Source organism: Nocardia sp. PE-7 (assembly GCF_030486425.1).
In the GTDB taxonomy this organism is placed as follows: Bacteria; Actinomycetota; Actinomycetes; order Mycobacteriales; family Mycobacteriaceae; genus Nocardia; species Nocardia salmonicida_A.
Genome location: NZ_CP129614.1, coordinates 4,120,279 through 4,350,154, shown reverse-complemented (window position 1 = coordinate 4,350,154; position 229,876 = coordinate 4,120,279). Strand labels below are relative to the sequence as shown.

227 protein-coding genes and 1 pseudogene (3 of these 228 only partly in view) are annotated in these 229,876 nt (G+C 68.3%); 147 read left to right on the top strand and 81 right to left on the bottom strand.

Annotation, left to right across the window (positions count from 1 at the left end):
- The 11 genes from QX204_RS20605 to QX204_RS20555 all read left to right on the top strand — a co-directional run.
- Positions 1-82 carry the 3' portion of a sulfite exporter TauE/SafE family protein gene (locus QX204_RS20605; RefSeq protein WP_301901583.1) on the top strand. Its footprint begins 665 nt before the window's first position, so the window shows 82 of its 747 coding nt (coding positions 666-747); the start codon falls outside the window, past its left edge; it ends in the stop codon at positions 80-82.
- Positions 83-126: 44 nt separating this feature from the next.
- Positions 127-1,323 (top strand): amidohydrolase, encoded by a 1,197-nt coding sequence (locus QX204_RS20600; protein WP_301901581.1) that lies wholly within the window; start codon positions 127-129, stop codon positions 1,321-1,323.
- Positions 1,324-1,396: 73 nt separating this feature from the next.
- Complete coding sequence (locus QX204_RS20595; RefSeq protein WP_301901580.1) at positions 1,397-2,209, top strand: ABC transporter ATP-binding protein; 813 nt, start codon at positions 1,397-1,399, stop codon at positions 2,207-2,209.
- The gene (locus QX204_RS20590; RefSeq protein WP_301901578.1) at positions 2,206-3,060 is read left to right on the top strand and encodes an ABC transporter permease; all 855 of its coding nucleotides are present in this window, start codon (positions 2,206-2,208) and stop codon (positions 3,058-3,060) included. The genes QX204_RS20595 and QX204_RS20590 overlap by 4 nt, the downstream gene beginning before the upstream one ends.
- A gap of 51 nt (positions 3,061-3,111) precedes the next feature.
- The gene (locus tag QX204_RS20585) at positions 3,112-4,245 is read left to right on the top strand and encodes an ABC transporter substrate-binding protein (RefSeq protein ID WP_301901577.1); all 1,134 of its coding nucleotides are present in this window, start codon (positions 3,112-3,114) and stop codon (positions 4,243-4,245) included.
- A gap of 31 nt (positions 4,246-4,276) precedes the next feature.
- Positions 4,277-4,642, top strand: coding sequence for an acyl-CoA thioesterase (locus QX204_RS20580; protein WP_301901575.1), 366 nt, complete (start codon positions 4,277-4,279; stop codon positions 4,640-4,642).
- Positions 4,630-4,752, top strand: a complete 123-nt coding sequence (locus QX204_RS20575; protein ID WP_301901574.1) for a hypothetical protein — start codon at positions 4,630-4,632, stop codon at positions 4,750-4,752. Before QX204_RS20580 ends, QX204_RS20575 begins: the two co-directional genes overlap by 13 nt.
- Before the next feature lie 79 nt (positions 4,753-4,831).
- Entirely contained in the window at positions 4,832-5,401 is a 570-nt protein-coding gene (gene ruvC / locus QX204_RS20570; RefSeq protein ID WP_056810781.1) for a crossover junction endodeoxyribonuclease RuvC, read from the top strand.
- Positions 5,398-5,997, top strand: a complete 600-nt coding sequence (gene ruvA, locus QX204_RS20565; RefSeq protein WP_301901572.1) for a Holliday junction branch migration protein RuvA — start codon at positions 5,398-5,400, stop codon at positions 5,995-5,997. The genes ruvC and ruvA overlap by 4 nt, the downstream gene beginning before the upstream one ends.
- Positions 5,998-6,000: 3 nt before the next feature.
- Positions 6,001-7,089, top strand: a complete 1,089-nt coding sequence (gene ruvB / locus QX204_RS20560; RefSeq protein WP_062987287.1) for a Holliday junction branch migration DNA helicase RuvB — start codon at positions 6,001-6,003, stop codon at positions 7,087-7,089.
- Between the two features lie 54 nt (positions 7,090-7,143).
- Positions 7,144-7,656 carry a GtrA family protein gene (locus tag QX204_RS20555; RefSeq protein WP_235569310.1) on the top strand — a complete coding sequence of 171 codons (513 nt, stop codon included), beginning with the start codon at positions 7,144-7,146 and terminating at the stop codon, positions 7,654-7,656.
- 44 nt (positions 7,657-7,700) lie between these two features.
- Here the strand turns inward: QX204_RS20555 and QX204_RS20550 are convergent, their stop codons facing one another.
- The gene (locus QX204_RS20550; protein WP_301901564.1) at positions 7,701-8,279 is read right to left on the bottom strand and encodes a DivIVA domain-containing protein; all 579 of its coding nucleotides are present in this window, start codon (positions 8,277-8,279) and stop codon (positions 7,701-7,703) included.
- Between the two features lie 36 nt (positions 8,280-8,315).
- Entirely contained in the window at positions 8,316-8,945 is a 630-nt protein-coding gene (locus tag QX204_RS20545; protein WP_301901562.1) for a TetR/AcrR family transcriptional regulator, read from the bottom strand.
- Between the two features lie 69 nt (positions 8,946-9,014).
- Here QX204_RS20545 and QX204_RS20540 point away from each other — a divergent pair, with 69 nt between their 5' ends.
- The 6 genes from QX204_RS20540 to QX204_RS20515 all read left to right on the top strand — a co-directional run bounded on the left by QX204_RS20540 (position 9,015) and on the right by QX204_RS20515 (position 16,288).
- Positions 9,015-10,505, top strand: coding sequence for a flavin-containing monooxygenase (locus tag QX204_RS20540; protein ID WP_301901560.1), 1,491 nt, complete (start codon positions 9,015-9,017; stop codon positions 10,503-10,505).
- Positions 10,506-10,611: 106 nt separating this feature from the next.
- A complete protein-coding gene (gene yajC, locus QX204_RS20535; RefSeq protein WP_301901559.1) occupies positions 10,612-10,953 on the top strand; it encodes a preprotein translocase subunit YajC in 342 nt (113 codons plus the stop codon).
- Positions 10,954-11,051: 98 nt separating this feature from the next.
- Positions 11,052-12,770, top strand: a complete 1,719-nt coding sequence (secD, locus tag QX204_RS20530) for a protein translocase subunit SecD (protein WP_301901557.1) — start codon at positions 11,052-11,054, stop codon at positions 12,768-12,770.
- Positions 12,767-13,951 (top strand): protein translocase subunit SecF, encoded by a 1,185-nt coding sequence (gene secF / locus QX204_RS20525; protein WP_301901556.1) that lies wholly within the window; start codon positions 12,767-12,769, stop codon positions 13,949-13,951. Before secD ends, secF begins: the two co-directional genes overlap by 4 nt.
- 25 nt (positions 13,952-13,976) lie before the next feature.
- A complete protein-coding gene (locus QX204_RS20520; protein ID WP_301901555.1) occupies positions 13,977-15,692 on the top strand; it encodes an ABC transporter substrate-binding protein in 1,716 nt (571 codons plus the stop codon).
- Between the two features lie 23 nt (positions 15,693-15,715).
- Positions 15,716-16,288 (top strand): adenine phosphoribosyltransferase, encoded by a 573-nt coding sequence (locus QX204_RS20515; RefSeq protein WP_301901553.1) that lies wholly within the window; start codon positions 15,716-15,718, stop codon positions 16,286-16,288.
- A 7-nt stretch (positions 16,289-16,295) separates the two neighbouring features.
- Here QX204_RS20515 and QX204_RS20510 read toward each other — a convergent pair whose 3' ends face one another.
- Entirely contained in the window at positions 16,296-16,907 is a 612-nt protein-coding gene (locus QX204_RS20510; RefSeq protein WP_301901552.1) for a GNAT family N-acetyltransferase, read from the bottom strand.
- Positions 16,908-17,141: 234 nt separating this feature from the next.
- On the opposite strand from QX204_RS20510, the gene QX204_RS20505 reads away from it, so the two are divergent.
- Complete coding sequence (locus QX204_RS20505) at positions 17,142-18,812, top strand: ABC-F family ATP-binding cassette domain-containing protein (protein WP_301901551.1); 1,671 nt, start codon at positions 17,142-17,144, stop codon at positions 18,810-18,812.
- Here QX204_RS20505 and QX204_RS20500 read toward each other — a convergent pair.
- Entirely contained in the window at positions 18,730-19,173 is a 444-nt protein-coding gene (locus QX204_RS20500) for a nuclear transport factor 2 family protein (RefSeq protein ID WP_301901549.1), read from the bottom strand. The genes QX204_RS20505 and QX204_RS20500 overlap by 83 nt on opposite strands.
- A 232-nt stretch (positions 19,174-19,405) precedes the next feature.
- Here QX204_RS20500 and QX204_RS20495 point away from each other — a divergent pair, with 232 nt between their 5' ends.
- Genes QX204_RS20495 through QX204_RS20485 form a run of 3 tightly spaced genes read left to right on the top strand, consistent with a single transcriptional unit; the run spans position 19,406 to position 22,354 of the window.
- A complete protein-coding gene (locus QX204_RS20495; RefSeq protein WP_301901548.1) occupies positions 19,406-20,353 on the top strand; it encodes a hypothetical protein in 948 nt (315 codons plus the stop codon).
- The gene (locus tag QX204_RS20490) at positions 20,350-21,666 is read left to right on the top strand and encodes an adenylosuccinate synthetase (protein ID WP_301901547.1); all 1,317 of its coding nucleotides are present in this window, start codon (positions 20,350-20,352) and stop codon (positions 21,664-21,666) included. The genes QX204_RS20495 and QX204_RS20490 overlap by 4 nt, the downstream gene beginning before the upstream one ends.
- Before the next feature lie 58 nt (positions 21,667-21,724).
- Positions 21,725-22,354 carry an NUDIX hydrolase gene (locus QX204_RS20485; protein ID WP_301901546.1) on the top strand — a complete coding sequence of 210 codons (630 nt, stop codon included), beginning with the start codon at positions 21,725-21,727 and terminating at the stop codon, positions 22,352-22,354.
- A gap of 6 nt (positions 22,355-22,360) precedes the next feature.
- On the opposite strand, the gene QX204_RS20480 is transcribed toward QX204_RS20485, so the two are convergent.
- Positions 22,361-23,104, bottom strand: coding sequence for a metallophosphoesterase family protein (locus QX204_RS20480; protein ID WP_301901545.1), 744 nt, complete (start codon positions 23,102-23,104; stop codon positions 22,361-22,363).
- 169 nt (positions 23,105-23,273) lie between these two features.
- On the opposite strand from QX204_RS20480, the gene QX204_RS20475 reads away from it, so the two are divergent.
- The 19 genes from QX204_RS20475 (at position 23,274) to QX204_RS20385 (ending at position 43,965) form a co-directional block, all read left to right on the top strand.
- Positions 23,274-23,606 carry a hypothetical protein gene (locus tag QX204_RS20475; protein ID WP_301901544.1) on the top strand — a complete coding sequence of 111 codons (333 nt, stop codon included), beginning with the start codon at positions 23,274-23,276 and terminating at the stop codon, positions 23,604-23,606.
- A 5-nt stretch (positions 23,607-23,611) separates the two neighbouring features.
- Positions 23,612-24,289 (top strand): alkaline phosphatase family protein, encoded by a 678-nt coding sequence (locus QX204_RS20470; RefSeq protein WP_301901543.1) that lies wholly within the window; start codon positions 23,612-23,614, stop codon positions 24,287-24,289.
- A gap of 313 nt (positions 24,290-24,602) precedes the next feature.
- Positions 24,603-26,975 (top strand): RelA/SpoT family protein, encoded by a 2,373-nt coding sequence (locus QX204_RS20465; RefSeq protein WP_301901542.1) that lies wholly within the window; start codon positions 24,603-24,605, stop codon positions 26,973-26,975.
- Positions 26,976-27,340: 365 nt separating this feature from the next.
- A complete protein-coding gene (locus QX204_RS20460) occupies positions 27,341-28,825 on the top strand; it encodes a cutinase family protein (RefSeq protein ID WP_301901541.1) in 1,485 nt (494 codons plus the stop codon).
- 52 nt (positions 28,826-28,877) lie between these two features.
- Complete coding sequence (locus tag QX204_RS20455; RefSeq protein ID WP_301901539.1) at positions 28,878-30,176, top strand: DUF8176 domain-containing protein; 1,299 nt, start codon at positions 28,878-28,880, stop codon at positions 30,174-30,176.
- A 9-nt stretch (positions 30,177-30,185) separates the two neighbouring features.
- Positions 30,186-31,040: a MinD/ParA family ATP-binding protein gene (locus tag QX204_RS20450; protein WP_301901537.1), complete on the top strand. Its 855-nt coding sequence runs from the start codon at positions 30,186-30,188 to the stop codon at positions 31,038-31,040.
- Positions 31,037-31,678 carry a hypothetical protein gene (locus QX204_RS20445; RefSeq protein WP_301901536.1) on the top strand — a complete coding sequence of 214 codons (642 nt, stop codon included), beginning with the start codon at positions 31,037-31,039 and terminating at the stop codon, positions 31,676-31,678. The genes QX204_RS20450 and QX204_RS20445 overlap by 4 nt, the downstream gene beginning before the upstream one ends.
- A gap of 94 nt (positions 31,679-31,772) precedes the next feature.
- On the top strand, positions 31,773-32,066 hold the full coding sequence (locus tag QX204_RS20440) for a hypothetical protein (protein WP_056815437.1): 294 nt from the start codon (positions 31,773-31,775) through the stop codon (positions 32,064-32,066).
- A complete protein-coding gene (locus tag QX204_RS20435; RefSeq protein ID WP_056810720.1) occupies positions 32,066-32,320 on the top strand; it encodes a hypothetical protein in 255 nt (84 codons plus the stop codon). The genes QX204_RS20440 and QX204_RS20435 overlap by 1 nt, the downstream gene beginning before the upstream one ends.
- Positions 32,321-32,328: 8 nt before the next feature.
- Complete coding sequence (locus QX204_RS20430) at positions 32,329-32,925, top strand: DUF8175 domain-containg protein (RefSeq protein WP_301901535.1); 597 nt, start codon at positions 32,329-32,331, stop codon at positions 32,923-32,925.
- Positions 32,922-33,737, top strand: coding sequence for a DUF8175 domain-containg protein (locus QX204_RS20425; protein ID WP_301901533.1), 816 nt, complete (start codon positions 32,922-32,924; stop codon positions 33,735-33,737). The genes QX204_RS20430 and QX204_RS20425 overlap by 4 nt, the downstream gene beginning before the upstream one ends.
- A gap of 56 nt (positions 33,738-33,793) precedes the next feature.
- Positions 33,794-35,245, top strand: a complete 1,452-nt coding sequence (locus QX204_RS20420; protein WP_301901531.1) for a hypothetical protein — start codon at positions 33,794-33,796, stop codon at positions 35,243-35,245.
- Positions 35,242-36,738 (top strand): SCO6880 family protein, encoded by a 1,497-nt coding sequence (locus tag QX204_RS20415; RefSeq protein WP_301901530.1) that lies wholly within the window; start codon positions 35,242-35,244, stop codon positions 36,736-36,738. The genes QX204_RS20420 and QX204_RS20415 overlap by 4 nt, the downstream gene beginning before the upstream one ends.
- 7 nt (positions 36,739-36,745) lie before the next feature.
- The gene (locus tag QX204_RS20410) at positions 36,746-39,100 is read left to right on the top strand and encodes a hypothetical protein (protein ID WP_301901529.1); all 2,355 of its coding nucleotides are present in this window, start codon (positions 36,746-36,748) and stop codon (positions 39,098-39,100) included.
- The gene (locus QX204_RS20405) at positions 39,097-39,405 is read left to right on the top strand and encodes a transposase (RefSeq protein WP_056810706.1); all 309 of its coding nucleotides are present in this window, start codon (positions 39,097-39,099) and stop codon (positions 39,403-39,405) included. The genes QX204_RS20410 and QX204_RS20405 overlap by 4 nt, the downstream gene beginning before the upstream one ends.
- Before the next feature lie 61 nt (positions 39,406-39,466).
- Complete coding sequence (locus QX204_RS20400) at positions 39,467-41,122, top strand: peptidoglycan DD-metalloendopeptidase family protein (RefSeq protein WP_301901527.1); 1,656 nt, start codon at positions 39,467-39,469, stop codon at positions 41,120-41,122.
- Positions 41,123-41,181: 59 nt separating this feature from the next.
- Entirely contained in the window at positions 41,182-41,685 is a 504-nt protein-coding gene (locus QX204_RS20395) for a hypothetical protein (protein WP_301901526.1), read from the top strand.
- Between the two features lie 31 nt (positions 41,686-41,716).
- Complete coding sequence (locus tag QX204_RS20390) at positions 41,717-43,543, top strand: type IV secretory system conjugative DNA transfer family protein (protein ID WP_301901525.1); 1,827 nt, start codon at positions 41,717-41,719, stop codon at positions 43,541-43,543.
- Positions 43,540-43,965 (top strand): DUF4913 domain-containing protein, encoded by a 426-nt coding sequence (locus tag QX204_RS20385; RefSeq protein ID WP_301901524.1) that lies wholly within the window; start codon positions 43,540-43,542, stop codon positions 43,963-43,965. Before QX204_RS20390 ends, QX204_RS20385 begins: the two co-directional genes overlap by 4 nt.
- 59 nt (positions 43,966-44,024) lie before the next feature.
- On the opposite strand, the gene QX204_RS20380 is transcribed toward QX204_RS20385, so the two are convergent.
- Positions 44,025-44,579, bottom strand: coding sequence for a hypothetical protein (locus tag QX204_RS20380; protein ID WP_301901522.1), 555 nt, complete (start codon positions 44,577-44,579; stop codon positions 44,025-44,027).
- A 240-nt stretch (positions 44,580-44,819) separates the two neighbouring features.
- Positions 44,820-45,716, bottom strand: a complete 897-nt coding sequence (locus QX204_RS20375) for a peptidylprolyl isomerase (RefSeq protein ID WP_301901520.1) — start codon at positions 45,714-45,716, stop codon at positions 44,820-44,822.
- Positions 45,717-45,801: 85 nt separating this feature from the next.
- On the opposite strand from QX204_RS20375, the gene hisS reads away from it, so the two are divergent.
- Positions 45,802-47,073 carry a histidine--tRNA ligase gene (gene hisS / locus QX204_RS20370; protein ID WP_301901518.1) on the top strand — a complete coding sequence of 424 codons (1,272 nt, stop codon included), beginning with the start codon at positions 45,802-45,804 and terminating at the stop codon, positions 47,071-47,073.
- A 79-nt stretch (positions 47,074-47,152) separates the two neighbouring features.
- Positions 47,153-47,800 carry a hypothetical protein gene (locus QX204_RS20365; protein ID WP_301901517.1) on the top strand — a complete coding sequence of 216 codons (648 nt, stop codon included), beginning with the start codon at positions 47,153-47,155 and terminating at the stop codon, positions 47,798-47,800.
- A gap of 42 nt (positions 47,801-47,842) precedes the next feature.
- On the opposite strand, the gene QX204_RS20360 is transcribed toward QX204_RS20365, so the two are convergent.
- Together QX204_RS20360 and QX204_RS20355 are read right to left on the bottom strand one after the other, a co-directional pair.
- Positions 47,843-48,856 carry an Rv2578c family radical SAM protein gene (locus QX204_RS20360; protein ID WP_301901515.1) on the bottom strand — a complete coding sequence of 338 codons (1,014 nt, stop codon included), beginning with the start codon at positions 48,854-48,856 and terminating at the stop codon, positions 47,843-47,845.
- 31 nt (positions 48,857-48,887) lie between these two features.
- Positions 48,888-49,862 carry an NAD-dependent epimerase/dehydratase family protein gene (locus tag QX204_RS20355; RefSeq protein ID WP_301901513.1) on the bottom strand — a complete coding sequence of 325 codons (975 nt, stop codon included), beginning with the start codon at positions 49,860-49,862 and terminating at the stop codon, positions 48,888-48,890.
- Positions 49,863-50,054: 192 nt separating this feature from the next.
- On the opposite strand from QX204_RS20355, the gene QX204_RS20350 reads away from it, so the two are divergent.
- Both QX204_RS20350 and QX204_RS20345 read left to right on the top strand, forming a co-directional pair.
- Positions 50,055-50,384 carry a type VII secretion target gene (locus tag QX204_RS20350; RefSeq protein ID WP_301901512.1) on the top strand — a complete coding sequence of 110 codons (330 nt, stop codon included), beginning with the start codon at positions 50,055-50,057 and terminating at the stop codon, positions 50,382-50,384.
- Positions 50,381-52,009, top strand: coding sequence for a hypothetical protein (locus QX204_RS20345; RefSeq protein WP_301901511.1), 1,629 nt, complete (start codon positions 50,381-50,383; stop codon positions 52,007-52,009). Before QX204_RS20350 ends, QX204_RS20345 begins: the two co-directional genes overlap by 4 nt.
- Before the next feature lie 57 nt (positions 52,010-52,066).
- Here QX204_RS20345 and QX204_RS20340 read toward each other — a convergent pair whose 3' ends face one another.
- Both QX204_RS20340 and QX204_RS20335 read right to left on the bottom strand, forming a co-directional pair.
- Positions 52,067-52,561 carry a hypothetical protein gene (locus QX204_RS20340; RefSeq protein WP_301901510.1) on the bottom strand — a complete coding sequence of 165 codons (495 nt, stop codon included), beginning with the start codon at positions 52,559-52,561 and terminating at the stop codon, positions 52,067-52,069.
- 48 nt (positions 52,562-52,609) lie between these two features.
- Positions 52,610-53,536, bottom strand: a complete 927-nt coding sequence (locus tag QX204_RS20335) for a KPN_02809 family neutral zinc metallopeptidase (RefSeq protein ID WP_301901508.1) — start codon at positions 53,534-53,536, stop codon at positions 52,610-52,612.
- Positions 53,537-53,745: 209 nt separating this feature from the next.
- Between QX204_RS20335 and aspS the strand changes: the two genes are divergently transcribed.
- Both aspS and QX204_RS20325 read left to right on the top strand, forming a co-directional pair.
- Positions 53,746-55,554, top strand: coding sequence for an aspartate--tRNA ligase (gene aspS / locus QX204_RS20330; protein ID WP_301901506.1), 1,809 nt, complete (start codon positions 53,746-53,748; stop codon positions 55,552-55,554).
- 75 nt (positions 55,555-55,629) lie between these two features.
- Positions 55,630-56,598, top strand: a complete 969-nt coding sequence (locus QX204_RS20325) for a DUF389 domain-containing protein (protein ID WP_301901505.1) — start codon at positions 55,630-55,632, stop codon at positions 56,596-56,598.
- Positions 56,599-56,600: 2 nt separating this feature from the next.
- On the opposite strand, the gene QX204_RS20320 is transcribed toward QX204_RS20325, so the two are convergent.
- Positions 56,601-57,620, bottom strand: a complete 1,020-nt coding sequence (locus QX204_RS20320) for a hypothetical protein (RefSeq protein ID WP_301901503.1) — start codon at positions 57,618-57,620, stop codon at positions 56,601-56,603.
- A gap of 194 nt (positions 57,621-57,814) precedes the next feature.
- Here QX204_RS20320 and QX204_RS20315 point away from each other — a divergent pair, with 194 nt between their 5' ends.
- Both QX204_RS20315 and QX204_RS20310 read left to right on the top strand, forming a co-directional pair.
- Entirely contained in the window at positions 57,815-58,984 is a 1,170-nt protein-coding gene (locus QX204_RS20315) for a kinase (protein WP_301901502.1), read from the top strand.
- Positions 58,985-59,060: 76 nt separating this feature from the next.
- Positions 59,061-59,882: a siderophore-interacting protein gene (locus QX204_RS20310; RefSeq protein ID WP_301901499.1), complete on the top strand. Its 822-nt coding sequence runs from the start codon at positions 59,061-59,063 to the stop codon at positions 59,880-59,882.
- A gap of 14 nt (positions 59,883-59,896) precedes the next feature.
- Here the strand turns inward: QX204_RS20310 and QX204_RS20305 are convergent, their stop codons facing one another.
- The 3 genes from QX204_RS20305 to QX204_RS20295 all read right to left on the bottom strand — a co-directional run bounded on the left by QX204_RS20305 (position 59,897) and on the right by QX204_RS20295 (position 63,214).
- The gene (locus QX204_RS20305) at positions 59,897-61,144 is read right to left on the bottom strand and encodes an RNA polymerase sigma factor (RefSeq protein WP_301901498.1); all 1,248 of its coding nucleotides are present in this window, start codon (positions 61,142-61,144) and stop codon (positions 59,897-59,899) included.
- Entirely contained in the window at positions 61,141-61,494 is a 354-nt protein-coding gene (locus QX204_RS20300; RefSeq protein WP_301901496.1) for a YciI family protein, read from the bottom strand. Before QX204_RS20300 ends, QX204_RS20305 begins: the two co-directional genes overlap by 4 nt.
- Before the next feature lie 133 nt (positions 61,495-61,627).
- Positions 61,628-63,214 (bottom strand): alkaline phosphatase D family protein, encoded by a 1,587-nt coding sequence (locus QX204_RS20295; protein WP_301908051.1) that lies wholly within the window; start codon positions 63,212-63,214, stop codon positions 61,628-61,630.
- A gap of 242 nt (positions 63,215-63,456) precedes the next feature.
- On the opposite strand from QX204_RS20295, the gene QX204_RS20290 reads away from it, so the two are divergent.
- The 6 genes from QX204_RS20290 to QX204_RS20265 all read left to right on the top strand — a co-directional run bounded on the left by QX204_RS20290 (position 63,457) and on the right by QX204_RS20265 (position 70,915).
- Entirely contained in the window at positions 63,457-64,803 is a 1,347-nt protein-coding gene (locus QX204_RS20290) for a replication-associated recombination protein A (protein WP_301901495.1), read from the top strand.
- 72 nt (positions 64,804-64,875) lie between these two features.
- On the top strand, positions 64,876-67,539 hold the full coding sequence (gene alaS / locus QX204_RS20285; RefSeq protein WP_301901494.1) for an alanine--tRNA ligase: 2,664 nt from the start codon (positions 64,876-64,878) through the stop codon (positions 67,537-67,539).
- Complete coding sequence (gene ruvX, locus QX204_RS20280; protein WP_301901493.1) at positions 67,539-68,090, top strand: Holliday junction resolvase RuvX; 552 nt, start codon at positions 67,539-67,541, stop codon at positions 68,088-68,090. Before alaS ends, ruvX begins: the two co-directional genes overlap by 1 nt.
- Complete coding sequence (mltG, locus tag QX204_RS20275) at positions 68,087-69,592, top strand: endolytic transglycosylase MltG (RefSeq protein WP_301901492.1); 1,506 nt, start codon at positions 68,087-68,089, stop codon at positions 69,590-69,592. The genes ruvX and mltG overlap by 4 nt, the downstream gene beginning before the upstream one ends.
- A complete protein-coding gene (locus QX204_RS20270) occupies positions 69,585-70,391 on the top strand; it encodes a shikimate dehydrogenase (protein WP_301901490.1) in 807 nt (268 codons plus the stop codon). The genes mltG and QX204_RS20270 overlap by 8 nt, the downstream gene beginning before the upstream one ends.
- Positions 70,392-70,471: 80 nt before the next feature.
- On the top strand, positions 70,472-70,915 hold the full coding sequence (locus QX204_RS20265; RefSeq protein WP_301901488.1) for a B-4DMT family transporter: 444 nt from the start codon (positions 70,472-70,474) through the stop codon (positions 70,913-70,915).
- A gap of 78 nt (positions 70,916-70,993) precedes the next feature.
- On the opposite strand, the gene aroB is transcribed toward QX204_RS20265, so the two are convergent.
- The 4 genes and pseudogenes from aroB to QX204_RS20245 form a co-directional block, all read right to left on the bottom strand.
- Positions 70,994-72,112, bottom strand: coding sequence for a 3-dehydroquinate synthase (aroB, locus tag QX204_RS20260; RefSeq protein WP_301901486.1), 1,119 nt, complete (start codon positions 72,110-72,112; stop codon positions 70,994-70,996).
- Between the two features lie 854 nt (positions 72,113-72,966).
- A pseudogene (locus QX204_RS20255) lies at positions 72,967-73,470 on the bottom strand (shikimate kinase); the annotation flags it as partial.
- A gap of 98 nt (positions 73,471-73,568) precedes the next feature.
- Positions 73,569-74,777, bottom strand: coding sequence for a chorismate synthase (gene aroC / locus QX204_RS20250; protein ID WP_301908050.1), 1,209 nt, complete (start codon positions 74,775-74,777; stop codon positions 73,569-73,571).
- A gap of 182 nt (positions 74,778-74,959) precedes the next feature.
- Positions 74,960-75,433, bottom strand: coding sequence for a prepilin peptidase (locus tag QX204_RS20245; RefSeq protein WP_301901484.1), 474 nt, complete (start codon positions 75,431-75,433; stop codon positions 74,960-74,962).
- 159 nt (positions 75,434-75,592) lie between these two features.
- Between QX204_RS20245 and QX204_RS20240 the strand changes: the two genes are divergently transcribed.
- From QX204_RS20240 to QX204_RS20225, 4 genes are all read left to right on the top strand, one after another.
- Complete coding sequence (locus QX204_RS20240; RefSeq protein WP_301901482.1) at positions 75,593-76,714, top strand: M24 family metallopeptidase; 1,122 nt, start codon at positions 75,593-75,595, stop codon at positions 76,712-76,714.
- A gap of 65 nt (positions 76,715-76,779) precedes the next feature.
- A complete protein-coding gene (efp, locus tag QX204_RS20235; protein WP_067452307.1) occupies positions 76,780-77,343 on the top strand; it encodes an elongation factor P in 564 nt (187 codons plus the stop codon).
- Positions 77,344-77,345: 2 nt separating this feature from the next.
- Positions 77,346-77,864: a transcription antitermination factor NusB gene (nusB, locus tag QX204_RS20230; RefSeq protein WP_301901477.1), complete on the top strand. Its 519-nt coding sequence runs from the start codon at positions 77,346-77,348 to the stop codon at positions 77,862-77,864.
- A 2-nt stretch (positions 77,865-77,866) separates the two neighbouring features.
- Positions 77,867-78,133: a YciI family protein gene (locus QX204_RS20225; protein ID WP_301901475.1), complete on the top strand. Its 267-nt coding sequence runs from the start codon at positions 77,867-77,869 to the stop codon at positions 78,131-78,133.
- 80 nt (positions 78,134-78,213) lie between these two features.
- Here QX204_RS20225 and QX204_RS20220 read toward each other — a convergent pair whose 3' ends face one another.
- Positions 78,214-78,873, bottom strand: coding sequence for a hypothetical protein (locus QX204_RS20220; protein ID WP_301901473.1), 660 nt, complete (start codon positions 78,871-78,873; stop codon positions 78,214-78,216).
- A gap of 180 nt (positions 78,874-79,053) precedes the next feature.
- The gene (locus QX204_RS20215) at positions 79,054-81,306 is read right to left on the bottom strand and encodes an NERD domain-containing protein (RefSeq protein ID WP_301901471.1); all 2,253 of its coding nucleotides are present in this window, start codon (positions 81,304-81,306) and stop codon (positions 79,054-79,056) included.
- A 701-nt stretch (positions 81,307-82,007) separates the two neighbouring features.
- Between QX204_RS20215 and QX204_RS20210 the strand changes: the two genes are divergently transcribed.
- Complete coding sequence (locus QX204_RS20210) at positions 82,008-83,180, top strand: alpha/beta fold hydrolase (RefSeq protein WP_301901469.1); 1,173 nt, start codon at positions 82,008-82,010, stop codon at positions 83,178-83,180.
- 20 nt (positions 83,181-83,200) lie between these two features.
- On the opposite strand, the gene QX204_RS20205 is transcribed toward QX204_RS20210, so the two are convergent.
- The gene (locus tag QX204_RS20205; RefSeq protein WP_301901468.1) at positions 83,201-83,824 is read right to left on the bottom strand and encodes an alpha-ketoglutarate-dependent dioxygenase AlkB; all 624 of its coding nucleotides are present in this window, start codon (positions 83,822-83,824) and stop codon (positions 83,201-83,203) included.
- Positions 83,825-83,834: 10 nt separating this feature from the next.
- On the bottom strand, positions 83,835-84,242 hold the full coding sequence (locus QX204_RS20200; protein WP_301901466.1) for a winged helix-turn-helix transcriptional regulator: 408 nt from the start codon (positions 84,240-84,242) through the stop codon (positions 83,835-83,837).
- A gap of 39 nt (positions 84,243-84,281) precedes the next feature.
- On the opposite strand from QX204_RS20200, the gene QX204_RS20195 reads away from it, so the two are divergent.
- Entirely contained in the window at positions 84,282-84,689 is a 408-nt protein-coding gene (locus tag QX204_RS20195) for a YybH family protein (protein WP_301901464.1), read from the top strand.
- Between the two features lie 22 nt (positions 84,690-84,711).
- Here QX204_RS20195 and QX204_RS20190 read toward each other — a convergent pair whose 3' ends face one another.
- Positions 84,712-85,383, bottom strand: coding sequence for an HD domain-containing protein (locus tag QX204_RS20190; RefSeq protein WP_301901462.1), 672 nt, complete (start codon positions 85,381-85,383; stop codon positions 84,712-84,714).
- Positions 85,384-85,486: 103 nt separating this feature from the next.
- Positions 85,487-86,437: a quinone oxidoreductase family protein gene (locus QX204_RS20185; RefSeq protein ID WP_301901461.1), complete on the bottom strand. Its 951-nt coding sequence runs from the start codon at positions 86,435-86,437 to the stop codon at positions 85,487-85,489.
- 60 nt (positions 86,438-86,497) lie between these two features.
- On the opposite strand from QX204_RS20185, the gene QX204_RS20180 reads away from it, so the two are divergent.
- From QX204_RS20180 to QX204_RS20165, 4 genes are all read left to right on the top strand, one after another.
- Positions 86,498-86,854 (top strand): hypothetical protein, encoded by a 357-nt coding sequence (locus QX204_RS20180; protein WP_301901459.1) that lies wholly within the window; start codon positions 86,498-86,500, stop codon positions 86,852-86,854.
- 73 nt (positions 86,855-86,927) lie between these two features.
- On the top strand, positions 86,928-87,563 hold the full coding sequence (locus tag QX204_RS20175; RefSeq protein ID WP_301901457.1) for a LysE family translocator: 636 nt from the start codon (positions 86,928-86,930) through the stop codon (positions 87,561-87,563).
- A gap of 153 nt (positions 87,564-87,716) precedes the next feature.
- Positions 87,717-89,279, top strand: coding sequence for an FAD-dependent monooxygenase (locus QX204_RS20170; RefSeq protein WP_301901455.1), 1,563 nt, complete (start codon positions 87,717-87,719; stop codon positions 89,277-89,279).
- A gap of 136 nt (positions 89,280-89,415) precedes the next feature.
- Positions 89,416-90,327, top strand: a complete 912-nt coding sequence (locus QX204_RS20165; protein WP_301901453.1) for an EamA family transporter — start codon at positions 89,416-89,418, stop codon at positions 90,325-90,327.
- Between the two features lie 63 nt (positions 90,328-90,390).
- Here QX204_RS20165 and QX204_RS20160 read toward each other — a convergent pair whose 3' ends face one another.
- Positions 90,391-91,209 (bottom strand): SDR family oxidoreductase, encoded by an 819-nt coding sequence (locus tag QX204_RS20160; RefSeq protein WP_301901452.1) that lies wholly within the window; start codon positions 91,207-91,209, stop codon positions 90,391-90,393.
- A gap of 169 nt (positions 91,210-91,378) precedes the next feature.
- Between QX204_RS20160 and QX204_RS20155 the strand changes: the two genes are divergently transcribed.
- Positions 91,379-91,771: an HIT family protein gene (locus tag QX204_RS20155; protein WP_301901450.1), complete on the top strand. Its 393-nt coding sequence runs from the start codon at positions 91,379-91,381 to the stop codon at positions 91,769-91,771.
- Between the two features lie 15 nt (positions 91,772-91,786).
- Here QX204_RS20155 and QX204_RS20150 read toward each other — a convergent pair whose 3' ends face one another.
- From QX204_RS20150 to QX204_RS20140, 3 genes are all read right to left on the bottom strand, one after another.
- The gene (locus QX204_RS20150) at positions 91,787-92,077 is read right to left on the bottom strand and encodes a hypothetical protein (protein WP_194824574.1); all 291 of its coding nucleotides are present in this window, start codon (positions 92,075-92,077) and stop codon (positions 91,787-91,789) included.
- 157 nt (positions 92,078-92,234) lie between these two features.
- Positions 92,235-92,870: a GNAT family N-acetyltransferase gene (locus QX204_RS20145; protein WP_301901448.1), complete on the bottom strand. Its 636-nt coding sequence runs from the start codon at positions 92,868-92,870 to the stop codon at positions 92,235-92,237.
- A gap of 53 nt (positions 92,871-92,923) precedes the next feature.
- On the bottom strand, positions 92,924-93,481 hold the full coding sequence (locus tag QX204_RS20140; protein WP_301901446.1) for a TetR/AcrR family transcriptional regulator: 558 nt from the start codon (positions 93,479-93,481) through the stop codon (positions 92,924-92,926).
- 100 nt (positions 93,482-93,581) lie between these two features.
- On the opposite strand from QX204_RS20140, the gene QX204_RS20135 reads away from it, so the two are divergent.
- The 8 genes from QX204_RS20135 (at position 93,582) to pyrF (ending at position 103,418) form a co-directional block, all read left to right on the top strand.
- Positions 93,582-94,430 (top strand): SAM-dependent methyltransferase, encoded by an 849-nt coding sequence (locus tag QX204_RS20135; protein ID WP_301901444.1) that lies wholly within the window; start codon positions 93,582-93,584, stop codon positions 94,428-94,430.
- A gap of 298 nt (positions 94,431-94,728) precedes the next feature.
- Positions 94,729-95,361: a bifunctional pyr operon transcriptional regulator/uracil phosphoribosyltransferase PyrR gene (pyrR, locus tag QX204_RS20130; RefSeq protein WP_301901442.1), complete on the top strand. Its 633-nt coding sequence runs from the start codon at positions 94,729-94,731 to the stop codon at positions 95,359-95,361.
- The gene (locus QX204_RS20125) at positions 95,358-96,311 is read left to right on the top strand and encodes an aspartate carbamoyltransferase catalytic subunit (RefSeq protein ID WP_301901440.1); all 954 of its coding nucleotides are present in this window, start codon (positions 95,358-95,360) and stop codon (positions 96,309-96,311) included. Before pyrR ends, QX204_RS20125 begins: the two co-directional genes overlap by 4 nt.
- Entirely contained in the window at positions 96,308-97,606 is a 1,299-nt protein-coding gene (locus QX204_RS20120; RefSeq protein ID WP_301901438.1) for a dihydroorotase, read from the top strand. Before QX204_RS20125 ends, QX204_RS20120 begins: the two co-directional genes overlap by 4 nt.
- An 11-nt stretch (positions 97,607-97,617) precedes the next feature.
- Positions 97,618-98,121 carry a PH-like domain-containing protein gene (locus QX204_RS20115; RefSeq protein WP_301901426.1) on the top strand — a complete coding sequence of 168 codons (504 nt, stop codon included), beginning with the start codon at positions 97,618-97,620 and terminating at the stop codon, positions 98,119-98,121.
- Complete coding sequence (gene carA, locus QX204_RS20110; RefSeq protein ID WP_301901424.1) at positions 98,118-99,233, top strand: glutamine-hydrolyzing carbamoyl-phosphate synthase small subunit; 1,116 nt, start codon at positions 98,118-98,120, stop codon at positions 99,231-99,233. Before QX204_RS20115 ends, carA begins: the two co-directional genes overlap by 4 nt.
- A complete protein-coding gene (gene carB, locus QX204_RS20105) occupies positions 99,233-102,595 on the top strand; it encodes a carbamoyl-phosphate synthase large subunit (protein ID WP_301901422.1) in 3,363 nt (1,120 codons plus the stop codon). The genes carA and carB overlap by 1 nt, the downstream gene beginning before the upstream one ends.
- A gap of 1 nt (position 102,596) precedes the next feature.
- Entirely contained in the window at positions 102,597-103,418 is an 822-nt protein-coding gene (pyrF, locus tag QX204_RS20100) for an orotidine-5'-phosphate decarboxylase (protein WP_301901420.1), read from the top strand.
- 71 nt (positions 103,419-103,489) lie between these two features.
- On the opposite strand, the gene QX204_RS20095 is transcribed toward pyrF, so the two are convergent.
- Positions 103,490-104,593, bottom strand: a complete 1,104-nt coding sequence (locus QX204_RS20095; protein WP_301901419.1) for a serine hydrolase domain-containing protein — start codon at positions 104,591-104,593, stop codon at positions 103,490-103,492.
- Positions 104,594-104,748: 155 nt separating this feature from the next.
- Between QX204_RS20095 and QX204_RS20090 the strand changes: the two genes are divergently transcribed.
- Genes QX204_RS20090 through QX204_RS20080 form a run of 3 tightly spaced genes read left to right on the top strand, consistent with a single transcriptional unit; the run spans position 104,749 to position 107,167 of the window.
- On the top strand, positions 104,749-105,399 hold the full coding sequence (locus QX204_RS20090) for a DedA family protein (protein WP_301901418.1): 651 nt from the start codon (positions 104,749-104,751) through the stop codon (positions 105,397-105,399).
- Complete coding sequence (locus QX204_RS20085; protein ID WP_301901416.1) at positions 105,396-106,520, top strand: sensor histidine kinase; 1,125 nt, start codon at positions 105,396-105,398, stop codon at positions 106,518-106,520. Before QX204_RS20090 ends, QX204_RS20085 begins: the two co-directional genes overlap by 4 nt.
- Positions 106,511-107,167 carry a response regulator transcription factor gene (locus QX204_RS20080; RefSeq protein WP_301901415.1) on the top strand — a complete coding sequence of 219 codons (657 nt, stop codon included), beginning with the start codon at positions 106,511-106,513 and terminating at the stop codon, positions 107,165-107,167. Before QX204_RS20085 ends, QX204_RS20080 begins: the two co-directional genes overlap by 10 nt.
- Before the next feature lie 4 nt (positions 107,168-107,171).
- Here the strand turns inward: QX204_RS20080 and QX204_RS20075 are convergent, their stop codons facing one another.
- Positions 107,172-107,516, bottom strand: a complete 345-nt coding sequence (locus tag QX204_RS20075) for a DUF6463 family protein (RefSeq protein WP_301901414.1) — start codon at positions 107,514-107,516, stop codon at positions 107,172-107,174.
- Between the two features lie 30 nt (positions 107,517-107,546).
- On the opposite strand from QX204_RS20075, the gene QX204_RS20070 reads away from it, so the two are divergent.
- The 7 genes from QX204_RS20070 to QX204_RS20040 all read left to right on the top strand — a co-directional run bounded on the left by QX204_RS20070 (position 107,547) and on the right by QX204_RS20040 (position 114,584).
- Complete coding sequence (locus QX204_RS20070) at positions 107,547-108,137, top strand: TetR family transcriptional regulator (RefSeq protein WP_301901412.1); 591 nt, start codon at positions 107,547-107,549, stop codon at positions 108,135-108,137.
- 348 nt (positions 108,138-108,485) lie between these two features.
- Complete coding sequence (gene mihF, locus QX204_RS20065; RefSeq protein WP_056815410.1) at positions 108,486-108,806, top strand: integration host factor, actinobacterial type; 321 nt, start codon at positions 108,486-108,488, stop codon at positions 108,804-108,806.
- 6 nt (positions 108,807-108,812) lie between these two features.
- Positions 108,813-109,397, top strand: coding sequence for a guanylate kinase (gene gmk / locus QX204_RS20060; protein ID WP_301901410.1), 585 nt, complete (start codon positions 108,813-108,815; stop codon positions 109,395-109,397).
- A gap of 39 nt (positions 109,398-109,436) precedes the next feature.
- A complete protein-coding gene (rpoZ, locus tag QX204_RS20055) occupies positions 109,437-109,703 on the top strand; it encodes a DNA-directed RNA polymerase subunit omega (protein ID WP_174552039.1) in 267 nt (88 codons plus the stop codon).
- Positions 109,704-109,732: 29 nt separating this feature from the next.
- The gene (gene coaBC, locus QX204_RS20050) at positions 109,733-110,950 is read left to right on the top strand and encodes a bifunctional phosphopantothenoylcysteine decarboxylase/phosphopantothenate--cysteine ligase CoaBC (protein WP_301901409.1); all 1,218 of its coding nucleotides are present in this window, start codon (positions 109,733-109,735) and stop codon (positions 110,948-110,950) included.
- 215 nt (positions 110,951-111,165) lie between these two features.
- Positions 111,166-112,377 (top strand): methionine adenosyltransferase, encoded by a 1,212-nt coding sequence (gene metK, locus QX204_RS20045; protein ID WP_082844160.1) that lies wholly within the window; start codon positions 111,166-111,168, stop codon positions 112,375-112,377.
- A 14-nt stretch (positions 112,378-112,391) separates the two neighbouring features.
- Complete coding sequence (locus QX204_RS20040) at positions 112,392-114,584, top strand: primosomal protein N' (RefSeq protein WP_301901408.1); 2,193 nt, start codon at positions 112,392-112,394, stop codon at positions 114,582-114,584.
- A gap of 21 nt (positions 114,585-114,605) precedes the next feature.
- On the opposite strand, the gene QX204_RS20035 is transcribed toward QX204_RS20040, so the two are convergent.
- Positions 114,606-115,451, bottom strand: coding sequence for an NAD(P)H-binding protein (locus tag QX204_RS20035; protein ID WP_301901407.1), 846 nt, complete (start codon positions 115,449-115,451; stop codon positions 114,606-114,608).
- Between the two features lie 80 nt (positions 115,452-115,531).
- Here QX204_RS20035 and QX204_RS20030 point away from each other — a divergent pair, with 80 nt between their 5' ends.
- Positions 115,532-116,119 carry a TetR/AcrR family transcriptional regulator gene (locus QX204_RS20030; protein WP_301901406.1) on the top strand — a complete coding sequence of 196 codons (588 nt, stop codon included), beginning with the start codon at positions 115,532-115,534 and terminating at the stop codon, positions 116,117-116,119.
- A gap of 61 nt (positions 116,120-116,180) precedes the next feature.
- Here the strand turns inward: QX204_RS20030 and QX204_RS20025 are convergent, their stop codons facing one another.
- Together QX204_RS20025 and QX204_RS20020 are read right to left on the bottom strand one after the other, a co-directional pair.
- The gene (locus tag QX204_RS20025; RefSeq protein ID WP_301901404.1) at positions 116,181-116,579 is read right to left on the bottom strand and encodes a nuclear transport factor 2 family protein; all 399 of its coding nucleotides are present in this window, start codon (positions 116,577-116,579) and stop codon (positions 116,181-116,183) included.
- Positions 116,580-116,621: 42 nt separating this feature from the next.
- A complete protein-coding gene (locus tag QX204_RS20020) occupies positions 116,622-118,196 on the bottom strand; it encodes an HD domain-containing phosphohydrolase (protein ID WP_301901402.1) in 1,575 nt (524 codons plus the stop codon).
- Positions 118,197-118,285: 89 nt separating this feature from the next.
- On the opposite strand from QX204_RS20020, the gene QX204_RS20015 reads away from it, so the two are divergent.
- From QX204_RS20015 to QX204_RS19990, 6 genes are all read left to right on the top strand, one after another.
- Complete coding sequence (locus QX204_RS20015) at positions 118,286-118,963, top strand: PadR family transcriptional regulator (protein WP_301901401.1); 678 nt, start codon at positions 118,286-118,288, stop codon at positions 118,961-118,963.
- Positions 118,964-119,178: 215 nt separating this feature from the next.
- Complete coding sequence (locus QX204_RS20010) at positions 119,179-120,045, top strand: esterase/lipase family protein (protein ID WP_301908049.1); 867 nt, start codon at positions 119,179-119,181, stop codon at positions 120,043-120,045.
- Between the two features lie 75 nt (positions 120,046-120,120).
- Positions 120,121-120,660 (top strand): peptide deformylase, encoded by a 540-nt coding sequence (gene def, locus QX204_RS20005; protein WP_301901399.1) that lies wholly within the window; start codon positions 120,121-120,123, stop codon positions 120,658-120,660.
- On the top strand, positions 120,660-121,583 hold the full coding sequence (gene fmt / locus QX204_RS20000) for a methionyl-tRNA formyltransferase (RefSeq protein ID WP_301901397.1): 924 nt from the start codon (positions 120,660-120,662) through the stop codon (positions 121,581-121,583). Before def ends, fmt begins: the two co-directional genes overlap by 1 nt.
- 707 nt (positions 121,584-122,290) lie before the next feature.
- Positions 122,291-123,649 (top strand): RsmB/NOP family class I SAM-dependent RNA methyltransferase, encoded by a 1,359-nt coding sequence (locus QX204_RS19995; RefSeq protein WP_082844177.1) that lies wholly within the window; start codon positions 122,291-122,293, stop codon positions 123,647-123,649.
- 94 nt (positions 123,650-123,743) lie between these two features.
- A complete protein-coding gene (locus QX204_RS19990) occupies positions 123,744-124,088 on the top strand; it encodes an MmcQ/YjbR family DNA-binding protein (RefSeq protein WP_301901395.1) in 345 nt (114 codons plus the stop codon).
- 24 nt (positions 124,089-124,112) lie between these two features.
- Here the strand turns inward: QX204_RS19990 and QX204_RS19985 are convergent, their stop codons facing one another.
- Together QX204_RS19985 and QX204_RS19980 are read right to left on the bottom strand one after the other, a co-directional pair.
- The gene (locus QX204_RS19985; RefSeq protein ID WP_301908048.1) at positions 124,113-124,898 is read right to left on the bottom strand and encodes an RNA polymerase sigma factor SigF; all 786 of its coding nucleotides are present in this window, start codon (positions 124,896-124,898) and stop codon (positions 124,113-124,115) included.
- Positions 124,899-125,020: 122 nt separating this feature from the next.
- The gene (locus QX204_RS19980; protein ID WP_301901393.1) at positions 125,021-125,389 is read right to left on the bottom strand and encodes an ATP-binding protein; all 369 of its coding nucleotides are present in this window, start codon (positions 125,387-125,389) and stop codon (positions 125,021-125,023) included.
- 153 nt (positions 125,390-125,542) lie between these two features.
- On the opposite strand from QX204_RS19980, the gene rpe reads away from it, so the two are divergent.
- On the top strand, positions 125,543-126,199 hold the full coding sequence (gene rpe, locus QX204_RS19975) for a ribulose-phosphate 3-epimerase (RefSeq protein WP_301908047.1): 657 nt from the start codon (positions 125,543-125,545) through the stop codon (positions 126,197-126,199).
- Here the strand turns inward: rpe and QX204_RS19970 are convergent, their stop codons facing one another.
- Positions 126,200-126,670: a hypothetical protein gene (locus QX204_RS19970; protein WP_301901391.1), complete on the bottom strand. Its 471-nt coding sequence runs from the start codon at positions 126,668-126,670 to the stop codon at positions 126,200-126,202. It abuts the gene before it with no gap.
- Between the two features lie 554 nt (positions 126,671-127,224).
- Between QX204_RS19970 and QX204_RS19965 the strand changes: the two genes are divergently transcribed.
- The 4 genes from QX204_RS19965 (at position 127,225) to QX204_RS19950 (ending at position 130,290) form a co-directional block, all read left to right on the top strand.
- Positions 127,225-127,848 carry a riboflavin synthase gene (locus QX204_RS19965; protein ID WP_301901390.1) on the top strand — a complete coding sequence of 208 codons (624 nt, stop codon included), beginning with the start codon at positions 127,225-127,227 and terminating at the stop codon, positions 127,846-127,848.
- 207 nt (positions 127,849-128,055) lie between these two features.
- Positions 128,056-129,300, top strand: coding sequence for a bifunctional 3,4-dihydroxy-2-butanone-4-phosphate synthase/GTP cyclohydrolase II (locus QX204_RS19960; protein ID WP_301901389.1), 1,245 nt, complete (start codon positions 128,056-128,058; stop codon positions 129,298-129,300).
- Between the two features lie 25 nt (positions 129,301-129,325).
- On the top strand, positions 129,326-129,802 hold the full coding sequence (gene ribH / locus QX204_RS19955; RefSeq protein WP_301901387.1) for a 6,7-dimethyl-8-ribityllumazine synthase: 477 nt from the start codon (positions 129,326-129,328) through the stop codon (positions 129,800-129,802).
- A gap of 11 nt (positions 129,803-129,813) precedes the next feature.
- Complete coding sequence (locus QX204_RS19950) at positions 129,814-130,290, top strand: PH domain-containing protein (RefSeq protein WP_301901385.1); 477 nt, start codon at positions 129,814-129,816, stop codon at positions 130,288-130,290.
- Between the two features lie 81 nt (positions 130,291-130,371).
- Here the strand turns inward: QX204_RS19950 and ggt are convergent, their stop codons facing one another.
- Positions 130,372-132,324 carry a gamma-glutamyltransferase gene (ggt, locus tag QX204_RS19945; RefSeq protein ID WP_301901383.1) on the bottom strand — a complete coding sequence of 651 codons (1,953 nt, stop codon included), beginning with the start codon at positions 132,322-132,324 and terminating at the stop codon, positions 130,372-130,374.
- 83 nt (positions 132,325-132,407) lie between these two features.
- Here ggt and QX204_RS19940 point away from each other — a divergent pair, with 83 nt between their 5' ends.
- Positions 132,408-133,100 (top strand): HAD family hydrolase, encoded by a 693-nt coding sequence (locus QX204_RS19940; RefSeq protein WP_301901382.1) that lies wholly within the window; start codon positions 132,408-132,410, stop codon positions 133,098-133,100.
- 118 nt (positions 133,101-133,218) lie between these two features.
- Here QX204_RS19940 and QX204_RS19935 read toward each other — a convergent pair whose 3' ends face one another.
- Complete coding sequence (locus QX204_RS19935; protein ID WP_301901381.1) at positions 133,219-133,632, bottom strand: hypothetical protein; 414 nt, start codon at positions 133,630-133,632, stop codon at positions 133,219-133,221.
- Positions 133,633-134,005: 373 nt separating this feature from the next.
- On the opposite strand from QX204_RS19935, the gene uvrC reads away from it, so the two are divergent.
- From uvrC to tpiA, 7 genes are all read left to right on the top strand, one after another.
- Complete coding sequence (gene uvrC, locus QX204_RS19930) at positions 134,006-135,991, top strand: excinuclease ABC subunit UvrC (protein WP_301901379.1); 1,986 nt, start codon at positions 134,006-134,008, stop codon at positions 135,989-135,991.
- Positions 135,992-136,110: 119 nt separating this feature from the next.
- Positions 136,111-137,067 (top strand): RNase adapter RapZ, encoded by a 957-nt coding sequence (rapZ, locus tag QX204_RS19925; protein WP_062983068.1) that lies wholly within the window; start codon positions 136,111-136,113, stop codon positions 137,065-137,067.
- Positions 137,064-138,128: a gluconeogenesis factor YvcK family protein gene (gene yvcK / locus QX204_RS19920; RefSeq protein WP_301901376.1), complete on the top strand. Its 1,065-nt coding sequence runs from the start codon at positions 137,064-137,066 to the stop codon at positions 138,126-138,128. Before rapZ ends, yvcK begins: the two co-directional genes overlap by 4 nt.
- A complete protein-coding gene (gene whiA, locus QX204_RS19915) occupies positions 138,119-139,102 on the top strand; it encodes a DNA-binding protein WhiA (protein ID WP_056810477.1) in 984 nt (327 codons plus the stop codon). The genes yvcK and whiA overlap by 10 nt, the downstream gene beginning before the upstream one ends.
- Positions 139,103-139,319: 217 nt before the next feature.
- On the top strand, positions 139,320-140,336 hold the full coding sequence (gap, locus tag QX204_RS19910) for a type I glyceraldehyde-3-phosphate dehydrogenase (protein WP_056810475.1): 1,017 nt from the start codon (positions 139,320-139,322) through the stop codon (positions 140,334-140,336).
- Between the two features lie 5 nt (positions 140,337-140,341).
- Positions 140,342-141,556 (top strand): phosphoglycerate kinase, encoded by a 1,215-nt coding sequence (gene pgk, locus QX204_RS19905; protein WP_301901371.1) that lies wholly within the window; start codon positions 140,342-140,344, stop codon positions 141,554-141,556.
- 3 nt (positions 141,557-141,559) lie between these two features.
- The gene (gene tpiA / locus QX204_RS19900) at positions 141,560-142,348 is read left to right on the top strand and encodes a triose-phosphate isomerase (protein ID WP_301901369.1); all 789 of its coding nucleotides are present in this window, start codon (positions 141,560-141,562) and stop codon (positions 142,346-142,348) included.
- A gap of 62 nt (positions 142,349-142,410) precedes the next feature.
- Here tpiA and QX204_RS19895 read toward each other — a convergent pair whose 3' ends face one another.
- Both QX204_RS19895 and QX204_RS19890 read right to left on the bottom strand, forming a co-directional pair.
- Complete coding sequence (locus tag QX204_RS19895; protein WP_301901367.1) at positions 142,411-143,196, bottom strand: META domain-containing protein; 786 nt, start codon at positions 143,194-143,196, stop codon at positions 142,411-142,413.
- A 68-nt stretch (positions 143,197-143,264) separates the two neighbouring features.
- On the bottom strand, positions 143,265-143,780 hold the full coding sequence (locus tag QX204_RS19890; protein WP_301901365.1) for an MmpS family transport accessory protein: 516 nt from the start codon (positions 143,778-143,780) through the stop codon (positions 143,265-143,267).
- A gap of 233 nt (positions 143,781-144,013) precedes the next feature.
- Here QX204_RS19890 and QX204_RS19885 point away from each other — a divergent pair, with 233 nt between their 5' ends.
- Both QX204_RS19885 and secG read left to right on the top strand, forming a co-directional pair.
- Positions 144,014-145,609 (top strand): MFS transporter, encoded by a 1,596-nt coding sequence (locus tag QX204_RS19885; protein WP_301901363.1) that lies wholly within the window; start codon positions 144,014-144,016, stop codon positions 145,607-145,609.
- A gap of 34 nt (positions 145,610-145,643) precedes the next feature.
- A complete protein-coding gene (gene secG, locus QX204_RS19880) occupies positions 145,644-145,877 on the top strand; it encodes a preprotein translocase subunit SecG (RefSeq protein ID WP_056815392.1) in 234 nt (77 codons plus the stop codon).
- A 73-nt stretch (positions 145,878-145,950) separates the two neighbouring features.
- On the opposite strand, the gene QX204_RS19875 is transcribed toward secG, so the two are convergent.
- Positions 145,951-148,128, bottom strand: coding sequence for a thiamine pyrophosphate-dependent enzyme (locus tag QX204_RS19875; protein ID WP_301908046.1), 2,178 nt, complete (start codon positions 148,126-148,128; stop codon positions 145,951-145,953).
- 359 nt (positions 148,129-148,487) lie between these two features.
- Complete coding sequence (locus tag QX204_RS19870; RefSeq protein WP_301901360.1) at positions 148,488-149,231, bottom strand: DUF8176 domain-containing protein; 744 nt, start codon at positions 149,229-149,231, stop codon at positions 148,488-148,490.
- 209 nt (positions 149,232-149,440) lie between these two features.
- Here QX204_RS19870 and QX204_RS19865 point away from each other — a divergent pair, with 209 nt between their 5' ends.
- Positions 149,441-149,575, top strand: coding sequence for a hypothetical protein (locus tag QX204_RS19865; RefSeq protein ID WP_301901359.1), 135 nt, complete (start codon positions 149,441-149,443; stop codon positions 149,573-149,575).
- Positions 149,576-149,645: 70 nt separating this feature from the next.
- Here the strand turns inward: QX204_RS19865 and pgl are convergent, their stop codons facing one another.
- From pgl to tkt, 5 genes are read right to left on the bottom strand one after another with little or no spacing between them, the layout of a single operon-like run.
- Positions 149,646-150,431: a 6-phosphogluconolactonase gene (pgl, locus tag QX204_RS19860; protein ID WP_301901358.1), complete on the bottom strand. Its 786-nt coding sequence runs from the start codon at positions 150,429-150,431 to the stop codon at positions 149,646-149,648.
- Positions 150,424-151,332 (bottom strand): glucose-6-phosphate dehydrogenase assembly protein OpcA, encoded by a 909-nt coding sequence (opcA, locus tag QX204_RS19855; protein ID WP_301908045.1) that lies wholly within the window; start codon positions 151,330-151,332, stop codon positions 150,424-150,426. The genes pgl and opcA overlap by 8 nt, the downstream gene beginning before the upstream one ends.
- Entirely contained in the window at positions 151,329-152,900 is a 1,572-nt protein-coding gene (gene zwf, locus QX204_RS19850; RefSeq protein ID WP_301901357.1) for a glucose-6-phosphate dehydrogenase, read from the bottom strand. The genes opcA and zwf overlap by 4 nt, the downstream gene beginning before the upstream one ends.
- A 4-nt stretch (positions 152,901-152,904) precedes the next feature.
- Positions 152,905-154,038, bottom strand: coding sequence for a transaldolase (gene tal / locus QX204_RS19845; RefSeq protein WP_301901356.1), 1,134 nt, complete (start codon positions 154,036-154,038; stop codon positions 152,905-152,907).
- A 4-nt stretch (positions 154,039-154,042) separates the two neighbouring features.
- Positions 154,043-156,184, bottom strand: a complete 2,142-nt coding sequence (gene tkt, locus QX204_RS19840; RefSeq protein WP_301901355.1) for a transketolase — start codon at positions 156,182-156,184, stop codon at positions 154,043-154,045.
- A 502-nt stretch (positions 156,185-156,686) separates the two neighbouring features.
- On the opposite strand from tkt, the gene QX204_RS19835 reads away from it, so the two are divergent.
- The gene (locus QX204_RS19835; protein WP_301908044.1) at positions 156,687-157,622 is read left to right on the top strand and encodes a heme o synthase; all 936 of its coding nucleotides are present in this window, start codon (positions 156,687-156,689) and stop codon (positions 157,620-157,622) included.
- A 91-nt stretch (positions 157,623-157,713) separates the two neighbouring features.
- Here the strand turns inward: QX204_RS19835 and QX204_RS19830 are convergent, their stop codons facing one another.
- Entirely contained in the window at positions 157,714-159,192 is a 1,479-nt protein-coding gene (locus tag QX204_RS19830) for an FAD-dependent monooxygenase (protein ID WP_301901354.1), read from the bottom strand.
- 96 nt (positions 159,193-159,288) lie between these two features.
- On the opposite strand from QX204_RS19830, the gene QX204_RS19825 reads away from it, so the two are divergent.
- The gene (locus tag QX204_RS19825) at positions 159,289-159,891 is read left to right on the top strand and encodes a TetR/AcrR family transcriptional regulator (RefSeq protein ID WP_301901352.1); all 603 of its coding nucleotides are present in this window, start codon (positions 159,289-159,291) and stop codon (positions 159,889-159,891) included.
- Between the two features lie 42 nt (positions 159,892-159,933).
- On the opposite strand, the gene QX204_RS19820 is transcribed toward QX204_RS19825, so the two are convergent.
- Entirely contained in the window at positions 159,934-160,896 is a 963-nt protein-coding gene (locus QX204_RS19820) for a quinone oxidoreductase family protein (RefSeq protein WP_301901350.1), read from the bottom strand.
- 76 nt (positions 160,897-160,972) lie between these two features.
- Here QX204_RS19820 and QX204_RS19815 point away from each other — a divergent pair, with 76 nt between their 5' ends.
- Positions 160,973-161,338 (top strand): hypothetical protein, encoded by a 366-nt coding sequence (locus QX204_RS19815; RefSeq protein ID WP_301901348.1) that lies wholly within the window; start codon positions 160,973-160,975, stop codon positions 161,336-161,338.
- Between the two features lie 73 nt (positions 161,339-161,411).
- On the opposite strand, the gene QX204_RS19810 is transcribed toward QX204_RS19815, so the two are convergent.
- The 5 genes from QX204_RS19810 to QX204_RS19790 form a co-directional block, all read right to left on the bottom strand.
- Complete coding sequence (locus QX204_RS19810) at positions 161,412-162,383, bottom strand: COX15/CtaA family protein (protein WP_301901347.1); 972 nt, start codon at positions 162,381-162,383, stop codon at positions 161,412-161,414.
- A gap of 68 nt (positions 162,384-162,451) precedes the next feature.
- Positions 162,452-163,234, bottom strand: a complete 783-nt coding sequence (locus QX204_RS19805; RefSeq protein ID WP_301901345.1) for an ABC transporter permease — start codon at positions 163,232-163,234, stop codon at positions 162,452-162,454.
- Complete coding sequence (locus tag QX204_RS19800; protein WP_301901343.1) at positions 163,231-164,163, bottom strand: ABC transporter ATP-binding protein; 933 nt, start codon at positions 164,161-164,163, stop codon at positions 163,231-163,233. Before QX204_RS19800 ends, QX204_RS19805 begins: the two co-directional genes overlap by 4 nt.
- The gene (gene mptB / locus QX204_RS19795; RefSeq protein ID WP_301901341.1) at positions 164,160-165,878 is read right to left on the bottom strand and encodes a polyprenol phosphomannose-dependent alpha 1,6 mannosyltransferase MptB; all 1,719 of its coding nucleotides are present in this window, start codon (positions 165,876-165,878) and stop codon (positions 164,160-164,162) included. Before mptB ends, QX204_RS19800 begins: the two co-directional genes overlap by 4 nt.
- A 69-nt stretch (positions 165,879-165,947) precedes the next feature.
- Positions 165,948-166,877: a rhomboid family intramembrane serine protease gene (locus QX204_RS19790; protein ID WP_301901339.1), complete on the bottom strand. Its 930-nt coding sequence runs from the start codon at positions 166,875-166,877 to the stop codon at positions 165,948-165,950.
- Positions 166,878-167,212: 335 nt separating this feature from the next.
- On the opposite strand from QX204_RS19790, the gene QX204_RS19785 reads away from it, so the two are divergent.
- The 9 genes from QX204_RS19785 to QX204_RS19745 all read left to right on the top strand — a co-directional run bounded on the left by QX204_RS19785 (position 167,213) and on the right by QX204_RS19745 (position 174,781).
- Complete coding sequence (locus tag QX204_RS19785) at positions 167,213-168,007, top strand: helix-turn-helix transcriptional regulator (protein WP_301901338.1); 795 nt, start codon at positions 167,213-167,215, stop codon at positions 168,005-168,007.
- Positions 168,004-169,440, top strand: a complete 1,437-nt coding sequence (gene sufB / locus QX204_RS19780) for a Fe-S cluster assembly protein SufB (RefSeq protein WP_301901337.1) — start codon at positions 168,004-168,006, stop codon at positions 169,438-169,440. The genes QX204_RS19785 and sufB overlap by 4 nt, the downstream gene beginning before the upstream one ends.
- Positions 169,440-170,618 carry a Fe-S cluster assembly protein SufD gene (gene sufD, locus QX204_RS19775; RefSeq protein WP_301901335.1) on the top strand — a complete coding sequence of 393 codons (1,179 nt, stop codon included), beginning with the start codon at positions 169,440-169,442 and terminating at the stop codon, positions 170,616-170,618. The genes sufB and sufD overlap by 1 nt, the downstream gene beginning before the upstream one ends.
- Positions 170,619-170,650: 32 nt before the next feature.
- Positions 170,651-171,418, top strand: a complete 768-nt coding sequence (sufC, locus tag QX204_RS19770; RefSeq protein ID WP_301901333.1) for a Fe-S cluster assembly ATPase SufC — start codon at positions 170,651-170,653, stop codon at positions 171,416-171,418.
- Position 171,419: 1 nt separating this feature from the next.
- The gene (locus QX204_RS19765; protein ID WP_301901331.1) at positions 171,420-172,673 is read left to right on the top strand and encodes a cysteine desulfurase; all 1,254 of its coding nucleotides are present in this window, start codon (positions 171,420-171,422) and stop codon (positions 172,671-172,673) included.
- 3 nt (positions 172,674-172,676) lie between these two features.
- A complete protein-coding gene (gene sufU, locus QX204_RS19760; RefSeq protein ID WP_056810385.1) occupies positions 172,677-173,159 on the top strand; it encodes a Fe-S cluster assembly sulfur transfer protein SufU in 483 nt (160 codons plus the stop codon).
- Complete coding sequence (locus tag QX204_RS19755) at positions 173,156-173,572, top strand: metal-sulfur cluster assembly factor (RefSeq protein WP_301901330.1); 417 nt, start codon at positions 173,156-173,158, stop codon at positions 173,570-173,572. The genes sufU and QX204_RS19755 overlap by 4 nt, the downstream gene beginning before the upstream one ends.
- A 66-nt stretch (positions 173,573-173,638) precedes the next feature.
- Positions 173,639-174,178, top strand: coding sequence for a DUF4189 domain-containing protein (locus tag QX204_RS19750; RefSeq protein WP_301901329.1), 540 nt, complete (start codon positions 173,639-173,641; stop codon positions 174,176-174,178).
- 30 nt (positions 174,179-174,208) lie between these two features.
- On the top strand, positions 174,209-174,781 hold the full coding sequence (locus QX204_RS19745; protein ID WP_301901327.1) for a DUF4189 domain-containing protein: 573 nt from the start codon (positions 174,209-174,211) through the stop codon (positions 174,779-174,781).
- Positions 174,782-174,838: 57 nt separating this feature from the next.
- Here the strand turns inward: QX204_RS19745 and QX204_RS19740 are convergent, their stop codons facing one another.
- Positions 174,839-175,465, bottom strand: a complete 627-nt coding sequence (locus QX204_RS19740; RefSeq protein WP_301901326.1) for a TetR/AcrR family transcriptional regulator — start codon at positions 175,463-175,465, stop codon at positions 174,839-174,841.
- Between the two features lie 156 nt (positions 175,466-175,621).
- On the opposite strand from QX204_RS19740, the gene QX204_RS19735 reads away from it, so the two are divergent.
- The 3 genes from QX204_RS19735 to QX204_RS19725 all read left to right on the top strand — a co-directional run bounded on the left by QX204_RS19735 (position 175,622) and on the right by QX204_RS19725 (position 178,275).
- Positions 175,622-176,908 carry a PucR family transcriptional regulator gene (locus QX204_RS19735; protein WP_301901324.1) on the top strand — a complete coding sequence of 429 codons (1,287 nt, stop codon included), beginning with the start codon at positions 175,622-175,624 and terminating at the stop codon, positions 176,906-176,908.
- A gap of 64 nt (positions 176,909-176,972) precedes the next feature.
- Complete coding sequence (locus QX204_RS19730) at positions 176,973-177,527, top strand: riboflavin biosynthesis intermediates N-glycosidase (protein WP_301901322.1); 555 nt, start codon at positions 176,973-176,975, stop codon at positions 177,525-177,527.
- 247 nt (positions 177,528-177,774) lie between these two features.
- Positions 177,775-178,275 carry a DUF4189 domain-containing protein gene (locus QX204_RS19725; RefSeq protein ID WP_301901321.1) on the top strand — a complete coding sequence of 167 codons (501 nt, stop codon included), beginning with the start codon at positions 177,775-177,777 and terminating at the stop codon, positions 178,273-178,275.
- A gap of 52 nt (positions 178,276-178,327) precedes the next feature.
- On the opposite strand, the gene QX204_RS19720 is transcribed toward QX204_RS19725, so the two are convergent.
- From QX204_RS19720 to QX204_RS19700, 5 genes are all read right to left on the bottom strand, one after another.
- Positions 178,328-178,990, bottom strand: coding sequence for a methionine ABC transporter permease (locus QX204_RS19720; RefSeq protein WP_194824641.1), 663 nt, complete (start codon positions 178,988-178,990; stop codon positions 178,328-178,330).
- A complete protein-coding gene (locus QX204_RS19715) occupies positions 178,990-180,003 on the bottom strand; it encodes a methionine ABC transporter ATP-binding protein (RefSeq protein ID WP_301901318.1) in 1,014 nt (337 codons plus the stop codon). The genes QX204_RS19720 and QX204_RS19715 overlap by 1 nt, the downstream gene beginning before the upstream one ends.
- Positions 180,000-180,839, bottom strand: a complete 840-nt coding sequence (locus QX204_RS19710; protein WP_301901317.1) for a MetQ/NlpA family ABC transporter substrate-binding protein — start codon at positions 180,837-180,839, stop codon at positions 180,000-180,002. Before QX204_RS19710 ends, QX204_RS19715 begins: the two co-directional genes overlap by 4 nt.
- 459 nt (positions 180,840-181,298) lie before the next feature.
- Positions 181,299-181,835, bottom strand: coding sequence for a GNAT family N-acetyltransferase (locus tag QX204_RS19705; RefSeq protein ID WP_301901316.1), 537 nt, complete (start codon positions 181,833-181,835; stop codon positions 181,299-181,301).
- A 15-nt stretch (positions 181,836-181,850) separates the two neighbouring features.
- Positions 181,851-182,762 carry a non-homologous end joining protein Ku gene (locus QX204_RS19700; protein WP_301901315.1) on the bottom strand — a complete coding sequence of 304 codons (912 nt, stop codon included), beginning with the start codon at positions 182,760-182,762 and terminating at the stop codon, positions 181,851-181,853.
- 110 nt (positions 182,763-182,872) lie between these two features.
- On the opposite strand from QX204_RS19700, the gene QX204_RS19695 reads away from it, so the two are divergent.
- Together QX204_RS19695 and QX204_RS19690 are read left to right on the top strand one after the other, a co-directional pair.
- Entirely contained in the window at positions 182,873-183,940 is a 1,068-nt protein-coding gene (locus QX204_RS19695; RefSeq protein ID WP_301901314.1) for a lycopene cyclase family protein, read from the top strand.
- Between the two features lie 247 nt (positions 183,941-184,187).
- The gene (locus QX204_RS19690; protein ID WP_301901313.1) at positions 184,188-186,578 is read left to right on the top strand and encodes an MMPL family transporter; all 2,391 of its coding nucleotides are present in this window, start codon (positions 184,188-184,190) and stop codon (positions 186,576-186,578) included.
- A gap of 69 nt (positions 186,579-186,647) precedes the next feature.
- Here QX204_RS19690 and QX204_RS19685 read toward each other — a convergent pair whose 3' ends face one another.
- A complete protein-coding gene (locus QX204_RS19685; protein WP_301901312.1) occupies positions 186,648-187,412 on the bottom strand; it encodes an SDR family oxidoreductase in 765 nt (254 codons plus the stop codon).
- Between the two features lie 123 nt (positions 187,413-187,535).
- Between QX204_RS19685 and QX204_RS19680 the strand changes: the two genes are divergently transcribed.
- Together QX204_RS19680 and QX204_RS19675 are read left to right on the top strand one after the other, a co-directional pair.
- The gene (locus QX204_RS19680) at positions 187,536-189,167 is read left to right on the top strand and encodes an ABC-F family ATP-binding cassette domain-containing protein (RefSeq protein ID WP_301901310.1); all 1,632 of its coding nucleotides are present in this window, start codon (positions 187,536-187,538) and stop codon (positions 189,165-189,167) included.
- A 136-nt stretch (positions 189,168-189,303) separates the two neighbouring features.
- Entirely contained in the window at positions 189,304-189,576 is a 273-nt protein-coding gene (locus tag QX204_RS19675; protein WP_056815384.1) for a helix-turn-helix domain-containing protein, read from the top strand.
- A gap of 23 nt (positions 189,577-189,599) precedes the next feature.
- Here QX204_RS19675 and QX204_RS19670 read toward each other — a convergent pair whose 3' ends face one another.
- The 4 genes from QX204_RS19670 to QX204_RS19655 form a co-directional block, all read right to left on the bottom strand.
- Positions 189,600-190,559, bottom strand: coding sequence for an MvdC/MvdD family ATP grasp protein (locus QX204_RS19670; protein ID WP_301901307.1), 960 nt, complete (start codon positions 190,557-190,559; stop codon positions 189,600-189,602).
- A gap of 15 nt (positions 190,560-190,574) precedes the next feature.
- Positions 190,575-190,994 carry a hypothetical protein gene (locus tag QX204_RS19665; RefSeq protein ID WP_301901305.1) on the bottom strand — a complete coding sequence of 140 codons (420 nt, stop codon included), beginning with the start codon at positions 190,992-190,994 and terminating at the stop codon, positions 190,575-190,577.
- Positions 190,995-191,283: 289 nt separating this feature from the next.
- Positions 191,284-191,703, bottom strand: coding sequence for an acyl-CoA thioesterase (locus tag QX204_RS19660; RefSeq protein WP_301901303.1), 420 nt, complete (start codon positions 191,701-191,703; stop codon positions 191,284-191,286).
- An 86-nt stretch (positions 191,704-191,789) separates the two neighbouring features.
- A complete protein-coding gene (locus QX204_RS19655) occupies positions 191,790-192,284 on the bottom strand; it encodes a cupin domain-containing protein (RefSeq protein WP_301901301.1) in 495 nt (164 codons plus the stop codon).
- Positions 192,285-192,349: 65 nt separating this feature from the next.
- Here QX204_RS19655 and QX204_RS19650 point away from each other — a divergent pair, with 65 nt between their 5' ends.
- On the top strand, positions 192,350-192,850 hold the full coding sequence (locus tag QX204_RS19650; protein WP_301901300.1) for a MarR family winged helix-turn-helix transcriptional regulator: 501 nt from the start codon (positions 192,350-192,352) through the stop codon (positions 192,848-192,850).
- A gap of 107 nt (positions 192,851-192,957) precedes the next feature.
- Here QX204_RS19650 and QX204_RS19645 read toward each other — a convergent pair whose 3' ends face one another.
- Entirely contained in the window at positions 192,958-193,527 is a 570-nt protein-coding gene (locus QX204_RS19645) for a TetR/AcrR family transcriptional regulator (RefSeq protein ID WP_056810327.1), read from the bottom strand.
- Positions 193,528-193,660: 133 nt separating this feature from the next.
- Entirely contained in the window at positions 193,661-196,459 is a 2,799-nt protein-coding gene (gene acnA / locus QX204_RS19640; protein WP_301901297.1) for an aconitate hydratase AcnA, read from the bottom strand.
- A gap of 297 nt (positions 196,460-196,756) precedes the next feature.
- On the opposite strand from acnA, the gene QX204_RS19635 reads away from it, so the two are divergent.
- From QX204_RS19635 to QX204_RS19590, 10 genes are all read left to right on the top strand, one after another.
- On the top strand, positions 196,757-197,305 hold the full coding sequence (locus QX204_RS19635; RefSeq protein WP_301901296.1) for an Rv1476 family membrane protein: 549 nt from the start codon (positions 196,757-196,759) through the stop codon (positions 197,303-197,305).
- Positions 197,306-197,555: 250 nt separating this feature from the next.
- Complete coding sequence (locus tag QX204_RS19630) at positions 197,556-198,995, top strand: NlpC/P60 family protein (protein ID WP_301901295.1); 1,440 nt, start codon at positions 197,556-197,558, stop codon at positions 198,993-198,995.
- A 176-nt stretch (positions 198,996-199,171) separates the two neighbouring features.
- Positions 199,172-200,332: an AAA family ATPase gene (locus QX204_RS19625; RefSeq protein WP_301901294.1), complete on the top strand. Its 1,161-nt coding sequence runs from the start codon at positions 199,172-199,174 to the stop codon at positions 200,330-200,332.
- A 23-nt stretch (positions 200,333-200,355) separates the two neighbouring features.
- Positions 200,356-201,312: a DUF58 domain-containing protein gene (locus QX204_RS19620; protein WP_056810314.1), complete on the top strand. Its 957-nt coding sequence runs from the start codon at positions 200,356-200,358 to the stop codon at positions 201,310-201,312.
- On the top strand, positions 201,309-202,313 hold the full coding sequence (locus tag QX204_RS19615; protein ID WP_062983157.1) for a VWA domain-containing protein: 1,005 nt from the start codon (positions 201,309-201,311) through the stop codon (positions 202,311-202,313). The genes QX204_RS19620 and QX204_RS19615 overlap by 4 nt, the downstream gene beginning before the upstream one ends.
- Positions 202,314-202,398: 85 nt before the next feature.
- Entirely contained in the window at positions 202,399-203,115 is a 717-nt protein-coding gene (gene fabG1, locus QX204_RS19610) for a 3-oxoacyl-ACP reductase FabG1 (protein ID WP_301901290.1), read from the top strand.
- A 127-nt stretch (positions 203,116-203,242) separates the two neighbouring features.
- Positions 203,243-204,079: an NADH-dependent enoyl-ACP reductase InhA gene (gene inhA, locus QX204_RS19605; protein ID WP_063006367.1), complete on the top strand. Its 837-nt coding sequence runs from the start codon at positions 203,243-203,245 to the stop codon at positions 204,077-204,079.
- Positions 204,079-205,128: a ferrochelatase gene (locus QX204_RS19600; protein ID WP_301901288.1), complete on the top strand. Its 1,050-nt coding sequence runs from the start codon at positions 204,079-204,081 to the stop codon at positions 205,126-205,128. The genes inhA and QX204_RS19600 overlap by 1 nt, the downstream gene beginning before the upstream one ends.
- 86 nt (positions 205,129-205,214) lie before the next feature.
- Positions 205,215-205,610, top strand: coding sequence for a hypothetical protein (locus QX204_RS19595; RefSeq protein WP_301901287.1), 396 nt, complete (start codon positions 205,215-205,217; stop codon positions 205,608-205,610).
- Between the two features lie 91 nt (positions 205,611-205,701).
- Positions 205,702-206,199: a hypothetical protein gene (locus tag QX204_RS19590; RefSeq protein WP_301901286.1), complete on the top strand. Its 498-nt coding sequence runs from the start codon at positions 205,702-205,704 to the stop codon at positions 206,197-206,199.
- A 50-nt stretch (positions 206,200-206,249) separates the two neighbouring features.
- Here the strand turns inward: QX204_RS19590 and QX204_RS19585 are convergent, their stop codons facing one another.
- Both QX204_RS19585 and QX204_RS19580 read right to left on the bottom strand, forming a co-directional pair.
- Entirely contained in the window at positions 206,250-207,062 is an 813-nt protein-coding gene (locus QX204_RS19585; protein ID WP_301901285.1) for an Rv1486c family protein, read from the bottom strand.
- Positions 207,063-207,174: 112 nt separating this feature from the next.
- Positions 207,175-207,999, bottom strand: a complete 825-nt coding sequence (locus QX204_RS19580) for a DUF3097 domain-containing protein (protein WP_063006372.1) — start codon at positions 207,997-207,999, stop codon at positions 207,175-207,177.
- A 105-nt stretch (positions 208,000-208,104) separates the two neighbouring features.
- Between QX204_RS19580 and QX204_RS19575 the strand changes: the two genes are divergently transcribed.
- Together QX204_RS19575 and QX204_RS19570 are read left to right on the top strand one after the other, a co-directional pair.
- Complete coding sequence (locus tag QX204_RS19575; protein WP_301901283.1) at positions 208,105-208,536, top strand: NfeD family protein; 432 nt, start codon at positions 208,105-208,107, stop codon at positions 208,534-208,536.
- A 3-nt stretch (positions 208,537-208,539) separates the two neighbouring features.
- Entirely contained in the window at positions 208,540-209,784 is a 1,245-nt protein-coding gene (locus QX204_RS19570; RefSeq protein ID WP_301901281.1) for an SPFH domain-containing protein, read from the top strand.
- A gap of 69 nt (positions 209,785-209,853) precedes the next feature.
- Here QX204_RS19570 and QX204_RS19565 read toward each other — a convergent pair whose 3' ends face one another.
- From QX204_RS19565 to QX204_RS19555, 3 genes are all read right to left on the bottom strand, one after another.
- On the bottom strand, positions 209,854-211,062 hold the full coding sequence (locus QX204_RS19565) for a molybdopterin-binding protein (RefSeq protein ID WP_301901279.1): 1,209 nt from the start codon (positions 211,060-211,062) through the stop codon (positions 209,854-209,856).
- A 267-nt stretch (positions 211,063-211,329) separates the two neighbouring features.
- Entirely contained in the window at positions 211,330-212,403 is a 1,074-nt protein-coding gene (locus tag QX204_RS19560) for a tartrate dehydrogenase (RefSeq protein ID WP_301901278.1), read from the bottom strand.
- Between the two features lie 9 nt (positions 212,404-212,412).
- Positions 212,413-213,930 (bottom strand): NAD-dependent succinate-semialdehyde dehydrogenase, encoded by a 1,518-nt coding sequence (locus tag QX204_RS19555; RefSeq protein ID WP_301901276.1) that lies wholly within the window; start codon positions 213,928-213,930, stop codon positions 212,413-212,415.
- A gap of 107 nt (positions 213,931-214,037) precedes the next feature.
- Between QX204_RS19555 and QX204_RS19550 the strand changes: the two genes are divergently transcribed.
- Positions 214,038-215,279, top strand: a complete 1,242-nt coding sequence (locus QX204_RS19550) for an aspartate aminotransferase family protein (protein ID WP_301901275.1) — start codon at positions 214,038-214,040, stop codon at positions 215,277-215,279.
- Positions 215,280-215,359: 80 nt separating this feature from the next.
- Positions 215,360-215,854, top strand: a complete 495-nt coding sequence (locus QX204_RS19545) for a DUF3830 family protein (RefSeq protein WP_301901274.1) — start codon at positions 215,360-215,362, stop codon at positions 215,852-215,854.
- Between the two features lie 75 nt (positions 215,855-215,929).
- Here QX204_RS19545 and QX204_RS19540 read toward each other — a convergent pair whose 3' ends face one another.
- Positions 215,930-217,330: an amidase gene (locus tag QX204_RS19540; protein ID WP_301901273.1), complete on the bottom strand. Its 1,401-nt coding sequence runs from the start codon at positions 217,328-217,330 to the stop codon at positions 215,930-215,932.
- A gap of 12 nt (positions 217,331-217,342) precedes the next feature.
- Entirely contained in the window at positions 217,343-218,308 is a 966-nt protein-coding gene (locus tag QX204_RS19535) for a D-2-hydroxyacid dehydrogenase (RefSeq protein ID WP_301901271.1), read from the bottom strand.
- An 86-nt stretch (positions 218,309-218,394) separates the two neighbouring features.
- Here QX204_RS19535 and QX204_RS19530 point away from each other — a divergent pair, with 86 nt between their 5' ends.
- The 4 genes from QX204_RS19530 (at position 218,395) to QX204_RS19515 (ending at position 221,502) form a co-directional block, all read left to right on the top strand.
- Positions 218,395-219,135: a maleate cis-trans isomerase family protein gene (locus QX204_RS19530; protein WP_301901270.1), complete on the top strand. Its 741-nt coding sequence runs from the start codon at positions 218,395-218,397 to the stop codon at positions 219,133-219,135.
- Between the two features lie 64 nt (positions 219,136-219,199).
- Complete coding sequence (locus QX204_RS19525; protein WP_301908043.1) at positions 219,200-219,931, top strand: maleate cis-trans isomerase family protein; 732 nt, start codon at positions 219,200-219,202, stop codon at positions 219,929-219,931.
- Entirely contained in the window at positions 219,918-220,574 is a 657-nt protein-coding gene (locus QX204_RS19520) for a GntR family transcriptional regulator (protein WP_056810261.1), read from the top strand. The genes QX204_RS19525 and QX204_RS19520 overlap by 14 nt, the downstream gene beginning before the upstream one ends.
- 73 nt (positions 220,575-220,647) lie before the next feature.
- The gene (locus QX204_RS19515) at positions 220,648-221,502 is read left to right on the top strand and encodes an isocitrate lyase/PEP mutase family protein (RefSeq protein WP_301901267.1); all 855 of its coding nucleotides are present in this window, start codon (positions 220,648-220,650) and stop codon (positions 221,500-221,502) included.
- Positions 221,503-221,529: 27 nt separating this feature from the next.
- On the opposite strand, the gene QX204_RS19510 is transcribed toward QX204_RS19515, so the two are convergent.
- Both QX204_RS19510 and QX204_RS19505 read right to left on the bottom strand, forming a co-directional pair.
- Positions 221,530-222,156 (bottom strand): DUF305 domain-containing protein, encoded by a 627-nt coding sequence (locus QX204_RS19510; RefSeq protein ID WP_301901266.1) that lies wholly within the window; start codon positions 222,154-222,156, stop codon positions 221,530-221,532.
- A complete protein-coding gene (locus QX204_RS19505) occupies positions 222,153-223,700 on the bottom strand; it encodes an LVIVD repeat-containing protein (protein WP_301901265.1) in 1,548 nt (515 codons plus the stop codon). Before QX204_RS19505 ends, QX204_RS19510 begins: the two co-directional genes overlap by 4 nt.
- Positions 223,701-224,038: 338 nt before the next feature.
- Between QX204_RS19505 and QX204_RS19500 the strand changes: the two genes are divergently transcribed.
- The gene (locus QX204_RS19500) at positions 224,039-225,787 is read left to right on the top strand and encodes a BCCT family transporter (RefSeq protein ID WP_301901263.1); all 1,749 of its coding nucleotides are present in this window, start codon (positions 224,039-224,041) and stop codon (positions 225,785-225,787) included.
- Here the strand turns inward: QX204_RS19500 and QX204_RS19495 are convergent.
- On the bottom strand, positions 225,784-226,659 hold the full coding sequence (locus tag QX204_RS19495) for a 3-methyladenine DNA glycosylase (protein WP_301908042.1): 876 nt from the start codon (positions 226,657-226,659) through the stop codon (positions 225,784-225,786). The genes QX204_RS19500 and QX204_RS19495 overlap by 4 nt on opposite strands.
- Positions 226,660-226,854: 195 nt before the next feature.
- A complete protein-coding gene (locus QX204_RS19490; RefSeq protein WP_301901261.1) occupies positions 226,855-227,535 on the bottom strand; it encodes a TetR/AcrR family transcriptional regulator in 681 nt (226 codons plus the stop codon).
- A gap of 95 nt (positions 227,536-227,630) precedes the next feature.
- Here QX204_RS19490 and QX204_RS19485 point away from each other — a divergent pair, with 95 nt between their 5' ends.
- Positions 227,631-228,617, top strand: a complete 987-nt coding sequence (locus tag QX204_RS19485; protein WP_301901259.1) for an ATP-binding cassette domain-containing protein — start codon at positions 227,631-227,633, stop codon at positions 228,615-228,617.
- Positions 228,614-229,423: an ABC transporter permease gene (locus QX204_RS19480; protein ID WP_301901257.1), complete on the top strand. Its 810-nt coding sequence runs from the start codon at positions 228,614-228,616 to the stop codon at positions 229,421-229,423. Before QX204_RS19485 ends, QX204_RS19480 begins: the two co-directional genes overlap by 4 nt.
- A gap of 37 nt (positions 229,424-229,460) precedes the next feature.
- On the opposite strand, the gene arfB is transcribed toward QX204_RS19480, so the two are convergent.
- Positions 229,461-229,876: the 3' portion of an alternative ribosome rescue aminoacyl-tRNA hydrolase ArfB gene (arfB, locus tag QX204_RS19475; RefSeq protein WP_301901256.1), read on the bottom strand. It continues 13 nt past the right edge of the window; only the last 416 of its 429 coding nucleotides appear in the window; its start codon lies beyond the right edge, outside the window — the gene reads right to left on this strand; it ends in the stop codon at positions 229,461-229,463.
- Positions 229,874-229,876, bottom strand: partial view of a TetR/AcrR family transcriptional regulator gene (locus QX204_RS19470; RefSeq protein ID WP_301901254.1) — the final stretch only. 666 nt of this gene lie beyond the right edge of the window; only the last 3 of its 669 coding nucleotides appear in the window; its start codon lies off the right edge, out of view — the gene reads right to left on this strand; its stop codon occupies positions 229,874-229,876. Before QX204_RS19470 ends, arfB begins: the two co-directional genes overlap by 16 nt.

The following is a 229,876-nucleotide window of genomic DNA, read 5'->3' as shown; positions in this document are numbered from 1 at the left end:
CCGGCTGCGACCCGCCGTCTTCCGGACCGTGGTGATCGTCTTCGGCGTCGGCGCCGGGTCCGCCATGTTGATCACCGGCTGACTGCGCCCGCACGACCGCCACACCCGCGACCGAAAGGACCTCTGATGACCGACCTACTCCTGCGCGGTGGCCGCCCGTGGACACCCGGCGCCCCACCGGAACTCGCTGACCTGCACCTTGCGGACGGCCGGATCGCCGCGATCGGCACGAGCCTCACCGTGCCCGGCGCCGAGATCATCGACCTGGACGGTGCGTTGGTACTGCCCGGCCTGGTGGAAACCCACTGTCACCTGGACAAGACCTTGTACAGCGCGCCATGGGTGGCCAACTCGGGAGGGCGAACGCTGGCCGGGCGAATCGCCAACGGGGAACGCCGCCGCGCCGAACTCGGCATTCCGAACGCCGAGTACGCCGCGAACCTGTTGGGCGCCATGGTCGGATACGGCACGTCCCACGTGCGCAGCCACGTCGACATCGATCCCGACATCGGGTTGCGCGGCGTCGAACAGGTGCGGGCCGCCGCCGAACGCCACGCGGGGCGGGTCGAGGTGGAACTGGTCGCCTTCCCGCAGGGCGGGCTGATCACGCGCCCCGGCACCGCCGAATTGATGGCGGCGGCGCTGGCCGACGGCGTCGAGGTCGTCGGCGGTCTGGACCCGGCGGGCTACGACAACGATCCGGTCGGCCAGCTCGACGTGATCTTCGATCTCGCCGACAAGTTCGGCGCCAAGGTCGATATCCACCTGCACGACGGCGGCGCCATGGGCGCCTGGGAGTTCGGTCTGATCATCGAACGCACCAAGGCGACAGGGCTTTCGGGCCGGGTCACCATCAGCCACGCCTACGCGATGGGCCAGCAATCCGACGACGAACAGCGCCGTATCGCCGACGCGCTCGCCGACGCCGGTGTCGCCATGGTGACCTGTGCGGTCGGTGAGGCGGCGGTCGTTCCCGTCCGCGTGATGCACGAGGCGGGCGCCACCCTGGCGCTGGGCAACGACGGCATCCGCGACCTGTGGACGCCCTACGGCGATGGCGACATGCTGCGCCGGATCAACACCGTCGCCTACCGTGACCGCCTTGTCGCCGACGCGGAGATCGAACTCGCGCTCGTGGCGGGAACCTATGGCGGCGCGAGGGTGCTCGGCCTCGACGGCTACGGCCTCGCGGTCGGCGCACCCGCCGATCTGTTCGTGGTGGAGGCCGAGACGCCCGCCGCCGCGGTGGTACAACTGCCCATCAGGCAGCTCGTGGTGAAACGCGGCCGGATCGTGTCGCGGGCGGGTGTTCCGCACCGCTGAAGTGATCGTATACGAAACAGGGACGTAATCGCGGCGACCGCTGGCGGCAATGGTATGCCATTAGAAATAGTGCATGAGCGCCACGGTTTCCACCGCCCCCGCACGATCGGGCCGGGACTCGTATACGACTGCTGAACGTGACGAGCCCGGCCCCGCCCTGTCCTTCGATCACGTGACGTTGACCTTCGGCAATGGCACCACCGCCGTCGCCGACATCGACATCGCCGTCCGCAGTGGCGAATTCGTCTCGCTGGTCGGGCCTTCCGGCTGCGGCAAATCGACCCTGCTCCGCCTGGCCGCCGGATTCGAGGAACCCACGGCGGGCACGGTCGGGGTCGGCACCCGCCGCCTCGGCTACGTCTTCCAGGAATCCACCCTGCTGCCGTGGCGATCGGTGCGGCAGAACGTGGAACTCCCCGGCGAACTGGAAGGTGTCGACAAGGCCACCCGTCGCGCCGCCGCCGCGGACGCCATCGAGCGGGTCGGTCTGGCGGGGTTCGAGAAGCACAAACCCGCGCAGCTGTCCGGCGGCATGCGGATGCGCGCCTCCATCGCGCGCGCTCTCACATCGCGGCCGGAGCTGTTTTTGTTCGACGAGCCGTTCGGCGCGCTGGACGAGATCACCCGGCAGCGGCTGAACGAGGAGGTGAGCACCCTGTTCCGCCGTGACGGATTCGCCGGAGTGTTCGTCACCCACTCGGTGGGGGAGGCGGTGTTCCTGTCCACGCGAGTGGTGGTGCTCACCGGTCAGCCGGGCCGGGTAACTGCCGATATTCCGGTCCCGTTCGACTTCCCGCGCACCCCGGAGCTGCGCTACACCCCCGAATTCGCCCGCCTCTGCGCCGAGGTGTCGGCAGCGCTGCGTGGACAGGAGGCCGCCGCATGACCACCGTCGCCGTCCCTGGGGGAATCGTCGCGGAATCGGCGGCGAAACCGAAGTACCGCTGGCCTTTTCGGATCGCTCCGCTTCGTGTCATCGCCCCGATCCTGGTGTTCGTCGCCGTCCTCGGACTCTGGTCGCTGGTCAGCCACCAACTACTGGCCGAGGAGTCCCGGTTCCTGCTGCCCGCGCCGGAGCAGGTGATCGGCAAGGGGCTGCTCGATCCGCTGGCACGGACGACGATCCTGACCGCGCTGTGGTCGACGGTGCAGGTCGCGCTCGTCGGGCTGGTGATCGCGATCGCGCTCGGCGTCGGTTTCGCGGTGGTCATGAGCCAGGCGCGCTGGGCCGAATACTCGCTGTATCCGTACGCGGTGGTGCTGCAGACGATTCCGATCCTCGCGGTGGTGCCGCTGTTCGGGTTCTGGTTCGGCTACGAGTTCTCCAGCCGGGTGATCGTCTGCGTGATGGTGGCGCTGTTCCCGGTGATCACCAACACGCTGTTCGGCCTCAAATCGGTCGCGCCCGCCGAGCACGACCTGTTCACTCTGCACGGCGCCTCGCGGTGGCAGCGATTGGTGAAACTGCAACTGCCCACGGCCCTTCCGGCGATGATCTCCGGCTTCAAGATCTCCGGCGGCATGGCCATCATCGGCTCCATCGTGGCCGACTTCTTCTTCCGTCAGGGCGAACCCGGCATCGGCCGGATGATCGATGTCTACCGTCAGCAACTCGCGACCGAGGAACTTCTCACCGCGCTGCTGATGTCCTCGCTGGTCGGCCTGATCCTGTTCTGGTTCTTCGACTTCCTGGCCGGGCGCGTGGACCGCGCGCACGGACTACGTCGCGGCAAATAGCTCATTTCCCGTGTCCCACTCTCACATTCGCTCGACCCCGAAGGATTTCCGGTGCGCAAATCTCTCCTCGCCACAGCCGTATTCGCCGGCGCCACAGTGCTGACCGCCTGTAACAGCGCGACCTCGGTGCCGGGCCCCACCGGTCAGGGTGTCCTCGCGGGGGTCTGCCCGTCGACCGTGGTCATCCAGACGGACTGGTTCGCCACGCCGGAGCGGGCCGCGGCCTATCAGCTGGTCGGACCGAACGGCACGGTCGATGTGAAGAAGGGCGCCTACTCCGGTCCGCTCGGTGACACCGGCGTGAATGTCGAAGTGCGCCTCGGCGGCCCGTTCCTCGGTGGTCAGCCGGTGCCGGCCCAGATGTATCAGGACCAGAGCATCACCCTCGGCTTCGTGCCGACCGACGACGCCGTGCGGGCACAGTCGAAGTTCCCGGTGACCGGGGTGTTCGCCTCGCTCGACGTCAATCCGCAGATCGTCCTGTTCGACCCGGCGACCTACCCGCAGATCGCCTCGTGGAAGGACGTTCCCGCATCGGGCGCACCCGTCGTCTACAGCGAGGGCAAACTGTTCATGGACTATCTGATCGCCCACGGCGACGTGAAACCCGATCAGGCCGATGCTTCCTTCGACGGCACCCCTAGCCGGTTCGTCGCCGAGCGCGGCCGGGTGATGCAGCAGGGGTACGTCTCCAACGAGCCCTACCGGTGGGAGCACGACGTGAAGGGGTGGCTCAAGCCGGTGAAATCGTTGCTGATCCACGAGTCCGGCTACGAGATCTACCCGCACGCCTGGTCGGTGCGCGCCGGTGACATGGACAAACTCAGCCCTTGCCTGAGCAAGCTGGTACCGATGCTGCAGCAGGCCCAGATCGACTACATCAGCGATCCGGAACCGGTCAACGCGGCGCTGCTGCGCATCGCCGAGACGATTCCCGACGGTCCGCCGATGACCGCGGGCGGCAACACCGACTCGGTGAAAGTCCAGCTCGCCCAGAAGATCGTCGGCAACGGGCCCGACAACAGCCTCGGCGATTTCGATACTGCCCGCGTCGACCGGGTGATCAGCGCCGTCACCCCGATCCTGCGCAAGCGTGCCGTCGAGGTGCCCGACGGCCTCGCCGCCGACGCGATCGTCACCAACAAGTTCATCGACCCGACGATCGGGCTGAAGAGCACGCCGTAGTCGCCGGTGCCCTCGGCGACGGTCCGCGAAGGTGTCGGACCCCGGTGGCATGCTCGCGGGCATGGCGGAAACCAGTGTGCCGTTTCGGGTTCGGATCCCGATCCGGGTGTCCGATCTCGACCCGCAACTGCATGTCACCGGCGCGGCGTATCAGCAGTTCGCCGACCACGCGCGGTTCGCCTGTGTGACCGAGGCGGGGGTCTCGGTGCCGGATCTGCTCGCGGCGGGGGTGGGGCCGGTCAATCTCGAGTTGAACGTTCGCTATCTGCGGGAGTTGCGCGCGAACGACACCGTCGAGGTCGACTGTCGGTGGGAGTGGGGGCAGGGCAAGACCTATCGGGTGGAGCACACCCTCACAGGGACGACGGTGAGGTGGCCGCGACGGTGGCGTATGTGAGCGGCCTGCTCGACCTGCGCGCGCGCAAATTGGTCGCCGATCCGGCGCGCGTCTGGGCCGAGCACGCCCGCGATCCCGCGCTGCTCGGGCTGTCGCCGCGACCGGCGTGAGATCGTGTCGTTGGTCGGTCCGAACCCGGGGATGCTCTAGACTTTCGAACAACTGTTCGTGTCTTCGAAGGGGTGGCCGGTGCGGGTGATGGGCGTCGATCCGGGGCTTACCCGGTGCGGGCTCAGCATGGTCGACAGCGGACCGGGCCGGAAGGTGGTCGCCCTGGATGTGGGGGTGGTGCGGACGCCGCCGGATGCCGAGCTGGCCTTGCGGTTGATGGCTGTCGCCGATGCCGCCGAGGAATGGATGGATACCCATCGGCCCGAAGCTGTCGCGATCGAGCGGGTCTTCGCTCAGCACAATGTGCGCACCGCGATGGGGACGGCGCAGGCAGGCGGGGTGATCGCGCTGGCCGCGGCGCGGCGCGGGATCCGGGTGGCCTTCCATACGCCCAGTGAGGTGAAAGCCGCTGTCACCGGGAACGGTACGGCGGACAAAGCGCAGGTGACCGCCATGGTGACGCGGATTCTCGGGTTGCAGGTCGCGCCGAAACCGGCGGATGCCGCCGACGCGCTCGCACTGGCGATCTGTCATTGTTGGCGGGCGCCGCTGATGGACCGGATGGCGGCCGCGCAGGCACAGGCGGAGCAGGTCCGCCGCCGCTACGAACAACGGCTCGCCGAACAACGGAAGGTGGTGCGCGGGTGATCGCGTCGGTACGCGGCGAGGTACTCGAGATCGCGCTCGATCACGTGGTGATCGAGGCCGCGGGCGTCGGGTACCGGCTCAATGCCACCCCGGCCACCCTCGCCGGGCTCACCCGTGGCGAACAGACCCGTCTCTACACGGCGATGATCGTGCGCGAGGACTCGATGACCCTGTTCGGGTTCGCCGACACCGAGGCGCGCGAACTGTTCGGCCTGCTGCAGACCGTCTCCGGCGTCGGCCCCCGCCTGGCGATGGCGGTGCTCGCCGTGCTCGAACCCGAAGCACTGCGAAAAGCACTCGCCGAGAGCAACGTCTCCGCCCTGACCCGGGTCCCCGGCATCGGCAAACGTGGCGCCGAGCGGATGGTCGTCGAGCTGCGCGACAAGGTGAACCAGGTGGCTGTTCCCACCGGTCCGCCGGGCGCGGAAATGCCGAGTACCCCTGTGCGCGAACAGGTTTCGGAGGCACTCGTCGGTCTCGGGTTCCCCGCGAAGCAGGCCGAACAGGCCGTCGACGCCGTCCTCGCCGACCAGCCGACCGCCACCACCTCGGTGGCATTGCGCGCGGCGCTCGGTCTGCTCGGCAAGAACAGGTAGACCGTGTTCGACGACGACATCGACGAGACCGACGAATCCGACCTCACCGCTCGGTATCTCAGCACCGACGGCGAAGCCGAAACCGGCCTGCGTCCGACCTCGCTCGACGAGTTCATCGGCCAGCCGCGCGTGCGCGAACAGCTCGCACTGGTCCTGCGCGGCGCCCGCCAACGCGGCGCCACCCCCGACCACGTCCTGCTGTCGGGACCACCCGGCCTCGGCAAGACCAGCATGGCGATGATCATCGCGGGCGAACTCGGCACCGCCCTTCGCATCACCTCGGGGCCAGCGCTGGAACGCGCGGGCGACCTCGCGGCCATGCTGTCCAACCTGGTCGAGGGCGACGTCCTGTTCATCGACGAGATCCACCGAATGGCCCGCCCGGCCGAGGAAATGCTGTATCTGGCGATGGAGGACTTCCGCGTCGACGTGGTGGTCGGCAAGGGCCCCGGCGCGACCTCGATCCCCCTCGATATCGCCCCGTTCACCCTGGTCGGCGCCACCACCCGCTCGGGCGCGCTCACCGGCCCGCTGCGCGACCGCTTCGGCTTCACCGGCCACATGGACTTCTACGACCCCGCCGAACTATTGCAGATCCTCACCCGCTCGGCCCGCATCCTCGGCGTGCAGATCGACCAGGACGCCGCCGCCGAAGTCGCCGGACGCTCTCGCGGTACCCCACGGATCGCCAACCGGCTGCTGCGCCGGGTCCGCGACTACGCCGAGGTCAGAGCGGACGGATTCATCACCCACCCCATCGCGATGGCGGCGCTCGAGGTCTACGACGTCGACGCGCTCGGCCTCGACCGGCTCGACCGCGCCGTCCTCGGCGCGCTCGTGCGTGGCTTCGGTGGGGGACCGGTGGGTGTGTCGACCCTGGCCGTCGCGGTCGGCGAGGAGGCGGCCACCGTCGAAGAGGTCTGTGAACCGTTCCTCGTTCGCGCCGGGCTCGTCGCCCGCACACCCCGTGGCCGGGTCGCGACCGCGGGGGCCTGGGAACATCTGGGCCTGGTGCCACCGCCCGACCTGGTCATCGGCGCCATCGAAGTGCGTGGGCGCGAACCGCAACCGAGTGTCGAGGGCTTGGACTGAAATACCCCGCCTCCGGACGGGCATCGCGCCGCAACGTCGTCTACTGTCGATTCGGTGGCAGTCCTAGAAGTGGTGCAACGACTCCCCGAGCCGTTGCGTTCCCTGCTGATGAAGCATCGGGAACTTCTGAAATTCGCCGTGGTCGGCGCGATCACCTGGTTCATCGACACCGGGGTCGTCTACGCGGTGAAACTGACCGTGCTCGGGGACAAGCCGCTCACCGCGCGCCTGCTCGGCGCGCTGATCGCGACCATCGCCTCCTACATCCTCAATCGCGAGTGGTCGTTCCGCGCCCGCGGCGGCAGGCAGCGTAGCCATGAGGCGGCCCTGTTCTTTGCCGTCAGCGCGCTGGGCATCGTGGTCACCATGATCCCGCAGGCCATCTCGCTCTACGCGCTGAATCTGCGTGTGCCGCACGTGGATCCGACGGTGCAGATGGTCGCCAACTTCATCTCGGGACAGATCCTGGGCGTCCTGCTGGCCATGGCGTTCCGCTTCTGGGCCTTCCGCCGCTACGTCTTTCCCGACGACCTACGCGAAGCCGAACTCCACAGCATCCAAGGGTAGAAACCGCCGAGGGGGCCGAAAACCAGCGGCGCCAGCCGCCATGACTACTGACGGCGTTCGGGGTGCTCCAGAGCGGTGATCACCAGGTCGATGAAGGCGTCGACTTCTTCGCGGGCGTAGCCGCGGGTGCCGAGGCGGGTGTCGTTGAAGCGGACGCCGCGCACATCGGAGGTGGTGAGGCTGCCGGGACCGTTGTGGGCCAGGGTCGCCGCGACCAGGTCGAGGAAGGCGTCGACCTCTTCCTCGTGGTAGCCGCGCCTGCCGACGGCGGACTGGGTGAAACGCATGCGGTGCACGTCGTCGGGGGTGAGCATTTCGGCGATATCGTCGCCGGCACGCGCCGCCGGGACGGGCGGGCCACCCTTCTGCCGGTGTTCGAGCTCGGTCCGCACGCGGTCGAGGAAGTCGTCGACCTGGTCGGCCTGATATCCGCGACCGCCGAACCGCGGTGCGCCGAAGTGCACGTGGCGGATGTCGTCGGCGGTGAGCCCGCCCTGCCCGTCGAGGGTGGCCGACACCTGTTCGAGAAAGGCGTCGACCTCGTCTGCGTGGTAGCCGCGATGCCCCAGCGTCGGCATGGCGAAGTGGGTGCGGCTCACGTCGTCGGGCGTCACAGCGGTCATTGTCTCAGGATTGCCCTTCTATCCCACGGCTTTTCGTTATCGGGCAGCGGCGCGCACGCCATCGATGAACAGCCGCCGCACGGCGTGACTGTACACCGACATCGATGCCGGATCAGGGGTACGCATTCCCGATACGAGCCCGGCGACGATCATGCCCAGTGCCGCCTTGGCGGTATTGGCGGTGTCGATATCGGCGCGGAGGTAACCGACGCGGACACCGTGATCGAGGTAGCGGGTCATGAGGATCTCGGTGGCGTCGACCAGGCCGTACACCCGCGCGGTGAGTTCGTCGTCAATGCCGGTGGCGTGGAACAGCAGCAGGTGGGCCGTGCGCGGATCGTCGAGCAGGATTCGGGTGAGCGAGTCGCCGATCCGGTCGATCAGCGCGGCGTATTCCTCGATGGTGGAGGCGCTCTCGGGCTCCATGTCCTTGTCGAGCGCGCCGAAGATGCGCCCGCTCACCTCGTCGATGACATGGTCGATGATGTCGCGCTTGTTCGCGAAATAGCGGTAGAAGGTGCCGTGCCCGATGCCGAGACGCGTGGCGATATCGGCGATTCCGGTGGCGTGATAGCCCTTCTCGGCGAAGCAGTCGAACGCGGTATCGATGATCTCCCTGCGCAATTCGGCTTTGCGCTGGTCGATTCGCGAGGGTGGCTTCGTCACATTGACGATGTTACAGTCGACGTAACCAGAATGACATGTCATTCTCAGATCTCAGTGTGGAGGTTCGACGTGGTTCCTCAGTTCGACGCGATCGTGGTCGGAGCGGGTTTCGGTGGCATCGGCGCAGGTATCGAACTCGATCGGCTCGGGCTGGGCGATTTCGTCATCCTGGAACGCGAGGACGATCTGGGTGGCACCTGGCATGTGAACAGGTATCCGGGTCTGGCGGTCGACATCGCCTCGGTGACCTACTCCTACTCCTTCGAGCCGAACCCGCGCTGGACCCGGCTGTTCGCGCCCGGCGCCGAGCTGAAGAGATACGCCGAGCACGTGGCCGACAAATACGATCTGCGCAGGCGGATGCGGTTCGGAACCGTCGTCGACGGTGCGCGCTGGGACGCGGAGAACCAGCAGTGGGTGGTCTCGATCGCCGGCGGTGAGACGCTGACCGCGCGCTATCTGCTCGCGGCGACGGGTTTCCTGTCCCAGCCCTACACCCCGCCGTTTCTCGGCATCGAGACCTTCGCGGGCAAGATCATCCACACCACCGACTGGGACGCCGACTACGACCTGACCGGCCGCAAGGCCGCCATCATCGGCACCGGCGCCACCGCGGTGCAGTTGGTACCGGAGGTCGCGAAGAAGGTCGACGCGCTGACCGTGTTCCAGCGGACCCCGATCTGGGTGGTACCCAAGGTCGACGCCCCGATCCCGGGGGTCGTGCGGGAACTGTTCGACCGGGTTCCGCTCACACAGAAGGCGGCACGGCTGGTCAACACCGGCATGCTCGAGGCGCTGATGGTCGTCGGCGTGCTGCATTACAAGCAGGCCAAACCGTTGAACCAGGCGGCTGCCGCGCTGGCCAAGGCGCACCTATTCGCGCAGGTGCGCGATCCCGAGACCAGAGACAAGCTCACCCCGCACTACGACTTCGGCTGCAAGCGCCCGACGTTCTCCAACACCTACTTCAAGACCTTCAACCAGCCGCACGTGCGGCTGGAGACGAACTCGATCGACCATGTGGAGCCCGACGGCATCGTCACCGCCGACGGCCACAAGACCGAGATCGACACGCTGCTGCTCGCCACCGGCTTCAATCTCTGGGACGTGAACTTCCCGGCGATCGAGATCGTCGGGCGCGACGGCGTGAACCTCGGGAAGTTCTGGCGCGACAACCGTTTTCAGGCCTACGAGGGCATCACCGTGCCCAAGTTCCCCAACTTCTTGAGCCTCAACAGCCCCTACTCCTACAGCGGGCTGTCGTACTTCACCACCATCGAAGCCCAGATGAAGCACATGGGCAGGTTGTTCACCGAGCTGTTCCGCCGCGGCGAGCAGACCTTCGAGGTCACCGAGGCAGCCAATACGGAATTCCTCGACCGGATGACCGACAAGCTGGGTTCCTCGGTGTTCTACGGCGGCGACTGCGCCACCGCGCGCAGCTACTACTTCAACCAGCACGGCGAAGCGGCGCTGCTGCGCCCGACCAGCACCGCCGCGGCGCACCGCGAGGCGGTGACCTTCCCGCTCGACGACTACACCTACGGCAGAATTGCGTGAGCTGTTTCACGCGCGCGTCGGTGTCCGGTGTGTCGCCGCCGCGGGGAACTGGCAGACTGTCAGGCGTACTTGCACGTCCACCACTGACTAGGGACTGACTTCGACGATGGACTTCCTGTTTCCGCTGCTGATCCTGGCCCTGCTCGTGCCGATGTTCTTCGGTATCCGCAAACAGAAGCGGGAGGCCGAGAAGGTCTCGACGATGCAGGAGGCCTTGAAGGTCGGTGACGCTGTCGTCACCACCTCGGGTCTGTACGGCACCGTCGTCGATCTCGACGAGGACACCGTCGACCTGGAGATCGCCGAGGATGTGGTCACCACCTGGCTGCGCCAGGCGATCCGTGAGGTGCGCGCCGACGAGCAGACGGTCGAGGCGACCCCCGAGGTCACCGACGCCCCCGCCGAGGAAGCCGTGGAACAGACCGAGACCCGGCTGACCAAGGACTGACCAGTCCCTTTTGCCGCCCGGGCGCGTACTGCGTTCCGGGCCGGGCACCGTTGTGCCTACCGATTCAGCCTCGACTTCCGCCTAGGAGATGACCTGCTGTGCCACCTTCCCAAGGATCGGCGCATCCGTTCCGGTTGCTCGGCGTCTACGCCGCGCTGCTGGCCGTGATCTACGCGCTGGTGTTCTTCACCGGTGACCATTCCCCGTCGGCCAAGCTCGGCATCGACCTGCAGGGCGGTACCCGCGTCACGTTGACCGCGCGTACCCCCGACGGCAACAAGCCGAGCCAGGACAGCCTGAAGAAGGCGCAGGAGATCATCGAGAGCCGTGTCAACGGTCTCGGTGTCTCCGGCTCCGAGGTGGTCATCGACGGTGACAACCTGGTCATCACGGTGCCCGGCGAGGACAGCCAGCAGGCACGCGCGCTGGCTACCACCGCCAAGCTCTACATCCGCCCGGTGCTGTTCGCGACCGAGCCGCAGGCAGGCGGCGCGGCTCCGCCGGCGACCGGCACCGCACCGCCGGGTGGCACCGCGCCCCCCGCGGCCACGGAGACGCCGGCGCCCGTGCCCGGCGAGTCGACCGCGCCCGCCGAAGGCGCGACCCCGCCCGCCGAGGGTGCGACGACCCCGGCTCCGCAGTCGCGGGTGTTCCCCGCGCAGGCGCCGCCGACGCCGACGCCCCCGCCCGGTGGGCTCACCACCCAGCAGCAGCAGGCCAAGGAGATCGCCGACGCCAAGGCGCTGCGCCAGAGCACCGATCAGCAGGTACAGCAGGTCGCAGTGGCGGCCATGGACTGCACCAAGCCCGACCCGCTGACCGGTAACGACGACCCGACTCTTCCGCTGGTCACCTGCTCGCAGGACGGCACCGAGGTGTTGCTGCTCGGCCCGAGCCGCATCGACGGCCAGGAGATCGCCGACGCGACCTCCGGCCTGAACTCCCAGCAGGCCCGGCACGAGGTGAACCTCGAGTTCAAGTCCTCCGGCGCCGATGCCTGGTCGAAGCTGACCGGTGAGTACGTCAACAAGCGAGTCGCGTTCGTGCTCGACTCGAAGGTCGTCAGCGCGCCGCAGGTGCAGCAGGGCCCGCAGCTGGGTGGTCGTACCTCGATCTCGGGCAGCTTCACCGCCGACAGCGCGGAAGAGCTGGCCAACACGCTGAAGTACGGTTCGCTGCCGCTGTCGTTCCAGACCTCCGAAGCGGAGACGGTCTCGGCGACGCTTGGTCTGTCCTCGCTGAAGGCGGGTCTGCTGGCCGGCGCCGTCGGCCTGATCGCGGTGCTGCTGTACTGCCTGCTCGTGTACCGGATGCTCGGCCTGCTGGCCGGGTTCTCGCTGATCGCGGCCGGTGTCGCGGTCTATGGCATCATCGTGCTGCTCGGGCGGTGGATCGGGTTCACCCTCGACCTCGCGGGTATCGCCGGTCTGATCATCGGTATCGGTTTGACGGCCGACTCGTTCGTGGTGTTCTTCGAACGCATCAAGGACGAGATGCGCGAAGGCCGCAGCTTCCGCTCGGCGGTGCCGCGCGGTTGGCAGCGCGCCCAGCGCACCAACCTGTCCGGTAAGACGGTCAGCTTGATCGCCTCGGTTGTGCTCTACCTGCTCGCCGCCGGTCAGGTGAAGGGCTTCGCCTTCACCCTCGGTGTCACCACAGTCCTCGACGTGATCGTGCTGTACCTGGTCACCGCACCGCTGCTGATGCTCGCCGCGCGCTCGCCGTTCTGGGCGAAGCCGTCGGTGAACGGACTCGGCTCGGTTCAGCAGATCGCCAGGGAACGCGGCCAGGCCAGGTCGAAGGAGATGTCACGATGAGCAACGACAACCCCACCGAGGAATCGGTGAACCTGGACTCCTACGAGCCCACCCAGGGCCCGAAGCACGGCTTCTTCGAACGTCTCTACACCGGCACCGGCGGCTTCCCCATCGTCAGTCGGCGCAAGTTCTTCTACACGCTGTCGGCAGTGCTGCTGCTGATCTCGCTGCTCAGCATCGGCGTGCGCGGTTTCACCCTCGGTATCGACTTCGAGGGCGGCTCGCGTATCCAGATCCCCGCGGCAGAGGGCGTGACCACCCAGGAGGTGGAAGACGTCTACTCGCAGGCGCTCGGCCATGGACCGGTGTCGGTGCAGAAGGTCGGTTCCGGGGAGTCGGCCACCATCCAGGTGCGTTCGGAAACCCTCGACCTGCAACAGATCGACCAGCTCCAGACCGCGCTCTACGACGAATTCCAGCCCAAGGACTCGTCCGGGCAGGTGAGCCGCAACGCCATCAGCATCGCCGAGATCAGCGAGACCTGGGGTGGGCAGATCACCCAGAAGGCGTTGATCGCACTGGCGGTGTTCGTGTTGTTGACGATGGTCTACATCGCCATCCGCTTCGAACGGGACATGTCCATCGCGGCGATCGTGTCGCTGTTCTTCAACCTGTTCGTGACGGCGGGCATCTATTCGCTGGTCGGGTTCGAGGTGACACCGGCCGCGGTGATCGGCTTGCTCACGATTCTCGGCTACGTGCTCTACGACAACGTGGTGGTCTTCGACAAGGTCGAGGAGAACACCCGCGGCGTGCTGCATCTGAACAAACGCACCTACGCCGAACAGGCCAACCTGGCCGCCAACCAGACCCTGATGCGCTCGATCAGCACCACGATCATCGGCATCCTGCCGATCATCGGCATGCTGGTGATCGCGGTGTGGCTGCTGGGCGTCGGCACGCTCAAGGACCTCGCGCTGGTGCAGTTGGTCGGCATGATCGTGGGCGCCTACTCCTCGATCTTCCTCGCCGTGCCGGTGCTGGTCTCGATCAAGGAACGCTGGGGTCCGGTGGCCGCGCACACCAAGAAGGTCCTGGACAAGCGCGCCGGTGTCGGCGCGGGCGCCCGGGTTCCGGTGGGTGCGGGCGCCTCGGCGGCCCGTGGCCCCCGACCGACCGACAGTGGTGCGCCGCGGCCGGGTTCGCGTCCGAGCGGAAAGCGTCAGAAGAGAAGGCACTGACGACCGACAAGCAGGGGGTCTCATCATGCGACGCAGCACGATTCGACTGATCACCGCCCTCGCCACGGCGGCCGTCACCACCTCCGTGGTGGCCGGGTGCTCGGCGAAGAACCAGGTGCCCTCCATCGGGTACGCCGTCGACGCCTCGATCGCCAGCTACAACGGCGCGAGCACGCTCGGCGCCAGTAGCGGCGCCGCCGCGGTGTTCGGCCGCGTGCTGACCGGGTTCTTCTACACCGGACCCGACGGTCAGCAGGTGGCCGACACCGATGTCGGCACGGCCAAGGAAGTGCCGGGTGAGACCCAGACGGTGCAGTACCGGCTCAACCCGGACGGGGTGTACTCCGACGGGGTGAAGACCTCCTGCGACGACCTGGTGCTGGCGTGGTCGGCGCGCTCGGGCAAGTTCACCCGCCCGGGCGATCGCGGGCCCGTCTCGCTGTTCGACGCGGCGAGCACCGTGGGTTACGACGAGATCGAACGGATCGACTGCCAACCGGGATCCAAGGACGCCACCGTGGTGTTCCGGCCGGGCAAGCACTACCTGCCGTGGCGGACGCTGTTCACCGCGACCGAGATGATGCCCGCGCATGTGGTGGCGCAGGCGGTCGGCGTGCCGAATGTGGTGAACGCCCTGCAGACCGGCGACGGCCCGGTGATCGGCCGGATCGCCGATTTCTGGAACAGCGGCTGGACCGTGAAGGCCGGGGCGCTCGACCTGACGAAGTTCCCGTCGTCGGGGCCGTATCGGATCGAATCCTTCAGCGCGAAGGACGGTCTGGTGCTGGTCGCCAATGAGAAGTGGTGGGGTGACGCGCCCGAGACCAAGCGGATCGTGGTGTGGCCCAAGGGCACCGACTTCGCCGCCAAGGCGAAAGAGAACGCGCTCGGGGTGGTCGATCTCGGGGCCGGGTCGGTCGCGGATCTGAAGCTCGACGGTTTCGACGAGCAGACCGTCGCCAGTCGCAGCGCCGAACAGCTCGTGCTCGCCACCGGCGGGGTGTTCTCGCGGGTGGAGGTGCGCCGGGCGTTCGCGCAGTGCGTGCCCCGGCAGGCGCTGTTCGACACCCTCGGCAAGGCGGGGGCGGAGCCACCGAAGCACGGTCTCGGTGCGGGTGTGCTGAATGCCCATGTGGTACAGCAGGATTCGCTGTACTACCCGGCGGTGATCGGGGGCGCCGACCGGTATCGTGGCGCCGACATCCCCGCGGCCACCGCGACCTTGGCCTCGGCGGGCACGGCGCAGCCGACGGTGCGGATCGGCTACCAGGGGCCCGACGCTCGCCGTGCGAAGACCGTGGCGATGATCGCCGAGTCGTGCCGTGGGGCGGGAATCACGGTCGTCGACGCGGGTGCGCCCGACTTCACTCCGTTCAGACTGCCCGAAGGCGCGGTCGACGCGGTACTCGGCGGCACCGGTGCGGTGCCGGGGCCCGCGGGCTCGAGCGCGGGTGTCGTCGCGTTCGCCGCGTTGCGGGCAGGTAGCGGACTCGATTTCGGTGGCTTTGCTAACGGTCGCTACGATGCGATCACCGATCAGCTTGCGGGCGAGGCCGATTCGACCGCGACGCTGAATTTGCTGACCGAGGCCGAGAACCTATTGTGGGCGCAGCTACCGAGCATTCCCTTGTTCGCGACGCCGCGCATCATCGCTTTCGGTAACGGGATGCAGAACGGGATCGCCGGGCCGACACAGGCCGGTACCGGGTGGAACATGGATCGCTGGGTGTTGCAGCGATGAGTGGACGTGATGAAAGAGGGTTGATGAGCAAGCACGCGGTGGTCGAGTCCGAGGATCAGGCCAGTGAGCGGACCGCCGAGGCGGCCGAGGCGGTCACTCGGCTGACTCGTTGGCACGACGACTTCCCCACGCCGGGTGTACGTTTCGCCGACCTCACGCCGGTCTTCGCCGACGCGGCCGGTTTTCGCGCGGTCATCGACTGCTTCGCCGCCATCGCTCCCGACGCCGACCTCGTGGCCGGTGTCGACGCGCGTGGCTTCCTGCTCGGCGCCGGCGTCGGGGCGACCCTCGGCACCGGGGTGCTCGCCATCCGCAAGGGCGGCAAGCTCCCGCCGCCGGTCGTCTCGCGCGAGTACGAGCTCGAATACGGTTCCGCCGCACTGGAGATCCCCGCCGACGGCGTCGACCTCGAGGGCAAGCGAATCCTGCTGCTCGACGACGTGCTCGCCACCGGCGGCACCCTCGCCGCCGCGGCCGCCCTGTTCAAGGAGGTCGGCGCCGAGGTGGTGGCCGCCGCCGTGGTGCTCGAGCTCGAGTTCCTGAAGGGTCGCGAGCACCAGGGTGACTACCCGGTGACCTCGATCGTCAGGCTCTGACCCGTCCTCAGCGCGGTGATCGCAGCATCGGCCAGATCGGCGGTCCGTCCGGGAGATGGAGTTCGCCGGTCACCGCGAAGCCGAAGCGTTCGTAGTACGGAACGTTGACCGGATTGCTGGATTCGAGATAGGCGAGGGCGCCCTCGGCATCGACGGTCTCGAGCCGGGTGCGCAGCAGGGCGTGGCCGAAGCCGCCGCCTCTGGCGTCCGGGGCGGTGCCGATCATTCCCAGGTACCAGTGTGGTTCGGTGGGGTGGTTCTTCTTCAGCAGGTCGCCGACTTGTTTGGCCGCCAAGACGCGGCGGCCGAAAGCGCGCCAGAGGCCGGGCATCGTGCGAAGTTCGCTGATCGTCGACGACTGCGCCGTGTGCGGCGGGGTCCACAGGGCCGCGCCGCCCACCGTGCCGTCCGGGCGCAGGGCCACCTCGGACGCACCGCCGGGGACGAAGATGTGGCGCGCCATAGTGGCGAAGAATCGGGGCAGACCGAGCGCGCGCCGGTGTGAGTCCGGCAGGATCCAGCTCATCACGGGATCGTGCTGGAAGGCTTCGGCCAGTGTCCGCGCCGCCGCGTCGACGTCGCTCTGACCGGCCGTCCGCACCACAATCGTCTCCGACATCGCACTCCTCGACTAGTGGGCTGTGCCTTCGGTGCCTGCCCCGAATCCACCCTAGCCGCGACATGAGCGGGCTCACAGGTCCGACAAAAGGGTGGCGCGCCGCGGCGTCGGGGTGTTATCAATGAAGGGTCTTGTTCCCGGCGATCGGAGTCATGCGTTGATTTCTTGAGGTAGCGCTCTCGGACGGTCCGCATTCTGCGCACCGTGTACCCGTCGCACCTCCAGGGGATCCCCATGACCTCTCTTTCTTTTTCCGATCTCACCTTTCACTGGCCGGACGGCACCGCTGTCTTCGACGGGCTCGACGCTGTCGTCGGACCCGGGCAGATCGGTCTGGTCGGCAGCAACGGCGCCGGAAAATCCACACTGTTGCGGCTGGTGGCCGGCGAGCTGAAGCCGGTGCGCGGGTCGATCTCCGTGCCGGGCAGCCTCGGGTACCTGCGTCAGGACCTGGGCATGCGAACCGGTCAGCGGGTCGACGCCGTGCTCGGCATCGCCGAGGTGCGCAACGCACTGCACCGCATCGAAAGCGGTACCGGTGAGCCCGAGGACTTCGACACCGTCGGCACAGCCTGGCAGGTCGAGGACGAGGCCGTCGCTCTGCTCGGCAAGCTCGGGCTCGGCTACGTCGCCGAGTCGGTCGACGACTTGGACCGCACTCTCGACACCCTCTCCGGCGGCGAAACCGTGTTGCTCGGCCTGGTCGCCGAGCTGTTGCGCGAGCCCGACGTGTTGTTGCTCGACGAGCCGACCAACAACCTCGACGCGGTCGCCCGGGGACGCCTCTACGCGGTGATCCGGCAGTTCGCGGGCACCGTGATCGTGGTCAGCCACGATCGCGATCTGCTCGACCGGATGGACGGCATCGCCGAACTGCGCGCCGGTGAGATCCGTTCCTTCGGTGGTGGTTTCAGCGATTACGAGCGCATCATCGAGGCTGAGCAGGAGTCGGCCCGCGCGGCCGTTCGTGACGCGCGCTCGGATGTGCGCAAGCAGGCGCGCGAACTCGTCGACGCGCGAACGAAACTGGACCGGCGGGCGCGCTTCGCCCAGAAGATGCAGGACAACAAGCGGGTCCCGAAAATCATCGCGGGACTGCGCAAGAACGCCGCGGAGGTATCGGCGGGCAAGCTGCGCAACTCCCACATCGACAAACTCGACTCCGCGCGCGAAACCCTCGGCCATGCCGAGGAATTGGTGCGCGCGGACCGGGAGATCCGGGTCGAGCTCCCCGACACCCGGCTGTATCCGGGTCAGGACGTGCTCGACCTCGAGCAGGTCGAACTGGCCAACGGGCCGGTGGTCGACCTGCGCGTGAGCGGACCGGAGCGGATCGCGTTGACCGGGCGGAACGGGGCGGGCAAGACCACGCTGCTGCGCCGGATCGTCGCCGAGGAACCGAAGGTGGCGTGGCGGTTGCTGCCGCAGCGTCTCGACGTGTTCGACGAAACGCGCACGGTGTTCGACAACGTCGCCGCCGCCGCGCCGCACGCGACACCGGAACAGATCCGCGGTCAGCTCGCGCGCTTCCTGTTCCGCGGTGCCGACGCCGACATCGCCGCGGCCGCGCTCTCGGGCGGAGAACGACTGCGCGCAGCCCTGGCGACCCTGCTGCTCGCCGAACCCGCCCCGAAGCTGCTGATGCTCGACGAACCCACCAACAACCTCGACCTGCCCAGCCTCGCCCACCTCACCCAGGCGCTGGCGAGTTTCGAGGGCGCGTTGATCGTGGTGAGCCACGACGAGCGCTTCCTCGACGACATCGGGGTGACCCGCAGGCTCGAGCTCACCCCGGACGGCCTGATCGAAGACGGTCGGGTGCCTACCGAGCAGAGCGCGCGGCCCGGCGAATCGCTCCCGGATACCGGAGCAGATTCGGCCCCAACCACACCGCTACCGCGGTGAGCGCGAGCCAGGGTCGCAAGTGTGGGCGCATCCGCCGGATGCGGCCGTCGGGGTCGAGGTCGAGCACCATGGCCTCGGTCATCCGAAAGGGGCCGAACCTGGCTTCGCCCAACAGGACTCGGGTGTCGCCGGTGCCGAGGGTGTCGGTCCACCGCAGATCGCTGACCGCTCGATAGACGAGGGTGAGCAACGGGGCCAGATCGTGTCGGCCACGGAATACGAGCCGTCCCGACACCGGTGAGACGAGTTCGGCCTCCTCGCTCGAGGTGTCGAGCAGGGCGGTGATGTCGTTGGTGGTGGTCGCGTGCCGGAATCGGGCCACCGCATCGAGGGACTCCGGGCCGCCAAGAGTATCGGACATGGGCATTACACCTTCCTTGACGGCAAATCTTTCCGGTGCCATCTGACCGTAACCAGCTGACTCGCACATGTCGTCTGTCGAGAATGTGGCGCTCCCCTCGTCTCGGAGAACGTCACGTGGCATCCGGGCCCGGTGGCAAGCCCGGTCCGGGCGAATCCGCTGGGCGCCTTGACGATCATAGTTTTAGTGGAATAGACTAAAACAACGATCAAGGCGAGAGGGAGTGGTTCGGATGGGGTACGGCAATTGGGACGACACCGCCTACCGGGCGGGGAAGACGTTTCGGGCGCGGCAGGGGGTGGATGACTTCGGCTATACGGCCGAGATGCGAGCGAAGCCGTATGACACGTGGTGCGCGCACCCGTTGCTCGATCCGTTCGGAGTCGGCAAGCGCGAGTGCCGGGACTCGGCCGAGCACGGGAACTCGCTGCCGGTGGCCGTGCTGTTCGATGTGACCGGGTCGATGGGGCGGGTGCCGCGCATCATGCAGGACAAGCTCGGGAAACTGCACGGACTGCTGAAGAACAAGGGGTACGCGCAGGACCCGCAGGTCCTGTTCGGCGCGATCGGCGACGCCGACACCGACCGGGTGCCGTTGCAGGTCGGGCAGTTCGAATCGGACAATCGGATGGACGAACAGCTGCGGGCGATCCTGCTCGAAGGCGGTGGTGGCGGACAGAAATCCGAAAGCTATGAACTGGCTGCCTATTTCATGGCAGAACACATCGCGACCGATGCCTGGGACAAGCGGGGCAAGAAGGGGTACCTGTTCCTGATCGGCGACGAGTTGAACAAGCCTCGCCTGGCCGCCCGGCACATCCGCGCGGTGATCGGCGACCACGTGCGCCGCGATGTGTCCGTGGAGTCGATCTATCGCGAACTCGAGCAGCGCTGGCACGTGTACTACATTCTGCCGAATCAGTCGTCGTACTACCGGGATCCGGAGATCGCCGAGCACTGGCGGGCGTTGCTCGGGCAGAATTTCCTGAAACTCGACGACCCCGGCGCGGTCTGCGAATTGATCGCGCTGACCATCGGATTGGGCGAGGACCGGGTCGATCTCGATACCGGGCTGGCCGATCTGCGCGACGTCGGGTCGGGTGCGGAGGCCGACGCGGTCGGCCGGGCGCTCGGCTCGAAGACCACTCCGACGATGCGCGCGTTGCCGCCGGGGCGATGAGTTCGATGTTCGGTGAACGTCACCTCGTCGTCGTCGATCTCGGCTTCGGCGACGCCGGTAAGGGCGCGACGGTCGACTGGTTGTGCTCACCCGAGGCGGATCTGGGAGTGGCGGCCGTCGTGCGGTTCAACGGCGGTGCGCAGGCCGCGCACAACGTCGTGGCCGACGGTCGTCACCACACCTTCGCGCAGTTCGGATCGGGGACCCTCTCCGGGGTGCCGACCGTGTTGTCACGGCACATGCTGGTCGAGCCGATCGCGCTCGCCGCCGAATCCGAGCAGTTGGCCGCGCTCGGTGTCCGCGACCCGCTCGGACTGCTCGCCGTCGACGGTCTCGCCCTGCTGACCACGCCGATCCACATCGCCGCGAACCGTGCGCGCGAAGACGCGAGGGGTGCCTCGCGACACGGTTCCTGCGGTCGTGGCATCGGCGAAACAGCTTGGTACGCACTGGAACACGACGCACCGACGGTTGCCGACTGCCGGACGCCTGCCGTGCTGCGCGCGAAGCTGGATCGGCTTGCCGCGCACTACGACAGCCTCGTCGGGCCCAGCGCGCACGGATACGAATCGATCGACACCTTGGTGGCGATGTACCGCGATTTCGCGCGAGCCGTTCGCATCACCGGTACGGGTGAACTCGCACGGTCCGCGCGCCAGGGGCGATTGGTGTTCGAAGGTGCGCAGGGTGTGCTGCTCGACGAGTGGCGGGGCCTGCACCCGCACACCACCTGGTCGACGGTCGAGCCGCGCAACGCGCGCGCCATGGTTCGCGAAATCGGCGGAACCGCCGCGGTGCTCGGCGTCACCCGCACCTATATGACCCGGCACGGCGCGGGCCCGCTGCCGACCGAGGCGCCGCTCGGATTTCCCGAACCGCACAACGGCACCGGGCACTACCAGGGCGCGTTCCGCCAGGGACACCTCGATCCGATCCTGTTGCGCTACGCCGTCGAGGTGTGCGGCGGGATCGACGGGTTGGTCGTCAACCACCTCGACGTGCCCGGAACCGTCTGTGCGGCACAGGCATACGACACGCCCGCGGGCAGAACGACCGAACTCGTCCCCGGACGATGGCGTGATCTCGATCACCAGCAGCGGCTCACCGACCGACTCCTCCACACGACCCCGATTCTCGCGCCGATCGACCACGACCCGGCAGCGTGGCTGGCCGAGCGGTTGCGGGTGCCGGTGGTGCTGACCGGTCGCGGACCGGATCGGCGCGACCGCGTTGTCGCGGCTGTCCCCGTCGGCCGGAGGGGGCGGCCCGATGACGTCGGCGGTCAGGGAAGAATCGAGGCATGCGTACCGTGAACCGCGGTATCGGCGCACTGTGCCCGGAGCTGGGCAGCTCGAGACAGGATGGGGTGACGTGGAGCAATCCGTTGTGTCGATCGATGTGGTGACCTTGCGGTGCTGGGACGCCGACAGCGGCGTTCGTCTCGGCATCGCCCCCCGCGAGTTCGAGCCGTTCACCGGCCGACTCGCGCTACCCGGGGTGCTGCTCGGCCGGGGTGAACGTCTCGTCGACGCCGCGCGACGCGCCGTGCACACCAAACTCGGTGTGCCCACCGAGGCGATCGGCGCGGTCGGTCAGCTCGTCACTTTCGACGAACCCCATCGCGATCCGCGCGGCCCGACACTGGCCATCGCGATGTGGGCGGTGGTCGCCGAACACGAGGGCCCGGCCGAATGGGTGGGCTTCGACGAGGTCCCGCCGCTGGCGTTCGACCACAACCGCATCGTCGAGACCAGCCGCGGCCTGCTGGCCGGACTCCTCTGGAAGGACGCGACGCTCACCCGAGCATTGGCGGGCACCGAGTTTCCGGCTACCCGTGCGGTCGATCTCAGCACCTCCCTGCACGGCGCTCGCCCCGACCCGGCCAACCTCAACCGCACCCTCGCCGCGATTCCCGGACTCGGTCGCACCGGTGAACGTCGCCGGGTGAAGGCCACCGGCAGACCCGCCGTGGTGTGGGCGTTCGACGTCGACGAGAACTGAAACGGCTCACCGCACAGCGGTGGTTTCCAGGTCGTAGAGGGCGTAGGTGCGGCGCAGCACCGGGTACGAAACATTGTGGACGACAACGTTTCCAGGGGTCCGCCCGTATTCGGTGCCCGCGTGGGCGTGCCCGTGCAGAGCGAGAGTGGCGGGTGCGGCGTCGATGGCCTCGCCCAGAGCCTGGCAGCCGAGACCGGGGTAGATCGCGGGTGGTTCGCCCGTGAGGGTTTCGGTGGTGGGGGAGAAGTGGGTGAGCGCTATCCGGGTGGGGGTGTCGAGGGTGGTGAGGGCCTGGTGGAGGCGGTGGGCGTCGACGGGACCTCGGCGCATGAGCGCGCGGTGCTCGTCGGAGCCGGAGTCCGGGTCGCCGGGATGTGTCGGGAAGCCGCCGGATCCGCCCATCACCCCGGCGATGCCGATGGGGTGTCCGCGGACGGCATGGATCGTCGAATCGCCGTCCAGGACTTCGACTCCGGCGTCGGTGAGCATGTCGGTGAGCAGCTCCGCGAGACCGGCGTCGTGGTCGTGATTACCGAGGACCGCGATGACGGGAACGGGCAGGTCCGTGAGTTCGGCGCAGAGGAGTTCGGCCTCGGCCGCGGTGCCGCCGTCGGTGAGATCGCCTGCCAGCAGCAGCATTTCGGCGTGTGCGCCGAGTCGCAGGAAGTCGGATCGGAACTTGCCCGCGACCGCCGGGCGCATATGCAGGTCTGCGGTGGCGGCGATACGGACCGGCGTTGTGTTCCCCACCTGCCAAGAGGGCCACACACCGTCGCTGATGTCAACGGAATTCGCGGCTCGACGCTGTGGTTCGCGGGTTGTTCAGCGAAGCGTCCGAGGGGTGCGAAGGCGATGAAACGTCGATGAACACCGTCGCGTCCCTCTCGCTACCGCGGCACGGATCCCTCATCGTGATGGCATGCGCGAGATGTCGGCTCCGGCGAAAGTGCTGTTCGCGCTGGTGACCGCATTGGTGACGATTCCGCTGGTCGGGTCGACGGCGGGGTCGGTGGCGGCGTTCGACGACAGGGGGGCCACGGTCGACGCGGCCGCCGCGTTCGGGGCACCTCGACGCGGGGTCGGCGAGGTGGTGAACAAGGTCGTCGTCATCGGGATCGACGGGTTGATGTTCGACAAGGCCGACTCGGCGCAGGCGCCGCGGTTACGCCGTCTCGCCGCGCAGGGGCTGCTCTCGCGGGCGACATCGCGGGGCACATCACGATCTCCGGGCCGTCGTGGGCGAGTGCGCTGACGGGGGTGTGGGACACCGAGCACGGGATCACCGACAACGAATTCGACGCGAGTCCGTTCCTGGCACATCCGAGTGTGTTCACCCGGATCGAACGGGCCGACCCCGCCCGGCACACCGTGTCCATCGGCACCTGGCACCAGATCGCGACGATCGCCGCCACCGGCGACCGGCGCGCCGACGTCGCAATCACCACCGTGCCGGTCGCCGACGATCCCGACGAATCGGCTACCGATGCCGCGACTGCGACCGAAGTGGTGTCGGCGATCGAGCGTCGTGGCCCCGATCTGGTCTTCACCCACCTCGACCAGATCGACCTGGCAGGCCACCAGCACGGCGGTGCGTCCCGGGCCTATCTTGCCGCGATTCGCCGGGTGGACGCGCTGGTCGGCGAGATCGTCGCGGCGGTCGACCGGCGCGCGCGAGCCTTCCCCCGCGAACAGTGGACCGTCCTGGTCACCACCGACCACGGCCACCTCCCGACCGGTGGCCACGGCGGCCAGACCCCCGCCGAAACCGCCAACTTCGTCATCGCCCGCGGCCCCGACTTCACCCCCGGCACCGTCACCAGCGCCCACACGCTGGTGGACCTCACCCCCACCGTCCTCGACCTCCTCGCCGCCCCGCCCGGTCGTCTCGACGGACACACTCTCCGAGACCGCGCGACCCCGGGTGACGAGCGCTGACGGGTTCGCCGCTCCCACGTTCTCCTCCGCAGGCGATATCCCGCGACTCGGGGCCGGAACAAAACCGCTGATCACGCTGGGACTCGGGTAACTCGTCGGCGACGTTCGAAACCTGTCGAATACCTATCCGCAGGCCCGGAAACTCACTACGCTGCCCGGGAACGACCGGCGGAAACCGCGAAGAGGCGGATTAGCCGCAGGCCTGTGACCCCGGTGACTCGAACACCAGGTCGGTGCGGGGACTAAAGTTGAGGACCCGGGCGGTTTGCAGCACTCGGCCGACAGGTCCGAATGCAGCGTGAGAGGTGGTGGCATGACTCGACAACTCGGCGAGGCGAAGGTCGGGCAGGAATCCACCGGCGCCACGCCAAGCGAAGGCGCCCCGGCGAAGACCCCCGAAACCGCCAAGCAATCCCCGACAGCCTCGGTGCCCAGTTCGGCCTCCCGGCGCGTCCGTGCGCGACTGGCTCGGCGGATGACGGGTCAACGTGGGATCGCGGCGGTGAAGCCGGTGCTGGAACCGCTGGCCACCGTCCACCGCGAGCTGTACCCCAAGGCCAACCTCAGCCTGCTCCAGCGCGCCTTCGACGTCGCCGACGAGCGTCACGCCAAACAGTTCCGCAAGTCCGGTGACCCCTACATCACGCACCCGCTCGCGGTCGCCAACATCCTCGCCGAGCTCGGCATGGACACGACCACCCTGGTCGCGGCCCTGCTGCACGACACCGTCGAGGACACCGGCTACTCCCTCGAGCAGCTCAAGGAGGAGTTCGGCCAGGAAGTCGCCCACCTCGTCGACGGCGTCACCAAACTCGACAAGGTCAACCTGGGCGCGGCCGCCGAAGCCGAGACCATCCGCAAGATGATCATCGCCATGGCGCGTGACCCGCGCGTGCTGGTGATCAAGGTCGCCGACCGGTTGCACAACATGCGCACCATGCGTTTCCTGCCGCCGGAGAAGCAGGCCAAGAAGGCCAAGGAAACCCTGGAGGTGATCGCGCCGCTGGCGCATCGCCTCGGCATGGCCACCGTCAAATGGGAGCTCGAGGACCTCGCCTTCGCGATCCTGCATCCCAAGAAGTACGACGAGATCGTGCGCCTGGTCGCCGACCGCGCGCCCTCGCGCGACACCTACCTGGCGAAGGTGCGCGCCGAGATCACCAACACCCTGGCCGCCTCGCGGATCAACGCGATCGTCGAGGGCAGGCCCAAGCACTACTGGTCGATCTATCAGAAGATGATCGTCAAGGGCAAAGACTTCGACGACATCCATGACCTGGTCGGCATGCGCATCCTGTGCGAGGAAGTGCGTGACTGCTATGCCGCGGTCGGTGTCGTGCACTCGCTGTGGCAGCCCATGGCGGGCCGGTTCAAGGACTACATCGCGCAGCCGCGCTACGGGGTCTACCAGTCGCTGCACACCACCGTGGTCGGCCCCGACGGCAAGCCGCTGGAAGTGCAGATCCGCACCCACGACATGCACCGGACCGCCGAGTTCGGCATCGCCGCGCACTGGCGGTACAAGGAGACCAAGGGCAAGCACTCCGGTGACGCCGCCGAGGTCGACGACATGGCGTGGATGCGTCAGCTGCTCGACTGGCAGCGTGAGGCCGCCGATCCCGCGGAGTTCCTGGAATCGCTGCGCTTCGACCTGAAATCGCCGGAGATCTTCGTGTTCACGCCCAAGGGCGACGTGATCACGCTGCCGCAGAAGTCGACCCCGGTCGACTTCGCCTACGCCGTGCACACCGAGGTCGGGCACAAGTGCATCGGCGCGCGGGTGAACGGGCGCCTCGTGGCGCTGGAACGGCAGTTGGAGAACGGCGAAGTCGTCGAGGTGTTCACCTCCAAGGCGCAGAACGCCGGACCCAGCCGTGACTGGCAGAAGTTCGTGGTCTCCCCGCGGGCGAAAGCCAAGATTCGCCAATGGTTTGCCAAGGAGCGGCGCGAGGAAGCGCTCGAGAGCGGCAAGGAGCAGATCTCCAAGGAGGTCCGCCGCGTCGGACTGCCGCTGCAGCGGTTGATGAGCGTCGAGGCGATGACCGCGGTCGCGCACGAGCTGCACTACAGCGACATCTCCACGCTCTACACCGCGGTCGGCGAGCACCAGGTGTCGGCGCACCACGTGGTGCAGCGACTCATGGCCCAGCTCGGCGGCATCGGCGATGTCGAGAACGAGTTGGCCGAGCGGTCCACGCCGTCGACCACGCCCAGTAGGCAGCGGGTCACCGGTGACGCCGGTGTGCTCATCCCCGGTGCGCCGGGAACGGTCGCCAAGCTGGCCAAGTGCTGCACGCCGGTGCCGGGCGACGAGATCATGGGCTTCGTCACCCGTGGTGGCTCGGTGAGTGTGCACCGCACCGACTGCACCAACGCCGATTCGCTGCAGGAACAGTCGGAGCGGATCATCGACGTCGAATGGGCGCCGTCGCCCTCGTCGGTGTTCCTGGTCGCCATCCAGATCGAGGCGCTCGATCGCACCCGATTGCTCTCGGACGTGACCAAGGTGCTGGCCGACGAGAAGGTCAACATCCTGTCCGCCTCGGTGGCCACCCACGGTGACCGCGTCGCGATCAGCAAGTTCACCTTCGAGATGGGCGACCCCAAGCACCTGGGCCATCTGCTCAATGTGGTGCGCAACGTCGAAGGTGTCTACGACGTGTACCGGGTGACCTCCGCCGCCTGACCTCCACCGCGGCCCGGGCACTCTCGCCTCGCGAGGGTGCCCGGGCCGCTGTCTGTCCGGGCGATCGCCGAAAAGTTGCCGACCGCAGCGGGTTTGCCGGGGGCAGTGAAAGGGCCGATTAGGGCAGCGGTTGGTATACCCGGAATCTGTTACGGTTTAGTGCGTTTCAACGCTCCACTGGTCAGCCGAAACGGACTGTGATGCGGATCGATATGGCTCGGTGCACGACACGACTCACGGGGACGCTGATAGCGTTCACCGTCGCTTCGCTGTCGGTTACGGCGGGGGTAGCCGGCGCGGAAGACGGTACACCCACCACGCCGTCTACGCAGGTATCTATCGCGGCGTGTCCGGCGCTGTACGCCTTGGGAATTCAGGGCACGGGCGAGTCCTCGCCCGACGCGGCGCCCAGCACCGATACCGGGATGCTGTCGACGGTGTTCCGTCCGATGATGGCCGGCGCGGCCGACGCCGGACTCGTCGATCGCGCGTATGTGCCCTACGAGGCGGGTTTCGGCGGCGCGGTCCAGGGCGGGGCGGTGCCGTACACGGAATCGGTCGCGGGTGGGTTGGAGCGGCTCCGGTCGATGGCGACCCAGGTGATCCAGCGCTGCCCGAATTCGCGGATCGCGGTCGTCGGGTACTCCCAAGGCGCCCATGTCGCCTCGCTGTTCGCCCAGGAGGTCGGCGCGGGCACCGGTGCGGTATCCGCCGACAAGGTCGCCGCGGTCGCGCTGTTCGCCGACCCGACCCGCGGCGAGAACGCGCCGCTGTTCCCCGGCGCACCCGACCGGTCCTCGCCGCTCGCCGCACCCGGAACCTCCGGCGATGCGCTGACCGCGATCGGTGAGGTGCGCCAAGGTATCGCGTCCGGCGGCGGACTCGCTCCGCGGAGCGAGCAGACCGACGACTTCGGCAAACTCACCGGTCGCGTCGCAAGCTTTTGTGCCACAGGCGATCTCGCGTGCGATGCCCCGCAGGGCGCGCCGATCGTGCGGGCCGTCACCAACCTCATGAGCCAGACGAAACTCTCCGGCGGCGACCCGATCGGCTCGTTGACCTCGATCGCGCAGGCGCTGGCGTTCACCTCCATCAAAACCGCCACCGCGGTGGTCGAGGAGGACATCTCCGGCACGACCCTGGGCGATGTGTCGATCTCGCCGAAGAAGTCGATCTCGCAGCGACTGTCCGATGCCTCCGACCCGAACAGCAAGCTCGATATCAACGCCGCGTACCGGGCCTTGCTGAAGGTGGGCATGATCGGTCTCAACGCCGTCGCCACCGTGGTGAAGTCGGTGATCAGCCCCGCGAGCATCAGCGAATTGGCCACGGCCACACTGTCGAATCCGCTGGCCGGGCTGACGCTGCTCGGGACGAAACTGGTCGGCGCGGTCCCGCAACTCGTCCCGCCGACCACCGGGGTACGGCTGGTCAACGAGGCGTTCACCGCGGTCAAGCAGAACGTCACCGACAACGCCGAGCTCCTCGACGTCACCACCTGGGTGCGCTACTGGAACACGCTGCAACGCCATGACGCGTACTCGCGCATGGGCGTCGGCGCGAACGGCGCGACGCCCACGCAGTACGTGGGCGAGTGGTTCGCCGCGCTGGCCCGCGACGCGGCAAGCGCTTCCGGGAAGGGAACGGTACCGGTCGGCGGGTCCGACTCGCGTGGTATGGGAATATTCGAGAGCCCGAACGGCGCGTCTCCGACACCCAAACCCTCCGGTGGGGGACAATTTCCGTTCGGGACAGGAGCCGATGGCGCCTCATCCGGCGGCGCGACGACTCCGCCTGCCGCGACACCCGTAACCACCGCACCCACCACCCGTCCGTTCTCTGTGAACTGATCACCGAGAGGTCTTCGATGCGAACTGTGCCCGGCGCCGTGGAAAGGGGGGAATGTTGAAGTCGTACAACGAATTGTCGCGCTGGTACTCGGCGCTGGAGCCCGAGTCCGAGTCCGATACCGGTGCCCCCGCGCGCCCGGACACCACCGAACCGGCGGGCGACGACGACAGCATCGACCGATATTCGACGAGTCCCGACTCCACCCCGACGCCGGAACACCCGCCGACAGGGGAGCGTCGGTCGGAACAGTTCAGCCTCGACCTCGACGATCAGTCGAACGCCACCGGTGACTCGAGCAGCCGGGCCGCGGGAGCTCCGTCGAAAGTTGTCGACGACCAACACGGTTCGAACACCGAGTCCGAGCCGAAACTGGGCAATCTGGACGGCCGGAACGTCGAGCCGCTGTCGAACGCCGGCGCCGAACGGGACGGCGGGAACGTCGAGCCGCGGCTGAATGTCGACGACGACCGGGACCGCCGACACATTCAGCCCCTGTCGCGCGCGAAGGTCGACCCGCTCGATCGAGCCAGCGAGTTCGATGACGCGACAACTGAATCCGCCGACTTCGCCCCGACCGACTACGGAAAGCGGCCACACCCGGTCGAACCCGACCCGGTACCACCGCCCCCGGCGCAACTGGCAGGCCGCCGCAGCGACTTCACCGGCGGCTGGTCGGACTGGGTCGCCGACCCGGCGCCCGGCCCCGACGACGACTACGACGCCGAACTCGTCCAGTTCCCCTGGCCCGAGGCCGCCGCCGACGAATACGACGACGCCCGTGTGCTCGAACCCTCCGGCGCGCTGCGCGCGAGCCGGAAACGGCAGCGCGCCTGGGTGGTTCTCGTGGTCTCGGTGCTCGTGCTCGTCCTCGCCGCGACCGGCGTGTTCTTCCTGCTCTTCGGACGCGGCGAGGGCGACACGGCCGGGCACGCCGCCCCGCCGCTGCATTTCACCGCGGGTAACCTGACCGCCGACCTCGCGGGCTCGTGCCCGACCGAACGCACCGACATCGTGGTGCGCAGCGCGGAGGCCGGCGGCACCGGCTCGGGCCCCGATGCCGTGCTCGCCTTCCAATACGCCTACTACGTGACCCGATCGGGGGAGCAGGCCAGAGCGGTGGCCACCCCCGACGCCGACGTCTCGCCGGCCGCCGTGATCCAGCGCGGTATCGACACCATCCCGGTGGGGACCACCCACTGCGTGCGGATCACCACTGTCGCGGCCGACCGGTACACGGTGGAGGTCACCGAGTTCCGGCCCGCGGGCGCACCGGCCACCTACACCAAGCAATCGGTGCGCACAGCGCTGGTCGGCGATCGCACGCTCATCACGGGCATCGCGGCAGGGTAAGGAGAGGCGATGACAGACGACTGGAGCCGATGGCTCGACGAGGCCCCCGAGGGGGACCCGTCCGATGACCTGGCGCGTGATCCGGCTCCGGTGGTGCGGTTGCGGCGTCGCAACGGTGAGCGCCGCGACGGTACCCGCAGGCCGATCCTGGTGGTCGGTGGCTGCGGCGGTGCGGGCACGACAACGACGGTGCTCGGCCTGGCCGCGGAACTGGTCACCGCGGGTGCCACGACGGTGGCGGTCGACGCGACCGCCGCGGGCAGCGATATCGCCTTGCGCGGCGCCGACAAACACCTGCACCCGGTGAATCTGCAGTCCTGGGTCTACGGCCGCGGCGACGACGAACCGGCGCCCTTGGAGGACTGCCTCTCCCGTTCCACCTCCGGTTTCGGACTGCTGTGGCGCGATGCGACCCCACTGCGCCGGCGCGCGACATTTCTCACTGTCGCGCGGGCACTGGACACCGGCGGGTACACGGCGGTGTACGACGGCGGCAACCCGATTGCCGGACGGCAACTGCGCCCGCTGCTCGACGATGCCGATATCGCACTGGTCCTTGCCATCCCGGCCCGCGTCGACGCCGCCAACCGGCTGCGAGTGACCCTGGAATGGCTCGACGACCACTACGGTGACGACGGCGCCGGTGTGGTGGCCGACACCACCATCGTTGTCTCGCATCAGTACTCGCACGACGACTCGCGCGTAGCGGAGCATTTGCGCGAGCATCTGTCCGGCTGGGTGCGCGAGGTCGTCGAGATCCCCTACGATCCGCATCTCGCGCGCGGGGAACTCGTCCGCCACGCCGAGCTCGCCGAGGCGACGCGTTCGGCGTATGCGAGCTTGCTCGCGGGGGTGGCATCATGACGGCAGCCATGAATCTTCGTCGTCGTCGTGAACCGGACGCCCCCGCCGGTGTAGTCGCGCCGCCAGAATCGCTGCGCGCCAAGATCTGGGAGCGACCGGTGCCCGGGGTCGGCCGGGCGCCGCTGGTGTGGTTGCTCGGGGTGCACGGAGGCGCCGGTGCGACCACCCTGGCGCACGTGCTCGCGCCCGCCGCCGACGCGCGCGGGCGCTGGCCCGGCGTGTTCGACCGGGAGTCCCCCTATGTCGTGCTGGTCGCCAGGGAAACCATCTCCGGACTCACCCGCGCGCACGATCTGCTGCGCCAGCACCACGCCGGGCTCGCGGGCCCCGCACTGGTTCTCGGCCTGATCACCGTCGCCGCGCGCCCCGGTCGGATGGCGCCGGAGATCCGGCGCTACCGGGAGGTGGTCGGCTCACTGGCCGGGCACGTCTGGCAGGTGCCGTGGTTCGAGGAATGGACTCTGGTGGAGTCCGACGCGCTTCCGGTGTGGTCGCCGGGCGACGCGGCGGCGGTCAAGAAACGCCGCCCCGACCCGCTCGACGACGTGCCGGTAGAAATCGGTGACCTCGGTACCGATGTGGTCGCCGCGATCCGCACCAGTCTCGGCCCGCCCACGTCGGGCGAGGGTCGATCATGAACGCCGGGCGGTTCGCCGGTCGGTGGTGTACAAACGTGTGTCGTCGTCGAAGTGTTTGTGGCACAACACCTTTACAGTGGGAGAAAGGCACCCGATGAGCATGCTCCTCCTCGCCGTGCAGGACACGTACGGCACCGTGCTGGCCCAAGTCGGTAATCCGACTCCGGAAGCTCCGCCCGGCTCGGAGAAGATTCTGCAGCTGGTGCGCTACCTCACCTGGTTCGTCCTGCTGTCGGGCATCTGCGGCATCACCTACGCGGGCGGCAAGTTCGCGTGGGAGCGCTGGACCGGTGGTGGTCTCGAATCGCCGAAGATGGTGGCGGGCGCGATGATCGGTGGCGTCGTCGCGACCAGCGCCGGCACGATCATGAGTGCGGTCATCGGTTAGTGATCACCGTGCTCGCCTACAAACAGATCCCGGCCGACGTGTTGGCGCCGATGATGCAGTTGCTCAACTGGCTGCTCTGGTTCGTCCTGCTGTCGTGCCTGGCCTGGATGATCCTGTCGGCGGGTCGATTGTGGATCGCGTTCCGCAGCGACCTCGCCGTGAACGACGCCTCACACGGCGTCCTGATGAGTCTGATCGGTGCTTCGGTGGCCAGTACCGCGTCCGCGATCGCGCTGGCCTTCCTGCCGGCATGAATTCCACAGTGACACGACCGGTTGCGGTCGGTATCGCATTGCTCGCGGCAGCCGTCGGCTGTGGTGGCGGTGGTGATACCGGCCTCGACCTGACGGCCGCACCGACCGGGCTCGGCTGGCAGGACTACCAGGGCATCCCCCTGCCACACACCGACCAGGGCCCGAAAACGGTGGACCAGGGCGCCGCGACCGGGTTCGAGCATTCCCCACGCGGGGCAGGGCTGGCGGCGCTGACCCACACCATCCGGTTGTCGGTGGCGCCGGACAGTCAGTGGGCCCAGGTGGTGAACGCCGAACTGGTCCCGGGACCGGCCCGTGACGAGTGGGCGATCAACCGAGTACAGCTGTCGATCACCGGACCCGCCACGGCGGAGTACGCGCCGAAATTGTTGGGTTACAAAATTACCGAATATCGTGACGAGCGAACGACAGTCGACGTCTTTACCGAATACTCCGACCGGTCACGGGCGGTGAACCACACCACGGTCAGCTGGTACGGCGGAGACTGGCGACTGCAGTTACCCGATCCGCGCTCGGTCGACCGACCGGTCGACCCGATCGACGAATTACCGCAAGACATCGTGACATTGGAGGCACCACAGTGAGCGAGAGGGAGCCGGGCACGCGCGACCGCGCGTCCTTCGGCATGATCGCCTCCGGTGCCCTGCTCGCCCTGATCATGGTCGTCGGCGCCGTCGTGTACTTCAGTCGCGACGGCGACAGCGCCGTGGACAACGCACCGCCGCCCGCCCAGGCCGAGGGCGGAACGGGTTTCGCCGAACCCGATGTCGACCTGCTCGGCAGGCGGGTGGACATCCCGAACAACCCGGCGGGTCAGCCGCTGGCCCAGGAACCGGGTACGCAACGTACCGCCACGGACCCGGATTGGCTGACAGGCGCGCCGAGGGGCACCACGAAACCGCACGGCTGGCAGCGCGTCTTCGGCGCGTCGGTGCCGTTCTCCACCTCCGACGGGCCGTCGCGGATCGAAGACGGACTCGCCGTCGGCTACGCGCGCACCCCGCAGGGCGCCGCGCTGGCCGCCGCGCAGATCACCTACCGGCTCAACGCCCGTCCGGGCGACCGGGACCTGTACGTGACGCAATTGCGGGTCAGCACAGCACAACTGGCGGCCTACGACTCCGCGCTGTCGGGTGACAAACTGCCTGCCCAGCAGCCGAAGAAGGTGACCCAGTACTTCGTGGCTTCCGACGCGTTCAAGATCGACGACTTCGCCGACGATCTGGCGATCGTGCGGCTCGCCTCGCGCGGCCCGGTGATCGACGGCAAGCAGTTATACGCCGCGATGCGGATGATCGTGGTGTGGGACGCCGGTGACTGGCGGCTCAAACCATCGACGACAGCAAATACCCAGACCGAGTACGTGGAATCGCTGGCGGGGTGGACGACATGGTGATCGAGGTACAGCACAGCCCGGATCGATTCCGCGCGGACCATCGAGGGGTGCCAACTATGCTGAGGCGGATCGTCACCATTTTCGCGGTGATCTTCACCGTGATGATCGCGACGCCGACGGTGGCCTACGGCCAGACCTACGGCTTCGACGAGGCGTGCAACGAACTGCACGACACCCTCGACAGTGTCGCGATCCCCGGAGTCTCGCTCGGCGATGCGGCATCGGCGGTGTGTAAGGCGGGCAATGCCGCCTCCCATCCCGGCGAGGCGGCCACCGCGGTCAAGGACAAGGCGTGGGATTCGACCTTCGGCAAGGTGGTCGACTCGCTGATGAAGGGCCTCGGTGAGGCGCTGATCCTGGCATTGACCTTCTGGATGAAGGTGCCCAACGAGGCGGTGAGCGACTCGGGGGCACTGTTCACCAAGATCAACGACTACACCTATCAGATCCAGATATTGCTGTTGATCGCCTCGGTGATCATCACCGGCGGCAGATTGGCCGAAGCCAGACGCGGGGCGGCCGTGAGCGAAGCCGCCGAATCGTTCCGCCTGTTCGCCAGAGTGGTGTTCAGTTCGTGGATGCTGGGCGCGGTGATCGTCGCGGGTACGCGGGCCTCGGACAAGTTCTCCGAGTGGATCATCGAAGACGCCACCGGCGGCAATGCCAAGAACATGGCCGAGTTGATGGTGAAAACCAGTAAATTGCAGGCTTTTTCGCCGGGTCTGGTGCTGATCATCGCCATCGTCGGACTGCTCGGCGCGCTCGCCCAGATCGTGCTCGCCATCGTGCGGCAGGGTCTGCTCGTGGTCGCCGCGGGTGTGCTGCCGCTGGCAGCCGCCGCGTCGGCGACCGGAACGGGCAAGCAGTCGTATCAGAAACTGGTCGGCTGGATCATCGCGTTCATGCTGTTCAAACCGGTGGCCGCGATCGTGTACATGATCGCGTTCACCACCGCGGGCCACGTCGACGAGACCACGGAGTCCGGCGGGTTGCCCAGCGGTGAGGACGCGCAGCGGATGCTGGTGGCCCTGGTGCTGCTGTGCAGCGTGGCGTTCGTGCTGCCCGCGCTGATGCGCCTGGTCGCACCCGCGGTGGCCACGGTCGGCACCGGCGGTTCGGGTCTGATGGTGGCCGGTGGTGCGGCGGTCGGTGCCATGGCGCTGGGTGCGATCGGTACCAAGGCCGTCGCCTCCCGCCCCGCGGCGGCACCCGGCTCGGCGGGTTACTTCGGCAGTGGCGGTGCGGGTCCGCGGCCCGGTGGGCCCGGCGGCGGCACGGGTGGCGGCCGTGGCGGCGCGCCACGCCCGACGCCACCACCGCGCGGCGGTGCGCCCGCACCCGCGACGACCAGTTCGGGCTCGGTGCCCGCGGGCGCGGCCCGCAATGTGGCGGCCGCGCGGACCGCGGCCAACACCACCGGGCGCGCGGACCAATCGATGGGCGACGTCGCCGGTGACCGCTGGTCGAATCGTTCACCCGACCTCGGCAGGAGCACGATTCCGCGATGACGACATCGGCGACCGACACCTACGAGCGCCGCTCGTACGGGCTGTGGCAGAAACCGCGCAGCGCGGGCCTTTTCGGCCTGCGCTGGGAAGAGACCGTGATCGGTTTCGTCGTGGTGATCACGGCACTGATCTGCGCGATGGTCGGTGGATTCAAATGGGGCTTCATCGTCGGCGGGCTCGGAGCGCTGGTCATGGTGCCCCTGGTGTGGCGGACGGGGGGCCGCTCGGGCTATGAGACGGGACTGATGATGTTCAACTGGAGGCGCTCGCGCAACAACGGCGAGCACGTGTATCGCGGCGGCCGGTTCTCCCGGATCCCCGGCGGTGTCACGAAATTGCCAGGGCTGCTCGCGCCGTCGAAGCTCTACGAAGGCATCGACGCCGGTGGCTATCACTTCGGGATGATCCATCTGCCTGCGTTCGCGCAGTACACGGTGGTGTTGCGGGCCTGGCCGCAGGGACACGAGGCCGTGGACCAACCGGTGATCGATCGCTGGGTCGCGGCCTGGGGCACCTTCCTCGCCTCGGTCGGCCAGACCAGCGACATCGTCGCGGTGGTGCCGGTGATCGACACGGTGCCCGAGACCGGAAACCGGTTGCTCAACGAGGTGTCCACGATCACCCGCCCCGAAGCGCCCGAGCTGGCCCAGCAGGTGATGTACGAGCTGGCCACCGAATTGCCGCAGGAGCGGGTGCAATTGCTGCCGCGAGTGGCGATCACGTTCAAGGCGACGACCGCCGAGCGGCGCAAGAATCCGGCCGAGGAAGCGGTGGAGATCGGGCGCAGGCTGCCCGGCATCTGCGCGGCGCTGGCCGAGGCGGGTGTGCGGGCGCAGCCGATGTCGGCCGAGGAGGTCATCTCCTTCATCCGCCGCAGCTACGACCCGGCCTCGCAGGCCGATCTCGAGGTGGCCGCGGCCGATCCCGGTGGGCACGGCCTCGGCTGGGACGACGCGGGCCCGGTGTCCTACGACGAGAAGTGGGATCACCTGATCCACGACGGTGGCCGCTCGGTGACCTGGGAGATGGACGCGGCGCCCGAGGGCGCGGTGGACGAGCGGGTGCTGCAGCGGCTGCTCGCGCCCAATCCCGAAGTGCCACGCAAACGCATCGCGATCGTCTACCGGCCGCACTCGGCCGCCGACGCAGCCGAGATCGTCGACGACGACTTCAAGAACGCGCTCGTCGCGCAGCAGAGCGAACGCGGTGTGGTCTCGGCGGCGGCGACGCTGCGGGTCGGCGCCACCCAGCAGGCGCGCGAGGAACAGGCACGCGGACACGGTGTCACCCGTTTCGGCGCGCTGGTCACCATCACCGAGCCGCTGCGCGGTGACCTGCCACGCATCGAGGCCATCACCCGTGACCTCTCCACACAGGCTCGGCTCAAGATCCGGCGCTGCTACCGGTACCAGTCCGCGGCGTTCGCGGCATCTCTCGGTTGCGGTGTGATCCTGCCCGAACACGCAACCATTCCGAAGGCATTGGCGGGGTGAGGCGATTATGGGACGCGACTACGAACCCCCGGTGCGCGATCGCGACGATGTCGCGTTGCGCCCGGTCCACCGGCCGCCGCGCATCCGCGGCGAACGCGAGCCACGGCCCGCGGGGAGTGCGCCGCGCGTGAGCGACGACGTGCTCGGCCTCGACGAGCGCACCGAACGCGAGCGCGAAAGCTCGGCGCGGGGAACACGCGTGCCCGAAGAACGTCCGTCGGGTGAGCGCAGGTCGCGTGAGGAACCGCGGGCCGACCGAGTCCGCCCGACCCGACCGCGCGGCGAGGAACCACGCAGGCCGAGGGAGGGCGAGGACGGTCGCGTGCGCTCCCGTGGTGACGAGATGCGCGGGCGCGGTGACGGACCGCGCGCTCCCGGCCGCGAAGGTACGGGGGAGCGGCGCGCTCGGCGCCCGCATCCCGATGCCGAGCGGGCCGCACGGGCGCGGGGCGAACGTGGGCTGCGCGACGAGGACCACGGCCCACGTCTGGAACACCAACGCCCCCAAGCTGATCCGCGTCGACGGCCGAAGCAGGCCGAACCCAAGCTGACGAAGAAGAAGCCGAGGCCCGCGAAGGCTGTGCGCGCGATCCGGCCCGACGAGGCCGCCGACCGCGCGATGGGCTCGGGTCGGTCCGCGAAGTCGACCAAGCCGGACCGGCGTTCGCAGTCGGGCCCTTCGCTGCTCGACGACGCCACACGCGCCCGCTACGAGATGATCGCCCGGGAGCAGTCGGGTCTGCGGGCGGCGTGGGCGACCTTCCGTATCCACACCGACGACTTGCGTCGCAACAACGCCAACGCCCGCAGCGAGGCCGTCGTCAAGGACGGATTCGACCGCACCACCGCCGAATTGACCGACCGCGGCTACTCCGGCGCGGGCGGCGGCAAGATGAACGTCGTGGGCCGTCCGGTGGAGTATCGGGCCACCACCGCCCAGGTCGCGGGCCTGTGGCCGTGGTCGGTCGGTGCCGGTGCGCCGCTGATCGGCACCCCGCTCGGCTCGCATCTGCACACCGGTGCCCCGGTCTGCTTCGATCCGATGAACTGGTTCATGCGCGGCAGCTTCATCACCGCGCCCAGCCTGTTCGTGCTCGGGCTCAACGGTTTCGGCAAGTCCTCGCTCGTGCGCCGGATCGTGCTCGGCGGCATCGCCCAGGGCATCACCCCGCTGATCCTGGCCGACGTGAAACCCGACTACCGCAAGATGGTCGAACTCGTCGGCGGTCAGGTGATCGACCTCGGCTACGGGCACGGCAAGCTGAATCCACTGGCGGCGGGCGTGCTCGGCTCGGTAGTGCCGCGCCTGGAAGACAAACCCGCGCTGCAACGTCAGGTGCTGCAGGATCTGCGGGCCAGGCAGGTGACACTGATCGCCGGCCTGGTGGAACTGGTCCGCGGCGCCCGCGTGGCCGACTTCGAGGAAACGCTGATCGCCACCGCGCTGCGCATCCTGTATCAGCCAGGGCGCTTCACCCCCGACAAGCCGCCGATCATGGAAAACCTGCTCGAGGTGATCGTCGGCGGCGGCGCCGAGATGATGCTCGACGCGGGCGCCGACAACAGCGACGAATACCAGAACGCGATCAAGGGGCTTCGCCGTTCGCTGCGCGCGCTCACCCAGGGCCCGTTCGGCGCGATCTTCAACGGCCAGACCAGCGTTCCCATCGACACCAGCGCCGTCGCGGTGTGCATCGACGTCTCGCACATCCCCAGCGGCGACAAGAAGCTCAAGGCCGCGGTCATGTTGGCCTGCTGGGCAGACGGTTTCGCCTCCGTCGAGGCCGCGCACGTGCTGGCCGACGCCGACCTCGGCCCACAGCGCTACTTCCAGGTGGTGATGGACGAGCTGTGGCAGGTGCTCGGTCTCGGCGACTTCATGGTCGACCGCGTCGACGAGCTGACCCGTCTGCAGCGCGGCCTGGCCACCGCCCTGATCATGATCAGCCACACCATCAAGGACCTGCAGGCGCTCGGCTCGGACGCCGCGATCGCCAAGGCCATCGGCTTCCTGGAACGCGCGCGCGCCAAGATCTTCGGCGCGTTGCCGGCCGAGGAGATCAGCAGGCTCGACTCCACGGTGCCGTTCACCTCGGCCGAGCAGGAGATGGTGACCAGTTGGTCGGCGCCGCAGGCCCTCACCGGTGAGGCGCTCAAGCCCGGCCAGCAGCGGCCCTCGCCGCCCGGTACCGGAAAGTTCTTGCTGAAGGTCGGCGAGGATCGTCGACCCGGTATCCCTTTCCACATGGAGTTCACGGTGTCGGAACGAGAAAGCGGAATCCACGACACGAATCAGCGCTTCAGCGAGTTCGGCGACAACCCACGTGGCACGCCGGACTACTCGAACGGGAGTGAGCAATGATGCCGCACCGGTCCTATCGCCGGGTCTCGCCGGAGGTCCGCAATGCCGCCGTCGCCCAGGTGGTCGCGCTGACCGACAAGCTGCGCAGCGAATCCGAGGCGTGCCGGATGGTCGCCGAACAGATCGGCGTGCACGCCAATTCGGTACGCAACTGGGTCCGCGCGACCCAGGACCCGAGCCTGGACCGGATGGACGCCACCGCGCTACGCCGCAAAGTGGCGCTGCTACAACAACAGCTGGCCGCCGCCGCGGAGATGAACCGCACGCTCGCCGACACGCTCAACGAGTCCCGGCGACGCACATGAACTCCGCCGCGGCGGACGTTGCCGAAGTCGGCGCCCGCCGCGGAACGCGGGGAGGCGGCCGGTGAACGTCCGCACGATCATGATGACGGCGCTCGGTTCGGTCATCGGGTTGGTGGCGCTGGTGCTGGTGATCGTGCTGCCGTCCTCGGATGAAACCTGCGAAACCGGCGATGTGCTGGTCGGATCGTCGGTGCCGACGCTGCCCCAACTCGGCGGCGACAATCGCGCGGGCGCGACCAGTGCTGCCGCGCCGACATCGAATCCGGCGGTCACCGGCACGCCGGTGTTGGCCGCGGGCGTCGGTCCGCTGCGCCGCACGTTGCCGCTCGAGATCGGAACCTTCACCGTCTCCGACGTGTTCGGTTCGCGCGGCGGCGACCACAAAGGCATCGATATGGCCGCCACCGACGGGACCACGATCTACTCGGTATCCGACGGCAGGGTCGTCGCCGCCGGTCCCGCTTCGGGTTTCGGCAACTGGATCGTCGTCGATTCCGTCGACACGAACGGGCGCGCCTACTCCGCGGTCTACGGCCACATGTGGGACGCGGGCGTCAAGGTGCGCACCGGCCAGACGGTGACCGCGGGCCAGCCGATCGGGATGGTCGGTTCGGCCGGCGAATCCAGCGGCCCGCACCTGCATTTCGAGATCGTGCCCGGCGGCCGGTTCACCGGTGGCCGGCAGATCGACCCGATGCCGTGGCTCGACGGCGCGCCCACCCCGGATGTCGGCGGCGCGCGGGCGTTCTCGAGCGATCCGAACTGTGTGCGCGGATTCGGCAGCGCCGGTGGGGCGCTGGCCGACGGGAAGGTGCCCGCCGAGCTCGAGATCTGGTATCGCCGCGCGGGGACCGTGTGCCCGGAGATCTCGTCGTCGCTGCTGGCCGCGCAGGCCAAGCAGGAGTCGGGATTCCGGCGCGGACTCACCTCGCCCGCGGGTGCCCAGGGCCTGGCCCAGTTCCTGCCGGGCACGGCGGCCGGTATCAATCCCGAGGACGGTCAGCCCTACGTCATCGATGCCGACGGCAACGGTTCGGCCAGCGTGTGGGACGACGGCGACGCGATCATCGGACAAGCCCGCTACATGTGCGCGATCGCCCACAAGATCGCCGGGTGGATGGCCGCCGGTCGCGTCTCGGGCGACCTGACGGCGCTCACCTTGGCCGGCTACAACGCCGGTGAGGGCGCGGTGCTGGCCTCCGGGGGCATGCCCAATCAGTATGCGGCGCACTATTCCGAGACCAGGCCCTACGTCACCAACATCTTGTCGATGGAGCCGCAGTATCGAGCGCCCGGTGCGCAAGGCCGATTCACCCCGGGGCAGGGGAGCGACGGCGAACAGATCGTCGAGGCCGCCCACGACTGGCTCGGCACCCCGTACGTGTGGGGCGGCGGCGGCGCGCAAGGGCCGAGCGGCGGCGGATTCGACGGGCCGGGACTGACGGCCGCGGCGGTGTTCGCCGCGTCCTCGGGCGAGGTCACGTTGCCGCGCACCGCGGAACAGCAGTGGGAGGCAGGCCGGGAGGTACCGATCGCGAAGGCGGCGGTCGGTGATCTGGTGTTCAGCGGGTTCGGACGGCAGGGACCGACCCAGGTGGGGATCTACGCGGGCAACGGCAGGCAGATCCAGGCGGTCCCGCCGACGAGCAATCGTGGTGGTGGGGGTGTCGCCGAGGTGGCGGTGCCCGGCGACGCACGGGCGAGGAGGGTGTTGTGAGGGCGCGACCAGCGATAACCTGGTGGGAGAGAACACGAATCCACACAAGTGGGGCGGTGATGCTCGTGGTTGTGCTGCTCTCGGTCCCTGCCTGCGGCGGCGACGCCGAACCGACGCGCCCCGAGGCCACCTCCACGACCCGCCTGCTCGAAGCCGCGGTCGACCCGACCACTCCCGACGGGGTCGCGGTCGTCGCCCTGCGCGAGGTCTACACGTGGAACCCCGTCACCGAGCAACCGGGATCGTCGCTGCAGCGCGCGCGAGAATGGCTGGGGCCCAGCATGATACGTATGCTGGACAGCTCGATCGGTGCCACCGAGACCCCGAAACCGTCGCTGCAGTGGGCGGACTGGGCGAGGGCGAAGGCACATGTCGAGGCGTTCACCTTCGCCTCGGGGGAGCCGGCGCCCGCGAGCGCCGATCCCGCCGTGGCGCAGTACAAGATCGGCATCGAACAAACGGTCGTCTACCCGAACGGACGCACCGAAGCCCTACCGCCGAGCACGGTCATCGCGACCGTGGTGCAGACGCCGCAAGGCTGGCGCCTCGACGCGTTCCGCTGACCACCCACCACGTCCACACAAGGAGGCACCCGTGGCGAAGAAGAAGGTGACGGATCCGGCCGCGGTCGGACCCGACACGACGCTGATCATGATCGTGTTCGGGTTCGCGGTGCTGATCACCCTCGCGGTCGCCCTACATCTGGGCAACGCGCTGGCGGTTGTGCCGCAGTCCATTCCGATCAACCCGATCGCGGTGGTCGCCGATCTGGCGCGAGGCAAGCTGCACTGGCCGCGTGCGTCGACGGTGATCGTGCTGTTGGTGATCGGGTCGGCCATCGCGTATGTGGTGATCCGCAAGCGGTTGCAGAAGCGGGCGGTTGTTGGGCGGTTGGCGGTCGACGACAAGGCCGAGCACATGGGCAGCGGTAGTGCGATCGCGTCGATCACCGAGGCCGGAGTCAGGGAAAAGGCGGCCGCCCTCGGTATGAAGCTGGGCTCCAACGACTCACCCGGTGTACCGATCGGCATCGCGGTCGCCGATGGCACCCCGCTCTACGGCTCCTACGAAGACCTGCATCTCGACATCTGGGGCCCGCGACAGGGCAAATCCACCTCGCGGGTCATTCCGGCGATCCTCTCCGCGATCGGGCCTGTGCTGGCGACGTCGAACAAGCGAGACGTGGTCGACGCGACCCGTGATGTGCAGGAAGACAAGGGAAGTCGCACGTTCGTGTTCGATCCACAAGGCGTCGCCGGTGAACGACCGACCTGGTTCTGGGATCCGCTGAGCTGGGTCAACTTCCGCACCGAGGGGTGCGAGATGCGGGCGGCTCGGCTCGCGGGACACTTCGCCGACGCAGAGACGGGCGGCAGCGCCGACGACGGCGACAACTTCTTCGATCCCGAGGCCGAGGACCTGCTCGCCGCGTTCTTTCTCGCCGCCGCGATCGCGGGCAAACCGATCACCCAGGTGTGGGAATGGGTGACCAACCCGCAGAACACCGAGGCGATCGAACACCTGCGCAGCGCTGAACACCACTTCACCGCGTCCGGGCTTGCCATGCAGTACAACGCTGACGAGCGCACCAGGAGCGGCATCTTCGGTACTGCCAAGAAGATGATTCGCTGCTTGCAGTTGTCGAACGTGCATCCGTGGATCACGCCCGCCGACGGCGTTCGTCCCCAGTTCGACGAACTGGAATTCATCGAACGCAATGGCACGCTGTACTGCCTGTCGCTCGAGGGGCGCGGTTCGGCCGCACCGCTGGTGAGCGCGCTGACCGAGGCGGTCATCGATGTGGCCATGCGCAAGGCCTCGCGGTCGTCGGGTGGGCGGTTGCCGATCCCGCTGCTAGCGGTGCTCGACGAGGCGGCCAACGTGGTGCGTTGGAAGGACCTGCCCAAGCAGTACAGCCACTTCGGGTCGCGCGGCATCGTGGTGATGACCGTGCTGCAGTCGTGGGCCCAGGGTGCACGGTGCTGGGGTGAGGCCGGGATGAGCGCGCTGTGGTCGGCCGCCAATATCAAAGTTCTCGGTAGCGGTGTCGATGACATGGCCTTCCTCCGCGATCGGTCCGAGGCGATCGGCGAGTACGACTCGATCTCCGCGTCGATGTCGCAGTCGGGCAACAGCAAGAGCTACTCGCGTTCGCTGAGCTCCTCGGTGACCTTCACAGCGCAGGGCCTGGCGACGCTACCGCGCGGTCGCGCCGTCGTGTTCACCTCCGGTCAGCCCGCTGTTCTGGTGCGGACCGTGCCGTGGTGGGAATCGGACTACGCCAACGCGGTAAAGAGGTCGATCGAGCAGAACGACCCGACTCGCAAGACCCGGATCGAGGACCATTTCGGGTCCCCGTCGATGACGAAATCCGTTCCGCCGGAAGAAATCGGTGAAGTCGAGGAGGTCAAACCGCTGTGAGCCAGGAAAACGTTGCCAATGGTGAGATTACGAACGGCTACAAGGGTGTGTACGAGTTCGTCACCGAGTACTTGAGCCAGGTCTATCGTCGTCAGGTCACCGATATCAGCGACACGGTGTGGTGTCCGGAATGGTGGCATCACAGTGAGGCCGTGATCCGGTTGAGCGCGCTGTGGCAGGCCTGGGAACACCACCGTTTGCAGGGCGGAACCGGTATCAGTGTGTGGTTCCTCGACCATGCGGACCCGCATATGACCAAGCTGTTCGATCCGAAAGGGCCGTTCAAGTATTGCAGTGTGCGCAATGGGCACAAAGGGATGCTAGAACCGCTGCCGCTCAAGAAGCCGGAAGGCGCGGACGCGCAGATGTTCGGAAGTCCGGATATCGACCGGCTCTGGCAGAAGGGCCGCGTTCCGGACTGACCGAGTGGATGCTCGGATCCCGTCACCAGGTAAGGGGTCCGAGCATCTGAAGAGTCGGATCAGCGACCGCGTTCGATCCCGCGTTCGATCCCGCGTTCGCCGCGCTGGCGCGCGAGGGTAGCGCGCATGACCGTATCCCGGGACCGGATCGCCTCCTCGGGCGAGATGCCCTGACCCATTTCGACCAGCATCCGAACCTGGGTGAGCTCCGGAGCGACGCCGGCACGCTGCAAATGTGCCGCGATCGCCGAGCGCCGCTCGGCCGAGTCGTAGCCGACGCTTGGTGTCGCCGCGGCGCTCGCCGCGAACGGGGAGCCCGACTCCTTGTTGAGGCTGACGCCGCGTGATTCGACACCACGCGATTCCACCGTGCGCGAGCCCACCGACATCATCTGCACGAGTTCGACATTGCGCGGGTCCTTGGCCTTGAGATCGCGCGCCTCGCGGATCTGCAGCTCCCGCGCTTCCTTCATCTTGGCCTCGATCGCCTTCGCGCGTGACTCGGCGTCTTTCTGACCGTGTTCACGAGACTTCAGGGCAACCAGGGTGGCCATCTGCAGCATGATGCGCATCATGGACGCCGTTTCGCTGCCGATGTCGTCGAGTTCCGCCATGACTGCTCCCCGATGCTGCTGTGGAAGTGGACATCTGAGCCTACCGCGCGAAGGACACGATGCGATGTCCGGTGGGGCCGACCGGGGGGCGAAAAAATGCGGGTGAGCGGGTTGCGGGCGGAACGAATCGTAGGGTTGCCTAGCCTCTGATGATCTTCTTCCCACGTCGGGGCCCGAAAAACGGAAACGGACCGGACGCGCGAGCGCGTCCGGTCCGTCGTGTCGCGGAAAAAGCCGGTGTCAGCCCACCTTGACAGTGTTGAACGAGATCGGGATGGCAGGCCCGCCGTCCTCGGCGCCGCCCTTGACGCCGCCGCCCGCGACCTTGTCCAAGGTGGCCAGGCCCGCTTCGTCGATCGTGCCGAAGATGGTGTAGTTCGGCGGCAGCTGCGTGTCACCGAAGACCAGGAAGAACTGGCTTCCGTTGGTGCCCTTGCCCTCCGGCGAGGTACCGGCGTTGGCCATGGCGACCAGGCCGCGCTTGTAGTTCACCGGCTGCTGGAGCGCCGGGTCACCGGCGGCGAACAGATCGGTCGGGTACTCGTTGTCGAAGCTGTAGCCGGGGCCACCCATGCCGGTGGCCGCGGGGTCACCGCACTGCAGGATGCCGAAGCCCGGCGTCGCCACGATGCGGTGGCAGCTGGTCTTGTCGAAGTAGCCCTGCTGGGCCAGGCTCACGAACGAGTTCACCGTGCAGGGCGCCTGTGCGCTGTTGAGCGACAACCCGATCGGGCCCTGCGTGGAATCGATCGCGACCTTGACCTCGGGACCGTCGGTGGCGACCGACGTCGTGGCGGGCGCGGTGACGGGCTTCGCGGGGGGCTCTTGGTCCACCGGGTAGCTGCAGTCGACGGTCGCGGGCTTGGCCGCGGCAGGCGGCGGACCGGGGATGTCGAGGGGAGTGTTGACGAACTGGGTCGTCGGCACCGCCGAGGACGACTCGGCGGTCGCCGACTCGCTGTCGTCGCCTCTGGTGAGGAAATACACGCCGGTCGCGGCGGCCGCGACGACTATCACACCCAGTACCGAGCCCGCGATCGTCAAGCGCTTGCGCTTCTTCTCCTGCTCGGCCCGTCGTGCCAGCTGGCGCTCCAGCTTGCGCTTGGCCGCCGCCCGTCGCTGTTCGTTACTCGGCACTACCGCGTTCCTCCCGTGTCGTCAGGTTCGTCTAGAGGGTAACCGGTTGGACGCGGAGGGCGCCCGTGGGGAAAACTGGACCATCGTGACCAAGACCAGCAGCTTCACCGCCCCGAAGGGGGTCCCCGACTACCTGCCGCCCGGTTCGGCCGAGTTCGTCGCCGTGCGCGACGGCTTGATCCACGCCGCACGACTGGCGGGGTACGGGCATGTCGAGCTGCCGGTATTCGAACAGACCGCCCTGTTCGCACGGGGTGTCGGCGAGTCGACCGACGTGGTCAGCAAGGAGATGTGGACCTTCGCCGACCGCAACGGCGAGAGCTTCACCCTTCGTCCCGAAGGCACCGCGGGCGTGATGCGCGCGGTGATCCAGCACGGTCTGGACAAGAGCGGCCAGCTGCCGGTGAAGCTTTGCTACGCCGGCCCGTTCTTCCGGTACGAGCGCCCGCAGGCCGGTCGCTACCGGCAGCTGCAGCAGGTCGGCATCGAGGCGATCGGCATCGACGATCCCGCCCTCGACGCGGAGGTCATCGCGATCGCCGACGCCGGGTTCCGCTCACTCGGCCTGGACGGGTTCCGCCTCGAGATCACCTCGCTCGGCGACGAGACGTGCCGTCCGCAGTACCGCGAACTGCTGCAGGAGTTCCTCCGTGGGCTGCCGCTGGACGAGGAGACCCAGCGCCGTGCCGAGATCAATCCGCTGCGCGTGCTCGACGACAAGCGTCCGGAAGTGCGTGAGCTGACCGCGAACGCGCCGTTGATGATCGACCACCTCTCGGAGTCGGCGAAGGCCCACTTCGAGCAGGTTCTCGGGCACCTCGACGCGCTCGGCGTGCCGTATGTGGTGAACCCGCGCATGGTGCGTGGCCTGGACTACTACACCAAGACCACGTTCGAATTCGTGCACGACCAGCTCGGCGCGCAGTCGGGCATCGGCGGCGGTGGGCGCTACGACGGGCTGATGGCCGAACTCGGTGGGCAGCCGCTGTCGGGCATCGGTTTCGGCATCGGCGTCGACCGGACCGTGCTGGCGCTCGCGGCCGAGGGCAAGTCGGCGGCCGATCCGGCGCGCTGCCAGGTCTACGGCGTCGCGCTCGGTGACGCCGCCAAGGCGAAGTTGGTCGCGCTGGCCGGCGAGCTGCGCGCGGCCGACATCAGCGTCGACCTGGCCTACGGCGGACGCGGGATGAAGGGCGCGATGAAGGGCGCCGACCGTTCGGGGGCGAAATACACCCTCGTGCTCGGTGATCGCGATCTCGCCGAGAACACCATCGGCGTCAAGGAGATGGCGACCGGCGAGCAGCGCTCCGTCCCGCTCGACGGCGTCGTGGCGGTGCTGCGCGAGGAGCTCGGGTAGCACCGCTGCTGAGGTCGGTGGGCGCGGTAATCTGACCGCGCCACACCGGGTGTGCCGGTGGCAGGCGGAGAGGGTCATCGTGGACGGGCAATCGGGGCAGTCGTCGGCGACGGAACCGGTGGGTATCGACCTGGTGGCCCCCGAGGTGTTCGCGCCGATGTTGCGCAGGCTCGCACTGGCCGCGCTCGGGGTCGGCGTCGGGGCGACGCTGCTGTCGGCGATCTGGCTGAGCCGGCCGTACGCGATCCTGATCGGACTGGCCGTCGCGGTCCCGACCATCGGCTACGTATTCGCGTTCCAGCGTCGCCGAATGTGGTTGAGCGGCACCGTGATCCGTGCACATCGCCTGTTCGGCGAACACACGCTCGACCTCGCCGACGCCACCGGCGTGCACCTGCTGGTGTACCCCGGACGGCTCAGTCGCATCAGCTTGCGGGTCACCGCGGGCGGCGACACCCAACTGGTGCCCCTGGCGATGTACACCGACGTGGCCAGCGGGCGCGAACTGCACCTGCTCGGCCTGCGAAAACTCGCCGACGCGCTCGCAGCCAGCGAACTCGTCGCCGCCGTCGCGATCTCGGAAGTGCTGGTGCAGCAGCTGCGCGCCGAGGCGCGCGACGCGGGTCTGGAGGAACGCCCGCTGTATCGCGCGGTCCGGTCGGTGCGCAGCAAGGACAGTGTTTCGCCGGTGGTTCTCAGCGATTCCGAGGTCGCCGCGCTCGGCTGAATCTGTCGTTGTCGGCTCTGCGCGCCGGAGTTCTGGTGGCGGTCAGCCGAAGAGTGCGAGTTGCGCGCTCTGCGGCGTGGCCGGGGGAGTGACTGGTGTTGTGCGGCCCTGGGTCTGACGGAGGCCGTGGTGGGTCAGCAGGGGGTTCACCCGGTCGCGTAGCCAGTCGCGGTAGAGCGGGGTGACGTTGCCGCCGCGGGCGTAGAGCTGGCGATAGCGGCGGATGAGCGCGGGGTGTTCGGTGGCGAGCCAGGTGAGGAACCAGTCCCGGGTGGGGCCGCGCAGATGCATCGGGAAGGCCATGGCGCTGGCTGCGCCCGCGTCGGCGATCGCGGCGAACAGGGCCTCGAGGTGGGCTCGGCTGTCGGTGAGGCAGGGGATGATCGGGGCGGCCATGACATGGACGGTGAAACCCGCGTCGGCCAGCGCGCGGACCAGGTCGAGGCGAGCGCGCGGTTCGGGGGTGCCCGGTTCGAGCCTGTGGTGCAGATCGGGATCGAGAATGGCGATCGACACCGCGACGCTCACCTCGACGCGCCGGGCCGCCTCGGTGAGCAGCGGGAGGTCGCGGCGCAGCAGCGGGCCCTTGGTGAGGATGGAGAACGGTGTGCCCGAATCGGCGAGTGCGGTGATGATGCCGGGCATCAAGCGATATCGGCCCTCGGCACGTTGATACGGGTCGGTGTTGGTGCCGAGCGCCACCGCCTCGCGCTGCCAGGAACGACGCAGGAGTTCACGGCGTAGCACCGCGGCGATATTGGTCTTCACCACGATCTCGGAATCGAAATCCTCGCCCGCGTCGAGGCCGAGATATTCGTGGCTGCCGCGGGCGAAGCAATAGCGGCAGGCATGCGAGCAGCCGCGCATCGGGTTGATCGTCCAGCGGAAGGGCAGCGCGGAGCTCTCGGGCATCTTGTTCAGCGCGCTCTTGCACAGCACCTCGTGGAAGGTGATGCCGTCGAACTCGGGGGTGCGGACGGAGCGAACCAGCCCGGCCCTGGTCAGGCCGGGCAGCGCGCCGTCATCGGCGTCCAGGGTTTGAGCTTGCCACCGCACCCCACGAGTCGAACATTTGTTCGAACAGGTGTCAAGCTTGACGCGTCGCCCGCAGGAAGTCGACGAGGTCGTTGACGGTCTCCAGGGTCGGACGCGGGCGGTAGCCGAGTTCACGCTCGGCCTTGCCGTGATCGACGGTCGGCGCCGAGATCAGCGCGCCCATCGCGGCTTTGGACATGATGTCGGAGCCGAGGCGCCTGCTGATCGGCTCGAGCACCGGCATCATCGCGCCGACCGCCTTCGCCGGGATGACGAAGCGCGGACCCTTGGCGCCGGTGCGGGCCGCGGCCATCCGGCACAGGTCGACCATCGTGGTCATCTCGCCGCCGAGCAGGTAGTTCTCGCCGGTGCGGCCCTTCTCGCCGGCCAGGATCAGGCCGTGGGCCACATCGCGCACGTCGACCAGATCGAAGCCGCCGCCGATCATCACCGGAACCCGGCCGCGCATCGCCTGGCCGACGGCGGAGTTGATGCGCGAGAGCCGGTCCAGGTGGTCGACCGGGCCGTAGACGCCGGTCGGGTTCGCGATCACCGCGTCGAGTCCGCGTTCGATCACCGGACGCAGCGCCAGCTCGCCGGACCACTTCGACCGGTCGTACACCGGCAGGCTGGGATCGTCGGAGCGGCCGGAGGTCTCGTCGATGTGTCCACCCGCGCGGTACTGATCGAAGGCGTGGATGGAGCTGGTGTGGACGAACCGGCGCACTCCCGATTCCAGCGCCGCCTCGGCGGTGACGCGCACGCCCTCGGTGTTCACCCGCCACGCCAGATCGTTGCGTTCGGCGAGGGTGATCAACGCGACGAGGTGGTAGACCACCTCGGCGCCCGCCAGCACCGTGCGCATCGACACGGGGTCGAGCACATCGCCTTCGACCCAGGTCACGGCCGGATCGGCGGTGGTCGGGGCCACGCGGTCGATCGCGACGACCTCGTGGCCGCGCTCGACGAGCAGAGGGATCAAGTTGGTACCGAGGTAGCCGGCTGCGCCGGTCACTGCGACCTTCATGAGCCCGAGGATATAGAACATGTTCTAGTTTTGATAGTCGATCGCCCAGATCGACGGTGGCACGACTCGAAAACTGTCGGCGAGTTCGGCTATATTTGGCGCCAATCGCAGTTGGGCGGTCGCGTCGGGAGTTTCGCGTCCGCCGTTGCCTTCTGTAGTGCAGACTTTTCACGACGAGTTGGGGGGATTCGCATGACTGATCTCTCGGTGCAAACCGGAGAGGTCGCCGCGTTCGCGGCGACCAATGGCGGGGTGGCGGCACAGGTCGCCGCGGCGGGCAATATCGACTTGGTCGCCAGCGTGTCGGCGGCAACGCCGGTGTTCGGTCTCATCGGCGCCGATTACCTGGCGATGTTCGCGGCCGCACAAGCGTTGCAGGCCAAGGACATCAACGATCTGTCGGCCAAGTTCAGTTCGCTCTCGGACGCGGCCTTCAAGACGTCGGTGACCTTCGAGACGACCGATATCGACAACGCCGCCGAACTCGCGCGTCAGGCTGCCGGGCTCGGAGGCCCTGCGTGAAGCCGCTGAGTGCGGACGCCGGCGTCATCGCTCCCGACGCCGCCATGGCCGCTGCCGATGCCGCGACCGCGTCGGTGCTGGGTGCGGTACCGCTCGACTCGCAGGCGATTCTCGACGTGTCGCTGATGCAGGTGCCCGAGGATGTGGCGGCCGACGAGGAAGCGGTCTTCACGCTCGCGCAGAAGATCACCGACGAAGCCCAGAACGGCAGCATGTCGCCCGCCGGGTTGGGTGGGCTCGGCGGGCTCGGCACCGGCGTGGAACCCCAGGACATTTTGTCCGGCGTCGCCGAGGATGCCTCGTCCGCGCTCAGTGGCTTGCAGGGCACGGTGGCTCAGGTCGCGGCGCCCGCGTCGGCCGCCGCGCTGACCGCGTTCGATCAGGCCAAGTCCGCGCTCACCGGCACATCGGGCGCCGGTGCCGCGAACACCTCCGGCGCGAGCACGTCCGCCGCCGCGACGACACTGACCGAAGATCCGGTCGCCGCGCTGATGAACGGACTGTCGCTGCCCGCGCTGCCCGGCATCGACACCCTGTTCCAGCCGTTCCTCGACCTGCTCAGCAGCTTCGGAACCGGTGTTTTCAGCGGGCTGGACCCGACCACGATCCTGAGCAACTCCTCCGCGGTGATCGAACAGGCGATGAGCCTGGCCCAAGGCGGGGTGAAGACCGTCCAACAGGTGTGGGAGGGCCAGGCCGCCGACGCGGCGACCACCGCCAGCCAGCAGGCGCAGACCCAGGGTCAGGACACCAGCCAGCGCGGTATCGACATCTCCGCGCTCACCCAGCAGGCGGCCGCTGTCGTGCAGACCGGCAACGCGCAGCTCACCACCATCGCCACCACCTTCGCGGCCCAGGCCACCGCGCTCGCGCCGACGATCATGCTGCCGCCGACCCAGGCCACCCTGATCGGCCTGGCCACCACGCATCTCGGTGAAGCGGTGTCGGTCGTCAATGTCACCCGTGGCCAGTTGATGGGCTACACCGGTGAACTCAGCGGCGTCGTCGGGCAACTCGCCAGTCAGAGCGGCCTGCCCTCGCCCGAGGAAGTCCTCTCCGCGGCCTCGGAGAACATCGGCGAACCGCTGCTCACCCAGGCGGAGGAAGCCCTCACCGGTGGCGGCGACTCCTCCACCACCGCGGCGAGCACCACCACGGGCACCACCACTCCCGGCTCGACGACGGCGTCGAGCCTCGGCACCGGTGGTTCCGGTGGCAGCGGCGGCGGTTCCGGCGCCTCGCTCGGCGCTCTCGGGACCGCACGGGGCGGTGCGGGCGGTAGTTCCGCCGGCACCCCGAGCGCGGGTACTCCGAAGACCAGTGCGGCCCTGCCGGGTGCGGCGGTTCCCGCCGGTCGGGTGATGCCCACCGTCAATGCGATGGGCTCCGGGACCACCACGGCCGCGAGCACGGGTGGTACCTCGGGCATGATGGGCGGCGCGGGAGCGGGCGCAGGCGCGGGGCGCGGCAACAACGAGGAAGAACACGGTCGCACCGTGCAGCCCTACCAGAGCCGTACCGGCAACGACGATCTCACCGGTCCGCTGGGCGAATCCACACCCGACGTCATCGGTGCCGTCCACGAGGACGAACGCGACGAGGACGCGACCGCAGATCGCTTCTGACCCGAAGGGGCTCGCCGGTGGAAACCGGCGAGCCCCTGTCGGTTCAGCGTCGAACGGTCAGCTCTTGAAGGCGTCGACCAGCTTCTTGTAGAGGTCGGTGAAGCGCTTGCGCGCGTCTTTCTGCTCCGGGTTGAGGCCATCGGACGCCTCGGGGGAGTAGACGACCAGGTGGACTTCGCCGGCCGGATCGTCGGGCATCAGGTCGATGATCTGGGTGCCCCTGTTATCGCCGGCCGGAATGCCGAAATCGATCTCCTTCAGCGCGTCGATCTCCTCACGCGCGGCCGAGATCACGTCGGAGGCAACCTTTCCGGTCACCTTCTTGGGCGCGGTCTCGGGTTTGCGGTCCTTGCTCACGGCGTCGGGCTGGTGCACGGCCTCGCCGTCGGCGAAGATCTGCAGGACCGGGCGCAGGTCGGTGCGCTGTGACCAGCCGTCGGGGATCGTGGTCAGGCTCACCAACGGTAGTGGCGCCGGATCGGCATGGGCGAGTGCGCCCGCGCCGGGCAGGGCGAGAGCGCAGACGAGCAGTCCGGTCATGGTCAGGCGCATGGGTTCCCCTCGATCGAAAGACAGTGCGTGGGTATCGCGTTCGAGGAGTCAGCGTAGCCCGGGCGGGTTGTCGAGGTCCCGCGCGGAATAGGTGTCACAGGCCTGCACCGACCCGGTCCGGTAGCCGACGAGGAACCACTTCTGCCGCTGATCCGAGGACCCGTGGGTCCACGACTCGGGATTGACGCCGCGACCCGCGGAGCGCTGGATGCGGTCATCGCCCACGGCATTGGCTGCCGACAGCGCGTCACGAATATCTTTGTCGGACAGGGGTTCGAGGAAGGGCTGCCCGCCACCCGGCGAGGGCTGCTTGTCCGCAAAGTTGGCCCAGATACCGGCGTAGCAGTCGGCCTGCAGCTCGGTGCGCACCGCACCGGAGGTCGCGCCCTGCGGATCGCGCTGAGCCTTGCCGATATCGCCGAGCTGGTTCTGGATGTGGTGGCCGACCTCGTGCGCGACCACGTATTCCTGCGCCAGCGGTCCCGCGCTCGCGCCGAACCGGTCGGTCAGCTCCTGGAAGAAGGCGGTGTCGAAATAGGCGGTCTGGTCGGCCGGGCAGTAGAACGGCCCGACGTCGCTGGTGGCATTGCCGCACCCGGTATTCACGGCGCCGGTGAACAGCACCAGCTCGGGCTCGATGTAGTTCTTGCCGGTCTGTTTCGGCAGCTGCACCGACCACACCGCGTCGAGGCTCTGCGCGGTGGCCACCACCCGGCAGTCGACGTACTTGTTCGCGTCGGCGCCGGTCTTGCAGTGTGCCGGCGTCCCCGCGGTCCCCGGCTGCGCCTGCTGCCCGCTCTGCGCGCCGGTGAAGTTGCCGAGCACCGTCCCGGGATCGCCACCGAGGAGCAGCGTGATGACCAACAGGATCAGACCGCCCGCGCCGCCGCCGAGGGCGAGTTTGCCGCCCATGCCGGGTCCGCCACCCGAGGAAGCCCGGCCGGGATCGATCTGCATACCTTCGTTGAAGGTCATCGCGGTACTCGCCTTCGCTCGGTTGTCCAGCTGCCTCACAGCATGATTCACCGTCGGCGGGAGCGGCGACGGCGGACAGGTGTCACAAGCTTGACACGATGGCGAAGATATCGGTTTTCACTCGGGCACCGTGTCTCACTACGATGGCAGTGCACCCGGTCATCTGCGCCGGTGCGACAAGTCCGTGAAAGTCTGTCGAAAGGAATACCGTGCTGCGCACCCACTTGGCTGGTTCGCTGCGAGGCGAGCACGCCGGTCAGACCGTCACCCTCACCGGCTGGGTGGCGAGGCGTCGTGACCACGGTGGTGTGACCTTCATCGATCTGCGCGACGCTTCGGGCGTCTCGCAGGTGGTCTTCCGCGAGGGCGAGGCGGCCGAACAGGCTCACAAGCTGCGCGCGGAATACTGTGTGCAGGTCACCGGTGTGGTGGAACGGCGTCCCGACGGCAACGAGAACCCGGAGCTGCCGACCGGGCAGATCGAGGTCGACGCCAAGGAACTGGTCGTGCTCAACGAGAGCGCGCCGCTGCCGTTCCAGCTCGACGAGACCCCCGGCGACGAGGCCCGCCTCAAGTACCGCTACCTCGACCTGCGCCGCGAAGGCCCCGGCCACGCCATCCGCCTGCGCTCCAAGGTCAACGCCGCCGCCCGCGAAGTGCTGGCGAGCCACGACTTCGTCGAGGTCGAGACCCCCACGCTCACCCGCTCCACCCCGGAGGGCGCGCGCGACTTCCTGGTCCCCGCGCGCCTGCAGCCGGGCAGCTTCTACGCGCTGCCGCAGAGCCCGCAGCTGTTCAAGCAGCTGCTCATGGTCGGTGGCATCGAGCGCTACTACCAGATCGCGCGCTGCTACCGCGACGAGGACTTCCGCGCCGATCGTCAGCCCGAGTTCACCCAGCTCGACATCGAGATGAGCTTCGTGCGCCAGGACGACGTGATCCTGCTGGCCGAGGACATCCTGACCGCGCTGTGGAAGCTGGTCGGCCACGACATCGTCACCCCGATCCCGCACATGACCTACGCGGAGTCGATGCGGCGCTACGGCTCCGACAAGCCCGACCTGCGATTCGGCGTCGAGATCACCGAGCTCAGCGACTACTTCAAGGACACGACCTTCCGGGTGTTCCAGTCGGAGTACGTGGGCGCGGTCGTGATGCCCGGTGGCGCGAGCCAGCCGCGACGCCAGCTCGATGCCTGGCAGGAGTGGGCCAAGCAGCGTGGCGCCAAGGGCCTGGCTTACATCCTGATCAACGAAGACGGCACCCTGGGCGGCCCGGTCGCCAAGAACCTGACCGACGCGGAACGGGACGGCCTGGCCAAGCAGGTCGGCGCCGAGCCGGGCGACTGCGTGTTCTTCGCCGCCGGTGCGGTGAAGTCGAGCCGTGCCCTGCTGGGTGCCGCACGCGGCGAGATCGCTCGCAAGTGCGACCTCATCGACCCCAACGCCTGGGCCTTCGTTTGGATCGTCGACGCCCCGATGTTCGAGCCCGCCGCCGAGGCCACCGCCAGCGGTGACGTGGCACTGGGCCACTCGGCCTGGACCGCGGTGCACCATGCGTTCACCTCGCCCAAGCCCGAGTCGCTCGACACCTTCGACACCGACCCCGGTTCCGCGCTGGCCTACGCCTACGACATCGTGTGCAACGGCAACGAGATCGGCGGCGGTTCCATCCGTATCCACCGTCGCGATGTGCAGGAACGCGTGTTCTCGGTGATGGGCATCGACAACGCCGAAGCCCAGGACAAGTTCGGCTTCCTGCTCGACGCGTTCGCCTACGGCGCCCCGCCGCATGGCGGCATCGCCTTCGGCTGGGACCGCATCACCGCGCTGCTGGCCGGTGAGGACTCGATCCGTGAGGTGATCGCGTTCCCGAAGACCGGCGGCGGTGTCGACCCGCTCACCGACGCGCCCGCGCAGATCACCGCGCAGCAGCGCAAGGAAGCAGGCATCGACGCCAAGCCCGAGGTCAAGGGCAAGGCCACCGACGCGGCGAAAGTTGTTGCGGCCGAGAAATAGCGGTCCTCGGAGGTAGCCCGGTACCTTCTGGTCAGTTCCCGTATCGCCACGGCGATACCGATCAGGAGGACACCGGTGCTACATCTTCGAGTGATCAGCCCTCCCGAGCAGACCGATGAGCTGGTGCGGATCCTCGAAGCCGACGCCGGTGTCACCCACCTCACGGTGATGCGCGGGGTCGCGCTCGACCCCGTGGGCGATCTCGTCCAGGCGGACGTGGCGCGAGAGGCGGGCAACACGGTGCTCGCCGACGTGAAGGCGCTCGGTATCGTCGAGCACGGCGGGATCACCCTCGGCCCGGTCGACGCGGTGCTCTCCGACGCCGCGGACCGCGCGGTCCGGGCGGCGCCCGGTGATCCGAGCGACGCGGTGATCTGGGAGCAACTGCTCAAGGAGACCCGCGAGGAATCCTCGCTCAACGCCACCTTCGTCGCGTTCCTGACCATCGCTTGCCTGCTGGCCGCGATCGGAGTGGCCACCGACTCGCCGGTCACCGTCGTCGGCGCGATGGTGGTGGGCCCGGAGTTCGGTCCCCTGGCGGCTTTGTCGGTGGCGCTGGTGCGCCGCAACTGGCGGCTGGCGCGGCGCTCGATGATCGCCTTGGCGGTGGCATTCCCGATCGCGATGGTGGTCACGCTGGGCGCGACGATCGTGTGGGAGCATCTCGGTTGGATCACCACCGAGGGCATCATCGACGCGCACAACGTCGACTTCATCTACGAGGTCGGTCCGTTCTCGTTGGTCGTGGCGTTGCTCGCTGGATCGGCAGGCATGTTGTCGCTGGTCACCGCGAAATCAGCGGCCCTGATCGGTGTCTTCATCTCGGTGACGACCGTGCCCGCCGCCGGGTACGCGGTGGTGGCGGCGACGCTCGGACAGTGGCACCGGGCGTTCGAGTCGGCCGGTCAGCTGGCGGTGAACCTGGTTGGCATCGTGATCGCCGGAGTGGTGGTGCTCGAGCTGCGGCCCAAGGCGGGTGACGAGAGGGGCCCGATCGGCCGGTTCAAGCGGGCCATCGGCATGCGGACCACCCTCGAACGCTGACCTCAGACGCGGGCGACCGGTCCCGCCGTCAGCATCCGGTAGGAGTACGTCACCGCGATGACGCACACCGGCCCCGCGACGAACAGGCCCAGCCCGCACAGCGCCGCGCCGACGAGGGTGACCAGCATCACGGTGAGCGCCAGCAGCAGCGACGCCCACAGATTCGCCAGCACCAGCTGCGCGCTCGCCTTGATCGCTTCCACCGGGCCGTAGTCCTGATCGATCACGAAGTGCAGCGAGAACATGCACAGGAACCCGGCGATCAGCCCCGGCGCCAGGCACAGCGACGAGAGCAGCAGCGTGATCGTGAACGCGAGCAGCGAGGTCAATAGGACATTGCCCGCGTTCACGAATCGGAAGAACGACCCGAAAGCCGGTGGATACCCGTCGGTTTCGTAGAGCGCGCCGCGCACCATCGCCGCCTGCAGCAGCCACAGCGCGACGATCACCATCAAGAACAGGAACAGCACGCTGAACGGTGATTTCGGATCGACGATCTGGACTACGGCGAGGAAGCCGAGATAGATCAGCACCCCCACCGCGGTGACCCCCAGCCACGGACCGGGATTGGCCCGGAACCGCTCCCAGCCGTAGCTCAGCGAACGGCCGATATCGAGGGCCTGTGCTCCCGAATGGTAGTAACCGGGCGTCTGCCCGCCGCCACCGGTCGACACGCCGGAAGCGGGGGCTGCGGGGTAGGTCGGATGCTCCGGTTTCGACTGGGGCACCGCGTAACCGGGACCCGTGCCGGCGGGCCCGTACTGCGGTGTCTGCCCGCCGTGGCCGGCAATCGGCGGCGGGGGCTCGACCGGCTCGTGCCCGTACTGGGCGGCGCCGGGGCCCTCGAACTGCGGATAGCCTGCGCCACCGGCCATTCCGTGCCTGCTCGGTCCCGTACCCGAAGCCGGTGGTTGCCCGGTTCCCTCGTGTCTGCCGCCGGGCCCGGCGAATTGTCCGCCACCGCCTGGAACAGGCGACCCGCCCGGTGAATCGCTCGATGCGGCGTACGGTGTGTCGGTCACTGTGGTAGACCTTTCGACTCAACCGGTTTGCGGTGTGGCGCACAGCAGTTCACGATGAGAAAACCCGACGACCGGCTGATGTGTCAAGCCAACAGGAACACACGCGCAAACCTCGGTGCCAACACGCCGAACGACGCGGAAAGGTTGTCCAACCGCTCGCTAGAAGTGACCGGGTACGAGTAGCTTGAGAGGCGATGACCGCACTATTGGCCGAACGCGCCGCCGACGTCGTGTCCGCAGCACAACAGTTGCTCACAAAGCGAATGGGTGCTCCGGTAAAGCTGAGTGATCCGATGGAGCTCAGCGGCAGTGGTAGGACGACAGTCCTACGCGTGCGTGTTGCGGAAAACGCATTTTCGTTGCCGCGCACGCTGATCGTCAAGCAGGTGCGCGGTTCTACTCCCGACCGCCGCGCCGGTGGTTTGGCGCCCGGCGTCGCCAGCATCGACGCGGCATTCCTCCGCGAGGCGGTGTCCTACCAGTTCACCACCGCGCTGAGTCGCGAGCAGCGGCCCGGCGCCTTCCTGATCGCGCACAGCGTCCCCGACCGGCTCCTCGTGCTCTCCGACCTCGGAGACAACGCGTTGCTCACCTCGGTGCTGCAGGCCCGTGTGGAGCCGGGTACCCGCAACTCGCTGATGGCGTTCGCGCAGGCGCTCGGCCGGATGCACGCCGCGACCGTCGGCCGCGAGCCCGACTTCGTCGCCCTGATGCGTCGGGTCGACTCGGCGCACCGCGTCGACGGGATCGCCCAGCAGGCCCAGGCTGCCATCGCCGAGGTCCCCGGTCTGCTCGCGGCCGAGTTCGGCATCGAGGTGCCGGGTGAGATCGCCGAACGGATCGTGCACGGCAATCGACTGTTCACCGGTGGCCGCTACCGCGCGTTCAGCCCGTCGGACCTGTGCCCCGACAACGTGATCATGAACGAGGAAGGCGCGCGATTCCTCGACTACGAGTGGGGCGGTTTCCGCGACGCCACCCTCGACATCACCTACGCGCTCGTTTCCTACCCCGGCTGCCTGTGCGATTTCGAACTCTCGCGCAGCCGGGCCAAGGAAATGGTCGAGGCCTGGCGTTCTGCCGTGGTCGGCGTCTGGCCGTCGCTGGCCGACGACACCGTCCTGGCCGAACGGATCCTCGAAGCCCGGCTCATCTGGGTCTGGTTGTCCACGTACTGGTTCCTGCCCGCCGACCACGCCCGTATCGCCACCGCCCGCGAACACGGGCTGTCGGTCCCCCGTTCGGAAGCGTTGATCAACCGGTGGTCCGCGCTCGCCGAGGACGCCAGGATGACCGGCGACGACGCGGTCGGCGACTTCGCCGAACAGGTCTCGGCGATGCTCGAGGAGCGCTGGTCGGAGTAGCGGCGCCGAGCTGGCTCCCCACTTCTCGCCGCGCCGCGGGTACCGTCGGCAGGGATCTGAGGAGTAGGGAGCAGCCGTGCCGATACCGGTCACCGTCACAGTCGTCCGCAAGCAGTGGTTGACCCCGCACCTGGTGCGCGTGGTCGGCACCGTGTCGGACAGCTTCACCCCTAACGCGTTCACCGACGCCTATGTGAAGTTGATCTTCCCGGTGCCCGGCGTCGAATATCCCGAGCCGTTCGATCTCGACACGGTGCGCGCGACGCTGGGCCCGGAGAGCCAGCCTGTGTTGCGCACCTACACGGTGCGATCCTTCGATCCCGAACTGCGCGCGATCAGCATCGACTTCGTGGTGCACGGTGACGAGGGCGTCGCGGGGCCGTGGGCGCGCTCGGTGGAGCCGGGCGCGCGGTTCTGGTTGAACGGACCCGGCGGTGCGTTCGCACCCGACCCGGCGGCCGACTGGTACCTGCTCGCCGGCGACGAATCGGCGCTGCCCGCTGTCGCGGCCGCACTCGAAGCGCTGCCGGCCGGCGCGCCCGCGCTCGTGTTCGTCGAGGTGGGCGGCACCGAGGACGAGATCCCCCTCGCTTCTCCCGCTGATCTGCGCCTGCACTGGGTGCATCGCGGTGTGTCCTCGGACCGGATCACCGACGACCTGGCCGGGGCGCATTCGCCGCTGGTGGCGGCGGTGCGGGCGGCCGAGTGGCTGCCGGGACAGGTGCAGGCGTTCGTGCACGGCGAGGCCGAGTCCGTGATGCGTCAGCTGCGCCCTTACCTGCGTAAGGAACGCGATATCGCGCCGAAATGGCTCTCGATCTCGGGATATTGGCGGCGCGGCCGCACCGAGGAGGGCTTCCGTGAGTGGAAGCGCGAGCTCGCAGCGGAGGGCGCCTGATCACGCAGGACTACTCAGCGGGTCAGCGCGGCGAGTTTGCCGCGCAGATGGGCGCGTTCGACCGCGTTGTCGGTGAGCAGCAGCGCCGACTCGTAGGCGGCGATCGCCTCGCCGGTGCGTCCGAGCTCGGTGAGGAAGGCGGCGCGGGCGGCGTCGAGATAGCCGTAGGTCGCCAGCGCCGGTTCCGCGCCGAGCGGACGCAGTAGCGCCAGCGCCTGGGCCGGATCTCCGGCCAGGCCGACCGCGATGGCGTGATTGAGCAGGGCGACCGGCGACGGCGCATCGCGCAGCAACAGCCGGTACAGGCCGATGATCTCGCGCCAGTCGGTATCGGCCCAGGTCGGTGCTTCGTCGTGCACGGCGGCGATCGCGGCCTGCAGGGTATACCGGTCGGTATGTGGCAGCGCGTGTTTCACCAGTGCGACGCCCTCGGCGATGGCCGCTCTGTCCCAGCGATCGCGATCCTGGTGTTCGAGCGTGCACAGCGTGCCCGCGTCGTCGACGCGCGCTGCCCGGCGCGCGTCGGTGAGCAGGATCAGCGCCAGCAGGCCGGTCACCGATGGGTCGTCGGGGACGAGCGTGTGCATCATCCTGGCCAATTGCAGCGACCGGTCGACGAGATCGGCACGGACCAGCACCTCGCCCGCGGGCGCGGTGTGGCCGGTGGTAAACAGCAGGTGGATCACCGCGCAGATGGAATCGAGCCGCTGCGGCAGCTCGCGCACCGAGGGCACGCGATACGGGATGGCCGCTACCGCGATCTTCTTCTTGGCACGGGTGATCCGCGCGGCCATGGTCGCCTCGCTCACCAGGAACGCGCGAGCCACCTCGGCGGTGGTGACGCCGCAGACCAGCCGCAGAGTCAGGGCGACCTGCGCCTGCGGCGCGAGCGCGGGGTGGCAGCAGGTACTGATCAGCCGCAGCCGGTCGTCGGGGATCGCCGGGTCGTCCAGGTCGGCCAGTGCGAGGTCGGCGGTATCGTCCACCGATTCGTCGACGACGAGCCGGGGCAGCGCGCGCCGGAAGGTGCTCTCGCGGCGCAGCAGGTCGAGGCCGCGACGCCGCGCGACGGTCGTCAGCCAGGCGCCGGGCCTGGCCGGAACACCGTCGCTCGCCCAGGCGGTGAGCGCCGTCGCGTAGGCGTCCTGCACGCATTCCTCGGCGAGGTCGAAATCGCGGACCGACCGCACCGTCGCGGCGAGCACGAAGGCCCACTCACGACGGTGCGCCTGCTCGACGGCCGCGGCCGCCGCCGTGGTCACGACTGCGGGAAGACCTGGATCGGGCGCACCTCGACACCGCCCGTGGGGGCGGGCACCTGTGCGGCGAGGGCGATCGCGGCGTCCAGGTCCGGCGCCTCGAGCAGGTAGTAGCCGCCGAGCGCTTCCTTCGCCTCGGCGAACGGGCCGTCGGTGATGACGACCTCGCCGCCCGCATCGTGGCGGATCGTGGTGGCGGTGGCGGTGGGCTGCAACGCCTGCCCGCCGAGGTTGGCGTCACCGGCGATCTGCTGGAAGGTGCGGTGGGCGGCGAGCATGTCGTCGACCTCGGCGGGGGAGTACGCGGCGTAGGTGGCTTCGTCGCCGTAGATCAGGACCAGGTACTGGCTCATGATGTGCTCCTTCGGGTGGGGGCTGCCCGCTCGTCGGGTGGCCGTACTCACTCGACGAGCGGGCGCGGCCTCAATCGACAACCCTGTCCGAAGAATTCTGCGCCGATTTCGGCAGCGTCGCGACGAACCCCGCTCAGTGCACCGGAGCGGTCCGCGGTTCGACCCGTCCGCCCGCCGCGACAGCGAACGACGCGCCGTGCCGCACCCCGGTGGCGGGATCGGTGACGTCGACGACGTAGAACCAGTCCATCTGCGTCTGCGTCGCGGTGACCTCGAGCACGCCGAAGCCGTGGGAGTCGAGTTCGGTGTAGCGCAGGTGGTGGTTGGCCGCTCTGATGGCCTCTTCCGCCGGTACCGACGCGGTGCGGGCGGGCATCTTCAGCAGGTCGCCGACGCTGGAGGAGGTGACCGACGGGATCACGAACTCCGCGCCGACCGTCGGGCCGCCCGGGTAGTTCGCGGCGTTCAACGGCAGGTCGGCGGCCCAGGAGGTGTGGATGTCACCGGTGAGGAACACGACGTCGCTCACCCCGTTGTCGACGATCGTCCGGAACAGGGTGTTGCGGTCGGCGGTGTAGCCGTCCCACTGATCGCCGTTGACGGTGATGCCGCCCTGGGGGAGTCCGAGCGCCTCGGTGATCGCCTGGGTCGTGGCCGCCTCCAGCGGCGGGAACATCAGTGGCGCGACCATCACGGAGTTGCCGATCAGCTTCCAGCGGGTGGGCGAGGAGGCGAGTCCGGAGGTGAGCCAATCCATTTGGGCGCGGCCGGTGATCGTGCGGGACGGGTCGTCGGCGTGGCGCCACCCCGCACCGGGCCCGGCCTCCTCGTCGCGGTAGCTGCGCAGATCCAGCATCGACAGTTCCGCCAGTGTGCCGAAACGCAAGCGGCGGTAGATCTGCACCTGGCCGTCGGGGCGAGTCGCGCGCACCGGCATCCACTCCAGGTAGGCGCGGGCGGAGGCGGCCTTGCGATCACCCCAGGGACCTTCGACGGCCGGGTCGTGGTTCTCCGCGCCCTCGCGCCAGGAGTTGTCGGCCGATTCGTGGTCGTCCCAGGTGCAGATGAACGGCACCGTGGCATGCAGGGCCATCAGGTCGGGATCGGTCTTGTACTGGCCGTGGCGGGTGCGGTAGTCGGTGAGGGTGACGATCTCGTGCGCCGGGTCATGTGCGCGGACCGCGCCGTTGCGGCCGGTGTACTTTCCGCGGCCGTACTCGTAGATGTAGTCGCCGAGGTGCACGATCGCGTCGAGATCGGTGCGCGCGGCCAGGTGCCGGTAGGCGCCGAACCAACCCGCTTCCCAGTTGGCGCACGAGACCAAGCCGAGGCGCAGACGATCGACTTCGCTGTCCGGCGCGGGCGCTGTCCTGGTGCGACCGACCGGGGAGGTCTCGCCGCCGCAGGTGAAGCGGTAGAAGTAGTCCTGACCGGGGGTGAGGCCGGTCGCGTCGACCTTGACGGTGTGGTCGGTATCGGTCGAGGCGGTGACGGTGCCGGACGCGGCGAGCGCGCCGAAATCGGCGTCGGTGGAGATTTCCCAGCGCACCGCCGTCGCGTCGCCGACGCCGGAACCGGGCGTGGCGTCCTCGGCGACGGTGACCCTGGTCCACAGGATGACCGCGCCCGGCAGCGGATCACCGGATGCCACACCGTGCCGGAAGACGGCGCCCGCGGCATGGGCGGGCGCGACGGTGCCCAACACCGCGACCGCCGCCACCGCCGTCGAGCCCGCGAACAAGGTGCGGCGGGCGAACCCGACCGGCTGGGACACTACGGCGCTGTTGTTTTCGACCACGATCAGCGATCACAGCCCACGGATCGGTTCCGCGCAAGTCCGCGCGAGCATTGTTGGTCAACTGTCCATCTCCGCGGCAGGTTCCAGACGGATTCCGGGGCAGGGGCGAGTGCGGGTGGTGAGCTTCGCAGAACATGTCCGAGGGCCTCGGTACCCTGCACACCGTGAGCGACAGCCTTTTCGACGTGCCCGGCGAACACGCGTCCGCCGACTCCGGCGCCGACGCGGTGTTCCGTCGCGACTCCGGCGCGCCGCTCGCCGTCCGCATGCGTCCCGCGAACCTGGACGAGGTGATCGGTCAGGCGCATCTGCTGGGCCCCGGCTCCCCGCTGCGCAGGCTCGTCGAAGGGTCGGGTGCGGCGTCGGTGCTGCTCTACGGCCCGCCCGGGACCGGAAAGACCACGCTGGCCTCGTTGCTCTCGCAGGCCACCGGTCGACGGTTCGAAGCGCTGTCGGCGCTCTCGGCCGGGGTCAAGGAGGTGCGGGCGGTGATCGACCTCGCCCGCCGCAGACTCGCCGCGGGCGAGCAGACCGTGCTGTTCATCGACGAGATCCACCGCTTCTCCAAGACCCAGCAGGACGCGTTGCTGGCCGCCGTCGAGAACCGGGTCGTGCTGCTGGTCGGCGCGACTACCGAGAACCCCTCGTTCTCCGTCGTCTCCCCGCTGCTGTCGCGCTCGCTCGTGCTGCAACTGCAACCGCTCACCCCCGACGACGTCCGCGCGGTCCTGGCCCGCGCGATCACCGACCCGCGCGGTCTCGCCGACGCCTGCACCGTCAGCGACGAGGCGATCGAACACATCGTCCGCATCGCGGGTGGCGACGCCCGCCGCGCGCTCACCGCGCTGGAGGCTTCGGCGGAGTCCGCGACCGACGGCGCCGTCGAGTTGGAGACCGTCGAGGCCACCGTCGACAAGGCCGCCGTTCGCTACGACCGCGCGGGCGACCAGCACTACGACGTGATCAGCGCCTTCATCAAGTCCATTCGCGGCTCCGATGTCGACGCGGCCGTGCATTACCTGGCACGCATGCTCGCCGCGGGCGAAGATCCTCGATTCATCGCTCGCCGCCTGATGATCCACGCCAGCGAAGACATCGGCATGGCCGATCCGATGGCCCTGCAGACCGCCACCGCCGCCGCGCAGGTCGTCCAACAGGTCGGCCTGCCCGAATGCAAACTCGCCCTGGCGCAGGCCACCATCCACCTCGCCACCGCCCCCAAATCCGGCGCGGTGACCACGGCCATCGGCACGGCCATGGCCGATGTCTCCCGCGGCAAGGCCGGTGCGGTGCCTCCCTACCTGCGCGACGGCCACTACGCGGGCGCGGCTCTGCTCGGCAACGCCCAGGGCTACAAGTTCCCGCATAAGTACCGCGAGGGCGTCGTCACCCAGCAGTACCCGCCCGACGAACTGGTCGGCACCGACTACTACCTGCCCACCGACCACGGCAACGAACGCACGATCGCCCCGCGCCTGGAGAAGCTGCGCCGCATCATCCGCGGAAAGTAGCTGTACCTGCGTGGCATGGACCACCCCGGTCGATGAAAAACCACGCGCACCGCACCGGTAGTCTGGGTATTTGTGCAGACCCACGAGATTCGACGACGGTTCCTGGACCATTTCGTCCGTGCCGGACACACCGAGGTGCCCAGTGCTTCGCTGATCCTGGCCGACCCCAACCTGTTGTTCGTCAACGCAGGCATGGTCCAGTTCGTTCCGTATTTCCTGGGTCAGCAGACCCCGCCGTGGGCTACCGCGACCAGCGTGCAGAAGTGCGTGCGCACCCTCGACATCGAGAACGTCGGCATCACCACTCGCCACAACACGTTCTTCCAGATGGCGGGCAATTTCAGCTTCGGCGACTACTTCAAGCGCCAGGCCATCACCCTGGCCTGGACGCTGCTCACCGACACCGTCGAGAACGGCGGCTACGGCTTCGATCCCGAGCGCCTCTGGGTCACCGTCTACCTCGACGACGACGAGGCCGAGCGGATGTGGCTCGAGATGGGCGTGCCCGCCGACCGCATCCAGCGCCGCGGCATGGCTGACAACTACTGGTCGATGGGCATCCCCGGCCCGTGTGGTCCCTGTTCGGAGATCTACTACGACCGCGGCCCCGAATACGGTGTCGAGGGCGGCCCCGAGGCCGACGAGGACCGCTACATCGAGATCTGGAATCTCGTGTTCATGCAGAACGAGCGCGGTGCGGGCATCTCCAAGGACAACTTCGAGATCCTCGGCCCGCTGCCCAAGCAGAACATCGACACCGGCATGGGCGTCGAGCGCGTCGCGTTCCTGCTCCAGGGCGTGGACAACGTCTACGAGACCGACCTGATGCGCCCGATCATCGACAAGGCCGAGGAACTCACCGGCCGCTCCTACGGCGTCGACCACACCGACGACGTGCGCTTCCGCGTGATCGCCGACCACGCCCGCACCGCCGCGATGCTCATCGCCGACGGCGTGAACCCCGGCAACGACGGTCGCGGCTACGTGCTGCGCCGCCTGCTGCGCCGCATCGTGCGTTCGGCCCGCCTGCTCGGCGCCGAGAAGCCGGTGATGGCCGAGCTGATCAAGGTCGTCACCGACCTGATGTCGCCGTCCTATCCCGAACTGGGCACCGACTTCTCGCGGATCGAGACCGTGTCGGTCGGCGAGGAGATGGCGTTCCTCAAGACCCTCAACACCGGCGAGACCCTGTTCGACAACGCCGCCACCGCGGTGAAGTCCAAGGGCGGCAAGCAGATCACCGGTTCCGACGCGTTCGCCCTGCACGACACCTACGGCTTCCCGATCGACCTCACCCTCGAAATGGCCGCCGAGGCAGGCCTTTCCGTCGACGAGGACGGTTTCCGCTCGCTCATGGCCGAGCAGCGCAAGCGCGCCAAGGACGATGCCCAGGCCCGCAAGCACGCCCACGCCGACCTCACCGTCTACAAGGAACTGGTCGACCGCGGCGCCACCGAGTTCACCGGTTTCGACGAGCTGACCTCCGAGGCCAACGTGCTGGCCCTGATCGCCGACGGCGTGCGGGTCCCGGTGGCCACGGTCGGTCAGGACATCGAGGTCATCCTCGATCGCAGCCCGATGTACGCCGAGTCCGGCGGTCAGATCGCCGACCGTGGCACCATCACCGCCTCGGGCCTGAAGCTCCAGGTCAACGATGTGCAGAAGATCGCCAAGAAGGTCTGGGTCCACAAGGCCACCGTCGAGGCGGGGCAGATCACGCAGGGCGATGTCGTTCTCGCCCAAGCGGATCCGGCCTGGCGTCGCGGCGCCACCCAGGGGCACTCCGGCACGCACATGGTGCACGCCGCCCTTCGCCAGATCCTCGGCCCCAACGCCGTGCAGGCGGGTTCGCTGAACAAGCCCGGCTACCTGCGGTTCGACTTCAACTGGCAGGGCGCGCTGTCGGAGCAGCAGAAGGCCGATATCGAGGCCGTCTCCAATGACGCTGTCGGCTCGGACTTCCCGGTGAACACCTTCGTCACCGATTTGCCCAAGGCCAAGGAAATGGGCGCGATGGCGCTGTTCGGCGAGAACTACGGCGACGAGGTGCGCGTCGTGGAGATCGGCGGTCCGTTCTCCATGGAGCTGTGCGGCGGTACCCACGTGGAGCACTCCTCGCAGATCGGCCCGATCACCCTGCTGGGTGAGTCCTCGGTCGGTTCCGGTGTGCGTCGCGTCGAGGCCTTCGTCGGCCTCGACTCCTACCGGTACCTGGCCAAGGAGCGTGCGCTGCTGGCCGGTGTCGCCTCCTCGCTGAAGGTGCCCTCCGACGAGGTGCCCGGTCGCGTGGAGCAGCTCGTGGAGCGGCTCAAGGTGGCCGAGAAGGAACTGGAACGCACCAAGATCGCCGCGGTGCTGTCGTCGGCGGGCACGTTCGCCGAACAGGCCGAGCGGGTCGGTGCGGTGCGTCTGGTGGCCGCCGCGGCGCCCGAGGGCGTGTCGGCCGGTGACCTGCGCACCCTGGCCACCGATATCCGTGGCCGGCTCGGCAGCGAGGCCGCTGTCGTGGTGCTGCTCGGCAATGTCGAGGGCAAGGCGCCGTTCGTGGTGACCGTGAACAAGGCGGCCCAGGATCTCGGCTTCAAGTCGGGTGATCTGGTCGCGGCCTTCGGACCGAGCATCGCCGGGCGTGGCGGTGGCAAGCCGGAGATGGCACAGGGCGCGGGCTCGGATCCGTCGGGTATCCCGGCCGGGTTGACCGCGGTCCGTGCCCGGGTGGCCGAACTCGCCGGCTGATGACGACCCCTGGTTCGTCCAGCGAGGAATCCGCCGACCGCCCGGACCCGGGTACCGACCCGGGTCGGGGCCGTCGGATCGCGATCGATGTCGGTAGCGTGCGCATCGGTGTCGCCTCGAGCGACCCCGATGGCATTCTCGCCACCCCCGTCGAGACCGTCGCGCGCGCCAAGTCCGGTGGGCGCACCGGCGGTCCACCCGCCGACATCGCGAGAATTGCCGACATTGTGCGGGAATACGAAGCGGTGGAGGTGATCATCGGCCTGCCACGCACGCTGCGCGGCGAGAACGGCACCGCGGCTGCCATCGCACGCAAGTTTGCCAAGCAGTTGCGCCGGGTGATCGACCCGATTCCGATACGCCTTTCCGACGAACGTTTGACTACGGTGTCTGCTGCACGTGCGCTGCGCGACAGTGGAGTTCGCGCACGTGGCCAGCGGCAGATGATCGATCAGGCGGCAGCCGTGTCGATTCTGCAAGGATGGTTGGACGAGCGGAGTTCGGTGTTGAAGGACGCAGCAGATACGGCGAGGGTCGGAGACGATGCATGACCGACCGATGGACCAGGGCCGAGGAACGCTACCGAGCACGGGAAGCTGACCGGCGCTATCCCCGACGCGACGATTGGGGTCTGGACGCCCGTGCGGCGCGCGACGACGAGCCGCAGCAGGCCGGGCCTGCCGGGTGGGACGACGAAGCGGGCACCGATGTCATCCCGCGCTACGAGGACGAGATCTACGACGATCCCGAACCCGAGCCCGAGCCCGAACCGGCGCCCCCGCCGCGCCGAGTCGGACAGCGCGCGGCGCAGTCCGGTCGCGCGGCAGCGCCCGAACGCGGCCGCGCTCGCCCGTCGGGCCGCGGCAAGCGCTCGCGGATCGCCTCACGCAAGGCGGCCGAGCGTAAGCGGCGCCGTCGCAATTTATGGGCCGTGGCCTCGGTGTTCGTCGTTCTGGTCGTCGCTGCCGCGGGTTTCGCCGGATACAAACTGATGGGCAGCCTCACCCCGGCCGAAGATTTCGCCGGTCCGCCCGGTGCGCCCGTGGTGGTCCAGGTGCACTCCGGTGACACCGCGACGCAGATCGCCGACGAGATGCACGGCAAGGGCGTGGTCGCCAGCTCCGAGGCCTTCTACGAAGCGGCCGTACGGAATTCGGCCATGAACAGCGTCCAGCCCGGTTTCTACGCGATCGGCGCGAAGAGCCCGGCCGTCGACGCTGTCACCGCGTTGGTCGGCGGGAAATCCCGGGTGGGCAATGTGACCATCTCCGAGGGTCGGCTGCTGCACGACAAGCACGACGCGACCACCGGTGGTCGATACGACGGCATCTACCGCAAGATCGCCGAGGCCAGCTGCGTCGGCCCCGAGCGCAAGTGCGTCACCTACGAACAGCTCGACGCCGCGGGCGCGAGTATGGACCCGAACGCACTCGGCGTGCCCGCATGGGCCATGCAGGCCGTCAGGCAAACTCCCGATAGAACCAGGCAGCTGGAAGGCCTCATCGCCGCCGGGACCTGGGATTTCGATCCGAGCGGGTCACCGGAACAGATCCTGCGGCAGATGGTGACCGCGAGCGTGAAGAGCTACGAGGCCACCGGACTGCTCCAGTCGGGCGCCGACACGAAGCTGTCGCCGTACGAAACACTCGTCGCCGCCTCACTGGTCGAACGAGAGGCGAAACCCCAGGACATGGGCAAGGTGGCGCGGGTGATCGTGAACCGGCTGCGGGTCGGTCAGATGCTGCAGTTCGACTCCACCGTGAACTACGCGCTCGACACCACCGAGGTGGCCACCACCGACACCGACCGGGCCACGGAGACGCCCTGGAACACCTACGCGATGGAGGGCCTGCCCAAGACGCCGATCGCCGCGCCGTCGGTGGGCGCGTTGCGTGCCATGGAGAACCCGGAGCCGGGTGCGTGGTTGTACTTCGTCACCGTCGACAAACAGGGCACGACCAAGTTCACCGACTCCTACGCGGAGCATCTGCGGCTGGTTACGCAGGCACAGCGCAGCGGCATCCTCGACAGCTCACGGCCCTACGGTGGCTGAGGCGCGCAAGGCGGCGGTGCTCGGCAAGCCGATCGAGCATTCCCGTTCGCCACAACTGCATCTGGCGGCCTACCGCGCGCTCGGATTGCCCTGGAGCTACGAACGCATCGAGTGCTCGGCCGAGCAATTGCCCGGCCTCGTCGACGGGCTCGGGCCGGAATGGGTCGGGCTGTCGGTGACCATGCCGGGCAAGGAAGCGGCGCTGGCGGTGGCCGTCGAGCGCACCGAACGCGCGGTGCTGGTCGGCTCGGCCAACACCCTCGTGCGCACCGAGGGCGGCTGGCTGGCGGACTGCACCGATGTCGACGGCGTCCTCGGCGCGCTGCGCGGCGGCGGCGTCTCCTCGCTCGACGAGGCCGTTGTGCTGGGCGCCGGTGGAACCGCCAGACCCGCATTGCTGGCGCTGTCGGAGCTCGGGGCGAAGACGGTCACGGTGATCGCCCGCGATGCCGGTCGGGCGCGTAGCGCGCTGGAATTGGCCGATCGACTCGGGATGCGAGCCACGGTCGTGCCGCTCGACGCGGAGCAGGTGCGTGTGGCGTGCGCGTCGGCCGGTGCGGTGGTCAGTACGGTGCCCGCCGAGGCGGCCGCGGCGATCGCCTCGGCGGTAGCCGCGGCGCCGGTGGTGCTCGACGCCATCTACAACCCGTGGCCGACCCCGCTGGCAACGGCGGTCGAGGCCGCCGGGCACACGGTCGTCAGCGGGCTGCAGATGTTGCTGAATCAGGCTTACGGCCAGGTCGAGCTGTTCACCGGACAGCCGGCGCCGCGCGCCGCGATGGCCGCTGCCGTCGAGTAGGCCCGCGCTGTCGGAACAGATTCTCGCCCGATCCATGAAATTGATACCGGTTCTAGTTTTATCTCGCTAAGGTGTTGTCCATGACCGCTTGGGTGTTACGAGCCACCGTCCTCGGCGCGCTGGTCGTCGCCTTGCGCGTCCTCCTCGGCCTCGCCATGGCCTCCTGGCCCACCTACGGCACCTTGTGGCGCGCGCTCTGCCTGCTGGCGATCATCGCGGTGGTCGTCGTCTGGGGCTTGCGTGACGCCCGTGCGGGCGCAGACGGCCTCACCGTGCGCTGGTTGGCCGCCGGTTTCGGCGCGGGACTGGCCAGCTCGGCAGTGTGCTGGGTCCTCGATCAGGTGCCCGGCATCGAACTCGGCGACGCAGGCCTGCTCTACGAGCTGACCTCCGCGGCATCGTTCATCCTGCTGCTGGTCTTCCTGCCCGCCATGGTGGGTGTCGCCTTCGGCCACACCCGGTCGCGACGGTCGAGCGAATCCGCAACCCCCGCGACAGAACCGGCGTTCGCCACCGCGAGCTGAATCGCGCTCTCCGGCAGCGGTACCCGCGCCGAACCTGTACGCGCCCGTGCTGGTGCGTACAGGTCGGCGACTCGGATCTCAGAGCATGATCGGCGACGTGCCCTGGGTGGTGTCGCGCGCGATGGCCGAGTAGGCGGCGGCCAGCAGAGACGGGTCGGGACCTTCGAGGCGACCGGGCTTGGCCAGACCGTCCAAGACCACGAAACGCAGAACCCCGGAACGGGTCTTCTTGTCGGTTTGCATCGCGTCCATCAGGTGGGGGAGTGCGTCGCCGTCGTAGGTGACAGGCAAGCCGACGCTTTCCAGGATGGTGCGGTGCCGATCGGCGGTGGCGTCGTCGAGACGACCGGCCAGGCGGCCGAGTTCGGCGGCGAACATCAGGCCGACGGAGACCGCGGCGCCGTGACGCCAGCGGTAGCGCTCGCGGCGTTCCACGGCATGGCCGAGGGTGTGGCCGTAGTTCAGGATCTCGCGCAGGCTCGATTCCTTGAGGTCGACGGCGACCACATCGGCCTTGACCTGGATGGCGCGGCGGATCAGTTCGGGAAGCACGTCGCCGGTGGGGTCGAGGGCGGCCTCGGGGTCGGCTTCGATGAGGTCGAGGATCACCGGGTCGGCGATGAAACCGGCCTTGATGATCTCGGCCATGCCCGCCACGATCTCGTTGCGCGGCACCGTTTCCAGCGTCACGAGGTCGACCAGCACGGCGCTGGGTTCGTGGAAACTGCCGACCAGGTTCTTGCCGGCCTCGGTGTTGATGCCGGTCTTGCCGCCGACCGCCGCGTCGACCATCGCCAGCAGCGTGGTCGGCACGTGCACGATGCGCACCCCGCGCATCCAGGTGGCGGCGACGAAGCCGGCCAGGTCGGTCGCGGCGCCGCCACCGAGGCTCACGATGGCGTCGTTGCGGGTCAGCCCGATCCGGCCGAGCACCTCCCAGCAGAACCCGGCCACGGCCAGTTCCTTGCCGTCTTCGGCATCGGGGATCTCGATGCGATGCGCGTCGATCCCCGTGTCGGCCAATGCTTTACGCACCGCCTCGGCGGTCTCGGCCAGCGGCGGCTGATGGAAGATCGCCACGGTCCGCACGGCATTGCCCGCGTTGACCGCTTCGACGAGATCGCCGAGCAGCCCGCGGCCGATGATCACCGGGTACGGGTCGGCGGTGCGAACCTCAATGATGGACGGCTCTGTCACGTGCGCTGCTCCGATTCTTTCTGGTCATTGTTATTACGTCGCCCGCTACGCCGCCGCGGTTGCCCGCGTCGCCTGCGTTCGTTGGTACCGGCGCCGCGATCGGCTTCACCGGGTTGCCCGGCCCGCTGAACCTGTTGCGCCGGCGCGGTCCGGGTTTCCTTCGCCGGGTCCGATGTCGCCGAGCCCGAGGGTTGCGCGGGCTCGCCACCACGGTGGCCTACCCGCCCGGGGGCGCCGGCGTCGCGGCTGGCCGTGCGTCTGCCTCGGCCGACGCCGCGACTGCTCGTCTTCGCGCCGGTGACCGCCGTGCGTCCGCTCGTCCGACTACCCGGGGCGTTGCGGTTGCCCGCACGACCCCCGGCGGCCTCCCGGTTGCCCGGCTGGCTCTCGGCGTTGCTCGTACGGCCATCCAGGTTCTCGGACGCCGCACCTGACGAGGTGTCCGTATCGCGGGCGGCAGCGCTGGTCGCCGGCCGGATCCGGGTGCCTCCTCGACGCGACCTGGGACGCCGGGACCGTCGACTGCCCGCCGTACGCGGCTCGTTCTGCGCCGCACCAGCGGTGCGACCCGCACCGCTGGTCTCGTCGACCGTGGCGCCGTCGGCCGCGGCCGGCGTCGGCGCCGAACGGTTCCGGTCGTCGACGCCGCCACGACGCTCGGTGGCCGTCACGCCCGACTGCTCGGCGCCGCCTCGGCGCGCGGCGGCCGCGCGTGCCCTGGCCCGTCGCCGGTTCTTGGACCGGTTGCTCCCGGCGCCCGGTCTGCTGGTGACCGAACCCGAACTCGAAGCCGCAGTGGCATTTCCGGTGGTCGAGCGCGCGGCGTCGAGATCGGTGCGTACCGATTCCAGGCCGAGCTTGGCCAGGATCATCCGCACCACCCGACCCGGGCTTCGCCCGTCGGTGCGCACGCGCACGGTGGCGATCTGACGGTAGAGCGGACGACGCTCGCGCATCAGATCCCGGTACTTGGCGGCCGGGTCGACCCCGTTGAGCAGCGGGCGGGTGTTGCTCGCGCCGGTGCGCCGAACCCCTTCGGACACACTGATTTCCAGGTAGACCACCGTCGCGTCACGCAGAAGTTCCCTGGTCCGCTCGGACAGCACCGAACCGCCACCGAGCGAGACCACGCCGTCGTGGGAGAGCACGGCGCGGCGCACCACCTCTTCTTCGATCCGGCGGAACTCCACCTCACCGTCGGTGGCGAAGATATCGGGAATGGTGCGCCCGGTATCGTCCTCGATCCCCGCGTCGGTGTCGTAGAGCGCCACCCCGAGTTCCCTGGCCAGCTTGCGCCCGATCGTCGACTTCCCGGAGCCGGGCAGCCCGACCAGCACCACCCGCGCCGACGGTGTGATCCGGTCGTCGGCGTCGGTGTCAGGAGCACCGGGCTCGACGCTCGCCGGTGAGGGGCCCGCGTCGCTCTCCGGCGCGGTCCCCTCCTGACCCTGCTCGGTCACGGGATACGGCTGTCCGCGGGCACGTGTGGGCGGCTGCCGATCCGCTTGACGTAACTGTTGATGTTGTCGACGGTCTCGGTCAGCGAGTCGCCGCCGAACTTCTCCAGCGCGGCCTGCGCCAGCACCAGTGCCACCATCGATTCCGCGACAACGGCCGCCGCGGGCACCGCGCACACATCGGAGCGCTGGTGGATGGCGACGGCTTCTTCACCGCTGGACATGTCGACCGTCGACAGCGCGCGCGGCACGGTCGAGATCGGCTTCATCGCGGCACGGACCCGCAGCGCTTCGCCGTTGGTCATGCCGCCTTCGAGCCCCCCAGCGCGGTTGGTCGAGCGCAGCACGCCGTCGGGGCCGGGACGCATCTCGTCGTGGGCCAGGCTGCCGCGTCGGCGCGCGGTCTCGAACCCGTCGCCCACCTCGACACCCTTGATCGCCTGGATGCCCATGAGGGCGGCGGCCAGACGCGAATCGAGGCGCTGCTCGCCGCTGACGAACGAGCCGAGCCCGATGGGCAGCCCGTCCACGATCACCTCGACGACACCGCCGAGGGTGTCACCGTCCTTCTTGGCCGCTTCGATCTCGGCGATCATGGCCGCCTCGGCCTCGGCGTCGAACGCGCGCACAGGGCTGGCATCGATCGCGTCGAGATCGGTCGGACCCGGCGTGACACCGGTGGTGTTGGCCGCGGCGCCGATCGACACCACATGGGAGACGACCTCGACACCGAAGGCCTGACGCAGGAAGTTGCGCGCGAGGGTTCCGGCGGCGACCCGGGCCGCGGTCTCCCGGGCGCTGGCCCGCTCGAGCACCGGGCGGGCGTCGTCGAAGCCGTACTTGAGCATTCCGGAGTAATCGGCGTGGCCGGGGCGAGGGCGGGTCAGCGGCGCATTGCGCGCCATTCCCGCGAGCTCGGCCTCGTCGACCGGATCGGCCGACATCACTTCGGTCCACTTGGGCCACTCGGAGTTGGCGATCTCGATCGCGATCGGACCACCCATGGTGCGGCCGTGGCGCACACCACCGACCAGGGTGACCTTGTCGGCCTCGAACTTCATCCGGGCGCCGCGCCCGTAACCGAGCCGGCGGCGGGCGAGCTGTGCGGAGACATCGTCCGATGTCACCTCGACTCCGGCGACCATCCCTTCCAGGAGGGCGACGAGAGCGGGACCATGGGATTCTCCGGCAGTTATCCAGCGCAACACGCCGACCATCTTCCCATGTCGACACGTGTGGGAGGGAATGCGGGCCGACGTGACGAGCGGCACGTCGGCGCCGCGACGGGCCGAGCGGTGGCGGCCGCCGCCCTGATCCGGCCGAACCGGCCTGCTCCGGGCCGCCGACATATCCCTGTCAGCGGGATCGTCTCGGCGCGTCGCACCGGCGGTCATGCCAACACCATCGCGGTCACCGTGGCCAGGCACATGGCCGGTCCGTGGGGAACCAATCGCCGAGCGGGCGCAGCACGGACCTCGCGCGCATCACGTCCCAGCATCACCCGCAGCCGGTCGCCGCCGAGCATCACCACCGCGGCCGCGGCGGTGAGCAGCGGTGCGGCCACGGCGGCCCAGACCCAGGCGGGTGGTCCGGCGATCGCCGCGGCGGCCCCGAGCGCCACCGCCAGCTTCACATCACCGGCCCCGAGTGCGGCGGGGGAGAGCAGATGGGCAACCAGATACGGCATCGTCAACAGCGCGGCACCGATCACCGCGGTCCCCAATTCCCCCGTAGACGCGGCGAACAGGAACACCGCGGCCGCGCCAACGCCGGTCAGCGCGTTGGGAAGTCGACGGGCATGAACATCGATGACGCCCAGCAGCAGACACCAGGCGATGAGGCAACAGAACGCGGCAGTGGTCATGGATCGATCGTGCTGCGCCGCGACCGCCGACAGCGGGTCCTCTCCGAGAATGTGGACAACTTCCGCGCATGTGAACAAAGCCGTATCCAGTCGCCCGTCGACACGGAATCCGGAGCATCACGTGCCGACATGTCGCCCGTCGGGCGGTAGCGTTGACCCATGTGTGCTGACTACACGGCTCCCGATTACGCGGCCCGGCGCGGTGCCCTGCGGAGCCTGCTCGTGGAAAACGGTGTCGACGCGTTGCTGGTGACCGATCTGGTCAACATCCGCTACCTGACCGGCTTCACCGGATCCAATGCCGTTGTCCTGGTGCACTCGTGGGATATGCGCGGTGCCGAGGACCGCACGATCATCGGCACCGACGGCCGCTACTCCGCCCAGGTCGCCGAACAGGTCCCCGACCTGCAGGCCGAGATCTGTCGGGCCACCGCGCGCCGCATCCTCGAGCTGTCCGGGGAATGGCAGCTGGGCCGGGTCGGCTTCGAAAGCCATGTGGTGACCGTCGATCAGCATTCCGCGTTCCAGGAACTGCGCACCGGATTGCAGCTCGTTCCCACCGCCGGTCTGGTCGAACAGTTGCGCATGGTCAAGGACCCCTACGAGGTGGACCAGCTGAGCGCGGCGTGCGCGGCCGCCGACGCGGGATTGGCCACTCTGCTCGAGCGCGGCCTGCTGCGTCCGGGCCGTACCGAACGACAGGTTGCCCGCGACCTCGAATGGGCGATGTTCGAGCACGGCGCCGAGGCGATCTCCTTCGAGACGATCGTCGCCGCAGGCGCCAATTCGGCGATCCCGCATCATCGCCCGACCGGCGCGGTGCTGGCCGTCGGCGACTTCGTAAAGTTCGATTTCGGCGCGGTGGTCAACGGCTACCACTCCGACATGACCCGCACCCTGGTCCTCGGCGCCCCCGCCGACTGGCAGCGCGACATCTACGAACTGGTCGCCCGGTCGCAACGCGCGGGAACCGAGGCACTCGCACCCGGCGCGCAGACCAGCGAGGTCGACGCCGCCGCCCGGACGATCATCGAAGAAGCGGGGTACGGCCCGCAGTTCGTGCACGGTCTCGGTCACGGGGTAGGGCTGCAGATCCATGAAGCACCCGGAGTGGCGAAAACGAGTACCGGTACACTTCTGGCTGGTGTGGCGGTGACCGTCGAACCTGGTGTATACCTTCCCGGCCGCGGCGGGGTCCGGATCGAGGACACGCTCGTGGTGCGCGAAGCGGGCCCGGAACTGCTCACCCGCACCAGCAAGGATTTGATCGTCGTCGAGTGACATCGGCGCGCCGAACGCAGTAACCCCCCAGTACGCAGTAATACGAACGAGGAGATCCGAGGACAGTGGCGGACACCAGCGACTTCAAGAACGGCCTTGTGCTGAAGATCGACGGTCAGCTCCAGCAGATCATCGAATTCCAGCACGTGAAGCCGGGCAAAGGCCCCGCGTTCGTGCGGACCAAGCTGAAGAACGTCGTGTCCGGCAAGGTTGTCGACAAGACCTTCAACGCGGGTGTCAAGGTCGAGACCGCGACCGTCGACCGTCGCGACATGACCTACCTGTACCACGACGGCACCGACTACATCTTCATGGACGGTGACACCTACGACCAGATCTCCATCCCGGAGGCCACCATCGGTGACGGTGCCCGCTTCCTGCTGGAGAACATGGGCGTGCAGGTCGCCGTGCACGAGGACGCGCCGCTGTTCGTGGAGCTCCCCGTCACCATCGAGTTGGTCGTGCAGCACACCGATATCGGTCTGCAGGGCGACCGCTCCACCGGCGGCACCAAGCCCGCCACCCTGGAAACCGGCGCCGAGGTGGCCGTCCCGTTGTTCATCAACACCGGTGACAAGCTGAAAATCGACTCGCGCGACGGCAGCTACCTCGGCCGCGTCAACGGCTGATCGTGACCGACTCCCCGGCAGACAAGAAGGGCTCGTTCAAGAAGCTCGGCGCGCGCCACAAGGCACGCCGCCGGGCCGTTGACCTGCTGTTCGAGGCGGAGGCGCGCGATGTCGACGTCTCCATGCTGCTCTCGGATCGCGCCGACCTCGCGACCCGTGACCAGAGTGTGGCCCCCGTGCACGCCTACACCACCACCCTCGTCGAGGGCGTCGCCGACGACCTCGACCGGGTCGACGGCACCATCGAGGGCTACCTCCAGGACTGGACCCTGCAGCGGCTGCCCGCCGTCGACCGGGCCATCCTGCGGATCGCGGTGTGGGAACTGTTCCACGCCACCGACGTCCCCCCGGTCGTCGCGGTCGACGAGGCTGTCGAGCTGGCCAAGGAGCTGTCCACCGACGACTCCCCGTCATTCGTGAACGGCGTGCTCGGCCAGGTCGTGCAGGTGGCGCCTCAGGTTCGCGCCGCCGCCGCGGCCACGGCCGCCACGAAGGCCGCCCGCGGCGAGGCGGAGTCCTGACCGTGGCACGCAAGTATCTCGTGATGGCCGAGCGCACCCCGAAGTTCGACGCCTCGGTGATCGAACCGCATCGCGCCTTCCTGCAGGAGCTGCTCGCCGCGGGTCGACTCCAGGAAAGCGGCGGCTTCACCGACGGCACCGGCGGCGCCTACGTGGTCTTGGCCGAAAACCATGCTGCCGCAACAGCACTGGTGTACGCCGATCCGCTGCACACCACCGGCGCCTCGGACCTGACGATCCACGAATGGGAAATCACCCTTTCGGCGTGAACCGTTCCAGCCAGCCGCACGTCCGACGCGGACGTGCGGCTGTTCTGCTGTTCGGGGGCGGCACCGGCCGATCCGCCGGGTCAGATCCTGTGCAGACAGAACGAGACCGCGGGCGCGGTATGCGTCACCGCCTTCGTCTCGCGAAACCGTTTCCGCGAGGCGTCGCAGACCTTGGCATCGTCGGCATCGACGCGGGTGTCGACCTCGAAGGCCCCTGCGCCACAAGGGACTTTGCGCAGCCGAACCAGGTAGAAATTGACGTTACCCGGATCGTTGACACACTCGCCGACTTTCGCATTGAGGTGAGTGCACAGGTGCTTCATGGGGCTGCTGGTGTTCTTTCGGCGTTCCCGGGAGAAGTCCAGGTCTCCCGTCGCGCATTTCTGTGTACTCCATGCGCTGGTGATGATCAACACCGCGTCGGGGTCGGTACACGCCCGTCGATGGAAGTCCCAGCCACGTCGCCCCGGATCTGTGTAGTACCCGCAATCGCCGGTTCGCTCCGTATCCGATCGCGGCGAGAGCAGACCCCAGGCCGCCAAGCCGACCGCACTGATCGGCACGAGGGCGGCCAGTGCGAGCAGCAGCCATTTTCGTCTGCCACCGAGCAAGCGCGCAGTGCGCGCCTGCTGCTCCCGATAGCCCGGCCGCTTGCGACGACCGCGGGGCGGTCGCCACTGATCGCCCGGTCCCGGCGCCTGCCAGGGCTGTTGTCCTTGCCCGATATTCGGCTGTTCCACCCCGCCAGCTTGCCACTGCCGCAATCGAACTCACGCATCACCGCGGATCCCGACGGCCTCCGCCGGTGGGTGTACGAGGAAACCGGCGGAGGCGCGACCGACGCTGGGTAGGCGCGGTGTCGGGTGTGCGCTGGGCACGAAGTGATCTTGCTACCTCGAGTGCGCTCGAGGTCAAGGGGGTCAGCGGTCGGCGTGGACCAACGGGGCGAGGAAGCCGGTGAGCTGGGCCGCCGAGGGTTGGCCGAGGCGGCGGCCGAGGTAGTCGGGGGCGTCGGCGGCGGCTCGGCAGCGGTCCGGGTCGGTGTTGGACGGGTCGGCGGAATAGCGTTCGCCGAGCATGGTCGCCTTGGCAACCTCGCGTCCGGTGGTGAGTTCGTAGACGGCGATCTCGTAGGTGGCGCGGAAGAGGTTGACGGTGCGTCCTATCGGTGCGCCGGGGGAGGGATCGTACTGGCAGGTCTGGACGAGGTCGCGCAGTTCCAGCTGCTTCATGCAGGCGATGAGCTGTACGGTCGACGGGTCGTCCGGGTTCCACGCGGTCGGATCGTCCGGGTGGACCATGGCTGTGAGTTCACCGGACAGGTAGATCGGCCGTGCGCCGTCGCGCTGATAGGGCGCGGCGTTCGGGAACGGTTTCTTGTCCTGGCCGCACATCCGGTCGTAGTCCGACATCTCGAATCGGCTCGCCTGCACCGCCGTGATCGCGAAGAACCCGGCCCCGAACAGCGCGATGAAAAGCAGCAACGCGACACCGGGTCCGACCCGCAGTCCTCGTCTCGGTGCACGCCGCTCCCGAACGGGGCGATTGTGCCACCGGTCGATCAGCGACGAACCGTTCCCTCGACGCCACGACCGCCACCTGTCCGACAGTGTCGGTCGCCGCGTCGTCGTCCGGTCATGGTCGACCCAATCCGACCAGTGCTCCGAATTCTCCCGGGGTGCTTCCGGTTCCGGGGAACGGTACGCGGGCGCGACGGCGTGGGTCTCGCGCGACGGCGAGGGAGTGCTCCACGATCCGGTCCTGCTGGTCGAGCTAGCCGAACCGACTGCGGCGGCGGCGCCGAGGGCGGCAGCCGTACCTACCGCTGCACCCGCGGCGACCGTCGGACCATGGGAGCGCGTACCGGCATCTTCCCTGTCGTCCGGTGTGGGTCCGTGGCGCGACGCCGAACTCTCGTTCTCAGCACGCTCGCCGTCGGTGCCACCAGCGGACGGCTCATCGATCGGGGACGACCCGGTTCCAGCGTTCGATTTGGTCAGTGAGACAACGCTTTCAGATGATGATTCGGTCACTTCGTCGGGGGGTGGCGAGTTCGCGTCTTTCGTGTCGTCGTCGAAAGATGCGGCGGGTGCGACGCTTTCGCTGCGCGAATCCGTGTCCGCTTCGGCCGTCTCGCGTTCGGAGTCCGGTGACGGGTCTTTCTCGGACGAGGAGGCTTCGTTCGTCACCTGGTCAGTGGATTCGGGCCGGGACGGCGGTTGTCCGACCGCGGCGGCCGATGCCGCCCTGCTGTCCGAATCATCAACGTGCACAACGCTTTCCTCGCTCGAAGAAGGTGATTTCGCCACTTCCTCGGACTGTAACGGCGTCGCGGACTTCTCGGGGCGAGACGACGTCGGGGCTCGATGGGCGAGCCTGTCGATCGCAGCGAGGAAGGCGGGCGTTGCCGCCTGGGTGACCCGTGCCGAACTGGTCGGCGTAGCAGTGGAATCCGACGCAGTGTCGGAATCCGCTGTCCCCGAGGAGGGGCCGAGCTCCACGGCAGTCGGGCCTGCGGGGCGGGACGTGGCCGCCGGGTCGAGAACAGCCGGAAAACCCTGTGCCGTCAGCTCATCGGCGGACGGCAACAGGTGGCCCAGGTTCAGCGCGGCGAACACCCGGGTGACGTCATCGATGCCGAGCCGGACGGTGCGCCCGCTCTCCGCCTGGAAATGGTCGTGCAGCGCGCCGACGTCATCCCGATCGATCAGCACCGCACGGTATCCGTCGGCGATTCTGGTTTCCTCGATGGTGATCTCGGTGCCGGGCTGGGAGACCAACGCGATCACCGCGTTCACCCAACCGAAGATTCCGGCCTGCTGCAGCAAGCTCTTCGCGGCGAACACCTGTCGGCGCACCTGGACGAACGGATTCGGTACCCGGACGGCGTGATAGAGCGCGGCGGGCTCACCGTCGATGGTCCACGGGCCGTTCGGTGGGGTGGCGAGAGTGCCTTCCTGGCGGGCGGTGAAACCCTTCACCTCCACGATGGTCACGCTCTGCGGTGTGCACACCAGCGCGTCGACCTCGACCGATCCACCCCGGCTCTCCGGCACATGGCAGCGGAACACGGCGATGCCGCCCGCCCGAAACGCCTGGTCACGGAGGGCCGCGCCGACGATCTGTTCCGCGCCTTCGAGTTCGCTCTCGTCCGCGACAACGACGATCACCACGACCCCCTGTGCACCTGACTGCGGACTTCTACCAGGATACGGCCTCCACTAGCCGTATCGAAACCGAATCCTGTTGCTGAGCAACGCCTTCGGCAATGTCGATTACCGATCTGGCCACGGCGCCCCCGTGTTTCGACCTGCCGCCGACGCCTCGCCCACCGGTCGAACCCGTTCTCGTGGCGGCTCGGTGACCTGACCTGCCGCCCGGGCCGGCCCCGTCGACGCATTCGACGCCCGCACGTGCGGCAGAAGTGAACTCCCCATGCCCGGGATCCTACGACCAGCCACCGACAATCCGCCATGTCAACGTATCCCTCGGTCGCGCACGACCCGCCGACCAGGCATGGTCCCCGGCCCCGTCACGGCGGCGAACCGCTGTCACCTGTTCGAACGTTGCTGCTCGACGCCGGTGCGTGTCCTCGCGGCGTCGGTAACGGCGGAGTGAACGCCGATTCGGCTCTACCGGACGAACTCATGGCGGATTCGGTCGATCCGACGCCTGCGATGAGCATGCTGAGACCTGCGGTCGGTCAAGGGAAACCACGGATTGACCCCTTCGTCGGCTGTCGCCGATGATGGTTGCGGGCGAATGCGGGGACGTCCGATTCAGCGCTCGGCACCGGAATCCGAGGAGGAGCGTCCATGGACACCGACACAGCGTCGACCTGAGCGATGTCACTGTGCGAGTCACTGTCGCCGGCGTGGGACCGACGGTGCTGTTGCTGCACGCGGGTGGTGAGGATCGCCGTGTGTGGGCACCGATCTCGGCGCGGCTTGCCGAAAGTGGGTTACGGACGGTGGCCTACGACCTGCGCGGCCACGGCGAGAGCACCGGGAATGCGACAACGCTGCGGGCGCTGCGCGACGACGTGATCGAGATGGTGCGGCGCGAGCCGACGCCGATCGTCGTGGTGGGAGCTTCGATCGGCGGGCTGGCCGCCCTCGCCGCCCTCGCCGAACCGACTGTCGCGCGACGTGTCGTCGGCCTGGTTCTCGTCGATGTGGTGGCATGGCCCGATCCGGATCGGGTCCGCGCGTGGCTCGGTGACCTCGGGCTGCGCGATCGCCGAGCCGATCTCGTGGAAGACACTCTGACGTGGGGCCCGCGACTGCAGGCGACGGCTGCGGCGTCGGATCTGCCCATCCTGCTCGTGCGTGCCGGACGCTCACCACTCGGCCCCGCCGATGTGGACCGTTTCCGCGCGGCGACCCCTCGGATCACCGTCACCGAGCTGTCGGATGTCGGCCACCTCGTGGCGCAGGAAGCCCCCGCGGAACTGGCCCGCATTCTGTCGGCCCGCGTCCCCGGCTGGCTGGCCGCCGACCCGGTCGTGCGCGGTGCGTTCGAATTCCAGCGCACGCTCGGGACCGAACACATCGAACATCCCGGCGGGACGTTGCACGCGCATCTGCATCGGGTGCACACCCTCACGGTCGAATGGAACACCGCGCCACGCGCTCAGCTGGCCGCGATCTGTTACGCGTCATACGGCACCGACGGTTTCGCGCATGCGCTGCTTCCCGTCGAGGATCGCGGGCGTCTGCGCGCTGTCATCGGGGCCGATGCGGAGGCGCTGGTGTACCTCTATGGCGCCTGCGATCGTGAGCGGACATACCGAGACCTCGGGCAGCGACCGTTGGCCGTGATCGACCGTTTCACGGGTGATTCGAGGGCGATCGACGGGACGGACCTGCGCGATTTCGCGGAGCTGACGATTGTCAACGAGCTCGATGTGGCACGCCATGCGAGCCTGTCGGCATCCACTCGCGCAGGTATCCGGGACCTCGTCCGCGCGCTCGCGAGCTACGCCCCCGCCGCGGCGGACCGAGCCCTCGCCGACCCCCGAGACGGCGGACTGCCGACCACCGTGTAGCGAGTGTCGCGGGTTCGGTCTCAGCGCACGCCACGCGGGCGGAACTGGATGCTGATGCGGGGTCCGACGGGACGTGTGGTCTTGAGAATCGCGTGCTCCCAGGCGCGCTGACACGCACCACCCATCACCACCAGGTCCCCGTGCCCCGCCGTGAACCGCACGCTCGCGCCACCACCGCGCGGCCGCAGCAGCAGGGCGCGCGGCGCCCCGACCGACACGATCGCGACCATCGTGTCGTGGGTGGCGCCGCGGCCGATCGTGTCCCCGTGCCAGGCGACGCTGTCGCGGCCGTCGCGATAGAAGCACAGCCCGGCCGTCCGGAACGGTTCACCGAGCTCGGTCGCGTAGTGCGCGCTGAGTGCCGCCCGTGCTTCGACCAGGATGTGATCGGGCAGCGGATCGTTCTCGCCGAAGAACGAGACCAGCCGCGGCACGTCGACCACCCGGTCGTACATCGGCCTGCGTTCGGCATGCCATGGCACCCGCTCGGCCAACCGATCGAACAGCTGACTCGCGCCACTGAGCCAGGCGGGAATCACATCGACCCAGCTCGTGGCGTCGAGCTGGGTGCGCCGGATCGCCTCGATCGAACCCAGGGCAATCGCATCACCGTCGAACAGTGAACCTTGCAGGGGCAGCGACATGATCGACAGTCTACAACGTATTCGAATGTATGTTCGATAAGGAGTCTTTCGAACGCAAGGCGGCCAAGGTGTCGCCGGTCCGGTAGAGCTCGAGGAGAAGTGGCCGCAGCGCCCGGCCGAGATCGGTGAGGGCGTAACTCGTGCGCACGGGGAAGCCGCGGTGCGTCCGTCGCTCGACCAGTGCGCGGGCGTCGAGCTCGCGGAGACGGTCGGTCAGCACTTTGGCGCTGAGCGAAGGCAGCCGATCCCGCAACTCGCCGAACGAGAGCGGCCCACTCATGAGTTCGCGCAATACCAGGGTTGTCCAGCGGCCGGAGATGGCGGCCAGGGTGACCTCGACCGGGCAGTCCGGTTCCGGCGCGCGGGTGCGCCCGCGGTCGTCGGGCACGAGCTCGTCGTCCCAGTCCGTGTCGGTCACCGTTTGGTTGCCTACGAGCGGGCCGAGTTGGCTGTCGCTATGACCCATTCCAGTTCTCGTCACAACCCCACTGTCGCCCTGACCGCCGACCCGAGGCAACATCCCGCGGTGTTCGCGGCACGCTTCAACACCTTCGACTCGGACTCGCTCGCCGAGGTGTACACCGACGACGCCGTCTTCGTGCCGGAACCGGGCAGCGAGGTCACCGGGCCCGCGTTGCGAGCGGCCAATGCCGAGTTTCTCGCGCTTGGCCTGCCCATCCGAGTCAGCCCGCGCCACACCTACGTCGCGGGAGATATCGCGTTGCTCATCGTCGACTGGGAGATCGACGGGACCGGCCCGGACGGCGAGCCGGTCCACGTGTCGGGAACCGCCACGGACGTCGCCCGTCGTGACGCCGACGGCTTCTGGCGCTACGTCATCGACAATCCGTTCGGTGTCGCCTGACACCGACGCCCGATGGTCGCGCTCAGTCCTGCCAGCCGCTCATGTCGAGAATCATGTCCCAGGTGTAGGGCACCAACTCCGGATGGCGCAGCCGGATGATCTCGCCCGGCAGTGAACCCGGTGGCGCCTTGCGTGGGTCGGCGACGGCCTGACGTTCGATGGCATCGGTGAGCGCCCGCGTGCCGCCGAGGCGCGGATAGGCGGTGTGAACGAGATCCGCGAAGCCAGGGGGTAGGTCGCCGGGGCCGCCGCCGACATCGAGGCCGATGCCGGTGACGGCGATCCAGATGGCGGCGGGTCGTCGTCGCCGGTACACCGGCGAGTCGCTGAGACCGGTCGTGTGCGCGGCGACGGCATCCCAGACGATGTCGACGCGCTCATCGCGGACACCCTGCGCTTCGAGGAATTCGGCCGCGAAATCCGCACCGTCGATCTCGAATCGTTGTGTGCCGTTGGCACGTTCGGACAGGCCGATGTCGTGCAGCGCGCAGATGAGGTACATGAGTTCTTCGTCGTAGTCCGTGCCGGGCCGCAAGCCCTGGTCGGCGGCGAGGGCGCGCCCGAACAGGAACCCGCGAATGCTGTGATGGAGCACGGCCGCGTCGAGGGCCTCGGCGATCAGCCGGTGGGTTTCGATCGCGAGTGGTGTGGCGGGTAGTGCCAGCGAGTCGATCCCGGATGTCTGCTGTGGCATGGGATTGCTCCTCTCGGTGTGCCCGGGCGAGTGACGTCCACCAACCTTCAGGCTGGTTGAAGCATAGCCCAAGTTTCAGCCAGACTGAAGGCTGCCGAGATCATCACGGCCGCAACAGAACGGTGCCGAAGGCGACCCGGTCTTCGAGCATTCGGTGCGCGTCTGCGGCGGCGATGAGAGGGAGGATCGAATGGATCGACGGTGTCAATAGTCCCTGCGTCGTCGCGGTGAGTGCCGCCGGCCGCTGCCGGGCGACTTCGCCGAGCCAGGCGCTGCCCGCGCAGCCGGTGAGCGTGAGCCCGCGCAGGATCAGATCGGTGACGCCCAGCCGCGCGGGTGCGCCGTCGAGCCAGCCGTAGCTGAGGATCCGGCCGCGCAGTGGCGTGATCCGGTCCAGCAGTGGGGTGAGTGAATCGCCCCCGATGGAATCGAAGACGACGTCGACCGTGCCGCCCGCGAGTAGGTCGGCCAGCTGGTCCGCCCAGTCGGGCGCGGTGTGATCGAGCACTTCACGCGCACCGTTGTCGCGTGCGAGACGGGCTTTCTGTTCCCCGCCCGCGGTGCCGATGACACGCACGCCCGCGGCGGCGCACAGCTGGGCGAGACGGCCGCCGACACCGGTAGCGGCCGCTTCGATCAGCACGGTCTCGCCCGCGGCGACCGCCGCGGTCTGCATCAGCGCCAGCGCCACCGACCCTGACATCAGGATCGCGGCGGCGCGCTCGGTGGTCAGGCCGTCCGGGATCACTGTCACCGAATCGGCCTCGGCGACAACGAGTTCGGCATAGGAACCGAACCCGCTGGTCGACGCGACCACCCGCGCGCCGAGCAGTCCTCGATCAACGCCGGCGCCGAGATCGACGACAGTGCCCGCCGCCTGGAATCCGAAGACCTCGGGCAGTGGTGCGGGAAAGGGGAACGCGCCGGCCCGGACCTTGGTCTCCGGGTACAGCACCGGCACCGCCTCCGTCCGGACGACGACCTGCCCGTCGCCCGGGCGAGGTTCGCCGACCTCACGCGCGACCAGGACCTCGGGAAGGGCACCATCTTCCACCGGTTCGGCAGCCGCGCCGGCCTGCTCTACGAGCTCGTCGCCGAGGGCGCTGTCGCGCTGATGGCGGCGGTCTCGAGCGGCCCGCCACCCCTTGGCCCCGGCGCGGCGGCGACCGATCGGCTACTGGCCTTCTTCGACGCCATGACGAGTCTGGTCACCGAGGACGTGGAGTTGATCGCGGCCTATCAGGCCATGCCGCCACATCCGCGCAGTGCCGAATTCCACACGTTCTGGGCACAGCACATCGGCACGCTCCTGCGCGAGGTCCGGCCCGATATCGATGCCGACACCGTGGGCGCACTGCTGTTGTCGACTGTCGGCGGGGAACTCGCTCAGCAGATGGCCAGAGCAGGGGAAGTCGACCGTTTACGCTCGGCGATCGAGGAACTGGTTCGTTCGGTTCTGCGCGCTCCCTGAGCGCGTTGTCCGCGGTGGCGGGGAAAGCTGCACTGTCCCACGAAGTCCGCTGGTCGCCGCTACGATGCGACAGATGGTGCCGCTGTCACATGCCGCGGCCTTCGCCGTCGCCGCCTGGATCATCATCGTGATTCCAGGTCCGAACGTGCTGTTCGCGATCGGCCGCGCATTGACGCTGGGGCGCCGGTCCGCGGTGCTGTCGGTCGCGGGCGCCGTCGCCGGATCGTTCGTACCGTTGGTCGCGGTATCGGTCGGCCTCGGTGCGGTCCTGATGGCCTCGGCGACGCTGTTCCTGATCGTGAAGGTTGTCGGAGCCGGGTACCTGATCTATCTGGGGATCACGACGATTCGGCGGCGCAAGGAACTGGCGGCGGCCTTGCATTCGAATGCTCCGAGCGTCGGTGGAAGTCGGGTACTCGGGCAGGGATTCGTCGTCGGTGCCACCAACCCCAAGACGATCGTCTTCTTCGGCGCGGTCCTTCCGCAGTTCGCGGTACCGGCCCAGGGTGCACTGCCCGCGCAACTGCTCATACTGGGCGCGATCTTCCTGACGATCCAAGCGCTGTCGGACGGTTGCTGGGCGCTGCTCGCGGCGACGGCGCGGTCGTGGTTCGCGCGTTCTCCGCGGCGCCTCGAAACTGTCGGCAGCACAGGCGGACTGATGATCATCGGAGTCGGGGCGGGGATGGCGCTGACCGGTACCCACTGACCGATATATCGGGCCTCTTCCGAGGTGTGCTCACTCGTTGCCCTTTCTAACTTATAGCTCACCCGGGGGCTTGCGGCAAGGTCCCGGTGGTGCTGCAGAATCGCTGGGCAACGCAGGGACCAGCCACATTCGGGAGTGACGAAGATGCAAGAGATGACCACCGACGTGCTCGTTGTCGGGGCTGGACCTGCCGGAATGATGCTGGCGGGGGAACTGGGCCGGGCGGGGGTGCGGCCGTTGGTGCTCGAGCGTCGGGAACAGCCGGGCACCGCGCAGAAAGCCAGTGGTCTCGGCGGGCGGATTCTGGATGTGCTGCGGTATCGGGGACTGCTCGACCGGATGATCGCGGTCAGCGGCGACCCGAGTCCGAAGCCGATCTTCCCTTTCGGCGGGGTGTACCTGGACTTCACCGGACTCGACGAAACGCCGATGCACGCCATGGCGATTCCGCAGGCACGGGTCGAGGAACTGCTGGCCGAGGACGCCGCCGACCTCGGCGCCGAGATCCGGCGCGGACACGAGGTGGTCGCGGTGACCCAGGTCGACGATGCGGTGATCGCGGAGGTGAACGGCCCGGGCGGGCGCTACCTGGTGCGTGCCCGCTATCTGGTCGGCTGCGACGGTGGCCGCAGCCGGATCCGCGAACTGGCGGGGATCGGCTTCCCCGGCAGCACCTACCCGGAGGTCAACCGGTTGGCGGTGGTCACGGTGCACGAGTCGGTGACCGTGCTCGACGACGGCGGGATCGAGGTGCCCGGTGTCGGCCGGATCGATCCGGGATTCACCCACACCGACAACGGGGTGTTCGCGCTCGGCCCGGTCAGCACCGAGGACCGGGTGATGTTCTTCCAGACCACCGAGAACGACGATGCCGAATACGACAGCGACGAACCGTTGACCATGGCCGAACTCGGCGACAGTGTGCGGCGCGTGGTGGGCGCGGAGGTTCCGCTCGGCGCGCCGACTCGCTTGTCGCGCTACCAGTTCCAGGATCGGCAGGCCGAAAGCTACCGGGTGGGCAGGGTTTTCCTGGCCGGTGACGCGGCCCATCTGCTGCCCGCCACCGGTGCCGCGATGAACCTCGGGATGACCGATTCGGTGAACCTGGCCTGGAAGTTGGCCGCCGATATCGGAGGTTGGGCACCGGCAGACCTGCTCGATACCTACCACGCCGAACGCCACTTCGCCGGTGGTCGCGCACTGCTGCAGACCCGCGCCCAGGCCGCACTTCGCCAGGGCCAGGACCCCGCCGCCGAGGCACTGCGGGCGGTATTCCAGGAACTCCTGTCCGACGAACCCGCGTTGCGTCGCATGGGCGCCCTCGTCGCGGGTACCGATCTGCGCTACGAGATCGGCGGAACCCATTCGCTCACCGGCACTTTCGCATCCGATCTGCTCCTGCACACCGATCAGGGCACCACCGGCGTCGCCGACCTCATGCGCGCCGCGCGACCGGTCTTCCTCGACCTGGCCGACCGTGCCGACCTCCGCGAGGTCGTCGGGGGGTGGGCGCCGCGCGTCGAGATCCACTCGGGCAAGACTCTCGATCGCCCGGCCGACGCTCTGCTGATCCGCCCCGACGGTCATATCGCCTGGGCAGGGACGATCGACGAACCGTCGTACACCGCCGCAACTGAGCTGCGGGCGGCGCTGACCAGGTGGTTCGGCGTCCAGGAATCGTGCGAACACCGGGAAGTCTTCGGCTTCCCGCGCTGACTTCCCGGCGGCGGGATTTCGTGTACCTGATCGCCACGTGACGCAATGTCACCGTAAATAATGTTACGGCCCAGGGTTATTCGATCCTGGGCCGTAACGCGTTGAAATCCGTGTCCGTCTGTGGATTACTCCTGGGATGAATTCGATCTCGACCACCGAGCGGTCGGCAGCGCGCGCGTTGCCCGGCTGGTCGGTGCCGATGGTGTTCATCGTCGCGGCGACCTCGCAATATGTGGGCGCGGCACTGGGCGTATTCCTCTTCGACACCACCGAACCGGCCACCGTCGCCTGGTTGCGCGCCGCCGCGGCGGGAGTGGCGTTGCTGGCATGGCGGCGTCCGTGGCGCACCCGCTGGACGCGGCGGGGCGTCGTGACGGCCGCAGGCTTCGGGATCGTCACGGTGTCGATGAACATCGTGTTCTACGAGGCCATCGCGCGCATCCCGCTCGGAACCGCCGTCGCCATCGAATTCCTCGGTCCGGTCGCCGTAGCCACCCTGGGTTCGCGACGGGCGCGCGACCTGCTCGCCGTGGCGCTGGTGGCGATCGGGGTGGTGCTGCTGGCCGGGGTGCAACTCGACGTCGAACCGGTCGGTGTGGGTTTCGCGCTGGCCTCGGCCGTCCTGTGGGCGGCCTACATCCTGGTCGGCAAGCGCGTCGCCGACACCGGTGACGGCCAGGATTCCCTTGCTGTCGGCATGGCGGCCGCGGCCGTGCTGCTGGCGCCGTTCGTGCTGGTCCCGCAGCTGGCGATCGATGCCGCGGTCTTCGCCGACCCCCGGACGTGGCTGCTCGGTCTCGGCGTCGGCGTGCTGTCGAGCGCGGTGCCGTACGCGCTGGACCAGGTGGTGCTGACCGCGGTGGGCCGTGCGCGTTTCGCCCTCCTGCTCGCGTTGCTCCCGGCGACCGCGACCGTCGTCGGCGCGATCGCCCTCGCGCAACGGCCCACGATGCTCGAACTCGCGGGCATCGCCCTGGTCATGCTGGCCTTGACGATCAGTGCGGTGCCCGCCCGCCGGACCGCGCCGGAACCGCCCGCGCCACTGTGACAGGTCGCCCCGATCAGATGCGAGGTGCCCGCGAAAGTGCCCCGGCAGGCCCTGATTCGCGAGTCACCACGGCGACCGCCGGAACCCGCCCTCGGAATCGATCACCTGCCCGACCACCCATCGCCCTTCGTCGGAGACGAGCCAGGCGATCAACCGAGCCGGATCATCCGGCGCTCCGATGCGACCGCGCGGAAACGCGGCACGCACCTCCTCGATGACCGCCGGATCCCGATCCGCCGTCGCCGCGGTCAGATACCCCGTGTCCACGGGACCTGGATTGACCGTATTGAGCAAGATCCCGCGCTCGATCAACTCGGCGGCGACGGTGCTCGTGAGCCCGGCCAGCACCGATTTGGCGGCGGCATAAGCGATTTCCGACCGCATCGGCCCGAGATGCTGGCCGGAGCTCATCCAGATGACTCGCCCCCGGTCGGCCACGGGATCCGCCTGCGCCCGGTAGCGCCGTGCGAACGCCTGCGTCAGCAACAGCACGGATCGAGCATCCACCGCCCAGTGCCCGTCGAGCATCTCGGCATCGACCTCGAAAAGATTCCCGTCACCACCGCTGCGCGCATGATTCGCGACAAGTATGTCCACCTGCCCGAAAGCCTCGACGGCTTTGTCGACCACCGATTGCGCGGCCGTCGGCTCGGCCAGATCGACGGCGAGATCGGCAACCCGAGTAATGCCGCCGAGCTCGCGGCACAGCTCAGCGGGGTCCTCCGCGCCCCACGGCTGCTCCGCATCGTGGGGCGCCCAATGTGTGAGGAACAACGCGACCCCCTGCTGCGCCAACCGCCGCGCCACGGCGAACCCGATCCCACCCCGTCGACTCACCCCGGTCACCACCGCGACCCGCTCACTCGATGTCGTCGATTCCATGCGCCCGATTGCACCCGGTGTCCCGCGTGCCGCGCAACCGAATTCCTGGATCCGGCGAATCTTCGCGCGCCGAACGCTCGACATCCAGGTGTCGGAGCGTGTGAATGTAGTGGTGAACAGGGATCTCGAGTGTCTGATCTGCGCCAAGCATCGAGGTAGAGGTTCGCTGGTGGGTCCGGTCGTTCACGCCGACGAGTTCGTCGTCGTCACCCACCGTGTCCTCGGTGCGGGGGCAGGGGTCGTGCCGGGTTACTTGTTCGTCGAGCCCCGCCGCCATGTCGGCAATCTCGCGCACCTGACATGGGAGGAGGCGCAGGCGCTGGCACGGGCGGTGTGGTGTGGTGCGCGGGCTCTCGACGCGGAACTCGCACCGCGACATGTGTTCTCGATGATCGCCGGTCGGTCCGTCGCGCACGTTCACCAACACCTGTTCGTGCGTCCTCGGTCGATGCCCGAAGAATTCGCTTGGCACGACGTGGACTCGTGGAACGGTGGGGAACGGTTGGACGCCGAGGGGCTGGCGTTGTTGTGTGCGAAGTTGTCGAGGTGGTTCGGCGAGTGATCGGCGGGTCGTGAGTCAGTTGCCCTGGGCGAGGTAGTTGTAGATTTCGTGGACTTCGATGGTGGGCTGGTTGGGCATGCCCACCTCCATGCCGACGGGGCCGAGGGTGGATTCGGCGAAGCTCTGGAACTGCTCGGCGGATTCCCACACGTCGGTGACGTGGAATCCGGTGTCGGTCTTCCTGGCGAGATGGAACAGGAGTCCTGGACCGCCGGAGCCGCCGTGCTTGAAGCCCATCTTCGCGAGGGCCTGGTCGTACTGTTCGAGAGTCGAGCCGGTGAATTCGAGTTCGACGGCAACCGTCATGGCGACCATCTCCTTGCACGGTCGAGCGAGGGTGGAGTGACTTCAGGCCCGGCCCGAGGGGCGGCGGGTCGCGGTCGAACACCGTGACCCGGCGCTCCGATCGAATCACGATTGCTCTGGGCGGCGGTACCGAGCAGCCGTCGCGATGTGGTGCGCGTCACAGTCTAGTCGGTCGGTCATCGGGCGACAAGCAACCTTCTCGGCCCCCATCGGCCACGACTCCGGCCTGCGCCGTTGTCGCCCAGACCATCCCGATGCCGGAGTCGGCGGGCGCCGTTCGCGGTCGCGGGGCAGTGGTGACCAGGTCGTATCCGAGCCGCCGCGGGACTGCCGCGCTACGGACATTGGCCGCGTCGCAATGGATTTCGACCCGAACGACGTGGGGGAGGGCGAGCGCGGCGGCGGTCAGGGCGTGGACAGCGCGGGTGATGATGCCCCGGCCGGTGTGGGCGACATGGCACCAATAACCGATCTCCAGGGCGCCGGGGTCGATCCGGTCGTGGAGTCCGATGCCGCCCGCCACCTCGCCCCGCGCGGTGAAGATTCCGTACGGGTAGCCGCCGTCGGGCGTCGGCCAGTGCGCGGCCGAGGCCTGCAGGGATCGGCGTTGCCCGGCGAGCGTGGGCGGCTGCTCGGCCCACGACATCCACGGGTGCAGGTGGGTGTGTGAGGCGCGCAACGCGGCGAACTGGCGAGTCAGGTCACTGCGACGCCAACGGCGCACCAGGAGATCGCCCAGATCGATCCGCTCCGGGGGCGTCGACCGGGAATGCGCGCTGCTGCCGATGGTCATGACCGATGATGGCGGACCCCACGCTTGCGGGGCAACGCATTTCCGGTGATCGGCTAGGCGATCCGGGCGAGGATATCGATCGCTATATCTGTTGCGGCGGTGTGCATCTGGTCGTCGGTCAGCTCGAGATCGCCCATCATCGATAGGCTCCAGCTGATCGCGAGCAGCGCTTGCCGGGCGTGATAGACGTCGAGCGGGGCGGCGTCGGGGCCGGTCATGAGATCGGCGAGGACGCGGAATTGGTAGCGCAGCCCCGCACCGAAACCCAGATCACGGAACGCGGGCTGATTCTCGTGCCAGAACCGCACCATGTCACGGCCGAGGCTGTGCAGGAGCGCGCTGTAGCGGCGCAGGATCTGCTCGGCGCGTTCGTGTCCCGGCGGGGTCTGTTCGGCCCAGGTGACGATGTCGTCGATGCCGCGACGCAGATCGTCGGACAGGCTGACAACGATGTCTTCCTTGGTCCGGAAGTGGTAGTACAGCGCGGCTTTGGTGACGCCGAGTCGCTCGGCGATCTCGCGTAGCGACGTCTTCTCGTAGCCGCGCTCGGAGAACAGTTCCATCGCCACCGCGCGAATGCGTTCCTTGGTGTCGCTACGACGTCCGTCCACGGGGCTTTCCTTTGCTTGACGACCGGCTAGGGCGAGCCTACCGTCGGATCATGACCGAGAGCACTAGCCGGTCGGCAAGTTAGTTTTGAGGAGGATCACGATGACACAGGTGAACGCGCCCACCGCCGGGGTGGCACTGACAGCGATCGGGGTCGCGGTGATCCGTGAGCAGGAGTCGCGCAGGCCGGATCGACTCTACGACGACCCACTCGCCACGGCGTTCGTCGATGCCGCGCGCCGCGACTTCGCCCGCACCGAGGGCGGCGCGGCACGGTGGGAGCGAGTCGAGGCGTTGGCCGAACAGTTCTTCGCGGGCCGATCCGTCGGCGTTCGGTTGGTCGACGATCGGGTGGCCGAGGCAGTCGCCGCCGGATGCCGCCAGATCGTCCTGCTCGGCGCCGGACTGGACACCCGGGCTTATCGGATGGGTCTGCCCGCCGAAGTCACCGTCTACGAACTCGATCTGCCGGAGCTGTTCGCCTTCAAGGAACCGGTGCTGCGCGCCGCGGACGCCACACCGACGGCGCGCCGGCACGTCCTGCCGATCGACCTGCGAACGGAATGGGCTGACCCGTTGCGGGAGCGAGGTTTTCGGCCTGACCAGCTGACGCACTGGATCGACGAGGGCGCGCTTGCGTACCTCCCGCCCGAGGACCACCTCCGTGCGGTGGCGACGCTGACGGCCCTGTCCGCCCCTGGGAGCCGATTCGGGCTCAGCCGCTTCGCAGTCGATCCCGACGCCCCGCCCTACGCCGAACTGCGGCGACTCGTCGCAGGCGACGGCGATGCGCAGATACCTCCGGATGCCGGACGTCCCGGGGAACAGTGGCTCGTCGAGCACGGCTGGCGCACCCGGTTCCGCGCCTGGGACGACATGATCGTTCCCCTCGGTCGAGACGTGGCGGTGAACGACCCGGAGGTCGGCGTCGTGCTCGCCGAGCGAGTGTGACCGAAGGGAAACCCTGCCGTGTGAGGGCGGCCGCGGTTATCGCGGTCGTTCCGATGACGTGAATGCGATCACGGACCGGATGGTCGTTGCCTCGCTCCGTGGCGGTGAAATAGGTGCGCTCGCTGCACTTTCGGCGCGCGTGTGGTCACCGCCACGGCAGCGGTCGTCAGTCCGCGGTTCGTGGTCGCGCTCACAGGTGGGCCTACCTGGTCAAAGGCATCCCACGGCGCTGATAGGCTGACGGGCGAGTTAGGCATCCTTTAACGGACCGTCCGGTGAGGCGGGGAAGGAGGTCGGCATGGCTGTGCCCGAACGGGCGGCCAGAACCGGCGCGGGCGAAACATCGCAGCGGCACACCCCGGAGTGGGTGGCAGCCGGCCGCGAGTTGTTGTCGCCATCGGACGTGACCAGGACCGTAGCGCGTATCGCGCACCAGATCATCGAGAAGACCGCCCTGGATTCCGGCGACGCCGACGCACCGCGGGTGGTTCTCATGGGAATCCCCACCCGCGGCACCACGCTGGCGAACCGGCTGGCGGACAAGATCGAGGAATTCTCCGGTGTGCGTCCCGCACTCGGCTCCCTCGACATCACGCTGTACCGCGACGACCTGCGCTCTCGCCCGCACCGCCCGCTCGAACGCACCTCGGTACCCGACGGCGGCATCGAGAACTCCCTGGTCGTCCTCGTCGACGACGTGCTGTTCTCGGGCCGGACGGTCCGCTCCGCCCTCGACGGGCTGCGCGACCTGGGCCGCCCCCGCGCCGTGCAGCTGGCGGTCCTCATCGACCGCGGCCACCGCGAGCTGCCGATCCGCGCCGACTACGTGGGCAAGAACGTGCCGACCTCCCGCGCCGAGGACATCTCGGTGCTGATGGTCGAGCACGACGGCCGTGACGGCGTGTATCTGCATCAGGAAGGTCAAGAGTGAAGCATTTGCTGACGGTCGCCGACCTCGATCGCGGCACCGCCACCGAACTCCTCGACGAAGCCGAACGCTTCGAACAGGCCCTGCTCGGCCGCGAGGTGAAGAAGCTGCCGACCCTGCGGGGCCGCACCGTGATGACGGTGTTCTACGAGAACTCCACGCGCACCCGGGTGTCCTTCGAGGTCGCGGGCAAGTGGATGAGCGCCGACGTGATCAATGTCAGCGCGTCGAGTTCTTCTGTCTCCAAAGGTGAATCGCTGCGCGACACCGCGCTCACCCTGCACGCGGCAGGCGCCGACGCGCTGATCGTGCGCCACCCTGCCTCGGGCGCCGCGCACCAGATCGCGCGCTGGATGGAGCAGTGGGCCCGCGAGGAGAACCGCGTCGCCCCGTCGATCATCAACGCCGGCGACGGCACCCACCAGCACCCCACCCAGGCCCTGCTCGACGCGCTCACCCTGCGTCAGCGCCTGGGTGACATCGAGGGCAAGCGGATCGTGCTGGTCGGCGACATCCTGCACAGCCGGGTCGCCCGCTCCAATGTCTCGCTGCTCGACACGCTCGGCGCCGAAGTGGTGCTGGTCGCGCCGCGCACCCTGCTGCCCGTCGGCGTGGAGGCCTGGCCCTGCCGGGTCTCGAGCTCGCTCGACGCGGAACTGCCCGGCGCCGACGCGGTGATGATGTTGCGCGTGCAGGCGGAGCGGATGAACGGCGGGTTCTTCCCGTCGGCCCGCGAATATTCGATCAACTACGGACTGTCCGAGCGCAGGCTCGCGCTGCTCGGCGACGACGCCGTCGTCCTGCACCCGGGCCCGATGCTGCGCGGTATGGAAATCGCCTCCGCGGTCGCGGATTCGCCGAAATCTGCTGTGTTGCAGCAGGTCTCGAACGGAGTGCATATGCGGATGGCTGTGTTGTTCCGGCTGCTCGTCGGCCAGGAGGAAACGGTATGAGTGAGCTGCTGATCAAGAACGTCAAGCCCTACGGCGAAGGCGACCCCGTCGACGTCCTGGTGCGCGACGCCATCATCGCCGACATCGGCACGGGCCTCACGGCGTCCGAGGACGCCGAGGTGATCGAGGGCAACGGCCAGATCCTGCTGCCCGGCTTCGTCGACCTGCACACGCACCTGCGCGAACCCGGCCGCGAAGACACCGAAACCATCGAAACCGGTTCCGCCGCCGCCGCACTGGGCGGCTACACCGCGGTGTTCGCGATGGCCAACACCAGCCCGGTCGCCGACTCGGTGGTCATCACCGACCATGTGTGGCGTCGCGGCCAGGAAGTCGGCCTCGTCGACGTGTTCCCGGTCGGTGCCGTGACAGTCGGCCTGCAGGGTAAGCAGCTCGCCGAGATGGGCACCATGGCCGCCGGTATCGGCCAGGTCAGGATGTTCTCCGACGACGGTCACTGCGTCGACGACCCGCTGATCATGCGCCGCGCCCTCGAATACGCGAACTCCCTGGGCGTACTCATCGCCCAGCACGCCGAGGAACCGCGCCTGACCAAGAACGCGATCGCCCACGAAGGCCCCAACGCCGCGCGCCTCGGACTGCACGGCTGGCCGCGCGCCGCCGAGGAGTCGATCGTCGCGCGTGACGCACTGCTGGCCCGCGACGCGAACGCCCGGGTCCACATCTGCCACGCCTCAACCGCGGGCACCGTCGAACTGGTGAAATGGGCCAAGTCCCAGGGCATCTCGATCACCGCCGAGGTCACCCCGCACCACCTGCTGCTCGACGACTCGCGCCTGGAAACCTACGACGCGGTCAACAAGGTGAACCCGCCCCTTCGCGAGTCCACCGACGTGGCAGCCCTGCGCCAGGCACTGGCCGACGGCATCATCGACTGCGTCGCCACCGACCACGCTCCGCACGCCGAGCAGGACAAGTGCTGCGAATTCGCGGCCGCCCGCCCCGGCATGCTCGGCCTCGAGACGGCGCTGTCGATCATCGTGCAGACGATGGTCGAGCCCGGCCTGCTCGACTGGCGCGGCGTCGCGAAGGTGATGAGCGAGAAGCCCGCCGCGATCGTCGGCCTCGACGATCACGGGCGCCCGATCGCGGTCGGTGAGCCCGCGAACCTCACGCTGATCGACCCCGACGCCGAGTGGACGGTGCGCGGCGCCGAGCTGGCGAGTATCTCGAACAACACACCGTTCGAGGACATGACGTTCCCGGCCGAGGTCACAGCCACCGTGCTGCGCGGCCGGGTAACTGCCCGCGAGGGCAAGGCGGTCGGGATCTAGGAGGCCAGGAAGTGGAAAGAACGCTGTGGATTGTCGGGCTGCTGGCTTTTTTCGTTCTGTGCCTGTGGTTGATGTACCGGGCCTGGCAGAAGAAGGCCACACGGCAGCAGGCACGCATCGGCGAACTGCCGACGGTGCCGGCCGAACTGGGCGCACAACTACTGGAACCGACCACCGGGATGTACCTGGGCAGCACCATCGCGCCCAGCTGGCAGGACCGGATCGCGGTCGGTGACCTGGGATTCCGGGCGACCGCCGAACTGACGCGGTTCGAACGCGGAATTCTGCTCGAACGCGACGGCGCCACGGTGATCTGGATTCCGCAGGAATCGGTGACAGCCGTGCGTACCGAGCGCGGACACGCGGGCAAAGTGATGACGGAAAATGGTGTGCTGGTAATTCGCTGGACACTGCCGACCGGAACCGAGATAGATACCGGATTCCGGGGCGACGACAAGACGGTGTACCCGGCATGGACTGCGGATACCAGGGTGACGACGGGAGACGATGAATGAGCACAGTGAAGGCAGCCTTGGTGCTCGAGGACGGCCGCGTATTCCGCGGTACCGCCTTCGGCGCACAGGGCCAGACACTCGGTGAGGCCGTGTTCTGCACGGCGATGACCGGGTACCAGGAAACCCTGACCGACCCCAGTTACGCCCGCCAGATCGTGGTGGCCACGGCCCCGCAGATCGGCAACACCGGCTGGAACGACGAGGACGACGAGTCCGCCAAGATCTGGGTCGCCGGCTACGCCGTGCGCGACCCCTCGCGGGTCTCCTCCAACTGGCGCGCCACCGGCACGCTGACCGACGAGCTCGACCGCCAGGACGTCGTCGGCATCGCGGGTATCGACACCCGCGCGGTGGTTCGCCACCTGCGCAGCCGCGGTTCGATGAAGGCGGGCATCTTCTCCGGCGCCGCGCTGGCCGGCGACGAGGAACTCCTCGCGCGGGTCAACGGCCAGGCCTCGATGCTGGGCGCCGACCTCGCCGACGAGGTCAGCACCGACGCGATGTACACGATCGAACCGGTGGGCGACCACAAGTTCACCGTCGTCGCCGTCGACCTGGGCATCAAGACCAACACCCCGCGCATGTTCGCCGAGCGCGGCGTGCGCACCCACGTGGTGCCGTCGAACACCTCCCTCGACGACATCCTCGCGCTGAACCCCAACGGCGTGTTCCTGTCCAACGGTCCCGGCGACCCGGCCACCCAGACCGGCGCCATCGCACTCACCCAGGGCGTGCTCGAGCGCGGAATCCCGCTGTTCGGCATCTGCTTCGGCAACCAGATCCTGGGCCGGGCACTGGGTCGCAGCACCTACAAGATGAAGTTCGGCCACCGCGGCATCAACATCCCGGTGATCGAAGAGGGCACGGGCCGGGTGTCCATCACCGCCCAGAACCACGGCTTCGCCCTCGAAGGCGAGCGCGGCGAGGTGTTCGACACCCCGTTCGGCAAGGCCGAGGTCTCCCATATCTGCGCCAACGACGGCACCGTCGAAGGGGTCCGGCTGATCGACGGCCGCGCCTTCTCGGTGCAGTACCACCCCGAGGCCGCCGCAGGCCCGCACGACGCCGCATACCTGTTCGACCGTTTCGCCGGTCTCATGGAAGGAGCCTGATGCCTCGCCGCGAGGATCTGAAGCACATCCTGGTGATCGGCTCTGGCCCGATCGTGATCGGCCAGGCGTGCGAATTCGACTACTCCGGTACCCAGGCGTGCCGGGTGCTGCGGTCCGAGGGACTGCGCGTTTCGCTGGTGAACTCCAACCCGGCGACCATCATGACCGACCCGGAGTTCGCCGACGCCACCTACGTCGAGCCGATCACCCCGGAGTTCGTCGAGAAGGTCATCGAGAAGGAACGCCCCGACGCCATCCTGGCCACCCTCGGCGGGCAGACCGCGCTCAACACCGCGGTCGCGCTGCACGAGAACGGTGTGCTGCAGAAGTACAACGTGGAGCTGATCGGCGCCGACTTCGACGCCATCCAGCGCGGTGAGGACCGGCAGAAGTTCAAGGACATCGTCGCCAAGGTCGGCGGCGAGAGTGCCCGCAGCGCCGTCTGTTACACCATGGACGAAGTCCGCGAGACCGTCGCCGACCTCGGTTACCCCGTGGTCGTGCGTCCCTCGTTCACCATGGGCGGGCTCGGCTCCGGCATGGCCTACAACGAGGAAGACCTCGACCGCATCGCCGGTGGCGGCCTGTCCGCCTCGCCGACCGCGAACGTCCTGATCGAGGAGTCCATCCTCGGCTGGAAGGAGTTCGAACTCGAGCTCATGCGCGACCGCAACGACAATGTGGTCATCGTCTGCTCGATCGAGAACGTCGACCCGATGGGCGTGCACACCGGTGACTCGGTCACCGTCGCCCCCGCGATGACCCTCACCGACCGCGAGTATCAGAAGATGCGCGATCTCGGCATCGCGATCCTGCGCGAGGTCGGCGTCGACACCGGCGGTTGCAACATCCAGTTCGCGGTGGATCCCGCCGACGGTCGCCTGATCGTCATCGAGATGAACCCCCGCGTCTCGCGCTCCTCGGCGCTGGCGTCGAAGGCTACCGGCTTCCCGATCGCCAAGATCGCCGCCAAGCTGGCCATCGGCTACACCCTCGACGAGATCGTCAACGACATCACCGGCGAGACCCCGGCATCGTTCGAGCCGACGCTGGACTACGTCGTGGTGAAGGCGCCGCGGTTCGCGTTCGAGAAGTTCCCTGGCGCCGACGCCACGCTGACCACCACCATGAAGTCGGTGGGCGAGGCGATGTCGATGGGCCGCAACTTCTCCGAGGCCCTCGGCAAGGTGCTGCGCTCGCTCGAGACCAAGGCCGCCAGCTTCTGGACCACCGACGACGGCCGGTGGGCCCCGGCGGATCCGAACGATCCGGCGTCGGTGCGCGAGGCGATCGAAGCCATCCTCGCCGACCTGCGCGTGCCGACCGAAGGTCGCATCTACCAGGTCGAACGCGCGCTGCGCTACGGCGCGAGCATCGAAGAGGTCGCGCTGGCCTCCGGTGTCGACCCGTGGTTCGTCGCCGAGGTGCTCGGCCTGGTCGAGCTGCGGACCGAAGTCCTCGACGCGCCCGTCCTCGACGAGGATCTGCTGCGTCGCGCCAAGCACTACGGCCTGTCCGACCGTCAGCTCGCCGCGCTGCGGCCGGAGCTGGCCGGTGAGGCGGGCGTGCGCTCGCTGCGTCACCGCCTCCAGGTGCGCCCGGTCTACAAGACCGTCGACACCTGCGCCGCGGAGTTCGAGGCCAAGACCCCGTACCACTACAGCACCTACGAGCTGGATCCCGGTGCGGAGTCCGAGGTCGCGCCGCAGCGCGAGCGCGAGAAGGTCATCATCCTGGGCTCGGGCCCGAACCGCATCGGTCAGGGCATCGAGTTCGACTACTCGTGTGTGCACGCGGCACAGACCCTCTCGGCCGCCGGGTACGAGACCGTGATGGTCAACTGCAACCCCGAGACCGTCTCCACCGACTACGACACCGCCGATCGCCTCTACTTCGAGCCGCTCACCTTCGAGGACGTCCTCGAGGTGTACAACGCCGAAGCCGAGTCGGGCACCGTCGCCGGTGTGATCGTCCAGCTCGGCGGCCAGACCCCGCTGGGTCTGGCGCAGCGGCTCACCGACGCCGGCGTGCCGGTGGTCGGTACCTCCGCGGCCGCCATCGACCTGGCCGAGGACCGTGGCGAATTCGGTGACGTGCTGATCGCCGCCGGACTGCCCGCGCCCAAGTACGGCACCGCCACCACGGTGGCGCAGGCCAAGAAGATCGCAGGCGAGATCGGCTACCCGGTCCTGGTCCGCCCGTCCTACGTGCTGGGCGGGCGCGGCATGGAGATCGTCTACGACGAGACCTCCCTCGAGGGCTACATCTCCCGTGCCACCGAACTGAACCCCGATCACCCGGTGCTGGTCGACCGCTTCCTCGAAGACGCCATCGAGATCGACGTCGACGCGCTGTGCGACGGCGACGAGGTCTACCTCGGCGGCGTGATGGAACACATCGAGGAAGCCGGTATCCACTCCGGTGACTCCGCCTGTGCGCTGCCCCCGATTACCTTGGGCCGCAGCGACATCGAGGCCGTGCGCCGCTCCACCATCGCGCTGGCCAAGGGCATCGGCGTCAAGGGCCTGCTCAATGTGCAGTACGCCCTCAAGGACGACGTGCTCTACGTCCTGGAAGCCAATCCCCGGGCGAGCCGGACGGTTCCGTTCGTCTCCAAGGCCACCGCCGTGCCGCTGGCCAAGGCCTGCGCGCGCGTGATGCTCGGCGCCACCATCGCCGACCTGCGCAAGGAAGGCATGCTGCCGCCCGAGGGCGACGGCGGTCACGTGCCGCTGGACGCGCCGGTCGCGGTGAAGGAAGCCGTGCTGCCCTTCCACCGGTTCCGTCGCGCCGACGGCTCCGGCATCGACTCGCTGCTCTCGCCGGAGATGAAGTCCACCGGTGAGGTCATGGGCATCGACGCCGACTTCGGCACCGCTTTCGCCAAGAGCCAGGCCGCCGCCTACGGCTCGCTGCCGACCGAGGGCACCGTGTTCGTATCGATCGCCAACCGCGACAAGCGCGCCATGGTGTTCCCGATCAAGCGCCTGCACGACCTGGGCTTCCGCATCCTCGCCACCGAGGGCACCGCGGAAACCCTGCGCCGCAACGGCATTCCGTGCGAACAGGCGCGCAAGCACTCCGATCCGGAATCCACCGATCCGGCCACCGGCATGCCGGAGGCCTCGATCGTGGAGCAGATCCGCGACGGCGAGATCGACATCGTGTTCAACACCCCCTACGGCAACTCGGGCCCTCGCGTGGACGGCTACGAGATCCGCACCGCCGCGGTGGGCGCGAACATCCCGTGCATCACCACCGTGCAGGGCGCGGCCGCGGCGGTGCAGGGCATCGAGGCGGGCATCAACGGTGGCATCGGGGTGCGCTCGCTGCAGGAACTGCACTCGAAGCTGCGGGGCTGACATGACATTCGGTCACCGGTTGCAGCAGGCCATGCGGCAGTTCGGGCCCGTGTGCGTCGGCATCGACCCCCATCCCGCCCTGCTGCGGGCCTGGGGGCTCACCGAAGACGTCGACGGGCTGGAGGTTTTCGCCGAGATCTGTGTCGAAGCCTTCGACGGTCGTGTCGCGCTGGTGAAGCCGCAGGTCGCGTTCTTCGAGACCTATGGTTCCGGCGGCCTCGCGGTGCTCGAGCGCACCATCTCGGTGCTGCGGGCCTCGGGCACCCTGGTGTTGGCCGATGCCAAGCGTGGCGACATCGGCTCCACCATGGATGCCTACGCCCATGCCTGGCTCGGCGACGGACCGCTGGGTTCGGACGCTGTGACGGTGTCGCCGTACCTCGGTTTCGGCTCCCTCGACCCGGCCCTGAGCCTGGCGAAGGACAATCACCGCGGGGTGTTCGTGCTCTCGGCGACCTCGAACCCCGAAGGGGCGCAACTGCAACGGATCACCGCCGCGGACGGGCGCACCATCGCGCAGACGATGGTCGACGAGGCCGCGGCGCGCAATGCCGGGTCCGGTTTCGGCTCCGTCGGCGTGGTCGTCGGCGCGACGCTCACCGAGGCGCCCGACCTGTCGGCCCTCAACGGCCCGATCCTGATGCCCGGCGTCGGCGCGCAGGGCGGGGGAGCGGACTCCATCCGCGCCCTGGTCACCGAGGCGAACTTCGCCGCCGCCGTACCCGCGGTGTCACGCGAGGTGCTCAACGCGGGCCCGTCGGTGACGGCGCTGTGCGACAAGACGGCTCAGTTGCAGGAGGAGTTCGCCTTCCTGCAACGCTGATGAACGCCATGACAGGCCGGGGCAGCGACATGCTGCCCCGGCCTCGTTGTCGTCGGCGGTCACAGCCACAATCACGCGAGGCAGTAGGTGGCGGTCACCGTGGCGAACAGCGACAGTGCGTCCGACGAAGTCGCCGAGCCGAGAACCATCGTCAGCGACCGGCCGTCGGTCGAACGGAACGCGTAGGAGACGTAACCGAGCAGTTCACCGCCGTGTCCCCACAGGTCGGCGCCGCACGGTGGTTCGAAACGCTGTAGGCCGAGGCCGTAGTGGAAACCCATGCCCATCGGGACCGTCTGCCGCATCCGGTCCAGCGCGGCGGGGCTCGTCAGACGCCCGCCGAGCAGTGCCGTGAAGAATGCGTCGAGATCGGCTGTGGTGGAGATCATTTCGCCCGCGGCCCAGTCCAGTGAGGGGTTCATCTCGGTCACGTCCACCCGGCCCGCACCGTCGATGTCACGGTGCGCGGTGAGGGCGGGCGCGGGGACGCGGTGGTCGTCGCCGGGCACGGTGGTGGCGGTCAAGCGCAGTGGCGTGAGGATGCGGTCGCGGATCTCGTCGCCGTAGCGGTGCCCGGTCACGTGCTCGATCAGCAGGCCGAGTGCGATGTAGTTGGTGTTCGAGTAGCGGAAGCGGGCGCCCGGTGCGAAATAGGGGTCGTGGCGCACCGCGGTGGCGAGCAGATCGCGTGGCGCGTGCGTGCGGAACCGGTCGTCGCCGCGCCACCGGTTCGTCGACATGCCCGGCTCCTTCATGTAGTCGTAGAGCCCGCTGGTGTGATTCATCAACTGCCGCACCGTGATCCGGTCGCCGCCGGGTATGAGGTCGGGCAGCTGCGCGGCGATCGCACCGTCCAGCGCGACCCTGCCCTCGTCGACGAGTTGCAGCACGACGGTGGCCACGAAGGTCTTGGTGATACTGCCGATCCGGAACCGGCTGTGCGGTCCCGGTGTACTCGTCTGTCCGGCGGCGCTGCCTTCGTGGTGCCATTCGCGCCGCTGCTCGCCGTCGGAGACGCGCAAAACCACATCGGTGTCGCTCCAGCGCGCCGCGGCCTCGACTGTATCCCCGACGACTCGCCATCGTGCCGTCACAAGGACGAGGGCGGCCACCAGGGTGGCTGTCAGCACGGTGCCCACAGTGACCACGACGGCCCGAAACAGTTTCTGTCGCATACCTTTCGACGCTAGGCACGCGGACGGCCCGCAGCGATGGTGTGCGCCCCGCGACAGGGGTGCGGAAAACCCCACCTTCGACCTGTGGTCGCACCGCACCGACCGGGTGGTCGACGCCACTGATCGCGAACCCCCGTCTGCCTAGCGTCGAAAGCATGGAAACGACAGGGAATTCGACCGAACTGACCGGCATCGCGGGCTGGGCGGTCCAACTGATGGAACAGCTCGGTGGATTCGGCGCCGGCCTCGCGATCGCACTCGAGAATCTCTTCCCCCCGCTACCCAGTGAGGTGATCCTGCCCCTGGCGGGCTTCACCGCCGGTCGCGGTCGATTCGGCCTGGCCGAGGTCCTGCTGTGGACCACCCTCGGCTCGGTGGTCGGCGCCCTCGCTCTCTACGGACTCGGCGCCGCACTCGGCCGCGACCGCTTGCGCCGCATCGTCGACCGGCTACCCCTGGTCCGACTGTCCGACCTGGACCGCACCGAGGACTGGTTCGCCCGCCATGGCGACAAGGCCGTCTTCTTCGGTCGGATGATCCCGATCTTCCGCAGCCTGATCTCGATCCCCGCGGGTGTCGAACGCATGCGCCTCACCCGCTTCACGCTGCTGACCACGGCGGGCAGCCTGGTGTGGAACGCGGTCTTCGTGTTCGCGGGCTTCTTCCTCGGCGAGAACTGGCACGTCGTGGAGACCTACGCGGGCATCCTGCAGAAGGCCGTGATCGTAACGGTGCTCGTGGCCGCGACCGTGTTCGTCGTCCGGCGTGTGCGGCAGCGGCAGGCGCACGCGAGAATCGGTCGATGAGCACCTCCCCTGCGCGATCCGCACGCGTCGCCGCCGCGGTCGCGGGATATCTGCTCGGCGTCCTCACTGTGCCGCTGGACCTGCTCGGTGTGCTCGCCGTGCCGATCGCGGCGGGCCTCACCGACCGGATCGCCCGGGTCGAGCACCGGCGCCTCACCCGGTTGCTCGGCGTGCGGTCGACCGGTGCGCCGAAGGGCGCGCGGGCGGCGGGATACCTGGCGGTCCGCGCGCTCGTCGGGGTGCTCGGCGCGCTCGTGTTGGCGCTGTCGGGGCTGGGGGTCGTCGTCGCGGTGGCCGTGGTCTACGGCGCGTCCACCGGCGACGCGGTGCCGATCATCGACGCGACCGAACCGGGGCAGGTCAGCTGGGCGACGGTCACCGTGCTGGCCCTTCCCGGCGCGGTGCTCTGCTTCCTCGCCGTGCAGGGTTTGGTCGGGGTGGTGCGTGCCGAAGCGTGGTGCCTGCGACGGAGCACGCGGCCAGGGCAGGACGAACTGGCTCAGCGCGTCGCCCAGCTCACCACCACCCGCGCCGAGGTGGTCGAGGTGATCGACGACGAACGGCGCCGTATCGAACGCGATCTGCACGACGGCGTGCAGCAGCGGGTGGTCGCGTTGTCGATCCTGCTCGGCCGCATGGACCGGGCGGCCGACGAGGAAGTGCGCGGTGAACTGCAGCGCCGCGCGATCGCCGAGACCGGGCACATCCTCGACGAACTGCGCGAGGTCTCCTGGCGGATCTACCCGGCCATGCTCGCCCGTGACGGCCTGCGCGCTGCCCTCGAAGCCCTCGCCGACCGCACCCCGGTGCCGACACGACTCACCGTCGACCTCGACGAGCGCGCACCCCGCCCGGTCGAATCGGCGTGCTATTTCACCGCGAGCGAGGCGATCACCAACGCCATCAAGCATTCCGGCGCCACGGCCATCGACGTGGCGGTGGAGCGCGACGACCGGACAGTGCGCCTGCGCGTGCGCGACGACGGACAGGGCGGCGCCGACCCCACCGGCCACGGCCTGACCGGCATCGCCACCCGCGTCACCGCGCTGGACGGCACCATGACAGTCGACAGCCCGTCGGGCGGCCCGACGATCATCACCGTGGAGGTTCCGTGCGGATAACCCTGGCCGAGGACTCCGCGCTGCTGCGCGAGAGCTTGGCCCAGCTGCTCACCGCGGAGGGCCACGAGATCGTGGACTCCGTCGGCACCGCGATCGAACTGCTGGCCGCCGTGCGGGTTCGCCCGCCCGACCTGGTCATCGCCGATGTGCGGATGCCGCCCGACCACGTCGACGAGGGGATCAGAGCGGCACTCGAGATCCGCCGCGATCAGCCGGGGATCGCCGTGCTGGTGCTGTCGCAGTACGTCGAGCGCAGGCACGCCGCGGAATTCCTCACCGGCACCGGCGGCATCGGCTACCTGCTCAAGGACCGGGTCGCCGCGATCGGGTCGTTCCTCGACGCCGTCGACCGGGTCGGCGCCGGCGGCACCGCCTTCGACCCGGAGGTGGTCCGCCAGCTCCTGCTGCACAACCGCGCCGACTCGCCACTGCACCGGCTCACCGAGCGCGAGCGTGCAGTGCTCGAACTGATGGCACAGGGCCTGAGCAACGCGGCGATCTGCGCACAGCTCTTCGTCACCCGCAGCGCCGTCGAGAAGCACATCAACGCGATCTTCACCAAGCTGGACCTGCCGGTCGGCGAGGCACACAATCGGCGCGTGCTCGCCATCCTGCAGCACCTGCGAGCGGGTGCGGCGCACGGGTGAGCACTCAGGCCGCGACCCGCTCGTTCCTGGCTCGCCACCAGCCGTAGGAGCCGACCCCGAGGGGCAGCAGCACCATGACGAACCCCGACGCCGGCATGAAGGCCAGACCGAACACCGTGACCGCGCCGAGTGCCAGCAGCACCGCTGCGGGCACGTAGCCCACCGCGCGCTCCAGCGCGATCATGGCGATGCCGAAACCGATGCTGAGCACGCCGAACTGGGTGAACCAGAACGTGAGCTCGACGTCTTGATCCGCGAGGACGAACAGTGCCACGCCGAGGGCGGTGTGCACGGTGCCGACGAAGGCGAGCAGCGCACCGGCCAGCGGGAACCTAGTTTTTGAATCCATATTCATAAACTGTGCCACTAGGCTGATCCGGTGGCAAGACCCCGCCTTTTCACCGACGATCAGGTGCTCGACGCGGCCCGAGACCTGCTCACCGATCCCGCCGTCACCCGTCCCGCTATCACCGCGATCGGCGCCGCCGCCGGCGTGCACTCGGGATCGATCTATGTGCGTTTCGCCTCACGTGACGAACTGCTCGCCCGCCTGTGGCTGCGGTCGATCCGCCGGTTCCACGAGGGCTTCGTCGCGGCGCTGACCGGCCCCGCGCCGCTGCTGTCCGCCGCCACGTTTCTGCCGCGCTATTGCCGCGCGCACCCGACCGAGGCGCGGGCGATGAAGATGTTCCATCGCGACGAACTGCTCGAGGTCGGACCCGAGGATCTACGGTCCGCGATCGCCGGCGTCAACGACGAGATGAACGCCGCGCTGCTGACTGCCGCGGTGGCCGAATTCGGGTCCGCCGACGACCGCTCGCTGGCTATCGCGGGTGCCGCGGTGAAGGCGATTCCGTACGGTCTGGTGCGCGATTACATCGCCCGCGCCACCCCGATTCCGGACTGGATCGACGATGTCGTGGCGACCGCGTCGGGTGCGGTTCTCGACGAGTTTCGGGCCCGATCTTGACGACACGCTGTACGAAATCGAGCGACACGCGGGCATTTTCAGGAAACCCGCTGGTCGCGCGCCACCGGGTTTGCCAGGGCGGCACCCGACCCTCACGCTATCTGGTGGCTATCATCGCCCATATCGGTATAACCGCAGGTAGGGATGCATTTCAAGAATTCGACTGTACGATCGTGACCAAGGAATCAGCGGTCACCGCATCGGGTCCGCGCGCGCCATACGGCATCCGTAATCCTGCCCTGACCTGGGGGTCGGGTTCGCAATCGGCGCGCACCGTGGGTACGGTCGCACAGACCGTCCGGGTAACCGGCGGTAGATCTGGCAATGAACGATGAGACGGAGGAACCCGTGGCCCTTCCCCAGCTGACTGATGAGCAGCGCGCCGCTGCTCTGGAGAAGGCGGCTGCCGCTCGCCGCGCTCGGGCAGAGCTCAAGGAGCGCCTGAAGCGCGGTGGAACGAACCTGAAGCAGGTCCTCACCGATGCCGAGTCCGATGAGATTCTCGGCAAGATGAAGGTTTCTGCGCTGCTCGAGGCTCTGCCGAAGGTGGGCAAGGTCAAGGCGGCGGAGATCATGACCGAGCTGGAGATCGCGCCTACGCGTCGTCTCCGTGGTCTCGGTGCCCGGCAGCGCGCCGCGCTGCTCACCCGCTTCGACTTCGACGCCTAAATTCTGGTGGACAAAAACACGCGGAAGGGCCGACTGGTAGTACTGGTCGGCCCCTCGGCCGTGGGTAAATCCACGGTCGTGCGGTGCGTGCGGGAACGCCTGCCCGAACTGGTTTTCAGTGTGTCGGCCACGACGCGGGACCCGCGTCCCGGCGAGGTCGACGGTATCGATTACCGGTTCGTTTCCCGAGTCGAGTTCGACGCCATGATCGCGGCGGACGAGCTGCTCGAATGGGCAGACATCCATGGGGGGTTGCAGCGATCGGGCACCCCCGCCGCCCCAGTGCGAGAAGCGCTGGCGAGCGGACTTTCAGTACTGATCGAAGTCGACCTGGCCGGTGCACGGTCGGTCCGGCAGGCGATGCCGGAGGCACTTCTGGTGTTTCTCGCGCCGCCGAGCTGGGAAGAACTGGTCTCGCGGTTGCGTTCGCGCGGCACCGAGACGCCCGAGGTGATCGAGCGAAGGCTCGAGACGGCCCGGGTCGAATTGGCGGCCTGTGACGAGTTCGACACGGTCATCGTGAACAGCGAGGTAACGACCGCTTGTGAGCAGTTGGTATCGTTGTTCGTTAGCACAAATTCGAGTTCTTGACCCACTAACCCGCAGGAGCCACCCCTAGTGAGTACGGACATCACCGCAGTACCCGCGTACGACACCCCGATCGGCCTCACCAACCCCCCGATCGACGAGCTGCTCGAGCGCACGTCCTCCAAGTACGCCCTGGTGATCTACGCGGCCAAGCGCGCCCGCCAGATCAACGATTACTACAACCAGCTCGGTGACGGCATCCTCGAGTACGTCGGCCCGCTCGTCGAGCCGGGTCTGCAGGAGAAGCCGCTGTCGGTCGCTATGCGCGAAATCCACTCCGACCTGCTCGAACACACCGAGGGCGAGTGACAATCTCTAGTCCGGAGGCGTAGAAGACCATGCGGATCGTCGTCGGGGTCGGCGGGGGCATCGCCGCTTACAAGGCGTGTGCCCTCGTTCGCCGTTTCACCGAGACCGGACACCAGGTGCGGGTCGTTCCCACCGAGTCGGCTCTCCAGTTCATCGGCAAGGCGACCTTCGAGGCGCTGTCTGGTCAGCCCGTGCACACCACGGTGTTCGCCGACGTGCCCGAGGTGCCGCATGTCCGGATCGGCCAGGAGGCCGATCTCGTCGTCATCGCCCCCGCCACCGCGGATCTGATGGCGCGCGCCGCACAGGGGCGCGCCGACGATCTGCTCACCGCCACGTTGCTGACGGCTCGATGTCCGGTGCTGTTCGCGCCCGCGATGCACACCGAGATGTGGGAGCATCCGGCGACGGTGGCCAATGTCGCGACGCTGCGCGCGCACGGCGCCAACGTGATGGAACCCGCCTCGGGCCGGCTCACCGGCACCGATACGGGTCCGGGACGGCTGCCGGAGCCGGAGGAGATCTTCGGTCTGGCCTCGCTGCTGCTCGAACGTGCCGACGCGCTGCCGCGCGATCTGACCGGTCGCCGCGTGGTGATCACCGCCGGTGGTACGAGGGAACCCCTCGACCCGGTGCGCTTCCTCGGCAACCGCAGCTCCGGCAAACAGGGCTATGCCCTGGCCAGGGTCGCCGCCCAGCGCGGCGCCCAGGTGACGCTGATCGCGGGTAACACGATCGAGCTCGCGCCGCCCGCCGCGGTCGAGCTGGTCCACATCACCACCGCCGACCAGCTCAAAACCGCGGTCGACAAGCACGCGCTCGGCGCCGACGCGGTGATCATGGCGGCCGCGGTCGCCGATTTCCGTCCGACCCATGTGGCCGCTGCGAAGATCAAGAAGGGCGCCGACGAACCCGACGTGATCCCGCTGACCAAGAACGAGGACATCCTCGCCGGCTTGGTCGACGCCCGCACCGAGGGACGGCTCGCCGATACCGCGATCGTCGGTTTCGCCGCCGAGACCGGTGACGACAACGGCGACGTGCTCACCCACGCGCGCTCGAAGCTGGCGCGCAAGGGTTGCGATCTACTCGTGGTCAACGCGGTCGGTGAGGGCAAGGCGTTCGAGGTCGACACCAACGACGGCTGGTTGCTCGGCGCCGACGGCACCGAACAGGCCCTCGATCACGGCTCGAAGGCGCTGCTGGCCAGCCGGGTGCTCGACGCGCTGGTTCCGCTCCTGCGCTGACCGGGGAGTTCGCGTCGATTTCGCGCGAAAACAGTTGCGCGGCAACGAGGGTCGTGCAGTCTACCGTCCGGACAGGTGTTCGCGGCGTGGCTTGGTGCGTACTCGCCACCATGTCGGTGGTTTGGAATAGTCTTGATGAGAAGGGTTGCGCGGTAACACCGAGAAGTTACCGTCACAAGCCGAACGAGTAACCCGTTGAGGGAGAGGGAAGAACTGTGCGTACGACAGGTAGTCGGCTATTCACCAGTGAGTCCGTGACCGAGGGGCATCCGGACAAGATCTGTGACGCGATCAGCGATTCCATCCTCGACGCATTGCTCGCGGAGGACCCGGGCAGCCGCGTCGCGGTGGAAACCATGGTCACCACGGGGCAGGTCCATGTCGCGGGCGAGGTCACCACCTCCGCCTACGCCGACATTCCGCGGATCGTGCGCGAGAAGGTGCTCGAGATCGGATACGACTCCTCCGCAAAGGGATTCGACGGCAACTCCTGCGGTGTCAACATCGCGATCGGTGCCCAGTCGCCCGATATCGCCCAGGGTGTCGACACCTCGCACGAGGCGCGTGTCGGCGGTTCCGACGACGCGATCGAGCGTCAGGGCGCCGGCGACCAGGGCCTGATGTTCGGTTACGCGACCACCGACACGCCCGAGCTGATGCCGCTGCCGATCGCGCTCGCGCACCGGCTCTCGCGCAAGCTCACCGAGGTCCGCAAGTCGGGTGTGCTGCCCTACCTGCGCCCCGACGGCAAGACCCAGGTCACCATCGAATACGACGGTGACCGCCCGGTCCGTCTCGATACGGTCGTCATCTCCACCCAGCACGCGGCCGATATCGACCTCGACAACCTGCTCGCCCCCGATATTCGCGAGAAGGTCGTCGACGCTGTCATCGGCGATCTGAACCTGCCCAGCCTCGACACCTCCGACATCCGACTGCTGGTGAACCCCACCGGCAAGTTCGTCCTCGGTGGTCCGATGGGCGATGCGGGCCTGACCGGCCGCAAGATCATCGTCGACACCTACGGCGGCATGGCCCGCCACGGTGGCGGCGCGTTCTCCGGCAAGGACCCGTCGAAGGTCGACCGCTCGGCCGCCTACGCCATGCGCTGGGTCGCCAAGAACGTCGTGGCCGCCGGCCTGGCGGATCGCGTCGAGGTGCAGGTCGCGTACGCGATCGGCAAGTCGGCCCCGGTCGGCCTGTTCGTCGAGACCTTCGGGACCGAGAAGGTCGACCCGACGCGTATCTCCACCGCCATCTCCGAGGTCTTCGACCTGCGTCCGGGCGCGATCATCCGTGATCTCGACCTGCTGCGCCCGATCTACGCGCCGACTGCGGCCTACGGCCACTTCGGCCGCACCGACGTCGACCTGCCCTGGGAGCACACGGACCGCGCCGACAAGCTGCGCGCGGCCGTCGGCCTGTAATACCCACGGACCGCGTGACAGCGGACGAAACATCGAAGGCAGCGGGACACCCCATCGCGAGGGTGCTCCCGCTGCTTTCGCCTGCCCACCTCGACCGCGACTTCGACTACCTCGTCCCCCCTGAACTGGACGAGATCGCTCAACCCGGCGTGCGTGTGCGCGTGCGTTTCGCCGGTCGCCTCGTCGACGGATACTTGCTGGAACGTCTCCCGAGCAGCGATCACAACGGCAAGATGATGCCACTCGAACGGGTCGTCTCGCCGGAACGGGTGCTCACCCCGGAAATTCTGCGCCTGGCCACCGCCGTCGCCACCCGCTACGCGGGGACGCGCGCCGACGTCCTTCGTCTGGCCATTCCACCGCGCCACGCTCGGACCGAAACCGGCGGCACCAAGAAGACCGGTACCGCTTCGAAAGCGGCATCTGTGCCGGAAGTCGTTGATAACGAAGAAGATTCGCCGTTTGACATACCTGCCGAGGCCGGCGGGAACGGCCCTGGTGAATCGGCCGCAGCGGCGGGCGGGGCTTCAGCGGACCAACCGGATGCGACGACCGCGGAGGCTGGGCTCGAGTCGACGCCCGAAGTGCCCGTAGCCCAATCGCCCGTCGAGGTCGATGCTTCGGCATGGGGCCGGTACGTACACGGCCCGGCCTTTGTCGACGCGCTGGCGCACGGCAAAGGGGCGCGGGCGGCGTGGCAGGCATTGCCGGGGGAGAACTGGGCGGCGCGGCTGGCGGAGGCGGCGGCGACGGTCGTGGCCGGTGGGCGCAGCGCCGTGTTGATGGTGCCGGATCAGCGCGACCTCGATCGGTTGCTCGCCGAATGTGTTGCGCTGGTCGGTGATTCGGCGGTCGGGCTGTCGGCGGGGTTGGGTCCCGCTGCGCGGTATCGGCGGTGGCTGGCGGTATTACGTGGGCAGGCGCGGATCGTGGTGGGGACGCGGGCGGCGGTGTTCGCCCCGGCGCGGGACCTCGGACTGATCGCGATCTGGGACGACGGCGACGACACCTACGCCGAACCGAGGTCCCCGTATCCGCATGCTCGGGAAGTGGCGATGCTGCGGGCGCACGAGACGGGCGCGGCGTTCGTCGCCGCCGGTTTCGCGCGGACCGCCGAGATCCAAGCGGTGGTCGAATCCGGTTGGGCGCGTGACCTTCTCGCCGAACGGCAGGTATTGCGCGAGGTGACGCCGCGGATCAGCGCGCCCGGCGACAGCGATTTCGCGCTGGAGCGCGACGCGTTGGCGCGGTCGGTGCGGATGCCCGGCGTCGCGTTCGCGGCCGCGCGCTCCGCGATCAAGGAGAACGTGGCGGTGCTGGTGCAGGTGCCGCGGCGCGGGTACGTGCCGTCGCTGGCGTGCGCGAAATGTCGCACCCCTGCCCGCTGTCGGCACTGCAACGGTCCGTTGGCGCTGCCGCAGTCGGCCAATGGTGAAGCGGCGAGCCCGCATTGCAAATGGTGCGGGATCACCGAAGCGGCGTTCCGCTGCCAGGCGTGTGGTGCGCGAGCTCTGCGGGCGACGGTGATCGGCGCGGCCCGAACCGCCGAAGAACTCGGTCGCGCCTTCGCCGGGGTACCGATCCGCACGTCAGGGGGCGGGGAGGTGCTCGATACCGTCGAACCGGGCGCTCAGGTGGTCGTCGCCACCGTCGGGGCCGAACCGCTCGTGCCGGGTGGTTACGGTGTGGCCCTGCTGCTCGACGGATGGGCGCTGCTCGGCCGCGCCGACCTGCGCGCGACCGAGGACACCTTGCGCCGCTGGATGGGCGCGGCGGCGTTGGTGCGGCCTCGCGGGCAGGTCATCGTGATGGCCGAACCCTCCCTGCCCACCGTCCAGGCGCTGGTCCGGTGGGACCCCGTCCACCACGCCGCCGCCGAACTCGAAGCCCGTGCCGAGGTCGGTTTCCCGCCCGCGGTCCGCCTCGCCGCCGTCGACGGCACCACCGCCTCGATCGCCGAATTACTCGACGCCACCAATCTTCCCGACGGCACCGAGGTCCTCGGCCCCGTCCCCCTGCCTCCGACGGCCCGTAAACCGTTCTCCGGCGCCGACTCTCCCGCCGAGGTCGAGCGCATGCTGCTGCGCGTGCCCCGCTCGGGTGGCGCGCCCCTCGCCCGCGCGCTCACCGCCGCCCAAGCGGTTCGCAGCTCCCATCGCTCCGATGCCCCCCTTCGGGTCCAGATCGACCCTGTCGACATCGGCTGACCCGGGCGCCCGGCACATCGGTCAGGCGTACATCGCTCGATGGCGTCGCGCCCACTGCGCGTAGGCCGTGGCCGGGCGACCGAGAACCTTCTCGATTTCGTCGCTGACCTGGAGTTCTTCCGGGGTCGGCGTGCCGAGGATGGTCAGGGTGTGGTCGGCGACCGGCTCGGGCATGAAGCGGAGCATGTTCTGTTTGGCTTGGTCGGAGGTGAGTTCGACGAAGGCGATCGGGATGTCGATCGCTTCGGCGAGTGCCGCTGCTTGGTCGCGCGGGGTCACCACAGCGGGACCGGTCAGGGTGTAGGCGCGAGCGTGGTGGCCGTCTTCGCGGAGGGCGGCCGCGGCGACGGCGGCGATATCGGCGGGGTCCACGGCGGGAAGGCCGACATTGCCGAAGGGCGCCGGGACGATGCGCTGGGTGCGGATCGGTTCGATCCACGCGAAGGTGTTGGAGAAGAACGCGCCGGGTCGCAGCGCCGTCCACTCCAGGCCGGACTCGGCGAGTGCCTGTTCGAAGGCGATCGTTCTGGCGTAGCCGTCGGAGTGGGGGCGGGTCACCGCGCCTTGTGAGGACACGAAGACGACTCGGCGCACGCCGGCGTCCGCGGCGGTTTTCAGTAGCAGCGCCGGCTCGGGGCCGGTCATCAGCTGCTCGCCGGTGATCAGCAGGAACAGCGCGTCGGCGCCGTGTAGTGCGGGGGAGAGGCTGTCGAGATCGCCCAGGTCGGCGACCACGTGCTCGGCACCCGCGGGCAGATCGACGGGACGACTACCTCGGGAGACGGCCCTGACCTGTTCACCCGCATCGGCGAGTAGTCCGACCAGGGTGCTGCCGATATTGCCGGTCGCTCCGGTGACGACGATCATGCGAATCCTTAGTTAGTTGACTGACTTAATTGCTGGGCAGAACGTATCCCATCGGGGATCGGCTGTCTATAGTTAGTTGTATGACTAAATCGGACGCGCAGGTCAGCCCCACGATCGGGAAGCAGGAACGGCTGGTCCAGGCGGCGATGCGGGTGTTCTACCAACAGGGCATCGAGAAGACGACGATCGCCGAGATCGCGCGCGAGGCCGACGTACCGGTCGGCAATGTGTACTACTACTTCAAGACCAAGGACCAGTTCGTCGCCGCGGTCATCGAGCTGCACGCGCAGGTGCTGACCGGGGCTGTCGCCGAGATCGCCGAGCTGCCGGGGCCCGCCGAGCGATTGAAGGCGATGGTCCGCAGCTGGGTCGACCAGCGGGAGATGGCGGCGCGATACGGGTGCCCGTTCGGCTCGTTGGCCGCCGAGCTCGACAAGCGGGAGGACGCTTTCCGCGGCGAGCCAGCGCGCGTGATGGGCCTGCTCGTGGACTGGGCTCGCACGCAGTTCGCCGAGCTGGGGCGTACCGACGCCGCCGAGCTCGCGATCGCCTTCGTGGCTGCCTATCAGGGAATCTCTTTGCTCACCAACACTTTCCGCGACCCGGAACTGATGGTCACCGAGGGCGCGCGGCTGGAGCGGTGGATCGACGAGCTGGGTGCGCGGTAGACGCGGTGGTGTCGTGACGCCCGGCCGGTGTGCCGGGCGTCGACTCGGGTGTGCGGCGGACTCAGGCGCGATCGCCGGGCTGCCAGCCCGAGCACAACAGGTCGATGCCGGTGATCTCGCCGTTGTCGGTGGTGAGGAAGACGCGCTGCTCGGCGACGCGGGTGGCGCCGTTGGCGGGTCGCATGCGGACCAGCCAGTGCATCCCGAGCTTGTTGCCGATCCGTTCGCGGCCGGAATCGACGACGGTGAAATCGTCGGGACCGCCGAACCAGCCGCGGAAGCGCTCGATCGCCGGATCGGGGCCGACCGCGGTGAACGGGCCGGGCGGAATCAGGCCGCGCAGTGTGACCTCGGGGGCGAGGTAGGTCGTCATGGTGGCGAAGTCGCGCTGGATCAACGCGGCGAGAAACAGGTCGGCGACCGAGGAGGTCGTCTGCGTGGTGGGGGTCGAAGTAGTCATGGGAAAAGTCTGCGACCTGCGCGGATATCGAACATCGGGTGATCACCCGATCTTTGCGGTCTGATCCTCGTCGGGCAGTAGCCCGTGGCGCATCGCGAAGACCGCGGCCGAGCCGCGGCTGTGCACCCCGATTTTGGTGTAGATGTGCTCGACATGGCTGCCCGCCGTGCGCGGGCTGATACCGAGAGCTCGGGCGATCTCGCGGGTCGACCCACCCCGCACGAGCAGGGCGAGGACGTCGAGTTCGCGGGCGGTGAGGCCGGCGATCTGCGCGCGTTTGCGTGGTCGTCGACCCTGTGCCGCGGCCAGGACCGCGGCGACGGCGTCACCGTCCAGCCTGCCCGCGGTCACTTCGGCCCGCAGGATTTCGGCTCGTTCGTCGGGTTCGATGCCCGGTCGGTGTGGCCGCTGCTCGCCGAGCGCGCGAAACATCTGCGCGGCGGCGAGGATTCGCGCGGCGGGCGGCAGCATCGACCCGGTGAGTCCGCGCGGATAGCCGGATCCGTCCATCCGTTCGTAGACCATCGAGGCGGGTCCGGCGAGCGCGGCCAGGTGCGGACTACGCGCCAGCACCCGCTCGGTCAGATACGGAACCATCCGTACCCGTTCACGTTCGGACGCGGTCAATGGTCCCGGTTTGTTCCAGATCCCCGTCGAGACGCCGATGGTGCCGAGGCGGCACACCAAGGCCGCCCGCCGCACCGTGTCCGCCTGCTCGGGGGGCAGGCCGTACTCGCGCGCCGCGGCGGCGGCCAGGTCGGCGACACCGCGCGAGTGACCGAGGAACCAGGTCGCTTTCGCGTCGGAGTAGTCGGCGAAGACGGTGAGGACATCGGTGAGTTCGTCGTCGGCGATCGGTCTGTCGAGTGCCGCGCAGCCGTCGATCACCTGCTGCCAGGCATCGACGCGGTCGAGTCCGTCGAGCAGTGCCCCCTCGTCGCGGGTGCACAGCTCGACCAGGGTGGGATCGAACTCGGTTCCACTGCGCGACCGCAACATGCGCAGCGCAGCGTCGATACCGCCGACCCTGGCATGGACTTCGGCGTCGTCGGCGATGTGCACCACCCGCATCACCGGGATGATCGCGTCGCCGCACAATCCGCCGGGAACGCCGTGGCCGTCCCACCGTTCGAAGGCTTGCGGCAGCGCCGTCTTGACCGCGTCGGGTAGGTCGAGGCGGTCGGCGATATCGGCGGCGGTGCGGCAGTGGGTGAGGAACGAGTCCATCGTGTCGCGCACGCCGCCCGCGAGGAAGCGGCCGGTCACCGAGATCCGCCGCAGCGGAGACGCGCCTTCGGCGAGATGCCCGAGCAGGAACGCCATCATCGGCAACCCGGTCTTGTCGATGTCGTAGCTGTCGGCCCGGATCCGCAGGTCGTCGCCGAACCAGCGCGCCATCTCGGGGGAGTCGGCCACGCAGCCGACCCAGGCCAGTAGCGAGACGTAGTAGGCGGCTGCCCGATCGGCCTCGGACAGTCCCGCGGCTTCTGCCAGTCGGACGGCCAGAACGGTCTGGCGCAGGACGTGTTCCTGCGGCTGGCCGAGCCCGAGGTCGGTGGCCAGTGACAGCGAGGCGACCAGTTCGGCGAGCCGAAGGGGCCGGGGCAGCTCCGTCATGGTGAATCCAGATTACTCCTTGCGTTCGATGCATTGCCGATATATCGTCGATAGTGTCAAGACAAACGAGAGAGCCACAGGAGGCTGTCATGCATAACCAAGAACAACGAGAATTCGGACACTTCCGGCGCGGTCGTGGACCGGGCCCCCGGGAATTCGGTCCCGACCGGCAGCAGTTCCGCCACGGCGGGCGACACGGGCACGGCCCCGAGTTCGGACCGGGCTTCGGCCCAGGTTTCGGGCCCGGTTTCGGCCCCGGTTTCGGTCGTGGACGCGGCCGCGGCGGTCGTGGCAGGCGGGGTGACGTGCGGGCTGCGGTGCTGCTGCTGCTCGTCGAGCGCCCCATGCACGGCTACGAACTGATCCAGCAGATCCGCGATCGCAGCGACGATGTCTGGCGCCCCAGCCCGGGCTCCATCTATCCGGCATTGGCCCAGCTCGAGGACGAGGGACTGGTGCTCATCGAGAAGGTCGCCGGTCGCAAAACCGCGCAGCTCACCGACGAGGGCAAGGCCTATGTCGAGACTCATCGCGACGATCTCGGCGACCCGTGGGCCGAGGTCAAGCAGGATGTCGGCGCTCAGGCGCTGGACCTGCGCGGCCTGGTCGGACAGGTGATGGGCGCGGTCGGTCAGGTGGCCCAGGTCGGCACCGCGCAGCAGGCGGCGAAGGCGGCCGAGGTGCTCGCCGAAACCCGTCGGGCGCTCTACCGGATCCTCGCCGAGGACGATGTCGTTTCCGAGGGCGACGCAACCCCCGAGAAGTGAGGGCGTCGTGAACGCCCTTCCCGGCGTGCGGTTGTCGGGCCCATGGAGTAAATGTTTGGGGCATGGAACAACTGGGAACGTTGTGGGGTTGGGGAATATCACGATTGCGCGCAGCGGTGTCGGTCACGGCACTCGCCTGCACGGCGGTGATCGGTGTGTCCTTCGCACCGGTCGCCGCCGCTGAACCGGCGAATTTTCGGCCGGCTGTCATTCCGATGGAGGCGGGTCCGCCGCAGGCCGATCATCTGGACGCCGCCCATTACATCAAGGCTCATCCGAACTCGGTTCCGGTGGGGCTCAACAACTTCGGGTGTAGGCCCACCGTCGAGCATCCGCGGCCGATCGTGTTGGTGCACGGCACCGACTCGAGTGCGTACTCCGACTGGGCGGGAATCGGACCGCAGCTGGTGTCGGCCGGCTACTGCGTCTTCGCGCTGAACTACGGCGGGGCGCCGGGCGCCGACACCTACGGCACCGAAGACATGCGGATCAGTTTCACCCAGCTGGCCGGGTTCGTCGACGAGGTCCTGGTCGCGACCCAGGCGACCAAGGTCGATCTGGTCGGATTCTCGCAGGGGGCGACCGTCAGCCGGTTCTACGTCAACAAGCTCGGGGGCGCGCCGAAGGTCGGGACCTGGGTCGGCCTGGCCTCACCCAGCTACGGCGGGGTCATGTACGGACTGGTTCCGGTGGGGCAGGCCGTTCCCGGCATGATGGACGTCTTCGCGAAGGTCACCTCGACGGCCGCGGTCCAGCAGGCACAGGGCGAACCACTCATGGTGGAGCTCAACGCGGGCGGCGACACCGTGCCCGGTGTCCGATACGTCACCGTCGGCAGCCGGGTCGACGAGATGATCCAGCCGTTCTCGAACATCGCCCTGCGCGGTGCGGGTGCGGAGAACCTCGTCCTGCAGGACCTGTGCGCCGACAACCTGACCGGCCACTTCCACCTGGTCTACGACCCGTTCGTGCAGCAACTGCTCCAGCGCGTCCTCGACCCCGTCCGGGCGCCCGCTCCGGTCTGCGCACCGGTCCCACTCGGCACCGGTATCCCCGAGGTGATCATCGCGGGCAACTCCTGACGGCCGGGCTGGACGGAGGCGCCCGGCGGGGTCACTAGACTGGGACGACCGCATTCGTCCTCCCCGGGAGCCACCGTGACCATTCAGCCCGTTCGCCTGTTCGGCGACCCGATCCTGCGCTCGCGTGCCGACGCGGTCACCGAGTTCGGTCCCGACCTCGCCACCTTGGTCGCCGACCTCACCGAGACCATGCACGACGACGGCGGGGTCGGGATGGCCGCGCCGCAGATCGGGGTCGGGCTGCGGGTGTTCGTCTACGACACCGGCGACGCCGCGGGGCACGTGGTGAACCCGGAGTGGTCGGCCGTCGGGGCCGACGAACAGGTCGGTCCCGAGGGCTGCCTGTCGATTCCCGGTGTGCGCTACGACGTGCGCCGGGCATCGCGCGTTCGGGTCACCGGCGTCGACATCACCGGTGCGCCGGTGGAATTCGAGGCAGAGGGTCTGCTCGCGCGCTGCGTGCAGCACGAACACGATCACCTCGACGGCGTGCTGTTCGTCAACCGGCTCGAACCTGCCGACCGCAAGGACGCGATGCGCACCATCCGCGAATCCGACTGGTTCCGCGGCGGAATCACTGTGCGCGAATCCAGCGGCGTCGGCGGTGGTCGCTGATGCGCCTCGTTTTCGCGGGCACGCCCGAACCCGCGGTGCCCTCACTGCGCAGGCTGATCGAGAGCGAGGGCCACGAGGTCGTCGCGGTGGTCACCCGGCCCGACGCCGTCGCGGGTCGTGGCCGCAAAGTCATGCGCTCGCCCGTGGGCCTGCTCGCCGACGAACACGGCATCCCGGTGTTCACGCCGCGTAAGCCGTCCGATCCCGAATTCGTCGCCGCGCTCACCGAGCTCGCGCCGGACTGTTGCCCGGTCGTCGCCTACGGTGCGCTGCTGCCGCAGCAGGTGCTCGATATCCCCGTGCACGGCTGGATCAATCTGCACTTCTCGCTGCTGCCCTCCTGGCGGGGAGCGGCGCCCGTGCAGGCGGCCATCGACGCGGGCGACGACATGACCGGCGCGTCGACCTTTTTGATCGAGGCGGGCCTCGACACCGGCCCGGTGTACGGAGTGATGACCGAGAAGATCGGGCTCACCGACACCGCGGGCGAGCTGCTCGCCCGGCTCGCCGATGCGGGCGCCGTGCTGCTCGAGAAGACCCTGGACGGCGTGGAAGACGGTTCGCTGCAAGCGATTCCGCAATCCCACGACGGCGTGTCCTACGCACCGAAGGTGACCGTGGAGGCAGGGCGGATCGGATTCGACGAACCCGCCCTGGCCATCCACCGCCACATCCGCGCCGTCACCCCGGCGCCCGGTGCGTGGACCGAGGTGAACGGGCTGCGCCTCAAACTCGGCCCGGTGGAAATGGTGGAGGAAACCTTGCCCGAACGCGAGATCGAGGTGCGCAAGTCCGGCGTCTTCGTCGGAACATCGACCACAGCGGTCCGCCTGGGGCAGGTCCAGCCGCCCGGCAAGAAGATGATGAACGCCCTCGACTGGGCCCGCGGCGCCCGTCTGGCTCCCGGCACGGTGATCGGATGAGCGCCTCCGACCGCCGCCGACGCCGCGACGCCGACGCGGCGAAGGGCATCACGTCTCGCGATGACCGCAAGCCCACCGGAAAAACGGGTGAACAGCGGGGCGGCAGCCCCCGCGACGACCGCAAGATCACCGGCAAGAACGTCGACGGCGGTTGGGCCGCCCGCGCCGCGAAGGGCACCACCACCCCGCGCGCGGACGGCGACCGCTGGACGGGCCGCGACGACCGCGGCGGCTCCGATCGACCCCGTCGCGACGACGGCTACCGCTCCGGCACACCCCGCCGCGCGGACGACCGCCCCGGTTTCACCTGCGGCGCGCAGGGTCGTGACGCAGGAAACCAGCGCGGCGACGCCCCGCGCTCGGGCGCGCCCCGCCGCGACGACCGCCCCGGTTTCGGCCGTGGCGCGAACGACCGTGCGCAAGGGCGTGACGCGGGCAGTCGTGCGGACGCTCCGCGCTCCGGTGCCCCTCGCCGCGCGGACGACCGTCCCGGTTTCGGCGGGGCACCGGGTCGTGACACGGCCGACCAGCGCGGTGACCGTGCGGGACGTTCCGGCGCGGGACGTGCCGAGCGCGGCACCTCCCGTCCCGACCGCGGTGCGCGCGAAGGAGATTCGCGAAGCCACAGCGCGAGCAGCCGCGAGGCTGGTGCGGGACCGGCGGCCAAGGCCGCCTCGCAGCGTCGCCCCGAGCGGCCCGATCCCAGTGTGCCCAGTCCGCGCAAGCGGCGCGGCGAGCCCGTGGATCCCGCGCGCGAGGTCGCCCTCGATGTACTGCGGGCAGTGCGTGAGCGCGACGCCTACGCCAACCTCGCGCTGCCGAAGCTGTTGCGCGAGCGCAAGATCAGCGGGCGTGACGCCGCGTTCGCGACCGAGCTCACCTACGGCGCGAGCCGTTCGCAGGGGCAGCTCGACGCGGTGATCTCGGCCTGCGCGGGCCGCCCGGTCGACGAGATCGACGGCCCCATCCTCGATATCCTGCGCCTGGGCGTCTACCAGCTGCTGCGCACCCGCACCAGCGCGCACGCCGCCGTCGACACCTCCGTCGACCTGGCCAGTGCCGAATTCGGCCAGGGCCGTGCCGGTTTCGTCAATGCCGTCCTGCGTCGGGCGGGTGAGAAGACCGCCGAGCAGTGGATCACCGAGTTGGCCCCGGCCGACCCGGTCGGCAAGCTCGCCTTCGAACACGCGCACCCCAAGTGGATCGCCCAGTCCTTCGCCGACGCGCTGGGCGCGCAGGCGGGCGAGCTGGACGAACTCCTGGCAGCCGACGACGAGCGCCCGGTCGTGCACTTGGTCGCCCGGCCCGGCGAGATCACCGCCGAAGAGCTGGCGCTGGTCACCGGCGGCGAAGAGGGCCGCTGGTCGCCGTACGCGGTGTATCTCGACGGTGGTGATCCCGGGCTGCTGGAACCGGTTCGCGACGGCATCGCCTCGGTCCAGGACGAGGGCAGCCAGTTGGTCGCGCTCGCTCTCACCCGCGCACCGCTGGAAGGCGAGGACAAGGGCCGCTGGCTCGACCTCTGCGCCGGTCCCGGCGGCAAGGCGGCCTTGCTCGGCGCACTCGCCGCGATCGACCTGTTCACCGTCGACGCCGTGGAACCCGCCGAGCACCGCGCGGAACTGGTCCGCAAATCCACCAGGAACCTGCCGGTCACCGTGCACGTCGCCGACGGCCGCGACAGCGGGCTGACCCCCGGCTACGACCGCGTTCTGGTCGACGCGCCGTGCACCGGCCTCGGCGCTCTGCGCCGACGCCCGGAGGCGCGCTGGCGTCGCACCCCGGCCGACGTGGCCGAACTGGTCACCTTGCAGCGTGAACTGCTCACCGCCGCATGGGATCTGGTGCGTCCGGGCGGTGTCGTCGTGTATTCGACCTGCTCACCGCACCTCGCGGAAACAGTGTCGGTGGTCGCCGATTTCGTCCGTCGCACCGGCGCCGAGGAACTCGACAGCCGCGAGTTCCTGCCCGGCGTCACCGATCTCGGCGACGGCCCGTCCGCACAGCTCTGGCCGCACCGCCACGGCACCGACGCGATGTTCCTGGCGACCCTGCGCAAGAAATAGCCCCGCGTGAACACACGGCGCCGTTCCCGCACCGGGAGCGGCGCCGTTCCATTCGTCCAAGCGCGTGACGATCGCCGCGGTGCAGAATCGATGGATGGCGATGACATGGGAGCAGGTGGTCGCGGTGGCGACGGCGCTGCCGGGTGTGGAGGAAGGCACCTGGTGGCGCAGTCCCGGCCTGAAAGTGAACGGAAAGGGCTTCGCACGGTTACGTGTCGAAGCGGAGGGCGGCCTGGCGTTGCTCTGCGAGCTCACGGAGAAGCAAGCGCTGCTCGCCTCCGGTGATCCGGCGTTCTACACGACCCCGCACTACGACGGGCACCCGTTCGTTCTCGTCGACCTCGCCGCGGTCGATCCGCGACAGCTCGCCGAGCTGATCGACAGCGCCTGGTGGCTGCGCGCACCCGCGAAGCTTCGGGGCGCCAGGCAGGGCGCGTAGGGGGACTCCGTTGTCCCGCCGGCGTCAGTCTCGTTCGGACAATTCACGCAGGCGTGCCAGGGTTTTCGCGAGAATCCGCGACACGTGCATCTGCGAGATCCCCAACTGTGAGGCGATCTGCGTCTGCGTCATCGACTCGAAGAACCGCATCGTGAGGATGCGGCGCTCACGTTCGGGCAGGCCCGCCAGGAGCGGGCGCACCGCGATGTACTCCTCGACGCGGTCGAACTGCGATTCCTCCTCGCCGAGGGTGTCGAGCAGCGACGCATCGCTGTCGCGCCCGATCGAGGCGGCGTCGATCGACGTCGGCTGATAGGCGTTGCCCGCGATGACCGCCTGGGTGACCTCGTCGGGGTCGACATCGAGTTCGGCGGCGATCTCCTTGGCGGTGGGGGAGCGTCCCAGTCGCTGCGAGAGCTGATCCACCGCCGCGCCGATGCGCAGGTGGGTTTCCTTGACGCGCCGCGGAACCCGCATCGCCCAGGTGTTGTCGCGGAAATACCGCCGGACCTCGCCCATGATCGTCGGCACCGCGAAGGACAGGAAGTTCGAGCCCCGGCTCAGATCGAACCGATCCACCGCGTGCACCAGACCGACCCGCGCCACCTGTGACAGATCGTCGAACGGCTCACCGCGCCCGCTGAACTTGCGCGCGATGTGGTCGGCCAGCGGGATGCAGCGGTTGATCAGCGCGTCGCGCGCCACCGCGTGTGCCACGCTGCCCGGCTCGGTCGCCGCGAGACGCTCGAACAGGACGCTGACGTCGTCGTACCCGGATACCGGCTCCGGAGTGTCGGTCTCGTCCTCCAGCGGGTCCTGCTCGAGTGCTTCCTTGTCCGGTTCAGCGGCCGCGTCCGATGCCGCGGCAGGGGAGTCGGTTTTGTCGGGTTCGCTGAGACTGTGCTGGTCGGGCTTGTTGTCCTCGCCGTGCACTACGCCTTCCCCCGGACCCGTCGAAATCGAACCGTCGTCGGGTACCCGGACACGCCTGCGTCGAACTCCTGCTGCTCGGCAGTCACCTCGTCGCACAGCGTGCGCAGCACATGCCACCCGAAGCTGCGCTGATCCGGCATGCCCTGCGAGCCCGCGACACCGTCGACGCGGACCTGTAATTCGGTGTCACCGACGAGGAATTCGCAGGTGAGAAGCGTGTCGGGGGCGGCGATCGCAATCAGGGTCGAGCACACCTCGTCCACCGCCAAGCGCACGTCGGCTACCTCGTCGAGGGTGAAATCACTGAGTAGTACCAGTGTTTCGGCCAGTCCGCGCACGATTGGCAGCTGCGTCAGCTGTGCTGCCACACGAATCTCCACCGGGGCGCCGAAGGGCCCATGTTCCGCCGAAAAATTGGTCACCCTCAGAAGGCTACCCATATCCCGGCAGGGCAATCACCATCGCCGTCGCTACACTGGCGCGCTGTGTCCACTCCGACGTTCTCTCGTCCTTCCAAGCCGATGATCGCCCCGTCAATCCTGTCCGCGGACTTCGCGAACCTGGCCGCCGAGGCCGCGGCTGTCGAAGGCTGCGACTGGCTCCACGTCGACGTCATGGACGGCCACTTCGTGCCGAACCTCACACTGGGTCTGCCGATCGTGCAGAGCCTGCTCAAGGCCACCGACATCCCGTTCGACTGCCACCTGATGATCGATGATCCGGGCCGCTGGGCACCGAGTTACGCCGAGGCAGGCGCCTACAACGTCACGATCCACGCCGAGGCCACCGATGATCCGATCGCGGTGGCGCGCGACATCCGCGCCGCGGGCGGCAGAGCCGGGCTGTCGGTGAAGCCGAACACCCCGATCGAGCCGTACCTGGAAATCCTGCGCGAGTTCGACACCCTGCTGGTGATGAGCGTGGAACCCGGATTCGGTGGGCAGTCGTTCATTCCCGGCGTGCTGGAGAAGGCGCGGATCGTGCGCAACCTGGTGGACTCGGGTGAGCTGCACCTGGTCGTCGAAATCGACGGCGGCATCAACGACGACACCATCGAGCAGGCCGCTGCGGCCGGTATCGATTGCTTCGTGGCCGGATCGGCGGTCTACAACACCGCCGATCCGGGTGCCGCGGTACAGACGCTGCGCAACCTCGCCGCGTCGGTCTGGCTGCCCTAGCTACAGGGCGCGGAGTTTGCGGGTGCCCAGCGCTCGCGCCGCGTCGACGACTGCCTGCACCGGCGGCCGATGGTCGCCGGATTCGGGTTCCTGCACCCAGGTGCGATAGCCGGTGCGCTCATCGTCGGGGGAGGGCAGCACGATCTGGCTGCCCGCGCAGGCGACGGTCGCGTAGAGGCGGAACAGTTCGGCCGAGGCGGTCGCGGTCAGGGAGTCGGGTCGGCACGGGCCGGTGAGGAATGTCCAACGCCGAGCGCGGGGGTGATCGACGACCGGACCCGCGATGGCGGCCTCGCGCAGCTTGGCCTGCACTCGCTCGCCCAGGTCGCCGGGCATGGTCACCGCGCCGTAGTGCGCGCCGATCTGGAGCAGAATGCGGCGGGAATCGACATCGATCTTGGCCGGTAGATGCAACTCGCGCCGATATCGCACGCACCGCATTTCCAGCGTCGAATCGATCAATGTGCTCATGCGGCACCCCCACCTATCGCGAACCTGTTGTAACCCACAGTGTTGTCTTCCTGGAGTGGTGGACTATCCCTGGGGCGAACACCCGGTGGCAACGGCGCTCCGGGCGATGATGTCGGGGAGAACCCGCAGTTCCAAGCCCCGACATCTGGTTGAACAGCAGGAATCATTGACGTAACAATATTGCGTCAGTGGTGCGGGGGGCGCAAGCATTCCACTCACCGTGTTTCCAGTTCGTGATGGCGGGGTATTGCCAGGTTAATGCGGCCGGATGAATGCGGGGGACCGGTTCGCTGAAAATTGGATTGAACGACAACCGCCGGGATGATTAACGGCGGTGTTGCGTCATGTCGATACACCTTCGCCGCCGAATCGACGCCCTGTCGATCGGTTCCGGTGGCCGAGTGCCGCCCGCGGTCCGGTTCGGCCCCCGACCCGGGCTCACCGGCCGCGCTACTAGGCTGTGCGACGAGTTGGGCGGCCGCGTGTGGGAATAGCGGCCACCCGCCCGCTGTTGGGCCCAACGGGTACGGATGACGCGACAAGGGAGTTCAGGCATGTTCACAGGGATCGTCGAGGAGCTCGGCGAGGTCGTGGCCACCGAAGCGCTGACCGACGCCGCCCGGTTGACCATCCGCGGCAAGCTGGTGACTTCCGATGCCGGACACGGCGATTCGATCGCCGTCAACGGGGTCTGCCTCACCGTGGTCGACGTGGTCGACGGCGACAGCTTCACCGTCGATGTCATGGACGAGACGTTGAAGCGTTCGAGCATCGGCGGCCTCGTCACCGGCTCGCCGGTCAACCTCGAGCGCGCGGCCGCGCTGAACAGCCGCCTCGGCGGCCACCTCGTGCAGGGCCACGTCGACGGCACCGGCACGGTGCTGCGCCGCAGCCCGTCGGAGAACTGGGAGGTCGTGCGGATCTCGCTGCCCGATTCCATCGCGCGCTATGTGGTGGAGAAGGGCTCGATCACCGTCGACGGCGTCTCCCTCACCGTCTCGGGTCTCGGTATCGACGACGAACCCGGTGCCGACGGAAGCCGCGATTGGTTCGAGGTCTCGCTGATCCCGACCACCCTCGCGCTGACCGTCCTCGGCACCGCCCCCGTCGGCGCCACCGTCAACCTCGAGGTGGACGTCATCGCGAAGTACGTAGAACGCCTCGCCCAACGAGGCTGACACCGATCTGCGCCGGGCCTCACAGAACACCCCGTCGCCATCGTCGTAATGTAGGAAGTCATTGCCATCCCAGGGCAGTTTCTCGGCCGCCTAGATCTGGACCGACCAGAGGGTGCGACGAAGGAGTGCCCGCCGGGAGGGCAGATCGAGGCCCACCGGGCCGAGAAACCCGCGGCCCCGGCCGCCAAATATACGGAGCAAGCAGACGTGACCAGGTTGGACAGCATCGAGCGCGCGGTCGCCGATATCGCGGCCGGCAAGGCTGTTGTCGTCATCGACGACGAGGACCGGGAGAACGAAGGCGATCTCATCTTCGCGGCCGAGAAGGCCACCCCGGAGCTGGTCGCGTTCATGATCCGCTACACCTCCGGCTACATCTGCGTGCCGCTGACCGCCGACGACTGCGACCGCCTCGGCCTGCCGCCCGCGTACGCGATGAACCAGGACAAGCACGGCACCGCCTACACCGTCTCGGTGGACGCGCGCGAGGGCATCACCACCGGCATCTCCGGCGCCGACCGGGCCGTCACCATGCGCTTGCTGGCCAGCGCCGAGGCCAAGGCCGACGAATTCACCCGCCCCGGCCACGTGGTGCCGCTGCGCGCCAAGGACGGCGGCGTGCTGCGCAGGCCCGGCCACACCGAGGCCGCGGTCGATCTCGCCCGGATGGCCGGACTGCGTCCCGCGGGCGTGATCTGCGAGATCGTCAGCCAGAAGGACGACGGGCACATGGCCCGCACCGACGAGCTGCGCGTGTTCGCCGACGAGCACAACCTGGCGATGATCTCGATCGCCGACATGATCGCCTGGCGGCGCAAGCACGAGAAGCATGTGGTGCGGGTGGCCGAGGCCCGGATCCCCACCGCGCACGGCGACTTCAAGGCCGTGGGATACCAGAGCATCTTCGACGAGGCCGAGCACGTCGCGCTGGTGCGCGGCGACATCGGTGACGGCGAGGACGTGCTGGTGCGCGTGCACTCGGAGTGCCTGACCGGCGACGTCTTCGGTTCGCTGCGCTGCGATTGCGGCCCGCAGCTGGACGCGGCGCTCGAGATGGTCGATCAGGAGGGTCGCGGCGTGGTCCTCTACATGCGCGGGCACGAGGGCCGCGGCATCGGCCTGATGCACAAGTTGCAGGCCTACCAGTTACAGGACTCCGGTCGCGACACCGTCGACGCCAACCTCGATCTCGGCCTGCCCGCCGACGCCCGCGATTACGGCACCGGCGCGCAGATCCTGGTCGACCTCGGTATCCGTTCGATGCGTCTGCTCACCAACAACCCGGCCAAGCGAGTCGGCCTCGACGGCTACGGCCTCGCGATCACCGAGCGCGTTCCGATGCCGTTGCGCGCCAATGCCGAGAACCTGCACTACCTGCGCACCAAGCGCGATCGTATGGGCCACGACCTGGTCGGCCTCGACGATCTCGACCTGGGCGAAACCGCGCAGTGATCACCACTTCGGAAAGGCAGTAACGATGAGCGGCACGGGTGTTCCGTCCTTCGCCTTGGCGCAGGCCAAAGACGTCAAACTCGGCATCGTCGCCTCGCGCTGGCACACCGAGATCTGCGACACCCTGGTGGCGAATGCCGAACGGGTGGCCAAGGACGCCGGCGTCGAACACGTGACCGTGGTGCGCTGCGCCGGTGCGATGGAGCTGCCGGTCGTCGCGCAGGAACTGGCGCGCACCCATGACGCTGTCGTGGCTCTGGGCGTCGTGATCCGTGGCGGCACACCGCATTTCGAGTATGTCTGCGATGCGGTGACGGCCGGGCTTACCCGGGTGTCGCTGGATGCGGCCACCCCCGTCACCAACGGCGTGCTCACCACGAACGACGAGGAGCAGGCGCGCGATCGGGCCGGGCTGCCCGGTTCGTCGGAGGACAAGGGCGAGCAGGCGTGTGCCGCTGCCCTCGATGCCGCGCTCACCTTGCGCGCGCTGCGATCGGCGTGACCGTGCCGGTGGTGCGGACGTGGCGTCGCAGTGCTCCCGAGCCCGGCACGGGCTGGGAGTTCGAGGTGCGTCCGCGCCGGGCGATCCGTACCGCCGTCGTGGTCGCGATCGTCATCCTCGTCGCCTTCACCGCGGGTGGGCTGCTGCTGCGCACCGGATCGACCGGGGTGAACTTCCGGGTCGCCGATCAGGTCGCGATGATCCTGATCGGCGTGGTCGGTGCGGGCGCGGTACTGATGCTCACCCGGCCGCGCGTGCGTGTCGGTAGCCAGGGTGTCGGGGTACGCAACATCCTGGGCGAGCAGGTGTACCCGTGGGCCTACATCCGCGGCGCGTCCTTCCCGGACGGCAAGGCGTGGGCCCGCCTGGAACTGGCCGATGACGATTACGTCCCGATGCTGGCGATCCGTTCCAACGACAAGACCCACGCCGCCGACGCCATCGAGCGCGTCCGCGAACTCGGCGCCCGCTACGCCCCGCAGGACTGAACTCCACCGACCGTTGGCGCCTGGGCCGACCGCGTGCGCGTAGCCGCCTGTGCGCCACCCGGTGACGCACAGGCCGACGCGTCAGCGGGTGTCGCCGAGAACCGCTCCCTCGCGGCGCGGATCCGCACCGCCGATCCAGCCGTCCTCGCCGTTGTGCTGCAGGGCGCTGAGCCCGCTGGACTGCGGCGCCACGGAAACCTGATGGCCCATCGCTCGCAGCTTCGCGACCAGCGGATCGTGGTCGCCGTTGTCGGTGGCGTCGATGTCGGGGTGCTCGCCGCCCACGCCGGTGACCGGCGTATTGCCCGCGCCGAACGACACCCCGGAGACCGCCTGTTGCGGATCGAGACCCCAATCCAGAACGTTGACCAGCGTTTTCACGACGAACTGGATGATCACCGAACCGCCCGGTGAACCCGTGACGAGCTTCAGTTCGCCACGGTCGCCCTTGTCGTCGCGGTCGAACACCAGGGTCGGAGCCATCGAACTGCGTGGGCGCTTGTCGGGCTGGAGGCGGTTGGCCACCGGGGTGCCGTCAGGGTCGAGGGGATCGGCGGCGAAGTCGGTGAGCTGATTGTTGAGGACGAATCCGTCGACGAGATGGAACGACCCGAACGCCGATTCGACCGTCGTGGTCATCGCGGCGGCGTTGCCGTACTTGTCGATGACGGAGATGTGGCTGGTGCCGTGCTCGGGCGGCTGTGGGCCGTTGCCGAGGGGGACCGGGCCGAGGTTGCCCGGCTTGGCGGTCCCCATGCTGCGCTGCGGGTCGATCAGCGTCGACCGCTCCTTGAGATACTGCGGGTGAACCAGCGAGAGGGCCGAATTGCCCGGCAGCGGAACGAAATCCGGGTCGGCGACGTACTTGTTGCGGTCGGCGTAGGCCAGCCGCTCCGCCTCGGAGATCAGGTGTACGGCCTGCGCGTCGGGGCGTCCGCCGTTGGCGTCGAGTTCCTGGGGACGCAGCGCGGGGAGATCGAAATTGGCGAGGATGCCCAGCGTCGCGGCGACGGTGCTGCCACCGGAGGACGGTGCGGGCATGCCGCACAGCTCGTACTTGCGGTACCCGGTGCACAGCGCCGTACGTTTCTTGGCCGTGTAATTCGCCAGGTCGGTAGTGGTCAGCGCGCTCGGGGTGCGGCCGCCCGCCGTACTGGCTGCCGCTTCGACGACGTCCTGCGCGATGGCGCCACTGTAGAAGGCTTTCGCGCCGTCGGTCGCGATCGCCGACAGTGTTTTCGCCAGCGCCGGATTGGTGAGTACGGTGCCGGACTTCTTGGGCGAACCATCGGGTTCGAGGAAGTAACCGCGCGCGGCTTCGTCGGCGGCCAGGTCTTTCGCGGACTCGGCGATCTGCCCGGCCAGCCGTGGACTGATCTCGAAACCGCTGTCGGACAGGCTGATCGCGGGATCGAACAGTTCCTTCCAGGCGCTCATCCCGTGCTCCTGGTGGGCGAGTTCGAGCATCCGCAGCACGCCGGGCACACCGATAGAGCGACCGCTGGCGCGGGTATTCGGCGCGGGTTCGGTGCGGTCGGTATCGCTGACCCAGCGCAGATAGTTCTCGGTCGCCGCGGCGGGCGCGGTCTCGCGACCGTCGTAGGTGTCGACCGTGCGCGACTTCGCGTCGTAGTGGACGAGGAACGCGCCGCCGCCGATTCCGGAGGCCTGCGGCTCGACCAGCCCGAGCACCGCCTGCGCGGTGACCAGCGCGTCGGCGGCGGTGCCACCCGCGCGCAGCACCCGGCACGCGGCCTCGGTGGCGATCGGATTGGCGGTCGACACCGCGTAGGTGCTGGTGCGCACCGCCGTCATATCCGAGCGGTATCCCGACGAGATCTCCGGGTTGGTGCTGAGGTTCTGCGAGGTCGGCGCACCCCCACCGGTCGCGGGCGCCGCGGACACCGGAGTGCCGTTGGGCGTGCTCGTACACTCGGCAGCCGTCTTCTCATCTGTCGAACAACCGGTCAGTACCCCCACCGCGAGCACTGCGGCCGTCGTGGCCCCGATCCACGTCCGTCGCCTTGGCGTCATAGAGGCAGCGTAACGCGCCGGTCCAACACGATTCGAGCTTTTTCCGCCGGAGCCGTACTCGTCGTCTGGCTACCCTGGCTGACATGGATATCGACGCGGTGCTCTTCGACTACTCGGGCACGGTCTTTCGTTTGGAAGACGACCGGACCTGGGCCGACGAACTCGTCGGCGACGACGGCACACCCTTCGACATCGCGGCGAAAGCCGAAGTGCTGCGGCGGATGACGGCCCCGGTCGAGCAGTTCATGACCTTCGACGCGGCGGGCCAACACGCCTGGGACAACCGCGATCTCGACCCGGCCCTGCACCGCCACGCCTATCTGGAGGTGCTGCGCGGTTCCGGCCTTCCCGACACGCAGGCGACGCGTCTCTACGAACGCCTCATCGACCCGCTCACCTGGACTCCGTACCCCGATACCGGTACGGTCCTGACATCGCTTGCTGCCCAAGGAATCCCGGTCGGCATCGTCAGCAATATCGCCTTCGACATCCGCCCCGCCTTCGCGAAGCACGGCTGGACGGACCTGGTCGGTGCGATGACCCTGTCCTACGAAGTAGGCGCCATCAAACCGAACGCCCAGATCTTCCGCGACGCCACCGACCGCCTCGGCGTCGACCCCGACCGCGTCCTCATGATCGGCGACAGCGCCGAGGCCGACGGCGGGGCCACCACCCTCGGCGCCCGTTTCGCCCTCGTCGACGCGGTCCCCACCGCCGATCGCCCCCGCGCCCTCATCGACGCACTCGCCGAACACGGCATCCGAACGTCCGGCTGACCGCACGCGGGCCGATTCGTCGGCCGACAGTTCTGTGGGGCGTACCTACTTCCACACCCGACGGCCGGTAGACATGTTCGCGGACGCGCACAGCCGCGCGAATCAGTCGATACGCAGGTCAGCGTTCGCGGGTGAACCACGCACGGGCCGAAGGCCGAAGCAGCATCCCAGCGACCGCGCCATTGGCGACGACGCCGACCACCCCCGGCGGCAGCCCGGTGAGAATCCCCGTCGACGACACCAGACACGCCAGTACCGCCACCCCGATCGCCGCCTTGCGCACCAGATCGCCACCCTGCCGGAACAACAGCACCAGCGGAACCAAGGCGAAGGACGGCAGATACCCGGCGAGCAGCGCGCCGAGCGAGCCACCCAGCGCCACCGTGATCGCGATCAGCACCACACCGACGGCGGTGGCGACCGCAGCGATCAGCCGCGCCCCGCGCACCGTCCCCGGCATGGCTCCCCACGGGGACGCCTCGTCGTCGTACAGGTCATCGCCGGTTTGCGGCAGGGCGGCGGCATTGCTCATCGGACGTCCTTTCGGGCACATAATCCGAGCACTCACGCTACACAGGCGGGCGCACAGCTCACCCCGCCGACCTCGTGAGCAGGATCGCAACGGCCCGCCGGTCGGCATTCCGGGCAACTCGGGCGGTGCCCTGATCGCCATCGAGCCGGGACCGGACAAGTCCGTCGACCCGCAGCCCACAATGACTGTGGTCCTGATCCCTTTGCCGTCGGTTCGGATGGTTCGTCGCGCCCGCCCAGGGCTGAGTCCGTTCGATGTCGCCGGACGCGGAAAGTGTTGTGCCAGGCTGGTTTCGGGGCCGGTCAAGGGCCGCCTGCGCCAGTCGGTACCTCGGCGGTGCGGACCTGTCGGAGCCCCTCGCTAGGCTGGATGGGTGGCAGATCCCGCGATGTACCGGCCGGCGCCGGGCACGATCCCCGTCGAACCCGGTGTGTACAAGTTCCGGGACGTGCACGGGCGGGTCATCTATGTCGGCAAGGCCAAGAGCCTGCGGAGTCGGCTGAATTCCTATTTCGCCGATGTGTACTCGCTGCATCCGCGTACCAAGCAGATGGTCACCACGGCGGCCGCTGTCGAGTGGACCGTGGTGTCCACCGAGGTGGAGGCGCTGCAGCTCGAGTACAACTGGATCAAGGAATTCGATCCGCGGTTCAATGTGCGCTACCGCGACGACAAGACCTACCCGGTGCTCGCGGTGACCCTCAACGAGGAGTATCCGCGGCTGTTCGTCTACCGCGGGGCGCGGAAGAAGGGCGTCCGGTACTTCGGCCCCTACGCCCACGCCTGGGCGATCCGCGAGACCCTCGATCTGCTGCTGCGCGTGTTCCCCGCGCGCACCTGTTCCAACGGAGTCTTCAAGCGGCACAGCCAGATCGGGCGCCCCTGCCTGCTCGGCTACATCGACAAGTGCTCGGCGCCCTGTGTGGGCCGGGTCAGTGCCGACGAGCACCGCCAGATCGTCGAGGACTTCTGCGACTTCCTCTCCGGCAAGACCGACAAGATGGTGCGCGCACTCGAACGCCGCATGCACGAGGCCGCCGAAGACCTCGACTTCGAGAACGCCGCGCGCCTGCGCGACGACGTGCAGGCGCTGCGCCGCGCGCTGGAGAAGCAGGCCGTGGTGCTCGGCACCGGGACCGACGCCGATGTGATCGCCTTCGCCACTGACGAACTCGAGGCCGCGGTCCAGATCTTCCACGTCCGCGACGGACGCGTGCGCGGCCAGCGCGGCTGGGTCGTCGACAAATCCGGCGACGCCCTCGACGTCGCCGAATCGGGCACCGAACTGGCCGCGCTGGTCGAACAGTTCCTCACCCAGTTCTACGGCGAACAGGCCGCTATGGCGAACCAGAACGGCGACGCGGCCATCGTGGTCCCGCGCGAGGTGCTGGTGCCCGAACTGCCCGCCGACGCCGAGGAGATCGGCGAGTGGCTCAGCGAGATGCGCGGCTCGGCGGTCTCGCTGCGCATCCCGCAACGCGGCGACAAGAAGGCGCTCGCCGAGACGGTGCAGCGCAACGCCGCCGAGGCGCTGGCCCAGCACAAGCTCCGCCGCGCCGGTGACCTCACCTCGAGATCCCAAGCGCTGCAAGACATTCAGGACGCGCTCGAACTCGACAGCGCCCCGCTGCGGATCGAGTGCGTCGACATCAGCCATGTGCAGGGCACCGACGTGGTCGCCTCGCTGGTGGTCTTCGAAGACGGCCTTGCGCGCAAGTCCGACTACCGCCACTACGCGATCAAGGAGGCCGCGGGCGACGGCCGCTCCGACGATGTCGGCAGCATCGCCGAGGTGACCCGCCGCCGCTTCGCCCGCCTGGCCCGCGACCGCGAACAACCCGTCGAGATCGAACCCGACGAGGTCGACGAACCCGCCTCGCGCCCCGGCATCGACCCCACCACGGGCCGACCGCGCCGCTTCGCCTACCCGCCCAACCTCTACGTCGTCGACGGCGGCGCACCGCAGGTCGCCGCCGCCGCCGAGGTCCTCGACGAACTCGGCATCACCGACGTGGCGGTGATCGGCCTCGCCAAACGCCTCGAAGAGGTCTGGGTGCCCGGCGAAGAAGACCCGGTGATCATGCCGCGCAACAGCGAGGCGCTGTTCCTACTGCAACGGGTGCGCGACGAGGCCCACCGTTTCGCCATCACCTTCCACCGCAGCAAACGCTCCCGTCGGATGACGGCCTCGGCACTGGACTCGGTGCCGGGCCTCGGCGAGACGAGGCGAACGGCCCTGGTCACCCACTTCGGCTCGGTCGCCAGGATCAAGGACGCGACCGTCGAGGAAATCACCTCGGTGCCCGGAATCGGAGTATCGACGGCGAAAGCAGTGCTCGCCGCACTCAACAGTCCGTAGCCGCGACGGCCGGGATCGTAGGACGCAAGATTGCGTGTGCCGTACGTTGTGTGTCTGCGCCCGATACCCGAACCGGTGCGGGATGATCGAAAGGCACCCAGAAACGGATCCGGTAGGACATGACACGCGTCGAATCGAATAACAATGCGGGGGCGGCACCCGGTCAATCCGGGACGGTCACCGACACACAGCAACCAGTAGAAGTGGTCATCGTGACCGGCTTGTCCGGCGCGGGCCGCGGCACTGCCGCGCGCGTGCTGGAGGATCTCGGCTGGTACGTGACCGACAACCTACCGCCCGAACTGATCGGGCGGATGATCGAACTAGGCGCCGCGGCCGACCCGCCGATCCGGCGGCTCGCGCTGGTCATGGACGTGCGCAGCCGATTCTTCACCGGTGAGCTGTCCGGCGTCACCGAGCAGTTGCGCGGCGCGGGCATCCGCACGAGAGTGCTGTTTCTCGAGGCGTCCGACGATGTGCTGATCCGGCGATTCGGCTTCGCCCGACGCCGTCATCCGCTGCAGAGCGACAGCCCCGACGGCACGCTCTCGGCCGGGCTCACCGCCGAACGAGCCAGGCTGGCCCCGGTCAAGGGCGCCGCCGACCTCGTCATCGACACCACCGAGCTGTCGATCCACCAGCTGCACCGCAAGCTGGAGGAGGCATACGGCGCGGGCGCGCCAGCCGCACTGCAACTGACCGTGCAATCGTTCGGCTTCAAGTACGGTGTTCCCCTCGACGCCGACATGGTGTTGGACGTGCGATTCCTACCCAACCCGCATTGGATTCCGGAATTGCGGGAACACACAGGACAAGAGTCGGTGGTCAGCGATTACGTGCTGTCCAGGCCCGGTGCGCGGGACTACCTGCAGACCGGCAAACACCTGGTCGACTTGACGACGACCGGATACCGCCAAGAGGGGAAGCGATACATGACCGTGGCAGTGGGGTGCACCGGCGGTAAACATCGCAGTGTCGCTATCGCCGAGGCACTGGGTGAGCGCATCGGCGCCGATACCGGGCACGCGGCGGTGGACGTCGTTCGCGTCGTGCACCGGGATCTGGGGCGCGAATGAGTGGAACCGAAGCCGACCCAGCCGTTGTCGCGCTGGGCGGTGGACACGGGCTGTACGCGACCTTGACCGCGGTGCGCAGGCTGACGCGGCGGATCACCGCCGTGGTCACCGTCGCCGACGACGGCGGATCGTCCGGCCGGCTACGCGCCGAGCTGGGCATGCTCCCGCCGGGCGACCTGCGGATGGCGCTGGCGGCGCTGTCCGAGGACGCCGGCGACGTCTGGACCACGACGGTGCAGCACCGCTTCGGCGGCACCGGCGCGCTCGCCGGGCACTCGGTGGGCAATCTGATCCTGGCCGGACTCACCGACATCCTCGGTGACCCGGTGGCCGCGCTCGACGAGGTGGGCCGCCTGCTGCGGATCACCGGCCGGGTGCTGCCGATGTCGCCGATCCCGCTCGACATCGAGGCCGAAGTGTCGGGCCTCGAGTCGGATCCGCGGATCGGCCGGTGTGTACGCGGTCAGGTTGCGGTGGCGACCACGCCGGGTAAGGTCCGGCGGGTGCGGCTGATTCCGTCCGATCCGCCTGCCAGCCCCGAGGCGACCGCGGCCATCGAAGACGCGGATGTTGTTGTGCTGGGACCCGGTTCGTGGTTCACCAGCGTCATTCCGCATGTCCTCGTGCCGCAATTGCACGCGGCGCTGGTCCGCACCGAGGCACGCAAAGTGCTCGTGCTGAATCTGGCGGCCGAGCCCGGCGAGACCGCCGGCTTTTCCGCGGAGCGTCATCTGCATGTATTGTCCCAGCACGCACCGGATTTCGCGGTCGACGATGTGCTCGTCGACTCGGCCTCGGTGCCCGAGGGGCGGCAACGGGAACATGTGGCAAGAGCCGCCGAACAGTTGCGGGCACGGGTAACGTTCTGCGATGTCGCCGAGCCGGGAACGGATCGGCATCATCCCGGAAAACTTGCCGCCGCACTGGATCAGCTGATCCGGTCGCCGCGGTCGCAACTGACTGGGCTTCGATTCGAGAGACGGCACAGTGCCTCAGATGTGCACAGTGTTCCAGATGAGCGTTCGGGGTCGGTGGGAAAGGAGCGCGTCTCGTGGCGATGACAGCCGAGGTGAAGGACGAGCTGAGCAGGCTCGTGGTATCGCAGGTCAGCTCGCGCAAAGCGGAACTGTCGGCGTTGCTGCGGTTTGCCGGCGGTCTGCACATCGTGGGGGGCAGGGTGATCGTGGAAGCCGAGGTGGACATGGGGTCCATCGCCCGGCGACTGCGCAGAGAGATTTTCGAGCTGTACGGATACGGCTCCGACGTGCATGTGCTCGGCGCGGGTGGGTTGCGTAAGACCTCCCGCTACGTCGTGCGCGTGTCGAAGGAAGGCGAGGCCCTGGCACGCCAGACCGGGTTGCTCGACGTGCGCGGACGTCCCGTGCGTGGGCTGCCCGCACAGGTCGTCGGCGGCAGCATCGGTGATGCCGAAGCGGCATGGCGTGGCGCCTTTCTCGCACACGGTTCGCTCACCGAGCCGGGGCGCTCCTCGGCGCTCGAGGTGAGCTGCCCCGGTCCGGAGGCGGCATTGGCGCTGGTCGGCGCGGCGCGCAGGCTCGGCATCACCGCGAAGGCGCGCGAGGTGCGCGGCACGGATCGGGTCGTGGTGCGCGACGGCGAGGCGATCGGCGCCCTGCTCACCCGCATGGGCGCGCAGGACACCCGGCTCACCTGGGAAGAACGGCGGATGCGCCGTGAGGTGCGGGCCACCGCCAACCGGCTCGCCAACTTCGACGACGCGAACCTGCGTCGTTCGGCGCGCGCGGCCGTCGCGGCGGCGGCTCGGGTGGAACGAGCGCTCGAGATCCTCGCCGACGATGTGCCCGAGCATCTCGCCGCAGCGGGCAGGCTGCGGGTGCAGCACCGGCAGGCCTCGCTCGAGGAGCTCGGTCAGCTGGCCGAGCCGCCGATGACCAAAGACGCTGTCGCCGGTCGGATCCGGCGCTTGCTGTCGATGGCAGACCGGCGCGCCAAGGACCTCGGCATCCCCGATACCGAGTCCGCGGTGACAGCGGAACTGCTCGACGACGCGTAATAGGAACATCGACAGACTCCGCACGCCGAAAGGTGTGGCGAATCCGACGATTAAGGCAGAGCGGTCATCGATGACCGCTCTGCCCTCTATTCTGGGGGCTCCGCAGGCCTGAGGCCGGGGAGCTCACAACTCACAGGTGGCTGTCGTGAAAGGCTGGCGCGGCTACTACTGTGGTTACCGTCGGAATGAATCCGCTTGAAAGCTGAGGAGCGATAACGTGACTGTCCGGGTAGGTATCAACGGCTTCGGTCGTATCGGACGTAATTTCTTCCGTGCGGTGGAGGCGCTGAAGGCCGTCGGCGAGACCGATATCGAGATCGTCGCGGTCAACGACCTGACCGACATCAACACCCTCGCTACCCTGCTGAAGTACGACTCGATCCTGGGTCGTCTGCCGCAGGACGTCTCCGTCGAGGGCGACACCATCGTGGTCGGCGAGCAGCGCATCAAGGCGCTCGCGATCAAGGAAGGCCCCTCGGCGCTGCCGTGGGCCGACCTGAACGTCGACGTGGTCGTCGAGTCCACCGGCATCTTCACCGCCGCCGAGAAGGCCAAGGGTCACCTGTCCGCCGGCGCCAAGAAGGTCATCATCTCCGCGCCCGCCACCGGCGACGACATCACCATCGTGATGGGCGTCAACGACGACAAGTACGACGGCAGTCAGAACATCATCTCCAACGCCTCGTGCACCACGAACTGCCTCGGCCCGATCGCCAAGGTGCTCAACGACTCGTTCGGCATCGTGAACGGTCTGATGACCACCATTCACGCCTACACCCAGGACCAGAACCTGCAGGACGCGCCGCACAAGGACCTGCGTCGCGCCCGCGCCGCGGCCCTGAACATCGTGCCCACCGGCACCGGCGCCGCCAAGGCCATCGGCCTGGTGCTGCCCGAGCTGCAGGGCAAGCTCGACGGCTACGCGCTGCGCGTTCCGGTCCCGACGGGCTCGGTCACCGACCTGACCGCGACCCTGGCCAAGCCTGCCACCATCGAGGAGATCAACGCCGCGATGAAGGCCGCCGCCGAGGGCCCGATGAAGGGCATCCTCAAGTACAACGAGGACCCGATCGTCTCCAGCGACATCGTCACCGACCCGCACTCGTCGATCTACGACGCGCCGCTGACCAAGGTCATCGACAACCAGGTCAAGGTCGTCTCCTGGTACGACAACGAGTGGGGCTACTCGAACCGCCTGGCCAACCTGGTCGATCTCGTCGGCAAGTCGCTCTGACCGCGATGACAGTCCAGACACTTCAGGATCTCCTGACCGAGGGTGTCGAGGGTCGGGGCGTGCTCGTGCGCTCCGACCTGAACGTTCCCCTCGACGACAACGGCCAGATCACCGACCCGGGCCGCATCATCGCCTCGGTGCCGACCATCCAGGCGCTGGTCGATGCCGGCGCCAAGGTGGTTGTGATGGCGCACCTGGGCCGCCCCAAGGGCGAGCCCGACGCGAAGTTCTCGCTCGCTCCCGTGGCGGCGAAGCTGGCCGAGCTGCTGGGCCGCAACGTCCAGCTGGCCGGTGACGTGGTGGGCTACGACGCGCTCTCGCGCTCGGAAGGCCTCACCGACGGCGACGTGCTGCTGCTCGAGAACGTGCGCTTCGACCCGCGCGAGACCAGCAAAGACGACTCGGAGCGGGCCAAGCTGGCCGCGGCGTTCGTCGAGCTGGTCGGCGACGACGGCGCGTTCGTCTCCGACGGTTTCGGCGTGGTGCACCGCAAGCAGGCGTCGGTCTACGACGTGGCACAGGTGCTGCCGCATTACGCGGGCACCCTGGTCGCGGCCGAGGTCGAGGTGCTGCGCAAGCTCACCGAGGACCCGGCCCGTCCGTACGCGGTGGTGCTCGGCGGCTCCAAGGTTTCGGACAAGCTCGCGGTGATCGAGGCGCTGGCCCCCAAGGTCGACACCCTGGTGATCGGCGGCGGCATGTGCTTCACCTTCCTTGCCGCGCAGGGACTTCCGGTCGGCGGCTCGCTGCTGCAGACCGAGATGATCGACACCTGCAAGTCGCTGCTCGAGCGCTTCGGCGACGTGCTGCACCTGCCGGTCGACATCGTGGTGGCGGACAAGTTCGCGGCCGATGCCGACGCGAAGACGGTCGCCTCGACCGAGATCCCCGACGGCTGGCTCGGCCTCGACATCGGCCCCGAGTCGGTGTCGCGGTTCTCCGCGCTGCTGACCGAGGCCAAGACGGTGTTCTGGAACGGCCCGATGGGCGTGTTCGAGTTCGACGCGTTCGCCGCGGGTACCCGTGGCGTCGCCGAGGCCATCGTGACCGCCACCTCCAAGGGTGCGTTCACCGTGGTCGGCGGTGGGGACTCGGCTGCCGCCGTGCGCTCCCTCGGACTGCCCGACGACGGCTTCTCCCACATCTCCACCGGTGGTGGCGCTTCTCTGGAATACCTGGAAGGCAAAGAGCTGCCCGGTATTTCGGTATTGGAGGGCTGAGCGATGGCACCACGGAAACCGCTCATCGCGGGCAACTGGAAGATGAACCTCAACCACCTCGAGGCCATCTCCCTGGTGCAGAAGGTGGCGTTCGCGCTGCCCGAGAAGTACTTCGCGAAGGTCGACGTGACGGTGATTGCGCCGTTCACCGATCTGCGCAGTGTGCAGTCGATCGTCGACGGCGACAAACTGCTGATCACCTACGGTGCGCAGGACGTCTCGGCGCACGACTCCGGTGCCTACACCGGTGAGATCAGCGCGGCGATGCTGGCCAAGCTGGGCGCCACCTTCGTGGTGGTCGGGCACTCGGAGCGTCGTCAGTACCACCACGAGGACGACGCGACCGTGCTGGCCAAGGCCAAGCAGGCGCTGAAGTACGAGATCACCCCGATCGTCTGCATCGGTGAGGGTCTCGGCGTCCGCGAGGCGGGCACGCACGTCGAGTACAACCTCGAGCAGCTGCGCGGTTCGCTCAAAGGTCTGACGGCGGACCAGATTTCGCAGGTCGTCATCGCCTACGAGCCGGTCTGGGCCATCGGCACCGGCAAGGTCGCCTCGGCGGGCGACGCGCAGGAAGTGTGCGGCGCGATCCGTGGCGAGCTGGAGAAGCTGGCCTCTCCGGAGATCGCCGCCGGTGTGCGCGTGCTCTACGGCGGCTCGGTGAACGCCAAGAACATCGGTGAGCTGATCCGTCAGCCCGATATCGACGGCGCGCTGGTCGGCGGTGCCTCGCTCAAGGGTGACGAGTTCGCCACCCTGTCGGCGATCGCCGCGGGCGGGCCGCTGCCCTGATCGGGTACTGAACGACGAAGGGCCGGAAACCATCGGGTTTCCGGCCCTTCGCCTTTCGTGCGCTACTGCGCGTGCAGGATGAGGCCGTAGCCGTTGTCGTTGCGCAGAGTGAGAGTGGCCGCGTCGATGGTGGCGGTGGTTCGGCCGTCCAGCGCGCGCAGCACGTTCTGCTCGACCTCCATCACCTCCGGCGGGCACATCATTCTGGTCGTGGCGACGGCGAAGTTCACGGCGTCGCCAGGGCCGACGCCCGCGGTTCCGGTGATCCGATTGCAGCCGGCGAAGCCGTTGACGGTGCCGCCGTCACCGATGGTGAGATTCGGGCTCACCTGGTCCAGAGTGGTCGAGCGGATCTGCGCGTCCGGGGTGAGCATCGTGGTGACCACCCAGGTGGTACCGGTCAGCGGCTTGTCGGGGCTCACGATCTTCTTGTCGGTGAGATGAACCGTGACGGACTCGCCCGTCAGCGTGAGCCGATCACCGTCGAGGCGCCAGGTGGGGTCGGATTCCAGAAAGGTGTTCTGCCAGGCGTCGGCGCCCGCACGGTCGTCGGTACACGCCATCAGGGTGCTCGCCAGCGGCGAGGTGTGCACGACGTGGTTGCTCAGGTCGACGGTGCCGCCCGCGGAGTTGCAGCCGGAGTTCGCCGAGATGCGGCCGTCGGTGAAGGTGAGCGTCATCGGACCGCCGCCCGGGATCTGGTCACCGACGACCTCGGTGGAGACGTAGGTGTGGCCCATCGGCGTGGCGGTGTCGTTCTCGGGTTCCTTGTCGGCTGACCCGCACCCGGCCGCGACTGTGCCGACCAGGACGAGCAGAACAGCCAGAGGACGAGGTGATATCCGCATGGAGCCGATGGTACGGACCACCCCGAACGCCACAGCGCGGTGTTCGGGGCGGTTCGCGAACTCGTTACCTACTGGGCCGCGTCGCCCGAGCAGATGGCGCTCGCGAATTGGCCGCTGGCCTGGTCCTCGGCGATCACTTTGCCGCCGACGGTGATCTTGCAGGAGACCGATCCGCCGTCGGCCCCGGACAGCACGCTCAGCGACACGAACTTCACCAGTCCGGTGACCGTGACCTCCTTGGACCACGGCAGCGTCACCTCGGATTCCTGTGCCACATCCAGACTTCCGTCGGAATAGGTCACCGTCGAGGTCCCGGTGCCACCGGCCTGATAGGAGACGGTGACTTCCCGGCTGACTTCGTTCTCGATCTCATTGGCGACGGTGCCGACGAGCGCGACACAACCGCCGACGACCAGCAGGAGGACCACCAGGACGCCACCGAGCACCCACGGCCACACCTTCTTCTTACGCGGCGGCGGCGGGTAGCCGCCCTGCTGGGGGTAGCCACCGCCGGGCGGTTGCTGGCCGTACGGCGGCGGTTGCTGGCCATAGGGCTGTTGCGGATGGCCGGGTGGGACAGTCATGCGGTTTCCTCCGTGGTGCAGGCTCTCCGAACGACACGGGAGCTCTGTACTGATCGCTCGAAGGCGGCCAGAAGGTAACACCACATCGAAGAATCGCGGGGATATTGTCTTGAAGCACAGGGCATCTGGTGGTTCAGGGTGATCCGTCGCAGCAGGCGGTGGCGGCAGCGCACCGTTGTCGCGGCGGAGACTGCGTGCCGGAGCTCGGTGGTCGCCAGGGATATGCTCGACGCGTGGGCACTGTGGCGGCGGACCGGATCTCGACCTGGGCGCCGTTGCGTTCGCCGGTGTTCAGGGCGTTGTGGATCGCGCAGCTCGTGTCCAATCTGGGCACCTGGATGCAGACGGTCGGCGCGCAGTGGATTCTCGTGGACCAACCGAACGCGGCGGCGCTGGTGTCGTTCGTGCAGACCGCGCTCACCCTGCCGGTGATGTTGCTGTCGATTCCGTCCGGAGTCCTGGCCGACCTGGTCGATCGGCGCAGGTTGCTGATCGGCGCGCAGGCGGGGATGGCGCTGGCCTCGCTCACCCTCACCGTGTTCACCGCCACCGGCCACACCACTCCCGCGGTCCTGCTCAGTCTGCTGTTCTTGCTCGGCTGCGGGCAGGCGCTCACCGCTCCCGCCTGGCAGGCGATCCAACCCGAGCTGGTGCCGCGCGACCAGATCACCTCGGTGGCGGCGCTGGGCAGTATGAGTGTCAATATCGGTCGAGCCGTCGGGCCCGCCGTGGCGGGGGTGATCGTGTCGATAGCGGGGCCCACCGTGGTGTTCGGGTTCAACACGGTCTCGTTCATCGGCATCGTCGTGGTGCTGCTGGCATCGAAGTGGCCGACGCGAACGAGCCCGCTGCCCAGTGAACGGCCGCTCGCGGCGTTGCAGGCGGGCACCCGGTTCATCCGCGCCGCGCCCGCGATCAGGAGGGTGCTGTTTCGCGCGAGCCTGTTCATCGCCCCCGCCAGCGCGGTGTGGTCGCTGCTGCCGGTGATCGCGCACGACCGCCTCGGACTGTCGTCGTCCGGCTACGGTCTGCTGCTCGGAGCGCTCGGGCTCGGCGCGGTGTGCGGCGCGCTCGGATTGTCACGCCTGCGGGTCCTGTTCACCCCCACCCAGCGCCTCGCGCTCGCCGCGGTCCTGTTCGGCCTCGGCGCGGTGGCGGCCGCGCTGGTCCAGAATGTGGTGCTGGTCCTCATCCTGCTGGTCGGGGCCGGTCTGGCATGGCTGCTGGCGATGTCGACGCTGAACTCGACCATGCAGTTGCTCCTGCCCGCCTGGGTCCGCGCCCGCGGGCTGTCGGTGTACATGCTGGTGTTCATGGGTGGGCAGGCGATCGGGTCGCTGCTCTGGGGCCTGGTCGCCGGTGCCTACGGTGCCGTGACGGCGCTGCTGATCGCGGCGGCGATGCTGGCGTGCTGCGCCGTGAGCACCCTGTGGTGGCCGATCCGGCACAACGTCGAGGAGATCGACCTCTCCCCGGCGGCGTACTGGCCCGAGCCGCAACTCGTCGTCGAGCCCGACCCCGCGGACGGCCCCGTCCTGGTGATGCGCGGCTACGACGTGCCACCCGGCGACGTCGCCGCCTTCACCGAGTCGATGGCGCTGGTCGGGCGATCCCGGCAGCGTACGGGCGCCATGGAATGGCGGCTCTATCGCGATGTCGGCACCGTCGACCGCTTCGTGGAAGCCTTCGTCGTGCGGTCGTGGGCCGAGCACATGCACCAGCATCAGGTGCGTCTGACCGCCCGTGATCGGGAGATAGAACAGGCCGTCATCGAGTACTCCGCGGGCCCCCAGACGGTCTCACACCTGGTCGCCGTCGAGCCTGGTTAGACCAGTCGGTCCCGCACCACCTAGGATGAACGTCATGTCGCTGTTCCTCGATATCCTCCTTGTGATCACCAGCTTGCTGTTGGTGCTGCTGGTGCTGCTGCACCGCGCCAAGGGCGGCGGCTTGTCCAGCCTCTTCGGTGGCGGCGTGCAGTCGAGCCTGTCCGGCTCCACCGTCGTCGAGAAGAACCTCGACCGCATCACCATCTTCGTCGGCGTCGTCTGGTTCATCGCGATCCTCGGCATCGGCCTCGAGATCAAGTTCGCCTGAGTTCGCTCCAGGTTCTTGCCCAGCCGGCCGGCGCACAGCATGTCGGTGGCGGGTTCTGGTACCGGTTCTCGACCTAGCCCAGTATCAGACGCCGTGCGGCCGTCTCGATCGCCGACTCGCTCAGCAGCACCGTGTCCGCGGCGGGGCCGAGTGGCACGAAGCTGTCCTCGCTGGTGACTCGGGCGAGTGCTCCACGGTAGCCCGTGTCGATCAGCGCCGCGTAGACCGATTCCGAAACTCCACCGGTGCTCCGGGTTTCATCGGCGACCAACACCTTTCCGGTGGCTTCGGCGTGCTCGATGAGGTCGGCGACCGGGAGCGGATTGAGCCAGCGGAGGTCGAGCACCCGGGCGTGAATTCCTTGGGCGGCAAGGCGATTCATCGTGCGCAGACTCATCGGGACGCCGTTGCCGAAGGTGACGATGGTGAGGTCGGTTCCTTCGCCGTAGGTGCGGGCCTTGCCGATCGGGATGTGTTCGATGGTGGGGGAGGCCGGCCAGGCGTCGTCTCCGGGATGGAGATCTCTGGTGTGGTACAGCGCGATCGGCTCTATGAACACGCAGACTCGGCCGTCGACTCGCGCCGCTGACACGCAGGTGCGCAGCATCGCGGCCGCGTCGTCGGCGCGCGCGGGCACCGCGACGACGACGCCGGGGATATCGCGCAGCGCCGCCAGGGAATCGTCGTTGTGGAAGTGGCCGCCGAAGCCCTTTTGATAGGCGAGGCCGGCGATGCGCAAGACCATCGGATTGCGGTACTGCCCGTTCGAGAAGAACTGCAGGGTGGCCGCTTCGCCGCGGATCTGATCGGCCGCGTTGTGCACGTAGGCCAGGTACTGGACCTCGGGGATCGGGATGAATCCGGCCAAGCCGGTCCCGAGCGCGGTGCCGAGGACGGACTGTTCATCGAGGAGGGTGTCGAAGACCCGGCGCGCTCCGAAGCGTTTTCTGAGTCCCTTCGTGACGCCGTAGACGCCGCCCTTGCGGCCGACATCCTCGCCGAACACCAGGACGTCGGGGTCCATGGCGAGCAGCTCGCCGAGGGTGTGATTGATCGCCTGCGCCAGGGTCATCCGGAGGTCGGTTGCCCCGGCGGGATCGGGAGGCCGGGGCGATGATGCGCGAGGTCGTTCGTCAGCCGATGACTGTGGAGAGAGCGTCGACGGACCGAGGCGGGCGACATCGTCGCGGATCGCGGTGGGACGAGTCGGCGCCAGCGGCGCGATCACGGCCGCGGCGGAATCGAGCCGTGCCTCGTGAACCACCTCGTCGGCGGTCTCGCGCACGCGCGCGCCGATCCGCTCGTAGCGCGCGAGGAGATCGCCCGCGTCGGCGGCACCCGCCGCGATCAGATAGCGGGCGGTGCCGAGAAGGGGGTCGCGGGCGAGGTCGGCGGCGATATCGGCCCGACCGCGATAGGCGGACTCGACATCGGAACCGGCGTGTCCGCCGAGTCGGACCGTGCGCAGGTGCAGAAATACCGGCATCCGCCAGGTCCGCGCCAGGTGCACCGCGTCTTCGGCGGCACCGAGAACGTCGGGCAGGTCGCAGCCGTCGGCGGCGAGGTAGGTGAGCCCCGGCCGTGGGCCGTAGGCACGTTCGATCCAGTCCGGGGCGGTCGGCACGCTGATGCCGAGGCCGTTGTCCTCGCAGACGAACACCAGCGGCATCGGCACGCCCTGATGGGCGGCGTGCAGGGCGGCATTGACCGCACCGACCGCCGTCGAATGGTTGGCTGACGCATCCCCGAAACTGCAGACCACCACCGCGTCAGCGGGCCACGGGCACGAAACCCCTTGCTTCGCGGCCCGATCCAGCGCGAAGGCCAACCCCACCGCACGCGGCAGATGCGAAGCGATGGTCGAGGTCTGCGGAATGATCGACGCCGCCGCACTCCCGATCACCTTGTGCCGACCACCGGAAATCGGATCAGCGGCCGCCGCCACAACCCCGAGCAGCACGTCCCTGATCGGATCCAGTCCCGGAATCCGCTTGCATCGCTGCACGAAGAAGGCCGCCGACCGATAGTGCAACAACGCCGGATCATCGACGCGTGCCGCGGCCGCCACCGCCGCATTCCCCTCATGCCCCGAAGACCCGATGCTGTAGAACCCCTGTCGAGCGGCCCCGAGCCGCCGAGCCGCCAGATCGAGATGCCGACTGGCAACCTGCGACTCGAACAATTCGATCCCGAACGCGAAGTCGACGGTACCGATCGGCTCGATCCGGTCGGGCACAGCGAGGCTGTCCATCGCCGCCCGAAAGGCCCCATCGAGGTCAAGCGAACCCAGTGCCACCGCCACAACTCCTCGCCCGCAGTCGAGTCGACGTCCGAACCGTCGGCATGCCAAGAAAGCTACTGCGATCCTCGATCGACGACGTGCAATTCCCGCCAGAAGCGCGCACCTGTGTTTTCCCGCCGACGAGCATCCGCATGTTCCGCCGCAGCAACCGCAGTACCAGCAGGCCCCTGCTCGATACGGTGCTCCGCAACCGAATTACTCAGAACACTCCCGTGCTGGGATTCGCCACGTGGAGCACCGTGCGCGGTGAAGCCGGCATGTGCCTCCCGGATCCGCGCGCGGTCCCGGGCTGACAGTCGAACCGAATCTCACTGTCCCCGTACGGTAATCGCCGTGATCATCGTTCGACCGTCGCGGACGGTGGTGGTGATGAGTTGGGTGTAGAGCAGGTCTTCTGCCGACGTACCGCCGGGGCGACGCTCGGTCAGGTCGAGTTCGTAGTCGTCCGGACCGATCTGGTTGATCTGGGCGCAGTAGGTGGTTCCGAGCGGGACGTGCTCATCGATGCCGCGCTGGATGGTCGGGGCCGAACCGACGCTGTCGGCGTCGGGTGCCACATACGACCTCGCCTTTTCCCCATTGCGGTCGCTGTAGAACGCGTACTCGAAGCCGAGGATCGCGCCCGGCCCGGAGTTGTGGTCACCCGGACCGCGGCCGACGGTCAGACTGCCGCGCTGTTCGTCGACACAGGGCAGTGGTCCAGCGGTCTTTCGGGTCGTCGGCGGGCTGGTGGCGGCGATGAGCACGGCTGCTTCCGGTTCGCTGTCTCGACCTGCCACGACGGCGTAGGTCAGCGCCGCCACGCCGACCACGATCGTCGCCACCGAAGCCAGGACGACGATGCCGATCCTGCTGCGACCCGGTGGCTCGATACCCGTGTGCGCCTGGAACCGCGGGGGTGGCGGCGGAATCATCGGCTCCGGATCGGCCGGTCGCCACGAAGTCGGCGCGTACCCCGGCACAATCGCCACCGGATCAGGCCCGAGTGCCTCCAGTGGTGAACCGAACGGTGACCCCGAACTCTCGTCCTCCCGTGGTCCTGTGAAACCCACCCATCACCCTTTCCCGTCCCATGCCGGCACCTCGCAGCCGACCCAAGCGCAACCTCGGCACACGGGGCACGGCAGCACCACAGGTCGGCACCCACGATGATCCCGGTCGGCAACTCGTCCCCCGCCACACCGATCGCCCGACATATTAACCGGGCGCTGTCATGAACCGACTAGCCGGGATGTGAAAGGGCGACAGGCGGATTCGCCTCGTGACGGACCGCATCTTTCCGAAAGCGAACCGGTGGGCCTCCCTGCCAGGGTTGCCCGACCACGCCAACATCGCCGAAGACGGCACCCACGAAGAACTTCTCCACCGCACGCCGCTACGCCGACTTCTGGGCTAGTTCCCTGACCCCGGTCACCTGACACGACGAAGCCGGGCCGCGATCATCGGGCCCGGCTTCGTCAGGTGCGTTATTCGTCGTCGAGCAGCAGACCCGTCGCGGCGGGTTCGTCGATCACCCAGGTGGTCGACTCGATGCCGACCGCGCCGGCCGACGGGATGTCGTCGGGGGAGGCGCCGTTGACGGCGGCGGCCACCGCGGCGGCCTTGGCTTCGCCGCTGACCACGAGCATCACGTGGCGGGAGCGGTGGATCGCGGGCAGGGTCATCGTGATCCTGGTCGGCGGGGGCTTCGGGCAATTGTGTACGGCGACAACGTAATCCTTGGTTTCCTGCACTGCGGGGGAGTGTGGGAACAGGGAGTCGATGTGGCCTTCGGCGCCCATGCCGAGAACGGTGAGGTCGAACTCGCCGCGCTCGTCGAGTTCGGTGTGCACGAGCTGGGCGTAGGCGGCGGCGGCTTCCTCGGGGGAGCCGTAGGCGCCATCGGAAGGGGCGATCGGGAAGACGTGCGCCGGATCGAGCGGGACGAAGTCCAGCAGTGCTTCGCGAGCCTGGAGTTCGTTGCGGTCCTTGTCGCCGTCGGGGACGAAACGCTCGTCGCCCCAGTAGACGTAGAGGGTGGACCAGTCGATGTCGCCGGGGGACCGGCGGACTCGCTCGAGGAGCCGGATGCCGTCGCTGCCGCCGGTGAGAGAGACCGACGCGTGGCCGCGTTCGGCCTGGGCGGTGACGATCACATCGACGAAGCGCTCGGCGGCCGCGTCGGCGAGGAACTCGGCGTCGTCGTGGATCTCGATCGTGTTGGCGGGGAATTCGGCACCGAGGTCGTCGTGCACGTCTATGTGGTCACTCATAGGTCACCTTCTCGATTCCGGCGAGCGCCTCGGCGTAGATCTCGTCGGCATCGAGCCGGCGCAGTTCTTCGGCGAGACAATCGCGAGTTTCCCGGCGTGCCAGCGCGATCCGCTGGTCGGGTTCGCCGGTGCGGGTCAGCGTGGCCGTCCTTCCTAGTTGCGGGCGTTCGATGGCGATCGAATCGGTGGCGCGCTGGATCTCCACCTTCAACTCCCCGGTCTTGCGGATCACCGGGCAGTGCAGACGCGACGCCAGCCAACCGGCCAGGGTGTCGAGCGCGGGTTCGGAGGCCAGGCCCGACACGGTCACCGAGACAACCGGTTCGAACGGCGGCTCGTCCAGCGCCGCGGCCAGCAGTGCGCGCCAGTAGGTGATGCGGCTCCATGCCAGATCGGTGTCGCCGGTCGCGTAGGAGTAGCGACGCTTCTTGATCGCGGCCTGTGGATCGCGGGCGTAGGTGGCATCGGTGATGCGGCGCTTGGCCAGCTTGCCCACCGAGTCCATCGACGGGAAGTCCGGCGCGCCACGCGGCCACCACGCCACCACCGGGGTGTCGGGCAGCAGGAACGGGGTCACGACGCTGCTCTCGTGGTTCACCAGCGCGCCCTGCAGGCGCAGCACGATCACCTCGGCCGCACCTGCGTCGCCGCCGACGCGGATCTGAGCGTCGAGGCGGGTCTCGGCATCGCGGTCACCGCGGGCCAGCACGATGACGCGGCAGGGATGTTCGCGGCTGGCGTCGTTGGCGGCGTCGATCGCGTCCTCGGCCTCCGAGGAGTCCAGCGTGCACACCACCAGGGTGAGCACCCGGCCCTGGGTGATCACGCCATTGGTCTCGCGCAACTGCACCATCCGCTTGCCGACAGCGACTGTGTCGGTGTCGGGCATGTCGACGATCACGGACGCCGCCATTCCCGCCCGCTGCGCGCGAGCATCTCATCGGCCGAGGTGGGACCCCAGGTACCGGACTCGTAGGGTTCGGGTTTGCCGCCCGCGGCCCAGTGCGCGAGCACGGGATCGAGGATGCGCCAAGACAATTCGACCTCCGCGTTGACCGGGAACAGCGACGGCACGCCGAGCAGCACGTCGAGGATCAGCCGTTCGTAGGCCTCGGGGGAGGACTCGGTGAACGCCTCGCCGTAGCTGAAGTCCATGTTCACGTCGCGTACTTCCATGCCGGAGCCGGGGACTTTGGAGCCGAAGCGCAAAGTGATGCCCTCGTCCGGTTGCACCCGGATGACCAGCGCGTTCTGGCCGAGCTCCTCGGTCATGGTCTGGTCGAAGGGCAGGTGCGGCGCGCGCTTGAACACCACCGCGATCTCGGTCACCCTGCGGCCGAGGCGTTTTCCGGTGCGCAGATAGAACGGCACACCCGCCCAGCGCCGGTTCTCCACGTGCAGGGTGATCGCGGCGTAGGTCTCGGTCCGCGACTGCGGATCGAAGCCCTCTTCCTGATGCAGGCCGACCACGTGCTCGCTGCCCTGCCAGCCCTCGGTGTACTGCCCGCGCGCGGTGGTCTCGTCCAGCGGCGCGACGAGTTTGGTGGCCGAGAGGGCCTTGATCTTCTCGGTGGTGAGCTGCATCGGCTCGAAGGAGGTCGGCTCCTCCATCGCGGTCAGCGCGAGCAACTGCAACAGGTGGTTCTGGATGACGTCACGCGCGGCGCCGATCCCGTCGTAATAGCCCGCGCGACCGCCCAATCCGATGTCCTCGGCCATGGTGATCTGCACGCTGTCGACATAGTTGGCGTTCCAGATCGGCTCGAACAACTCGTTGGCGAAGCGCAGCGCCAGAATGTTCTGAACCGTTTCCTTGCCGAGGTAGTGGTCGATGCGAAAGACCTGCTCTTCGGGGAAGACCCGGTTGACCAGGGCGTTGAGTTCCTTGGCGCTGGTCAGGTCGTGGCCGAACGGCTTCTCGATCACCACGCGCCGCCACGGGGTGTACCCGTCGGGGTCGGGGGTGGCCTGAGCCAGATTGTGCTCGGAGAGCTGATCGAGCACCACGGGGAACATGTTCGGCGGAATCGACAGGTAGAAGGCGTAATTGCCGCCGGTGCCGCGAGTCCGGTCGAGCGTGTGCAGGGTGTCGGCGAGCGTCGCGAAGGCCGCGTCGTCGTCGAAACTGCCCTGCACGAACCGCACCCCCTCGGCCAGGTGGTCCCAGACCTCCTGGCGGAAAGGGGTGCGCGCGTGCTTCTTCACGGCCTCGAGTACCACCGAGGCGAAGTCTTCGTCGGCGTAGTTGCGCCGAGCGAAGCCGACCAGAGCGAAACCGGGGGGAAGCAACCCTTGGTTCGCCAGGTCATAGATGGCCGGCATCAGCTTCTTACGGGACAGATCTCCGGTGACGCCGAAGATCACCATGGAGCACGGGCCCGCGATGAAGGGGACCCGTTTGTCGCGTTCGTCGCGCAGCGGGTTGTGCCACAGCCCCGCCGCCTGATCCGTCGATGCTGTGCCGGCCATCGTGTTAGTTGCCCTCCGCAGCGACGCCGAGCGCGCCGGTGGTCGCCTCGATCAGTTCACCCCACGCGCTCTCGAACTTGTCGACGCCTTCGCGCTCGAGCAGCGCGAACACATCGTCGAGATCGATTCCGACCGCTGCCAGATCGGCGAAGACCTGGGCGCCCTCGGCGCCACGGCCGCTGAGCGTGTCGCCCAGCACCTCGCCGTGATCGGCGAACGCCTGCAGAGTCTTCTCCGGCAGGGTGTTGACCGTGTTCGGGCCGACGAGTTCGGTGACGTAGAGGGTGTCGGGGTAATCCGGGTTCTTCACCCCGGTCGACGCCCACAGCGGCCGCTGCCGGTTGCCGCCCTGTGCGGCCAGGTGGTTGTAGGTGGAGGTATGCGCGCCACCGTCGAACACATCCTGGTACTCGGCGTACGCCAGCCGCGCGTTGGCCACCCCGGCCTTGCCGCGCAGGGCGAGGGCCTCCGGGGTGCCGATCGCCTCGAGGCGCTTGTCGATCTCGGTGTCCACGCGGGAGACGAAGAACGAAGCGACCGAGTGGATCTTGGCCAGGTCGTGGCCGACGATCTTGGCGTTGCGCAGACCGTCGAGGTAGGCGCCCATCACCGCGCGGTAGCGCGGCACCGAGAAGATCAGCGTCACGTTCACGCTGATGCCCTCACCGATCACCGAGGTGATCGCGGGCAGGCCCGCCTCCGTGGCCGGGATCTTGATGAACAGGTTCTTGCGGTCGACGATCTTCCACAGCTCGATCGCCTGGGCGACGGTCTTGTCGGCGTCGAAGGCGAAACGTGGGTCGACCTCGATCGACACGCGCCCGTCCACGCCACCGGTCGCCTCGAACACCGGCGCGAGCACGTCGCAGGCGGCGCGCACGTCGTCGGTGGTCATCGTGCGGATCGCCGCGTCGGCGTCGGCGCCTTGGGACGCAAGGTCTTTGAGCTGCGCCTCGTAGGCGTGGCCCACACTCAGCGCGGCCTGGAAGATGCTCGGGTTGGTGGTGACACCGACGACGCTGCGGGTCGCGACCAGCTCGGCGAGGTTGCCGGACTGGATGCGATCACGCGAGAGATCGTCGAGCCACACCGAGACGCCCGCGGCCGAGAGCGCGGCGAGATTCTCGTTCTGTGCCATGGTTTTACCCCTTCACCTTGTCGGTGGAACGCAGTGCCGCGCGGACGACGGCATCGGGGGTGATACCGAATTCGCGGTACAGAGTCTTGTAGTCGGCCGACGCGCCGAAGTGATCGATGGACACGATTTCGCCCGCGTCACCGACGAATCGGTACCACGGCATCGCGATACCGGCTTCGACCGCGACCCTGGCCCGCACCGACGGGGGCAGCACTTCGTCGCGGTATCCCTGATCCTGCACGTCGAACCACTCCACACACGGCATCGAGACCACGCGGGTCGGGATGCCCTGCTCCTCCAGGGTAGTGCGCGCGGCGACCGCGAGGTGGACCTCGGAGCCGGTGCCGATGAGGATCACTTCCGGGGTGCCGGTGGATGCCTCGGCCAGCACGTAGCCGCCCTTCTTGACGCCCTCGTAGCTGGTGCCCTCCAGGGTGGGAACGTCCTGGCGGGTCAGTGCCAGTGCGGACGGGCCGTCCTGCTGCGGCGACTCGTACACCGGGAAGTGCGAGGTGTGCTCGTCGGAGTCACGCTCGAGCACGGTGCGCCAGGCGTGCACGGTCTCGTTGGCGTCGGCCGGGCGCACCACGTTGAGGCCCGGGATCGCGCGCAGCGCGGCCAGGTGCTCGACCGGCTGGTGGGTCGGGCCGTCCTCGCCGAGGCCGATGGAGTCGTGGGTCCACACGTAGATCGCGGGCACCCGCATCAGCGCGGCCAGGCGGACGGCCGGGCGCATGTAGTCACTGAACACCAGGAAGGTGCCGCCGTAGGGGCGGGTGGGGCCGTGCAGCGCGATGCCGTTGAGGATCGAGCCCATCGCGTGCTCACGGATACCGAAGTGCAGGGTGCGCCCGTACGGGTTGGCCTTCCACGCGCCGGTGGAGATCGACTCGGGGCCGAAGCTCGGCTGGCCGGGCATCGTGGTGTTGTTGGACTCGGCCAGGTCGGCCGAACCGCCCCACAGTTCGGGCAACTCGTCGGCGACCGCGGCGAGGAACTTGCCCGACGCTTTGCGGGTGGCCATGCCCTTGGGGTCGACCTCGAAGCTCGGCAGCGCCTCGGTCCAGCCCTTGGGCAGGGTGCGGGTCTGCAGGCGATCGAACAGCGCCTTGTTCGACGGGTTGGCCTCGGCCCACTCGTCGAAGCCCTGCTGCCACTGCGCCTGTGCCTGCGCGCCGCGGGCCTGTGCCTTGCGGGTGTGCTCGATGACGGCCGGGTCCACCTCGAAGGACTTCTCCGGGTCGAAGCCGAGCGCCTTCTTCACCGCGGCGACCTCGTCGGGGCCGAGCGCGGCGCCGTGCGCGCCGCCGGTGTTCATCTTGTTCGGGGCGGGGAAGCCGATGATGGTGCGCAGGATGATGATCGAGGGCTTGGACGTCTCGGCCCTGGCCGCGTCGAGGGCCTTCTCGATGGCCACCACGTCTTCGCCGCCTTCGACGATCTGCACCTGCCAGCCGTAGGCCTCGTAGCGCTTGGCCACGTCTTCGGTGAAGGCGATGTCGGTGTCGTCCTCGATGGAGATCTCGTTGTCGTCGTAGATCACCACGAGGTTGCCCAGCTGCTGGGTGCCCGCGAACGAGGAGGCCTCGGCGGTGACGCCCTCCTGCAGGTCGCCGTCGGAGGCGATCGTGTAGATGAAGTGGTCGAACGGGCTGGTGCCCTCGGCGGCGTTCGGATCGAACAGCCCGCGCTCACGTCGCGCGGCCATCGCCATGCCGACCGCGGAAGCCAGACCCTGGCCCAGCGGGCCGGTGGTGATCTCGACGCCGTCGGTGTGGCGGAACTCGGGGTGACCCGGAGTGAGCGAGCCCCACTGGCGCAGCTGCTCGAGGTCGGTGAGCTCCAGGCCGAAACCGGCCAGGTAGAGCTCGATGTAGAGGGTGAGGCTGGAATGCCCACAGGACAGCACGAACCGGTCGCGACCGACCCAGCTGGGGTCCGCGGGGTTGTGGCGCATCGTGCGCTGGAACAGGGTGTAGGCGACCGGCGCGAGGCTCATCGCGGTGCCGGGGTGCCCGTTGCCCGCCTTCTGCACGGCGTCGGCAGCGAGTACCCGGGCGGTGTCGACGGCCAAGGTGTCGAGGTCCGTCCAGTCGCTGGGGTAGTTCCGCTGAGTGAGGGCGCGAATGTCGTCTGTGACTGGCACGACCGTGGTTCTCCTGACCTAGGTTTCGTCGACGGCGATAGCTTGGCTGCGGCGATGATGATCGAAGCGGGTCGCACGCGGCCGGGGTGCGTACCGATGTACAGGAATACCCTAGTGGTGCTGTGACACCGGATTGGCGCGAACCCTGGCAGTGAGTCTAGTGCGGATCGTCGCGTACCGGCGGTGTGCGGTGTCGACCGTCGCCGCGACGCACGCGAGGCCCGTCGCGGTGCCGTTCACCTGCGCGTCGATACGGGTTCACCGCCGCGTGGGCCCGGGATGCGCGGTCGCGAAGCGTAGTGACCGCGCCCACGGTGGCGGGGGTCTGGCGCGGAGCGGCAGGTGAGTGGGTCTACCATCCTCTGTAGTAGTGGCCGCGCCGCAGCCGCGCGCTGCTCGTTCCATTACCGGATGCGAAGCGAAGCACAGCGTGCGAGGAGAAACAGTGCGGATCGGTCACGAGCCGGGTAGTAGCGGTGCGCACGGAACTTCGTCGACGGCCCTGGCCGACCGCCTCGCGGGCGACAGTCTGGCCGCGCGAATCGTGCGCAAGCCCCTTGCCTATATCGCGCTCACCAAGCCACGCGTGATCGAGCTGCTGCTCGTCGCGACCATTCCGACGATGCTGTTGGCCGACCGCGGCACCGTCGACATCCGGCTCATCCTGGTCACCCTGTTCGGTGGCTGGATGGGCGCGGCCAGTGCCAACACCCTCAACTGTGTCGCCGACGCCGACATCGACAAGGTGATGAAGCGGACCGCGCGGCGGCCATTGGCCCGCGATGCGGTGCCGACCTCGCACGCGCTCGTGTTCGGCGTCGCGCTCGGCGCGATCTCCTTCTCCTGGCTGTGGTGGCAGGCCAACCTGCTCAGCGGCGCGCTCGTCGTCGCGACGATCCTGTTCTACGTTTTCGTCTACACCAAGGGCCTCAAGCGCCGGACCTCGCAGAATGTGGTGTGGGGCGGCGCGGCCGGGTGCATGCCCGCACTGGTGGGCTGGTCCGCGGTGACCGGAGATATCGGCTGGCCCGCGCTGGTGCTGTTCGCGGTGATCTTCTTCTGGACGCCGCCGCACACCTGGGCGCTGGCCATGCGCTACAAGGAGGACTACCGCGCGGCCGGTGTGCCGATGCTGCCGGTGGTCGCCACCGAGCAGGTGGTGACCAAGCAGATCGTCATCTACACCTGGTTGACGGTGCTGGCGACGATGGCGTTGGTGCCCGCGACAGGCGTCATCTACGCGGCGGTCGCGCTGGTGGCCGGCGCCTGGTTCCTGCTGATGGCGCACCAGCTCTACGCCGGGGTGCGTCGTGGCGAGTCGGTGAAGCCGCTGAAGTTGTTCCTGCAGTCGAACAACTACCTCGCGGTGGTGTTCTGTGGTCTGGCCGTCGACTCGGTGCTCGGGTGGGACACGGTGGGCAGCCTCGTCGGGCTGTAAGACATTCTTTCGCGACAGTGGCCGGGCAGCGATGCCCGGCCACTGTCGTTTCCGGACCCGGCGGCGTCGGGTCCGGGATGGCGGGTGAAGGTCACCAGCGATGTGCGAGGTGGCCGTCCGGTCGGATCAGGACGGCGGTGCCGGAGGTGGCCGCGTAGGCGGTGAAGGCGTGGCCGTCGGTGTCGACGAGCGTCGTGAACGTGGGGCGGTCGGTGTCGGCGGATCGGTGGCTGAGGGCGTCGAACCGGTGGATCTCGACGGTGTGGAGGTCGGGATCATCGAGGGATGCGGCGTCTGGCGCGGCGGACCCGGGCGTCGGGGCGAAACGCAACAGGGTGGCATGCGGGCCACGGAAGAGGTCGAACAGGCGGATCGGTCGGCCGGATTCGTCGTGTAGCGGGGCGTCCGGTGCTCGGTCGCCCGCGACGAGGGGGCCGTGCTCGGCGGGGGAGCGATAGGTGATGCCGAGCTGGCGGGTTTCAGGGCCGCGCCGCATCGCGTCCTCGTCACCGTCGACGAGTTTGTCGAGGAGTTCGGTGCTCAGGCCCAGGATTCGGGCCGCCACGGTGCGGCGTTCGGATTCGTAGGTGTCGAGCGGGGCGGGGTCGCCGCTGAGGGCGGCGGCCAGTTTCCAGCCCAGGTTGTAGGCGTCCTGGACGCCGGTGTTCAAACCCTGGCCGCCGGTGGGCGGGTGGACGTGGGCGGCATCGCCCGCGAGGAGCACCCGACCGTCGCGGAATCGTTCGGCAAGTCGAATGTTGGGGCGCCACATCGTGATCCAGGACAGGTCGCTCAGCCGCAGACCTTCCTCGGGGCCATAGCGGTCGGCGAGTTCTTGCAGCGTGGCCAGATCGGGGGAGCGGTCGTCGGCCAGCGGGGCGGCGAACTGGAACCGCCGTGCGCCCGGTAGCGGGGACAGGGCGAAGCCGGTCATGGGCTGGTCGGCCGAGGCGGCGAACCAGTAGCCGCACTCGTGGTCGAGGGAGTCGGCGCGGACATCGCCGAGCAGCATCCTGATCGAGTCGTCGGTGCTGCCGTCGAACGCGATCCCGAGGCGCTTGCGCACCGCGCTCGCGCCACCGTCGGCGCCGACCAGGTAGCTCGCGCGCACCGACTCCGTATGGCCGTCGCGGTGCAGTGTCGCCGTGACGCCGGCGTCGTCCTGGCTGAAATCCGCCAGCGCCGTGCCGAATTCGACCGTCACCCCGAGCTCGGCGAGCCGTGCACGCAGGATCGCCTCGGTGTCGGACTGACCGAGTACCCAGGCATTCGGATACGGCACATCCGGTGTCGGCTCGACGGGTTCGGCCATGCGGCGCTCGCCGACGAAGGTCCCCGCGAAGTAGGCGCGCATCACCGGGAGCTCGCACCCGGCCGCCAGGACCGCGTCGATGACGCCGAGGTCGTCGAACACCTCCAGGGTGCGCGGTTGCAGGCCGTCTCCGCGCGATCCCCGGAACGGCGAATCGGCGCGATCGACGATCCGGACGTCCACGCCGCGCCGGGCGAGGTCGATGGCCAGCGTGAGACCGGTCGGGCCCGCACCGGCGACGAGTACCTGTTCTGACATGGGAAATACCTCCTGGAACAAGAACTGAACTGAAATTCAGTGAATATGAATTCAGTTTCAGTGTTGGTACCGTGCTTGTCAAGGAGGTGATGTCCGGTGGCGGGCAGCAGGCGCGAGAAATCCGCGGAAACCGAGCAGGCACTCAAGGCCGCCGCCCGGCAGGTCTTCGCCGAACACGGCTACCTGAACGCGAAGATCACCGACATCACCACCGCCGCGGGCCGTGCCGCGGGCTCGTTCTACAACCACTTCGCGAGCAAAGAGGAACTGCTGCAAGCGCTTCTGCGCGATATGGCCGTCGCGAGCGACGAGCGCGCGGCAGATCCCGAGCACAACGGCGACTTCACCGATGCGGCGGCAGTGCGATACCACGTGCGCGGCTACTGGACCTTCGCCCGCGAACATGCCTCGGTCCTGCGCGCGATAGGGCAGGCGGCCCTGGTGAGCCCGGACTTCGCCCGGATCATCGCCGGGTTCGGCGCGGAGCAGCGCGCCGATATCGCCGACCATGTGGCCGACTTCCCGGACCGTGGGCTGCGCCTGCCGGGCACCGTCGACGCCAGCCTGGCCATGATGTTCGCCGCGGTCGACGGAACGCTGCGCATGGTCGAAGACGGTTCGGTGACCCTCACCGACGAGGAGGCGATCGAGTCGATCACCCGCTTCGTCTACCGCGGCCTCACGGGCCGCGACTACTGAACAGAGCGCGGGGCCGGACACCGGAGTGTCCGGCCATGGCGGCTAGGGCAGCAGGACGATCGAGCCGGTGGTCTTGCGGTCGGCCAGGTCGCGATGCGCCTGGGCGGCCTCGGCCAACGGATAGGTGGCGCCGATGCGGAGGTTCAGGCTTCCCGCGGCGATCCAGTCGAAGACATCGGTTGCGCGCCAGAGGAATTCGGTGCGATCACGGGTGTATGCGCCCAGCGACGGGCGGGTGAGCCAGAGGGAGCCGGCGGCATTGAGGCGTTGGGGGTCGAAGGGTGGGACCGCGCCACTGGCCGCGCCGAACAGGGCAAGGGTGCCGCGGACTCGGAGCGAGGCGAGGCTCGCTTCGAATGTACTGGCACCGACGCCGTCGTAGACCGCGGCGACGCCGATGCCGTCGGTGAGGTCGCGCACGCGGGCGGCGAGGTCGTCGTCGTAGCGCAGAACCTCGGTGGCGCCCGCTTCGCGCGAGAGCTTCTCCTTGGCGTCGGTGGACACCGTGGTGATGACCCTGGCGCCCTTCGCGACGGCCATCTGGGTGAGCAGCAGGCCGACGCCGCCCGCGCCCGCGTGGACGAGGACCGGGTCGCCGGGTTCGGGGGAGAACACCGATTCGGTCAGGTAGTGGGCGGTCATGCCCTGCAGGAGGGCGGCGGCCGCGACGGCGGGCTCGACGTCGGGCACCTTCACCGCGACCGCCTCGTCGACGGCGACCAGGTCCGCGTAGCTGCCGGGCGCCGACGCCCAGGCGACTCGATCGCCGACGGCGAACTCGGTGACGTCGGAACCGATCGCCACCACGATGCCCGTGCCCTCGGAGCCGGGCAGGTAGGGCGTCGCCTGCGGATACTGGCCGGTGCGGAAGTAGATGTCGATGTAGTTGACGCCGACACCCTGGGTCTCGACCAGCAGCTGACCTGGACCGGCCTGCGGGTCCGGCACCTCGACGTATCGCAGGACCTCGGGACCACCGTGCTCGGAAACCTGAATCGCGCGCATGAGTCCCCTTTCTACACCCCGTGTTCCGGACCACTCGGGGCTGGACTGGAAACTACCTGCCGGTAAACTCACCGCCATGAGTACAACCGCCGCCCCCGAGGCCGTGAAGGTGCCGGCCGAGGTCGAGAAGTCCATCGTGAAGTTCCTCGCCCAGCACGGTGGTTCGGGAACGGCCGTGCTGCAGTACCTCGGTAAGCAGGGTGTGCGGATCACCCTGGTCGGGGCCGACGGCATCCTCGGCGACCGGGTGGTCGGCGATATGGCGATCGCGAAGGCGCTCGTCGAGCGGATCGACGGCCTGGCCGAGACCGACGAGTGGAGTCGCGAGCTGGGCTCGATCGTCACTCCCGCCCCGACGCACTGGGCCAAGATGGCCGGTTGGGTCGCCCATCAGACCAAGTTCCCGAAGGCGCGTAACTGGAAGTTGCTCGCCGGCGCCTGACGGCCACTGACGAGAAAAGCCCGCGAATCGCAGTGCGACGCGGGCTTTTTCGTTGTCCGACGAGGGTCGGATGTCAGTGCTGGGAAGTCTGCGACAAGACGGGCGCGTCGATCTTCTCGCGCGTACGCAGCGAGGCCCACAGTGCGGCGGTCGCCGCGGTGCAGGCCGCGGCCCCGCCGACGTGGATGGCGACGAGCGCAGCGGGCACATCGGTGAAGTACTGGACGATGCCGACGAGCGCCTGCGCCAGCACGAGCCCGATCAGCACGAACAACCGCTTGCGGATGGCCGCCGACATCCCGACGGCGTACAGGCCGAAGGCGAGCCCGATCAGCAGCGCCAGGTAGCCGATCAGCAGCTGCGAGTGCAGGTGCACCAGCGTGACGATCTCGACTTCCAGCCGCTCGACCTGTCGGTCGATGCTCTTGTCGCCGGCATGCGGTCCGGCCGCGGTGACCAGCGTGCCCGCGATGAGCACACCCGCGAGCGCCACGCCGGACAGCGCGGTGAGCATGCGCAGCGGAGCGGGCACCTGGACGGTCTCGATGCCGTCGTCGGGTTCGCTGATCTTGGCGTACAGCACCACCGCGAGCCACACCATCGCCATCGAGGCGAGCAGGTGCACCGCCACGGTCCACCACAGCAGGCCGGTGCGCACGGTGATTCCGCCGATCACGGCCTGCACGACGGTGCCGCCGGGCATCAACCAGGCGTAGACCAGAACTTCCTTGCGCCTGCGCGCCCGGATGACGGCCAGCACGATCAACGCGGCGCACAGCGTCACCGCGAAGGTGAGCAGCCGGTTGCCGAACTCCACGGTCTGGTGCAGGACCGGCACTTCCGACACCCCGATGGGGGTGAAGCTGCCGGGGAAACACTGCGGCCAGGTCGGGCAGCCGAGGCCGGAGGCGGTGACGCGCACGATCGCGCCGGTCACCGAGATGCCCGCCTGGCTCAGGATCACCGCGACGGCGATGAGCCGCTGCACCCGCAGCGAGGGGAGCGGCAGCCGGTCGACGAGGCCAACGAAGGCGCGATACAGCACGTCAGGAATGGTACCGGCCGAGAATTCGACGCTGATACCAGGGCTACTACAGTGCGTCGTTGGTCACGTCAGTGGAACCGGAACAGCCGGGTCGCGAGCCACCCGCACACCACGCCCCACACCCCGAGCACCGCCACCCCGAACCAGTCGATCGACCCCGTCAAGGCCGTGTCCAGCGCGAAAGCCAACGCACCGGACGGGACGAGCCGCGCGAGCACGGTCAGCGCGGTGGGCAGGGTGTCGCCCACGAGGACCAGGCTGGCGATGCCGAGCATGATGAACCACAGGATATTGGCCAGCGCGAGCACGACCTCGGCCTTGAGCGTCCCGCCGAGCAACAGCCCCATCGCGGCGAAGGTGGCCGTGCCGAGGGCGATCACCAGCGCGCCGAGGGCCAGTCCGCCGAGACCGGGCCGCCAGCCCAGCGCGACGCCGATCGCGCCGAGCAGGATCGCCTGCAGCACCACCACGATCAGCACGGCCGCGCACTTGCCCGCGATCACGCCCCAGCGGGGCAGCGGCGTCGCGCCGAGCCGTTTGAGGGCGCCGTAGCGGCGGTCGAAGCCGACGGCGATGGCCTGGCCGGTGAACGCGGTCGACATCACCGCGGTCATCATCACCATCGGCACGATCCGGTCGACCCGGTGCTCGCCGAGGTCGCCGAACGGCAACAGGGTGAGCCCGATGAGCAGGGTGATCGGGATGAACATGGTGAGCAGCAGCTGTTCGCCGTTGCGCAGCAACAGTTTCAGCTCGAGCCCGGTCTGTGCCGTGAGCATCGCCGCCCGCGTGGCGGGACGCGGGTCGGGCGTGAAGGTGCCGGGCAGGAAACGGCTGGTGGTCTCGCTCATCCGCGCAGGTCCCGTCCGGTCAGTTCGAGGAAGACGTCTTCGAGGCGACGCTGGTCGATGCGGATGTCGGTGGCGAGCACGTCCATCCTGGCGCACCACGCGGTGACCGTGGCCAGCACCTGCGGGTTGATCTCACCCTCGACGAGGTAGGTGCCCGGCGTCGTCTCTCGCGGCGAAAAGCCTTCGGGGAGAGCCGATGTCAGCAGTGTCAGGTCGAGTTTCGGTGGGGCGCAGAACCTCAACTGGCCTGCCGCGCCATGAGCGGTGACCTCGGCGGGAGTGCCCTGGGCGACGATCTGCCCGTGATCGATGATGACGAGCTGATCGGCGAGCTGTTCGGCCTCGTCCATCATGTGCGTGGTGAGCACGACGCTCACGCCGTCGCGGCGCAAGGCGTCGATCAGTTCCCAGACGATGAGCCTGGCCTGGGCGTCCAGACCGGCGGTGGGTTCGTCGAGGAAGACGATCTCGGGCCTGCCGACCAGCGCGCAGGCGAGGGCGAGTCGCTGCTGCTGACCACCGGACAGGCGTCGATAGGGGGTGCGGCGATTGTCCTGCAGACCCAGCGTCGACAGCAGCCAATCGGGATCGATGGGATCGGCCGAGTACGCCGCGACCAGGTCGAGCATCTCGCCGGCCCGGGCGCCGGGATAGGCGCCGCCGCCCTGGAGCATCACGCCGATGCGTGGACGCAATTTTTCGGAGTCGGCGATCGGGTCGAGGCCGAGGACGCGCACAGTGCCCGCGTCCGGGCGCACGAAGCCTTCGCACATCTCGACGGTGGTGGTCTTGCCCGCGCCGTTGGGGCCGAGCAGAGCGAACACCTGGGCGGGCTCTACGTCGAACCGGAGACCGTCTACTGCGGTGGTCTCGCCATAGCGCTTGACCACACCGTCGACGCTAACGGCGGGTCCAGGGCGACTTGTCACGATGTCACACGGTAAGCCGTGCCCTCCTGTGACGGAGCCGACACCCCCGACTGCGCCCGCCACGGCAGCGTGTGCCGGGTGAGCGCGAAGAACAGCGCGAAGCACACGACGGCGGCGAGCGCGGCGCCGATGATCTGGAAGACCTGGAATTCCGCGCCACGCGGCATCACCAACATCGAGACCACCGCCGAGAACGCGACGGCGGGCACGCGGAACACCGGTTGGGTGGCCCACGCGGCCAGCGGCACGATGGCCCAGAGCAGGTACCAGGGCTGGACCACCGGGAACAGCAGCACGATCGCCGCGAGCGAGACGCCGAGCGCGCCGACCGGATGCAGCCTGCCCACGCTGGTGGCGACGAGCATGCGGACGGTCACGAAGACCGCGACCAAACCCGCGATCGGTCGGGTGATCGAGAGCAGCGCGGTGGTGTGATCGCCGAGGCCGAGCAGTACGCCGCCGAATCCGGTGACGATCCCGATGATGGTCGGCAGTGACATCCAACTCCGGACGGCGTTGGCGACGCTGAGGGTGTGGACCCAGCCGAAACCGAGACCACTGGCGAATCCGATGAACAGCGTTGTCGCCGCGGCGATCACGCCCAGCAGCGCCGCGGCCTTCGCGATGGCGACGAACGAGCCGCCCCAGCGTCTGGCCAGTGCCATCCCGACGAACCCGAGCGCGATGATGGAGGTGAGTTTGATCGATGACGACAGCGTGATCACCACCGCGCCACCGATCAGCAGCCCGTAGGCGCGGGCATCGAACGGGGGCAGATTCGTGGCCGTCAGCCGGTCGGGTCTGCCGCCTTCGCCGTAGACCGCGCGGAGCATGAGCTCCATGCCTGCCAGCATCAGACCGAGCATGAGCGCGTCGTTGTGCACGCCGCCGACCAGGTGGAACAGCACCAGCGGATTGGCCGCGCCGAGCCACAGCGCACTCACCGGCGCGACGCCGCAGCGCACCGACAACCGCGGTAGCGCCCACACGATCAGTGCCACGCCGGCCAGCGCCAGCAGCCGGTGCACCCACACCCCGGCGATGATGTTGTCCCCGGTCAGCTCCGCGATGCCGCGCCCGATCCACAGGAACAGCGGACCGTACGGTGCGGGGGTATCACGCCAGATAGTCGGCACGTTGTTGGTGAGCACGTTGTCGATCCCGAGTCCGGCGACCGGCCCTTCGGAATAGGGGTCGATGCCGCGCGCGGCGATCTCGCTCTGTGCCAGATAGGAATAGACGTCGTTGCTGAACATGGGGGGCGCCACGGACAGCGGAATGATCCACAGCAGCAGCGTGCGATCCAGCTGCGAGCGACTCAACCGGTGCAGTGGGGAACCGGCGAGGCCGCCGATGGCGAAGCGCCCCAGCAGCAGCCATGCCCCGATCACCAGCGCGGTGCCGAACATGCACATCGCCAGTGAGCCGGTGTGCGCGCGCGCGAAGATGCCGAGCACGCGAACGCCCGAGACGGGATTCTGATGCACCGGTTGCGCGCCGATGCCGAGCGCCGCGATCGCCATCAACACCGCGCCGGTCGCACCCATCAACCGGATCCGGTCCAGTTGCGCGCGTTCGCGCTTGTCGAGCCCGGGGACCTCGGTCTCGTCGCGATGCAGCACCGCCACGGTGTGATCGGGCGCCGACACGTCGAGCCCGAGGGCTCTACGCCCGAACGCCAGTGTCTTGCGCGCCGCGCCCTCCAGTACTGCCACGAGCTCAGAGCCTAGTGGGCACACGGCCGAGGGCGTCCCGCAGTCGCCTCGCGCAGGGTGGCACCGAAATTACCTGGGTGCTTCGACGGGAGTCGGCGCGGTCACGGCCGGTGGTCCCACGAACACCGGCTGCGAGCGCAGCGAGAGCACCGAGGCGATGATCACGGCCACGCAGACCACCACGACCGCGCCGAGCGCTGCCCAGCCGATGCGCTGCGCGGATCGTTGATCGCGGGCCGACAGCCAGCCGGGCACGAACAGGATGCCGAGCGCGCTCAATGTGCCCGCGGCCAGACCGCCGAGGTGACCCCACAGCGAGATCCCCGGGATCGAGAAGCTGATCAGCACGTTCACGCCGATGACCACCAGCATCGGCGTCGGGCTCTGCCGCAACCGGATCAGCGTCACGGTGACGGCGCCGAACAGGCCGTACACCGCACCGGAGGCGCCCGCGGTCGCCGTCACCGAGTCCGACAGCGCCATCACCGCGGCCGATCCGCCCAGCAGTGAGACCAGGTAGACGCACCCGTACCTGACCCGGCCGAGTACCTGCTCCAGGTCACGCCCCACGACATAGAGCGCGAACATATTGACCAGCAGATGGATCGCGCCGTAGTGCAGGAACCCCGACCCGAGCAGTCGCCACCACTCGCCATCGGCGACCAGCAGCGGGACCAGGACGAACTCGCGGAACACCGACGACCCGCGATAGTTGTCCATCGGACTACCGGCCTGGGCCGCGGTGATCATGTAGAGCAACACATTGACCGCGATCAACCCGTAGGTCACGTACGGAACCGCCGCGCCCGCACGCGCCCCGCCGACGGTCCGCACCGGGCGCACATCCTGCTGTCCCTGCCGCACGCAGTCGACACAGTGCTGTCCGACCGCGGCCGGGCGCAGACATTCGGGACAGGCGGGCCGCCCGCATCGCGTACACGCGAGTCCGGTAGGCCGATCGGGATGACGGACACACGTGGGTGTGAGCGGGTTCGACACCCTGCCATCGTGCCAGACCGCGCCCGCCGGCCGCCTCGTTCGCCACAGCGCACCTGGACCGTCGATCACTTCCGATGTGGTGCGAATATCGTCGGCGAGCAACGCCGTGAGAGCGTGGTGAAGCTCTCTGTGGCACCGGGTGCGGAGCGGGTGATCGCGGTCGAAGACCTGTGCGTTGGGTCACCCGGCCACGCGTCGGCGATCGGTCCGCAGGGGCCGCACCTGGGGTTTTGCCGGGCGGCGGAGTGCCCCGATGATCTTCATCGCAGGTCAGGGCACCCTTTGTCAGGTGACCCTTATTAGATTTAAGGAAGTAATTCCGCCACACTGGTGTTGTGAAAACCGTGGGTTTGCGGACAGGCGTGGAAAGTGACGGTCCCAAGACGACCGGCGCTCGGTCGTCGGCTGTCCCCGCGGCGACCGCGCACGAGGGGCAGACCAGGGCGGCCATCGTCCAGTTGCTGCTCGAGCAGGGGCCCATCACCGCGACGGCGATCGGCACCGAACTCGGCCTCGCGCCCGCCGGGGTGCGCAGGCACCTCGACGCGCTCATCGACGCGGGCCAGGCACGGGCGAGCCGCTCGGCGCCGTGGCAGCAGAAGGGGCGCGGCAGGCCGGCCAAGCAGTACCAGCTCACCGCGGCGGGCCGGGGCAATCTCGGTCACGCCTACGACGATCTGGCCGGGGCGGCGATCCGTCAGCTCGGTGAGATCGGTGGCGACGCCGCGATCGCCGAATTCGCCCGCAAGCGGGTTCGCGTGATCGTCGACGGCATCGAGCCCGTCGCCGACCACACCGCACCGGTGATCGAAGCGAAGGTGGAGGAGATCGCGGAAGCGTTCGCCGAGGCCGGTTTCGCCGCCACCACCCGTCAGGTCGGCGCCGGTGTGCAGATCTGTCAGCACCACTGCCCGGTGGCCCACGTCGCCGAGGAGTTCCCGCAGTTGTGCGCCGCCGAATTGGACGCTTTCCGCGACCTGCTCGGCACCCACGTGCAGCGACTTGCGACGATCGCCAACGGCGATTGCGCCTGCACCACCCACGTACCGCTGGTCGCGGTGCCGAAGATCCCATCCGCCGCACAGCCCGCGGCGGGACGAACGAACGACTCCGGAAGGAGTGCCGAATGACGACCCCTACCGACCAGGTGCAACCGCTCACCCAGGACGAAACCATCGCCTCGCTGGGCACCTACGGTTACGGCTGGTCCGACTCCGATGTGGCCGGTGCCAGCGCACAACGTGGCCTGTCGGAGGCCGTCGTCCGCGATATCTCGGCGAAGAAGAGCGAACCCGACTGGATGCTCGACGTGCGCCTCAAGGCGCTGCGCATCTTCGATCGCAAGCCCATGCCGAACTGGGGTTCCAACCTCGACGGCATCGACTTCGACAACATCAAGTACTTCGTTCGTTCGTCGGAGAAGCAGGCCGAGAGCTGGGAAGACCTGCCCGAGGACATCAAGAACACCTACGACAAGCTGGGCATCCCCGAGGCCGAAAAGCAGCGTCTGGTCTCCGGTGTCGCCGCGCAGTACGAGTCCGAGGTCGTCTACCACTCCATCCGTGAGGATTTGGAGCAGCAGGGCGTGATCTTCCTCGACACCGATACGGCGTTGAAGGAGCACCCGGAGATCTTCCAGAAGTACTTCGGTTCGGTGATTCCCGCCGGCGACAACAAGTTCTCCGCGCTCAACACCGCCGTCTGGTCGGGTGGCTCGTTCATCTACGTGCCGCCGGGCGTGCACGTCGACATCCCGCTGCAGGCCTACTTCCGGATCAACACCGAGAACATGGGCCAGTTCGAGCGGACGCTGATCATCGTCGACGAGGACGCCTACGTCCACTACGTCGAGGGTTGTACAGCCCCGATCTACAAGTCCGACTCGCTGCACTCCGCGGTCGTGGAGATCATCGTGAAGAAGGGCGGCCGCTGCCGCTACACGACCATCCAGAACTGGTCGAACAACGTGTTCAACCTGGTCACCAAGCGCGCCAAGGCCGAAGCGGGCGCCACCATGGAGTGGGTGGACGGCAACATCGGCTCCAAGGTCACCATGAAGTACCCGGCGGTCTGGATGACCGGCGAGCACGCGCACGGCGAGGTCCTCTCCGTCGCGTTCGCCGGCCCCGGCCAGCACCAGGACACCGGCGCCAAGATGCTGCACCTGGCCCCGCACACCTCCTCGACCATCGTGTCGAAGTCGGTGGCGCGTGGCGGCGGTCGCGCGTCGTACCGCGGTCTGGTCCAGATCAACAAGGGCGCCCACGGTTCCAAGTCGACCGTGAAGTGTGACGCGCTGCTGGTCGACACCATCAGCCGCTCCGACACCTACCCCTACGTCGACATCCGCGAGGACGACGTGACGATGGGGCACGAGGCGACCGTCTCCAAGGTCTCCGAGGAGCAGCTGTTCTACCTGATGAGCCGCGGCCTCACCGAGGACGAGGCGATGGCGATGATCGTGCGTGGCTTCGTGGAGCCGATCGCCAAGGAATTGCCGATGGAGTACGCATTGGAACTGAACCGGCTCATCGAGCTGCAGATGGAAGGGGCCGTGGGCTGATGTCGACGCTCGAGACGCCGATCCAGAATCCTGGCGCGGGCGCCGCGGTCAACAAGGGCGAGGTCTTCACCTCGTTCGACGTCGACCAGTTCGAGGTCCCGTCGGGTCGCGACGAGGCGTGGCGGTTCACCCCGCTGCGTCGCCTGCGCGGCCTGCACGACGGCACCGCGGTCGCCGATGGTCAGGCAGTCATCGAGGTGAGCGAGGTCGCCGGAGTCACCGTGGAAACGGTGGGCCGCACCGACTCTCGTCTCGGCCAGGCCGGTACCCCCGCCGATCGCGTCGCCGCGCAGGCCTATTCGGGTTTCTCCGAGGCGACCGTGATCACCGTCGGCCCGGAAACCGAGGTGTCGGACCCGGTGACGGTCACCATCACCGGTCCCGGTGAGGGCAAGACCGCCTACGGTCACCTGCAGGTACGCCTGGACAACTTCGCCGTCGCCACCGTGGTCATCGACCAGCGCGGCAGCGGAACCTACGCCGAGAACGTCGAATTCGTGCTCGGTGACAGCGCCAAGCTCACCGTCGTCGCGGTCCAGGAATGGAACGAAGACGCCGTGCACGTCACCGCGCACCACCTGAAGCTGGGCCGTGACGCGAACCTGCGCCACGTGTCGGCCACGCTGGGCGGCGACCTGGTCCGTCTGTCGGGCACCGTGCGCTACGCCGGTCCCGGTGGCGAAGCGGAGCTGTTCGGCCTGTACTTCGCCGACGCGGGCCAGCACTTCGAGCAGCGCCTGCTGGTCGATCACGCCGAGCCCAACTGCAAGTCCAATGTGCTGTACAAGGGCGCGCTGCAAGGCGATCCGTCCTCGGCCAAGGGCGATGCTCGCACGGTCTGGATCGGCGATGTGCTGATCCGCGCGGCCGCCGAGGGCACCGACACCTACGAGGCGAACCGCAACCTGGTGCTCACCGACGGCGCGCGCGCCGACTCGGTGCCGAACCTGGAGATCGAGACCGGCGAGATCGCCGGTGCCGGACACGCGAGTGCCACCGGCCGTTTCGACGACGAGCAGCTGTTCTACCTGCGCGCTCGTGGCATTCCCGAAGACGTCGCCCGCCGCCTGGTCGTGCGTGGCTTCTTCTTCGAGATCATCCAGAAGGTCACGGTCCCCGAGGTCCGGGAGCGGCTCGAGGCGGCCATCGAGGCCGAACTCGCCACTGTCGGTATCTGACACCACTTACTGCAACGAAGGATTCGAATTCGATGACCACCTTGGAAATCAAGGACCTGCACGCCGAGATCACCACCCCCGAGGGTGAGTCGAAGCAGATCCTCAACGGCGTCGACCTTACTGTGAAGTCGGGCGAGACGCACGCCATCATGGGCCCCAACGGCTCGGGCAAGTCCACGCTGTCCTACGTGATCGCGGGCCACCCGAAGTACACCGTTACCCAGGGCACCATCACCCTCGACGGTGAGAACGTCCTCGACATGTCGGTCGACGAGCGCGCCCGCGCCGGCCTGTTCCTGGCCATGCAGTACCCGGTCGAGGTCCCCGGCGTCTCGATGTCGAACTTCCTGCGCACCGCCGCCACCGCCATCCGCGGCGAGGCCCCCAAGCTGCGCACCTGGGTCAAGGAGGTGAAGGAGTCGATGAAGGAGCTCGACATCGACTCGGCCTTCGCCGACCGCTCGGTGAACGAGGGCTTCTCCGGTGGCGAGAAGAAGCGTCACGAGGTCCTGCAGCTGGGGCTGCTCAAGCCGAAGATCGCGATCCTCGACGAGACCGACTCCGGTCTGGACGTCGACGCGCTGCGCATCGTCTCCGAGGGCGTCAACCGCTACAAGGAGCGTGCCGACGGCGGCGTGCTGCTGATCACCCACTACACCCGCATCCTGCGCTACATCAAGCCCGACTTCGTGCATGTGTTCGTCAACGGCAAGATCGTGGCCGAGGGTGGCTCCGAGCTGGCCGACGAACTCGACGCGAACGGGTACGAGCGCTTCACGTCCGCGACCGCTGGAGCCTGATATGACCGCTACGGTGCCCGCCCTCGACGTGGCCCGGATCAGGGCCGACTTCCCGATCCTGCATCGCACGGTGCGGGATGGGAAACCGTTGGTGTACCTGGATTCCGGTGCCACCTCGCAGCGTCCGCTGCAGGTGCTGGACGCCGAGCGCGAGTTCTTGCTCACCCGGAACTCCGCGGTGCACCGCGGAGCGCATCAGCTGGCGGAGGAAGCGACCGACTCCTACGAGCAGGCGCGCGCCGATATCGCCCGCTTCGTCGGCGCGGATCCCGGCGAGATCGTGTTCACCAAGAACGCGACCGAATCGCTGAACCTGGTGGCCAACGCCTTCGGTGACGACCGGTTCCCCTACAAGGTCGGCCCCGGCGACGAGATCGTCATCACCGAGCTCGAACACCACGCGAATCTCGTTCCGTGGCAGGAGCTCGCGCGTCGCACCGGTGCCACCCTCAAGTGGTACGGCATCACCGACGACGGCCGCATCGATCTGGACTCGCTCGAACTGTCTTCCGCGACAAAGGTTCTCGCGTTCAGTCACCAGTCGAACGTGACCGGCGCGGTCGCTCCGGTGGAGGAACTGATCCGCCGGGCGAAGGCCGTCGGCGCGCTCGTCGTGCTCGACGCCTGCCAGTCGGTGCCGCACATGGCGGTGGATTTCCACGAGCTCGGTGTCGACTTCGCCGCGTTCTCCGGCCACAAGATGCTCGGCCCGATGGGCGTGGGCGGACTGTACGGCCGGCGCGCGCTGCTCGAGCAGACGCCGCCGTTCATCACCGGTGGGTCGATGATCGAGACCGTCACCATGGAGAAGACCACCTACGCGCCGCCGCCGCAGCGCTTCGAGGCGGGCACGCCGATGACCTCGCAGGTCGTCGGGCTGGCCGCCGCGGTGCGCTATCTCGAGGAACTCGGCATGGACGCCATCGCGGCCCACGAGCACGCGCTCACCGGCGCCGCGCTCGAGGGTCTGTCCGGTATCGACGGTGTGCGGATCGTCGGGCCGGTCGAGAACGTCGATCGCGGTGGCGCGGTGTCGTTCGTGGTCGACGGGATCCACGCCCACGACGTGGGCCAGATCCTCGACGACCAGGGCGTCGCCATCCGGGTCGGACACCACTGCGCCTGGCCGCTGCACCGCAAGTTCGGCGTCGCCGCCACCGCACGTGCCTCGTTCGCCGTCTACAACACCCTCGATGAGGTCGACGCACTGGTCACGGCCGTGCGGAAGGCCAAGACCTTCTTCGGAGTTGCCTAGCTCATGCGTATGGAGCAGATGTACCAGGAAGTGATCCTGGATCACTACAAGCACCCGCACCACCGCGGGCTGCGGGAACCGTTCGGTGCGCAGGTGCACCACGTGAACCCGACCTGCGGTGACGAAGTGACGATGCGGGTGCAGATCGACGACGCCGGCGAGGTCGCCGACGTCTCCTACGACGGCCAGGGCTGCTCGATCAGTCAGGCCGCCACCTCGATCCTCACCGATCAGGTGATCGGGCTGCCGGTGCAGCAGGCGCTGAAGGTCGTCGACTCGTTCAGCGAGATGATCTCCAGCCGCGGCACCGTCGAAGGCGACGAGGACATGATCGGCGACGGCATCGCCCTCGCCGGTGTCAGCAAATACCCGGCGCGGGTCAAGTGCGCGCTGCTGGGGTGGATGGCGTTCAAAGACGCTGTCGTGCAGATCAGTTCGGCCGAGGAAACCAAGGCACCGATGGGAAATGGGGAGTCTGCCACATGAGTGAGAGCACCGATACCGCACAGATCCCGGACGCCGCCGAGGCAGTCGAGGTCGACAAAGCCGTCGAGGCCGTCGAGGTCGAATTGACGGCCGAACAGATCCAGCATCTCGAAGACCTCGAAGAGGCGATGCGCGACGTCGTCGACCCCGAACTCGGCATCAATGTCGTCGATCTCGGCCTGGTCTACGGCCTTTCGGTCGATGGGGAGAACATCTGCACCCTCGACATGACGCTCACCTCGGCGGCCTGTCCGCTGACCGACGTCATCGAGGACCAGTCCCGCAACGCGCTGGTGCGCAGCGGCCTGGTCGAGGACCTGAAGATCAACTGGGTCTGGATGCCCCCGTGGGGCCCGGACAAGATCACCGACGACGGTCGCGAACAGCTGCGCGCCCTCGGCTTCACGGTGTAACACTGCGCTTTCGGGGCCCGGATCCTTGATGGATCCGGGCCCTTCGCGCGTTCGGTGCGCTCATGCGTGGACGGCGATGGAGTGATCTTTCACCGCGGGGTTGGCTATCACCGGGCGATCGATGATGATCTTGGAGGTTCCGGACTTTCGGAGCTGTTTCCAGAGGAGATCTTTCGAATGAGTTTCATGGGTAAGGCCGGCTTCGCCGTGGCGGCGCTGGGTCTTGCGGCCGGGTCGGTATTCGGTGCCGGTTCGGCGAGCGCGGCCAGTCTGCACGGCGCTATTTCTTTCAGCGACGAGGCGTGGACCTACGGGTTCAGCGTGAACCAGCCGAGCGCGCGGGCCGCACAGGATGCTGCGTTGGCTGACTGCACTCCGGACGACTGCGAAATCTGGGCTTCCTGGTCCGATGGTTGCGGCGCCATTGTTTCCGATGGTGAGGGCTCGATCGCAGTCGGCACCGGTGCGACCAGGGCCGAGGCCGAGTCCGACGCCTACGTCAGCTTGTCCGAACTGAGCCCGCGGGCGCTGTTGGCGGCCACCGGTTCGGCAAGCTTCAGTGGGTCGCATGTCGTCGACGTGATCTGCACGGCGAACGCACGCTGATCACCGCGTAGTGGTGGGGCCCGGATCCTGATGGATTCGGGCCCTTCGTGTTTCGGTGATGCGCTGGCATGGCGCCGTGTGATTTTCTCCGGTTCGGTTGGCTATCACGATGCAATCAGTGATGATCTTGAAGGTTCCGGACTTTCGGAACTGTTTTCAGAGGAGATCTTTCGAATGAGTTTCATGGGTAAGGCCGGTCTCGCCGTGGCGGCGTCGGTTCTTGCGGCCGGGTCGGTGCTGGGCGCCGGTTCGGCGAGCGCGGCAGGCGACCAGTGGGCGTCGATCGCGTTGAGCGATGGCCGGGCGATCTACGGCACCAGCGTCAACGAGGCCACCGCCGAGGCGGCCGAGGCCGCCGCGATCGCCGACTGCCACCTGGCGGACTGCAACGTGGTGACCACCTGGGCCAACGGCTGCGCCGTGCTGATCGAGAGCGACAACGGCATCGCATGGGCGACCGGGCCGACGCGGGCGGAGGCCGAGCGCAAGGCTTATGAGAACCTCTCCGAGCTGACGCCGACCGCACTGCTGGCCAACACGGGCTCGGCGGCCCTGAGCGGCACCGAGATCGTCGACGCGATCTGCACGGTGAACGCGCGCTGATCATCGCGTAGTGAACGGGCTCGAATCCTTTCGGAGGATTCGGGCCCGTTTCGTTGTCTACTGGGCGTTTTCGGCTGCCGAGACCGCGTCGATCCAGGCGCTGATCATGTCGGCGGTGCCGGCGATGACGGCATCGAGTTCGACATCGTCCAACTCGACCGAACGCAACGCCGTGGCGAAACCGGCGTTGAGCACGACGAAGGCCATCACGTCGATGTCGACGTGTTTGATCGGGCCGATCATCTGGAGGATGTAGAGCTTGATGAGCATCCGCAGCCGGGGTTCGAATTCGGGGATGCCGCTGCCGTGGAACTGCAGATCGGTGACCAGGGCGCGCACGAGCGGCCCGTTCGCGACGAGGATGTCCACGGCCGAGCGGATCAGATCGATCACGGCATCGCGGGGGGATTGGTTCGCGCTGGCGCTCAGCAGCTGGCTGTAGCGCTCCTCTACCTGCAGAAACAGGCTGTCGTTGAGTTCTTTGACGATCTCGTCGCGATCGTTGAAGTACCGGTACAGCGTGCCGATACTCATGCCCGCTTCGGTCGCGATCCGATTCGTCGAGGTATTGCCGATCCCGCGGGTACCGAAAAGATGAGCGGACACCGTGAGAATGCGGGTTCTGGTTTCCTTCGCCCGGTCTTGCTTGGGGCGTTTGCGCTGCTTATCGGCTTGCGGGGGCATTGACGGACCTCGGCGGAAAGAAGAGTAGAAGGTGAGCTGTCGCTCACCCTACAGTCATGATCACAGAGAAACCGAAGTGCGGGTCATCACATGGGCCAACACGACGGAGGCACAACCACTACCGGCGGCGCCGGGGTGTAGAAGGAGGAGTCGACGATGACGATCTCACTGGACGAGACGGCCCTGTGGCAGCCCTTGCGTGATGTGCGGACGATGACCAGCCGATTGGTGGGCCACTTCGTCGACAATGTCGCGACCTGCCGGACGCTACCCGGCGATGTGATCGCAGGCGACGTCACCTCGGTCACCCGGATGTGTCTGGAAATCGTCGGCGGAATGCTGGACGGCCGCGACGAGGAAGTGAAACTGAACCGGCTCGCGGTGGCGGCGGCGGGGTGGGCGCGCGAAGGCGTGCCGATCGACACGATCCTGCACGCTTTCCACGAGGGTTTCCGGCTCTCCTTCGACGCGGTCTACGACGAGGTAGCCGACGCCGATCGCGCGAGCCTGATCCACGGCTTCCGGCGGGTGGTCGAGATCTCGGACCTGTTGTGTACCACCGTGACTCGTTCCTACATCCGCGAGCACCGCGAGGCCGTCGGCGAACGTCACACGGCCGTGCACACGCTCACCTCGGCGCTGCTGGCCGGTCAGTCGACCGTCACCATGGCGCGCGAGGTCGGCATCACTGTCGCCGACGCGTACTCGGTGCTCGCCCTGTCGATCGGGCCGCATCCCGACGAGCGCGATCCGCGCGTGAACGGCGCGGTGGTGGCCCGGCGCAAGCTGCGGCGGGTGCAAACGGCGCTGGCGCACCGGTGCGGTGAGCAGGTGCTGTCACTGCTGTCGGTCGACGGCGGTACCCTGCTGATCCCGGCCGATCTGTTGGTCGACGAGCAGCTCGACGCACTGGTCGAGGCGCTGTCGCGGGCCGCGCACGTCGACGTCACGGCGGCGCTGGTGCCCGCCACCACCGAGGAGATCCCCGACGCGGCCCAGCGTGCCCACGAACTGCTGGACATGGTGGAGCGTCTCGACAGCGCCCCCGGCCTCTACCGCTTCGGCGACCTGGCCTTGGAATACCAGCTCACTCGCCCCGGCCCCGGTCGCGCCCGTCTCGGCGAGCTGCTCGCTCCCCTCGACAACCATCCCGAGCTCTACGAAACCCTGCGCGTGCACATCGCCAACAACATGAACCGCCAGCGCACCGCTCGCCTGCTGCACATCCACACCAACACCGTCGACTACCGCCTGCGCCGAGTAGCCCAACTCACCGGCCTCGACCCGGCCCAGTCCTCGGGCCTGTGGCAACTGCGCTCCTCGATGATCGCCCGCAGCTTCCATACCGGCGCCGTCGACAGATCCACCGGGGCCGACACCAGAATCCCCCGCCGTCCCGCCCCTCATCCCTACCCCGACCTGGACGGCATCCGGACGGCCTGACCCGACCGAGTCGGCAGTGCCCGGTCGTGGTCTATGGTTATATAGACCAAAACTAGGAGGGGTGATGGCTGTCGAATCTGTGGAGCAGTTGTGTCAGGCGATCGCGCAGGGTATTTCGCCGAAGTACCTGGCGTTCTGGGGGCACACCCCACGTCGTGACGGCACGATCGGGTCGAGCAGCCTGAGCCAGTGGTGGCCTGCGACGTTCACCGTCGACGGTCTGGAATTCGCCACCGCCGAGCACTACATGATGTGGCGCAAGGCGATGCTGTTCGATGATCCGGCGACCGCGGCGAAGATCCTCGGGGTCGGTCATCCGAGCCAGGCGAAGAAGCTCGGCAGACAGATTCGGAACTTCGACGACAATGTGTGGGAGCGCGCGCGGTTCGACATCGTGGTCGCGGGGAGCGTGGCCAAGTTCGGCCAGGATGACGCACTGCGGCGATATCTGGTCGGCACCGGCTCGCGCGTGCTCGTCGAAGCGAGTCCGGTGGACCGGATCTGGGGGATCGGGTTGGCCGCCGACGATCCGGGTGCGACAGATCCGCTGCGGTGGCGGGGACTCAACCTGCTCGGATTCGCGTTGATGCGGGCGCGGGAGGAGTTGGTTCGCCCGTAGCGGTTTCGGTCCGCCGCTACTTGTCGGAGGGCGTTGTTACGCTGTGGCGGACGAGCGGTTCGGGAGGAATCGAGCGTCACGACACGCGAGAACCGTTGTCGCCGACTATGTCTCGGCGCTATGACCGGTTTCGCCGAATGGTTGTCGCCGCGATGCCGGAAAGCTATTTCCGGGGGAGTGGGCGGGCCGTTCATGATGGGTTCGGCTTCGAGGTGCGGAGTCGAAATTTCGACGGGGAGAATCTCTGATGTCTGTGGTGGGCAAATATGCCCTCGGTGTGGCTGTCATGGCCGCGGTGGCCGCGTTCACCGTGGTGAACGCGGGGGCCGCTTCCGCGGGGGCCAGCGGTGTGGCGATCGCCGAGGTGCCGGGGTACACGGCGGTGTCGCGCGATGGTGGCTTCCAGGCCGCGGCGGGCGATCTCTATGGGGCGCTGGCCTTGTCGGCGGGGCAGGCCGTGGTGGCCTCGGCGGTGAACTACGGCAGCTGGGCGGCAGCGAGCCAGGCCGCGCTCGATGAGTGCGGTGTGCGCGACTGCCAGATCGTCGTCGAGTTCCGCAATGCCTGCGGTGCGGTGGCGCAGGGCGCGGACTACCGCTTCGGATGGTCGTGGGATCACTCCCTGGCCGCGGCCGAGCGTTCGGCGGTGGACGTACTCGGCATCAGCGCGGCGCCGTTCCCGGATCCGGGCTCGGCCTCACCGCGTGCGGCGAGCGTCATCCTGTCGGCCTGCACGGCCAACGTCTAGGAATCCCCGAAAGTAGGGGCACGGACCGATCCGGTCCGTGCCCCTACCGGTTTCAGCGGCGCAGCACCTTCCTGGCGAGCCAGTTGCCGAAGAACTGCACGCCCTGCACGCCGACGATGATGATCAGCACCGCCACGATCGTGACCTGCCACTGGAACTGCTGATACCCGTAGACGATGGCGAAATCACCGAGTCCGCCGCCGCCCACCGTGCCCGCCATCGCCGAGATATCGACGATCGAGATCACCACGAAGGTATAGCCGAGGATCAACGGCCCCAACGCTTCCGGAATGAGCAGCGTGAGAATGATCCGTAGCGGTCCCGCACCGACCGCACGCGCGGCCTCGATCACGCCGGGATCGACCGTCACCAGGTTCTGCTCCACGATCCGGGCGATCCCGAACGAGGCCGCGACGATCATCACGAACAGCGCCGCCTCGGAGCCGATCGTGGTGCCGACCACCTCCAAGGTGACCGGGCCGAGCGCGGCCAGCAGGATGATGAACGGAATCGGACGCACCACATTGACGAACACATTGAGCACGAAGTAGATCGGCGCGTTCGCCAGCAGCCCACCCTTGCGGGTGGTGTAGAGCGCGGTCCCGAGCACCAGCCCGATCACGCCCGCGACAACGAAGGTCACGCCGACCAGGTAGATCGTGGTTCCGATCGCCTCGAACAGTGTGGGCCGCAGCTTCTCCCAGTTGGTCTCCATCAGCTCGCCTTCCGTTCCAGGTCGGCGACCACGCGATCCACCGCGACATCGGGCCCGTGCAACGCCAGGGTGATGCTGCCGAAAGTCCTGTCCTGCAACGTGCTCACCCCGCCGTAGACGATCTCGAAACGCACGTCGGCGGCGGTAGCGGCGGCCAATGCCGCCCCGATTCCGCTGTGATCGTCGATGTCGACGGTCACCAACCGGCCGCCGTGCAGCTCCCGCAAGCGATCCAGTTCCGCCGCGTCGGGCCGGTTGTGCAGCACCGTCGCCACGAACGAGCGCGTCGGCGCGGCCTGTGGTGCGGCGAAAACATCGAAGGTGGAAGCCAATTCGACGATCCGGCCCTCGGCGAGCACCGCCACCCGGTCGGCGACCGCGCGGATCACATCCATCTCGTGGGTGATCACCACGATGGTCACCCCGAGTTCGACGTTGATCTTCTTCAGCAGTCGCAACACTTCGCCGGTGGTCTCCGGGTCGAGCGCGGAGGTGGCCTCGTCGGCCAGCAACAGCGAGGGCGAGGTGGCCAATGCCCTGGCGATCCCGACACGCTGCTTCTGCCCGCCGGAGAGCTGATCGGGGTAGGCGCGCGCCTTGTCGGTGAGCCCGACGAAGTCGAGCAGCTCGGCCACCCGGGCCTTACGCTCGGCCCGCTTCCAGCCCGCCACCTTCAGCGGATATTCGATATTGCCCGCGGCAGTGCGTGATCGGAACAAGTTGAACTGCTGGAACACCATGCCGATATCGCGGCGCAGCGTGCGCACCGCCGACTCCGGCACCCCGGTGATGGGGGTGCCGGAAATCGTGACGGTGCCCGAAGTCGGCTTGTCCAGCGCGTTGATCAGCCGGACCAGGGTGGACTTGCCCGCCCCGGAATAGCCGATGACGCCGAAGATCTCACCTGGTTCGATCCGCAGGTCGATGTTGTCGAGTGCGGTGTGCCGATCGCCGCCGCTGCCGAAAACCTTGGTGACGGAACGAAATTCGACAGCGGCGGGTTGCGCACTCACTTGGCCGTGCGGATGCCCTGCTGCACCCGGTCCAGGATCTGTTCGAGCTCGGCGCCGGGACGATTCACCGCGACCGCGGTGCCCTTGGTGACCTCGGCGTGGGCGGTGGCCACGGCCGGGTCCTTCCAGATCTCGACCAGTTTCAGATACGTCGGGTTGGTCTTGTCCTCGGCGCGGCTGACGATCACGTTGATGTACGGCTCCGCCGCCGGATTCTTCGGATCATCTTTGTACAGAGCCGATTTCGGGTCGATACCCGACCGGTCCAGGAAGGTGTTGTTGATCACTGAGCCGTCCACCGACGGCAGCGACAGCGCGGTCTGGGCGGCGTCGACCGGGGTGACGCGCACCTTGGAGGCTGCCTTGTCGATATCGGCGGGGGTCGGCTGGACCGAGGTGCCGGTGATCTTCAGCAAGCCGGCCGCCTGCAGCACGAACAGCGCGCGCGCCTGGTTGGTCGGATCGTTGGGGATCGCGATCTCGCCACCGGCCGGGATGTCGGCGAGAGCCTTGTGCTTCTTCGAGTACAGACCCAGCGGAACGATGTAGGTCGAGCCGATCGGGGTGAGGGTATCCGAGCTCGCGACGTTGTACTGGCCGAGGAACTGCAGGTGCTGGAACAGGTTGAGGTCGATCTGTTTCTGCGACAGCGCCGTATTCGGCTGCTTGTAATCGGAGAAATTGCTGACCTTCAGGGTGATGCCCTGCTCTTTCGCCTTCTGTTCGAAGACCTCGAAAGCCTTGTCCTTGTCGGTGGTGCCGATCCGCACGACCGTGCCCGACTCGTCATCGGAACCGCACGCGGTCAGGGTGAGGGCCGCGGTTGCTATCAGCACTGGGATCGCCAGTGTCCGACGGAATTTCACTTGTACTCCCGAATCGCTCGCAGAAGATGAACTCGGCCATCCAAGCTGTCGGCGCTACCCGCCGACAACGGTTTGACTTGCCATGAGCGAAATCCTCGCAAATAGTGGTACGTCCGTCTAACTTGCGGACAAGGTGAATCCTGCGCCGCCTGCTGGCGATTCCGGTCCTGGTCGCGCCGGCGGCAGGGGCCGTGAGCTGTGGGCAAGACCACCGGGACGGCGTGGCGTGTATCGGTGTGAACGACATCGCCCGACCGCACTGGGAGGTATGCACGCGCAAGGCGGCCGAGCAGGGGATCACAGTCGCCGATATTCCCCGGGGCGGTCGGATCACGCTCAGCAACAATCCGGCACAACAGGTTCGGCCCTTGCTCGGGTTGTCGGCGGCGGGACCGGTGAGTCGGCTCCCTCGACGGCCCGGCCCGAGGATCAGCGCAACGGGTGCTCTATCGAGAGTCTCCCGCGGCGGACGAGGTCGCGTTTGGTGATCGGCGGCAGCGGGGCGTCGTCGTCCGGGACGTCGGGATTGGGCCGCACCAGCAGGGTGACGGTCGCGGCGGGCACGAACCCGCTGCTGGTCATCAGCGCGGCCGAGGCGCTGTTGCGGTCCTCGACATCGGTGACGATATGGCGGGCGCCGCGGGCGAACAGCGCCTCCGAGCACGCGTTCACCAGCCGCCGCGCGATCCCGTGGCCCTGCATATCGGGGGCGACCGCGATCCATTCCAGATACGCCCAGTCGTCGCGATGCTCGAACTCCATCGACCCGAGGACGAAACCGACCACCCGGTCGGAATCCAGGGCCACCCAGCAGGCGTTGTCGGGGCTGTCGAGGTGCTCGGCAGCGGCCGTGAGCGACCACGACGTGTACGGCTTGATCGTGGTGTCGAAGACCTGATGGCCGAGGTCGAGGACTTGACGCAGGTGTCCCAATCCCATCGGCACGACAGCGATGGCGGTGTCCATGGTCGCCAGTGTGCCCTACGCGCCCTTGCGGGTCGCGGTCTTGGACGCGGTGGATTTGCTCGTGGCGGCCTTGCGCGGCGCGGCTTTCTTGGCGGCTTTCTTCGCGGCCTTTTTCGCGGGCTTCGCCGGAGCGGCTTCTCGGCGACCGCTGGCCTCGAGGCTGCGTTGCAGCGCGGCGACCAGGTCCACGACTTCGGCGTCGGCCTGCTCGGCGGGCTCGGTTTCGGCGGCGGGTTCGACCTTGCCGGTGCCGCTGGCAATGGCCTCGTCGAGAAGCTTCTGTAGTTCGATCTGGTATTCGTCGGTGTATTCGGAAGGGTCGAAATCGCCCGACATCGACTCCACGAGAGTTTCGGCCATCTTCAGTTCCTGCGGGCGCGGGGCAGGCGCTTCGTCGAGCGAGGGGAATTCCACGGCGCGTACCTCGTCGGGCCACAGCAGCGTCTGCAGGACCAGTACGCCGTCACGTACGCGCAATGCGGCCAGGCGAGTCTTCTGGCGCAGCGTGAAATGCACGAGCGCGGTCTTGTCGATGCGTTCGAGGGTCGCCGCCAGCAACTGATAGGCCTTCGGCGTCGTGGAATCCGGTTCGAGGTAGTAGCTCTTCTCGAACAGCACCGGGTCGATCTGATCGGACGGCACGAATTCCAGCACCGGAATCTCGTGCTTCTCCGCGGCGGGGAGTTTCGAGAAATCGGCGTCGGTGAGCACCACCTGCTCACCATCCGGCGAGGTATAGGCCTTGTCGATATCGGCGAACTGCACGGAATTGCCGCACACCTGACAGACCCGGTCATATTTGATCCGGCCCCCGTCCTTGGCGTGGACCTGATGGAACCGAATGTCGTGGTCCTCGGTCGCTGTATAAACCTTGACCGGGACATTCACCAGCCCGAAAGCGATCGAGCCCTTCCAGATCGACCTCATGCAACCCATCATTGTCGATAGGTAGCGCCCGGGTGAGAAAGCGCTCCCGAATAGGTGCGGGCCCGTAATCCGGCGGTGCTCGAAATCGTGACGTCTGATCCAATCAACGGGTGGGTACGAACGTGATCGTGTGTGGGCTCGGTCCTGCGGGACGGGCTGTTGCTCATCGTGCGCTGGCGGCGGGCCGCGAGGTCACGGTGATCGATCCGAACCCGGATCGGGTGTGGACGCCGACCTATGCGGCATGGGCCGATGAATTGCCCGGGTGGCTCGATCCCGGCGTGATCGCGGCGACGGCGGAAGGGCCGACGGCGTGGGCGGTGGGCGAGCATCGGATCGATCGCGTCTATCAGGTGTTCGATACGGCGGCACTGCAGTCGTCGTTGACGCTCGACGGTGCGACCGTGATCGCGGATCGGGTCGTCGAGGCGGATGCGCGATCGGTGCGCACGGCGGGTGGGCTGACGCGTACCGGTCAGGTGGTCGATGCGCGGGGGTTGGGTCGGTCGCCGAGCCGGGCGGAGCAGACCGCCTACGGCGTGGTCGTGGCGAGGACGGGATCCGAGCCGACGCTGTTCATGGACTGGCGTCTCGACAACGGCGCCGACCCCGGCGACCCACCGTCGTTTCTGTACGCCATCCCGCTCGGCGCCGACACCGAACTCTTCGAGGAGACCTGCCTCGCGGGCCGACCAGCGCTCGCGCCGGCGGTGTTGCGGCGCAGACTCGAGCATCGGTTACACGCGCGCGGGATCGCGCTCACGGGATCGGAACCTGTTGAGCGAGTGCGCTTTCCGGTGCAGGGAGGCAAGCCGGGAGGCGGTCGATTCGGCGCCGCGGGCGCCCTGACCCATCCCGCGACCGGGTACAGCGTCGCCGCCGCACTCGCCGCGGCGGACACCGTGGTCGCGGGTGGCACGGTGTGGACTGCGCAAGCGCGGGCCGTAGCGGCCCTGCGCCGCGCGGGATTGCGTGCGCTGCTGGCTCTCCCGCCCCACGAGGTCCCGGCGTTCTTCGAGGTCTTCTTCGGTTTGCCCGCTCCTCTCCAGCGTTGCTACCTGTCCGGCCACGGCGATCTTCGCGGCACCCTCGCCACGATGCGCGCGCTGTTCACCGACCTGCCTCCGGCTCTGCGCCGCACTGTCATGACCTCGGCCGTCGGGGCGGCCGGTCGGTAGTCGAAGCCTGCTGGAGCGATCGATCTCGTCGTCGTGGCGCGGTGGTCGAGACCGGTAGCTGACCGGGACGAACAAGGGTGTGACGGAGGCCCGGCGGTACCGCCACGAAGTTGCTACGATCGCTGCGCGAACGCGCCGACCCGCCAACAGGATCGGGCCGACGAGGCGGACCGGCCGGAAGTACTTCCAGCTTCCACACGTCGATACGCGTGCCGCGCAATGGCGTGACGAGTTAGGGGACAATCCGGTGTTCGAATTCACCAGGCGGCGCAGCTGCTGGGTGCTCGGCGTTTTCGCGGTGCTCGCGGTGGTGCTCGGCACCCTGGGGGCCACGCTGTTCGAGCGGGTGGAGGGCGGCGGATACACCGACTCCGGCAGTGAATCCAGCCGTGCGCTCGAGGTGTTGCGCGAGGAGTTCGGGCAGGCGCCGCCGAACCTGCTGTTGCTGGTGGAAACCGAGTCCTCGGTCGAGGACCCCGAATCCACGGCGGCGGCAACGGCCTTGGTCGCCAACCTGCAGGAACGCGCAGGCGTCACCGGGGTGATGTCGTACTGGACCTCCCACCAGCCCGCGCTGCGCAGTGTCGACGGCAAGCAGGGTCTGATCGTCGCGAGTGTGCTCGGCAGCGAACGCGAGATCGACGAACGCGTCACCGCCATCTCCGAAGAGCTGACGGGCGAACAGGGATCGTTGCAGGTCAGGGCGGGCGGCTTCGCCATGCTCATGCACGAGACGGTGCAGCAGAGCAAGACCGATATCGCCAAGGGCGAGGCCATCGCCTTCCCGCTCACGCTGATCGCGCTGCTGTTCGTCTTCGGCGGTCTGGTCGCCGCGAGCCTGCCGCTGCTCGTCGCGATCGGCACCGTGCTCACCACCATGGGCGCGCTGTGGTTGCTCACCCTGTTCACCCCGCTGTCGGTGACCGCCACCAATGTGGCGACGCTGCTGGGCCTCGGGTTGGCCATCGACTACAGCCTGTTGATCGTCAACCGCTACCGCGACGAACTCGCCGAAGGTCGCACCCCGGCCGGTGCGGTGGCCACCACCCTGCGCACCGCGGGTCGCACCGTCGCGTTCTCCGCGCTCACCGTCGCGGTGGCGCTGGCCGGGTTGCTGTTCTTCCCGCTGCTGGCGATCCGGTCGATGGGTTACGCGGGCATCGTCGTGGCGGCGCTGGCCGCGCTGGTCTCGCTCACCGCGCTGCCCGCCGCGCTGTTGCTGATCGGCACGCGTATCGACAAGGGTCAGCTCGGCTGGTGGTTCCTGCGCGCCCCGCGCCCCGCACCGGGTGAGGGCGCCTGGCACAAACTCGCCACCGCCGTGATGCGCAAGCCGATCTCGATCGGGCTCGCTGTCACCGCACTGCTGCTCCTGCTCGGCGCACCGTTCCTCGGCGTGAACCTCGGTTTCCCGGACGAACGCACGCTGCCGGAATCGATGAACTCCCGTCAGGTCACCGAGATCGTGGCGCGCGACTTCGGCGAGAGCGACCAGCACACGCTGGTCGCCGTGCTTCCCGAAAGTGCCTACAGCGCCGCGGGACTCGACACCATCGCCCGCGATATGTCCGACCTGGACAATGTCCGTCGCGTCGACACGGCCACCGGCAGCTACGCCCAGGGCGGGCTGCTGCTCGAGCCCACCGCGGTGAACGCGCGATTCCGGGTCGAGAAGGCCGTCTACCTGTCGATCGTGCCGAGCACCGGCGACAGCGATGCCCTCGCCGACCTGGTCGAACAGGTGCGCGCGGTGCGGACGCCGAGCGAACTGCTGGTCGGCGGCGTGGCCGCGGCCAATGCCGACTCGGTCGCCGCCATCGAGAACGAACTGCCGTGGGCGCTCGGCTTCGTGGTGATCATGATGCTGATCGTGTTGTTCGCGCTCACCGGCAGCGTGGTGCTGCCGGTGCTGGCGGTGATCCTCAGCGCGCTGAGCCTGACCGCGACCTTCGGTGCGCTGGTGTGGATCTTCCAGGACGGGCACCTGTCCGGGGTACTCGGCTTCACCGTCACCGGCGATCTGTCCGCCACGGTCCCGGTGATGCTGTTCGCCGCCGCCTTCGGGCTCGCGATGGACTACCAGGTGTTCCTGCTGTCGCGGATTCGGGAGGAATACGACCGCACCGGCAAGAACGAGACAGCGGTCGCACTCGGCCTGGAACGGGTCGGGCGCATCGTCACCGCCGCCGCGATCCTCATCTCGCTGGTGTTCCTCGGTTTCCTGGCCTCCGACATCACTTTCATGAAGGCGTTCGGCATCGGCCTGCCACTGGCGGTGATCGTCGACGCCACCCTCGTGCGCGGGTTCCTGTTGCCCGCCACGATGAAGGTGCTCGGCGACGCGAACTGGTACGCGCCGGAGTTCCTGCGTCGCCTGCACGACCGGTGGGGCCTGGACGACAGCGGCGCGGCGCGCTCGCCGAAACGTGAAGTGGTGGTGCGTGATCCGCTGGCCGCCAGGTCCGAGGAAATCGTCGTTGTGGATCCGCTCGCGCGGGCAGAGGCGGCGCGGGCGGAAGCGGCCAGGGCCGAGGCCGAGCGGGCCGACGCGGCGCGGGCCGAGGACGGCGCGCGGGAGAACTCGCGGGCGAAGGACAGTGTTTCGGTCTCGACGGGAAGCCGCGAGACCTCGGTCTGACAACGCATCGCAGGGGCGGGCAGCGCGGAATCGCTGCCCGCCCCTGTGTGTTTCAGACGCTGTGGGTTCTCAGATGCCGCCGGTGGACAGGAACCCGCCGTCGACCCGCACACAATCGCCGGTGATCCACGCGGCCTCGTCGGACACCAGGAAGGCGATCAGCCGGGCCACGTCCTCGGGCACGCCGAGTCGCTTCATCGGGTACACGCTCGCGGCGCGCTCCTCGTCGTCGGAGTACAGCGCATCGGCGAACTTGGTCTTGACCACGCCCGGCGCCACCGCGTTGACCCGGATCTTGGGGCCCAGCTGCCAGGCCAGCTCCTCGGTGAGCCGGATCAGCGCCGCCTTCGACGCGCCGTAGGCCGAGATGACCCCCGACGACCGGATACCCGCGACGCTGGCCACGTTCACCACGGCGCCGCCGTGCTCGGCCATCCACGCACGGTAGGCCTGCTGCACATAGCCCAGCGAGGCCACCACGTTCACGTCGAAGATCTTGCTGACGCCACCCAGATCGGCGTCCATCAGCGGACCGTAGACGGGGTTGATGCCGGTGTTGTTGATCAGGATGTCGAGCGAGCCGTACTCGGTGACGGCCCTCGCCACGGCCTCCGCGCGCGCGTCGGCATCGCCGGCGTTGCCGGCGAGAAAGCTCACCTGGCCCTTGTGTCCCAGCGCGCGCAGCTCGGTGGCCGCGGCCTCCAGTGGTTCGGGTTTACGCGCGGTGATCAGCACGTTCGCGCCCCGGCGCATCAGTTCGGCCGCGGTCGCGAGGCCGATGCCGCGACTGGCTCCGGTGACGAGAGCGGTACGGCCAAGGAGATCGGTAGTCATGGCATGAGAGTAACCACGCTCACATCGGGCAGCGCCGGGTGCGGCTTCCTGGGACGTCGACGGTAAAATAAGTGGTTCTTGCCGATATGCCTTTCCCGTTTGTCTTACTCTGAGGAGAACTCTGTGATCACGGCGACCGACCTGGAGGTCCGGGCCGGAGTCCGCACCCTGCTCTCCGCTCCTGGGCCGGCGCTGCGAGTGCAGTCCGGCGACCGGATCGGACTGGTCGGTCGTAACGGTGCGGGTAAGACCACCACCCTGCGCATCCTCGCGGGTGAGGGTGAGCCGTACGCCGGAAAGATCACGCGTTCCACCGACATCGGCTACCTGCCGCAGGACCCGAAGGAAGGCGATCTCGATGTGATCGCCAAAGACCGGGTGCTCTCGGCCCGCGGGCTCGACGTCCTGCTGCGCGATATGGAGAAGGCCCAGGTCGAGATGGCCGAGGTCGCCGACGATGCCGCCCGCGACAAGGCGATTCGCCGGTACGGGCGCCTCGAGGACCAGTTCTCCTCGCTCGGTGGCTACGTCGCCGAAAGCGAGGCGGCTCGCATCTGCAACAGCCTCGGCCTGCCCGACCGCGTCCTCGGGCAGCAGCTGCGCACCCTCTCCGGTGGTCAGCGTCGCCGCATCGAGCTGGCTCGCATCCTGTTCTCCGCCTCCGACGGCTCGGGCGGGCGCTCCGACCGCATCCTGCTGCTCGACGAGCCGACCAACCACCTCGACGCCGACTCCATCACCTGGCTGCGCGGGTTCCTGCAGAGCCACGACGGCGGTCTGATCGTGATCAGCCACGACGTGGAACTGCTCGGCGACGTGGTCAACAAGGTGTGGTTCCTCGACGCCGTGCGCGGTGAGCCCGACGTCTACAACATGGGCTGGAAGAAGTACCTCGACGCGCGTGCCACCGACGAGCAGCGCCGCGTTCGCGAGCGCGCCAATGCCGAGAAGAAGGCGGGCGCGCTGCGTCAGCAGGCCGCCAAGCTCGGCGCGAAGGCCACCAAAGCCGCTGCGGCACACCAGATGGTGCGTCGCGCCGAACGCTTGATCAACGACCTCGACGACGTGCGCGTGAGCGACAAGGTCGCCCGCATCCGGTTCCCCGAGCCCGCGGCCTGCAGCAAGACTCCGCTGATGGTCAAGGACCTGACCAAGCTCTACGGTTCACTCGAGATCTTCACCGGCGTGAACTTCGCCGTCGACAAGGGCAGTCGCGTGGTGGTGCTCGGGCTCAACGGCGCCGGTAAGACGACCATGCTGAAACTGCTCGCCGGTGTCGAGACACCGACCGCGGGCGGCGTCGAGCAGGGGCGTGGGCTCAAGGTCGGCTACTTCGCCCAGGAGCACGACACGCTCGACGACCAGGCCTCGGTGTGGGAGAACATCCGCCACGCCTCCCCGGACGCGGGGGAGCAGGAGCTGCGCAGTCTGCTCGGTGCGTTCATGTTCACCGGTCCGCAGCTCGACCAGCCGGCAGGCACCCTGTCCGGCGGTGAGAAGACCCGCCTGGCGCTGGCCGGGCTGGTGTCCTCGGCGGCGAACGTGCTGCTGCTCGACGAGCCGACCAACAACCTCGACCCGGTCTCGCGTGAGCAGGTCCTCGAGGCGCTGCGCACCTACGCGGGCGCCGTGGTGCTGGTGACGCACGATCCCGGTGCGGCCGAGGCACTCAACCCGGAGCGGGTCATTCTGCTCCCCGACGGCACCGAGGACCATTGGTCGGCGGAGTACGCGGAGCTCATCGATCTCGCATAGAGCCGGTGTGTCGCGCAGGAATCGCGGTGGCAGGGAGGAACTCGCGGGGATCGCGTGAGTTTGATCACTGTTTTCGTTGATCACCGAGTGTGGAGTGTCTAGCCTGGAGGAAGTGCTCGGCGACTCGGAGGAAGCCATGAGCGACAGTTCCAGACAGGCCGCTAGGTCGGCCAAGGGTAAATCGACGATCGGCAAGGCCGCACTGGGCAAGGGAACCCGGGTCACGGGCAAGTCCCGCGACCGGTTGCAGTCCCAGTTGAAGAAGCAGTACGAGGCGGGCGCGTCCATTCGCTCCCTGGCCAGGTCCACCGGCCGCTCGTACGGCTTCATCCACAATGTGCTGGTCGAGTCACACGTCGAACTGCGTGGGCGCGGCGGCGCCAATCGGCGCAAGAATCCGGCCGACTGAGCGGGACGTCGTCGACGGAGCCGCTACCAGCCTGCGACGGCTCCGTCGCCGCGGACCAGCAGATTCGCCAGGCTGGCGAACAACGGTAGCCCCGTCTTGATCTCGAGGTACGCGAACTGCCCCTGGGGGTTCACCTCGAGGAAGTAGTACTCGCCATCGCTGCCGAGGCGCAGGTCGACCACGCCGAAGCTGAGTCCGAGCGCGCCCATCAGGGTCGCGAGGGACTTGCTCACCGAGGCAGGCAACCGGTCCGGCGCGAAGGCGACGGAGGTGTCGAGCCGGGAATCGATGCGGCCGACCCCCGCCTGCGAGTCGATGCGCACACTCCACTCGACACCGTCGACCCACACCACCCGCAGATCGCAACTGGCCTCCACATAATCCTGGAACGTGGTCGGCGTCGAACGGATCGAGTCGAGCCGGTTCAGCTCGGGTCGGGTGATGATCCTCGTCTCGGAGAACTCGCCACGCCCGGTGCCGGTGCGTTTGTACACCACTGGACCGCACCGGGATTCGACGAAACTGCGCGCCTCGTCCGGGTCGTTGGTGATCAGCGTCTCCGGGATCGTGAACCCCGCTCGCTGGGCGGTTTCGAGCTGCACGATCTTGCGCGAGGCGGTGCGTTCGGCGGCCGGGTCGTTGACCCAGTACGCCGGGATCGACCACAGCATGCCTTGCAGGAAGCCGTCGCACTCGGCCTGGCGGAACTCGTCGTCGGCGGCGCGCACGCCGGTGGGAACCTTGCACGGGTGCGGCCTGCGCCACCACACCGCACGCACGTCGTCGAGACCGTGAATGTGCGACATCGCGCGGTTGGTGCCCGCTTTGTCTAGCCGGAAACTCCCTGTCTCGGAGGGAAAGTCGCGCAAGTCGAGTCGGATGGGGTCGAGGCCGTGGTGTTCTCGCAAGGTCGACGCCAGCGCATCGGCGTGCAGGTCGTCGGTTTCGGAGACGATGAGCACGGCATCGGTCGCGCCTTCCATGACTGCCGCGCCGTTTCAGTCGAGGCTGTCGCAGTTGATGCCGTCGCGGAAGGTGAACGTTGCCCCGGTGGCACCACCTCGTTCGGCGATGCGCAGTTTCGTCGCCCAGCTGAGGGTGGCGCGGGCCAGTTCCTCGTCGTCCAGCGCCTCCGACGGTTCCGGTGCGAGGGTGATCGGTCGGTCGACCAGATCGACGCGCATCCGTCGGGTGAAATCGGCGGTGGCGCCGGGGCGGATATCGACCCGTACCTGACGCTCACCCGCGCACACGCGGTCTTCGGTGAGTCGCACGACGTCGTTGCGGTCGAAAGTCCAGGTTCCACCCTCGACGCGCACCGAGATGTCGCGATCGGACTCGGCCACCAGCAATCCGCGCAAGGCGGGGCCCCGATCTCGGGACGACGCGGTAGCGGGGAGGTGGACGGCGTCTGTCATGGGCGCTCACTCCGATCTTTTCTCGTCTGCTCGCGATTTGCCAGAACCCCAAAAGGTGCTTCGGATCATAGCGTGAACAGGCGGTCCACCGAGCGGGTTCGCGAGATTTACGGAGTGCCGGGCAAACCGCCGAGCGGCGCGTGATCGCCTTGCCGGGAAAGAATTTCGGACAACTCGGATGTTGCAACTGTGTTCTCACGGGCAATCCGACAGCAAACACAATGAAGACGGCGTGGCGGGCGCCCTCGGGTGTGTGCCGGAGGGCGCCCGCCGCGCCGTGCGAGGTTCTCTAGAGTCCGAGCAGTTCGGGATTCTCGGCGAGCTCGCGGAAGTGTTCGGCCGGTTTCGGCACGAGTCGACGGGTCGTCAGGTCCATCGCGCCTGCCAGTACGGTGATCTCTGCGGCGACCGTACCGTCGAGCTTGATGATCTGGTGGTGGAAACGGAAGACCTTCTCGCCTTCCTTCCAATCGAACGCACAGGTCACGGTGACCTCGTCGCCACCGCGCAGCTCGCGCTTGTACTTGATGGTGGACTCGAGCACCACCGCGCCGACGCCGCTGGCGATGAACTTGTCCTGCGCGATCCCCGCCGCGCGCATCAGCTCCCACCGGGCGTGCTCGCCGTACTGGTGGTAGACGGCGTGATTGAGGTGGCCCTGGGTGTCGAGCTCGTAGCCTCGGACGAGGACCGGTACGGAGAACGTCATACGGCGTACAACCGGCCGCTTCCGACTCGTTGTTCCCGATCGGCGTGCAATCTCGGCCACACTGCGACCGGGAACCGCATGACGGATCAGCCGCGTTGGGCGTTGCGCTCGGCCCACCAGGCGGGCGCGTCGACGAAGTGGTTGTCGAATTCCTCTTGGGCGGCGACGAATTCGTCATGGGTGGCGTCGCCGCGGAGGAGCCGGTCGAGCAGGCGGAAGTACTCGAAGCGTTGCACGCCGGGCATCAGGGCGATCAGGATGCGCGCGCCGGTGTCCGGGGTGGCGCCGAAGGCGTGCGGCATCTGTCGTGGGACGACGAGCGAGCCGCCCGCACCGACGGTGAGGATCTGGTCGCCCGCCATGACCTGGAGCTCGCCGTCGGCGACGTAGAACAGCTCGTCGGAACGGGTGTGGAAGTGCGGGGCGGCGCCGTCGGCGCCCCGGGTCATGGTGACTTCGAGCGTGCTGACCGCGCCGTCGCTGGCGTTCGCGTCGGTGAGCAGGCGCATGCGCACATTCTCGGTACCCAGGGTCTCGGCGTCCTCGGGCAGGCAGAGGGCGATCTCGCGGGTATTCGTCATGACCATTCCGTTCGTCGGTTGATAGTTAATCACCGAACTATATCTCGGCGAATAGAATGATGTCCATGGATGAACGGGAACCGGATGTGGTCGACGCGATCACGGCGCAGTGGCAGCGGGAGCGACCCGATCTGGAGCTGGAGGCGATGGCGGTCTTCGGCAGGCTCGGCAGGCTGATGAACATCGCCATGGCGCGGATCGACAGTGTTTTCACCGCACACGGTTTGCAGCGCGGCGAGTTCGATGTGCTCGCGGCGCTGCGTCGTTCGGGTGCGCCCTTCGAGCTCAACCCGTCGGTGCTCGCCGATACCTTGATGCTGTCGCGGGCGGGGATGACCGGACGTATCGACCGACTCGAAACGGCGGGCCTGGTTCGCCGCGTCGCCGATCGCGAGGATCGACGCGCTGTGCGGGTGGCGCTCACCGAGGAGGGTCGGACACTGGTCGACACGGTCGTCGTGGCGCACACCGAGAACGAGACGGCGATGCTGGCGGTGCTGAAGCCGGCCGATCGCGTCGCCCTGGACCGGATCTCGCGAACCTTGCTCAGTGGCTGGGCGCGCTGACCTTCCGATCCCGGTCAGGGAAAAGACCTCCGGGGAATTTCCCGCCGCGCGCAATCAGCGAGAGTTCGGCGGCCATGGGGCTACTCCATGGCCGCGTCGAGCCTGACTCAGGATTCCTTGCGTCGCACCGAGGCTTCGACGAGATCCAGTACGGCGGAAAGGTTTTCGTTGGTGTGGCCCGAGGCGATGCGGGCGATCAACCCGTCGAGGACCAAGTCGAGGTAGCCGAGTAGGACATCGGTGGGGACATCGTCTCGGAGGGCGCCTGCTGCTTTGCGGCGCTCGAGGCGGGCCAGGGTCGCGGCGGTCAGTTCAGCCGAGCGCTGGGTCCAGCCCGCGCGGAATTCGGGGTCGGTGCGGACTCGGCGCGCGATTTCCAGACGGGTGCCCAGCCAGTTGAATTCCTCTGGGCGGGCGAGCATATCGCGCATCACCTGGACCAGGCCCTGATTGGCGGCGACTTCGGCCATGCGTTCGGCGTCGTCTTTGGCCAGGGCGAAGAACAGGGCGTCCTTGTCGCGGAAATGGTGGAAGATCGCGCCGCGGGACAGGCCGATGGCCTCTTCCAGGCGGCGCACGGTGGCGCCGTCATAGCCGTATTCGGCGAAGCAGCGTCGTGCACCGTCGAGGATCTGGCTGCGGCGGGCGGCGAGGTGGTCGTCGCTGACCTTGGGCATGATTCCTCCAGCTAGCGGATACACGGACCCCCGCCCCGGCGAACCGAGACGGGGGCTGTCGCATTATTCATGGGGGCAAGCGAATGCCCTTGTGGCGCAACACCTTACGGTGTTGCGCCACCGGGTCGAACAATCAGCCGCGGATCATGTTGCGCAGCACGTACTGCAGGATGCCGCCGTTGCGGTAGTAGTCGGCCTCACCGGGGGTGTCGATGCGGACGACCGCGTCGAACTCGGTGACCTTGCCGTCTTCCGCGGTGGCGGTGACCTTGACGGTCTTGGGGGTGACACCCTCGTTGAGGGCGGTGATCCCCGCGATGTCGAAGGTCTCGGTGCCGGTCAGGCCCAGCGAGGCAGCGGACTGCCCGGCCGGGAACTGCAGCGGCACAACGCCCATGCCGATCAGGTTGGAGCGGTGGATGCGCTCGAACGACTCGGTGATGACGGCCTTCACGCCGAGCAGGCTGGTGCCCTTGGCGGCCCAGTCACGCGAGGAGCCCGAACCGTATTCCTTGCCACCGAGCACGACCAGCGGGATGCCCGCGGCCTGGTAGTTCTGCGAGGCGTCGTAGATGAACGCCTGCGGGCCACCGTCCTGGGTGAAGTCGCGGGTGTAACCACCCGAGACGTCGTCGAGCAGCTGGTTGCGCAGCCGGATGTTGGCGAAGGTGCCACGGATCATGACCTCGTGGTTACCGCGACGCGAGCCCAGCGAGTTGTAGTCCTTGCGGGCCACACCGTTGGCGTCGAGGTACTGCGCGGCGGGGGTGCCGGGCTTGATCGGGCCCGCCGGGGAGATGTGGTCGGTGGTGACCGAGTCGCCCAGCAGCGCCAGCACGCGAGCGCCGGAGATGTCGGTGACGGGGGAGGGATCCATCGACATGCCGTCGAAGTACGGCGCCTTGCGCACGTAGGTCGACTTCTCGTCCCACGCGAAGGTATCGCCCTCCGGGGTCGCCAGACCCTGCCAACGCTTGTCACCGTCGAAGATGGTGGCGTAGGAGTTGCGGAACATGTCCTGGCTGATCGACGTCTTGATGGTGTCGTCGATCTCCTGGGCCGAGGGCCAGATGTCCTTCAGGAAGACATCGTTGCCGTCGGTGTCCTGGCCGAGCGCGTCGGTCTCGAAGTCGAAGTCCATCGTGCCCGCGAGCGCGTAGGCGATGACCAGCGGCGGGGAGGCCAGGTAGTTCATCTTCACGTCGGGGGAGATGCGACCCTCGAAGTTGCGGTTACCCGAGAGCACCGCGGTGACCGAGAGGTCGTTGTCGTTGATCGCGGCCGAGATCGCCTCGGGCAGCGGACCGGTGTTGCCGATGCAGGTGGTGCAGCCGTAGCCACCGACGAAGAAGCCCAGCTTCTCCAGGTAGGGCCACAGACCGGCCTTCTCGTAGTAGTCGGTGACGACCTGCGAGCCCGGGGCCATGTTGGTCTTCACCCACGGCTTGGTCGCGAGACCCTTTTCCACCGCGTTGCGGGCGAGCAGGGCGGCGCCGAGCATGACCGACGGGTTGGAGGTGTTGGTGCAGGAGGTGATACCCGCGACGACCACCGCGCCGTGATCGAGGACGAACTTGTTGCCGTCCTCGCCGACGACCTCGATCGGCTTGGACGGACGACCCTTGGCACCGTTGGCCGCGGAGTGCGCGGGGGTGTAGGTGTCGTCGGCGGCGGCAGCGGACACCGCGGTCGGGTCCGAGGCCGGGAAGGACTCGTCGACGCCCTCGTCCAGCGCGGTGAGCTCACCCTCGCCGACGTAGTTGACGATGTCGGAGCGGAACGCGCTCTTGGAGTCGCTGAGCAGGATGCGGTCCTGGGGACGCTTCGGGCCCGCGATCGAGGGCACGACGCTGCCCAGATCGAGCTCGAGGTACTCCGAGTACACCGGCTCGCGGTCGGCGTCGTGCCACATGCCCTGTTCCTTGGCGTACGCCTCGACGAGCGCGAGCTGCTCGTCGCTGCGGCCGGTCAGGCGCAGGTAGTTGATGGTCTCCTCGTCGATCGGGAAGATCGCGGCGGTGGAGCCGAACTCGGGGCTCATGTTGCCCAGGGTGGCGCGGTTGGCGAGGGGGACCTCGGAGACGCCCTTGCCGTAGAACTCGACGAACTTGCCGACGACGCCGTGCTTACGCAGCTGCTCGGTGACGGTGAGCACCACGTCGGTGGCGGTGACGCCCGGCTTGATCTCGCCGGTCAGCTTGAAGCCGACCACGCGCGGGATCAGCATGGAGACGGGCTGGCCGAGCATCGCGGCCTCGGCCTCGATGCCGCCGACGCCCCAGCCCAGCACGCCGAGGCCGTTGACCATGGTGGTGTGCGAGTCGGTGCCGACACAGGTGTCGGGGTAGGCCTGGCCGTTGCGGACCATGACCGTGGGGGCCAGGTACTCGATGTTGACCTGGTGGACGATGCCCATGCCCGGGGGGACGACCTTGAAGTCGTCGAAGGCGCCCTGGCCCCAGCGCAGGAACTGGTAACGCTCGCCGTTGCGCTCGTATTCGAGGTCGACGTTGCGCTCCAGCGCGTCGGCGCGGCCGAAGACGTCCAGGATCACCGAGTGGTCGATGACCATGTCGGCGGGCGAGAGCGGGTTGACCTTGCTCGGATCGCCACCGAGGACGGTGACGGCCTCACGCATGGTGGCGAGGTCGACGATGCAGGGCACGCCGGTGAAGTCCTGCATGATCACGCGCGCGGGGGTGAACTGGATCTCGACGCTCGGCTGGGCCGAGGGGTCCCAGTTCGCGATCTCGCGGATGTGGTCGGCGGTGATGTTCGCGCCGTCCTCGGTGCGCAGCAGGTTCTCTGCCAGCACCTTCAGGGCGTAGGGCAGCTTCTCGGTGCCGGGAACAGCCGAGAGACGGAAGATCTCGTAGGAGTTGCTTCCGACCTCGAGCGTGCCTTTGGCGCCGAAGGTATCAATCTTCGTCACGTCAGCTCCACTCATGTGTGAGGGTGTGCCGCCGGCGGGGCTGTGCCGGCGGCTCGCGTCTTCGGAGGGGGTATCCGGCGCCGTGAGTGCCGAATTCCTCGCCGTACGAGCCTAACAGTACGCTTGTCCTATGAAATACGCGGGGGCCGTCGGTGGTGCCGTGCAGGCGTAGTCGAGCGCCGCGTCGCGTACTGTGCCTGACGAGCGAAGTCGGGGAAGACGCAGTGACGCTCACCTTGGCAGTGTTGGACGCCCGTCGCGACACCGGCGACTGTGGCTCGACAGACCGGATGGAAGATGACCACTTTTGCGCCGATGGCGGCCGAACTGCCGCCGAACACCGTGCTGAGCAGCGTCGCGTCCGACCTCGCCGACAATCACGTCGCGGCCCCCAAGGGTCAGGATCAGGAGAAGCTGGCGTCGATCGTCGCGCAGGCGCGATCCGAGGGGATCCCGCTCAGCGTCGTCGTCGTTCCCGGTAATCCCGGCCACGACTCGAGCCTACGTGATCTGGCCACCGAGGTCGGCGAGAGTACCCACGGCACCGTCGCGGTCTTCAGCGACGACTGGGTCGGTACCTACAGCGACAGCATCAGCCGGGTTCGGCTCGAGTGGGCCGAGGACTCGGCCAAGTACAAGGGCAACCATCCCGAAGAGGCCGTGCAGGCCTTCGTCGACCGGCTGGAACAGCCGGAGGGCGTCTCCTGGGGCGCCATCACCATGGTGTTGATCAGCCTCATGGTGCTGGTGATCGCCGGGCTGTACCTGGTGAAGGTCCGCCGCGGACCCGAGGTGGACGCGGCGGCTGTCGCGGCACCACGCGTCGATGCGAGTTCCACCAACTGACTGGTTTCACTCCAGTCGCATTTCCGAATCAGCGGTCTGTTTTCTCCGGTAGAAAGCTGTCCCCTGTCACGCAAATTTCGAGCAATCGATGAATTGTTGCCGCGCGCCACTGTGACGGATGTTTCCTTTGGGAACCATGTGTCGTACGGTTGCGATGAACGCGATCGTGAATGCAGTGGTACAGGGGGCATTGGTCGACTCTTGTGGTCGGTGTTTCGACTGATGCGCCGGTGGCGTATGTCGAGTCGAGATGCTCGGAGGTACCGTGCGCAGTGCGGGCAGGCGGGACGAACCAGGTCTATTACGAATAGCGATCGGTTTGCTGGCGGTGGTGGCAGTGGTGCTCGCCGCGGGACCGGTCGCTGCGGTACCACCCCCTCCACCTAATCCGTCCGACGGTGAGATCGCCGGCGCGGGCGCCCAGGTCGACGCGCGGGTCGGCGAGATCGGTGTGCTGATCAATCGCGTCGCCGCGGCCGATCAGCAGTTGCGCGAACTCGACGACCAACTCGCCGGCAAACGCGAAGCGGTCAACCGGGCACTCGTCGACCTGCAGACCGCCCGCGACGCCGCCGACGCGGCCGCGGCCGCCGTCTCCGACAGCCAGACCCAACTGGCCGACGCGGGCGTGAAAGTCGAGGTGGCACGCCAGGATTTCGATCAGGTCGCCACCCAGGCCTACGTGCGTCCCGCCAACAGTTCGGTCGTCACCTACCTCGCCTCCTCGACCCCCGATGCCGCGATGGACCGCGCCCAGGTGCTCGGCATGGTGTCGAAGAACCAGCGACAGGTGCTCGACGGCCTGCGCCGCGCCCAGGTCGCCCAGGCCAATCAGAATTCCGCCGCCCGCCAGGCCAAGGCCGACGCCGATACCGCCGCGGCGGGCGCGGAACAGAAGCGCGATGCCGCCCAGCACGCGGTGAACATCGCGAAATCCGAGTTCGACACCCAGGCCGTGGCCCGCGACACCCTGAGCCGCGACCGTAGTGCCGCCCAATCCGCCCTCGACGTGGCCCGCTCGACCGTCGCGGGGCTCCAGAGCCAACGCGAGATCTTCCTGACCTGGGACGCCCAACGCGAAGCCGAGGTGCTCGCCCTGCTGGCCGCGGCCAACGCCGCCGCCTCGCGTGCCGCTGCCGACAAGGCCGCCCGCGACCGTGCCGCCCAGCTCAACGAAGGCCAGCGCCCGCACGCCGACCTCGAGTCGACCCCGGCCTCGCCGCGCAAAACCATGCCGCGCCCGTCGCAACCTCAGGTCACCGGTTCGGCGGCGATCGAAATTGTGGTCGACCGCGCGATGTCGCAGCTCGGCGTCACCTACGCCTGGGGCGGCGGCGACGAGGACGGACCCACCCTGGGCATCCGTGACGGCGGCACCGGTGACGCCCACGGCGACTTCGAGAAGGTCGGTTTCGACTGCTCCGGCCTGATGCTCTACGCCTTCGCCGGTATCGGCGTCTCGCTGCCGCACTACAGCGGCTACCAGTACAACGCGGGCACCCGGGTCGACGTCGAGGATCGCGAACGCGGCGACATGCTGTTCTGGGGCCCCGGCGGCAGCGTGCACGTGGCGATGTATCTGGGCAACGGCAAGATGATCGAGGCCCCTGAATCCGGGGATGTCGTGAAGATTTCGCCGGTCCGTGAAGACGGCATCATGCCGTACGCGGTGCGCATCGTCACCGATTGAATCCGTATCGTCGCTGGTAGGGGCGAAATCGGTGCGTCGTGTGCCACACCGGCTGCCGCACGTGAGTGCCGTCACGAGGATGACGAATCCCCGTCTAGTACTGGCCGGTTGCGGCGCACCGGGCGATTCAATGGAATAGTTGGTGCCGCACGCACAGGACCAAAGCGAAAGCGGGGATGTTGGTGACTTCGACGGAAGGTGTGAGCGGGCCGAAGCTGGCGAAGGACGCCGGTACGGCCGCGCCGAGCACCCTGGAGCGTGACGTCCAGACTCTCGAGAAGGCGATCTACGAGGTCAAGCGGGTTATCGTCGGTCAGGACCGGCTCGTCGAGCGCTTGCTCGTCGCCGTGCTGGCACGCGGACACGTGCTGCTCGAAGGTGTGCCGGGCGTCGCGAAGACTCTTGCGGTGGAAACCTTCGCCAAGGTCATCGGCGGCTCGTTCTCCCGGGTGCAGTTCACCCCGGACCTCGTGCCCACCGACCTCATCGGTACCCGCATCTACCGGCAGGGCCGCGAAGAGTTCGACACCGAGCTCGGCCCGGTGGTCGCGAACTTCGTGCTCGCCGACGAGATCAACCGCGCACCGGCCAAGGTGCAGTCGGCACTGCTCGAGGTGATGGCCGAGCGCAAGCTGTCGATCGGCGGCAAGACCTACCCGATGCCCGATCCGTTCCTGGTCATGGCGACCCAGAACCCGATCGAGAGCGAAGGCGTGTACCCGCTGCCCGAGGCGCAGCGCGACCGCTTCCTGTTCAAGGTCGTCGTGGACTACCCCTCGGTCGAGGAAGAGCGCGAGATCATCTACCGGATGGGCGTGAGCGCGCCCGAGCCGAACCAGATTCTCGACCCCGAAGACATCATCCGCCTGCAGAAGGTGGCCGCCAACGTCTTCGTGCACCACGCGCTCGTCGACTACGTGGTCCGCGTGATCACCGCGACCCGCACGCCCGCCGACTTCGGCATGGACGATGTGGCGAGCTGGATCTCCTACGGCGCTTCCCCGCGCGCGAGCCTGGGCATCATCGCCGCGGCCCGCTCGGTCGCGCTGATCCGTGGCCGTGACTACGTGGTGCCCCAGGACGTCGTCGAGGTGATCCCGGACGTGCTGCGTCACCGTCTGGTGCTGTCGTACGACGCGCTGGCCGACGAGGTTTCGCCCGAGGACGTCATCAAGCGCGTGCTGCAGACCGTCGGCCTGCCGCAGGTCGCCCCGCAGGCCAACGGTCAGGCTGCCCCGCAGCAGCCGCCGGTGCCCCAGCCGCCCCAGCCGCAGCCCGCGCCGCAGGCGGTGAACGGGCAGCAGTCCCAGCCCGCCGGCTCCGTCGCGCCCCAGTGAGTGCGCCGGAACCCGTTGTCCGCGTGCCCACCTCGTCTCACGCTCCGCCGTCGTTCCGTGCCGGTGAACTGACCGACCCGAAGCTGTCGGCCGCGCTCAAGACCCTGGAGTTGACGGTGCGGCGCCGCCTCGACGGCGTGCTGCACGGTGATCACCAGGGGCTGATCCCCGGTCCGGGTTCGGAACCGGGGGAGGCGCGGCTGTACCAGCCGGGTGACGATGTGCGACAGATGGATTGGTCGGTCACCGCCCGCACCACCCATCCGCACGTGCGGCAGATGATCGCCGACCGCGAGCTGGAGACCTGGCTCGTCGTCGACCTGTCGTCGAGCCTGGACTTCGGTACCGGGCGGGTACACAAGCGCGATCTCGCGATCGCGGCGGCCGCGGCGATCACCCACCTCACCTCGGGCGGCGGCAACCGGATCGGCGCCGTCGTGGCGACCGGTCAGGACCTGGTCCGCATCCCGGCCCGCAGCGGACGCATGCACGCCCAGACCCTGTTGCGCGGCATCGCGACCACCCCGCACGCCCGCGACGGCGTGCGCGGTGATCTCAAGGCCGGGATCGAATCGCTGCGCCGTCCGCAACGCAAACGCGGTCTGGCCGTGGTGATCAGCGACTTCCTCGGCGACGTCGACTGGCAGCGCTCCCTGCGCGCGATCTCCGCCCGCCACGACCTGCTGGCCGTGGAAGTGCTCGATCCCCTCGACATCGCGCTGCCCGACGGCGGCGACGTGGTGCTGCACGATCCCGAATCGGGCCGCACCCGCGAGTTCAGCGTGACCCCCACGCTGCGTGCCGATTTCGCGGCCGCGGCCGGAGCCCAGCGTGAGCAGGTGGCGCAGGCGCTGCGCAGCTGCGGCGCGCCGGTGCTCACCCTGCAGACCGATCGGGACTGGATCGCCGACGTGGTCCGGTTCGTGTCCACCCGGCGCCACAGCCTCGGCGCCCCGAGCGGGCGGGTGCCTCGCCAGTGAGTATTTCGCATTTCACGGCCGTTGTCTGGCTCGGTTTCCTCGCGGTCGTCGCCCTGCTCGTGCTCGGCTACGTGCTGGTGCAGCGCGCCCGGCACAAGCGGATGCTGCAGTTCGGCAACATGGCCATCCTGGAGCGGGTCGCGCCCTCGCGCCCGAGTCCGATGCGCCATGCGCCGATCGCGCTCATCCTGGTCGGCCTGGTGCTGCTGACCATCGCCGCCGCGGGCCCTACCGCCGTGCAGAAGGTGCCGCGCAACCGCGCGACAGTCGTTCTGGTGATGGATGTTTCGCTGTCGATGGAGGCCACCGACGTGCCGCCGAACCGGCTGCAGGTCGCGCAGAAGGCCGGTAAGGATTTCGTCGACGGTCTGACGCCGGGCATCAACCTCGGTTTCGTCACGTTCGCGGGCACGGCCTCGGTGATGGTGTCGCCGACGACCAACCGCGAGGCGGTCAAGCACTCCATCGACAACATCAAGCTGGCCGAGCGCACCGCCACCGGCGAGGGCGTGCTCACCGCGCTGCAGTCGATCGACACCCTGGCCGCCGTGCTCGGTGGCGCCGAGACGCCCCCGCCCGCGCGCGTGGTGCTGATGTCGGACGGCAAGCAGACGGTGCCCGACGACAAGGACGTCGACAACCCGCGGCACGGTTTCACCGCCGCGCGCCTGGCCAAGAACAAGGGCATCCCGGTCTCGACGATCTCCTTCGGTACCGAGTGGGGCACGGTCGAGATCCCGGATTCCGACGGCAAGGGTTCGCAGCGGGTGAAGGTGCCCGTGGACAACGACTCGTTGCGCGAGATCGCCGAGCTGTCGGGCGGTGACTTCTACACCGCCTCGTCGCTGGCCGAACTCACCGCGGTCTACGACACCCTCGAGGAACAGATCGGCTACGAGACCACGCGCGGCGATGCGAGCAGGCCGTGGCTGCTGCTCGGCATGCTGGCCATCGCGGCGGGAGTCGTGGTCAGTTTGCTCTATCGTCAACGTCTGCCCTAGCTCCCACCGCCCCCGCGTTGTGAGCTGTCGCAACGGCGCGACCCTGACGCGGGGCGCACGAATCGGAACAGATAGGTTGAACCCTATGTCGAACGTCACATCCCGGTCGGTCCTGGTCACCGGCGGTAACCGCGGTATCGGTCTCGCTGTCGCGCAGCGTCTGCAGGCCGACGGCCACAAGGTCGCCGTCACCCATCGCGGATCGGGGGTGCCCGAGGGTCTTTTCGGTGTGAAGTGCGATGTCACCGACAGCGATTCGGTCGATCGTGCGTTCACCGAGGTCGAGGAGCACCAGGGTCCGGTCGAGGTGCTCGTCGCCAATGCGGGCATCACCGACGACACCCTGCTGATGCGCATGACCGAAGAGCAGTTCACCAAGGTCATCGACGCCAACCTGACCGGTGCGTTCCGCTGTGCCAAGCGAGCCAACCGCAATATGCTGCGGGGTCGCTGGGGCCGGATGATCTTCCTCGGTTCCGTGGTCGGCCTCAGCGGTCAGGCCGGGCAGATCAATTACGCCTCCTCCAAGGCCGGCGTCATCGGTATGGCCCGTTCGATCAGTCGTGAGCTGGGTTCGCGCTCGATCACCGCCAACGTGGTCGCGCCCGGTTTCATCGAAACCGATATGACCAAGGATCTGCCCGACGATCTGAAAGATATGGCGAAGAAGTTCATTCCGCTGCAGCGTCTCGGCCAGCCGGAAGACATCGCGGCCGTCGTCAGCTTCCTCGCTTCCGAGGACTCCCGCTATGTCACCGGCGCCGTTATCCCGGTCGACGGTGGCATGGGCATGGGTCACTGATCCGACAAAGGCGCTGTCGTCCACGTCGACGGCCGCTATTGCATGGGTCACTGATCCGCTAACGGATCGTCCCGCATCACCGACAAGGTGGCGGCAACCATACTGATTTCAGGAGAACCGAAAACTCATGGGCGGACTGCTCGAAGGCAAGACCATCCTGGTCACCGGCATCATCACCGACTCGTCGATCGCGTTCCACGCGGCCGCGATCGCGCAGGAGCAGGGCGCGAGGGTGATCATCACCGGTATTCCCGACCGCCTGCGGCTCATCGACCGCATCGCCAAGCGGCTGCCGCAGGAAGTGCCGCCTGCCATCGGCCTCGACGTGACCAACGAGGAGGACCTGGCCGCCCTCACCGAGAAGCTGCGTGAGATCGCTCCCGAGGGCGTCGACGGCGTGCTGCACTCGATCGCGTTCGCGCCCCGTTCGATCATGGGCCCCGGCGCGCTGCCGTTCCTCGAGGGCCCCGGTCCCGATGTCGCCAAGTCGTTCGAGATCTCGGCCTGGAGCTACGCCTCGCTGGCTCGCGCCGTGCTCCCCGTGATGAACGAGGGTGGCTCGATCGTCGGCATGGACTTCGATCCGCGCGTGGCCATGCCGTACTACAACTGGATGGGCGTGTCCAAGGCCGCGCTCGAGTCGGTGAACCGCTACGTGGCGCGCGAGGTGGGTGCCGCCAAGAAGATTCGTTCCAACCTGATCGCCGCGGGCCCGATCAAGACTCTCGCCGCCAAGGCCATCGCGGGTACCGCCACCGACGATGCCAAGCAGCTCGTCCAGCTCGACGAGTACTGGGACGGCGCGTCGCCGATCGGCTGGGACGGCAACGACCCGCGCGCGGTCGGCAAGTCGATCGTGGCGCTGCTCTCGGATTGGCTGCCTGCCACCACCGGCTCCATCATCTATGTCGACGGCGGCGCCAGCCACAATATGTGGTTCCCGGAGAACATGTCGCTGAGCTGATGCCGGACGCCCTGCTGCTGCTGTCCTTCGGCGGCCCCGAAGGTCCCGAGGACGTGATCCCCTTCCTGGAGAACGTCACTCGGGGCCGTGGGGTGCCGCCGGAACGCCTCGCCGAGGTCGCGCAGCACTACCTGCATTTCGGCGGGATCTCCCCGATCAACGCGTTGAATCGGCAGATCATCACCGCGCTCGAGGCCGACCTCGCCGATGCCGGGCTGGATCTGCCGGTCTACTTCGGCAATCGCAACTGGCATCCCATGGTCGAGGACACCGTCGCGCGGATGACCGCCGACGGCGTGCGCTCGGCGCTGGTCTTCACCACCTCCGCGTGGGGCGGGTACTCCGGGTGCCGCCAGTACGACGAGGACATCACCCGGGCTCGCGCGGCCGTCGGTGCCGGCGCCCCGGAGCTGGTGAAACTGCGCCAGTACTTCGATCACCCGCTGCTGATCGAGTCCTTCGCCGACGCGATCACCGCTGCGGTGCAACAGATTCCGGCCGATCGCCGGGGCAATGCGCGCCTGGTTTTCACCGCGCACTCCATTCCCGTCTCCGCCGACACCACGGCGGGCCCGCCTGCCGACGGGGGCCGCCTCTACAGCAGGCAGGTCGCCGAAGCCGCCCGATTGTGTGCCGCGGCAACAGGTTTCGCCGAGTATGACGTGGTGTGGCAATCGCGTTCGGGCCCACCGCAGGTGCCGTGGCTCGAACCCGACATCGTCGACCACCTGGATGTGCTGCACGGCAAGGGCATCGACGCGGTGGTGGTGTGCCCGGTCGGTTTCGTCTCCGATCACCTCGAGGTGATCTGGGATCTCGACAACGAAGCGTCGGCCAGGGCCGACGAACTCGGGATGGCTTTCGCCCGCGCGGGGACTCCCGGCACCGACCCGCGGTTCTCCCGGATGATCGTCGAACTGGTCGCCGAACGGGTGAGTGGCGGTCCGGTGCGTGAACTCGGCGAAGTCCCGGGTTACGGCTGCACCGTCGACGGTGCCCTGTGCGCGCCCGGTTGCTGCGAACTGCCCGCGCGCCCGGCTCGTCGCTGAACACAACCGGATAACCATTCACCGGTAGCCCCCGGTTCGAGGAGTAGCCTTTTCACAGTTGCGCTCGACTGATCGGAGGATTTCCGATGATTTCGACACCGCGGCGCCGCGCCGCCGGGCTCGCCCTGGTGCTGACCGCCGCCGCGCTCGGCCTGACCGGGTGCGGCAATGACTCCGGCTACCAGACCCAGCCCCCACAGCCCACCGAACCCACGATCTCGCAGGCCTCGGTGGAGGAACTGTGCGGCATCCTCGATGGACAGAAGGGCACGTGGAAGGCGTTGGGCCCGCCGGTCGCGCGGGTGGCGTTCACCGGCGCGGTGAGGCTGTGGACAGTGAACGACACCGTGGCCAATGCCGCCATCGCCTACAATCGCCGCATCGTGGACACCGTCACCATCGGTACCTGTCCGCAGGTGCGTGACGCCACGCTGAAGTCGCTCGATGTTCCCGAGCTGAAGGTCGCGCTCGGCGGATTCTGAACTGGCACTTGCCACTTCGCATCGGCTCTGCGTTAGCATCTGCCCGCGGACCTTCGCCCGGAGGTCCGCGTGACGCTGCGGGGAGGGTCCGATGAACTATGCCGAGACGATGGTGACCGGATTGATGCGTGGAGGTGGTCTTCTCGCCGACGATCGCGGCCTCGCGGGCGAAGCGCAGGAGGTGCTGGCCCGTCGTGGGGGCGGTAGCAGCGTGAGCGTCGGTGGCGGCGGGGTCCCGGAGTGGGTCTGGTATCTGATCATCGCCGCGGTCGTGCTCATCGTGTTGATCGTGGTGATCCGCGCGTTCAGTGGTTCCTCGAATCAGGCTGCGCCACAACAGATGCCGCCACCGCAGCAGAGGGCGCCCCAGCCCTACCCGGCCCAGTACCGGCAGCCCTATCCGCAGCAGCACCCGTCCGGCCCCGGCTACCCGCAGGCCCAGTACCCGCCGCAGTATCCGCAGGGTCACTACCCCCAGCCGTACCCGCAACAGCAGCCGATGCCGTACCCGCAACAGCAGGCGTACCCGTACCCCCAGCAGATGCCGTATCCCCAGCAGCCGCAGTACCAGCAGCCCTACCGTCGCTGACGAATCGGCGGTGTCGGGTCGTCCGCCGGAAGTCGGCGACCGAGGTAGGTCTAGCCGTCGCGGCGGGCGGCGGCGTGGACCGCGACGAGGCGGGCCTCGCGGATCGTGTTCCACAGCGGGCGCAGCAGCGACTCGTGCGCGCCGATCGCGGTGGCCGAAGTGGGCGAGGACGCCGGTTCGTGCTGGGCGACGGTGAGGATCGCGGCCACGTGATCGGCGGTGTCGAGAATTCGCTTGGCGCGCAGCGGGATCGAGTCGGGGTAGGCATGGCGCGAGTAGGCCGCGAGCTGAGCCTCGATCTGCTCGCGCGGATCGTCGTCGCCGTTGCCGATCGAGGTGGTGTGCAGTTGCATGAGGGCGTCGGCGGCGTCGCGGACCGATTCGCGCATCGTGTACTCGGCCTCACCGAGCGACATGTCGTGCCCCACGATGCGGGGGAGATCGACGCCGTAGACGGTCCACTGCAGGGTTTCGTCGTCGTCCCACTGTGGGATCAGGCCGGTGCCCGGCTCACCGGGCACACCGAGCAGCAGGCCTTCCTCGGCGTCGATCGCGTCGGCCGCGAACGCGGTGCCGACGGGCAGCCCGCGTACATCACCCGCCGCGGGCAGGACGAGACGCAACTGCGCCCCGGCAGGCGCCATCGCCTCGCGGATCACCTTCAGCAGCGGCATGGCGCCGGTGCCCGCTTCGCCGCGTGAGGTCCACGGCAGATCCGTGCGTCCACCGGTGACCGGGTCGCCCGCCGCGATGGTGTGGCGCGGCGCCCAGGCATGCAGTGCCTCCAGCACGTCGTCGGGCGCGCTGGTACCGGCCAGCCAGGAGCCGGCCCACAGCGTCAGCGTGGCACTGGGAGAGCACATAATCATCGAGCATAAAGGTTCGGCGACAATCGCGTGCGCGCACCGAGCTCGTCGATGTTGCCTACGCAGGTCGCGGTATTCGGCGCGCGGACCCGCCTGACCTGCTGCGCGTTCACTCGGGCTCGGTCACGAAGTCGATGAGCCGTTCGACCGCGCCGATGAGCGGGGCTTCCAGATCCCGGAACGAGTCGACCGCATCGTAGACACGGCGCCACCCCTGCTGCGGTGTTCCCCAGCCCAGGCGCGCGCAGATTCCGGTCTTCCAATCCTCGCCGCGCGGCACCGTCGGCCAGGCGTCGATGCCGAGTGCGGCGGGACGGACCGCCTGCCAGACATCGATGTACGGATGGCCGGTCACCAGTACATGCGGTCCGAGCCCGGTGGTCAGGTGCGTCTCCTTGGAGCCGGTCACCAGGTGGTCGACCAGCACCCCCACCCGTGCGCCGGGACCCGGTTCGAACTCGGTGAGCCGGGCGCCGAGATTGTCGAGACCCTCCAGATGCTCGACGACCACGCCCTCCACCCGCAGATCGTGACCCCAGACCCGTTCCACGAGGGCCGCGTCGTGCACGCCCTCCACCCAGATCCGGCTGGTCCGCGCGACCCGTGCGCGCAGGCCGTCGACGCGGGTGGAACCCGACGCCGACCGGGTGGGCTGTTTCGGCGCGGCGGCGGTGGGCTTGGTCAGCGTCACCGGCTTCCCGTCGATCAGGAAGGCCGCTTCCCGCATCGCGAACAACCGCACCGCACCGCGCGCGTCCTCCAGCTTCACGAACTCGCCGTCGTAGCTGCGATCGAAACCGACTACGGCGCCGCAGAATCCGCTCGCCGCGTCTTCCACCACCAGGTCGCGCTCGGCACGCACTGTCGGCACCGGCTTCTTCTTGGTCCGATCGTGTCCGGAATAGATATCGCCGTAGCTGTCTCCTGCACTCACGCCCCGAAACTACCGCGCACGCAACGTAGTGCGCTGCACCGCCGCACCGGTCGACCGATCACGCGAGGCCGCCCGCAAACCGCTCATCGGGGCTAGGCTGGCAATGTGGCCGCAATAGTCTGGCTGATCGCGGGCATCGTTCTCGCGGCGGCGGAAATGCTCACCGGGGATCTCACGCTGCTCACGCTGGGCGTAGCCGCACTCGGCACGGCGGGCGTCAGCGCCGCCACCGACCTACCCGTGTGGGGCGATGCGCTGGTGTTCGCCGCGATGGCCGGTGTGCTGTTCGTCGGGGTGCGCCCGCTACTGCGCCGCAAGTTCGGTACCCCGCCACCCACTCCGACGAACGCCGATGCGCTGCCGGGCAAGTCGGCCCTGGTGCTCGAGCAGGTCGCGGAATATTCGGGGCAGGTCAAGCTCGGTGGCGAAGTCTGGACCGCGCGTCCGCTCGACCCGAGTGAAGTGTACGAAGCCGGTGTGACTGTCTATGTGATGAAGATCGATGGCGCGACAGCCGTCGTCTGGAAGGGTCCCTAGAACATGGTTGCCTTGATCGTGGCCGCCGTCCTCGTCCTGTTGGTCGTGGTGGTGGTTTTCAAATCCATCGCGCTCGTCCCACAGGCCGAGGCGGCGGTGATCGAACGGCTCGGGCGGTACTCGCGCACCGTGTCCGGTCAGCTGACGTTCCTCGTCCCGTTCGCCGATCGTGTCCGCGCGAAGGTCGACCTGCGTGAGCGGGTCGTATCGTTCCCGCCGCAGCCGGTGATCACCCAGGACAACCTCACCCTGCAGATCGATTCGGTGGTGTATTTCCAGGTCACCAGCCCGCAAGCCGCCGTCTACGAGATCAGCAACTACATCGCCGCGGTCGAGCAGCTCACCGTCACCACCCTGCGCAACGTGGTCGGTGGCATGACCCTCGAGGAGACGCTGACCTCGCGCGATCAGATCAACAACCAGCTGCGCGGCGTACTCGACGAGGCCACCGGCCGCTGGGGTCTTCGGGTGGCCCGCGTGGAGCTCAAGTCCATCGACCCGCCGCCGTCGATCCAGGAATCGATGGAGAAGCAGATGAAGGCCGATCGCGAGAAGCGCGCGACGATCCTCACCGCCGAAGGTAACCGCGAAGCGCAGATCAAGACCGCCGAGGGCGCCAAGCAGGCGGCGATCCTGACCGCCGAGGGCGGCAAGCAGTCCTCGATCCTGTCGGCCGAGGGTGAACGCCAGAGCCGCATCCTGCGCGCGCAGGGTGAACGTGCCGCCTCCTACCTGCAGGCGCAGGGTCAGGCGAAGGCGATCGAGAAGGTCTTCGCCGCGATCAAGAACGGCAAGCCGACGCCGGAACTGCTTGCCTACCAATACATGCAGACCCTGCCGATGGTGGCCAAGGGCGACGCGAACAAGGTCTGGCTGGTCCCCAGCGATTTCGGCAAGGCCCTGGAGGGGTTCGCCCAGAACTTCGCCACCAAGGGCGAGGACGGCGTCTTCCGCTACGAGCCGTCCGCCGACGAAGCCCCGGTGAAGATCGAGGACGACACCGACGTGGCCGACTGGTTCGAAACCGCCTCCGACCCGAAGATCGCCGAGGCCGTCCGCGCCGCGGAAGCCACCGCCCGCACCCCGGTCGAAGGTTTCGATACGCCGGTGCCGCGTCCGAAGACCTCGGTGGCCAAGTCCGCCGACCCGGAACTGCCGACCCCACCCCCGATCGCCCCACAGGAACAGCAGGCGCCCCGCCCCGACGACCCGTACGGCCGCCCCTGGCAGCCGCCCCATCACGGCTGATCCGAGCAGATGATCACGGCCCCGGTGCGCTACCGCACCGGGGCCGCTGCTGTTGTGCGGTAGCCCTACTCAGTGGGGGAGTGGGAGGAGTTCGACGAGGGAGCCTCGGCCGGTGCCGGGCGGGAGGATGGCGAGGGCTTGGCAGGCGATGAGGCCGGCCAGGTGGGGAGTGTGCGCGGGGCCGGTGCTGCGCCAGACACCGCCGGGGTGTTGTTGGACGCCGACTATGCGGGTGGCTTCGCCTTCCATGACGCCCGCGTCGGAGAGCCGGCCCCACATGGTGGGGCCGGGGGAGCGCAGGGTGAGGGCGTCGACGATGGCCGGACCGACGGCCAAGAGGGCGGCGACGGCGGCGAAGGGGTTGCCGGGTAGGCCGAGTAGGACTCGTCCGTCGGGGAGTTGGGCGACGAGGGTGGAGCCGCCGGGGCGGATCGCGATGCGTTCGACGATGATGCGGGCGCCGAGGTCGGCGAGCAGGGTGCGCAGGTGGTCGGCCGCGCCGCGACCGGTGGCGCCGACCATCACGACCAGGTCGGCATGGGATTTGAGGGTGAGCCAGGAGCGCATCAGGTCACGGCTGTCGGCGAGGTGCCACAGGCCGGTGCTCTCGATATCGCAGCAGCGCAGGAACTCCGGCAGCACGGGGCCGAGCGAGTCGCGGGTTTCGCCGGGGCCGAGCGGGCCGACGGCACGGATCTCGTCGCCGGTCATCACCACATCGGCACGCAGAGGTCCACGCACGGTGACGGTTTCGGCCTCGGCGCTGAGCGCGGCCGAAGCCAGCGCCGCCGAGACGCGGGCGCCCGCACGAGCCAATTCGGTTCCGCTGCTCCAATGTTCGCCCTGGCGGCGGGTGTCGTCGCGCACCGGCGCGCCGGGTGCTCGCATCACCACCGGGTTGCCGGACACGGTCGTGGTCACGATGTGTTCGTCGCGCAGGGTCGCCGTGGTGCCGAGCGGGGTCGCCGCCCCGGTCGCGATCCGCACCGCCTCACCGGGCGCCAGCACCACCGAGCAGCCACGCCCGGCGTAGCTGACCTGCTGGTGCAGCCGCCACCACGGACCAGGGCCCGCGACCGCGTAGCCGTCCATGGCGGCGCTGTCCACGCGCGGCAGGGGAGTGCCCGCGGCCAGGGCCATGGCGAGGGTCGCCCCGATCGCCTCGGCCACTGGTCGCTCTCGCACCGCGATCGGTTCGAGGTCCGCGGCTATCTGCGCGCGCACCCGACCCAGCCCACACTGCACTGCCGGAACTACGCCCACCCGTGCGCTCGTCACCACGTCTCGCCTTCCGAGGACCCAACACCGACACTGCGAACTCATGGTGCGCACCAGCGATTGCCTGCGATTTTCTGGGCAGTTGCCTCGCGATGACGTTGTGCTCACGCGAGCGGATACCGCTCGGTGCGTAGTTTCGTCTCGTCCGCGCCCACCGGTCGTGTGTCGCGTGCGGACGGGTTCCGGGCGCTCAGCCGCCGGGGCGGCGAAGCGACCCGTGTGTTCGGGCGCCGGACAGGCGCAGTCGCGCCGCCGGTGGTGTCCGGGTCATGCCTCGGTGAGGGCGTTCGCGAGTTCGGCGGCCCGGTCGGCGATGGCGGTGCCCAGTTCGGCGGTGGTCGCGGTGCCGCCCAGGTCCGGCGTGCGGACCATGCCCGCGGCGAGCACCTCGCACACCGCCCGGTCGACGGCGGCGGCCGCGGCGTGCTCGCCGAGGTGCGACAGCAGCATGGCGCCGGCGAGGATCTGGGCCACCGGGTCGGCGATGCCCAGGCCCGCGATATCGGGCGCGCTGCCGTGCACGGCCTCGAACATCGACGGCGCGTCCGCCGCGGGGTTGATATTGCCCGAGGGGGCGAGCCCGAGTCCGCCGGTGACGGCCGCGGCGAGGTCGGAGAGGATGTCGCCGAACAGGTTCGAGCCGACGATCACGTCGAGGCGGTCGGGGTGCAGCACGATTTCGGCGGCGAGCGCGTCGACGTGCATCTGGCGCGTGCGCACCGTCGGGTACTCGGCCGCGATGCGCTCGAAAACGCTGTCCCAGTAGGGCATCGAGTGGATCAGGCCGTTCGACTTCGTCGCCGAGCAGAGCTTTCCCGAGCGTTCGGCGGCGCGGTCGAAGGCGTAGCGGATGATCCGTTCGCAGCCGGTCCGGGTGAACACCGATTCCTGCAGGACGAATTCGTCCGGTCTGCCCGGGTTGTGGATGCCGCCGATCTCGGAGTACTCACCCTCGGAGTTCTCGCGCACGATGAGAATGTCGAGGTCGTCGGCAGTTCGGTCGCGCAGTGCCGATTCCGTGCCGGGCAGCAGCCGCACCGGCCGCAGGTTGACGTACTGAGCGAAGGCGCGCCGCAGCGGAATCAGCAAGCCCCACAGCGAGATATGGTCGGGTACCCCCGGGAATCCGACGGCGCCCAACAGGATCGCGTCGAATTCCGCGAGCTGCTCGGGCCCATCGGGCGGCATCATCGCCCCGGTCCGCAGATAGTTCTCACAGGACCAGTCGAACTCGGTCCAGCTGATCCCCGGCAGGACCCGGTCGAGTACCTTCACCGCCTCGATGGTCACGTCGACGCCGATTCCGTCGCCCGGAATGGTCGCGATCCGGTAAGTGCGCACGCTGTCTCCCTAAACCTTGACGCCGATGTATTTGGTCTCGAGGAATTCGTCGATCCCGGTGGTCCCGCCCTCGCGTCCGAGCCCTGATTCCTTCACCCCGCCGAACGGTGCGGCCGGGTTGGAGACCACACCCTGATTCAGTCCGACCATCCCCGTCTCGAGCGCTTCGCAGACGCGCAGCCCGCGTCGCAGGTTCTCGGTGAACACGTACGCGACCAGGCCATAGGGGGTGTCGTTGGCGCGGGTGATCGCTTCGTCCTCGGTGTCGAAGACGCCGAGCGCGGCGACCGGACCGAAGATCTCGGTGTGGCACAGCTCCGCGTCGTCGGGAACGTCGGTGAGCACGGTCGCCGGGTAGAACGTGCCGGGTCCGTCGATCGCCGTGCCACCCAGCAGCACCTTCGCGCCGCGGCGGCGTGCGTCGGCCACGAGGTGTTCGACCTTGGCGACGGCGTCGGCGTCGATGAGCGGCCCGACGACAACGCCCGGCTCGGTGCCTCGACCCATCGGCAACGCCGCCATCCGCGCGGCCAGTCGTTCGGCGAACTCGTCAGCGATGCCGCGCTGCACCAGAATGCGGTTCGCGGCCGTACAGGCCTGGCCGATATTGCGCATCTTGGCCGCCAGCGCGCCCTCGACCGCTTCGTCGAGATCGGCATCGTCGAACACCAGCAACGGCGCGTTGCCGCCGAGTTCCATGGAGGTGCGCATGACGGTGCGGGCGCACTGTTCCAGCAGCAGTTTCCCGATGGCGGTCGAGCCGGTGAAGGAGAGTTTGCGGGAGCGGGGATCGGCGATGATCGGTGTCATCACCGCGCCGGGGTCGGCGGTGGTCACCACATTCACCACACCGGCGGGCACGCCCGCGTCGGACAGAATCGCCGCGAGCGCCAGCATCGACAGAGGCGTCTGCTCGGCCGGTTTCACGACGCAGGTGCAGCCGGCGGCCAAGGCGGGCGCGATCTTGCGGGCGCCCATGGCCATCGGGAAGTTCCACGGCGTGATGAGCAGGCTCGGCCCCACCGGCTGTTTCGTCACCAGGAACCGTGAGCCCCCCGTCGGCGCGGGCATGTACCCGCCGTCGAGGCGGACGGCTTCCTCGGCGAACCAGCGGAAGAACTCCGCGGCGTAGGCGACTTCGCCGCGCGCCTCTGCCACCGGCTTGCCCATCTCGAGCGTCATGATCAGGGCGAGGCGTTCGGCGTCGGCGAGAAGTGCGTGGTGCGCGCGCATCAGGATGTCGCTGCGGGTGCGGGCCGGGGTGTTCGACCAGTCCGCCTGCGCATCGGCCGCGGCGGTGAGCGCGTCGAGTCCGTCGGCCGGGGTCGCGTCGGCCACCGCGCACAGCCGCGCGCCGGTCGAGGGATCGAGGACGGGCAGCGTGGCGGGGGAGTCGCGCCATCGGCCGCCGATGAACAACCCCTTCGGGACGCCGTCGATCGCGGCGCGTTCGGTGGCGTTCAGGTTGTCGAGCAACTGCGCGCTGCTCCCGGACTCGTGTGTGCGGAGCCCTTGTTCCTCGCTCATTCGGTGCCCTGCCTCCCGACGCGGGGGATCAACCATTGCTGTGACCCCTGCCGCCATGTTATGCATATTGTCAACAATCCGACAATAGACAATCTGGGGAGTCCTTGATGACCGAGCTGTCTCCCGTCCTGAAGCAGGCCACGCCCGTTCACGTCGATCACGGCGCAGGCTGCTACCTCTACGACACCGACGGTCGCCGCTACCTGGACTTCACCGCCGGGATCGGCGTCACCAGCACCGGGCACTGCCATCCCACCGTGGTGGCGGCCGCGCAAGCCCAGGTCGCCAAGCTGATCCACGGGCAGTACACGACGGTGCTGCACCGGCCGCTGCTCGAACTCACCGAGCGCCTCGGCACCGTGCTGCCCGAGGGCCTGGACGCGCTGTTCTTCGCCAACTCCGGCAGCGAGGCGGTCGAGGCAGCGTTGCGCCTGGTCCGCCAGGCCACCGGACGGCCGAACGTGATCGTCTTCCACGGCGGTTTCCACGGCCGTACCGTCGCCGCCGCGACCATGACCACCTCGGGGACCCGGTTCTCGGCGGGCTTCAGCCCGCTGATGTCGGGTGTGCACGTGGCCCCGTTCCCGACCGCTTTCCGCTACGGCTGGAGCGAGGCGGAAGCCACCGACTTCGCCCTGCGTGAGCTCGACTATCTGCTCGCCACCCTCACCTCGCCCGCGGAAACCGCCGCGTTCATCGTCGAACCGGTGCTCGGCGAGGGCGGCTACATCCCCGGCAACACCCGGTTCTTCCAGGGCCTGCGCGAGCGCGCCGACCGGCACGGGATCCTGCTGGTCTTCGACGAGATCCAAACCGGATTCGGCCGGACCGGAAAGTTCTTCGGCCACCAGCACTTCGACGTGCGCCCCGACGTGATCACCATCGCCAAGGGGCTGGCCAGCGGGTTCCCGCTGTCGGGCATCGCGGCGTCGCGGGAATTGATGGCGAAGGCCTGGCCGGGGTCCCAGGGCGGGACATACGGCGGAAACGCGGTGGCCTGTGCCGCCGCCGTGGCGACTCTCGAGGTCATCCAGACCGAGGGGCTGGTCGACAACGCCGCCATGCGCGGCACGCAGTTGCTCGCCGGTGTCCGAGGGCTCGCCACCAAGGCGGTCGGTGACGTCCGCGGTCTCGGTCTGCTGGTCGGCGCCGAATTCACTACGGCGACAGGGGAACCCGATACCGCGACCGCGACGGCCGCGCAGAAGTCGGCCGTGGACAAAGGACTGCTGCTGCTCACCTGCGGCGCGCACATGAATGTCGTGCGCATGATCCCGCCGCTGATCGTCACCGACAGTCAGGTCGAGGACGCCCTGGCCATCTGGTCGGAGGTCCTCGCCGAGCTGTAGTCCATCGTGGTCCCGCTCGCGCATCGAGCGGGACCACGCGCCGACGCAGCTCCGCTCGCACCGCACAGGAAGCAGGACCGATGGCCCGCTACATGAGCATCACCCTCACCAAAGCCGGCGTCACCTGCCGCGCTCGCCTCCTCGACGACGAAGCCCCGCTCACGTGTGCCGCCGTCTGGGATGCGCTGCCCCAGGAGGGCGACGCCTTCCACGCCAAGTACGCCCGCAACGAGGTCTACACGCTGGTGCCGCGCATCATCGCGGCGCCACATCGCGAGAACCCCACGGTCACTCCGATTCCCGGCGACGTCTGCCTCTTCGACTTCGAACCGTGGGAAATCGGCAACCCCGCCTACGGCTACGAACCAGGCTCCGCCGCCCATCACGCCCAGGGCGCCACCGACCTGGCCCTGTTCTACGGTCGCAACAACCTGTTGATCAACGGCGACCTCGGCTGGGTGCCCGGCAGCGTCTTCGCCTCCATCGAGGACGGCCTCGCGGACTTGGCGGCAGCCTGCAACGGGCTGTGGTTGCGCGGCGTCGAGGGCGAGACGTTGGCTTTCGCCCGCGCGTGAACAGACACCGGGGCAGGCCTTCGGCATAGTCGCCGCGACGCCGTCGGCACGATCCGGCGGCGTCGCGGCGACAACTCAGGAGTTCAGTACGGACTCGGCATGTCTGGCGACCGCGAGAATCAAGTCGTCGGAATGCCGTGGTCCGACGATCTGTATGCCCACCGGCAACCCGGCACGAGTCCGGCCGACCGGGATGCTGATGGCGGGCTGCTGCGTCATGTTGAACGGGTAGGTGAACGGGGTCCAATCGGGCCAGCCGTCGAGCCCGCTGCCCGGCGGCACATCGTGTCCGGCCTCGAACGCGGTGATCGGCATCGTCGGGGTGATCAGCACGTCGTAGGACAGGTGGAAGTTGCCCATCGTGATGCCGACCTCGGCGGCGACGTGGCGGGCGTCGAGATAGTCGACGGCGCTGACGGATTCACCGCGAGCCCACGCCGCACCCAAACCGGCATCCACCTTCTCGCGGGAGCCGGTCGGGAACTTCGACAGCATGGTCGCCGCACCCGCGGCCCACAGCGTTTCGAAAGCCGCACGCGGGTCGGCGAATCCGGGATCGACGGCGTCGATGGTCAGATCGGCCTCGGCCAATCGCGCCACCGCGCGCTCGACGATCTCGGCGACCTCGGGATCGACCTGGGCGTACCCGAGCGTGGCGGAGTAGCCGACCGACAGCCCGCGCACATCCCGCTGGATCTGACTGCGGAAAGTCGTGAGAGTGGGCGCCAGCGCCGTCGGATCACGCGGATCGGGCAGCGAGAGGATGTCCATCAGCAGCGCCGCGTCCTCGACGGTGTGCGTCATCGGCCCGGCGTGGGCCAGAGGGCCGAACGGGCTGGCCGGGTAGAGCGGAATCCGGCCGTGCGTGGGTTTGAAACCGACGATCCCGCAGAACGAGGCCGGAATCCGGATGCTGCCGCCCCCGTCGGTGCCGACCGATACCGGCGTCATCCCGCCCGCGACCGCTGCCGCGCTGCCCCCGGACGACCCGCCCGCCGTCGTCGTGGGGTCGGCGGGATTGCGGGTGATTCCGGTCAGCGGACTGTCGGTGACCCCCTTCCAGGCGATCTCCGGCGTGGTCGTCTTCCCGACGAACACCATCCCGTCCTCGCGCAGCCGAGCGGCGACCGGACTGTCCACCGACCACGGCCCGCCCGCGTCGACACAGGTGGAACCGCGCAGAGTCGGCCACCCCTCGGTGAGGAAGATGTCCTTGATGGAGATCGGCACACCGTCGAGTAACCCGCGCGGATTGCCGGACTGCCAGCGCGCCTCGGAGTCCTTGGCCTGCACCAACGCCCGATCCGGATCGACGAGGCAGAAGGCGTTGAGCGCGCCGTCGCGGGCGGCGATGGCGTCCAGGCAGGCTTGCGTGGCCTCGACGGGGGAGAGCTGCCTGGCCGCGTAGGCCGAGACCAGCTGCACCGCGGTCATCGCGGTGGGATCGGTGGGAAGGTCGAGGTCGGGCTGCGTCATGGCGGGGCTCCTTCAGCCGGGCACGTACCCGAGCGTCTTGTCGACAACGTTGTCCAGCGGCAGACCGGCTGCCCACCTGCCGAAATTGTCGGTGAATGCGCGGACGATCTCGGTGCGCCAGCCGTGGAAATCGCCCGAATTGTGTGGCGTGAGCACCACGTTCGGCAGATCCCACAGCGGATGACCGGCAGGTAGCGGCTCCGGGTCGACCACGTCCAGTGCGGCCGCGGCGATCGAACCGTTGCCGAGCGCGGCGACGAGATCGTCGGTAACCACTAGTTCCCCACGCCCGACATTGACAAACCTCGCGTGCGGTTTCATCGCCGCGAACGCGGCGGCGTCGAACATGTGCCTGGTCTGCGCGGTGAGTGGCGCGATCGCGATCACATAGTCGGCACCGGGCAGTTCGGCGTGCAGATCGTCGCTGACGGTGCCGAAATCCGGGTCGCCGGTGCGGGCGCGCCGCCCGACAGCGCGCACCGTCATCCCGGTGGCGCGCAACAATCGCGCGATGGTCCGGCCGATCGAACCGGTGCCGACGATCAGCGCCGTCGACCCGGCCACGCGCTCGGATTCGCGGTGGCGCCACTCGTGCCGCTGCTGCAGCCGGATCGATCCGGGGAGATCCTTGGCGAACGAAATGATCTGTCCGAGAACATATTCGGCGATCGCCGTGTCGAAGACATTGCGGGTATTGGTGACCACCACATCGGAGGCGCGCAGTTGGGGGAACATCACCGGATCCACGCCGACGCCGCCCATGTGCAGCCAGCGCAGGCGATCGGCGCTGTGCCAGGCACCGGGCACGGCGCGAGTCTGGAAGTCGTAGACGAACAGCACATCGGCGCCGCGTAGCGCGTCGGCGAGCCCGTCGGCCTCGGTGTAGCGCACGTCGGCGCGCTCGGCAACGGGGGCCATGAGGTCCGATTCGGGCACGCTGTCACGATGTAGGACGGTGACAATCGGCCCGTTTTCCACATTGACACCGTACGATCAGATCGTATGATTGTCAACAATCCGATCGTGTTCGGAGGTCTGCCCGGCTGAGCGCGAGAGGGGCCGCAGTGGAGTTCAGCTTCCCGGACATCGAGGGGCCGGTGGCCCAACGAGGCATCGGCGTGATCGCGCCGTTCGACCTTGCCCTCGAACGGGAATTATGGCGGTGGGCCCCTCTCGAGGTGAGTCTGCACCTGGCTCGCACCCCCTATGAACCGGTGCCGGTGTCGCTGGCCATGGCCGAACTGGTGTCCAATCCGCTGCACCTCACCGCGGCGACGCACGATGTGCTGCACGTGGAGCCGGAAGTCGTGGCCTACCTGTGTACGTCGGGCAGCTTCATCAACGGCCTCGCCTACGAACGGTCGCTGCGGGAAACGATCTGCCTGGCAGGCGCACCCGACGCGGTGACCACCTCCGGCGCCCTGGTGGAAGCGATCAAACACCTCAACATCACCCGCATGTCGGTGATCACGCCCTACGACGAGATCCTCACCGGCAAGCTGCACGAGTTCCTCGACGAAGCGGGTTGCGCCACGATCAAGTCCGATCACCTCGGGCTCGGCGGCGGTATCTGGAAGGTCAACTACCGCACCATCGCCGAGCGGATTCTCGGCGCCGACGATCCCCGCTCGGAAGCGATCTTCGTCAGCTGTACCAACCTGCCGACCTACGACGTGATCGAGCCGCTCGAACAGGCGCTCGGCAAACCCGTCCTCACCGCCAATCAACTGACCATGTGGGCCTGCCTCGGCCGGATGAAACTGCCCATGATGGGTCCAGGGAAATGGCTCGTCAATGTCTTCTGAACGAATGAGGACGCGACACTCTGCCCGGGGAAGTGGCTCGTCAATGTCTTCTGAACGGAGCGAGATGTACACGCCGACAATCGGATTCATCTACCCCGACCACGCCGCCGAAGACGACTATCCCCGCGCGGCGGCCCTGCTCGACGCCGCCCTGCCGGTGGCCCACATCTACGGCACCGACCTGCACGCCGTCCCCGAACTGCTCGACCTGGGCAGCCCGGAGAAGCTGAGCCACGGCGCCGCGTTGCTCGCCCCCGAGGCGCCGGCCGTCGTCGTCTGGGCCTGCACCTCGGGCAGTTTCGTCTATGGGCCCGAAGGTGCTCGCGGTCAGGTCGAGCGCCTTGCCGAGGCGGCCGGAGTGCCCGCCTCCAGTACGAGTTTCGCGTTCGTCGAAGCGGCGCGGGCCCTCGGTGTGCGACGGGTCGCCGTCGTCGCGAGCTACCCCGAGGACGTGGCGACGTTGTTCGTCGAGTTCCTCGCCGACGCGGGGATCGAGGTGGTGTCGATGTCGAGCGCGGGTATCGATACCGCCGCGGAGGTCGGCACCCTCGGACCGGACCAGGTCCTGACCCTGGCCGTCACCAACGACCATCCCGACGCCCAGGCGCTGCTCATTCCGGATACGGCCATGCATACTCTCGAGGTGCTTCCGACACTCGAAGCCGCGCTCGGCAAGCCGGTGCTGACGGCGAACCAGGTCACCATCTGGGAAGGGTTGCGACTGGCCGGGGTCACGACGTTCGTGCCCGCGCTCGGCGCGTTGTTCGCGGAGAGGAGTCGGCATGTCGATCATTGATTTCGAGCCGGTCAACCAGCAGTCCACCGCCGAGATGATCGCCGACCGGCTGCGCGAGGCGATCATGCGCGGTGCGCTCGGTCCCGGCGCCCAACTCGGTGAGGCCGATCTGGCGACCAGTTTCGGCGTCTCCCGCGGGCCGGTGCGTGAGGCCATGCAGCGCCTCGTCCAGGAGGGCCTGCTGTTCAGCATCCGCAACCGTGGCATCTTCGTCATCGAACTCACCACCGACGACGTCGTCGACATCTACCGTGCCCGCACCGCGCTGGAAGGCGGCGCGCTCGACCTCATCCTCGACGGTCGCCGCGAGATCGCCTATGCCGCACTGCAATCCAGCGTCGCCGCCATGCGTCTCGCCGCCGAAGTCGGTGACGCGCCCGGTGTCTCCGACGCCGACCAGGCCTTCCACGAAGCCCTCGTCACCGCCGCGAACAGCCCGCGCCTCGTCCGGGCCGCTCGCACCCTGCTCATCGAAACCCGCATGTGCCTCGGCGCCCTCCAGACCACCTACCCCGATCTGCGCGAACAAGCCCGCGAACACGTCGAACTCCACGAGGCGATCGGCACCGGCTCACCCGAGCGTGCGCGCGCCCTTCTCGTGGAACACATGGACGACGCGGTCCGCCGCCTGGGCGACCGCTAGCGGAGGTGCACGGGATGTGAATCGGGGCAGAATGGACCCGGTACGGACACCCCGACTCGCCCCAGGAGCTCTCGTGGACAGCGAACAGCGGACACGCGCGCAGGCTTTTGTCGATCTACACCGCGCGGGCTGCTTCCTGTTGCCGAATGCCTGGGACGCGGGCAGCGCGCGGATTCTCGAGTCGGTGGGATTTCCGGCGATCGCCACCACCAGCGCGGGCGTCGCGTTCTCCTTCGGTCGTCCTGATCACGACTTCTTCACCGAGCACGGTGCGCACGGGCGCGTGGATCGCTCGACGATGATGCGGCGGATCCACGAGATCACCAGTGCCGTGCGGGTGCCGGTGAGCGCCGATCTCGAGGAGGGGTACGGGCCGGACGCCCAGGAAGTGGCGACCACGATCTCCCTCGCTATCGATGCCGGCGCGGCGGGCGGCAACATCGAGGACTTCACCGGCGACCGCACCACCCCGCTGTTCGACGAGGTACACGCGGTGGACCGGGTCCGCGCGGCGCGCGCGGCGGTGGCTGCCAGCGGTGAGCCGTTCGTACTCGTCGGTCGCACCGACGCGCTGCTCGTGGACGCGGGTCTCGACGAGGCGGTTCGCCGCGCCAACTCCTACCTCGCCGCGGGCGCCGACTGCGCCTTCGTCCCCGGCGCGGCCGACGCCACCACGATCGCCACCCTGGTCGAGGCGCTCGACGGCCCACTCAACGTCGTGATGGGGCTGACCGGTGGCGCGCTGTCGATGGCCGAACTCGCCGACCTCGGCGTGCGCCGGGTCACGGTAGGCGGCAGCATCGCCCGCCTGCTCTACCGCCACCTCCTCGACGCGGCGACCGAGCTCGCCGAACACGGCACGTTCACCTACGGCGACACCCAACTCACCCAATCGGCTCTCAATGCCCATTTTGCCGACCCCGCCTGACCGGCGCCTGCGCCGCGTCGACCTCGATCAGGAGGTGGGTCGGGCGCCTCGCAGGTCGAGGAGCATGCCGAGGTAGCCCATTTCCTGACTCTGGGACTGGGCCATCGCGCGGGCGGCCTGTTTCACGGGGCCCGAGGCGAGCAGGGTGTCGGCGGCGCGGGCCATCGTGATGCCGCCCGCGTGGTGGCGGTACATCAGTTGCAGGAACAGGATTTCGGCGTCGGCCGCGCGGGCCGCGGCGAGGGTGTCGAGGTCGGCGGTGGTCGCCATGCCGGGCATCGCGGTCGGCCCGGTGGTCGAGTGCTGGTGGGTTCGCGCCATCCAGGTCATCGGGACGTCGGCGGTGGGGGCCGCGCCGGCGAGTTGGGTCCAGCCCAGCAGCGTGCCGATCTCCACGCGCTGGGTGTCGGCGATCTGGTCGGCCAGTCTGCGCACAGTGGGATCGGCGGCCGGGTCGAGACGTTCGGTGAGGATGAGCGCCTGCTGGTGGTGGGCGGTCATGTCCTGGACGAAGCCCAGCTCCGTCGCGGTGAGAACCGGTGCGGGCGTAGCTGTCTCGGTGACGAAGAGTGGTCGCAGTGCCGCGCCCAGCGCCAGCAGGAACAGCGCGGCCGCACCGGCGAACGCCAGCCTGATCACCCGACCCACGGTCACGACCCGACCGTGGACTGCTGATTCGCGGGCGGTGTGTACACCTCGTTGTCGAGCTGCAACACCATGAACCCGTTGTCGGAGCAGGTGACATAGAGCTGATCGCCCCGCCACTCCGGCGGGGAGAGGCACCAGTCGGTGGACAGGTCGCCGAACGCGACGTCGCCGGCCCGCGCGGTGAGCACCTGCGCCGGATCGAACAGCCCTTCGGCCATCGACCGCAGCGCCGCCGGCGCGCTCATCACCGGAATGCCGATGATCGAGGCCAGGGCGTGCGGCGAGTTCCAGATCTCGAGGTTACGGCCGGTGCGGGCAGGCGGATTGAAGTAGGCGATCTCCCGGATCTCGCCGGGATCGCTGACATCGAACACCCGGATACCGGAGGAGACCCAGCCGCAGGCCAGGGCGGTCGGGTTGTCGGGACGGTCGGCGGCGCAGTAGTGCGATTCGTAGGAGAACGCCGAACCGCCCATGGAGGAACCGACGCCGGCGTCGATATTGTCGGGTAGGTTGATCTCGAGTTTGATCTTCGCGGTGATGCGCGGCGCGCTGTCGTCGGACACGTCGATGAGTTTCACTCCGCCGGAACCGCCCTCGTCGACGGTGAACAGATGGGGCACGCCGTCATAGGTCACGGGCACGCTGTGCTGGGTGGCCCAGCCGTCGGTCCAGAACGTCCGGCCGAGATGCGGCACCTGCGGATTCGGGTCGCGCCGCTGCACGGCGCTCACATCGAGCACGGTGAAGCCACTGAGCGCGGAGATGTAGAGCCGGTCGCCGTCGGGACTCACGCCGAGTCCGTGTGCCTCGATTCCCGTCAGCCCCTGCCAGATCACCCGGGGATTCGCCGGATCGGTGAGATCGATCGCGCTGAGGAAACCGGGCACCAGGCCCGAGGCCCAGTACGTGCGCCCGTCGGGGGAGAAGCCGCCCTCGTGCGTCGTGATCGGTAGCGGCATCAGCGGATTCGAGCCGGTCCCCGGATTGAGCAGACGTGGATGCGCGCAATCGGAGATGTCGTAGACCGAGAGGTATCCGGCCCCGATGCCCACCGGTACGCCCGTCCCGACGAGCAGTTTGCGAGTGGTGTTGACCTTCAACGTCTCCCAGGTCCCGGCCAGCATCGCCGGTTCGGCGAGGGTGGCGGTCAGTCGCGGATTCGCCGGATCGGAGACATCGAGCACCTGAACGCCCGGGTGCTCGCTGAGCATGTTCCCGGGGAAGAACGTGCCCATGTAGGCGCAGTGCTCGAAACTGGTGGAGGTGATGCCCGCTCCGCGGCCGCCGTAGCCCCCGATCATCGACATATTGCAGCGATAGCCCTGCGTGCTGCGCCCACTGTCTCGGTCACCGGCGGGCACATCGCCCTGCAATCCGGTTTCCGGCAGCGAACCGGGCCCACAGTCGGCGCGCGGCACCGCCGTTCGGCCCACATCGAAGAACTCCTGGACCGTGCCGGTCAGGTCGGTGCCGAAATCCGCTGACGCCCCCGACGGCAGTCCGAGCGCCACGAGCGCGGTGATCGCGGCCGCCGCCACGTACCGCATCGGCGAATATCGCCGGTGAATCGACTGTGGTGGGCCCGTCCCGGAATCGCTCGGCCCCGACGTGGGTTCGGCGTGGAGTCGTGGGTCGGTGTGCGGACCTGGTGGCATCGTTGCCCCTCCCGAATCAATGATGCGGACAACACAACTGGCTCAGACAGTTGTGCCGCATCACGAATATTAGGCCGTACGAATGGTTGCCGAAGGGTATTTCGGGGAACAGGGTTCAGGCGGGGCTCGTGCTTGCCTCGGACCGCCGTCGATACGCTGTACGGTTGCTCTGCACGACAAGCGCGTCTGTACAGGCGGGAAGTTTCCGCGATCGGAGAGGACTCGGATCCATGTCGAACGATGTCGTAGGAAGTTCCGGCGCCGCACCGCCGCCCGACGGAGTGGTAGCCGGTGGATCGCCGGGCAAGCCCAGGCTGGATCTGCTCATCTTCTGCGCCACCGCGATCGGCGCACTCGCCTTCGTCGCCTGGGGCGTCCTCGACGACGAGAGTCTCGCCTCCGCGGCGAGCACCGCGCAGAAGTGGGTCATCACCAATACCGGCTGGTTGTTCGTGCTCACCGCGACAGCGTTCGTCGTCTTCGTGATCTGGCTGGCGGTCAGCCGCTACGGCCGGATCCCGCTGGGCGCCGACGACGAGCGACCCGAATTCCGCACCGTGTCGTGGATCGCGATGATGTTCAGCGCGGGCATGGGTATCGGCCTGATGTTCTGGGGTGTGGCGGAACCGCTGTCGCACTTCGTGAATCCGCCGCCGCACACCGCCGCGCCCGGCTCACCGGCGGCCGCCGAGATCGCCATGGCCACCACGCTGTTCCACTGGACACTGCACCCGTGGGCGATCTACGCCGTCGCCGGCCTGGCCATCGCCTACGGCACATTCCGAAAAGGCCGCTCGCAGTTGATCTCCTCGGTGTTCCGGCCGCTGCTCGGCCACCATGCCGACGGTGTCGGTGGTCGTGTCATCGACATGATGGCGATCTTCGCGACCCTGTTCGGTTCCGCCGCCTCCCTCGGCTTGGGCGCCCTCCAGATCGGCGCGGGCATGGAGTTCAACGGGTGGATCGACGGGATCGGCAAGCTCGGACTGGTGGCGATCATCTCGGCCCTGACCGTCGCCTTCGTTCTGTCGGCGGTCTCCGGGGTGGCACGCGGCATCCAGTGGCTGTCCAACATCAATATGGTGCTGGCCCTGGCTATCGCGGCGTTCGTGTTCATCGCGGGCCCGACGCTGTTCATCCTCAATATGCTGCCGACCTCGATCGGTGACTACATCGAGGCCCTGCCGACCATGGCCTCGCGGACCGGTGCGGGCGACGAGGAGATGCAGGCGTGGCTGTCGAGCTGGACGATCTTCTACTGGGCCTGGTGGATCTCGTGGACACCGTTCGTCGGCATGTTCATCGCGCGGATCAGCCGCGGCCGCACCATCCGTCAGTTCGTCACCGGCGTGCTGCTGGTGCCGAGCGTGGTCAGCCTGGTGTGGTTCGCCATCTTCGGCGGAGCGGGCATCTTCGAGCAGACGGAGAACGGTGACCTCACCGAACCCGACGGCTCTGTCGACTCCAACTTCGCCCTGTTCCACCTGCTCGACCAGTACCCGATCACCTCGGTGACCACGGTGGTCGTGATGATCCTCGTCGCGATCTTCTTTGTCTCCGGCGCCGACGCGGCCTCCATCGTGATGGGCACCCTGTCCGAACGCGGCAACATCGAACCGTCGAAGTGGATCGTCATCTTCTGGGGCGCGGCGACCGGCGCCGTCGCCGCGATCATGCTGGCCATCGCCGATTCCGACAATCTCGGTGGAGCGCTCACCGGCCTGCAGGCCTTGACCACGGTGGTGTCGCTGCCGTTCCTGGTGGTGATGGTGGCGATGTGCGTGTCGCTGTACAAGGACCTGAGCGATGACCCGCTGATTCTGCGGATGGACCGTGGCATCGAACTGGTCGAGGGCGCCGTCGACCAGGGCACCGAACTGCACGAAGGCGATTTCGCGTTGGTCACCGAACCGGCGATGGACGAGCCGTCGGCCCCGGACGAGGACGAGGACCGCATCGTCTCCGACGATCGAGGCTAGCCCGCAGCGTCTGATCTGGCCTGTGCCGAGGACAACTCGGCACAGGCCAGTCGCATGCGGCCGCGCAGTGCGTCGGCGGATTCGGCGATCGCGGCCTGGGCGCGCACGTAATCGGCTCGCCCGGTAGGGGTTTCGATGCGAACCGGCTCGTAGCCGAAATCGGACAGGTCATACGGACTGGCTCGCATGTCGAGTTCGCGTGCGGTGCAGGCGAGTTCGAAGCAGTCGAGGAGTAGTTCGGAGGAGATCAGTGGGGCGAGTTTGAATCCCCACTTGTACAAATCCATGTTGGCGTGCAGACACCCGGGCTGTTCCCGTTCCACCTGGTCCGCGCGAGTCAGCGGTTCGGCATTGCGACCCACGGCCTCCGGGGTGAAGAACCTGAACGCGTCGAAATGCGTGCACCGCAACGACATCGACTCCACCACTTCGTCGGTGCCCGCATGGCCCAGACGCAGCGGAACCTGCTGGTGGCGCACCTCGTCGGTGCGGTAGACCATGGCCCATTCGTGCAGTCCGAAGCACGACAGGTGTGTAGGACGTCGCGCGGTGGCGGTGAGCAGCCTCGACACGAACTCGATCGTGTCCCGCCGCTTGACCAGATAGGCCGGATCGGCCGTGAATACCCCCCGATCATGCGCGAGCTCGTGGTATCCCCGCGCACCCCGGTAGTCGCCCGCGTCACGCAGCCCGATCCCGAACCCCGGATGCCACCGCCGCAACTGCGCGGGCTTGTTGCCGTAGTAGGTGAACAAGAAATCCACGACCGGATGCGTGGTCCCCGCCGCGCGGCGCTCGAGGTAGGGACCGACCAGCCGATCGAGCCGGTCGCGGTGTGCGCGCGCGGCGGCCTGCCACTCGACCGGGGGCAATACGCGAAGGTCGAGAGCGCGGTCGAGGTCGTGGTGCGTGCTCACCTGGCCATTCTCCCGCACCGGTTCTCCCTGGCGGATTCGCCCCGATGTAGGTCTCAGGGTGGCGACTCCGGCTGGGCTGACCAGTCCCGATGCTCGAGGCGAGTATGGCTGTGGCCGGTCTGATCGACACATTCTCGGCGTGTGAGGCGATTATTCGCGCGGCAGGATACCGAACAGCAGCGCATCGACTCCGGCGACGAAGACCGCGTCGTTGTCGACCGAGGCGCTAGCCCCGCCGGGAGCCGCACCGAACAGCGTGGTCAGGTTCGGATAGTCGCGCGCGGGATCGCTGGTCGAGGCCGCCAGCGCGCCGCCGAGATCGCCGGCGGACAGGCCCGCGGATTCCTGGGCGGCGAAGCTCGCGCCCCAGCCCGAGAGCATCGCCACACCCATCATGACGCCGCGCGCGTCGAGTCGGGCAGGCGCCAGCGCGCCCGCCATCCGGTCCATGTAGCGCACCGAGTTCGGGCCCATGCTCGACGGTGTGGCCTCGACCAGCCACGGGTGCCTGCGGTGGAGCGCGCGGGACTGCTGCGCCAGCGCGAGGACGTCGGCGCGGACGTCGCCGGTCGCTTCCGGATACCGGTATTCCCCCGCGACCCGATCGACCATGAGGGCGATCAGGTCGTCTTTACCGTCGACATAGCGATACAGCGAGGCGGCGGCGGTGCCGAGGTCGTCGGCCACCCCGCGCATCGACACGGCACGGAGCCCACCCTCGTCGGCGCGCCGCACACAGGCGTCAGCGAGCTGATCGAGCGTGTAGGACGGGCGCGGTCCCGGCCGCGACGTCGTGCCACGCGACCACAACGAGGATTCGGTGTGCGTCATACCTGTCAGCATGCCGCACCTGCCTAGTTGCGAACAGTGTTAGCAGATGCGTATCGTCTAATTGCGAACACTGTTCTCAATGAAGGGAGATTGCCGTGCATGCCATCGAAGCCGCTGCACTGACCAGGACCTATGGCAAGAACATCGTGGTCGACGGGGTGGACCTGCTGGTTCCGCCCGGTCAGGTGCACGCCTTGCTCGGCCCGAACGGCTCGGGCAAGACCACCACCGTGCGTATGTTGGCGACCCTGGCGCGGCCCACCTCGGGCCGCGCCGCGATCCGCGGGTTCGACACCGTCCGCCAAGTCGACAGCGCCAAGCGCCAGCTCGGACTGGTCGGTCAGTTCCACGCCGTCGACCCGCGGCTGACCGGACGGCAGAATCTCGTGCTGCTGGCTCGTCTCAACGGTTTTCGAACCGCCGAGGCGCGGCGCCACGCGGGCGATCTGCTCGACCGGTTCGACCTGGCCGCCGCCGCCGATCGTGTGGTCCGCACCTACTCGGGCGGCATGCGGCGCAGGCTCGACATCGTCGCGGGCATGATCGTGCGCCCCGCCGTGCTGTTCCTCGACGAGCCGACGACCGCGCTCGACCCACACAGCCGCAACGAGATCTACAGCTACATCCGCGATTTCGTCGACAAAGGGACCACCGTGCTACTCACCACCCAGTATCTCGACGAGGCGCAGCGCCTCGCCGACGCGATCACGATCCTGGAAGCGGGTCGGGTCGTCGCGGCGGGCACTCCCGATCAGATCCTGGCGGTCGTGCCCGCCGGGCTCGACCTGGTCGTCGACGATCCACTGCGCTACGACGAGGTCGCCGCGGTGCTGGCCGGATTCGGCGGCTCGCCCTCGGACTCCGCACCGGCACAGCGGCTTTCGCCGATGGAGCTGTCGTTCACCTTCACCGGGGAGGCTCCCGGCCTGCTCGCGGTGCTGCGCGCACTCGACGCCGCCGATATCGCCGTGCGCGATATCGGCACCCGCGCGACGACTCTCGACGATGCCTTCCTCGCGCTCACCGGTGGTGACCGGGTCGGCGTCGCATCGGAAACGAGCGGGAACGAGGTGCGGGCATGAGTGCCGTCGACACCCGATCGGTGTCCGTGGTCACCGGTGCGGCGGTGCTGTTCGGGCGCGTGCTGCAGAACTACCGCAACTCGCCCGGCCTGTTCCCGATCACCTTGGCCGCGCCACTGGGCATGATGCTGCTGTTCGGTTTCGTCTTCGGTGGCGCGCTCGCCGGCGGCGGCGATGCCACGGCCTACCGCGCCTACCTGGTGCCTGGCGTGCTGGTCCTGGTCGCGGCCATGGGCCTGACCTCGACGGCGTCGACCGCGAATGCCGACCTGCACAGCGGATTCACCGATCGCCTTCGCGCGTTGCCGCTCTCGCCCGCAGCCGCGCCGGCCGGATTCGCCATGGCCGAAACGGTGATCGGCGTCGTCGCGCTCGTGCTGATGTCCGGCATCGGATACCTGCTGGGCTGGCGGGTCGACGCCACGCTGGGCGACGTGGCGGTGGCGATCGCGCTCCTGCTCGCCTTCCGCTGCGCGCTGTCGTGGCTGGGCATCGCGCTGGGGGCGGCGATCCGTGACGAGCAGATGCTCCAGCAGACGGCGCCGCTGATCTTCGGCACCATCATGTTCTCGAATGTCTTCGTCCCCACCGCGACCATGCCGCCGGTGGTGGCGGCGATCGCGGAGTGGAATCCGGTGAGCGCCCTCGTCGCCGCGCTGCGCGAGCTGCTCGGCGCCGACCTGCCCGACGCGGCCGGTGGCGCCTGGCCGATGCAGCATCCGGTCGCGGCGGCGACCGGATGGATCGCCGTGCTGTTCGCCGTCGCGGTCCCGATCACGATCCGGCGTTACGCGGCGGAGGTCTGATCGCGCCGCTGGCGTAACGGCGACGCCTGGTCGTCGGTCAGTCGTCGGGGGAGGCGCGGCGGTTGCGTTTGGTGACCCCGCGCCGCTTCTTCGCGGAGATGCGACGCTCTTTCGCGCCGCGCGAGGGCTTGGTGGCGCGGCGGACGGGCGGCGGGGCGGCCGCGGCCTCGCGCAGTAGCGAGGCCAGGCGTTCGCGGGCGGCGGCGCGGTTCTGCAGCTGGGCGCGTTGTTCCGACGCGGCGATCGTGAGGACCCCGTTGACCAGGCGGGTGGCCAGGCGCTCGAGCATCCGGGTGCGCAGCCACTCCGGCACCGAGGGTGAGTTGGCGAGGTCGAACGACAGCTCTACCCGGCTGTCGGTGGTGTTGACGTGCTGGCCGCCCGGACCCGACGACCGCGAGAACCGCTCCCGTAACTCGGACGCGGGGATCACCAGCGCCCGAGTCACGGTCA

Excerpts from the sequence above, each read along its gene's own strand:
- QX204_RS20600 (WP_301901581.1), top strand. The coding sequence starts at position 127 with ATGACCGACCTACTCCTGCGCGGTGGCCGCCCGTGGACACCCGGCGCC.
- QX204_RS20595 (WP_301901580.1), top strand. The coding sequence starts at position 1,397 with ATGAGCGCCACGGTTTCCACCGCCCCCGCACGATCGGGCCGGGACTCG.
- QX204_RS20590 (WP_301901578.1), top strand. The coding sequence starts at position 2,206 with ATGACCACCGTCGCCGTCCCTGGGGGAATCGTCGCGGAATCGGCGGCG.
- QX204_RS20550 (WP_301901564.1), bottom strand. The coding sequence starts at position 8,279 with ATGACCGCTGTGACGCCCGACGACGTGAGCCGCACCCACTTCGCCATG.
- yajC (WP_301901559.1), top strand. The coding sequence starts at position 10,612 with ATGGACTTCCTGTTTCCGCTGCTGATCCTGGCCCTGCTCGTGCCGATG.
- secF (WP_301901556.1), top strand. The coding sequence starts at position 12,767 with ATGAGCAACGACAACCCCACCGAGGAATCGGTGAACCTGGACTCCTAC.
- QX204_RS20520 (WP_301901555.1), top strand. The coding sequence starts at position 13,977 with ATGCGACGCAGCACGATTCGACTGATCACCGCCCTCGCCACGGCGGCC.
- QX204_RS20515 (WP_301901553.1), top strand. The coding sequence starts at position 15,716 with ATGAGCAAGCACGCGGTGGTCGAGTCCGAGGATCAGGCCAGTGAGCGG.
- QX204_RS20510 (WP_301901552.1), bottom strand. The coding sequence starts at position 16,907 with ATGTCGGAGACGATTGTGGTGCGGACGGCCGGTCAGAGCGACGTCGAC.
- QX204_RS20505 (WP_301901551.1), top strand. The coding sequence starts at position 17,142 with ATGACCTCTCTTTCTTTTTCCGATCTCACCTTTCACTGGCCGGACGGC.
- QX204_RS20500 (WP_301901549.1), bottom strand. The coding sequence starts at position 19,173 with ATGTCCGATACTCTTGGCGGCCCGGAGTCCCTCGATGCGGTGGCCCGA.
- QX204_RS20495 (WP_301901548.1), top strand. The coding sequence starts at position 19,406 with ATGGGGTACGGCAATTGGGACGACACCGCCTACCGGGCGGGGAAGACG.
- QX204_RS20490 (WP_301901547.1), top strand. The coding sequence starts at position 20,350 with ATGAGTTCGATGTTCGGTGAACGTCACCTCGTCGTCGTCGATCTCGGC.
- QX204_RS20475 (WP_301901544.1), top strand. The coding sequence starts at position 23,274 with ATGCGCGAGATGTCGGCTCCGGCGAAAGTGCTGTTCGCGCTGGTGACC.
- QX204_RS20465 (WP_301901542.1), top strand. The coding sequence starts at position 24,603 with ATGACTCGACAACTCGGCGAGGCGAAGGTCGGGCAGGAATCCACCGGC.
- QX204_RS20455 (WP_301901539.1), top strand. The coding sequence starts at position 28,878 with ATGTTGAAGTCGTACAACGAATTGTCGCGCTGGTACTCGGCGCTGGAG.
- QX204_RS20450 (WP_301901537.1), top strand. The coding sequence starts at position 30,186 with ATGACAGACGACTGGAGCCGATGGCTCGACGAGGCCCCCGAGGGGGAC.
- QX204_RS20445 (WP_301901536.1), top strand. The coding sequence starts at position 31,037 with ATGACGGCAGCCATGAATCTTCGTCGTCGTCGTGAACCGGACGCCCCC.
- QX204_RS20440 (WP_056815437.1), top strand. The coding sequence starts at position 31,773 with ATGAGCATGCTCCTCCTCGCCGTGCAGGACACGTACGGCACCGTGCTG.
- QX204_RS20420 (WP_301901531.1), top strand. The coding sequence starts at position 33,794 with ATGCTGAGGCGGATCGTCACCATTTTCGCGGTGATCTTCACCGTGATG.
- QX204_RS20415 (WP_301901530.1), top strand. The coding sequence starts at position 35,242 with ATGACGACATCGGCGACCGACACCTACGAGCGCCGCTCGTACGGGCTG.
- QX204_RS20410 (WP_301901529.1), top strand. The coding sequence starts at position 36,746 with ATGGGACGCGACTACGAACCCCCGGTGCGCGATCGCGACGATGTCGCG.
- QX204_RS20405 (WP_056810706.1), top strand. The coding sequence starts at position 39,097 with ATGATGCCGCACCGGTCCTATCGCCGGGTCTCGCCGGAGGTCCGCAAT.
- QX204_RS20395 (WP_301901526.1), top strand. The coding sequence starts at position 41,182 with ATGCTCGTGGTTGTGCTGCTCTCGGTCCCTGCCTGCGGCGGCGACGCC.
- QX204_RS20380 (WP_301901522.1), bottom strand. The coding sequence starts at position 44,579 with ATGGCGGAACTCGACGACATCGGCAGCGAAACGGCGTCCATGATGCGC.
- QX204_RS20355 (WP_301901513.1), bottom strand. The coding sequence starts at position 49,862 with ATGAAGGTCGCAGTGACCGGCGCAGCCGGCTACCTCGGTACCAACTTG.
- QX204_RS20350 (WP_301901512.1), top strand. The coding sequence starts at position 50,055 with ATGACTGATCTCTCGGTGCAAACCGGAGAGGTCGCCGCGTTCGCGGCG.
- QX204_RS20340 (WP_301901510.1), bottom strand. The coding sequence starts at position 52,561 with ATGCGCCTGACCATGACCGGACTGCTCGTCTGCGCTCTCGCCCTGCCC.
- QX204_RS20335 (WP_301901508.1), bottom strand. The coding sequence starts at position 53,536 with ATGACCTTCAACGAAGGTATGCAGATCGATCCCGGCCGGGCTTCCTCG.
- QX204_RS20315 (WP_301901502.1), top strand. The coding sequence starts at position 57,815 with ATGACCGCACTATTGGCCGAACGCGCCGCCGACGTCGTGTCCGCAGCA.
- QX204_RS20300 (WP_301901496.1), bottom strand. The coding sequence starts at position 61,494 with ATGAGCCAGTACCTGGTCCTGATCTACGGCGACGAAGCCACCTACGCC.
- ruvX (WP_301901493.1), top strand. The coding sequence starts at position 67,539 with ATGACGACCCCTGGTTCGTCCAGCGAGGAATCCGCCGACCGCCCGGAC.
- mltG (WP_301901492.1), top strand. The coding sequence starts at position 68,087 with ATGACCGACCGATGGACCAGGGCCGAGGAACGCTACCGAGCACGGGAA.
- QX204_RS20265 (WP_301901488.1), top strand. The coding sequence starts at position 70,472 with ATGACCGCTTGGGTGTTACGAGCCACCGTCCTCGGCGCGCTGGTCGTC.
- QX204_RS20245 (WP_301901484.1), bottom strand. The coding sequence starts at position 75,433 with ATGACCACTGCCGCGTTCTGTTGCCTCATCGCCTGGTGTCTGCTGCTG.
- QX204_RS20240 (WP_301901482.1), top strand. The coding sequence starts at position 75,593 with ATGTGTGCTGACTACACGGCTCCCGATTACGCGGCCCGGCGCGGTGCC.
- QX204_RS20205 (WP_301901468.1), bottom strand. The coding sequence starts at position 83,824 with ATGTCGCTGCCCCTGCAAGGTTCACTGTTCGACGGTGATGCGATTGCC.
- QX204_RS20195 (WP_301901464.1), top strand. The coding sequence starts at position 84,282 with ATGACCCATTCCAGTTCTCGTCACAACCCCACTGTCGCCCTGACCGCC.
- QX204_RS20190 (WP_301901462.1), bottom strand. The coding sequence starts at position 85,383 with ATGCCACAGCAGACATCCGGGATCGACTCGCTGGCACTACCCGCCACA.
- QX204_RS20180 (WP_301901459.1), top strand. The coding sequence starts at position 86,498 with ATGGCGGCGGTCTCGAGCGGCCCGCCACCCCTTGGCCCCGGCGCGGCG.
- QX204_RS20175 (WP_301901457.1), top strand. The coding sequence starts at position 86,928 with ATGGTGCCGCTGTCACATGCCGCGGCCTTCGCCGTCGCCGCCTGGATC.
- QX204_RS20170 (WP_301901455.1), top strand. The coding sequence starts at position 87,717 with ATGACCACCGACGTGCTCGTTGTCGGGGCTGGACCTGCCGGAATGATG.
- QX204_RS20165 (WP_301901453.1), top strand. The coding sequence starts at position 89,416 with ATGAATTCGATCTCGACCACCGAGCGGTCGGCAGCGCGCGCGTTGCCC.
- QX204_RS20160 (WP_301901452.1), bottom strand. The coding sequence starts at position 91,209 with ATGGAATCGACGACATCGAGTGAGCGGGTCGCGGTGGTGACCGGGGTG.
- QX204_RS20150 (WP_194824574.1), bottom strand. The coding sequence starts at position 92,077 with ATGACGGTTGCCGTCGAACTCGAATTCACCGGCTCGACTCTCGAACAG.
- QX204_RS20145 (WP_301901448.1), bottom strand. The coding sequence starts at position 92,870 with ATGACCATCGGCAGCAGCGCGCATTCCCGGTCGACGCCCCCGGAGCGG.
- QX204_RS20135 (WP_301901444.1), top strand. The coding sequence starts at position 93,582 with ATGACACAGGTGAACGCGCCCACCGCCGGGGTGGCACTGACAGCGATC.
- pyrR (WP_301901442.1), top strand. The coding sequence starts at position 94,729 with ATGGCTGTGCCCGAACGGGCGGCCAGAACCGGCGCGGGCGAAACATCG.
- QX204_RS20120 (WP_301901438.1), top strand. The coding sequence starts at position 96,308 with ATGAGTGAGCTGCTGATCAAGAACGTCAAGCCCTACGGCGAAGGCGAC.
- carA (WP_301901424.1), top strand. The coding sequence starts at position 98,118 with ATGAGCACAGTGAAGGCAGCCTTGGTGCTCGAGGACGGCCGCGTATTC.
- carB (WP_301901422.1), top strand. The coding sequence starts at position 99,233 with ATGCCTCGCCGCGAGGATCTGAAGCACATCCTGGTGATCGGCTCTGGC.
- pyrF (WP_301901420.1), top strand. The coding sequence starts at position 102,597 with ATGACATTCGGTCACCGGTTGCAGCAGGCCATGCGGCAGTTCGGGCCC.
- QX204_RS20095 (WP_301901419.1), bottom strand. The coding sequence starts at position 104,593 with ATGCGACAGAAACTGTTTCGGGCCGTCGTGGTCACTGTGGGCACCGTG.
- QX204_RS20090 (WP_301901418.1), top strand. The coding sequence starts at position 104,749 with ATGGAAACGACAGGGAATTCGACCGAACTGACCGGCATCGCGGGCTGG.
- QX204_RS20085 (WP_301901416.1), top strand. The coding sequence starts at position 105,396 with ATGAGCACCTCCCCTGCGCGATCCGCACGCGTCGCCGCCGCGGTCGCG.
- QX204_RS20075 (WP_301901414.1), bottom strand. The coding sequence starts at position 107,516 with ATGGATTCAAAAACTAGGTTCCCGCTGGCCGGTGCGCTGCTCGCCTTC.
- coaBC (WP_301901409.1), top strand. The coding sequence starts at position 109,733 with ATGCGGATCGTCGTCGGGGTCGGCGGGGGCATCGCCGCTTACAAGGCG.
- QX204_RS20035 (WP_301901407.1), bottom strand. The coding sequence starts at position 115,451 with ATGATCGTCGTCACCGGAGCGACCGGCAATATCGGCAGCACCCTGGTC.
- QX204_RS20030 (WP_301901406.1), top strand. The coding sequence starts at position 115,532 with ATGACTAAATCGGACGCGCAGGTCAGCCCCACGATCGGGAAGCAGGAA.
- QX204_RS20025 (WP_301901404.1), bottom strand. The coding sequence starts at position 116,579 with ATGACTACTTCGACCCCCACCACGCAGACGACCTCCTCGGTCGCCGAC.
- QX204_RS20020 (WP_301901402.1), bottom strand. The coding sequence starts at position 118,196 with ATGACGGAGCTGCCCCGGCCCCTTCGGCTCGCCGAACTGGTCGCCTCG.
- QX204_RS20015 (WP_301901401.1), top strand. The coding sequence starts at position 118,286 with ATGCATAACCAAGAACAACGAGAATTCGGACACTTCCGGCGCGGTCGT.
- QX204_RS20010 (WP_301908049.1), top strand. The coding sequence starts at position 119,179 with ATGGAGGCGGGTCCGCCGCAGGCCGATCATCTGGACGCCGCCCATTAC.
- fmt (WP_301901397.1), top strand. The coding sequence starts at position 120,660 with ATGCGCCTCGTTTTCGCGGGCACGCCCGAACCCGCGGTGCCCTCACTG.
- QX204_RS19990 (WP_301901395.1), top strand. The coding sequence starts at position 123,744 with ATGGCGATGACATGGGAGCAGGTGGTCGCGGTGGCGACGGCGCTGCCG.
- rpe (WP_301908047.1), top strand. The coding sequence starts at position 125,543 with ATGATCGCCCCGTCAATCCTGTCCGCGGACTTCGCGAACCTGGCCGCC.
- QX204_RS19970 (WP_301901391.1), bottom strand. The coding sequence starts at position 126,670 with ATGAGCACATTGATCGATTCGACGCTGGAAATGCGGTGCGTGCGATAT.
- QX204_RS19965 (WP_301901390.1), top strand. The coding sequence starts at position 127,225 with ATGTTCACAGGGATCGTCGAGGAGCTCGGCGAGGTCGTGGCCACCGAA.
- ribH (WP_301901387.1), top strand. The coding sequence starts at position 129,326 with ATGAGCGGCACGGGTGTTCCGTCCTTCGCCTTGGCGCAGGCCAAAGAC.
- ggt (WP_301901383.1), bottom strand. The coding sequence starts at position 132,324 with ATGACGCCAAGGCGACGGACGTGGATCGGGGCCACGACGGCCGCAGTG.
- QX204_RS19940 (WP_301901382.1), top strand. The coding sequence starts at position 132,408 with ATGGATATCGACGCGGTGCTCTTCGACTACTCGGGCACGGTCTTTCGT.
- QX204_RS19935 (WP_301901381.1), bottom strand. The coding sequence starts at position 133,632 with ATGAGCAATGCCGCCGCCCTGCCGCAAACCGGCGATGACCTGTACGAC.
- rapZ (WP_062983068.1), top strand. The coding sequence starts at position 136,111 with ATGACACGCGTCGAATCGAATAACAATGCGGGGGCGGCACCCGGTCAA.
- yvcK (WP_301901376.1), top strand. The coding sequence starts at position 137,064 with ATGAGTGGAACCGAAGCCGACCCAGCCGTTGTCGCGCTGGGCGGTGGA.
- pgk (WP_301901371.1), top strand. The coding sequence starts at position 140,342 with ATGACAGTCCAGACACTTCAGGATCTCCTGACCGAGGGTGTCGAGGGT.
- tpiA (WP_301901369.1), top strand. The coding sequence starts at position 141,560 with ATGGCACCACGGAAACCGCTCATCGCGGGCAACTGGAAGATGAACCTC.
- QX204_RS19895 (WP_301901367.1), bottom strand. The coding sequence starts at position 143,196 with ATGCGGATATCACCTCGTCCTCTGGCTGTTCTGCTCGTCCTGGTCGGC.
- QX204_RS19890 (WP_301901365.1), bottom strand. The coding sequence starts at position 143,780 with ATGACTGTCCCACCCGGCCATCCGCAACAGCCCTATGGCCAGCAACCG.
- secG (WP_056815392.1), top strand. The coding sequence starts at position 145,644 with ATGTCGCTGTTCCTCGATATCCTCCTTGTGATCACCAGCTTGCTGTTG.
- QX204_RS19875 (WP_301908046.1), bottom strand. The coding sequence starts at position 148,128 with ATGGACAGCCTCGCTGTGCCCGACCGGATCGAGCCGATCGGTACCGTC.
- pgl (WP_301901358.1), bottom strand. The coding sequence starts at position 150,431 with ATGAGTGACCACATAGACGTGCACGACGACCTCGGTGCCGAATTCCCC.
- zwf (WP_301901357.1), bottom strand. The coding sequence starts at position 152,900 with ATGGCCGGCACAGCATCGACGGATCAGGCGGCGGGGCTGTGGCACAAC.
- tal (WP_301901356.1), bottom strand. The coding sequence starts at position 154,038 with ATGGCACAGAACGAGAATCTCGCCGCGCTCTCGGCCGCGGGCGTCTCG.
- QX204_RS19830 (WP_301901354.1), bottom strand. The coding sequence starts at position 159,192 with ATGTCAGAACAGGTACTCGTCGCCGGTGCGGGCCCGACCGGTCTCACG.
- QX204_RS19820 (WP_301901350.1), bottom strand. The coding sequence starts at position 160,896 with ATGCGCGCGATTCAGGTTTCCGAGCACGGTGGTCCCGAGGTCCTGCGA.
- QX204_RS19815 (WP_301901348.1), top strand. The coding sequence starts at position 160,973 with ATGAGTACAACCGCCGCCCCCGAGGCCGTGAAGGTGCCGGCCGAGGTC.
- QX204_RS19805 (WP_301901345.1), bottom strand. The coding sequence starts at position 163,234 with ATGAGCGAGACCACCAGCCGTTTCCTGCCCGGCACCTTCACGCCCGAC.
- sufB (WP_301901337.1), top strand. The coding sequence starts at position 168,004 with ATGACGACCCCTACCGACCAGGTGCAACCGCTCACCCAGGACGAAACC.
- sufD (WP_301901335.1), top strand. The coding sequence starts at position 169,440 with ATGTCGACGCTCGAGACGCCGATCCAGAATCCTGGCGCGGGCGCCGCG.
- sufC (WP_301901333.1), top strand. The coding sequence starts at position 170,651 with ATGACCACCTTGGAAATCAAGGACCTGCACGCCGAGATCACCACCCCC.
- QX204_RS19765 (WP_301901331.1), top strand. The coding sequence starts at position 171,420 with ATGACCGCTACGGTGCCCGCCCTCGACGTGGCCCGGATCAGGGCCGAC.
- sufU (WP_056810385.1), top strand. The coding sequence starts at position 172,677 with ATGCGTATGGAGCAGATGTACCAGGAAGTGATCCTGGATCACTACAAG.
- QX204_RS19755 (WP_301901330.1), top strand. The coding sequence starts at position 173,156 with ATGAGTGAGAGCACCGATACCGCACAGATCCCGGACGCCGCCGAGGCA.
- QX204_RS19745 (WP_301901327.1), top strand. The coding sequence starts at position 174,209 with ATGGATTCGGGCCCTTCGTGTTTCGGTGATGCGCTGGCATGGCGCCGT.
- QX204_RS19740 (WP_301901326.1), bottom strand. The coding sequence starts at position 175,465 with ATGCCCCCGCAAGCCGATAAGCAGCGCAAACGCCCCAAGCAAGACCGG.
- QX204_RS19735 (WP_301901324.1), top strand. The coding sequence starts at position 175,622 with ATGACGATCTCACTGGACGAGACGGCCCTGTGGCAGCCCTTGCGTGAT.
- QX204_RS19730 (WP_301901322.1), top strand. The coding sequence starts at position 176,973 with ATGGCTGTCGAATCTGTGGAGCAGTTGTGTCAGGCGATCGCGCAGGGT.
- QX204_RS19725 (WP_301901321.1), top strand. The coding sequence starts at position 177,775 with ATGTCTGTGGTGGGCAAATATGCCCTCGGTGTGGCTGTCATGGCCGCG.
- QX204_RS19720 (WP_194824641.1), bottom strand. The coding sequence starts at position 178,990 with ATGGAGACCAACTGGGAGAAGCTGCGGCCCACACTGTTCGAGGCGATC.
- QX204_RS19705 (WP_301901316.1), bottom strand. The coding sequence starts at position 181,835 with ATGGACACCGCCATCGCTGTCGTGCCGATGGGATTGGGACACCTGCGT.
- QX204_RS19700 (WP_301901315.1), bottom strand. The coding sequence starts at position 182,762 with ATGAGGTCGATCTGGAAGGGCTCGATCGCTTTCGGGCTGGTGAATGTC.
- QX204_RS19685 (WP_301901312.1), bottom strand. The coding sequence starts at position 187,412 with ATGACTACCGATCTCCTTGGCCGTACCGCTCTCGTCACCGGAGCCAGT.
- QX204_RS19675 (WP_056815384.1), top strand. The coding sequence starts at position 189,304 with ATGAGCGACAGTTCCAGACAGGCCGCTAGGTCGGCCAAGGGTAAATCG.
- QX204_RS19670 (WP_301901307.1), bottom strand. The coding sequence starts at position 190,559 with ATGGAAGGCGCGACCGATGCCGTGCTCATCGTCTCCGAAACCGACGAC.
- QX204_RS19665 (WP_301901305.1), bottom strand. The coding sequence starts at position 190,994 with ATGACAGACGCCGTCCACCTCCCCGCTACCGCGTCGTCCCGAGATCGG.
- QX204_RS19660 (WP_301901303.1), bottom strand. The coding sequence starts at position 191,703 with ATGACGTTCTCCGTACCGGTCCTCGTCCGAGGCTACGAGCTCGACACC.
- QX204_RS19655 (WP_301901301.1), bottom strand. The coding sequence starts at position 192,284 with ATGACGAATACCCGCGAGATCGCCCTCTGCCTGCCCGAGGACGCCGAG.
- QX204_RS19650 (WP_301901300.1), top strand. The coding sequence starts at position 192,350 with ATGGATGAACGGGAACCGGATGTGGTCGACGCGATCACGGCGCAGTGG.
- QX204_RS19645 (WP_056810327.1), bottom strand. The coding sequence starts at position 193,527 with ATGCCCAAGGTCAGCGACGACCACCTCGCCGCCCGCCGCAGCCAGATC.
- QX204_RS19635 (WP_301901296.1), top strand. The coding sequence starts at position 196,757 with ATGACCACTTTTGCGCCGATGGCGGCCGAACTGCCGCCGAACACCGTG.
- QX204_RS19630 (WP_301901295.1), top strand. The coding sequence starts at position 197,556 with ATGCTCGGAGGTACCGTGCGCAGTGCGGGCAGGCGGGACGAACCAGGT.
- QX204_RS19625 (WP_301901294.1), top strand. The coding sequence starts at position 199,172 with ATGTTGGTGACTTCGACGGAAGGTGTGAGCGGGCCGAAGCTGGCGAAG.
- fabG1 (WP_301901290.1), top strand. The coding sequence starts at position 202,399 with ATGTCGAACGTCACATCCCGGTCGGTCCTGGTCACCGGCGGTAACCGC.
- inhA (WP_063006367.1), top strand. The coding sequence starts at position 203,243 with ATGGGCGGACTGCTCGAAGGCAAGACCATCCTGGTCACCGGCATCATC.
- QX204_RS19600 (WP_301901288.1), top strand. The coding sequence starts at position 204,079 with ATGCCGGACGCCCTGCTGCTGCTGTCCTTCGGCGGCCCCGAAGGTCCC.
- QX204_RS19595 (WP_301901287.1), top strand. The coding sequence starts at position 205,215 with ATGATTTCGACACCGCGGCGCCGCGCCGCCGGGCTCGCCCTGGTGCTG.
- QX204_RS19590 (WP_301901286.1), top strand. The coding sequence starts at position 205,702 with ATGAACTATGCCGAGACGATGGTGACCGGATTGATGCGTGGAGGTGGT.
- QX204_RS19585 (WP_301901285.1), bottom strand. The coding sequence starts at position 207,062 with ATGTGCTCTCCCAGTGCCACGCTGACGCTGTGGGCCGGCTCCTGGCTG.
- QX204_RS19570 (WP_301901281.1), top strand. The coding sequence starts at position 208,540 with ATGGTTGCCTTGATCGTGGCCGCCGTCCTCGTCCTGTTGGTCGTGGTG.
- QX204_RS19555 (WP_301901276.1), bottom strand. The coding sequence starts at position 213,930 with ATGAGCGAGGAACAAGGGCTCCGCACACACGAGTCCGGGAGCAGCGCG.
- QX204_RS19550 (WP_301901275.1), top strand. The coding sequence starts at position 214,038 with ATGACCGAGCTGTCTCCCGTCCTGAAGCAGGCCACGCCCGTTCACGTC.
- QX204_RS19545 (WP_301901274.1), top strand. The coding sequence starts at position 215,360 with ATGGCCCGCTACATGAGCATCACCCTCACCAAAGCCGGCGTCACCTGC.
- QX204_RS19540 (WP_301901273.1), bottom strand. The coding sequence starts at position 217,330 with ATGACGCAGCCCGACCTCGACCTTCCCACCGATCCCACCGCGATGACC.
- QX204_RS19525 (WP_301908043.1), top strand. The coding sequence starts at position 219,200 with ATGTACACGCCGACAATCGGATTCATCTACCCCGACCACGCCGCCGAA.
- QX204_RS19520 (WP_056810261.1), top strand. The coding sequence starts at position 219,918 with ATGTCGATCATTGATTTCGAGCCGGTCAACCAGCAGTCCACCGCCGAG.
- QX204_RS19505 (WP_301901265.1), bottom strand. The coding sequence starts at position 223,700 with ATGCGGTACGTGGCGGCGGCCGCGATCACCGCGCTCGTGGCGCTCGGA.
- QX204_RS19500 (WP_301901263.1), top strand. The coding sequence starts at position 224,039 with ATGTCGAACGATGTCGTAGGAAGTTCCGGCGCCGCACCGCCGCCCGAC.
- QX204_RS19490 (WP_301901261.1), bottom strand. The coding sequence starts at position 227,535 with ATGACGCACACCGAATCCTCGTTGTGGTCGCGTGGCACGACGTCGCGG.
- QX204_RS19480 (WP_301901257.1), top strand. The coding sequence starts at position 228,614 with ATGAGTGCCGTCGACACCCGATCGGTGTCCGTGGTCACCGGTGCGGCG.